This window comes from Terasakiispira papahanaumokuakeensis (genome assembly GCF_001709345.1).
Lineage (GTDB): Bacteria > Pseudomonadota > Gammaproteobacteria > Pseudomonadales > Halomonadaceae > Terasakiispira > Terasakiispira papahanaumokuakeensis.
Window position 1 is genome coordinate 3,477,499 of sequence record NZ_MDTQ01000001.1, and the last position, 180,499, is coordinate 3,657,997.

Consider the following 180,499-nt stretch of genomic DNA (forward strand, 5'->3'; position numbering starts at 1 on the left):
GTCGGTTTATTTTAGCGTTAGCCACTTCATCGGCTTGTCATCAGCAGCCGATGCGATTACCAGGCCCTTCACACCTCAACACAACAGCACTTTGTGCCTAGCGCTGAATATAGATAGGCCCCGCTTATACGGGGCCTATCTTTCTTCTACTGCCGATGGTGTTTGTGCGTAAACACGCTGACTAAAGCTTATTTCACAGTGACACGGGCAAAGCGTTTCTTGCCCGCTTGAATCACATAGGTACCTGGCGGCAACATTGCGCCTGCAGGCACAACCTTCCCATCCACTTTCACCGCTTCCCGTTTCAACATATCTTTGGCTTGAGCACTATTGTTCGCTAAGTCACTTCGATTCAGCACAGCGACGATAGGCGCTTCGGCCGCGCCGTCAAAATCGATCTCAACTTCAGGCAAATCTTCAGGCAGTTCACCATCGGCTAAACGATTACCTGCTGACTTGTGCGCATTGGCTGCCGCTTCTTCGCCATGGAAGCGTGCAATAATTTCACGCGCCAATTCAATCTTGATATCACGCGGGTTAGCACCCTGGTCAACTGAAGCCTTAAGCGCCTCTACTTCGCTCATCGGCCGGAAAGACAGCAGCTCGAAATAGCGCCACATCAGACTATCGGGCATGGAGACAATTTTACTGAACATTATCCCCGGCGCTTCCTCAATGCCCACATAGTTGCCAAGTGACTTGGACATCTTCTGCACACCATCAAGACCTTCCAACAGCGGCATGGTCAACACGACCTGAGGCGATTGCCCATAGTGCTTTTGCAACTCACGGCCCATGAGCAAGTTAAATTTCTGATCCGTCCCCCCCAGCTCGACATCGGCCTTCAATGCGACCGAGTCATAGCCTTGCACTAGAGGGTAAAGAAACTCATGTATCGCAATAGGCTGATTACCTTTATAGCGTTTCTCAAAATCGTCACGCTCAAGCATTCGCGCGACTGTTAACTGAGAGGCCAGCTCAATCATGCCCGCAGCCCCTAACTCATTCATCCAAGTGGAGTTAAAAGCCACTTCAGTTTTTTCGGGATCCAGAATTTTGAAGATCTGCGCTTTATACGTTTTCGCATTTTCTAAAACTTCATCGCGAGTTAACGGCTTACGCGTCACATTTTTGCCGGTAGGGTCGCCAATCATACCCGTAAAATCACCAATCAAAAAAATCACGTGGTGACCTAGATCCTGAAACTGGCGTAATTTGTTGACCAGTACAGTATGACCCAAATGGAGATCAGGCGCCGTCGGGTCGAATCCAGCCTTAATACGGAGCGGTTGACCACTCTTTAGCTTTTCAATCAGCTCGTCTTCAACCAGGATTTCATCTGCCCCTCGCTTAATTAAGGCCAGAGACTCATCAACCGACGTCATAAATTGCCTTCCTTTAGATACTGATAGTTAAGTAATGGTTGAGCGCTAAGTATTAAGAGCCGGATCAGCAACCCAGAGTGCTGACAAACCCAATACAGCGAAGCACTGCTCGGAACACTTGCCCATTCATATAAATGGCGGCGAGTATAGCATTGCCTTGTCATGAACCCTATCGTATGTCACTTCATCATCTGTGTGTTACTAGAAGGCCATGAGCTATGACTAGAACCATCCCATCCACAAAAACACCGTGTTACTTAGGGCTCATGTCCGGTACGAGCCTTGATGGTATAGACATTGTCGCCACCGTTTTTGAGCCTGACGACACCGGCCACACCGTAGCGAGCTTAAGCCAACCGTTTGCACCGGAGCTGCGCCAAGCATTAATGCAGCTTGCCAGCGGTCATCACAGTGATCTTATACAAATCGGTCAAACCGAGCAGCAACTGACATCGGCCTATGCGGCACTCACACAACAATTGCTCGAGCGCTTACCGGCACAATACCAACCTGTAGCACTAGGTTGTCATGGCCAAACCATTGAGCACCAGCCTGACTTAGCCATCCCCTTTACTTGGCAACTGCTGGACCCTTCTCGCCTTGCGGAGTTAACGGGGGTCGATGTTATTGCCGATTTTCGGCGCCGAGATATTGCCGCAGGAGGCCAAGGCGCCCCTCTCGTCCCGGCGTTTCATGCCCAACATTTTACCCGAGAGGAGCACCCCGTTGCCGTCATTAACCTTGGCGGCATCGCCAATGTCAGCTGGCTTCCGGCCGGCGGGAGAACCCCTGTGCTTGGTTTTGATACAGGGCCCGCTAACATGCTAATGGATGCCTGGACACAGCGCCATTTAGGTCAGCCTATCGATTGGGATGGCGCCTGGGCTCAACAAGGTCAAGTCATCCCTGAACTCTTGACAAGATGCTTGGCGGATGAGTATTTCGCGAGAGAGGCACCCAAGTCCACAGGAAGGGAGTATTTCAACCTAGAGTGGCTCGAACAGAAAGGTTTAAATTCTGGATATAAGCCTCAAGACGTACAAGCAACACTCCTAGCGCTCACAGCAACCAGCATTACTCTAACGCTGGATCAACTGGATCCAAGCAATAGCAGCCAAGTCATTTTATGTGGTGGCGGTGCCGAGAATATAGCGTTGAGGCAGACGTTAGAAGCGCAACTGGCACCTCGTCAAGTTAACCGCAGTAGCGATACCGGCCTACCGACACAACTGGTTGAAGCAACGGCTTTTGCTTGGCTCGCCTGGCGACATCTCAACCGAGCACCCGGCAATTGTCCTGAGGTCACGGGCGCGAAGGGCCCGCGAATTTTGGGCGGCTGGTATCCCGCTTAACCGTCGTGGAAAGTCATTACTCGTGGCGATCGAGGTCAAGCAGTGACCATAAACACTCGCCACGCGGGCTAACGGGGCATCAAATGCTAAAGGAGGAGCCACAGCCACATGTTGATGTGGCATTCGGATTTTGTACCACAAAGCGGGCGCCTTCTAAGCCTTCGAGATAATCGAGAGTAGACCCCACAAGATAAGGATAACTCAGTGCATCAATCGCAATGCGTGCCCCATCCACCTCCAAGACAGCATCGTCTTCCGCTAATGCATCAGCAAACTCAAAACCGTACTGAAACCCTGAGCAACCACCACCGGTGACAAAAACGCGTAAGCACAAATCTGGATTCTGCTCCTCTTCAACCAGCGCGGCCACCTTCTGCGCAGCAGCAGGCGTCACCATCAACGCTTGAGGCGTAAAAGTGCCAGGGGTGAAGGATTCAACAGATGCCATGCGATGTCTCCTGAGTTAATTCGAGAAGATTGTGTGGTACCCGACCATTTTAGTCAACTTATTGGTGATTACCTAACCGGTTACGAGTGAGAGCACAGCGCTAAAATACCGCAATGGCAATACAAAAAATGCCGCCCAACGGCGGCATTTTATGGCTTGCTTGTACCTATTATGGCTTACCTGTACCTCTCAACTGAGCATAGCGAGATCGTTCATCACATCATCATACGCACAACACCTACGAGGATGAACGCCCAGACCCTAGGGAAGTAGAGGCTTTGTCTTGTGCTTTTGATAACTCAGGTGCGCCAGCGGTCGTCTGATCAGGCATTGGCTTTTTCGCTAAAGCCTCTGGAGTAGCCGTGGCCCCCTTTTTATCCGCCGGCTTCACAGCGGCCCCTTTATCCTGGCTTTTATCTAATGCAGAAACAGGCTTCTCACGCGTCACATGCTTAGGCATGGGCGGTCGTTCACTATTTTTTCCCTCAGTGCGATAACGGTGGTTCAATTGACCATCAACTTGAGCCCCCATCACCATTTCAATGGTGTTGTAGTGAATATTCCCTTTGACGACCGCCTTGCCCGCCAGCTCAAGATGCTCACAAGCGTGAATATCACCGACCACTGCGCCATTAATCACGACATGGGGCACAGAAATCTCGCCCTCAACGGAGCCGTGATCACTAATACGCAAGACCGCCTTGGAATCATCTTCAGCAATAATATTGCCAAAAACTTTACCATCAATATGTAAACCGCCAGAAAAGTGGATGTCGCCGACAATCTCGGCCTTCCCTGAGATCAGCGTATCAAAATGATTGCTGGATGGAGGATTCTTGCCAAACATTTATGCGCCCTCCCCGGGCCAGTCGAATTCTTTTTCAACGCGCATAGCCTTGTCTCCGATAGATTGCAGAATGACTTCAACCTTTTCAGGTTTGAAGTTTTCCGGCAGGCGCACTTGCCCAACGACATTCTGGAAGAATCTAAACCTGAACCGAATACTCAGGTCATCAACTTGAGGCGATACGTCCTTGAGTGGTATGGCCACTTGGGTTTGCCCTTTTCGACCAATAAGGTTGACCAAGGCTCGCCCTTGGATATAGGTATTATTATTCGTCACTTGCGTGATCACGAGCTTGTAGTCATAGACTCGCTCCTGATTACCAGGTTGAAGCTGCCATGTATCAACACGGAGCCCCTGATCCACATCGCCCGGCGCCATCACGCGGGTATAAAATGCAACTTCATTTTCCAGTTGAGCAATTCGGGCATTCAAATTCTCAACGGTTTGCTGCATTTCCCGATAGGCTTGGCGATCAACATCGCTGCTGCTTTTAGCGACAGCCAATTGCCGACGCAATTCCGTAATCTCCCCAGCCTGACTCTGGGCCTGCTCCCTTAGCCCATCAACCGAAGATTCCGCGGTACGCAAGCGATTCCAGTCTTCCCAGCGGCCATAGCCATAACCTGCACCGGCTAACAACACGATGAGAATGAGCACCAACAGACGACGCCAAAATCGTTGCCAGGGGTTATAAGCTACAATTTGTAGCCTTTCGTGTTTATTTCCTTTCGTCATACTTGTCATCCGCGGCTCGCATCGGATTCAAGGCAACAACGCGATCTGTTGCAGCCCGGAGGTCTCATTCAGCCCAAACATCAGATTCATATTCTGAATCGCCTGACCACTAGCCCCTTTGACGAGGTTATCGATCACTGACATCACGACCAATTGGCGACCACCCTCGGGACGAAAAACCGCAATTCGACACATATTGGTACCCCGCACACTGCGCGTCTCTGGACAATGCCCCTGAGGAAGCACATCGACACAGGGCTCGGATGCGAATCGTGTATCAAAGATACCTTGAATGTCCACATCCTTCAGTTTCAAGCTGTTACCGTTAAGTCTCGCATGTAGCGTCGCATGGATGCCCCGTGTCATAGGCGTCAGATGAGGGACAAACGTCAACTCGACATCATGTTGTGCCGCTCGCCGCATGCCTTGACGAATTTCAGGAAGGTGTCGATGAGCAGGCATACCATAGGCTTTCATGTTTTCACTCGCTTCACATAACAACGAGCCCACCTTAGCCCCTCGACCAGCACCACTGACCCCAGACTTACAATCAGCAATCAAGCCATCTGTTTCAATCACACCCGCCTCAAGCAACGGCAAAAAACCAAGCTGCACAGCGGTGGGGTAGCAGCCAGGCACCGCGATCAATCGAGCGGTTTTAATCTGCTCTCGATTGACTTCAGGCAAGCCATAGACAGCTTCAGGCAATAGATCAACCGCACCGTGGGGCTGGCCATACCAATGGCTCCACTCCTCTGCATCCTGCAGTCGAAAGTCTGCGGAGAGGTCAATGACCCGCGTACCTTCCGCCAACAACTCTGCCGCTAATGCATGGGCCACGCCATGAGGCGTCGCAAAGAACACCACATCACAAGCCCCTAATGCTTTCACGTCAGGTTCAGAAAAGCGCAGATCATCAAAATGGCCACGCAGGTTGGGATACATATCAGCCACAGAGGTGCCTGCATCAGAACGAGAGGTAATCACGCGCACCTGGGCTTCAGGGTGTGATGCCAACTGCCTGAGCAGCTCAACCCCGGTATAACCGGTTCCGCCGACGATCCCCACATTGATCATTGATACCCTCCTAAAATCCATCCAGATTGCGCGTTAGCCACTTTCGTTTTAACCACACGGGTTAACCAAACTTTAACCACGCTCGCTTTGCTAGCGATATGAACCTTGTATGATACACGAACTGTTTTTGCTTGCCCCTCCGGACAGGGATCCGCCGTGACCTATTTCAAGATATTACGCAAATGGTTAAGCCTAGAGCACTTTCGACATCAGCTCGCACGTGTCGATGCATTGCCACAACTGGCCATATTAGGCCTCATGGCAGGTTTGGTGACCGGGTCTACCATGTTGGTGCTCCGATGGCTTATTGAAGGCCCGGCATTATTATTAATGCCCAATGGCCTAGCAGAAAATTTTGAAGCACTGCCTTGGAGTGTACGTTTATTACTGCCTATCGGCACGGGTTTGGCCATTGGTTTGTTACTGACTTGGTTGAAACCGACCACCCGGAAAGCGGGTATTGGTTATGTCATTGAACGCTTGGCACTCCACCAAGGTCACCTGCCTATGCGCAATAGTCTGGTGCAATTAGTCACCGGCGTCACGGCGATTATTGGCGGATTATCTGCAGGACGGGAAGGGCCGGCTGTTCACATAGGCGCAGGCGCCAGCAGCTGGCTGGGCCGCCGCCTACGCTTGCCGAACAACAGCATTCGCCTGCTGGTCGGCAGTGGCACCGCTGCCGCGATTGCGGCTTCTTTCAATACGCCACTTGCCGGGGTCATTTTTGCGATGGAAGTCGTACTGCTGGAGTACACCATCGCAGGGTTTACGCCCGTCATTTTAGCGGCCTTTAGTGCCGCTGCCCTGAATCAGGTGTTTTATGGCAGTTCACCCGCCTTTGATGTCCCCCCATTGGGCTTACATTCATTGTTGGAACTCGGCTGGATTATGTTAATGGGGGTTGTCATCGGCACCCTTTCCGCTAGCTTCGTGATGATCGCTCGCAGGGTTCAATCGTTGCCCCTACCCTCATTGTGGCTCAGGGGGTTATTAGCCGGCATTTTAACCGGTGTCGCAGGCTGCTTTTTGCCTGAAGTCATGGGCATTGGCTATGACAGCCTAGATCAAATTTTAAATGGGCAAATGCTTTTCGGCATGATGCTTGCTCTCAGCCTGAGTAAACTGATTTTAACCGCTGTCACCGCCGGATTAGGCCTACCGATTGGCATTATTGGCCCCATCCTGGTCGTCGGAGCGGCTTTTGGTGGCGCCTTTGGCGTATTGGGGGATGGGCTACTCTCCGTCAAAGCGGCAGACTCCAGCTTATATGCCATGCTCGGTATGGCCGCGATGATGGGTGCCGTACTTCAAGCCCCCCTTGCAGCCCTGATGGCGTTGCTAGAGATGACTCACAACACACAAATTGTATTGCCTAGCATGTTGGTCGTGATCGTTGCCGAAATGATGCATTCTGCACTCTTCCGACGACCTTCTTACTTTATTGCCATGCTCAACGGACAAGGCATTTATCCACGGCAGCAGCCATTGGCACAGGCCTTATCCCGTGTATCAGTCGCCGCCATTATGGACCGTAATGTCTTGCGCGCACCTCGCGTAATCAACACAGAAAAAGGCGAAAAATTGCTCCAACAGCGCCCCCAATGGATCGCACTGGAACAACAAGAGGGGCAAAAAAGTGAGCGCATCATTCTGCCTGCTGCCGCACTCGCACGCTGGCTGGATGAACACCATGACCCGGAAGAAAAACTCGACCTGCTGGAAATTCCTGCTGCGCGGCTACTGGCCAGCCCCATTCACTTGGAGGCGACACTACAAGAAGCGGATGAAGAGATGCGACAATATGGTGTTGAGGCACTTTATGTTCGTCACATGCATGCCCCCACCTTACATCGGATTTCCGGTATTATCACACGAGAACAAATCGAAACTCACTATCGATGAAATTCACTATCGGTGAAACTCATTATCGGTGAAGAGGTCCACATCACACCTGAACGCTCGCACTGGCGAGCAGGATGCGCCTCTTCTCACTAAGGAAGGATCTGATGGCATATCTCTGGCTCAAAGCATTTCACATTATGGCCGTCGTCACTTGGTTTGCGGCGCTCTTTTACCTGCCTCGCTTATTCGTCTATCACGCCATGGCCCACGACGAAGGTGATCAACGCGGCATTGAGCGTTTTCGGATTATGGAGCGAAAACTCTATCGCGGCATCATGACACCATCTGTCATGGCCGTCGTCTTGCTAGGAGCGGCACTTTTGGCCTTAAACCCCAGTTATTACTTTAGCCAGGGCTGGATGCACGCCAAACTGACTCTTGTCGCAGCGCTGGTGGTGTACCACATTGCCTGTGGTCGTGAAATGCGCCGTCTGGCCTTGGATACAGAAACACCGAAACCTCACCGCTGGTATCGTATTTTCAATGAGTTACCCGTATTAGGCCTAGTCGCTATTGTTATTCTGGTTGTGGTACGCCCATGGAGCGGATAAGAAGACGTAGTCAGCAAAAGCGTTCGATGCCGGTGGTCATGGTGCTCGCAGGACATGACCCCACCGGCGGCGCAGGTATACAGGCCGACATTGAGGCTATTCGACATCAAGGGGCCTGGCCTGCCACCTTAATCACTTGCCTGACGCAACAAGACACACATAATGTTACACGTTTATGGCCGCAGTCGGCAGACGCTTTGCTGGCTCAAGGGACGAGCCTGATTGAAGATATGGCACCTGATGCGGTCAAAATTGGCTTGATTGGCGATGAAGCACTGGTCCCGGTCATTATTGACTTACTGGCACAGCTTCCAGCCCAGACTCCCGTTGTTCTGGACCCCATTCTAGCCGCAGGCGGTGGGAAAAATATGGGCTCTGAAGCATTACTTGAGGCCATTCGTCAGCAGCTCGTTCCTAAAAGTACCGTCATCACCCCGAATATTCCGGAGTTAGCAAAACTGTCGCCAGGCCAGCCTCACGAAGCCGCACAGAGTCAGCACCTCTTGAGTCGCGGGTGTCAGGCGGTATTAGCCACAGGCACGCATAGCGATACTCCAGGAGTCAAAAACATCCTATATCAGGCTCACGAACCCCCTATCGTTTACCGGTGGCCCAGACTCCCTCATGAATATCACGGCTCAGGTTGCACGCTCTCAGCCGCACTGACAGCAAGGCTCGCAGCAGGAGATGACCTGCATACCGCCTGCACCACCGCGCAAGACTATACTTGGCTAGCGTTAGAGCAGGGCCTCATGCTTGGAAAAGGGCAACACCTGCCCCTCAGGCATGGAGAACGCAGTTAGTCACAAGCGACATCAATATAGACTGAAAACAACCGCTTAAAAGAGCGCCACAGCCCAAATTCAATGTTATGGTGCCGACATTCCTCATCGCAGAACGCATGATCATTAGCGATGAATAAGCATCATGAAGGCCTGAAGCACTGGAGACTCAACACTCAAGAGACCCAAGGCACTTAATGATAAGCCGTTTGGTCTTCAGGCCAATTCGTTTCAGATTAGTTTGGTTTCAAATTAGTTTGGCTTCAGATTAATTTCGCCTCAGACAGAGAGAGATGACCATGACCCGTTCATCGGAATTGTTCCACCAAGCCCAGCAACATATCCCTGGCGGTGTTAACTCGCCGGTACGTGCATTCAAAAGTGTGGGTGGGACCCCCTTATTCATTGCGCGTGCACAAGGGGCTTATCTGTTCGATGAAGATGGTCAGCGCTATATCGACTATGTCGGTTCCTGGGGCCCAATGATTACCGGTCACGCGGATCCAGAAGTGCTGGATGCCGTGCGACAGCGTCTCGACCTGGGGTTGTCTTATGGGGCTCCCACGGCCATAGAAACAGAAATGGCCAACCTGGTTTGCGACCTGATTCCATCCATGGACATGGTGCGCATGGTCAATTCAGGCACCGAAGCGACCATGAGTGCGATCCGTCTAGCACGAGGCTATACCGGCCGAGATAAGATTGTGAAGTTTGAGGGTAACTATCACGGTCACAGCGACTCTCTCTTGGTCAAAGCTGGGTCAGGTGCACTGACATTAGGTGTCCCAACATCGCCAGGCGTACCTGAAGACTTTGCCCGTCACACCCTGACACTGACCTACAATGATAGTGAGGCTGTGCGCCAATTATTCAACGAAATGGGCGATCAGATTGCAGGTATTATTGTTGAACCTGTCGCGGGCAATATGAACTGTATTCCGCCTCAGCCCGGTTTTCTCGAAACGTTACGCGAAGTCTGTGATGCGCATGATAGCGTTTTGATCTTTGATGAGGTCATGACCGGATTTCGAGTCGCCTTGGGGGGGGCTCAGGCTCACTATGGTATTACACCGGACTTAACCACGCTGGGTAAGATTGTCGGCGGCGGCATGCCAGTCGGTGCCTTTGGCGGTAAGCGTGAAATCATGTCCCATATTTCGCCCTTGGGCCCGGTTTATCAGGCAGGTACCTTAGCGGGTAACCCCCTAGCGATGGCAGCAGGCTATACGCTTTTGAAGAAAATTGCCCAGCCCGGCTTTCATGACGCTTTGAGCGAAAAAGCAGCTCGGGTGACCCAAGGTATCAAGCAACATGCAGACCGCCTCGGCGTCCCCTTACAGGTGCATCAGGTCGGCGGCATGTTCGGCATTTTCTTCACTGCACAGGAAGAAATCCGAAACTTTGCTGAAGCCACTGCCTGTAATACCGATCAATTCGGCCAGTTCTTCAATGCCATGCTGGCCGAGGGGGTCTATCTGGCGCCATCGGCTTTTGAAGCCGGTTTTATCTCATCTGCACACTCAGATGACGATATCGAAGCAACACTGGCAGCAGCCGCTAAGGCACTGGAGAGTTTAGCTTAATCACAGCGCCGTCGAACGGACCTCAAAGACAATGGACAAGATGGAACCCGATCCAAAAGCTTTGAGGTCAACGTAAAGCTGAGGCCAAACAATAAACCGGCCCTTTGAATCGCCCAACCGCTTCACTGTAGAAGCTTTAACGCAGGAGAACACCCGTGAGCCAGGCGCTGATCGACGCATTGCAGGCCCCGACCTGCTACAGCCACACGACCACCGGCTTTACGGTTCGGGAAACTCACATTTCCTGGGTCATTCTGACTGGTGACTATGCCTACAAAATCAAAAAACCAGTCAATCTTGGTTTCCTTGATTACAGCACTCTGGCGCAACGCCGCCACTTTTGTGAAGTAGAAGTCTCGCGTAACCAGCACTTCAACAATCACACCTATCTGGAAGTCGTCCCTATTTCAGGCTCTCCAGAAGCCCCTCTCGTTGATGATGATAGCGCCCCTTTCGAATATGCCGTTAAAATGCGCCAATTCGACGACCGAAACCTGCTCTGCCAGCTGCAACAACGAGGCGAACTCACGACGACTCATATTGAAGCCCTGGTCAGACAACTGGCTCATGCCCATCAGCACGCAGAAAAAGCCCCTGCAGAGAGTGACGCGGGTAGTCTTGAGGCGATCAAAGCCCCAGTCCAAAATAATTTCACTCAAATCGCTCCCTTGCTCGAAGAAGAGCAAGATAAGCAACAATTAAAGCTGTTGGAGACCTGGGCTCACGACACCGCCGACAGCCTTGCCGAACGACTGAATCAGCGCCGTGTACAAGGTATGATCTGCGCTTGCCACGGCGACTTGCACCTCAGTAATGCCGCCGCAACGGCCGATCAGGTCATGTTGTTTGATTGTATTGAGTTTAACCCATCACTCTACTGGATCGACCCCATCAGCGATCTGGCTTTTTTATTGATGGACTTGGAAAGCCGGGAGCTACACACCTTAGCGAACGTGGCGCTCAATCTATACCTGGAGCTGACAGGGGATTATAACGGGCTGGCCCTGTTGCCCTATTATAAAAGCTACCGGGCCATGGTTCGGGCCAAAGTGTCTCTATTACGTTTACAAGAAGAGGGCAACCTGCTGGATGCAGAAGATCGTGCCAGCATATTGCGCCAGTATCGAACTTATAGCGCACTGGCGGAGCATTACATCGATTTCCATATGCCCTACTTATTAGTCACCCATGGTGTCTCAGGTAGCGGTAAAAGCACGCTCACGCGCTATGTAGTCGAAGCGTTAGGGGCGATTCGGATACGCTCAGACGTTGAGCGCAAACGCCTCTATGGCTTTGCCCCGAATGATGCGAGCCAGTCGCCACTAGATAGCGGCATTTATACGCAAGAGGCCACCGCACAAACCTATGACCGATTAGCGTCTTTGGGCACTGACTGCCTCAAATGCGCGGTGCCGGTCATTTTTGATGCAACAGGATTAAAGCGTAGTCAGCGCGATCAATTACGCGCCGTAGGGGAAGGGTTAGGTGTGCCCGTCGTTATCATCAATATGGCGGCCTCCGAAGCGACGTTACGTCGCCGGATCGTCAAACGTCAAACGCAGGGCGATCAAGTCGCGGAGGCTGACTTGACCATCCTTGAGCGCCAACTGGCCGCGCGTGAACCCTTGGAGGAAGACGAACTTCAGTCTACCGTCCATGTGGACACCGATGCCCCCGGTGCCAGCCAGACGCTGGTCCAGCTGTTGAAAGATCACTTACATTTGGAAGAGCGTTAAGCCGTCGACGCACGATAACATGCGGATCATCATTGACCCGAGGCGCTGCCCTCGGGTCAATCTATTTGGGGCTCACGCCCTAGCGAGCGAGCTAGATCAGCACAATGGTCATGGGGCGCCAGTGCGGGCGTAAAGTCGTAGAGATCAAACCGTGGCACACCATCAATCCCTGCCTGCCAATAATCACCCGCGGATAACAAGCCCGCTTCCACTGCCGTTAAGGCGATGCTGAACACCGGTTGCTTACCCGGTAACCAGCGTGAAATGCCTAGGTCTTTGCGTGCATGAACACGCCCACACACCATGACATTGATTCGCTCCGGCTGTGTTGCCGCCAGTAAGGCCTGGGCCATGGCCTGATCCCTGGCAAGTTGCACCTGTCGCATCATGGGTAATTGTGCTTTGGGCACATAACCACAGTGGCCCGCATCAATCAGCTCATCTAAGGCTTGGGCTTGAGCTTCAGTGAGCGCAGGGCGCGGCGGCCCCTGATGGTACGCCAGCTGCTGAGCCTCACGGTCCAGATCAGTTGCCACGACTCGTGTAGCGTGATTTAACGCGGTACGCACGACTGGACCGTAATCCGCCCACGGCCACGCCTCTGGCCAATTCAGCATCTCCGCCGTAATCTCATCGCCAAGCCCCAGCGCAGCATTCAGCTGCGGCTGTAACGATTGCGGCGCCATTTCAAATGCCACATTACCCAAACGTCCTTGATCCGCTAACCATTGAATCACTTGACGCTCAATCTGGTGGTGATCGGGATGATCATGTTGCTCACCCAGCATGAGCCAAGCGCCCTGAGGCAATGTTGTCAGCCACTGCGCTAAATCAACCTGCTGATTATGCTGTACCGGGTCCCCTTGCAAAATGCGGCCGTTGAAAGCGGCATCGGTGGCCTTCATTGTCCACGTCTGTCCTACAAGGGGGTGATCCTGTAATTCAGGCGCCAGCCACTGGTGCCCAGGCCAAGCAGAGCGCACCCAAGCGCCATTACTGCAAGCACTGAGCCAGGGCAATAACGCCATCCCGGCTAACAGCCGACGACGAGACATCCCTTGAGTTTCAACGGTATGGGATGACGAACAAATAGAAGGCTCACGCGTGTGCTGCATTCGGGCCTGCGGTACCATGAAGTTTCTCCTAACATGACTCAACCTGATTGAGAGGTCTGACCATGCGTGATAGCAAAAATCGTGTCGGCCTGCCCATTCCCACACTCGGTGAAAAAAGGCCTGCGGCCACCACACTCGAAATCGACGGCCACGCCATCATTCTGGTGCGTCTAAAACACCATTGGCGAGCCTATTTGAATCAATGCCCTCATCGCGGTATTCCGCTGGACTGGACGCCAGGCCAAGTACTGGATCAGAGCGGTCAGCTACTGCTCTGTGCGATGCATGGCGCGCTTTTTCATCCCGAAAATGGTCATTGCTTGGCAGGCCCTTGCCAAGGGAAAGCCCTTGTCGCTATCGACATCGAAGTCACACAGAACCGGCTATGGCTTTCACTACCCAGCCCAGAAAGGTCAGCTTAAGCCTCGTGCCATCATTCAACGGATCATGCCTTCTCCAGCATGACTGGAAGCGGTATTGTGAGCTGCATGTGCTCCCGAGTCAGACTGACGCCATAAGCGAACAGTTCAACACCCGCGGCATAAGCCTCCTGCAAAGTGCGGGCGTATACCGGATCGATATCCGCCGCAGGCATCACTGAACGAATGCCTGTATGGCCCACACAAAACAGCAACACTGCACGCTCGCCACGGGCGACACACGCCATCAGCTCATGCAGGTGCGCCGTTGCCCTTTGGCTAACGGCATCAGGAAACATGCCCAATCCAATGTCAGGTTGCTCAAGCAAAGTGACATTCTTCACTTCAACCCAACAGGGCTGCTGGCCTTCGGCGGTTAAGCAAAAGTCCAGACGCCGTTGACCTAAACGTGCTTCTCGTCGATGTGACGTATACCCGCTTAATGGCGCAATCCGATTCTCCGATAACGCTTCAGCCACCAGCGCATTCGGTCTGGCCGTATTGATCAGCGCATAATCGGGAGCGACAGAATCGGGGCGTCCATGGCGTAAACAAGCCACCTCCCAGGTGCCCGGCAACTTACGCTTTGGATTATCGCTCAGCGACCACCACAGAGGCTCCCCCGGCTCCAAACAATGCCTCATAGAACCGGTATTGGGGCAATGGATGGTCATGACTTGGCCATCCGGCGTTTCAATATCCGCGAGAAAACGCTTATAGCGCTTGATCAGACGCGCTTCTCGTAACGGTGTCGCAAACTTCATAGCATGCGCCGCTGCTCAATAAAGCGCGCGATACGCGCCAACCCTTCAGCTAAACGAGGCACATCACACGTATAGGCAATACGAATCCAGCGCTCGGCGTCTGTTTGGCCAAAGTCTCGCCCGGGTGTTAATGCGACACCGGTCGCCTCCAGGAGCTCCTCACACCAGGTAAAGCTATCTTCCGTCAACGCACTGACATCGCAGTAAATATAAAAAGCCCCTTCAGGGATGACGGGGGTTTTCAGCCCGAGCTTAGGGAGCTCGCGGAGCAAAAAGTCACGACGTTCAGCAAATGCCAGGCGTCGGGCCTCCAATAGCGGTTGCGTCTCAGGAGAAAAAGCAGCCAAAGCAGCATACTGTGCCGGTGTCGAAGCCGCCAGGAATATATTCTGAGCCAAGCGTTCTACTGCTTCGATATGAGCCTCTGGCGCCACCAGCCAGCCTAGCCGCCACCCGGTCATACCAAAATATTTAGAAAAAGAATTAATGACTAAGGCATCATCAGCGACTTCAAGCGCTGTATGCGAAGCGCCGTCATACACTAATCCCTGGTAAATCTCATCCACCAGTAATGCGGCTTTTTGCTCGCGTGCAAATTCAGCCATTTGCGCCAGCTCAGGCAAGGTCACCACTGTCCCCGTAGGATTCGCCGGTGACGCCAGCATCAACAAACGATCATGTGCTCGCCAATTCGCTCGTGCCAGCTCAGCGGTCAACTGAAAGCGTGTCTCAGGACCGACTGCAAGCCGATGAATATCCGCATCGAATAACGCCATAAAGTGGGCATTGCAGGGGTAGGTCGGGTCGGCCATCAACACCCCATCGCCCGGATTGACAATCAGCGCAGCAGCCAACAACAAAGCACCCGATGCCCCAGGCGTCACCACAATCCGAGCGGGATCAACCGATACCCCATGCATCCGCTGATAATGGGCAGCAATCGCCTCACGCAATTCGGGAATACCACAAGCAGGCGTATACCGGGTTTGGCCTGCCGCCAATGCCGCCTGCCCCGCCTCAATCACCGCTGGAGGCGATGGAAAATCGGGCTCACCCACCTCCAAGTGCAAAATATCCCGCCCCTGGGCCTGTAAAGCCTGTGCCCGAGCCAGCAAGCGCATCACTTCAAAAGGCCGAATATGCGCCAGCCGGGAGGCGACGCTAAAGTCTGCATAATCCATTCGGATACTCGTCCACTGTTATCAAGTTACATGATGCAACAAAATACCTTTTCAGGTGATATCACCTGACCTGTAACCGGTTTAAAGGCTGTCATCATGCCAGTTTCACTTAATGCACGCAGCCTTCTTCAGCTCAAAAGTCGTCAACAAAAAGTCATAAACCTAATGGTTTGTATTGCATTTACCCTCAGATTCCAGTAAATAAGCAAGGCTCTTAACCTGGAGCGCCTGTCCTCCAGGCGTCCGTCCAACCAAGCCGATTCGAATGAATGGGTGCAGCATCGGCCGGAACCATCGGTGCCGGGCAGCTAGCGAGACGGACTTACACCCCTTCCAGGGATGCTGATCAACGTGACGGGGCAGTACCATGCCGAATACTGAACAGACTGAACGCCAGCAAGACTTCACCCCCTACCAGCCGGCGGCCGGTGAAGAATATATGAGTGAGGCACAGCTCGAGCACTTCCGTAAGATTCTGCTGCAGTGGAAACAGGATCTCATGGAGGAAGTTGACCGAACGGTTCAGCACCTGCGTGAAGAAGCCAACAACTTCGCCGACCCTGCTGACAGAGCAACTCAAGAAGAAGAGTTCAGCCTTGAACTGCGCACACGGGATCGTGAGCGCAAGCTGATCAAAAAAATCAACGACACCCTCGCCAAAATCGACGAAGAAGATTACGGCTTTTGTGAAGCGTGTGGCATTGAAATCGGCATTCGTCGCTTGGAGGCACGTCCCACCGCCACCTTATGCGTCGATTGCAAAAGCTTGGCTGAAATCAAAGAACGCCAACTCGGCAATTAATTTTCATGTCATCACTCAGGTCGGATATCCTCGAGACATCCGGCCTTAGCAACACCGACTAATGTCTGCATCTTCTTATATCGGGCGCTTTGCACCGACGCCAAGCGGCCCCCTCCACTTTGGCTCCTTAGTCACCGCGCTGGCGAGCTGGCTGGATGCCCGCGCCGCACAAGGGCGCTGGTACGTTAGAATAGAAGATATTGATCCTCCCCGAGAACAACCCGGCGCAGCGGATCATATTCTCCGAACACTGGAAGGTTTTGGGCTCACCTGGGATGGCCCTGTGCTCTATCAGCACAATCGAGGTGAAGCCTATCAGGCCGCCCTTGACCAGCTTCTCGCACAGCACGATGCCTTTGCCTGCAGCTGTAGCCGTAAAACACTCGCAGGCCATTCCGTTTACCCAGGTTATTGCCACCACGGGCCACAACACCCGGAACAACCGCTGGCCATTCGCCTCAAAGTCGATCCATCAGTATGGGTCTGTTGGCAAGATCGCCTTCAAGGCTATCAACGACATTGTTTAGGACATTACGGTGATGTCGTCATTCGCCGTAAGGATAAGCTCTGGGCTTATCAGCTCGCCGTCGTTGTTGATGATGCCGCTCAAGGCATCACAGATATTGTTCGTGGCCTTGACCTGCTGGTCTCTACGCCATGGCAACAGTGGTTACAACATGGCTTGCAACAGCCGCAGCCGCGTTATGCGCACCTGCCGTTAGTCTTGGCGCCCAATGGTCAAAAACTCTCCAAACAAAATCATGCCCCCGCGATTGATCCGCAGCAGGCCTTTCCTCTGCTCTGGCAAGCCCTGAACATGCTCGGTCAGCCGCTACCCGATCAAACCCCTTGCCATATCGAAGACTTATTATCGTATGCGGTGGATCACTGGGATCCGACGCCTTTGGTAGGACTTCAGCGCCTTTCCGGCGGTGATGCCTCCAGCAGTACCAGTACCCACTCACGCTAAATCGTTCATGATCATCAAGCCCAGCATGGGTCTTCATTGGAAGACACTCAAAAGTTCATGAACGCTAGATCGCGACACTTGTCAAAAAAGGGCGACACCCACATCCTAATATCAGCTTTTTAAGTGTCACATGCTGGGCTTACCTTATGCTGGGCTTAAGCGCTTTGCATTGGCGCGTTATCACAAAGGATTCCATCATGCGTAAACAATCCGTTATTGCGCTGGCAACAGCGACGGTTTTTTCCTTTTCCCTGGCAGCCTGCTCAACCGTCAATCCCTATACCGGTGAGCAACAAACCGCCAAGGCGTCATCCGGTGCGGGTATTGGGGCTGCGGCAGGCGTTCTACTGGGGTTGGCAACGGGTAAAAATGCCAAAGAACGACGCAACCGGGCTCTGGCAGGCGCTATCGGCGGTGCCGCGATTGGGAGCGCAGTCGGTTACAACATTGATGTTCAAGAAGCCAAGCTGCGTCAGAAGTTGCAAGGGACAGGGGTCTCCATCACCCGTGAGGGTGACCGTATTACGCTGAATATGCCTAATGAGATTACTTTCGCGACAGGCAGCGCCCAACTCAGTGAGCGGGCTCGTGAAGTGCTCGGTTCAGTCGCTGAAGTGTTGGCACAATACAACACCACTTGCGCACTGATTACCGGCCATACCGATAGCACCGGCTCACGAGGCCTAAATGAGCGTCTCTCACAGCAGCGGGCCAACGCGGTTGGCATTGAACTCTCACGCCAAGGTGTTGATATGAATCGACTACAAATGGAAGGCGTCGCCGACGACTATCCCCTCGCGAGTGAGCGCACTGCCAGTGGGCGGGCTCAAAACCGCCGCGTTGAAATTACACTCTTCCCTTTAAAACAAAACTGATGACAGTAAAGCTAACGCTTTCCTAGGGCGAACAACGGCCCGATATCAAAGCCCATGACGACAAACCGCCTGGCTGCCAAGCATGCACAACAGGCGGTTTTTATCATCCATGCCATCGCCTTTGTCATATTCCTACCACGCCCTATTCGGCTTTATGCGCATTGAATTCATCTGACAGGCCGTTAACATCGGTGGTCATGATAGGAGGTCATATAAAGCCGGTGATGAGTCGCGGATACATGTGTGATCATACGGACTTGGTTCATATGGGTTCAGTTGATGGGGGCTTGGGTGATTCAAGCCTGGCGACACTGAATGTTTGATCACATAGGGGGTCTTGTATGTATATTTATCGCTTGATCCTGATGTTGGTATTTGCAGGCTACCTACTCTCACCTTTGATGCTGAATGACTGGGGAGAAAGTGCTTGGTATCGCCCCTTCCTGATCTGGGCAGGATTAATTGCCATCACCATCTGGCTTGAGCAAAAGAGGAAGCTGGATGAGTTATAGCGTCAGCCAGATCTTTCTGCTTGGGGTCAGTTATCTGATGGGCCTCTTTGCTTGTGCTTGGATCGTAGAGCAACCCTGGTGCTCATCACGTTTAGCACGACATCCGGCCACTTATTCACTCGGATTGGGGGTTTATGCCAGCGCTTGGGCCATTTACGGCGCCCTTGGTATGGCCGATCAATATGGCTATGGTTTTCTTACCTACTATCTAGGGATTGCAGGCGTTTTCGTCATCGCACCAGTGCTCTTAATCCCCCTGGTACGTTTAACCCGCCGTTATCAACTGGCATCACTGCCAGATTTATTGGCCTTTCGATTTCGCAGTCGCTGGGTCGGCATGTTTGCCACTTTGGGATTGCTGCTTGGCGTGATGCCGCTGATGGCCTTACAAATTCAGGCCGTGGGCGATGCCATCTTTTTACTCACCAACGAGTCATCACCTTATAACTTGGCTTTCGCCTTTTGTGTGGTGATTACCTTATTTGCCATTTTATTCGGGGCCCGACATATCTCGCTGCAGCAACGTCACGACAGTTTAATGGTCGCCATTGCGCTGGAATCGATAGTGAAGCTAGTCGCCATGCTGCTGCTCGGCGGTGTTGCGCTTTATCAGGTATTTGGCGGCTTAGGAGGCCTTGAAACTTGGCTGGCCCAGCATGGGGGCGCCTTCAAAACCGCAGAGGCCCCACTGGAAGCCGGTCAATGGCGGACGCTGTTACTGCTCTTTTTTGCGGCAGCGATCACCATGCCGCATATTTTCCATATCATTTTTGCCGAAAATCCATCCGAAGAAAGCCTGCACCAGGCCAGTTGGTCGTTACCCCTCTTTTTACTGTTGATGGCATTGCCAGTTCCGATCATTTATTGGGCGGGCAAAGCATTGGGCAGCACACTCCCGCCAGCTTACTATGGATTAGCCCTCGGTGATGGCTGGAGCCTGGTCGCCTTTATTGCCGGTTTGGCCGCCGCCAGCGGTACACTGATTGTCTTAACACTGGCGCTAGCGCCAATGATTCTTAACCATTTAGTGCTCGCGGTATATCAGCCCCCGGCTCGATTAGATCTCTACCGCTGGCTACTTTGGATGCGCCGCCTGCTGATCGCGACCCTCATACTCGCCGGCTATCTGGTCTACCGCATGATGAGCGTGCGTCACAATCTGAGCACTCTCGGTTTTTCCGCTTTTATCGCCACATTGCAGTTTCTCCCAGGTGTATTGGCCCTATTATTTTGGCAAGGCGCCAATCGCAAAGGATTACTCGCGGGGCTCAGTGCCGGGTTACTGATATGGGCTGTGGGATTAGGCCTACCGCTGATGATGGGCGTTGATCATCTGCCCTGGCCCGGGGGAGATCTTCTATTAACCGGTCTCGACCAGTGGTATCCGATTACCGTCATCAGCATGACCACCAACATGGTGCTGCTGATCATGGTGTCACTGATCACCCCCACCAGCGATGAAGAAAAAGCCGGGGCATCCGCCTGCGCGACTGATGCGTTGTTAAGGCCGCAAAGGCGCCAGCTACGCACCCGCTCGAGCAGCGAGATGGTGCAATGTTTAAGCCTTCCACTGGGTCTTGAAACCGCAGAACAGGAAGTCCATCAAGCATTAGACGCATTAGGCATCGACCCTAATGACCAACGCCCTTATGCCATGCGCCGGCTGCGAGACCGTATCCAGGCCAACTTATCAGGCTTGATGGGCCCCGCTATCGCACAAAATATCGTCGATCAGCACCTGCCTTATCAACACGGCCGCACTACCAGTGGTGATGATATCCACTATATGGAACGTCACTTAGAGGATGGCCAGGCCCAATTAACCGGCCTTGCCCGTGAACTGGATGGTTTGCGTCGCCATCATCGCCAGACCCTAGAACAGCTGCCAGTGGGTATTTGTACATTGGGGCAAGATCAAGAGGTGCTGATGTGGAATCAGCATATGGTCAAGCTTTCGCATATCAGCAGTAGTGCCGTAGTCGGCTCCCGCTTAGCGGACATTCCTGCGCCTTGGGGCGAGACCTTACTCGAATTCGTCCAGTCTGACCTGCAGCAACGTTATCGACAACCGTTGCATCACGCCGGCCGCCCCTACTGGCTGAGCCTACATAAAGCAGAACTGCCTGGTAACACCACGCTGCTGGGCGGCACCATTCTGCTGATTGAAGATCAGACCGAAGTCCAGCAATTAGAAAATGAGCTCATCCACAGTGAACGGCTGGCCTCGATTGGACGACTGGCCGCAGGTGTCGCGCATGAAATCGGCAATCCGGTCACGGGAATCTCATCACTGGCACAAAACCTACAGTATGATGCGGATGAGCCTGAGCAAGTCCGTGAAGCCAGCGCTCACATTCTCAACTTAACCCAGCGAATCTCCCGTATCGTCCAATCACTGATGCACTTTGCTCATGCAGGACGCCCCTGCGACCGAGAGCACTTTACCTCCGTCAATCTCAAAACCTGTGCGGAGGAGGCCATCCACTTAATATCCCTCAGCCCTGAAGGGCGCGACCGTCACTATACGCTGACATGCCCAGATCCTCTCTGGGTACGGGGAGACAGCCAACGCCTGACCCAAGTGTTGGTCAACCTGCTCAGCAATGCACGGGATGCGACTCAAAGTGGCGGACATATCCACTGTCAGGGGTACGATCAGGATCAGCGTGTGATTCTAGAAATTCATGATGATGGCTGCGGATTACCTCAAGACCAGCAGAGCCAGCTGTTTGAACCCTTCTTTACCACCAAAGAACCAGGCCAAGGCACAGGGCTAGGGCTCGCACTGGCTTACAGCATTATGGAAGCGCATGATGGGCAACTCACGGCACAAAGCCCCAGTGATTATTTTTCAGGTCACGGTGGTATCGATAAACACGACCATACCGATGAATACAGCGTAGGGAATCGCCGTTTTGGGAAACCTGATTTCAGTGATGGCAGTACGGCCGTCAACACTCCACAAATCCCCCTAGACGCGATGTTTCAGCATCCCATCCGCGCGACTCTAGACACCGCAAGTCACCTGGACGGCCAGCGTCAAGTCGGCACCTGTATCCGTATGAGCTGGCCCACCCTTTTGCCCTTATCCGAGACTGAACAACACTCATGAGTCAGATTTTAATTGTCGAAGATGAAGGTATCATCCGCTCAGCACTCCGCCGGTTACTGGAGCGTAACGGCTTTAGTGTGACCGAGGCCTCAACCGTGCCCGAAGCTCGTGATGCCCAACAAAAAACGCAATTTGATTTAATCATCAGCGATCTACGCCTACCGGGCGCTCCTGGCACAGAACTGATTCAAGATCAAACCCCGGTACTGATCATGACCAGTTACGCCAGCTTACGCTCAGCGATTGATACGATGAAGCAAGGTGCAGTGGAATATATCGCCAAGCCCTTCGATCACGATGAGATGCTGGCGGCAGTCAACCACACCCTCAGCCAATATAGCCCCAAGACCGTCACCAATGAGCCCTCCGCCGCCGCAGAAACAGCGCCCAGCCCCCCTGAACCTCATAACGGCATACTCGGCGAAAGTCCTCCCATGCAACGCGTCTTTAAGCAAATCCGAAAAGTCGCGGCAGTCGATACCCGAGTATTGATTCTTGGAGAATCAGGCACAGGTAAAGAATTAGTGGCCCGGGCCTTGCATGACCAAAGCCCCCGTCACAAAGCCCCAATGATTTCGGTGAACTGTGCCGCCATTCCGGAAACTTTGATTGAGTCAGAGCTATTTGGTCACGAGAAAGGCGCTTTCACCGGGGCAAATGCCAGCCGTAACGGCCTGATTGAAGCGGCCGATGGCGGTACTCTATTTCTCGATGAAATTGGCGAGCTGCCCATTGAAGCCCAGGCAAGGTTGCTACGGGTACTGCAAGAGAAAGAAATCCGCCGTCTAGGCTCAGTTGAATCTCGTCAGGTCGATGTCCGCATTATTGCCGCCACACATAGGGATCTAGAACGTCAAGTCGATGAAGGGCGTTTCCGGCTCGATCTTTACTATCGGCTCAATGTTGTCGCCTTAGAGATTCCACCGCTACGTGAGCGCGGAGATGATGTCATCTTATTAGCCGAGTATTTACTCGATCAGATTAGCCAGCGCCTCAACGTGCCAGCACCTAAGCTTGGGCGATCCGCTCGCGAGGCCTTATTGCAATACACTTGGCCGGGTAATGTGCGCGAACTGGAAAATATTATTGAACGCGCCATCATCTTGTCAGAGGACAAACGGCTGCAGGCTGAAGATTTACACCTGCCGGGACAAACGCCTCAACCTCAATATGAAAGTCGGCGCCCCTTCACCCCTGAAAAACGCACCAGCACCGAGCACACGACTCATAGCGCGCCCCCATCTCGTGCAAACCGCAATGATCCTGCTCACCTGCCTCCGAACGACTTGTCACTAGAAGATTATTTCGTTCGTTTTGTTCAGGATAACCAGGAAGAAATGAGTGAAACTGAACTGGCGCGGAAGCTCGGAATCTCCCGCAAATGCCTGTGGGAACGGCGCCAGCGGCTTGGCATTCCACGCCGAAAAACGGCCACTGGCCGTTGATGCAGCAAGCCAATGCCCCCTTGCAGCAGATGGCGACACTAGACAAAAGTATGTTACCTAACCACTCAAGAAAGCTGCCATAATGCGTAACACCTTGAGGCAAGGCCTCAAGGATGAAAACGCCAAAAAACACTACCTTTATGTTTTTAAAGGAAAAAATAAGAATCTGGCACGCCATCTGCAGTAATAATGGCAAAAGAACAAGAACTCCGGCGTGGCTGACCTGAACAACAACAATAAACAGATCAACCACGAAACCGACTCCCGCAATAACAACAATAATCGGGAGAACGGTGACAGGATCCACGGCGATAGGGATAACAAAAACAACAGCCCTAGCCGATGAAGACATTGAACCCAACAACAATAAATAGTCCCCAATGTCGGATCACCGGGGCTTCAGCGAAAACCGGTCGCAAACAGTGAACAACAAAAACAAGCGCACTGAAGCGGTCCTCCCGATGCGAATAACAACAACATTCATCGGGAAAAAGGTCCAAGCTGAACCTATATTGTTTTGAATACGAGATGGTCGTTTCGGTTGATTCTCGAGACCAGAAAGCGGATTACGATGCGTCGAGAGAACAACAATAAGAACTCAAGTTTCAACCCATTGACCGTGGTGCGTATTCAGGGCGATCTAGTGATAAAAATCTGCTTGCATCGCACGGCATGGAATTGCCAAATATATCGACAAAAGGGGAGCCCTTAGGGTTCCCCTTTTTTTATTCGTTCAGACCCAATCGATATCATGTTGCAGCGACGCCCATCATCGCGATCATAATAGAGGGTCTCACGGCCACGTTTTCAATTCACTTTTCAGTTCACACCACCAGCTTTTCACCCCTCTGGGGTTTGCCAGGACGGCCACCTCGGTTACACTGCGAAGCTGTTTTTATTGCCTTAAGGCCAAGATGCTCAAAGGACTATCACGTTTCATTCAAAATCGAGGGCGCCAGCTGCGTCAGATCATGGGCCGTCAAACCATACTTTTAGAACCTGTTTGCATTCCCCGCGCCGAGCACCCGCTCTCTCGCAGCGAAATCAGCGACAGTGCGCTCAAAGTCCTCTACCGCCTGCACAAATCAGGCTATGCAGCTTACCTCGTAGGCGGCGGGGTTCGTGACCGCCTCCTCGGCAAGCTGCCCAAAGACTTTGACGTGGCCACCAACGCCACTCCGGAACAAGTCAGATCACTCTTCCGTAATGCACGTATTATCGGGCGCCGCTTCCGTATCGTGCATGTGCGCTTCGGCCGAGAAGTCATTGAAGTGACCACCTTCCGAGGCCAAGCTGAAAGCGATCAGAGCCCTCACCATGAGCAATCTGAGGCCGGTCTGCTACTGCGAGATAATGTCTGGGGCAGCATCGAAGAAGATGCGCTACGCCGAGATTTCACAATCAATGCGCTCTACTACAATATTGCCGATTTCGCGATCTACGATTTTGCCGGTGGAATGGCCGATATTGCAGCGCGCACATTACGCATTATTGGCGATCCAGAGACACGCTATCGTGAAGACCCCGTCAGAATGCTGCGGGCCATTCGATTTGCCGCCAAACTCGATTTCACACTCTCGACAGAAACGGCTGCCCCGATTTATGAGCAGGCGCCATTACTGCTGCAGATTCCCCCTGCACGTCTATTCGATGAAGTGCTCAAACTGTTTATGGCAGGTCATGCGGTCGACACACTCCACCTGCTACGTGAGTACCGACTGTTTGGCATGATGTTCCCCATGACGGAAGAGGCCTTTGGCCATGACCCTCATGCTTTGGCGGTACTGGAACAAGCTCTCACGAATACCGATCACCGTATCCGTGAAGAACGTCCGGTCACCCCGGCGTTCTTGTACGCGGCACTACTATGGCCAGCACTAAAAGCCATACAAGCCGACTTGGTCGCCGAAGGAATGCCGCCCATTCCTGCCTTACAGCAAGCGGGCAACCAGCTGATGCATCGCCAAAATCAGCACGTCATGATTCCCAAACGCTTTGCCTTCCCCATGCGTGAAATATGGGATATGCAGCTGCGCCTGGAAAAACGCCATGGCAAACGGGCTTTCCAGTTATTGCATGAGCCACGGCTCAGGGCGGGCTATGACTTCCTGTTACAGCGGGAAAAAGCCGGCGAGCCCACCGAAGGCTTAGCCCAATGGTGGACACAGTTTCAGGAAGCCAGTGAATCCGATCGTCACCGTATGATTGAGGCGCTTGGCCAGCCTGCCGCTAGTGGCCCACGCCGACGCCGACGCAAACCCCGCAAGCGCAAACCCAATGCCGACCAATAACCACATCGCCCAGACCGAGACAGCCGCAGAAGTGATATGCTGGATTGGTCTGGGCAGTAATTTATCCGACCCAGAAGGGCAGCTACAACAAGCCTTCGATGAACTGGCTGCACTCCCCGACAGCCAATTGATTCAACGTTCTGCGTTATGGTCCAGCGCTCCTGTAGGCCCACAGGATCAGCCCGACTTTGTCAATGCCGTCGCGGCCCTTCGCACCCAGCTGCCTCCTTTAACATTGTTGGATGCCTTACAAGCCATAGAACAGGCTCATCGGCGCGTGCGGCTTAGGCACTGGGGGCCGAGAACACTCGATCTTGATCTCCTCTTATATGGCGACCAAGTGATTAATCATCCTCGGCTACAAGTGCCTCACCCTGAGATGCATCGCCGTGGTTTTGTGTTAGCCCCGCTTTCTTCCGTTGAACCGACAATGATCATCCCTGAAAAAGGACCGATCATCGAACTTTTGTCTCATATCCCGCTGGATGACTTGCACCCACTGTAACCCTAACGTTACAGTGAAGCCGCTGTTACCTGGCACACAACTGCTACCCCAAACCACAAAGAAGCACCGAAAGCGTTACCTGAGGTAACGACTCTGGATGATCAACGGATATTTCCCATGACTCCCATCACTCTGAACACCCTTAAGGCCTTGAAAGCCAAAGGGGAAAAATTCAGTGTCCTGACCTGTTACGATGCCACCTTCTCCACTCGAATCAGCCAGGCGGGCATCGAAGCCATGCTCATTGGTGACTCTCTTGGCATGGTCCTGCAGGGCCATGATTCGACCTTGCCTGTAACCATGGACGATATGGTCTATCACACGCAATGTGTCAGTCGGGGGAATCAAGGCAGTCTCATTATGGCCGACCTGCCCTTTCTCAGTGATGCCGACATCGCAACCTTGCTCAATAATGCAGCACGTTTAATGAGAGCCGGCGCGCATATGGTCAAAATCGAAGGTGACCACTGGCTGGCTGAAGGAATACAAGCTCTGAGCCAACGCGGCGTCCCCGTCTGTGCTCATCTAGGGCTAACACCTCAGATGGTGAATCAGCTCGGGGGATATCGAGTTCAAGGACGAGGTGAAGCCGGTCAATTATTAATCGAAACAGCCAAGAAACTGGAAGCGGCCGGAGCCAGTGCTTTTGTATTGGAGTGTGTCCCCAGCGAAATCGGGCAAGCCGTCACTCAGGCGGTGAGCGCACCCGTCATCGGTATTGGTGCAGGCCCCGATACCGATGGCCAAGTGCTAGTCATGCACGACATGTTGGGCGCAACGGTCGGGCATACCGCCAAATTCGTCAAAAACTTTATGACCGAAGCGGGCGACATTCAAGCGGCATTTGAAGCCTTCCATCAGGCGGTCAAACAAGGGCAATTCCCCGCCCCGGAGCACTGCTTTAAATAAGCCGGGAGTTACATAAACCAGGTGTCATCAGGCCTGGCTTTAAGCCAATCAAAACGTACGCTAAAAATGGCGCTTGGCCCGCTCAGGGCCAAGTGACGAGATAACGCATGAAAACTTTACACGAACACGCCGCTTTAAGCGCCCAACTGGCCGACTACCGCCAGCAAGGACAACGCATTGCCCTAGTCCCCACCATGGGACACCTCCATGCCGGCCACATCAGCCTGATCAGCGCTGCTCGCCAGCATGCGGATATTGTGGTCGCAACGATTTTTGTTAACCCGATGCAATTTGGGCCCAATGAAGACTTCGATAGCTATCCACGCACCTTGGAAGCCGATCAGCAGAAGCTCGCAGAAGCGGGCTGTGATCTACTCTTCGCACCAACCATCGACACCCTCTATCCACAGGGGTTATCACATCATACGGTGATCCACGTCCCCGAAGTGAGTGCGGGATTATGTGGGCAGGATCGCCCTGGGCATTTTGATGGCGTCGCCACCGTCGTCACAAAACTGTTCAATCTCGTCCAACCCGATGTGGCATGCTTCGGCCAAAAGGATTATCAACAAGTCGCCGTCATCCGGAAAATGGTCGCCGATTTATGCATGTCTATCGATATCATCACCGTCCCGACGGTTCGAGCCGCTGATGGTTTAGCACTGAGTTCACGCAACAGCTATCTCTCACCCCAACAACGAGACCTTGCTCCTCGCCTTTATGCAACGCTTCAAGCACTCGGCCAGAAGCTACCTCATCACCATTTATCTGCGCTTGAGACTGAAGGTTATCAGGCCCTTAAAGCCGAAGGCTTTAAGCCCGATTATGTGGAGATTCGTGCGCTCGACTTATCACCCGCGACTGCGGCGACAAAAGCCTGGGTCATCTTAGCCGCGGCTCGTCTTGGCGAGACACGATTAATTGATAACCTGATTATCGCTGAGGAATTGACGCCGCTTGGAGGCTTTCAGGCCTCACGCTGAATCAAGGCAAAGAAGTGATTAATGCTGACTTGAGCTGCCGGCATAATGTCGCTCTCTTCAGGATATTGCAGCCATTCATGAAAAATACCCGCCAACATAAACTGCAACATATAAGCGGTTTCGTTGGGAGAGCAAGCCGGATTGAGCTGCTGATGCTCATGAGCCACATCGAGCTGTTTGGTCAGCGCCTGGAAGACGTCACAGGAAAATGACTGCTTCAGCGCCACAGGATCAATATCACTCAACCGTTCGCAACGGTGCATCAGTATCGAAAACACACGTCGAGAAGAGGGCTGGTTCAGCTGTTTCAGCCCTTCCAAGCATGCTAAACGCAGCACTTCCAAAGGCGACAAATCGGTATGCTGCTCTTGAATACTATCGACCAGCTCACCAAAAGGCACATGGATCCGATCAAGAATAGCCCGGAAAAGATCCGCCTTATTGCGAAAATGCCAATAGAGGGCACCCCGTGTCAAACCAGCATGACGCGCCACCTGCTCTAGCGAAGTATTATTGACGCCTCGCTCAAAAAACAGGGCTTCTGCTGCATCCAGCAACGCTTCCCGCGTCCTCGCTGCTTCAGCTTTAGTCCTTCGGGCCATGACAATGACTCACTTTCATCAAGCATTTAAATAGCCTGATTCTACAACAAGGGCCTCATAGGCGCGATCACCCTTGTATTGAATGCATTGCCCGCTTAGCCCCACCACCAATAACTGACACCCAGCATCAAAGGCAAAGTGACCATGGCCAACAGCGTCTGCGCCGTAATGATGGCGGCCATCAAATCCGTATCGCCTCCCAACTGACGCGCTAGAATATAGGCACTAGAGGCCGTGGGTAACGCCATAAATAAGAGAACCACCGCGCGTTGATCAACCGCCAACCCCAGCCAAGTCGCGATTAAAGCCGCAACAAGCGGCATCACAATCAGCTTGAGCAAACACGCACAAAGTAAAGGCCAGTGCGCCTCGCGCAGCGCCATCAGATTCAAGCCAACACCAACCGCCATCAGCCCAAGCGGTAAAGCCGTTCGCGCAATCATTTCAGCAAAAGGCGCACTCCAACCTGGCAACCCTATCCCCATGACATTTAAAGCAATGCCAATAAAACAACTTACAATCAAAGGATTACGACTTAACGCCTTTAGAGTCGGCCCTAGTGAGGGCTTATCATCCCCGGTATAAAAAGCAAAGATCAGCACACAAAATACATTCAGCAGCGGTATCATCACCGCAATGATCACGGCAGCCAACGCAATTTCAGCATCACCATATAACTGAGCGACGACCGCTAACCCAACATAAGTATTAAATCGCATACCGCCTTGATAGACCGAAGTAAAGCTTGCGGCTGTCGAGGCTAACCAGGGCCGTGTCAATATGATCAGAGCCGACATCAACACTAGCGTGAGCACAACCGTCGCCATCACTGGGGCAACCGGCACCTCAGATAAATTGGCTTGTGATAGGCGTGCCACGAGCATGGCGGGGAAAAGGAAGTAGTAAATCAATCGCTCCAGCTCAGGCCAAAAAGACGCGGCTGGAAAAGCTAAACGCTTCAGCACAATGCCCAATACAATAACCAGGAACACCGGACCTAAGGCATTCAGAGTGGTCCACATAATGACATCCTTGAATGGCCTTCAAAAGAAGGGCTAAAAAATGACGATACGCGCATGCTAAGTCGCGTCTTTTTCGTATGGAACATGATTTAACGCAAAGCTCTGCGCTTCCCCTCATGTTCGGCTCTGTTTAACCTTGTGACTGAGATAATGATGATGACACAACCCAAGGACACCGCAAACGACACACGCTCGCGGCTGCTGAATTTCTTCACCCTCGTCACGCTAGGCACCATCCTAGTCTCGGTGTGGTATCTCACCGATTACTACTGGTTGAAGGATCGCGAGCAGATCCGCTGGGTCCATTTGTCCAACTGTGACTTACCTAGATCGACTTGTGTAGCCGATTTAGGTCAGGGCCGACAAGTGTCATTACAGGTGCTAGCGCCCACCATTAGGCCGCTTCAACCCATGCCAGTACTGGTCACAACCTCAGGTTTCCGACCTGATCGTATTGCACTGGATTTGCAGGGTGTCGACATGTACATGGGCTACAACCGAACCGAACTGGTTCAAGTCTCGCCTGGCCACTATACCGGAGAGCCCCGGCTGTCGTTATGCACTGAACAGAAGATGCCTTGGCGAGCAGGGGTTATCTTGTATGGAAACGAAGGGCCCATCGGGGTGCAATTTGACTTTCTGGTCAGCCAAAGGCACCAGAAATAAGGAGAAGGAAGGGGGCCTAGTGTGCGGCTGAACCGAACGCTCTTACTGTGTGGCTTCATTGCATTACTGATATTGCTCAGTGTGCAAATTTGTCGTGCACTTTGGTGGCACCATGATGACGAAACACCACCCAGCGGTGGACGTTTCACATTACAAAGTGCCCAAGGCCCGATATCGACGGCTGATTTCCCTGACCATTTGCTGGTCATCTTCTTTGGCTATACCCATTGTCCGGACATCTGTCCAACGGCCATGACGGTGGTGTCTACAGCCATGCATAAGCTCAACCCTCAACAAAGGGCACACGTTCAGCCCATTTTTATTACTCTGGACCCAGAGCGTGATACCACGCAACGGCTCAAACAATATACCGATTTTTTTGAAAGTCATATTATCGGTGTCACCGGCACTCAGGCACAAATTGATGCCGTAGCCCAACGGTTTGGTGCTTTTTATCGCAAGATCAAATTGGATTCAGCTTTGGGTTACAGTATTGACCATTCGGCACAACTCTATCTCACCAATAGCCAAGGGCAGATTCTTAATATCGTTCACCATAGCAATCGAGCAGAATCACTACTCAAGGCGATTCAGGACACCTTGCCGCAATTAACTGCGGGGACACCGCAACAACAGGCCGGTTCATGACAGAGTCAGACACCCAACACTTTCATCCACCACTTTCGACATCAATGGATAATGATCATGCGCGATGCACGCTTAACTCATAGCTTTCCCGGTCAACTCGCTCTGAGCATCATCGGTTTACTCCTGAGTGCAGCGCTATACAGTAGCGGATTATGGGCTGCGCCCTCGATTGAGGTACAGCACCCCACCGTTCGAGCCGTGCCGCCAGGCTCAGAAACCACTGCCGCCTTCATGACATTATATAATCCAACTCAAGAAGATCGCGTATTAGTCGGCGCCGACAGTGATCTGTCCGAAGTGACCGAACTCCATCATCACATCATGTCAGAGGGCGTCATGCGGATGCGTCGACTCACCCGCATTGAACTGCCGGCAGGTCAAACCGTTAAGCTTGAGCCAGGTGGCTTACACCTGATGTTGATTGGTTTGAAACAAATTCCTGCTGAAGGTGATACCGTTCAACTCAACCTTCAACTGGATAATGGCGAAGTGATCGAAGTGCTCACTCCAGTCAAAAAAGTCAGCACTGAGATGATGTCAGCTCATGAGCATCATGCTCATTAAAAGAAATCAGGCAACTGAATCGGTGCCATAAGCGGCAACGGGATCACCTGAATACCCCACAAGATCATCGGATTAGCGGTCATTCGTTCATTACTTTTATAACTATACGCAATGGCATAATGGGGCTGACGGGTATCCCGCCGCATCGGAGTCGAATAATAATTACCATCGACACGCTTAATCACTGACACCACCGGCGCCTTAGCATCATCGGTTCGCTTGATGACAACGCCACTTTCACCATTGGCCAATCGAACATGAATACCCGGCGGGTAAAGTCCCAGCTCGCTAAAAAAGACTTGTGCCAAGCGCTGATCAAAACTTTTTCCACTCTCCAGAAAAGTGCTCTGTAATGAGCGCTTATGGTCGGTAACTGGCCGATAAGCTTTCGGAATAATCATCGCCGAATAAATATCGGCCAATGCTAGCAAGCTGGTCTCACCACGAATCTGGCTGCCCTTCAACCCATGGGGGTAACCACTGCCATCAAGCCGTTCATGATGCTGTCGCACCAGCGTCAACCATAAAGGGCAACGCACCCCCATATTCTCCAAAAGCCGTGCTGAAACCTCAGGGTGCTGGGACACCATTTTTTGCTGCACCACAGAGAGCTTACTCTCCTGGCTTTCCAACAGCTCCTGATAATGATGCATGCCCATATTACTGGTCAGCGCAGCCCCCAAAATGGATAAGCGGGTCGCCTGGGAAAAATTCAACCGATGCATAATGATTTCGCACAAAATCGCGATTTGCAGCGGATGGTGAATGTAATAGGGGAAGTTTTCGTTCAGATGCACAGCGCCCAACAAAGCATCGGTATCCAAGCGACACAGTCCTTGAATCGCCGTAGCAATTTCGTAAAAGCGCTTTTCAACAAACTCACTATCTGAGACTTGCTTACGTTCAATCAAACGAAAAAGAAAGTCGAGCCGATGGCCCAACTCATCTAACTCCGCAAAGGGGTTACTCTGGCGATCAAAAGACTGGGGCATCGGATGCTGCATACGATCGCCGGTTTCAAAGCGTATGGGGTTCATCTTGGCCAGCGCTTCGCGCTCTTGCGCATCCTTAAAGCGATATCCCTTTATATAAAGCCGTTCCCCCTGATGATTAAACACACTGTAGGGCAAGGGCTCATCAAGCGGCCAGGACAAGACATCCTTAACGGGATAGGCCTGATAATCGTACAATCGGACCTTCTTTTTACGCATTGGCATTCAGAACCTCCATGCTCCACCATGGGCTATCCTATCCTTAAGATGCACCTAAACGGTAGCGGCATGTCATGAGCAAGAAGTAAGTAAAACACCCCGCGATATTAATGTAATTTTGATTCTGATCAAAGGCATCATTTAAAACGTATCAAAAAAGAAACATGCAGCTTGTCTTATTAAGAGGACAGATGTTGGCATCTCGTGAAACTGGCTAATGTTCCAGCTAGGATGACAGCATACTCAGTATCCCATTACTCACTAGCCAGGAGGCCCTGCTATGCCTAATGTCTTGAGCCCAGCACTATTGGAGCAGGTTGAACGTATTGCAAGAGAAGCGGGCAATGCCATTATGCGCATCTATGCCGAAGGCTTCACGGTAGAGCAAAAGGAAGACCTCTCCCCCTTAACCGAGGCAGATCAGGCCGCGCACAACATTATTGCCAAGGGACTACAACGGCTAGAGTTACAAGCGCCTATTTTATCCGAAGAAGACTTAGATGCTTTCCAGGCACCGGATGTTCATGGGCGCTATTGGTTGGTTGATCCGCTAGATGGCACGAAAGAATTCATCCGACGCAACGGTGAGTTCACCGTCAACATTGCGTTAATCGAAGATGGCATTCCGATTCTAGGCGCCGTCTTTGCGCCCGCCTTGGGAACCGCTTATTTAGCCATGGAAGGACAAGGCGCCATTAAAGTCTGGGATGATGGTACGCGCACGCCAATTGAAACCCCGACGGTCCCAGTCGAATCGCGCTGGCGTGTTGTGGGCAGCCGCTCGCATCCGAGCCCCGATCTAGACAACTGGCTTGAGGCACTGGGCGATCATGTAATCGTCCCGATGGGCAGCTCTTTGAAGCTTTGCTTAGTCGCTGAAGGCGAAGCGGATCTCTATCCCCGACTAGGGCCTACCAGTTTATGGGATATCGCAGCCGCGCATGCGGTGCTGCGAGAGGCCGGTGGCAATGTCGTCACCCTTGAGGGCGAACCGCTTAGCTATGCCGACCCCCATCAACGTGAGAATCCACACTTTATCGCTCACGGCGCAGGCTGGACACCCTAGCCATCACTTGAGATAACAGAGACTGAAACCCGCCGATTGATCACACTCAAAACAGCAACCCATTCCATTCTATTCAACAGGCCAACAAAGGCCTGTTGCTTTCCCCTACTGCATCATTATGATGAACATTTGTTGAAAATAAAAAACACGCACGATTAGCCCCTTTTTCACCCAGGGTGATCTCGTCTAGAACGGAACGGAGTGTGTTCATGACAGCGCTTCAATACCCGGCATCCTATTACGCTGCCACAGCCCATTCTCAACCTGACCGACCCACGCTTAATGCAGATATTGAGACCCAAGTCTGTGTCATTGGCGCAGGTTACACAGGATTATCCACAGCACTTCATTTAGCCGAGCAAGGTCTCCAGGTGGTGGTGTTAGAGGCCGGTCAAGTCGGTTATGGCGCTTCAGGACGCAATGGCGGTCAAATCGTCAACAGTTTCAGCCGGGACCTGGATGTTATTGAGCGCCAAACCAGCCGACAACATGCAGAGCTGCTAGGCCGAATGGCCTTTGAGGGCGGCCAGATCATTCGAGAAAGAGTGAAGCAATACAATATCCAATGCGATCTGAAAGAAGGCGGTCTTTTTGCGGCCCTCAATGGCAAGCAACTGCACGAATTGCAGCACCAGAAACTGCTCTGGCAACGCTATGGTTATGAACAGACCCAGTTATTAGATGCCGCCGCTATGCGTGAACAGGTACAAAGCGAGCGCTATCTGGGTGGGTTACTCGATCATGGTGGTGGCCACATCCACCCACTGAACCTCGCCCTTGGCGAAGCCGCCGCCGTGGAACAGCAAGGGGGGGTGATCTATGAACATTCCGCTGTCATTCATATCGAGCGCGGCAACCCTGCCGTTGTCCATACACAAAAGGGTAGCGTGAAAGCCGACACCGTTGTCATTGCCGGGAACGCCTACCTTGGCCAATTGATCCCAGAACTAGCGGCTAAATCCATGCCTTGCGGCTCACAGATCATCACGACTGCGCCTTTAGACGAAGACACCGCCCGAGCCTTGATTCCCCACGATATCTGCATTGAGGACTGCAACTATTTATTGGACTACTACCGGCTTACCGCAGATCGACGCTTACTCTATGGTGGCGGCGTGATTTACGGGGCACGTGATCCAGCCGATATCATGTCACTGGTTCGTCCTAAAATGCTCAAGACCTTTCCGCAACTGGCTCAAATTGACATTGAATACGCCTGGACAGGCAACTTCTTAATGACCCTATCCCGGCTCCCTCAAATGGGCCGTCTGGGTGAGAATATTTATTACTCCCAAGGCTGCTCCGGCCATGGCGTTACCTTCACCCATGTGGCCGGTCGCGTGCTTGCTGAAGCCATCCAAGGTCAATATGACCGTTATGATGCCTTTGCCCAACTCAAGCATTACCCCTTCCCTGGCGGGCGCCTCTTCCGCGTACCCTTTACAGCATTAGGCGCTTTTTACTATGACATGCGCGACAAACTCGGCATCTAAACCTCAACCATCAATGACAGCCAAGGAACAAGATCATCTCAAACAAGCCTGACAGACGGCAGACACAGCCCTCTTCATCTTAAGGTAAACTGCGGTTCAAAGATCAATTTGATGTGTGATGAGAGGAGAGAGGTCATGGCGAATTGGGTACCGGTGATACGGGAGACGCATCAGGAAGCGGGTTGGAAAAGGCTGAGTCACTATGGTTTTGCCTTACAGGATGCCTTTATCCCGATTGTTCGGGCTGAGATGGCGCACCTGGTACCAACCACGCCTTTAGCCTTTATCCCCCGAATCGTTGATGAACAAGGGCAGCCTCAAGACTTTCAACTGGTCGCACTCCATTCGATTTCAGAGGGAGTGAACTTATTTATTCATCCGGATGGCCGTTGGCTCGGGGGCTACATCCCTATTGCCTACCGTGGCTACCCCTTTTGCCTAATGCCGGAACCAGAGAGCCAACAGCAGCGCCTTTATATTGATCAGGATTGTGAGAATGTCCATCCGGTCTGTCAGTCGGGTGATGAAAATATTTTCACCATCAATGGGGATTTTAGCCCCTTTATGATGCGCCTGATGGATTTTCTACAACGGTATGAACGCGCCCGCTCGTTGACCGATCAAGCCGTTTATCAATTGGCTCAAGCGGGCGTCATTGTGCCCTGGCAGATGCCCTTACGTAACTCCATCAGCGGCCATCAGACCCAACCCCTGCCCCAACTTCATACGGTTGACCTCAAGGCTCTGAATCAGCTGGATGCAGACACTTGTGCCACCTTGACCCATAGCGGTGCCATGGAAATTGCATTTACCCAACATCAATCACGTTATCGACTGACCGCCCTTAAACACTTATACACGCTCCATCATAAATTCACTTCAGGACGCATCCGTGCCCCAGAAATTGATCTAGATGCGCTGCTGGTGGATGAAGATGACGACCTGTTCGTGTTCTAACACGATGCCGATCAGACGACTTAATCTGAAGGCGTCTGATCGTTGACCTCCTGAGGCGATCTACTCAGCGGCCGGTGCATCCATCACGGTTTCAACCATGTGATGCAACGCCTTCATCTGCTGTCCCTCACGGGTATCGTATCCTTCACCCTCAAGGCCCCACCAATCCCAACAGCCTTTGGGGTTGGCCAGACTGTCTTGCGTCTGAGGAAATAGCAACACCAATTGGCGGGCATCTGCTTGCGCCAGCAACCTACTTTTTTCAATAAATGCCGTGCCGATAGCCTCTACGGATTGTTCGCAACCGTGCAGGACTAACTGCAAACCACAGCGCTCACCGTTCTCACAGGCCTGAGGCACATAAACGTAACCATAATCCGCCAAGACCTTCAGCGAATGCTTCCCTGCGGTTTTCCAAGGGCGCTGATCGAACTGAGTCAAGTAGCCCTGCGCTTGTGAGTGATCATCTGCGGTTTGAGCCGCTTCTGAAGCACCCGCGTCAGAATGGCCATAGAGGGCCGTTATTTCCTGAGCCGCGACCGATGCATCACAGGCATTCAAAAAGGGGCTGGCGGTTTCATCACAGGCCACAACATCTTCAGAGACACTGAGATCAACAGGCCAGCCATGTCCTGCCGATGCCAATGTCATGATGTGCGTCTTAGCGCCCAAAGCTTGGTATAACTGATCACGCGCTTCAGTCACTCCTGACGCCACCACGGGATCAGCCCCAGCATGATAGAGAAAGACAACATCATCCTGGAGCAGGCTCAAACGACCGAGTTCCCCCGCTTCCGCACTGTTCTGAACCAATGTCAACGTCTCATCAACTGATGGGGCTCCGGCAGCAGTGCCCGTACAATGGGTCAATGCAGCGCTTAAGCCTGAACGTGCACAACCATAAGGGCCTGAGGCCATCAGCGCGGCACCATGAAAAGTTTCAGGCCAAGCCAAATGCAGCTGATGGGCAACATAGCCCCCGGAAGATAACCCCGCGACAGTGACCGCCTGTGGATCAATATTCAAATGGGGTAATTCAGGGAATGCCGCTTCTTCACTGACACAAGCGGTCAACACCAGGGCGGTGCTCAACACACTCAAACGAAAACATAATTTGAACATCACTGATCCTTTTCAGTTCGTCCTGCCGGGTGATGCATCGGTTCATTCACGGGTTATTCACATAGATCCACAGGTTTATCCACAACACATTCAGAAGGCGGAGCAACGCTGTGGATAATCATTTTATAAGGCCCCTGTGAATAATTACACTATAAGAGTAATCCATTGAAACACATGAAGTTTCAGGTATACATTCACTCACATCAATGAAGCCTTAATTGTGGATAATCTATTGGACAAAAAATTTGATCCTGTGAGAAAAGTTTATCCACATCCCTGATATTCAAGCTGAGCGCTTAATCTATTCACACCCTGCCGGTATATCCCAACTTATACACACCCCGCTATTCGAGGCCCACCATCCTCGAACCATCCACACCCGTTATTCATCATCGGGTGAAAACGCTAACAACACTTCATTGAGCCAATCAAACCCGAAAGGTGTCGTCACCAACTGACGCTCAGAAGCCTCAAGCAATCCCCGCGCCCTAAGCGTACTCAACTGTGGCTCAATGGCCGACAAATTCAACCCCGTCGTCATCGGGTAAAGTGATGCTGGCACGCCCTGCTTTAAACGCAATGCATTGAGCATAAACTCAAAAGGCAGGTCAGTGTCGGATAGCGTATTCTCCCCGGCGACAAAGTCACGCCCTTCAATCAGCCGAGATAAATACGCCGCAGGTTGGCGCGTTTTCCACCGTCGGATGACCTTGAACCGATCGGATGCGGCATGAGGGGGTGTGGATAACTTACCGTGGGCACCGGCACCAATCCCCAAATAATCACCAAACTGCCAATAGTTGAGGTTATGACGCGCTTGCCGTCCCGGTAGCGCATGGGCAGACACTTCATAGTGCTCAAACCCTGCCTGCGCTAAGCACGCCAGGCCCGCATCCTGAATATCCGCTAAAGCATCATCTTCCGGCAATACCGGTGGGCGGCTATAGAACTCGGTATTCGGCTCTAGTGTCAGCTGATACCAGCTCAGATGAGTCGGCGCTAATGCCAAGGCTTGCTGTAAATCATCCAACGCCTGAGCCACCGACTGGCCCGGTAACCCATGCATTAAATCAATATTGAAATTCGTAAAACCGGCGTGACGTGCAGCCTCAACCGCACGGGTTGCCTCATCGCCACTATGTATACGACCCAGTGTTTTAAGAAAGCCCGGTTGAAAGCTCTGGATGCCAATGGATAACCGGTTGATCCCAGCTTGCCGATAGCCCTCAAAACGCTGTTGCTCAACCGTTCCGGGGTTCGCTTCTAGCGTGACTTCACAATCTTCCGCCAGCGTTAAACGCTCGTGCAACCCTGCGAAGAGGGCTTCATAAGCTTGGGGAGACAATAAACTGGGGGTGCCCCCACCAATAAAAATACTGCTCAGCGCTCGCCCTTGCACCCAAGGCAAGTCATGATCGAGATCGGCCAGCAGCGCTTGCACATACTGCTGTTCGGGCAACTCAGCCTGAGCGCCGACACCGTGTGAATTAAAGTCGCAATAGGGGCACTTACGCACACACCAGGGCACATGGATATAGAGCGATAAAGGAGGCAAGGTGATCATCAGCTAAAGCGTGTCTTCAGTTCCGCCAACAACAGCGCACTGGCACGCCCTCGATGAGAGATTTTATTTTTTTCGGCCTTATCCAAGGCGGCCGCACTCATCTGCCGCTCAGGCACCCAAAATAAAGGGTCATAACCAAAGCCACCCTCACCTTCCGGAGCCATCAGCACGCGCCCCTCCCAACTGGCTTGCACAATCACGGGCGTTGGATCATCAGCATGGCGCAAGAACGTCAACACACACCAATAGCGTGCGCTACGTTGGGCCTCAGGCACTTCCGCCAATGCCCTCAGCAATTGAGCGTTATTCTCCTCATCTGTTGCGTGTGGCCCCGCATAGCGAGCAGAGAAGACACCAGGCGCCCCTTTTAATGCATCGACCTCAATGCCCGAATCATCCGCTAACGCCGGTGATCCCGTATGGCGGGCTGCATTGCGCGCTTTAATCAGCGCATTTTCCACAAAGGTTAAGCCCGTTTCCTCGGCTTCAGGAACGGCAAACTCAGACTGTGGATGCACCTGCCAACCCATCGGCGCCAGCAGATCTGCAAATTCACGTAGCTTGCCTGCGTTACCACTGGCTAGCACTAAAGGGGTCATACCCGTCTCCATGATTAAATCTTTTATATTCACGATCGTGGCCAGACAGACTGATCAAACTAATCGGCATAAAAACGATCGATAAAGGTCAGTTCATAAGGGGGTTGGTTAGGGTCCGCTCGCACCTGCAAGCGAAAACGAGTGGGCTCATCTTCAGTGAAACGAAAAGTGGCAATCGAATAGATCGCCTCTTGTTCTCGAATCGTACGAAAACTCAGCGTACGCGATTGCTCGGCCAAGTTCCCGGCCTCGCCCGTCACAACGGCATTCACCGGCGTCGTGCTGCCATCCGCATTCACTTTCAATACCGCAATATTGACCAATGCCTGATAGCGGCTGCGCACAATATTATAGGCTTGGGCCACTTCCGGCTGGAGAAAGCTCGTGGTCACGGCGTTATAGTGAATCTGGTAATCCCCATAGGTCTCATAACGCTCCGCATAAGCGGGCATGGCCCATACACTGATCAACCATAATCCAATCGCTGCAAGTCCCAACCGCATGTCACACCTCCTGTTTTTAACGACATACATGTTTTTAACGACAGACATGCTTTCACAACACGCGCGTTTTAACGGCACACACGATAAATCGCCACTTCCCCGAATAGGTTAGGCCATAAATGACTCACCCAGTGCGCTTCATATTGGCTGTTCCCCACCGCACGATCACGGATGCGAATCTGCTTGGCATCACACAGGCGCTCAAAATCAGCAAAGGTTGATAAGTGGATATTCGGCGTATCATACCAATGGTGCGGCAGCGTCTTTGAAACCGGCATACGCCCTTTCAGCGCTAAATGTGCGCGGCAACGCCAATAGGCAAAATTTGGAAAGGTGATAATCGCTTCTCGCCCCACTCGCAACATTTCATCCAAGGTGAGATCCGGTCGGCGCAATACTTGTAATGCCTGCGTCATGATGACGGTGTCGTAACTTTGTTCATCAAAGTTATCCAAGCCTTCATCAAGGTTTTGCTCCAGAACATCGACCCCTCGGCGGATACAGGCCGTAATGTTATTCGGATCAATCTCCAAACCATAGCCCGCAACGCCTCGCTGCTCTAGATGCGCCAGCAACTCGCCATCCCCGCAGGCCAGATCCAACACTCGGCTGCCTTGGGCAACCCAATTATTAATGATGTCTAAATCTGCGCGCATGATGCTGCTCCTGCCTGCTGTTGCCAGATCAAATCCATAGTAGCGGTGAATACCGCCTGATAGCGCTCATTCGGTATCAGAAACGCATCATGACCATGGGGAGAATCAATACAGGCATAACTCACACGTTTGCCCGCCGCGACCAAAGCATTGACCAGCTCTTCAGAACGCGCCGGAGCAAAACGCCAATCGGTGGTGAAGCTGAATACACTAAAACGGCATTGGGCCACCTCAAGTGCCTTCACCAAATCCCCCCCATAAGCTCCCGCAGGATCGAAGTAATCCAATGCTTTAGTCATCAACAAATAGGTATTGGCATCGAACCGCTCAGAGAAGGTATCGCCCTGATGGCGCAAATAGGATTCCACCTGAAACTCGACGCCAAAGCTGTAATTAAGCTTGTCAGCACGCAGATCCCGGCCAAACTTTTGCCCCATCGAATGCTCAGACAAATAGGTGATATGGCCGACCATCCGCGCTAAGCGCAACCCATGACGAGGGATCGTTTCCTGCTCCAGATAATGACCATTATGGAATTCAGGATCAGACATAATCGCCTGGCGTGCCACCTCGTTAAAGGCAATATTTTGTGCCGATAATTTTGGGGTACTGGCAATCACCACGGCGTGAAGCAAACGTTCAGGATAACGCGTAGACCACTCAAGGACCTGCATACCGCCCAAGCTCCCCCCGACCACCGCAGCCCAGCGCTGTATCCCCAGTCGATCGGCCAGCACCGCCTGTGAATCCACCCAATCCTCGACCGTCATGACGGGAAAATCAGGCCCCCAGACTCGCCCGGTATCAGGGTCTATCGAAGTCGGCCCAGTCGAGCCATGGCAGCCGCCAAGGTTATTCAAAGCCACCACAAAGAACCGATTCGTATCAACCGGCTTACCCGGGCCAATGTAACTGTCCCACCAGCCAGGTTTACGGTCATCCGGTGCATGATAGCCCGCCGCATGATGATTTCCCGAAAGCGCGTGACAAATCAGTACCGCATTCGAAGCATCAGCATTCAATTCACCATAGGTCTCGACCATGAGATCCCAATGATTTAATTGACGGCCACAAGCCAGCGGCAAGGGGGTATCGAAATGAAATTTCTGCGGGCTCACAATACCGACAGAGTCATCGGCAGGCACCGACGGAGCATGCTCACTCATCTGACACTCAAATCCTTATTCCAGATCCAGCATGACGGACATCGAGCGATCGGCATGATCCGCTCTCCAGAGGAAGAGCCACTGATCACCCGATCGCTACGAAAATGAAAAGCCGGTTTCACCCGGTCTTATTAGGGAGGAAGGGAAACTAGGCGGTAGTGGCACCGCCCAGGGGCCACTACCGCCCGGGGTCAGTATTAGAAACCGCCCATCAGGCCCATAGAATAGCCGCCCGCAAAACGCAGCAGGAGGCCAGTCACCAGCTGTTCAGCCAATTGCAAACCTAAAAATACAAATATTGGCGAAATATCTAATCCACCTAAGCTAGGCAAAATACGGCGTACCGGCGCCAATAACGGCTCGGTCAGCTGGAACACTAAAATCGCCCCGGGATGATTCGCCTGAGGCGCCACCCAACTCAAGATGATAGAGATAATCAGCGCGAAGAAATAAATCTTCACCACCATACTGAACAAACTGGCCAAAACCAACGCCAGTAACGACACCGGATTGCCCAGCGGCATGCCAATCAACTGTTGCACGATCAAAATGGCCACCAACTGCAACACGATCGCCACTAAAAAAGTGGCAAAGTCAAAGCGTGCCATCGGTTTAATGACCTTTTGTACGGGTCGCACTAAAGGATCAGTGGCTTTCAAAATGCCTTGCGTAATCGGATTAAAAAAATCCACACGTGCCACATGCATCAGAAGACGCAACACCATCACATAAATGTAAAGGCTGAATAACAACTGTACGGCAGAAGCCAGGCCTGTACCCATAGTCTGCATACTCCTCGTTTTTCGTATTCACCCAGGGCTTAATGGCCCAGAGAAGCCGCCAGTTCACGGGCACGCTGAGCAGCCGCATCGGCTGCCTTTTGTACCAGATCCCCCAGCCCCCCTTCGATAAAAGTATTCACCGCTTGCTCAGTAGTCCCCCCCGGCGACGTGACTCGACGTCGAAGTTCGGCAGGCTCCAAATCATTTTCAGTCAGCATACGGCCCGCCCCTAATGCGGTCTGCATCGCTAACTGACGAGCCACTTCAGGCGCTAAACCTTGCTGAATCCCGGCCTGCTCCAACACTTCCACAAACAGGAAAAAGTAAGCCGGTCCAGAGCCTGACACCGCAGTGACCGCATCGAGCAAATCTTCACGCTCCACCCAAACCGCCAACCCCACCGCCTGCATCACGGCTTCGGCATACTGACGACCCTGATCACTCACCTCGGCATTGGCATAAAGACCGGCGGCCCCAGCCCCCAGCAGCGCGGGCGTATTCGGCATACACCGAACCAATGCTGTCTGCCCACCGAGCCAACGGTCGAGACTGTCCAAGGTTAATCCTGCGGCCACCGACATCACCACCGGCTGATGCGACTGCACCAGATCTGCGATCCCTTCACAAACGCCCTTCATGACTTGGGGTTTGACTGCCATCACTACTAGGTCTCGACCGGCAATCGCTGCGCGGTTATCCGTCGTAACCTGAATCCCCGTCTCATCAGACAACTGTTTCAGAGCATCAGCATCAACACCTGTCGCCGTGATATCACTGGGGGTCTGCCCCTGTGCCAGCAGACCTTTAATAATGGCCGTCGCCATATTACCGGCACCAATAAAGCTGATTTGCGCCATCGGTTCCTCGTTTTATTCATGAATTGAATGTATTCGGTCAGGCGGGCCTCGGGCCAAAGATCCCCGTGCCAACACGAACCAATGTACTACCCGCGGCAATCGCGGCAGGCAAATCGCCACTCATTCCCATCGACAGTGTATCCAGTTCTGCCTGGGGATGCTGGTGACGCAACATCCGGAGCTGTTCGGCCAACATGTCAAATGGCCGACGTTGGCGCTCAACATCGGTTTCCGGAGCCGGAATACACATCAGGCCACGTAAACGAATATGAGGCAACTCCATCACCGCTTCAGCCAGCGGCTCCACTTCCGTCGGGCTCACACCTGATTTGCTCGATTCACCACTGACATTCACCTGCAAGCAAATGTTCAATGGCGGCAAATGCTCGGGACGCTGCTCTGAAAGCCTTCTGGCCAGCTTAAAGCGATCCACAGAATGGACCCACTCAAAATGCTCAGCCACTTCACGCGTCTTATTCGATTGCAACGGCCCAATAAAATGCCAGTGCAACGGTAAATCGGTGAGCTGTGCCTGTTTGTCGAGTGCTTCCTGTAAATAGTTTTCACCAAAATGTCGAGCACCGGCGTCATAAGCCTCACGAATCGACTCGGCAGGGTGGCGTTTACTCACGGCCAGAAGCATGACATCGTCTTCGCTTCGCCCAGCGTCTCGGGCGGCATGAGCGATCTCAGCACGGACCTGAGCCCACCGCTCAGCAATCGTTAACATCAAAAGAATCCCCATCAAAGGCCCAAGGCCAAGGAACTTAGTGTAATGGATATTACCGAACTGCTGGCCGCATGCGCAAAAACCACCGCCTCTGATTTACACCTTAGCCCAGGGCGGCCCCCCTTATATCGGCTCAATGGCCATCTCACACCGATCGAATCAGCAGCGCTTTCAGCCCATGAATTGGATCACCAATTACGGGCACTCCTCACCCCTGCACAAGCTCAATCGCTGGATCAACAATACGATATTGATATCGCGTTATCACACCAAGGGCAGCGCTTTCGCGCTAACTTCTTTTTTCAGCAACAAGGCCTAGCCGCCGCCTTTCGCCCTATTCCCGATGAAGTTCCGACACTCAGCGCGCTACAAGCCCCGCCCGTTTTGACCCAGCTGGCCACACAGCCTCACGGATTAACCCTAGTCACCGGCCCAACCGGCTCCGGTAAATCCACCACGTTAGCGGCCATGCTCCAGCACATGAACCAACACCTGGCCTACCACCTGATCACCATCGAAGATCCCATCGAATTTATCCACACCCCCATACGCAGTTTAATCTCCCAACGAGAACTGCATCAGCACACCCCCAGCTTCAGCCAAGCACTCAAAGCGGCACTGCGGGAAGATCCTGATGTGATCATGGTGGGCGAACTGCGGGATCTAGCCACGATTCGTTTAGCACTGACCGCCGCCGAAACAGGCCATGCCGTGCTGGCCACCCTGCACACCGCCTCTGCCGCCCGCAGTATTCATCGTTTGGTTGACGCTTTTCCGGGTGATGAACAACCCCTTATCCGCAACTTACTGGCCGAATCGTTAAGAGCCGTCATCAGCCAACGCTTAGTCGCCGATACGCGGCAGGGCCGCTGTGCGCTGCATGAAATCATGATCGCCACCCCCGCGATTCGAAACATGGTGCGTGATCAGCACATTGCCCAGATCCCCACCGCCATTCAAACCGGCAGCGCCCAAGGGATGCAGAGCATGCAGCAAAGCGCCGAAACCGCCTTCCAACAAGGTCGCATCAATACCGACACCCTGGCCAAAATCCAGAGCGAATAGTTCAGCCCAGACGAGATGCACAAGCCTGATCAAAAATAGAGACTCAAGAGAAATAAGAGACAAGAAATGAGAGAAATAAGAAGATAAAGAAAAATAAGCACACATAAAAAAAGGCCACCCGACAGGGTGGCCTGAGAACCGTGACTAGCTTGATGATGAGGAGATGACTGCCCGGCATCCTTAAACCCGACGACCCAGACGGGTGTGATACCGAGTAGTGGCCATCGACCACTCGCTAACAATAATCATTATCATTAATGAGTGCAAGCTTTTTTTACCTCGCCTTAATCGCCGACCCATGGCTATCCCGATTTCACCACAAAACACCCCGCCCAAATGAACCCAACACGCGAGCACAGCTTTGCATCTCCTGGTGTCTAAAGAACAAAAACCACAAACACAACAAAAAAAGGCCACCCTAAAAGGGTGGCCTGAGGACCGTGACTAGCTTGATGATGATGAGGAGATAACTGCCAGTATTCCTCAGGGCACCTGACAACCCATGAAAAAGAGGATACTGAACCGTGGTCATCAACCACGATTCAAACAATAATAGTTCTCATTATTAAACGCAATAGTTTTCTATTATTTTTTATAGGCAGACAGACCTAGAGGCTCAAGCAGTCTTCTTAATCGCCAATTGCTCGACGGTTTCATCGTCAAAAGGAATAAAAAAAGGCCACCCAAAAGGGTGGCCTGAGGACCGTGACTAGCTTGATGATGAGGAGATAACTGACAGCATTCTCAGGGCACCTGACAACCCATTAAAAGAGGATACTGAACTGTGGTCATCAACCACGATTAAAACGATAATCTTTATCATTTAGTTTTGCAACCTAAAACTTAAACGACCCCAATAAAAAAAGCCGCGCTTTTCAAAAGCACGGCCTTAGGGGTGTCTGATCGCAATCCATAGGGGCTCCAATTGCCCGCGGAGGCAAGTCACCAGACGCCTGAAAACCTTATTCCCCCTGCTCAAGATCGTCAACTCACCGCCCATCCCCACGGGTGTGGGGAGTGCTCGCAACACACGCATCCTGGCGCGCTTTCCTTTACAATGCGGACTCGCATCGCTTTCACATCACCGGTTACTGGAGGCCACGATGCAGATCATGTTAAATGGTGAGCCTTATACGCTCACGACAACCGCCACATCACCGATAACAATCAGTACGTTATTGGGGCAGTTGGGCTTGGCCGAAAAACGCATCGCGGTGGAGCGCAATGAGATGATTGTGCCCCGCAGCCGCCATGCTGAAACCGCGCTAGAAGCCGGAGATCAGGTCGAGATTGTGCATGCGATTGGCGGCGGTTGAGCGCTTATATCGATTGTCCGTTTGATGCACGTTGAATCGTTAGTCCATCAATGAAAGCCTATTGATCGTTCCCCATAGGGGCAGCGCTCGTTGTGGCCCATCTATCTTTAGCGCTTTCGCTTATCAATACAGGAACCCTCATGACTCAGATGCAGGATCCATTGGTGATCGCGGGTCAGCATTATCACTCCCGTTTATTAGTCGGCACCGGGAAATACCGGGATTTAAATGAGACAGCGGCGGCCATTGAGGCATCAGGTGCTGACATTGTGACGGTCGCGGTACGCCGAACCAATATCGGACAAAACCCGGATGAACCTAATCTGTTAGATGCCGTTTCCCCTGAACGCTATACCATTTTGCCCAATACCGCCGGTTGCTTTGATGCCAAAAGCGCGGTGCGTACTTGCCAGTTGGCGCGAGAGCTGATGGATGGGCATGACTTGGTCAAGTTGGAAGTGCTGGGCGATCAGAAAACGTTGTATCCCAACATGAGTGAGACGCTGATCGCCGCAGAGCAGCTGATCAACGATGGCTTTAAGGTCATGGTCTATTGTAATGATGACCCCATTGCCGCCAAACGATTGGAACAAATGGGCTGTGTCGCGATTATGCCGTTGGGCTCATTGATTGGCTCTGGCCTCGGTATTTTGAACCCTCATAACATCGGCTTGATCATCGAAGAAGCGCAAGTGCCGGTGTTGGTGGATGCTGGTGTGGGCACCGCCTCCGACGCTGCTGTGGCAATGGAAATGGGCTGTGATGGCGTCTTAATGAATACTGCCATTGCCCATGCGCGCCAGCCATTAGGGATGGCCAGCGCGATGAAAAAGGCGGTTGAAGCCGGTCGCGAAGCCTATCTCGCCGGTCGCATGCCGAAAAAAGCACTCGCCAGCCCCAGTTCACCGACGGATGGCCTGATTCAACCCTCATCACGATAATCTCATGAGCGAAAACATCGAAAAAGCGTTTGAACGCGCAGACAACGCCATTCACGACAAACGTATCCGCAGCTATGTGCTGCGCCAAGGGCGTATGACGGCGGCCCAGCAACGGGGTATCGACAACTTCTGGCCACAGTTTGGGTTGAGCCTGGCGCAAGGCCCCATGGATCAGCAGCAGGTATTTGGTCGTGAGGCCCCTTTGGTCGTGGAAATTGGTTTTGGTATGGGCGCGTCACTATTAGCCCAAGCCATGGCCATGCCGGATCACGACTTTATTGGTATCGAGGTTCATCAACCGGGTGTGGGTAAACTTCTGCAGGAAGTGGGTGATCACGGTTTAACCAATGTGCGGGTGTATCAGGACGATGCGGTTGAGGTTTTGAACCAGTGTATTCCGGCGGGCACGGTTGAACTGTTGCAATTGTTCTTCCCCGACCCTTGGACCAAGAAGAAACATCATAAACGTCGCATTGTGCAGCCGCCATTTGTGCAAACGATCCGCCAGTCACTCAAAATTGGTGGACGTTTTCATATGGCCACCGATTGGGGCGGTTATGCCGAGCATATGCGTGATGTGATGGATGCGGCAGAAGGCTTCACCAATACCGCTGAGCAAGGTGACTATGTGCCTCGCCCTGAATCTCGCCCGCTGACCAAGTTCGAGCAACGAGGGGAAAAGCTCGGGCATGATGTCTGGGATTTGATTTACCGACGCACCGCTTAAGTATCGAGACGGTGCCATGAAATCGTCATGGCATCGTCAACTCTTCATCATGCCACCATGACAGGCTACCTCCATCACTCTGGAGATCGCTTATGTCTGTCATATCCTCCCAGTCACGCCCCTCTTCCCAAGTCCGTACGCTTTTTATCTCTGACGTACATCTGGGCACACCGGATTGTCAGGCCGACCTCCTTTCTAGCTTTCTTAAACGCTATCAGTTTGAGCAGCTGTATCTGGTTGGCGATGTCTTTGATTTACTGGCGATGCGCAAACGTAGTGTATTACCCCGCGCCCAGCAGGCGCTGGTGATGCAGGTCATCCGGCTAGCCCGCCGTGGCGTCAGAGTGACGTTTATTCCCGGTAACCACGATGCATTGCTCAGGCGCTTTTGTGGGTTTCAACTACAGGGCTTGAACATTGAGCGCCGTTCGATCCACCAAACCGCTGATGGACGCCGTTTATTGATCACCCATGGCGACGAGTTTGATGGCGATGTTCAGGTGCCCAACTGGCTGCATCTCTTAGGCGACCGGTTACATGCGGGGCTCCTCAAGGCCAACCGGGGCTGTAATGGCATTCGGCGTTTTATGGGGCTGCCTTACTGGTCACTCGCAGGCGCGGTGAAACGTCGACTGAGCGGCGCACAACGGTATATTGACCGTTATCGTCAGGCCGCCCTGCGGGAGGTGGGGAAACAACAAGAAGCGAGTCAACAGGCGCTGGCGGGGATCGTCACCGGTCATATCCATCAGGCGGATATGGTCATGACAGAAGCAGGACTTTATCTCAATACCGGGGATTGGGTTGAGCATTGCACGGCCCTGATTGAGGACACCCAAGGCCGCTTAAGCCTGGTGAATCATCAGGGCGAGTGCTTATGCACAGAACCGCACACCCCTCCGATCCCCATTCAAGACAGACTGCTACCTGCCACTTATTCGGTATCCGGCAAGAACGGGGGCTGGCTACACCACTGAAGCGCCTGCCCTGTGCGCGGGTGATCTAACGCTAACTGCTCGGCATGTAATAACAATCGCGGAGCAGCATTCTGGATCGCCTCAGGCGCATAAAAGCGGTCGCCTAAAATCGGGTGCCCCAACGTCAGTAGATGCACCCGAAGCTGATGCGACCGGCCGGTTTCAGGCCATAATGTCACATAAGCGTGATCCGACTCCTGGCGCAGACACTGATAACGCGTTCGGGCCTGTTTTCCTGTCTCGTAGCACACCTTCTGCAGCGGTCGATTTGGCCAGTCACAGACCAAGGGCCAACTCATGACACCTTCCGCCTCAGACAACTGCCCCGCCACACAAGCCAAGTAACGTTTGCCCACTCGCCGCTGTTCAAATAGGCGCTTGAGTTGACGCTCCGCCTCGACATGACGCGCCAGCACCATCAAGCCCGACGTATCCATATCTAACCGATGCACCAATCGCGCCTCAGGTGCATAACACTGCACACGCTCGATCACGCTATCGTGATGAGCAGGATCTCGTCCCGGCGTCGATAACAGACCCGAAGGCTTATCCACCACCACAAGATCATCGTCTTCAAAAAGCGGTATCAGCCGATCTTCAGGGGGCTGATAAGCCCAGGAAGCCAACGCCATTAAACCGCATCACCGGTTGATTCAGTGGATGGGGCAGCAGATGAATCAACACGCTGAGACTGCACCAGCACCCAAGGCGCCACCACGAGAGACCACACTAACGTCTCCTCGTGGTGCCAACGGTGCGCATCCGAATCGGCAACCGACCCCATCAGCCCTTGCGTCATCCATGCTTTGACACGCGGACTATCATCTTCAATTAAAGCTGCACCGACTTCGACTAAATCCATTTCAGGGGCCACTTGGACCACTTGCCCACGGGCATGAAATTTTTCCAGCTCGCGCCAACTGATCCGTGCGGTTTCAAGATTCAAGCGGGCACGCCGAGTTTCAGGAGTATCCGGCTCATAGGCGTCAGTCATGGCAACCTCATCAATTCAGGCATCAATAAAAGCCCTTATTGTAACGTGTTCTTGGGGCTGTTTTCTGTTGAGTTGAAAGAAAACAATCCCAGCCCACGCGGGCTCTTTATAGCCTGAAGTTTTATCAAAAAAAATGCTTATATGAAAAATACTCAACTGATCACGGGAAAGATTCATTGGCGCCAGATCGATTAAACGGGTTCAATGGGCAAATAGATCAGTGCCAACAGGCCAGAATGAATAGATCAGACCCCATAGATCATAATGACAACGCTGGATACCCCATGACACAGACCACCCCGATTAGCTTTGAGTTTTTTCCTCCCAAGACTGATGCCGGTCGCGCCAAACTGGTGGGTGTCAGAGATACATTGGCCACATTAGCGCCTGAGTTCTTTTCCGTCACCTATGGTGCGGGGGGGTCCACTCAGGAAGGGACACTCAACACCGTGCTGACACTGCGGGAAAGCGGTATTGATGCGGCACCTCACCTGTCATGTGTGGGGGCAACGAAAGCCGAGTTAAGCGCGTTACTCAACGACTACCGCGACCAAGGTATTCGCCGACTCGTCGCCTTACGAGGTGACTTGCCTTCCGGCATGGGGATGGGAGGAGAATTGCGCTACGCCAATGAACTGGTTGAGTTTATCCGGGCCGAGCATGGCGATCATTTCAGTATTGAGGTGGCGGCTTATCCAGAAGCTCACCCGCAGGCGAATAGCTTTGAAACTGACTTAAACAACTTCATTCGCAAAGCCAACGCCGGTGCCAATAGTGCCATCACGCAGTACTTTTTTAATGCGGATGCTTACTTCTATTTTGTCGATCGAGTGCGGGCTGCTGGGGTTGAGATTCCCATTATTCCGGGCATTATGCCGATCACCAACTACACCAAACTGGCCCGTTTTTCCGATGCCTGCGGCGCCGAAATTCCACGCTGGATTCGTAAACAGCTCGAAGCCTTTGGTGATGATCAGGACAGCATTCGTGCCTTTGGCGAGGATGTCATTACTCGACTGTGTCAGCAGCTGACCGAGGGCGGTGCCCCCGGCCTGCATTTTTACACGCTGAACCAAGCGGACAGCTGCGCCAACATCGTTAAGCGCTTGCGCTAAGATCAGACCCGCCACTAGGCGACCTTAATCAACGCCCAGGTGTCTGACACCTGGGTGTTAAACAACTCAATAATCCCCGTCAGATGCTCGCTGAGATCTTTGCTGTGCTCTTGCAGGTGGAAAGCATCCAGAGGATTTTGATGAGCCCAGGGCTGGATATTAATCAAGCTGAGCATACTCTGCATAAAAGGGTTATTGACGCTAATGGTTAACTCCGGCAACACTTGGTGCCATACCGGATGCAGGCGGCTTTGTTCATACCCAGACAATAAAGCCCAGAATGAGGGTAAAAGCTGCTGTAATTGCGATGCAGACAAAGGCGCAAGCGCCTGATCTTCCGCTTGCTGTATCACTTCTGAGATTTGCGTCAGATGTTGGCGCCAGAACAATCGACATTCTGACTGGGTCTCGCTAGAGATTTTGTCCCACACGCGTTCTTCATTCATGAGTTGCAGCAAATAACTGAACCAAGGCAGCTGCTGCCGTAAATGAAGACCCGCCAATAGATACCGTAATACCGCATGTGAGGCATAAGACTGCCCCACCACGACAGACTCAACCGCAGGCGTCACTGCCTGTAGGACTCGAACCCCCAGCGCAACCAGCACATCTTCCTTACTGGCAAATTCCCGGTAGACACTGCCGACAGCACAGCCGGCATGCTCCGCCAGTCGAGCCATGGTGAGGCGCTCAAACCCCTCTTGCTGCCCCAGTAACAGTGCACTGTGTAAAATTTCACTGCCTCGAGTTTCTTTGATCATTTTCATCACATCATCCTTGAATAACGCCACTGGAGTTCATTGGAAACCATCACTTCATCCCTTAATGACCGCATGCCGACATACCATGCTGACATACCATACCGACATACAGGGGATCGTGTGATACCGCTTGCAATACGGCGGCCATTTAAACCGCTGCCGCATCAAAACTACCGCGATAGCTCAGGGCCTCCAAGACATGGGCTCGGCTAATCGCCTCACTGGCCTCTAGATCCGCCAATGTTCGAGCGACTTTAATAATGCGGTGGACCGCCCGGGCAGATAAGTGCATACGTTGCATGGCTTGTGACATCAGCTGCTGTAAATCATCACTGAGCGCCGCATGCTCTCTCAACTGTGGATGCGCCAAAGCACCATTCAAACAACCTGCTCGCTGATACTGGCGCGCATGGGTCGCAGCCACACGAGATCTGACAGTTTGAGAATCATCACCTTCAGGCGGCGCCCAAAGCGCATCGGGCGGTAATGCAGGCACCTCCACATGCAAATCGATACGATCCAGTAGAGGGCCTGATAGCCGTGCACGATAACGCTGAACCTGCTGAGCTGAGCACACACAAGGTTGGCGCGGATCGCCCAAATGGCCACACGGACAGGGGTTCATCGCCGCCACTAATAAAAAATGAGCTGGAAATGTCGCTTCTTGAGCCGCTCGGCTGATATGAATCTGACCTGATTCCAGAGGCTCACGCAGGACTTCTAATACCTTGCGTTCAAACTCCGGCAGCTCATCAAGAAATAAAACGCCATGATGGGCCAAGCTAATTTCCCCAGGCCGCGGATGCGAGCCACCTCCCACCAAGGCCACCGCTGAGCTGGTGTGATGTGGCGTTCGAAAAGGACGCTGTCCCCAATCACGAATATCAAACCCTTGGCGGATCGAACGAATCGCGGCCACCTCCAAGGCGGCATCGCGTGTCATCGGGGGGAGCAAACCGGGTAGGCGGCTCGCCAACAGCGTCTTGCCTGTACCTGGCGGGCCATGCAGTAACAGGTTGTGCCCTCCGGCTGCGGCCACCTCAAGCGCTCGCTTGGCCGCCCCCTGCCCTCGAATGTCGCGCAAATCAGTCGCGGCGGTTGAGGCTAACGGCGAATCGAGCCGACCTTCAGCAGGGGTTAACAACGTCACGCCCTGTAAATGCGCAGTCAATGCCAGCAAATGGGGCACGGCATAGACGGTAACGCCCTCGACCAATGCCGCTTCAGCACTGTTGGTATCGGGAATCAATAAAGCACGTTGTTGTTTGGCACACGCCAGGGCCGCAGGAAGCACGCCACGGACTGGACGCAACTCACCATTTAAGGCTAACTCGCCAAGGCACTCATATTGTGCCAACGGCTCAACGGGGATCTGCCCAGAGGCCGCCAAAATCCCCAGGGCAATCGGCAGGTCATAACGACCCCCTTCTTTCGGTAGATCCGCCGGGGAAAGATTGACGGTAATGCGGCGAGCGGGGAATTCAAACCCGGCATTTTGCAAAGCACTACGGACACGATCGCGGCTTTCTTTAACCGCCGTTTCAGGCAGGCCAACCAGTGTCATGCCGGGCAAGCCATTCGCTAAATGGACTTCCACACGCACGGCGGGCGCACTCAAGCCGATGGGCGCTCGGCTATGGACTATCGCTAAACTCATGGTCACCTCCCTGTGGCCAAAAGTCTTGTCATTCATTCATCATGGGTGGGTCGAAAACCAAGAGATCACCAGCCCACCTTTATTCAGATTCGCGCTCACCTGAAGCGGGCACCGATTCTGATGCCGCATCGCTCGCGTTCAAACGCGCTTCTAAGGCTTCCACTCGTTGACTCAAAGCCTCTACTTTTTGCCGTGTGCGCTGATGAATTTCCAATAAGCGGTCGTAGTCATCCTGACTGACCATGTCCAGCCGACTCAAACTATCCTGCAACAGACGTCGTAATGTATCCCGCCCAGGCAGTCTGGGTCCATGAGCTTCCAACTTATCGGTCAACTGCTCGACATTCTGGCGAATCCAATTCTGATCAATCATTCAGCACACCTCATCTAAGCACCAATGGCAAGGTAACCTCCATCATACCGTGTCCTGATCATCATACCTAGAATAAGACGCTTCACATCGCCGTGATCAGTCATAGAGCGCTGGTTTAGCGCACGACCTTCTTCATTGCGCCATGATAGTGCGCAAAACGCACCAAAAGTAGACCTCAAGCGAAAGCTAAGTTTACTCATAATCCGTCAAAACAATAAATAAGCCATTGTTTTATAAAGACTTTTATTGTTGTGGCACAACCCCTGCTTTGTTCCAGGTAAGCGGCACGCTGGTGCAAACCATCGCCCTGAGCCACAGCTTGCCCTTTCCTCGAACCGATCAACGCTGTGAGGGACACAACAATGAAACTGGTCACGGCTATCATCAAGCCATTCAAGCTCGACGATGTCCGAGAAGCACTCTCAGACATTGGCATCCAAGGGATTACCGTCACCGAAGTGAAAGGCTTCGGCCGCCAGAAAGGGCACACCGAGCTCTATCGCGGCGCAGAATACGTTGTCGATTTCCTACCCAAAGTGAAAGTAGAAGTCGCCATCGGCGATGACCAAGTTGATGCCGTCGTCGATGCCATCATTCAGGCCGCTAACACCGGCAAAATCGGCGATGGCAAAATTTTTGTGTCCACCTTAGACGAAGTTGTCCGTATTCGTACTGGGGAACGCGGCGAGGATGCCGTTTAACAGCATAGCAGGCTGCAAGCCTCAACAATGAAAAACGGTCCAGCATAAAAGCCTCACGCTGAACACCTAGGAGAACTGAGATGGAAGAACTGCTGAATGGCACAGCGGGTGATCTCACCCAGCTCAAATATGCTTTCGACACCTTTTACTTTCTGGTCTGTGGCGCCTTGGTCATGTGGATGGCCGCAGGCTTTGCCATGCTCGAAGCGGGTCTAGTAAGAGCTAAAAATACCACCGAGATTCTCACCAAAAATATTGCCTTGTTCGCAATCGCCTGCACCATGTACTTACTGGTGGGTTATCACATCATGTACTCCAGCGAAAGCGGTGGTGTCCTACCCTCGCTCGGCTTTTTAATTGGCACAGAGCACGCTGCCGATACAGTGTTGGCCGGTGGTGATGATGCCCCTTACTACTCACTGCGTTCTGACTTCTTCTTCCAGGTTGTCTTTGTCGCAACAGCCATGTCGATCGTATCGGGCGCTGTGGCAGAACGGATGAAGCTTTGGAGCTTTCTGGTATTTGCCGTGGTGATGACCGGCTTCATTTATCCGGTATCAGGTTACTGGAAGTGGGGTGGCGGTTTCCTGAACGAAGCCAACTTCCAAGACTTTGCCGGTTCCGGTGTTGTTCATATGGCTGGGGCTGCAGCGGCATTGGCGGGTGTGCTACTGCTAGGGGCACGTAAAGGCAAATACGGCAAAGATGGCAGTATTTATGCGATCCCCGGCTCTAACCTACCGCTGGCCACACTGGGAACCTTTGTGCTGTGGTTGGGCTGGTTCGGCTTCAATGGCGGCTCTCAGCTGGTGATGTCTAACATCTCCGATGCCAATGCGGTGGCTCAAATCTTCGTCAATACCAACGCTGCCGCCGCCGGTGGGGTGATTGCGGCGTTGATCCTGGCCCGTATCTGGTTCAAAAAAGCTGATCTGACTATGGCCTTGAACGGCGCGCTCGCTGGGCTGGTTGCCATCACTGCAGAACCCCTCACACCGACAGCGTTTGGGGCCACCCTGATCGGTGGTGTCGGCGGTCTGTTGGTCATGGTTGCCATCGTCACACTGGACAAGCTACACATTGATGATCCGGTTGGTGCGATCTCAGTTCATGGTGTCGTTGGCATCTGGGGCTTGCTCGCCGTACCACTGACCAATGACGGCGCGACGCTAGGGGCTCAGTTATTAGGAATCGTCAGTATCTTTACTTGGGTCTTCGTTGCCAGCCTGGTGGTATGGGGCATTATCAAAGCCGTCATGGGCTTGCGCGTCAGCGAAGAAGAAGAATATGCCGGTGTGGATCTGGCCGAATGTGGGATGGAAGCCTACCCAGAATTCACTAAGTCTGCGAAGTAACACAGATTCATCAGCCTCTGACCTCCCAGAGGCTGACCTGATGCCTGAACTCTACCTCGACGTTGTTGTTGTGATTACGCCCCATTTAGGGGCGTTTTTTTTCACTGCAAAGCAGTGCTTTTGCTTCCCGACCAAACCCGTTAAGCTGGCCTATCCCGAGGGGGTAGAAGTTGTCCCACATATCACTACGTCGGTACGCCCGACATTGGCCAAGCGGTGTAGCGGTATGACGGTCAATACAAGAGAGTGCTCAAAGTAGTGCTAAGAAAAGTACTCAAAAGAAGCACTCAAGAAAAAAGTATTCAAAAAAGTACTTAAGGTAGTGCTCAAAAAAGTACGAAGAGAGTACCCACCGTATTTTGAAGGAGGATCAACGATGAAACTGGTGACGGCCATTATCAAGCCATTCAAGCTCGACGATGTCAGAGAATCACTCTCAGAAATTGGCGTTCAAGGCATCACCGTGACAGAGGTCAAGGGCTTTGGTCGACAGAAAGGCCATACCGAGCTTTACCGTGGCGCAGAATATGTTGTGGACTTTCTGCCTAAGGTCAAACTGGAAATCGCCGTTGATGATGACATGGTCAGCCAGGTGATTGACGCTATTGTCAAAGTCGCCAATACCGGAAAAATCGGAGATGGTAAGATTTTCGTATCTCCGCTCGAACAAGTGATTCGTATCCGAACCGGCGAGACTAACGCCGATGCGGTCTGATGTTGTCGATTTAACGTTGTCGATCTAACGCTGGACCGATCTATGCAGCGGCCAACACAATAAGCGTCAACACAATAAGCGAGCACTTTCGCACAAGCCCGCCACAAGCGGGCTTGATGCTATTGGGGCCAAGTGTTTCTGACGTCAAAGTTCTGCTTTATTCGACAGCACCATCATTTAGAAGCACCGTGATGAAAAAGCCCGTTGTATTTAACCGCCTCGCCTTAATTCAACACCCTTAACATTCAACGGCCTCAATCACGATGCTCTGATGGATTGGCAGACGGCGACTCATGCGCAGCTTCAGGGTTGTCAACGCGACGCGCGCTCACTTGGCGCTGATTTCGCCGATTCAGGTGTAAGGCCAAACGCACACGCCGCGACGTCAGCCAGACCCCTAACCCAGCCCCCATGATGTTAGAGACCAGATCATCCCAGGCGGCCTCACGTTGAGGAATAAAGGCTTGGGCCAGTTCAATGAGAACACCACAGGTCAAGGTCAACGCCCAAGCTTGCGATGGCCCCTGACGCGGACTGCTCAAATTAATTAAAGCAGCGAGCACCGCATACCCCACGATGTGCATGGACCAGCTCCACCACCAGGGCATTTCTGTAGTATCAATGGGCCACAAGCTAGATACCCACAACATCACGGTCCAACACCAGGCTAACCTGATCCAGGTTTTACTTTGCATTCCTTGACCTCACATCCGTGGGTACTAATCCCAATCCCATTTTTTTACACCATCTAGATAACCAGTGCCGATCCATAAAAATCCAACTATTTTGTTCTTTCAACACTCACATTTAACGTGAAGCCGCCGAAAATTAAAGGCTGATGATGTAACCATAGTGCCTAAACGCTTGGATCATATGAAGCACACTAAAAGGTTAGAAATGAATCACCCTATGCACCATGTGCACTGAACGTAATGAAATACTTTTCACAAAACAAAACGAAGTGGATAATCGCCGCGACACCTAATCAGTGTAGCGATGGTTGCACACCCACAGATTCTGAACATGACTCACGCCACAACCGACCCCCACTAAGTCGGCCTATCCCCAGATCAGCAGGACACCGCCCATGAGTAACTGGTCCCTTGAAGACGCCAACCGTATTTACAACATTGACCATTGGGGTGATGGATATTTTGCAGTTAATCCAGACGGCAATATTGCGGTACGCCCTAACCCGGAACAACCCGATCATCGAATAGACTTGGCTAAACTCGCCGAGCATTTGCAGACCGAGGGTATGACGTTACCCGTCTTGGTGCGTTTCTCTGACATTCTACAAAATCGGGTTAACCGCTTATGTGATGCGTTCGATCATGCGATGGCGCAACAAGACTATAGCGGGGGCTATACGGCCATTTATCCGATCAAGGTGAATCAGCAACGTCGTGTCGTCGAAGAATTGTTGGACAGCCGTGCGCGGGCAGCGGCCAGGGTCGGTCTTGAAGCCGGCAGTAAACCCGAATTGCTGGCGGTGCTGACACAATCCACTGATCACCCGTCGATGATTATCTGTAATGGCTATAAGGACCGCGAATATATTCGGCTGGCCTTAATGGGGGAGCAGCTGGGCCATAAAGTCCACATTGTGATTGAAAAGCTGTCTGAGTTGAATCTGGTGCTGGAAGAAGCGGCTAAACTCAAAATCAAACCTCGCCTTGGTGTTCGGGCACGCTTGGCCTCAGTCGGTAAAGGGCATTGGCAGGATACCGGCGGCGAAAAATCGAAGTTTGGGCTGGCCGCCACACAGATTCTGATGCTGATTGAGCAATTACGGGCAGTCGATGCTTTAGACTGCTTGCAGTTACTGCACTTTCACCTGGGCTCACAAATCGCCAATATCCGAGATATTCAGCGCGGCTTGAAAGAGTGCGGCCGTTTTTATCACGAGCTGTACAAAATCGGGGCCAATATCAAGGTTGTTGATGTCGGAGGGGGATTAGGCGTTGATTATGAAGGGACACGTTCGCGCAGTAGTTGCTCCATCAACTACTCTATGTCGGAGTATGCGAACAATGTCGTGGCCGCGTTTCAGCAAGTATGTCAAACCCATGATTTGCCTCACCCTCATCTACTCAGTGAATCTGGCCGGGCACTGACAGCCCATCATGCCGTGCTGATTACCAATGTGATCGATATTGAACGGCATGATCTCAGTGAACCGGAAGCACCCGATGAAGATGCCCTCCCCGTTTTGCTCGAATTGTGGCGGGTTTATCAACGAGTTGCCGGAGGCACTGACGATCGCGTGCTGGTGGAAAGTTATCACGACGCCATTCAGGCCCACTCGGAAGCCCAAGACCTGTATATTCATGGTTTGTTGGATATGTCAGGGCGCGCCTTATCAGAGCGGATATATCTCAGCACCAATGCACGGATTCGTACCCAGTTAAATCCACGTAATCGTGTACATCGCGAGATTCTAGATGAGCTGAACGAAATTCTGGCCGACAAATTATTCGTCAACTTCTCGCTGTTCCAATCCTTACCTGATGTTTGGGGCATTGATCAGGTCTTTCCTATTTTGCCTTTATCCGGGCTTGACCAGGCCCCAACCCGACGTGGCGTGATCCAGGATATTACCTGCGACTCGGATGGTCGGGTCGATCATTATGTGGATGGCCAGGGGGTCGAGAGCACACTGCCACTCCCCGAATGGCGCACCGATGAAAACGGCAATACCAAACCGCGATTACTGGGCTTTTTCATGGTCGGGGCTTACCAGGAAATACTCGGTGATCTGCATAACCTGTTTGGGGATACCGACTCAGTAGACCTCGTGCTGGATGAAAATGGCGAAGTGGTATTGGAGAATATTATTAAAGGCGACAGCGTTTCTCAGGTGCTGCGTTATGTGAATTTTGAGCCCCAGCATTTACTGGCAGCACTCCAGTCACAGCTGGATGAATGCGACCTGAGCAACGAGCAAAAAGCTCAATATCGCCAGTGGGTGCAGGAAGGTCTAGAAGGCTACACTTATCTTGAATAAAACATGCTTAAATCAAAAACGCTTGAATAAAACACGTCTGAATAGCACGCGTTTAAAGCAAGCACCCTGATCGTCAGGCGAGAAGAGCACAGCGGCCTAAGCCCCAAAAGTGGTGGCTTAGGCCCATTTAAGCCCACCGCCAGCAAAATGCGGTTGTGATCTGAAATCAGGCCATGTACGCATAATATCCTCAACCGACTCACGCTGATCGATCAATACTTGTACACATGGTGCATCCAGTTGGCCTCGATCTTTCAGCCGTATAAGCTCGTCAAAAGCCTCATCAACCGACCAAGCCGACTTGTAGCAACGGACACTGGTTAAAGCATCAAAAATATCGGCGACGGTCACGATACGCGCCGCCAACGGAATCTCTCGCCCTTTAAGGCCATCAGGGTAGCCCGAACCATCCAGCTTCTCGTGATGATGGCGCACAATACTGCGCAACATCTGCACCTCATCCACATTAGAAAGGCCGTGCTGCTCAATAATTAAATCCAGCATATCGCTGCCCCGACTGGTATGACTTTTCATCTGCTCGAACTCTTCCTGAGTCAGCGGTCCGGGCTTGAGTAAAATATGATCGGGTACCGCGATCTTGCCGACATCATGCAAAGGAGCGAACAACAGTAATAACTCAAGATCACGATCAGTTAACGGAGGCGAAAGATGGGCACCAATCAAACGGCTGTACAACCCCATACGACGCAAGTGCTCCCCTGTTTCAGGGTCACGCTCAGCACATAATGTCATCGCGGACTGAACCGCCGCCGTTAGGGTTTTGACGCTACTGATTTCCTGATACACCAACTGAGCGATCAACTGACTGATCAGCTCCAGATGCGATAGCACCGGCCCCCGAAAAGCCGCCCGATGGCGTGAATTAAAAAAAATGAAGCCAACTAGCACATCGCCGCAAACCAGTGGTGCGGTATAACTCGCGCGCCAGCCTTGAGCCAGAATCTTTTGGGTGTGGACTTGCGGCTGACGGCTGAGGGCATCCAGATCATTAATGATCCGAACCTGGCGCTGCTCTGCAATCTCGCGAAGCGAGCGCGATGAGCTCAACTGTGTCCAATAATGCGTCAGGGCTTGACCTTCTGCCCCGGTCGCAAAATAGGTTCGAACCTCATCATTATCCTCATCATAGAGTGCAATAGAAAAACGTTCGACCTGAGCATATTGCCGCTGCAATCGTTGACCGAGATAACGCAGCCTTTGAGGAAGATCGACCGCTCGATTCAACTCACGAAAAAAGCCATCCTGCACCATAAGCGTTTACTCCAGGTTCTGAGTGACACAACACCTAGCTTATGATGCCGACTTAATATATCTAAGAGTATTGGGCCAGATCAATGAACTGGCCCAATATCAGTATTATCTAAACTCAATCGCCTCAATCAGCTCGTTAGCCCACCAGACCAGTCTCAGACAGCCAGTCTTCCAAGGTCAACTGTAACTGATCACCCGTGTGCAAGGTGCCCACACCTTCCGGTGTTCCCGTCAAAACCACATCACCCGGCATCAACGTAAACCACTGGCTGGCATAGGCCAATAAATGCTCGACAGGCGTCAGCATTTGCGCCGTATGGCCTTGCTGACGCAACTGGCCATTAATACTCAGTGAAAAGTTCACATCATCCCAGGCTTCAACACGATCCGCCGCAATAAACCCTGTTAAAGGACAAGCCCCATCCCAGCCTTTCGCAATCTCCCAAGGATGGCCTTTTTCTTTAAGCTTTGATTGCCGTGCGCGTAACGTCAGATCGAGTGCCATCCCCACGCCGGCAATCCCAGTCAGGGCTTCGCTTGGCGTCACATGACTAAGCGACTCACCAATCAGCAGGGCCATTTCAGCCTCGTAATGAACATCGCCCTCACCCTGTGGCAAGCGCAAAGGCGCGGAGGAAAAATCAACGACACTCGTGGCAGGCTTAATAAATAAAAGAGGTTCAGAGGGCACCGGGTTATTCAATTCAGCCGCATGTGCGGCGTAATTGCGCCCGATACACACCACTTTGCCCAAAGGCTGGTGAAAAGGCTGGCCGTCTAATGTTGCGATCATATTCATCCCCTTATGCGGTTCATCGGTTTGGATTCAAGGGTTCGGCGTCACAGTGGCAATACGCTTTCATCCTGCCACTGCGGATGGCGATAACGCATTTCACCACCAATCAGCGTGGCATTAATACGTCCTCTTTGTGGTTGATCCAGCCAGGGCATATTATGCCCAGCAGAACACAGCGTATCGGCGCTAGGCGTCCACTCAGCCTCCAGATCCAACAGCGCCAGATCTGCGGCATAGCCCGGATACAAGGCCCCCGCTTCAAGCCCGAGCAGTTCCGCAGGCCCTTCAGTCAAACTGGCCAGCAGTTGAATTAATGTCAGCTCTTCTCTTTCGACGAGTTTTAACCCTTGAGAAAACAACGTTTCCAAAGTACTGATACCCGGTTCAGAGGCAGCAAAAGGTGCCTTTTTAGCCGCCGCTTCATGGGGCAGGTGGGCGCTACTGATCGCAGTCACTACGCCATCACGAACGCCTTGGAGCAAGCCAAAACGATCAGATTCACTGCGCAACGGCGGCACGAGGTGGAACAAGCTATTAAAGCCTTCAAGCTGTGCATCGGTATAGTGCAGATGAGCCATGCTGACGTCACAGGTCACGGCCAGCCCACGCGCTTGTGCACTACGGACCATCTCGACAGATCGCGCCGATGACAACATCCCAAAGTGAGCCTGTACCCCGGTCTGTTCCACCAAGAGTAGATCGCGCGCCAGCGCGACAGTTTCAGCTGTTTCAGGAATCCCCCCCAGGCCCAGACGAGAAGCCACCGCTCCATCATGAGCACAACCATCGGCCGCCAAATCGGGATCTTGCGAGTAGAAGAACACTCTTAAGTCATAAGTGGCCGCATATTCAAGGGCACGCAGTACAACCCGATGATCACGGATCGGTGAATGCATATTGGTCACGGCGACACAGCCTGCATTCTGCAGGGATGACATATTCGCCAACAGCTGCCCTTCAAGGCCTTGTGTCAAAGCGCCCAAGGTCAACACATGGGTGTTACGGGCGGCTTCGGCTTTCTCCTGAACCACTCGCACGACGGCCGCAGAATCTACCACCGGTGAGGTATCAGGGCGCGCACACAAAGTGGTATAGCCCCCGGCTAAGCCTGCACGCGTCTCACTGCACAAATTGCCTTTATAGCTCGGCCCTGGCTCACGCAGGTGAGTCGCTAAATCAATAAATCCAGGCACCACCAGCAAGCCCTCGGCATGCAGCGTCCGATCGGGCTGAAAGCCGGCCGCAGCAGGACCAATATCCAGAATACGTCCATTTTCAATATGAATATCCTGGACTTCATCCAAATGCTGCGCCGGATCGAGCACACGTCCGCCAATGATCGACAATTTCATTGATTGTTCTCCTGCTGCATTGACTGACTGAGCTCCCGTTGTTGTGCTTGCCCTCCAGTCGCCATACTGAGTACAGCCATGCGCGTGGCAATGCCATAGCTGACCTGTTGCAAAATGACCGAACGAGGGCCGTCAGCCACAGCCGATTCAATTTCAACACCGCGATTAATCGGGCCTGGGTGCATCACGATAACGTCTGGACGGGCATAAGTGAGCTTCTCTTGAGTCAACCCATAAAGACGGTAGTATTCGCCTTCCGAAGGCAGGAGTGCGCCATGCATGCGCTCACGTTGCAAGCGCAACATGATGACCACATCCACATCTTTGAGCCCTTCTTCCATCCGCGTATAGACTTCTACGCCCAGCGCCTCAATATCACGAGGTAACAAGGTTTTGGGGGCGACAACCCGCACAGCAGCAGCGCCCAACGTATTCAAGGCCTGAATTTGTGAGCGCGCGACGCGGGAATGCAGAATATCGCCAACAATTGCCACCTTGAGTCCCTCAAAGGCCCCTTTGTGACGGCGGATGGTGAACATATCCAGCATCGCTTGGGTTGGATGAGCATGACGCCCATCCCCAGCATTGATAATCGCGACATCCGGGGTGATCTGGCTGGCAATAAAGTGCGCCGCGCCGGATTCGGAGTGGCGTACGACAAAGGCATCCGCATGCATGGCCTCAAGGTTCTGCAACGTATCCATCAACGTCTCGCCTTTAGCCGTCGACGATGTCTTGATGTCGAGGTTGAGCACATCAGCGGAGAGACGTTTCGCCGCCAACTCAAAGGTGGCACGGGTGCGGGTAGAGTTCTCAAAGAACAAGTTCATCACCGTCTTGCCCCGCAGCAACGGCACCTTCTTCACAGACTGCTCGCCCATACTGACAAAGGACTCCGCAGTATCAAGAATCTCAGTCAAAATCTCACATGGTAAATCTTCAATCGTCAGAAAGTGGCGCAACTTACCGGCATCGTTCAACTGCAGGCGCTGGGGATCATGTTCGGGGATCATGGTGTCGTCTCAGGCAAGAAAATCAAAAAAACACACAATGGCAATTACTTAATAGGCTCTGCTGGCGGTTTTGATAATGATTGGCAAGATAACGATAAAGGAGAAGGGCCGGAGAGCTTAACGCGCTCATCCGCCGCGATTAACAACTCAGCCGCACAGAGGTCGGGCTGAATCGGTAACTCACGCCCAGGGAGAGACAACAGTGTCACCAGCATCACGGCATCCGGTCGACCGAAGTCAAACAGCTCATTCAAAGCCGCACGAATCGTCCGTCCCGACATAATGACATCATCAACTAAGATCAGTTGACGCCCTTCCGGAGAGAAGCCCAACGCCGAGGATTTGACACTGGGGTTTAAACCTATTCGGGTATAGTCATCCCGATAAAATGAAATATCCAACTGCCCTAGGGGCCAGTCCACCGCTAATGCATCACGTAACGCTTGAGCCACCCAAACACCGCCGGAATGAATCCCCACCAGTGCCGGGTTCTGCCAGCCGCGTGCAGCAATCTGCGCTTTGAGCTGTTGGGCTAATCGATCCATCAGTACAGCGGTATTGGGTAGATCCGCAAAGGCAACGGCAGAGGGGCTACTCATTGATGTCGCCTTGGTCATGGTGCGCTCCTTATATCTATCAACTTATTCGGTATCAACCTATGGGTGCGGTATAACCCTGTTGCTGTGATATAAATCTATTGTGCGATATCACCCTGTTGGGCCTGATGCCATAGCGCCATGATCGCATCATCTCAGGCGACGGTTATTCATGTTCGCCACGCGGCAGAGGTGCAGCCACCCGAGGTTGAGCTGGCGTATCGGGGCCTAAAACGGCATATAAGGATGAGGGAGTGTGCAGCCAGCTTTCCAGAATTAAGCTCGCCGCCAACCCATCGACCGAGTCTTCACGATAATTTCCTTGATGACCTTGTCCGCGCGCAATGGTTTTGGCCTCACGGGTACTGCCGCGTTCATCAACCAAGCCACAGGGCAACCCAAAGCGCCCAAATAAACGTTTGGCAAATTTACGGGCACGCAAACTCATGGGGCTATCCGTGCCATCCATATTCAAGGGCAAACCCACGATCAATAAATCTGGCGCCCATTCTTTTAGCAGCGCCTCTAGCTGAGGCCATTGGGGGATGCCATCACGTGCAGGTAAAGGGGACAGCGGCCGCGCAGACTCGGTCAACTCATTACCCACCGCCACGCCGATCCGACGACTACCGAAATCAAACGCCAACACCACTCGCGGCTGATCAGTGCCATGTGGGCGATAAACGCGAGGGCAATCTTCAGGCATGGCCAATTTGTCCTGAGAGCAAACTCAGCTCCACCCCCAAACGCTGTGCAGCAGCATCAAGACGGTGCTCCAAGGGTAGATCGAACAATGCCGATTCCCAGGCAGGACACGTCAGCCAGGTATTCTCCATCAGTTCCTTCTCAAGTTGTCCGGCTTCCCAGCCCGCACAACCGAGCGCGATGATAAATCGTTGCGGCCCCTGGTTGCGCCCAATGGCTTCCAGAATATCCAGCGACGTGGTCATGCTCAGGCTCTCCGTCACGGTCATGCTGGATTTCCAGTGCGAACCGCCGTCATGCAGCACAAAACCACGATCCGAATGAACAGGCCCGCCCTTGAGCACCTGCATATCTCGGTGCAAGCAGCGATCAGCTTCAATATTTAACTGATCCAGGACTTCACCCAGCTGCAGCGGCATGGTCTGGTTCACCACAATACCCATGGCCCCCTGATCATTATGTTCACACAAATAGGTCAGGGTTTGGCTGAAGTTACTATCCTGCATCTGCGGCATGGCCAGCAGGAAATGGTCACACAGACTATCCACTCAATAGGCCTCTTAAACTTAAAGGTGACATGATCTTCAAAATGACATGATGCCAATACGAGATCACTCGAAACGCCATCATCTTATAAATAAATTGATGACACTCACTCATAACGGCTATTGCGCCTGCCAACGCTTACCGAACTGCCAGTTACGCGTAATTTCCAATGCATCCACACCTTCGGTCAACACCGATGGTGGGGCTGGAAATGGCGCCGCCAAGCGGACAATACGCACTGCAGCCTCATCCAGCAAGGGATAGCCTGAAGAACGCACCACCTGCACCTGCTTGAGAGTACCATCTAAATTCAATACCACACTCAGCCTTAAGCCACCAGTGAGCTGGCGACGACGGGCCTCTTCGGGATAATTCAGATTCCCGGTTTGTTCAACTCGACGACGCCACTGCGACAGGTAAACGCGCGCTTCAGCATCCTGTTCATCGGTCGATGAGCTTAAATGTCGAACCCTAGGCTGAGCGTTTTGCGCCACTGGCTGCTCGGCCAAATCAAAACTCTGTTGTAGTAACTGTCCGGCAGACGCATGCGGTCGATTAACCTGATGAGGCTCATCAAGTTTAGGCGTCAACGAACCTTCTGCACCAACCGTATCCGAAGCCTCTGGGGCCGCCGGTGATGTAGCGGGGGGAATAGAAGAGGGGGTAGCGGGTGGCGCGTCTTTGTGCGGGGTTTCTTTATGTGTCGGTGCTTTGGCGGGTGAAGCCTTGTGCAGAGGCTCCGATGACGCAACCGCTTCTGGTGCCGTTTCTGTTTCCGCCGTAGCGTCGGTGGTCTCTGCCACCGATTCAGACGGATGCTGCCGGTCAGCGGTTCCTACTGACGTCAAACTCACCTCGATGGGAGGCGTTATGCGCGGCACTTCAGGTTCAGGCCATGACCACCATAGCAGTGGCACATGGCATAAAACCGCGAGTGTAATTGCTACGACCCAACGACCTGTAGCGGCCCCCTGTCCGGTCACGCCTAACCCCTCACCCGATCACACCTTAGAGGCTTGTAATCGGCGCTCAATCGCTGTCATCAACTGATCACTGATATTCAATCCATATTGTTGATCCAGCTCGCGCACACACGTCGGGCTAGTCACGTTAATTTCAGTGATATAGTCGCCAATCACATCGAGCCCAACAAACAAGAGACCTTTCTCTCGAATAGTCGGCACGACCTGATCAATTAACCAGCGATCTCGATCGGTCAACTCACGGCCAACACCCTGCCCTCCGGCGGCAAGATTACCTCGCGTTTCACCGGCCATGGGCACGCGCGCCAAACCATAAGGCACCGCTTCACCATCGATAATCAGAATTCGAGTATCCCCATGGCGAATCTCCGGCAAATAGCGCTGTGCCATAATCGGATAGCGCCCTTGCTCAGTCAGCTGCTCAATGACAGACCCCAGGTTCATGCCCTCATGATCGACTCGGAAAATGCCACTACCGCCCATACCGTCCAAGGGCTTAAAAATCACGTCGCCCTGTTTGGCATGAAACTCACGCAATAGCCCCGCATGGCTACTGACTAATGTCGGCGGGCAACACTGCGGGAACTGCTGAGCAAACAACTTTTCATTGCAGTCACGGAGTGCCTGGGGAGGATTCACCACCAGCACACCTTCCCGCTCAGCAGCTTCTAACAACCAAGTGGCCGTTAAAAATTCACGATCAAAAGGGGGGTCCTTACGCATCAGGATCACATCAAGATCGGCCATGGGGCGCGTCTCAACCGCCTCTAATCGGTACCAGCCGTCAGCATCCGCAAACACCTCTAAGCGGGCCATACGCGCCATCGCACGCCCCTGCTGCAAAAACAGATCAGGCTGCTCCATGTACCACAGCTCCCACCCCTTAGCCTGAGCCGCCAGCAACATGGCCAAAGTGGTGTCTTTTTTATACGTGATGGCCGCAATAGGATCCATCACCACCCCAAGGCGAGTCGGCTGTGATGATGAAGTGGAGAGAGACTGATTGGATTGGGATTGAATCGCTTGAGACATACTGATGTCCTCGTACAGGCCCGCCCGGAACAGGCACGGCCATAATGCGTGCTGACGCGATGCGCAGGCATCAACGTCCTGGATGCGCAAAAGATGGGGGCAGATCAACCGCGAGACAAGTTTAAGCAAGGCCAGTTTAATCGGAGGGCCATTCCGCTCAATACAAGCTCACTCATATGGATTTTCAGAATAGGCCTACTTCAAATCAGCATCATCACTCGTGATCCGCCAGGTCTCCCCACCAGCTTTGGAGTAGCGTGAGCATCACCACCGGCGCAGTCTCTGTACGCAGAATGCGGGGGCCTACCGTCACCGGCTGAAAGAGTTGCGCTTGGGCTTGCTCCACTTCACTGTCAGCCAGTCCGCCTTCAGGGCCCACCAGAACGGCAACACTCGTTGGGCTATCCGCCCGAGCCCACTGTGTCATCGATTGACCGGGATGCATCACTAATCGTAACGAAGCAGATACGGCAGAGAGCCACTGTTCAAGAGGCACCGCGGGATGCACCACGGGCAGGTCATCCCGACCACATTGCTCACAAGCGCTCAACGCCACTTGTTGCCAATGCTGGCGCTTTTTCTCAGCCCGCTCGCCTTTGAGACGCACATCCCCATGTAAGCTATACAGTGGGGTAATCTCAGTGACGCCCAGCTCCGTAGCCTTCTGGATGGCGTAATCCATACGATCGCCTTTAGAGATCACCTGCCCTAAATGCACAGATAACGGCGAAGCCGGCTTGAGCGGCAGAGCGGCCCCTAAAGTCAGCGTAACGCCTCGCTTATCGGCCTCCAAGAGCTGGGCAACACAGCGATGCTGGCCGTCAAATAACTCCACCTCATCGCCGGGACGTAACCGCATGACTTGGATCATATGCCGAGCGATCTGCCCTTCTAGGCGCAGCGGCGTCTCGGTCAACGGTTGCGGACTGAAAAAACGCTTCATGGTCGTTTACTGCTGGGTCGCTTGCTGCTGAGCTTTACGCTGTTGGAAGATGGCTTCGAAATTAATCGGAGCCATCATCAACGGCGGGAAGCCTCCACGAACGACCATGCTATCAATCGTTTCACGGGCATAAGGGAAGATGATATTAGGGCAGAAAGCTTCCAGCGCATGTTCCAAAGATTCGCCTTCAAGGCCTGCAATCTGGAAGGCTCCGGCTTGCTGTAACTCCACCAAGAAAGCCGTTTTATCGCCACTTTTCACGGTGACATTCAAACGCACGACAACTTCGTAAAGGCTATCCTGAATCTGGCGATGCTCAACGTTATAGTTGATATCAACCTGAGGCTGCGTTTGATCAGCAAATATTAAAGGCGTGTTCGGTGACTCAAAAGACAGATCTTTCAGATAAAGACGCTGCAGCGCAAATTGGGGTTGTTGCTCACTCATAATCATGAATCCTTATTATTCGCGATGTAATCAAACTTGAATGATAGGGCCATAATGATAGGGCCATCGCGATGACCCTCTTCAATTACCAGCGTTTAACATTCAATAATATTTAATGCTCAATCAATAACATTAAACATTCAATATTTCACAGCACGACAGTAACGGTGATCACTGATCACCATACTGACGTCAATATTGATCGTTAATGTTGATCATTGGCACGGGTTACTTCTTCACCATCACCAGGCCATCTTGCTGCCATTGGGTCATACCGCCTTTCAACTTAACCGCCTTGGTAAAACCGGCTTTATGTAGCTTGGCAACCGTCAAAGTGGCACTGTTACCCAGCTTACAAGCGACCACGATGGTCTTGTCTTTATGTTTCTCAAGCGTCTGGAGCTGGCTATCCAGCTTGGATTGAGGAATATGAATTGCACCGGCGGCATGGCCCTGGACAAAGTCTTTGCGATCCCGGATATCCACCAGGACAGCTTCATCCCGGTTCATCATAGACACCGCTTGCGCCGGGGTCAGCCCCTTGGCGCCGCTCATCATTTCATAGGCCAGCACCGCAATCGCAATGGCCACAAAGGCCCCTGACAACATCATGTGGTTCTGGGCAAATTCGAGGACTTGATCGAACATCTGAAGATTCCGTTGCGTTAGAGGCTGAATGGGCGCTCAAGGATACACCAGGGATCGCTCCAGGGGCACCCGTGGAGCATGGTCATTTGTCGCACCAAACGATATGATGAACGTCTTGCATTTCAGATGACCAGCAAAACCGCGCTCGGCCTCCGGCTATGGTCGGAGACGCCGATGACGTGAACCCGGTCGCCAACATCCGAGGTCAACAGCGTCCCATGTCCGACAAGCGAACTCCGACTGCTCTGATTATTCTTGATGGCTACGGCTATAGCGAAACCACTGAACACAATGCCATTTTGGCCGCTCAAACACCGGTAATGGATAAGCTCTGGCGTGATATGCCGCATGCTTTGGTCCATACCTCAGGCATGAATGTTGGTCTGCCAGACGGCCAAATGGGCAATTCAGAAGTCGGCCATATGAATCTGGGTGCAGGTCGAATCGTTTATCAGGAATTCACTCGAATCACCAAAGCGATCCAAGACGGTGACTTCAATCATAATGCGGTGCTTTGCCAGGCCGTGGACCAAGCCGTCAACGCCGATCGCAGCGTGCACATCATGGGCCTGCTTTCGCCCGGCGGTGTTCACAGCCACGAAGATCATCTAGTCGCCATGGTTGAGCTGGCCGCTTCACGGGGTGCGAAACGAGTCTACGTGCATGCGTTCCTGGATGGACGCGATACCCCCCCACGTAGCGCCGAATCCTCCATTCAGCGCCTAGATAAGCGCTTGATGGAACTGGGCGTCGGGCATATCGCCAGCTTGATTGGCCGTTATTATGCGATGGACCGTGACAATCGCTGGGAGCGCGTTGAGCAAGCTTATAACGTGATCACAGAGGGCCGCGCACAATTCACGGCCCCAACCGCACTTGAAGGGCTGGCCCAAGCGTATGCCCGTGATGAAAATGATGAGTTTGTCCAAGCCACACGAATCCAGCCAGCCGGACAGGCACCGGCCACTGTCGAAGATGGCGATGCGGTCTTCTTTATGAATTTCCGCGCCGACCGAGCACGAGAGCTGTCCCGTTGTTTTGTCGAGCCTGATTTTGAAGGATTTAATCGCGCTAAGCCCCTTCAACTCGGCGCTTTCGTCTGCCTGACCCAGTACGCTGCCGATATTCCAGCCCCTTGCGCTTTCCCTCCAGAAAATCTGGTGAATACGCTGGGAGAATTTCTGGCCAACCAGGGCAAAACACAGCTGCGCATTGCCGAAACGGAAAAATATGCCCACGTCACCTTCTTTTTTTCCGGGGGACGAGAGGACGAATACGCCGGTGAAACGCGCATCCTGATCCCTTCTCCCAAAGTCGCCACTTATGATCTACAGCCGGAAATGAGTGCGCCAGAAGTCACTGATCGCCTCGTTGAGGCCATTACCCAACAAGACTATGACTTGATCGTCTGCAATTATGCCAACGGCGATATGGTCGGTCACACGGGTGATTTTGATGCGGCTATCAAAGCGGTTGAAGTGCTGGATGAATGTGTAGGCCGAGTGGTCGATGCACTGCGTGAGGTGGGCGGTGAATGCTTGATTACCGCAGACCATGGCAATGCAGAACAAATGCTTGATCCGGTTTCAGGTCAAAAACAAACCGCTCACACCACCTTCCCGGTGCCACTCATTTATGTGCCAGGCCCCTCCCGGCAGGCGCCGCGACTGGAAGAAGGCCGACTGTGTGATATCGCACCCACGTTACTCAGCATGATGAACATCACGGCACCAGAGGAAATGACCGGGCATTCTTTGGTTCACTATCACTAATCATCAGCGCGGGTGTTCATTAAGCCATGAGGGACGTGTCGATGGTGCAACATATCGATGGTGCAACATGTCGATGATGCATGGCGCAACCCGCGTTATTTGCCCCACACGTCTTGCTTAAAAAGTCTTGCTTAAAAAGCCCTAGACGACACAAGACCAATAACACAACAGCGCTGAACCCAGTGGGCCCGAAAGAGGGCCCCCAATAAGGTAAGTTTTGCACTAGAGTACAGGCGGAGAAGATGCCAAAACGTATCAGCCACTGGGGCTGCGGACTGTTACTGGCCGCGCTGATTACAGCCGCTCCGGTCTGGGCCCAGCAAGAGGCCACTCAAGCTCAGCTAGATGAGCTGAAAGATAAAATCAGTGACTTACAGGGGTGGCTCAAGCAAGCCAAAGGCCAACGAAGTGATTTGGAAGAGTCGCTGAAAAAAACGGAGACCCAGATTGCCCACTTGGTTAACCAGATTCAAGACAACACGGAAGAAGCCCGCACGCTCAAACAACGACTGGACGCATTACGCCAAGAGCAGCGTGAATTAACGGCTAAACGCGAACAACAAGCCGAGTTTTTGCGAAAACAAATCCGTGCCGCCTATGCAATGGGTCGCCAGGAATATCTTAAAGTGCTGCTGAATCAGCAATCGCCTGATCGCGTCGCTCGATTGCTGCGTTATTACGATTACATTAATCGAGAACGCACCCAACGCATTGAAGACTACCTGGCAACGGCACGCCAGTTAGACAATGTCAAAAGTGAAATTTTGCAGCGCGACCAACGCCTTCAAGCCGTACGGCAAGATCTACAGTCACGCCGTCAGGATCTTGAAGCCCAACAGCAAGAGCGCCATCAATTAGTCGCAACGCTGAATCAAAGGATTCAAGGCCGTGGCGATCAGCTGAGCAAAATGCAGGCCGACCAAGCACGGTTGGAAGAACTGCTCAATGCGGTGACTGAAGCGATCGTCGATTTGCCACCGCCACGAGATGCCAAGCCTTTCCCGCAAATGCGCGGGCAATTGCCCTGGCCACTCACGGGTCGAATCACGACGGCCTTTGGCGGCCATTTGATGAATGGCAAAGTCATCAGCCACGGCTGGTTCATCCGGGCGCAGGAGGGGACGCCTGTTAAAGCCATCCATGGCGGGCGCGTGGTCTTTTCAGACTGGATCAGAGGCTTTGGGATGGTCGTGATTATTGACCACGGAGATGGCTTTATGAGCTTGTATGGGCATAATCAAAGTTTACGGAAATCCACTGGCGACTGGGTCCATGGTGGTGACATTATCGCCACTGCGGGCACAAGTGGCGGACGCAGCCAGAGCGGTCTTTACTTTGAGATACGAAAAAAAGGTCAACCTATCGATCCCATTAGCTGGATCACTAAACGTTGACACAGGCCGAATCAAGTCGTAACAGGGCCATAATAACGCTCACAAGACAAGCTGTTATAAGCTGAGACGAGCTCATGATAGGCTGCCGAAATGGCCAGTGAGCCATTTGAATCTGAACCGGGCATGCGCCTGAGCAGAGAACTGGAGAAACACATGCAATGCGCCTTGGCCCGATTCATGGGCACTTCTTTGTTGTCCTTAGGGCTACTGGCCACGCCAGTCATGGCCGAAGAAAATGCACGGCCCATAGGTGACGACCCCCAAGGACAGGCACAGCCCTTACCGCTGGATGAACTGCGTAATTTCGCAGAAGTTTATGAGCGTATAAAACAGGCCTATGTCGAAGATATCGATGATAAAACCCTGCTAGATAACGCCATCCGCGGCATGCTCTCCGGCCTTGACCCTCACTCGTCTTATCTCGCGCCAGACGATTACACCGACCTACGCGAAAGCACTGAAGGTGAATTTGGAGGCTTGGGCATCGAAATTGGCAGTGAGAACGGTTTTCTCACCATCATCAGCCCCATTGATGATACGCCAGCGTCTCGAGCAGGGCTGCAGCCCCAGGACATTATCCTGAGGATCAATGACACCCCAGTCAAAAGCTTGCCACTAGATAAAGCCATCGAGATGATGCGCGGTGATCCTGGTACCGATATCACACTGACGATCATGCGCGAAGGTACGCCACAGCCTTTTGATGTGACGCTAACGCGTGCGGTCATTCAAATTACCAGCGTACGCCACCGCATGCTAAGCCCGGGGTTTGGCTATTTACGCATCACTCAATTCCAAGCCAATAGTGGTGAGGAAGTACGTAAAGCAATCAGCCAACTTGAAAAAAACCATACGACGCCGTTGAAAGGGTTAGTGCTGGATTTACGTAACAATCCCGGTGGCGTGCTCCAAGCCGCAGCCGAAGTCGTCGATACTTTTGTCAGCAATGGCCTGATTGTCTATACCGAAGGCCGCCTCCCAGACTCATCATTAAGTTTTTCTGCTCATGCGGAAACCGCTGCCGGTGATATTCCGCTGGTGGTACTCATCAACAGTGGCAGTGCCTCTGCATCTGAAATTGTCGCGGGCGCGCTACAGGATCATCGCCGCGCGATCCTGATGGGCACACCCAGCTTTGGTAAAGGCTCAGTCCAAACCATTCTGCCCCTTAACGGTAATCGAGCACTGAAGCTCACGACAGCCCTCTATTACACCCCCAATGGCCGCTCCATTCAGGCCCAAGGGATTGAACCTGATATCGTGATCGAACAGGCGAAAGTGACCCCACTGAATCAAACCCAAGAAGGCATTCGTGAAGCCGACTTATCGGGCCATCTCAGTAACCGCAATGGCGGCCCTGAACGAGGGGGGCGCGATGAAGTAGACGCCGCTAAAGTTCCCTCAGCCCAGGATTACCAGCTCAACGAGGCCCTTAATTTACTCAAGGCCTTGTCGATCATGCATCCGCCGAAAAGCACGACAACCACAAGTTCAGAAGCAACCGATTCAGCAGCGACAAGCTCAGCAACAACCGATTCAGCAACAACAGGCTCGGCAACAGCGACAACACCATGAAGGGACTGCAGTATCTGGCACTGGGCCTTGTGGTCGGGCTGCAGGCAATGGCGGTTCAGGCCGCCAACCTGACGTTGGTCATTGATGATTTAGGCTATCAGCTCGAAGCCGGGCGCCGGGCGCTAGCACTGCCCGGCCCTATTGCCTATGCCATTCTCCCACAGACGCCCTATGGTACTCGGCTGGCCCGTACAGCCCACCAACTCAATAAAACGGTGATGTTACATCTCCCGATGGCGGGCCATACGCAGGCTATCGAGAAGGGGACTTTGACGTCTGAGATGTCGGCTCATGACATAGAACAACAGCTGCTGAGCGATCTGGAGCAGGTCCCACATGCCCAGGGGGTCAATAATCACCAGGGCAGCCGCCTGACCTCGGATATCACCAGTATGCAGCGCTTAATGCCGCTCCTGAAACAACAGGGACTTTTTTTCCTGGATAGCCGGACAAGCGCCCAAAGCGTCGCAGCGCAAACGGCTCGCCGGGATGGGCTACCCACACTGGAACGGCGTATCTTCCTGGATCATGTGCAAACGCCTGAGGCGATCGCAGACGCCTGGGATCAAGCTATTGACATCGCTCAACGACGAGGCCATGTGGTCGCGATCGGTCACCCTCACCCCGAGACCTTAGCTTTTCTAGCCAAAGCATTGCCACAATTGCGCGAGCATGGCATCACATTGCTCAGCCCAACCCAGTGGTTGACTCAAACACAACCACAACAGTGGCAGGCCATGCAGCAACAGCGCCAGCATCTTTTCGCCCAAGGTTTGGCGATCGATTCACAAGGTTTAGATTCACAAGGCCGGGATTCACAAGGCCGGGATTCACAAGACCCAAGACCACACGCACTACAAAGACCGGATCATTCTCCGAAGTCGGCCATCTCGACAGCGAAACACTTAACCACGACCCACTCGACGCCAGTGGGCCAAGCCACTATGGTTATCGAGCAGGCCTCAGAATCGATTCATACGGCAGCATCCGGCTTGTTTAAGCGGATTGCCGATCCTTGGTTTGAGCGTAAGCAACCGGCGATCAATGAGCAGGAGCGGCGCCCTGCCATTCAACGGTTACAGTAGCAGGAATACAGAAGGGAATAACGCAAAGCGCTGTGGCGACCCGCTAAGCGGCACAGGCCACAAGCGCTTGGGTTTCTAGGGTGTCAATCCGCTAAGATGGAGGCACCGAAGAAGGTTGTGTCTTAGATGTAGTGCACTTCAGAGACTTCGTATTCAACTTCACCCCTGGGCGTCGTCACTGTCGCCACATCACCTTCTTCCTTACCAATCAAAGCGCGGGCAATAGGAGATGTCAGGGAAATCTTATTCTGCGCGATATTCGCCTCATCTTCGCCCACGATGGTGTAGCGGACCGCTTCATCGGTATCCAAATTCAGTAGGCTCACTGTGCTCCCGAAAATGACCTTAGTGGTTTTCGGTAATTTGGTGATATCAATGACCTGGGCATTGGATAACTTACCTTCAATTTCCTGAATACGCCCTTCAATAAATCCTTGCTGCTCACGTGCCGCGTGGTATTCAGCATTTTCCTTTAAATCGCCTAGCTCGCGCGCCTCAGCAATCGCTTCAATAATACGCGGCCGTTCTACTGATTTAAGGTGATCCAACTCATCACGCAATGCCTGTTCACCGGCAACGGTCATTGGAATTTTTTGCATGTCTTGCTCCCGTTGTTACTGACTCATCGGGCCATCAACCCGGGCCCAAAAATTAATAGGCCGAATCCCGAAGGATCCGGCCATCCATATTGACACTGGAGGGCGGATTCGGCCGCCCTGAACCATCAGAGCATGCCGTTAGAGCTCACCTGCATGCAGTGCTTGCAAACGTCTCACTTCAATATTCATCCCATACTCCAACGCCTGACACAGCGCACTGGCCCCGGCCAGTGTGGTGGTATAAGGCACTTTGCGTTGCAGCGCTGATCGACGAATACCGGCAGAATCAGCAATCGCCTGACGCCCTTCTGTGGTATTCACAATATACGCCACCTCATCATTCTTAATCATATCCACGATATGAGGACGGCCCTCGGCCACTTTATTCACCAGCTCGACCTCAAAACCCGCGGTTTTAAGCACCTTAGCCGTTCCTTGTGTCGCCGCCAAGGTGAAACCTAACGTCTGCAACTGTTTGGCCACTTCGACAATCCCCGGCTTATCCGCATCGCGAACGGATACAAACGCTTTGCCGCCATTCAGAGGCAAACGCTCACCTGCACCCAATTGGGCTTTGAGGAAAGCTTCAGCAAAGGTTTTCCCTGTGCCCATCACTTCGCCGGTCGATTTCATTTCCGGCGCCAAAATGGGATCCACACCAGGAAATTTATTAAACGGGAATACAGCCTCTTTCACACTGTAATACGCCGGTACGAGCTCTTCAGTAAAGCCTTGATCCGCCAGTGAGATACCCGCCATACAACGCGAGGCCACCTGCGCCAGTGACGTCCCAATGCATTTAGAGACAAAGGGCACAGTCCGAGACGCGCGCGGATTCACCTCGATGACATAAATCTCACCGTCCTGCCAGGCCAGCTGCACATTCATCAAGCCGACCACGCCAAGCTCTAAGGCCATCCGCGTGACTTGCTCACGCATCTGGTCCTGAACTGCTTTAGGCAAGCTGTAAGGAGGCAGTGAACAGGCCGAGTCGCCCGAATGCACGCCCGCCTGCTCAATATGCTGCATAATGCCACCGACGACGACCTGTTGACCATCAGAGACAGCATCCAGATCAATTTCAACTGCCGATTTCAGGAAGTGGTCCAACAGCACGGGGCTATCATTGGAGACTTTGACCGCACTGGTCATGTAACGCTCCAACTCATCCATACCATAGACGATTTCCATGGCGCGTCCACCTAACACGTAAGAAGGACGGACCACTAACGGGAAGCCAATCGCTTCTGCCTTGGCCAGAGCGTCATCATAGCTACGCGCCGTGGCATTAGGCGGCTGTTTCAGCCCCAGCTTGTCAATCATCTGCTGGAAGCGCTCACGGTCTTCAGCGCGATCAATCGCATCAGGCGTTGTGCCAATAATGGGCACACCCGCGGCTTCCAAGTCACGCGCTAATTTAAGCGGTGTTTGGCCACCAAACTGAACAATCACGCCTTTGGGCTGCTCTTTGGCCACAATTTCTAACACGTCTTCCAATGTCACCGGCTCAAAGTAGAGGCGATCAGAGGTATCGTAATCAGTAGAGACGGTTTCAGGATTACAGTTGACCATGATCGTTTCATAACCATCATCGCGCATCGCCAACGCCGCGTGCACACAACAATAGTCAAACTCGATCCCCTGACCAATCCGGTTAGGGCCGCCCCCCAAGACCATAATCTTGTCGCGATCAGAGGGCGCCGCTTCACACTCTTCTTCGTAAGTCGAGTACATGTAAGCCGTGCTGGTCGCAAACTCAGCGGCACAAGTATCGACACGCTTATAAGTTGGATGAATCCCGTGACGATGGCGCAGCTTACGGAACTCAGCCTCCGAAAGACCGGCCAGCGTGGCCAGACGCGCATCCGAGAAACCTTTGCGTTTGAGGCGGAAAATGGCATCGGCACTAAAATCGCTGATCCCCATCTGAGCGACTTTTTGCTCTTCCTGAATCAAATCTTCCAATTGAATCAGGAACCAAGGATCAATATTGGTCAGCGCAAAGACCTCATCACGCGTCATCCCGCTGCGGAAAGCATCCGCCACATAGCGAATACGATCAGCCCCTGGCGAAGCCATTTCGCTTTTCATTAAGGCCAGTGCTTCTTCGCCAAAGTTCGGCAAAATCGGGTCCAACCCATTGATGCCGACCTCCATGCCTCGCAATGCTTTTTGCAGCGACTCCTGGAAAGTTCGCCCAATCGCCATCACTTCGCCAACCGACTTCATCTGAGTGGTCAGACGATCATTCGCTTGCGGGAACTTCTCAAAGGTAAAGCGCGGAATCTTAGTCACAACATAGTCAATGGCGGGCTCAAATGACGCCGGGGTTGCCCCACCGGTGATGTCATTTTGCAGCTCATCCAAGGTATAGCCGACGGCTAGCTTGGCGGCGATTTTAGCAATCGGGAAGCCGGTTGCTTTGGAGGCCAAGGCGGATGAGCGCGACACTCGCGGGTTCATCTCGATGACGACCATGCGGCCATCCACGGGATTGATCCCGAACTGAACGTTAGAGCCGCCTGTTTCCACCCCAATTTCACGCAGCACCGCCAGCGAGGCATTCCGCATGATTTGGTATTCACGATCGGTCAGCGTTTGCGCCGGCGCCACGGTAATAGAGTCGCCAGTATGAACACCCATCGGGTCGAAGTTTTCAATGGCACAGACAATAATGCAGTTATCATTTTTGTCACGCACCACTTCCATTTCATACTCTTTCCAACCCAGCAGCGACTCATCAATCAGCAATTCATGAGTGGGCGAAAGATCGAAGCCGCGATCACAAATTTCTTCGAACTCTTCCTTGTTATACGCCACCCCACCACCGGAGCCCCCCATGGTGAAAGAAGGGCGGATAATGACCGGGAAGCCCAGTTCACCTTGAATCTCCCATGCTTCTTCCATGGAGTGGGCGACTTTGGCTTTCGGACACGCCAAGCCAATATTTTTCATCGCTTTATCAAAGCGATCACGATCTTCCGCTTTGTCGATAGTATCGGCATTGGCACCGATCATCTCGACCGAGAACTGTTCAAGCACGCCATGGCGCTCGAGATCCAGCGCACAGTTTAATGCCGTCTGACCACCCATGGTTGGCAACAGCGCATCCGGGCGCTCTTTTTCAATAATTTTTGCAACTGTTTCCCAGGTGATCGGCTCGATATAAGTGGCATCCGCCATCACTGGGTCAGTCATGATCGTCGCTGGATTAGAGTTGACCAGAATCACCCGGTAACCCTCTTCACGCAGCGCTTTACACGCCTGGGCACCGGAATAGTCGAACTCACAGGCCTGGCCGATCACAATCGGCCCAGCGCCTAAAATCAGAATGCTTTGGAGGTCAGTACGTTTTGGCATGACGGTCCTGCTCGAAATCGGTCTCAAAGCTCACCGGAGGCAATCGCCTCCGGGACGAAATTCACGTGTTCGAATCAAGCGCTCTTGCGGCGCGACATCATCTGAATGAATCGATCGAACAGCGGCGCTACATCATGCGGGCCTGGACTCGCTTCAGGGTGCCCCTGGAAGCTGAACGCGGCTTTATCTGTCCGTTCAATGCCCTGCAAAGTCCCATCAAATAATGACTTATGGGTCGCCCGCAGACATGTCGGTAAAGAAGCTTCATCCACCGCAAACCCATGGTTTTGGCTGGTAATCATCACCACACCAGAATCGACATCCTGGACCGGGTGATTCGCGCCATGGTGTCCATGTCCCATTTTGATGGTGGTCGCGCCACTGGCCAGGGCCAGCAACTGATGTCCCAGACAGATGCCAAAGAGCGGGATGTCGGTGTCCAGCACCTCACGAATGGCCTCAATGGCGTAATCACAAGGCTCAGGGTCACCCGGACCATTGGAGAGGAAGATCCCATCGGGATTCATCGCCAAGACTTCGGCCGCAGGTGTTGTGGCCGGCACAACCGTCAAGCGACATCCGCGAGTGGCCAGCATCCGCAGAATATTGTGCTTAACCCCATAATCATAAGCGACCACATGATAAGGCCGCTCAGCGTCACTGAGATCACCTAATCCTTGACCCAGTGCCCACTCACCCTGGTGCCATTGATACGCTTTATCCGTCGTCACGACTTTGGCCAGGTCCAGCCCTTTCAGCCCGGGAAAATCGCTGATGAACGTCTTGGCTTGAGCAATAGCAGATTCATCATGAGCGTCATCACAGGTCAGAATGCAGCCATGCTGAGCGCCTTTATCGCGCAGAATTCGAGTCAGGCGTCGGGTGTCGATATCCGCAATCGCCACAATACCATTGGCCTTGAGATACGCATCCAAAGATTGCTGATTGCGGAAGTTGCTCGCCAATAACGGCAGATCACGAATAATCAGGCCGGCAGCCCCGATATTGTCGGACTCCACGTCCTCCTGATTCGTACCGGTATTACCGATGTGGGGGTAAGTCAGAGTTACAAGTTGGCGGGTGTAGGATGGATCGGTCAGAATTTCCTGATAACCGGTCATGGCGGTATTAAACACCACCTCACCCACGGTATGTCCATCAGCACCGATGGAAATTCCCCGGAACACACTGCCATCTTCCAGAACCAGAATGGCGTATCGAGTCAAAGCGGCCTCCTCCCGTCACAGGCTAGACATCGCCGGGCATATCCCGGCGGGTGCGGGTTGCAAAAAAGCGAGACAAGCCCTTGAGCTTATCCCGCTTTTTGTTATCTGCAGGCATGATGCCTGGTAGCGATGTGTACCCGTTCACACGGATCAACCGAGGCACAAGGCGAGGCTGATCTCTGGGCAGTCATCTTTCATATTCTAACTAGGATACGCCCCTTAAGTCCAGCGACGACGACGATAAGAGGCTATCGCACACTGTTTTAAGGCGTATTAAAGCGCACATTGACTTACTTTAGATCCAACACATCCTGCATATCATAAAGACCACAAGGCTGGGTCGTTAACCATTGGGCAGCCCGTACAGCCCCTTTCGCGAAGGTCATCCGGCTTGAAGCCTTGTGCGTAATTTCCACACGCTCGCCCTCTGTTGCAAACACCACAGTATGATCACCCACAACATCCCCCATACGCATGGTCGCAAAACCGATTTGATCTGCCGGACGAGCACCCGTGCGGCCTTCTCGCCCATACACAGCGACCTCTTGCAGATCACGCCCCAACGTTTTAGCCACCACTTCCCCCATCGACAAAGCGGTGCCAGAAGGGGCATCAATTTTATGGCGGTGATGCGCTTCGACGATCTCAATGTCGTAGCCTTCATTCAAAACACGGGCCGCTAATTCCAGCAGTTTAAAGCTTAAGTTCACCCCGACACTCATATTGGAAGCGAACACTAAGCGCGTCTGCTCTCCCGCTTTTTGTAGTGCAGCTTTCTGATCTTCGCTTAATCCCGTAGTGCCGATCACAATGGCCTTATCATGAGCGGCACAGAAGGCGACATTCTGCTCAGTGACTTCCGGTAAAGTAAAATCAATCAAGATATCAAATTGATCTTTGACGGCTTCTAAATGATCGACCACCGTCACCCCCAGCTTGCCTAACCCGGCGACTTCGCCAATATCAGCCCCCACTAATGAGGAGCCCGGCTCGACAATGGCCGCACCCAAGGTGACGCCTTGTGTGGCATGTACGGCTTCAATCAAGGTGCGTCCCATACGCCCCGTCGCCCCAGTAATGGCAATTGCTGTCATCTTACGCCTCGCTATTCAGTAAATGATGCCCGCTCAAAAGGATACCTTACAGACCTACGACCAGCAGCATCGAAAAAGAATTCCAAACATGCATCGGTGATGGCGTATCACTCGCCACCCTAGAGACCCGACTGGACACAGCATAGGGTCAGCGCCAACATAGTAAGCCTCAAGGCCAAAAGGCACTGATGGGATAGCGGCCTCGTGTATCGGGGAGCAGCCCCTCCTCCGCAAGGCGCTGGTGCTGCTCATCCTGAGCTCCATGCTCACTGATTCGACGCTGAGCATTCACAATACGCCACCAGGGTAAGCGTTCGCGATCAGGCAACTGGCCTAATAACCGTGCTGACATCCGCGGTGAACCCAACGCTGCTTGCCTTGCCAACTCACCATATGTCATTAACCGTCCAGGAGGTAACAAGGCCAACACTTCCACTAAACGCGCCAACCCCGGGCTCATTTCTTCCGTCCCACGCGAGGTATTTTCATGCATATTTACTTTCTCCAACACTCTGCGCATGACGGTCCAGCACGTTTCGCCGACTGGCTGACCAGCCAGGGACACAGCCACAACACGCGCCAGCTATGGGCGGGTGAACCGCTACCAGACCCCAAGGAATTTGATGCCCTTATTCTGCTCAGTGGTCCGATGCATGTCCACGACATCGATGATTATCCATGGCTGAAGCAAGAAAAACGCCTGATACATAAACTCAAAGCCGGGCGAAAACCCCTCTTAGGCATCGGCCTGGGCGCCCAATTAATTGCGGAGGCTTTTGGCGCCACCATCAGCCCAAACCCTCAGTCTCAATGCGGCTGGATTGATATTCATACAACGCCCAATGACGCTCACGAACTCCCCACTCATTTTCGTGCGTTAAACTGGCACCCGGATCAATTCAGCTTGCCGGATAACGCCGAGCCGCTGGCTTATCTCCAGCCCTCAACAGTCACGACAGCAGCACAACCCCCTCAAGGATTCAGCCTTGATAAGGGCCGGATTCTGGGTATTCAGTTTCACGTGGAAAGCACACTCAACAGTACCCAACAGATGCTCGACAGCAATGACCCCCGCTGGCATCTACAGCGTGAAACCCTTCATTATGAAGAGATCATGGATTCACCCGACCAGTTTACTCATCTCGCGGCCGTCCTCGATCGACTCTTACTGAACTGGTTAACCCCCTCACTACCGTTTTAAAGCATGATGCTGTTTTTAAAACACGCCTCACTTTAAAACATGAGCCATTCATCCCTGAATCTGACCGCTTGATCACCGTTTCCGGGGCCGATGACGGCCCCGGTCGTGAGAAGATTTAATTTTCAGGTTGGATTAAGCCTGCTTCAAGCAAGATGACACCATCATCAAACAGGAGGAGGTGCCACATGACTGATTTATATCGTTTTGACGTTAAAAATGGTCAGGTCACGGGCTATATGGAATGGGACGATGGACGCTGGGAACCCGAAACAATTGAAGCCGACGAGCGTTTCACAGTTGAAGGCAGCAGCATCATCCGAGAAGAGCAAGATGATGGCCATATCGAAATCACACGCTATGAAGCCACTGATGACCCTGGGGTTTATCGCGAAGTCAGCGAAACATCACGCGCGATCACCCCAGAGCATGATAGCGCTCAGGCCGGGCATATCGACCCTTCTGCACAAGTTCAACCTGGCGCAAGTGCCCAAACACCGATTGAGGACTCACTAAAAGTTGAGATGAATCAGGGGCAAATCACTGGCATACAAGAAATGGATGATGGCCAGTGGGAGACCAAGCACCTGGACCCCGATGAGCGGCTTTATCTCAATAACAATGGCGATCTCGTGCTTGAGGATCAAGAGGACGGTGGTGTTGAAATCAACGTCTACCGAGACGCTAATGGCGATGGCATTTATCAACCCATTGCTGAACGCTTTGAAAGTGGTGGGGCAGATATGACGATGAATCATGGCATGCATGGCGGTGATGCCATGGCTGGCGTTGAACTGGATGTTGCGGGTATGGGCGTCGATGGCCAAATGCTGATGTAAACGGAACTCAATATTCACTGAGTGAATGACCCCTGGTGAATGACCGCCTCTCTCCAGAGGCGGTTAATCCTTATAGCGCATCAAGCACTTCAGATAAGCGGCTGACGGGCACCACCGACATACCGTCAATGAGTTCTCTTGGCGCATTCGCTCTGGGCACAATCGCCCGCTTAAAGCCGTGTTTGGCCGCTTCACGGATTCGTTCCTGCCCAGAGGGCACCGGGCGAATCTCTCCTGAAAGCCCCACTTCACCAAACACCACGAGCTCATGGGATAACGGCCTATCTCGCAGACTAGACACAATGGCGGCCAATGCGGCTAAATCAGCACTGGTTTCCAACACTCTGACGCCACCGACGACATTAATAAAAACATCCTGATCACCGGTAAAGACGCCACCATGCCGATTTAAGACCGCCAACAGCAGTGACAAGCGGTTGCCATCTAATCCTACCGCCACCCGCCGTGGATTCCCCAATGGGGACTCATCCACCAGGGCCTGCACCTCCACTAGCAAAGGGCGAGTGCCTTCCCAAGTGGCAGTCACCACACTCCCGGCCGCCTCTTCAATTTCTCGCGAAAGAAAAATAGATGAGGGGTTTTTGACCTCTTTTAATCCCTGCTCAAGCATGGCAAATACACCGAGCTCATTAACGGCACCAAAGCGGTTTTTCTGACCTCGCAAGGTACGAAAGCGAGAATCGCCATCGCCCTCTAACAAGAGCGAAGCATCAATCATGTGCTCTAAGACTTTAGGCCCGGCCAGGCTGCCATCTTTGGTCACATGCCCGACAAGAAACAGCACTGTACCGCTTTGCTTGGCAAATCGAGTGAGAAATGCCGCCGACTCACGGACCTGAGCCACCCCGCCTGGAGCCGACTGAATATCCTCCAGATGTGTCGTTTGGATGGAGTCGACAATCAACATTTTAGGTTGTTCACGCTCAGCAACAGCAATGATGGTTTCAACACTGGTTTCCGCCAGCATTTTCAAGCCTTCCGTTGGCAACCCCAAGCGGTGCGCCCGCATCGCCACTTGCTGCAGTGACTCTTCACCGGTGACATACAAAACCGGCATTTGCTGCGCTAAACGGCAAGCCACCTGAAGTAACAATGTCGATTTACCTGCCCCTGGATGTCCCCCAATTAAAACCGCTGAACCAGGCACTAGACCACCCCCCAAGACGCGGTCAAACTCGCCAAATGTTGAGGTGAAACGCGGCAGCTGTTGTAGATCTACCTGGGAGAGATCTTCCACTTGGGCCGATAAGGCCCCAGAGAAACCCGCTCGTGAGGCCTGTGCAGGATCTCGACTTGGCGAACTTGAACGGCTGGTGCCCAATCGCACTTCCTGCACGGTATTCCACTCTTTACAGGCGGCACACTGGCCCTGCCATTTACTGTATTCCGCACCACATTCGATACAGACAAATGCAGTCTTGGCTTTAGCCATTCTTCCCCCTTGGGTTCAGCTCGTGCAGACTGACTCAGTCAATCTTGGTCGGTGTATACATCGCTTAGGTACTGTATTTAAGCACTGTATTTCAGAACTGTATTGAATCACAGTACCCTTATCATCGACCACTTTTCGCCCCCTCATCCGGCAAGTTGACACACCATCAGACAGCACAGAAGATGCTCTTGATCGAGTCTCAATCCGTTACTGAACATCAATCAGGATGCCCCATGAAGCCCGAAACGATTGCCCTTCATCATGGTTACACCGCAGACAACCAACATGCGGTTGCCGTGCCGATTCATCAGACCACGTCTTTCAGCTTTGATAGCGCTCAACACGCTGCCGATTTATTTGACCTCAAAGAGTCAGGCAACATTTATTCGCGCATCATGAACCCGACTTGCGGCGTTTTAGAACAACGTATCGCCGCACTCGAAGGCGGTGTGGGGGCTCTGGCTTTTGCTTCAGGCATGGCCGCCATCACCGCCGCGATTCAAACCCTCGCCAGTGCCGGGGATAACATCATTTCCATCAGCGAACTCTACGGCGGCACCTATAACCTGTTAGCCCATACATTACCTCGCCAGGGCATCGAAACACGCTTCATTGAAAAAGACGACCTGAGCACTTTAAGTGCCCTAATCGACAACCACACTAAAGCGGTCTACTGCGAATCTATCGGTAACCCCTCCGGGGGCGTCGTGGATATTCAGCAACTGGCCGATATTGCCCATGCTCACGGCGTACCTGTGATTGTGGATAACACGGTCGCCACCCCCTTTTTATGGCGCCCCTTTGAGAGCGGTGCGGATATTGTCGTCCACTCAGCCACTAAATATATCGGCGGTCATGGCACCACCATTGGCGGTATTCTGGTCGACTCAGGGCGCTTTCCTTGGGCCGAACATGCTGAAAGGTTCCCACTTTTAAACACGCCTGACCCGTCTTATCACGGCATCGTGTATACCCGAGATGCGGGTGAAGCCGCATTTATCACCCGCGCGCGCGTGGTGCCTTTGCGTAATATGGGGGCAGCCCTTTCCGCTCAAGCCGCCTGGCAATTACTTCAAGGGCTAGAGACGCTGGCCTTACGTATCGAGCGAGTTTGTGACAATACCCAACATATCGCCGAATTTTTGCAGCAGCACCCTTGTGTGTCCTGGGTTCAATATGCGGGCTTACCCCAGCATCCGGATCACACGCTAGCCCAGACTTACATGAAAGGCAGAGCCTCCGGTATTTTGAGTTTTGGCATTAAAGGCGGTCGTGATGCCGGCAGCCGTTTTTATGACGCACTGCAACTGATTTTACGCTTGGTCAATATTGGTGATGCCAAAAGCTGTGCCGCGATTCCTGCCTCCACCACCCATCGCCAGCTCAATGAACAAGAACTGATCCAAGCCGGCGTCAAACCCGACATGGTACGCCTCTCCATTGGCATCGAACATATTGATGACCTCAAAGCCGATCTCGACCAGGCACTGCAAGCCTCGCAATAAGCATTAACGTCGTCACTCATATCACGTTCATTATTGACGCCATATGTAGACGATGCTTACCGCTCGAGACCGACACGCTCCACGGGTCTCGAGCGGAACCCCGTCATGATCAGCTCGCCATGCGCCCAAGACAGTGTCGCAATATCGCGAAGCATTTCAGCTTCGTTTAAGGTTGCGTTGCTTAAAGTTGCCATCTCATTCAAGGACACGTTATTAACGCAACCTATCAGGAGCCTCTCATGTCTCAAGACTTCTACCGCTTTAATCTTCAGGATAATCAAGTCATCAGCGTCATGGAGTGGGATGACGGCCGCTGGGAGCAAGATCATATTGAGGCTGACGAAACCTACACCGTTGAGGATAACCGCATCATTCTTGAAGAACGGGATGACGATGAAATTGAAGTCAGTGTCTTTGAAGCGACATCTGTCCCGGGGATTTACCTGCAAACTCAAGAATATGACCGCCCTCTGGATTTAACGCCTCAGCCCCCGCAACAAGACGATACCAGCACATCGACACAGTTTCTGGATGAAGATCCTTTACGCGTCACCTTATCCGCAACCGGGGATATCGAACGGCTAGAAGAGTGGGATGATGGCCGCTGGGAAACAGAGCATCTCGACCACGATGAGCAAGCCTTTATCAACACTGAAGGTTTACTCGTGATCGAAGAACTGGATGATGGCGGCCTCGAAACCACCGTCTACCAGGATAATGGACAAGGCATTTACCAAGCGATTCAAGCGCAATTTGAATATGGTAAGGGGCTGACAGATACAACCCAAATGGCTTCACCCTCTCCTGCTGAATTAGCCGGTCTGAATCTACCTGAAAATGAAGCCGCGTTAATCGCTTAATTCACTAGGGCCTGTTGACGTTTCATGGCAGGGGTATTGGCAGGATAGGGGCAAGCTCGCAGAATAAAGGCTCCTACACCAACAAACTGCAAGCCTGCCATGCCCCGACAAATGCTCACGGATGAACACTGGTCGAAGCTGAAATCTATCCTGCTTCAACACGGTATTTATGACAAGGCCGACTTGCGTACCACGGTGGAAGGCATTCTGTATCGGATGCGCACCGGCTGCCCGTGGCGGGACCTACCGGAGGCGTTTGGGCTCTGGAACACGGTCTACAAGCGCTTCAACACCTGGTCAGCGAGTGGAAAGCTGATGAGGATTTTCAGCTCTCTGGTGGAAGATCCTGATGTCGAGTGGCTGTTCATTGATGGCTCTTATGTCAAGGCACACAGGGACAGCACGGGGGCTGCCACGGAAGACGCCGAAGCCATTGGCAAAAGTCGTGCAGGCAACACCAGCAAGATCCATCTGACCGTTGATGCCTATGGGCTGCCGACTGCCTTCAGGATAACGGGCGGTGAGGTGCACGACAGCAGGGAAGCGCCGGTGTTGATTGACGACTTGCCGGCGGGTGATGCGCTGGTGGCTGACAAGGGCTATGACAGCGAGCGTATCCGTGAACAGATCGAAGCCAAGGGCATGGTTGCCGTCATTCCACGCAAACGCAACTCAAAGAAAGGAAATGCCAATCTGGACAGAGGCTTATATCGCTATCGGCATCTGGTTGAGAACGCCTTTGCTCGATTGAAACCGTATCGCGCCATCGCGACGCGATACGATAAGCTCAAGCGAAACTACGAGAGCATGGTGGCCTTGGCGTGCGGCTTTTTATGGCTGCCAATGTGAAACGTCAACAGGCCCTAAAGCGATGCATGCACGAGTCAATGCATCAATCGATTCGATCATGGGCCTGTTCACATCGAATAGGCCCATGATACCGCCATCAAACATATCATGGGTTAAAGCGATACTTCACGAAAAACGAAACAAGGCCTCACCGTCACTAAAGAGATTATCGAAATCAATATCAGGTTCAGGCACATAATCATGATGAATCTGATAAAGCTCCCGTAACGTTGCGAGCCGGTGCTGAGCTAGCAATTGACTATGCGCAATACCTAAAGCACCCAGTTGATTCAGGCGTTTCAATGTGGCGCTATCGCTTTGTCGAAGCGCAGTCTCATCAATACGATAAAGCCCCGACCAAAAGGCACCGGATGCGGCATCAGGCCCGTCACGCACCTCAATACGCCAGGGCTTGATCATTTGAGCATCCACCAGCGCTTGAACAGCCACATCAGTGTAATAACGCTCTCGACGATATTGCTGTAGCACACCCGCAATGTCATAAACGAGGTCGACGGCTTGTCCATGATCATCTAATAACGGTTCATCATCATCCCAACATTGAGCATGCAGGCCTCGATAATGCGCATCAATACATAAAATCAGCCGCCCAGAACCGGCTTCAGGCAATAGTCGGAAAGGATAAAGACGATAAGGCGCCGGGATATGACCTCTCAACCAACCTTTATGGCCTGGGTGTACAAATAGATTCACGCCAGACGATACGGACTGCACAGCCATGAGCTGATACTGACCGGATGGTTTTCGCATAAAAGCCAAAGGCGTCGAAGCCACCAAATGAGGTAACTCAGACATAATCACAGGCACCACACTGTCCTTAGCCGCATGCCCATAATGTCGAGGACGCTGCCAACCGGACATTTGATGACATGCTTTTGTTAAAGGCACCCATTGCGTCATTTTGTCCACCCAAAACCCTACGAAGCGATATATCTTATCAGCCGCTAAAAAAAATTTGAGTGCCAAAATCCCATGCTCAGGCGATTTTCGGCGCATTAAATAAAGATTTGTCTGAACGACATTATTGATTTCAGTTTGCATTCAGGAAACGTTTCTTATGGTGACCACTCCTTAACTCAACAAGTGAGGTGTTACATGGCCAAAGATGTTTACTACTTCGACGTCCAGGATGATCAAATCACTTCTTATATGACGTGGGAAGACGGTCAATGGCAGGAAGGCACCATTGATAGCGATAACAACTTTACTCTGGAAGATGATCGCATCACCTTGGAAGAGCAAGATGAGGATGGCGCCACTCAGACCAGTCTGTTTGAAGCCACTCAAATTCCAGGTTTTTATACACTGGAAGAAGGTGACGGCATTACCGACGACAACACCAATGAAGACGGCGACGTAGTTAACGAAGACGACGATACCATAGGTGACGACGTAGTCGATGAAGGCGACGACACCACAGGTGATGACGTAGTCGATGAAGGCGACGACACCACAGGTGATGACGTAGTTGATGAAGGCGACGACACCACAGGTGACGACGTAGTCGATGAAGGCGACGACACCACAGGTGACGACGTAGTCGATGAAGGCGACGACACCACAGGTGACGACGTAGTCGATGAAGGCGACGACACCACAGGTGACGACGTAGTCGATGAAGGCGACGACACCACAGGTGATGACGTAGTCGATGAAGGCGACGACACCACAGGTGATGACGTAGTTGATGAAGGCGACGACACCACAGGTGACGACGTAGTCGATGAAGGCGACGACACCACTGGTGATGACGTAGTCGACAATGGTGACACAGACACAGGGGATGACGTCACTGATCCCACAGCCGGTAGCGCAGACGATTTCAATGCCTGGCTGGCCAGCATTAATGAAGCCAACAGTGATAACGCTTACTCACTACTGGCAGGATTCGACCCGGTACGCCTGAACTTCGATAACAATCAGATCCAGGATCTGGAGAAGTTTGACGATGGCGACTGGGAAATGCAGGAACACACTGAAGACAACCAAGCCTTTATCAACCAGAGCGGCCTGCTGGTGCGCGAAGAAATGGAAGATAACGGGCTAGAAACAACCTTCTACCAGGACGCTGATAACGATGGCATCTATTTCGCGATCGAACAGCAGTTTGAAGAAGGGGGAGCACTTACAGACGCCAGTGACCAGAGTGTTGTCGTGACTATGTCTGAAGACCCCGTCACCGACCCCAACACCGATACCACAACCGAACTGGCAGGTGTCGCACCAACACCGACTGACGACTTCATCGCTTAAAGCGATATTGAGGAGCACCAGTGTTCTGTCCCCCACAGGCATTGGTGCTCCAACGAATGAACCATTCACTTCAATACGGATATGAAAAGTACAGGTACAACGTCTATTACTGAAGTCATTGACTGACAAGATTGATATCGGCATATCAATAACGTGTGGTAAGAATCAGAAGTACGGTAAAAACAGAAGTGAAAAGGCTGCCTCTCCAGGCAGCCTTTTTATTTGATAATCAATTACTTATTATTTAGCACTCAACTACTTAAGTTTCACATTCCACATTTCAAAAGCTTAATGTCAAAGGCTTAAAAACCAACAGTGTGGCCAGGCTTAAGTCGTTCAGAGGTTCCTTGTCGCCACCCCAACGCCTGAGTCACTAATTGACGTCGCAGCCAAGGCATTTTGGACACCCGGTCCAGCCCTCGATTACGTAGCCAGCGCAAAGGTAGCGCCTCAGCACAAAACAGTCGCTTTAACCCTTCCATGGCCGCCATCATCGCAAGATTATCCGGTTGACGACGCGCCTGATAACGTTGAAGCCACGCAAGATCACCCACCGCATCACCTCGAGCATGCGCCTCTAAGATGCAGTCGCCTAACATCGCCACATCTAAAAAGCCTAAATTCACGCCTTGTCCGGCCAGTGGGTGGATCGTATGCGCTGCATCCGCCACCAAAGCCACGCCTGGCTTCACATAATCCACTGCATGACGCTGCCTTAATGGCACGGTATAACGTGTATCGGTACTCATGACTTGACCAAGACGGGACTCAAAAGCGCGGGTCAATTCAGCACAAAAATCCGCATCGGGCATCGCTTGAAGCGCTTCCGCTTTGGCAGGAGAAGTGGACCAGACAATTGAACACCAGTGCTCATCTTCCCCTTTGGTAATCGGTAAAAAAGCCAAAGGACCATCCGGCAAAAAGCGCTGCCACGCGGTCCCTTGATGCGGCTGCTCAACCTGCACCGTGGTCACCAGCGCATGATGTCCATAATCCCATTCCCGAGTATTAAATCCAGCCCATGTCCTGATCCGAGATTGAGCACCATCACACGCGACCACCAAGGCCGTATTCAGCACCATGTCATCAAAACAAAGCTGATGCGATGACTCACCCAGCGTCAGTCCAGTCGCTTTATGTCCTCGCAACAGCACCACATTGTCATATCCCGTCAGGGTCTGTTGCAGTGCCTGCACCGTGACGCTATTTTCAACAATATGGCCTAACAGCGTCACTCCCGCTTCTTGGGCATGAAAGCTCAAAGCCCCCGTGCCTTCACCATCCCACACACTCATGTGGGTATAAGGCGTGACCCGACGCGCGACCATTTCAGGCCAGGCCCCTAAGCGTGAGAGCAACGCACGTGACGCCTCACTCAACGCACTGACACGCGGATCGACCTGATCGATAGACCAGTGCGGCCCCTCAGATGAAGCCTCAACGACCGCAATCTGGAGGTCGCTGTCTGCCAGGGTTCTTGCTAATGCCAGCCCCGACATGCCACCACCGACAATCACAACATCAAAATCCCGACATATTTGAACTTCAGTCGCATCATGATGGTCTGGATGATCCGATGACATCATGGGGGTCTCCTCTGTGGAAATCATCGCTTATACGCCCATGGCCCGACGTGCCAACCAGCGCCTTGCTGGCCCGACGGTGCTTAATGCAATCAAACCCGCAGCCCGCACATGGCCCAACAAAGGGTGGGCATTAGCAAACATACGAATCAAGCCATCGCTAAAAGTGATCACATCCCGTTGATCACCTCGACGTTTGGCTTCATAGCGCTGCAACCAAGTGAGATCGCCAGGCTGCGCCCCTGCCTGCGCCGCTTCAGATAACGTCGACACCAGATCCATCACGCCTCGAATGGCGAGGTTATAACCTTGGCCAGCGACCGGATGAAGGTAGTGCGCTGCATTGCCTAACACCGCCAAATGACGGCGCACCTGTTCTTTCGCCTGCACCAGCTGCAAAGGATAATGATAACGCGCTCCAACATGCTCAAAAGCACCGACCCGGTGGCCGATAATCCGCTGCAACTGATCCATAAAAGCACGATCATCCAAAGCCAAAGCCGCCTGATAAGTCTCTCGCGAACGGGTCCACACCACGGCCATGTCTTGCCCACTTAGTGGTAAAAGTGCCAGCGGACCATCGGCATCAAAACGTTCATAGGCAATATTATGATGAGGCTGAGACAAGCGAACATTCGCCACCAAGGCCACTTGTTCATAATCTTGAGTGGTGTCTTCAATACCCAGTTGCTGCTTCAGCCCAGAGCGGCCACCATCGGCGAGCACAACCAGTTGCGCAGAGAGTTGACCATCCCCCCCTAGATCAAGGCAGCTTCCCTCAGGTTGCATGTCGATCCCTTTCACATCAACCGGTGCCATCACCTTCACATGCTCACCCTGCTTCAAGCCATGCCAAAGGGTATGCCCCAACCAACTATTGGGCACCACATAACCCAAGGCGTCGACGCCCTGCTCACTGGCCTGCATCCGCGTTGAGCCTAGATGCCCTCGATCCGAGACATGAATCGTCTTAATTGGCTCAGCATGACGAGACAACATCGTCCAGAGCCCGAGCTGCTGATAAATCTCCCGGGTGCCCCAGGCCAATGCTGAAGAGCGCGCATCAAAGCTGGGCTGCCAACGCTGTTCCGGCGGCGTATCAGAAAAAGGCTTCGCTTCTAAGACTCTCACATCCCACTGTTGAGCACGGGCTAAGGGTTCCAGCGCTACCGCTAAACTGGCTCCGACCAAGCCTCCGCCGACGATCGCGATATCGCATCGATCGGTTTTTTGAGTCAGTGTCACGTCACAGTCCTCTTTTATCTCTGATGGCCCTGAACATAAAGTCTCAGCCACACATCAGTCGGCCTTCATTAAGGCCTCAATATCTTGAATACTTTTCGGCACACCATTGGTCAGCACTTCGCATCCCGTCTCGGTCACCAGCACATCATCTTCCACCCGAATGCCGATACCTCGCCAACATTCATCCACATCAGGCTGATCCGGCGCAATATATAATCCCGGCTCAATCGTGAGCACCATGCCTGGCAACAGTTTTCGAGCTTCGCCTTGGGGTTTATAAAGCCCCACATCATGAACATCCAACCCTAACCAATGGCTGGTGCCATGCATATAAAAATCCCGATAGGCTTCATCTGCAATCAGGGTGTCGATATCGCCTTCCAGAATCCCCAACTGAATCAGCCCCCAGGTCAAATGCCGAACAGCAGTATCATGAATCTCGGGCAGAGTAGTGCCTGGTTTCACTTGGCTAATCGCTAACCGATTCGCCTCTAACACCAGGCTATACAATGCTTTTTGGGCCTCATTGAAACGCCCGTTCACAGGGAAGGTGCGCGTGATGTCACCGGCATAGCCCGCATACTCACAGCCCGCATCAATCAGCACAAGATCGCCATCTTTTAGAGGTGCGTGATTCTCAACATAATGCAGGACACACCCATTGGCACCGCCACCGACAATCGTGCCATAAGCAGGCCCGGCAGCCCCTTGCCAAAGGAATTCATGCTCAAGCTCAGCCTGAAGTTGATATTCATAAAGGCCTGGCTGACAGCTTTTCATTGCCCGCACATGAGCTTCGGCTGAGATCCGCGCAGCCTCTCGCATTAAAGCGACTTCTTCAGGCTGCTTAATGAGACGCATCTCATCCAAGAAAGGCGTCAGATTGATCAAAGATTCAGGCACACGTGCGCCTCGTCGCTCACGACTCCGTAACGCAAGTCGCCAATCCTGAACACGCTGGTGACAGAAATCATCATCCAGGGGATAGCAAATATGTTGGCACCCATCCAGCAAAGCAGGTAAGCGCTGATCCAGCTCATCATTCGCAAAGGCTTGATCCACTCCCAGTACTTGAGGCGCACGAATCTGGCCCAGCCGATAGCCATGCCAGATTTCCAGTTGCTCATCTCGGGGAGGGTTAAACAAAAGCACTTCGCCCTGCTCACGTCCCGGGATTAACACTAATAATGCATCGGGCTCATCAAAACCGGTCAGATACCAAAAATCACTGGCCTGACGAAATGGATACTCGGTATCACGACTTCGAGTTTGTAACGAGGCCGAAGGCAGTAAGACCGCCACACCATCAGGTAATTGTGTCAATAAAGCCCGCCGTCGGGCGGCAAAAACTTCAGGAGAAACATCAAAGGGACGCATAAAGGCTCCTTAATTGCAGGGCCAGAAAATTCAATGCACACTTGAAGGCTTACCCGGATCCTCCACCTGGGGATCGCCAGGATGGCGCTCTAGATACAGCATCATCGCCACCATGCGGACAAATTCGGATAAGGCCATCAAGTCATGTTCATTATCGTTAGAGTCATCCAGACGCTTATGGCCTAAATCGACAATGCTTTTGAGGTCATCAAGACCTTCTTTAAGCTCAGGCGTCAGTTGTTCATAATCTATTTGTGCGGCATCCACTGACTTTAAAAAGCCCTGCGTCCAGCGCACCAGACAGGTCAGACGCTCTTCCAGGGAATAGAGTTCCCCTGGCAGCAAGGGCTCAAACCCCATATCAGGATCCGTTAATGCTGCCAGCGTCTCGTCATACCAAGTATAAATGCTGGCCTGCTCAGCCTCTGACAAAGGCTCTGTTAATTCACCGAGCAATTGAGTAAATAACATCACCCATTGCGCTCTTGGCAGGCGTTCCTGCCCACATAACTGGCCGCACAGCACACCATGCAACAATGATGGAGACTGGAAACAACGGTGGCGTAAACAGAGGTCGGCCATCTCATCAAAGGTGATCGTCGTGGAATCGGAAGCGGTCATGAGGCTCTCTAATCAGTTAGTGTCCTACCGCCAGCATACTCTCTGCGGTCTGGACGTGAATTGCATTGATTTCGGTCGTATCTTGCTGTGTTAGGCGGGAAAAGTAAGTATTGACTAACTCGCACAATCGTTGACCCTTGTATAACACCCCTCTATAGTACGCGATGGCCCGTGATACAGGCTAATTGCCATGCAGCGTGAAGATCAGAATGCAATCAATCAAAAATTCAACCAGCTCCAGCAAATACTGCAAGAGCTGGTCAAAGAGCGTGAACAACTGATTCAGCAGTGTGAACAGCTGGAACAGGAACGTGAACAGCTCAGGCAGCATTATGCTCGTGCACTGAATAAGGTTGACGCCTTGATCGCGCGAATAGGAACGCTGGAGCCACCGGGATGACCCAAGATCGTCAAACGCTAGAAATTACATTACTTGACCGCAAATATATGGTCGCTTGTCCGCCTGAAGAGCAAGAACAACTGCTTCAGGCGGCACGCTATCTCAATAGGAAAATGCTGGATATCCGTCGAGGCGGGAAAGTACTCAGCCTAGAAAGAGTAGCGATCATGGCGGCATTGAACATCACCCACGAAATGATGCAACAAGGCAGCCGTGCAGAACAGAGCAACGAAGTCCATACTGAGCAGCTCAGTCGCATGAGCGATCAACTGGATGATGCATTACTCGACTTAAAACAGGTCATTCAGTCACACCCACTTCCCAGTGACCCCGACTGATCTGTTATACTTCAGTTGTTCCTGGGATGTGCGCCAGTGGTTCAAGTCCTCGACCCTATGCGCGTTACCAGGAGGTGTCCTGGCGATACTGGTGTGCAAGTCCACCTCTGAGTGGAAAGCCTAAGGTATTCCGGTAACCTCCACCTTGAACCTAGGGGTTCAAGGGCCCAAACCACAGCGGCATCTCCGGGACTCTCATCACGATTCACTATGCTGACCCCACCAGATCTCCCCCCAGTACGCCAACAACATTGTCGCCAATCACTCCGTCGTGAATTAAGAGCCCGGCGTCGAGCCCTGACATCACAGCAACAGCAACAAGCTGCTCGACAATTACTGGCCCGAATCAGGCAAGCACCCGCCTTCATGCGTGCTCGCCATATCGCGTTTTATTTACCGAATGATGGCGAAATAGACCCTCGACCACTTTATCAGTGGGCCACTTCGCACGGCAAAACCGGCTACCTCCCTGTATTGCATCCCCTACATCATGGCGCCTTATGGTTTGTGCACTACGCAGCCGAAACGCCGATGCAACATAACCGCTTTGGCATTCCAGAACCGCAGCTGAAGGGGTGGGGTCAATATCGAATTCATCGGCGAGCGCCCTGGGCACTGGATATGATTCTAATGCCGCTAGTAGGATTTGATGCTCAAGGAGGGCGCTTAGGCATGGGTGGAGGATTTTACGATCGAACGCTGGCGTTTACTCAACAGCATCCGCAAAGGCCGCGCCCTTTACTGGTCGGGCTGGCTCATCATTGCCAGCAAGTCGACAGCCTTCCTTTAGAGCACTGGGATATTCCTTTGGATGCGATTGTGACAGACCAGCAGTGGTGGGATGTTCAATATCCCCAAACACGTCATCAAGCCTCATCATCAATCGTGTGATTGACCGCATTCGACACCATATCCTCTTTTTTAAGGTCTAAATGCAACAACGGGAAGCATCAGCTTCCCGTTGGCGGCAATGGGTTGTGTCGATCAGTCAATCGAATCACACAGGTGAGGATGATCAGGGCACAACCAAGGTTTGCGCATAACTGGTCACCACTAAACCAAGACCAAACAACACAACCAACGCCACAATCAGATCAGGTTTTCTTTTTTGCATAAGGGTTCTACTCCAATAACCCATGATCTAAGAAATATATCAGCCTCACCGCTGATAGAGCTAATCTAAACCAGACCCAATCTCACAACAATGCGTCGGCTCATTTTTTTAATTGTTTTTTCAAAATCTCTCATCCCAAAAACAATTGATAGGCAGGATTGTCACTTTCAGCCCAATAGCGGTAACCAATTCGGTCAAAATATTCATTAATATTACCGCTCTCGCCTTCTGGAATCTGTAACGCCACGAGAACGCGGCCATAAGCAGACCCATGGTTGCGGTAATGGAACAATGAAATGTTCCAATCCTGTCCCAAATGACGTAGAAAATTCATTAAAGCCCCTGGCCGCTCCGGAAACTCAAAACGGTAAACCGCTTCATCTCCAGCATTGGGGGAACGTCCGCCTCCCAGATGTCGAATATGCAGTTTAGCGAGTTCATTATCGGTCAGATCAATCACCGGATAGCCTGCCGACTGAAGCGCCTGCACGAGCTCAAGCCGATCTTCCCCCCCCGGTTTCACCGAAACACCCACATAAATTTGTGCATGCTCAGTATCCGCATACCGATAACAGAACTCAGTGACCATCCGTTTACCCACAACACGGCAAAATTGCTTAAAGCTACCGGGCTGCTCGGGAATGGTAACCGCGAGAATCGCCTCACGCTTTTCACCCAATTCAGTACGCTCAGCAATATGCTGTAAGCGATCAAAATTGGTATTGGCGCCAGAATTAATGCAGACAAGATGCTCATCTTCGATGCCGGTCTGCTCAACGTATTTTTTCAAGCCTGCCAAAGACACTGCCCCGGAAGGCTCGGATACCGCACGAGTATCCTCAAAAATATCTTTGACCGCCGCACAGATCTCATCGGTATTGACGGTGATGACATCATCGACATATTCGCGGCAAATTTTAAACGGCTCTTTACCGATCTGGGCCACCGCCACCCCTTCAGCAAACAACCCCACTTGTTCCAGCACCACCCGACGATCTTTTTCCAAGGCAGCTTTTAAACAAGCGGCATCTTCGGGTTCAACCCCAATCACTTTCACTTCGGGGCGTAGATATTTGACATAAGCGGCCACCCCGGCGATCAAACCACCGCCTCCCACTGGGACAAAAATCGCATGTAAAGGCCCAGCATGCTGGCGCAACACTTCCATCGCCAAAGTGCCCTGACCGGCAATCACATCAGGATGATCATAAGGCGGAATATAGGTGTAGCCTTTCTCTTCCACTAGCTGAAGCGCATATTCCAACGCTTCATTGAAAGCATCACCTTTGAGCACCACTTTAGCGCCACGGGCTTTTACCGCCTGCACCTTGATATCCGGTGTGATTCGCGGCATGACGATCGTTGCCTTGACGCCCATCTGGCGAGCGGATAATGCCAAGCCTTGAGCATGATTACCGGCCGATGCAGTGATCACGCCACAGGCTTTTTGCTCTTCAGATAATTGCGCCATGCAGTTATAGGCACCACGCACTTTAAATGAGAAAACAGGCTGTAAATCCTCGCGCTTAATCCAAATTGAATTCTTCAACCGCTTGGAGAGAAAACGAGCTTCCGAGAGAGGGGTCTCGCGTGCCGCATCGTACACACGCGCTTGCAGAATTTTCTTAACGTAACGTTCGAGCATGAAGTTGTCCTGTCCAGCGGTCTCTTACTTAAAAATCTTGCTTAAAAGACGTGCTTAATAAGTCATGATTAACCCGTGTGCTTGCCTCTTATTGGGCACCTAGTCTTGAATACAGATTGCCCCAGGGAGAACAGGTTCAACACCTGACACCTGGGACAATGGGGCACACTGGCTTATGAAAGATAACGATTGTGCGCTTAGGTCCTAGTCGACGTCCAGTCCCGGCGCCTTGCTGACACTGTTATAATCTAGGTTATAGATTCATAAAGAGTGCGTACCACATCTCAACATACAGCCACTGCACTCAATGAATCACCATCCGTTCACTGCTCAACCACCCATGCATTATCTGAACCGAGGTCAACATGTCCCAGGATGCGCTCAAGCAAGCGGTTGCCGAAGCGGCAGTCCGTGAAGTTCAACCCCTTCTAGAAGGCGATACCATTATCGGTATTGGCACTGGCTCAACGGCGAATCTATTTATCGATGCCTTGGCCCAGTACAAACAAGATTTTGATGGCGCCGTTGCCAGCTCCGAAGCCAGTGCCGAGCGCCTGAAAGCACATGGGATTCCAGTCTATGACCTCAATGGCGCCGGTACCTTGCCCGTCTATATTGATGGCGCCGATGAAGTGAATGCTCATTTACAAATGATTAAAGGAGGCGGTGCGGCCCTCACTCGTGAAAAAATTGTGGCCGCCAGTAGCCGCAAATTCATCTGTATTGCCGACCAGAGTAAATGGGTGAACCTGCTGGGAGAATTCCCGCTTCCGGTAGAAGTCATTCCAATGGCCCGGAGTTATGTCGCACGTGAGCTGGTCAAACTGGGCGCCGACCCCATGTATCGCGAAGGGGTCACGACTGATAACGGCAATATCATTTTGGATTGCTACAATTTCATGCTCGACGATCCACTGACATTGGAACAACGCATCAACGATATTACCGGTGTGGTCACCAATGGCATTTTTGCTCGGCGCCCCGCCGATGTCTTACTCCTAGGCAGTGAATCTGGCGTTCAGCGCCTCACCCCACAATAAGACAGAGACTTTAAGCCTGAATAAAAAAGGGATGAGCTGACTGCTCATCCTTTTTGCACCATGTGATACCCCACTATCCCCACCTTACACCAAGGTTACCCACAACTTATTCAAATAAGCGAATGACCAAGGGGGTGTGGATAACCCAATTTATGCGGTAGGCCAATAGGGTTCGATCACCGCCAACTGCCGCTTCAAAGCCCCGCGGTTGGCCTCAACGACTGCAGCAGCGGCTTGACCACGCTGTTGAGCTTGAGCAGGTAATTCGATCCACGCCCGTAAACATCGAGCGAGGTCATCTGGGTTATCCACAATGTCTAGCGCATCCGCTGCCTGCAACCGATCAGCCACATCCTGAAAGTTAAACAAAGCAGGGCCTGAAGCCAATGGCTTGCCCAACACCGCAGGTTCCAGCAGATTATGTCCACCGACTTCAATCCAACTGCCGCCCATAAACACCATATCCGCAGCCGCCAGCAAACTCATCAATTCACCCATGGTATCGCCTAGATAAACCTGAGTCTCTGCCACCACAGGCTCATCTTGACTGCGACGCGCCATCGTCATATCAGCCGCCGTAATGAGTGCCGCCACTTCATCAAATCGTTGCGGGTGACGAGGCACCAACACCAACAAACAGTCCGGATGCTGTTGTAACAGGAGACGATGTGTCTCCAGCAGCAGCGTCTCTTCCCCGTCATGAGTACTGGCGGCCACCCAAACAGGGCGCGTTCCCCATTGAGCTTTTAAAGCCTGACCCGCACTGGCTTGGCTGGCGTCGACATGAGCATCAAATTTAATACTGCCACACAGTGTGACTCGCTCTTCTGGTAAGCCAAGTTGTACAAACCGTTGGGCATCCTCGGCATCACGTGCCGCTAATGCCGATACCTTTTGGAGCGTTTCATGCATCAACCGAGGTAAACGCTGATAACCCGCTAACGACTTGGCCGACATCCGGCCATTGGCCACCACCACCGGAACCTGAGCTTGTTCACACGCCAGCATGAGGTTCGGCCACAACTCAGTTTCCATCAGAATCGCCAGCCGTGGTTTAAGCTGAGCAATAAAGCGCCGTGCCCAAGTCAGCAGATCAATGGGCAGGACATGGTGCTCCACGTCAGGGAAGCGCTTATGCACTTGTGCCGCCCCGGTTGCCGTCATTGTCGTGATCACAATCGGAGTATCGGGGTGAGCATCCTGTAACTCATGAATCAAAGGTTCAGCGGCAATCACCTCACCGACAGAAGCACAGTGGATCCAAACCCCCTCAGTGTGCTGGGTCTGTACGCGACCAAAACGTTCAGACCAGGGTAAACCGGTCGTATGTTCTCGCTTTAAGCGATGCATAATCACTGGCAATAGCGCCGTAATCAGCGCCGAATAACCTCGCCTGGACCAACCCATCATGCCATGCCCTCGTTGATTGACCGGGTGTATTGACGATACTCATCATACCGAAAAGGGCTCTGGGTAACGTAACTATATGACGTATTTAAGTTTTTAATACCACCAGAGACGAAACAGTAAGCCTCATACAAGCCCGATCAGTCACGATCTAAAATCGAGTTGACGATTGCCGTTGTGGAGACACCATCCACAAAATCAAGAATCTGCACTGTACCGCCATGGGCGATCACAGCGTGTCCTCCAGCCACATCTTCGGGCTGATAATCACCGCCTTTAACTAAAACATCAGGCAAAATGGCCTCAATTAAACGGGCCGGCGTATCCTCGCTGAAAGCGGTGACCCAATCGACCGCTTGCAACCCGGCCAAAACCTGTTGACGACGCAATAACGGATTAATCGGCCGTTGAGGACCTTTGAGTCGTGCCACAGAAGCATCATCATTCACGGCCACGATGAGTCGATCCCCTAACTGACGCGCTTGCTCTAAATAAGCCACATGACCGGCATGAAGAATATCGAAGCAACCATTGGTCATGACCACCCGTTCGCCTCGTGCATGAGCGGCTCGAACAGCTTCAATCAGCGTGGCTTCCGACACCACACCGGATTCCATCGGCCGATCTTCATGCAAGGCGGTATACAGCTCAGCAATACTGACCGTCGCGGTGCCTTGTTTACCCACCACAATGCCCGCAGCAAGATTCGCCACCGTGATCGCTTCGGGAAGCTCGTGACCCGCCGCCAGCGCCAGCGCCAAGGTCGCAATCACCGTATCGCCCGCCCCGGTCACATCGTAAACTTCACGCGCTCGGGTGGGGACATGGAGTGGCGGCAGCCCTTGACGAATCAACGTCATGCCTTTTTCACTGCGGGTAATCAGTAACGCTTCTAGCCCCAGTGACTGACATAACGTCTCACCTTTTGCTTCAATATCGGATTCACTGGCACAAGGCCCGACCACCGCTTCGAACTCAGCCATATTCGGTGTGATCAGACTGGCATCCCGATAACGTTCGAAGTCCGTTCCTTTAGGGTCAATCAACACACGCTTACCCGCCTGGCGAGCCTGTTGAATCAACCCCTGCACATCCTGCAGCGTCCCTTTACCATAATCCGATAAAATCACCACATCATGATCACCCAAAGCGCTGACAAACGCTTCTCGCAAGGGAGTCGTCGATAACGCCTGAAGGCTTTCTTCAAAGTCCAACCGAATCAACTGCTGATTGCGACTCATGACGCGCAGCTTGGTAATGGTCGGCACTTCAGCACTGCGTTGGAAGCGGGTGTCGATCCCGGACTGATGCAGCTGTTGCTCTAAGCGATCGGCATTCTCATCATCACCGACAATGCCTCCCAGCGTCGCCGCAGCCCCCAAACCGACAATGTTTAACGCCACGTTGGCGGCACCACCGGGACGGTCTTCATCGGCTTTGACATTCACGACCGGCACAGGCGCCTCTGGCGAAATCCGTGAGGTCCCGCCATGCCAGTAACGGTCCAGCATGACATCCCCGACCACCAGCAAACGGGCTTGTTCAAAGTTGGCAATGTTGATTTTCACAATATCAATCCTGTTCCGAGACGCTTTGAGGCGAGGCCATGATGGCATCCAGACGAGCCTTCACATCGTCAATCTGAATCAATGCCATGGCTTTGGGATCACGTACGCGTTGTCCCCACCGCACCTGATCCAAGGGTTTTCCGAGGCACTGAGCCACGGCTTCGGGATATTTATTCACCACATACTGCTGGCCCACAACCGGGCCTGTCCGCTGAGGGTTTGACGTGGCATAAAGGCCCAGCGGCGCTGTGCCCATCGCGGCAGCCATATGAACGGGGCCGGAATCCGGCGCCATCACCACGGCAGCATCTCGAATCAGTGCCAGCAGCGTCTTTAAATCGGTCTGACCTAACGTATTAATCACCGGGCTCTGACACTGCACCACCAAATCACGGACCAACGCCTGTTCCTGATCGCTGCCGCCACCTGTCAACACAGCCTTAAGGCCATAACGATCACGCGCATAATCGATCAGCGCCGCATAGCCTGCCGTCGTCCAATTGCGATAATTAAAGGCTCGATCGCTTGAGCAAGGGCTGATAATCCAATAATCCCCTTCCACCCAGCGGTGACGCTGCTGTTCAGCCGACTCAGGTACGGGGATATCCCACTGGAGACGACAATCGTTGACGCCCAGCAACCGCATAAAATCAAAAAAGCCTTCGATCACATGGCCTTCAGAACTGTCCGGTAACTGCTCATTCACAAACCAATGTTGGCCATCACGGCTACGGGCTCGATCAAAACCGATCCGTCGCTTCGCCTTGATCCCTAAGGAGAGAAGGCTGGCGCGTAACGCCACCTGCATATGCAGCAACACATCAAAGCGTCGGCCTTTCAATTGACGCCATACTGCGCGCATGCCCGCCAGACCGGTTCGTTTATCGAACACAATAAACTCGACCCCGGATAAACCGGTCAGTAAACTGTGCTCTGCACGACCAATCACCCAAGTGATACGAGCTTGAGGATAGCGTCGTTGCAAGGCCCGTACGGCGGGGACCAAATTACAGACATCGCCCAGCGCCGACAGGCGCAGAATGCAAATATCCTTGAGAGTGGTTTCAAGCGCAGACATGGCAGGTTTCCAGCAATTCCGGCAGGGTAAGCAGATCATTTTATATGACTCCTCTCTTACCCCACAAATCACATCGTGTTGGTTTGATCCTGATCACTGGCGGCAGCAGGATAAACTGCTTGGCACCGGCAGCGGACGCGGCGATAGCTGGTTCCTCGATAGCCCCGACGGTGAGCTGGTACTGCGTCATTATCGACGGGGTGGACTGATAGGTAAACTGATCTCGGATCATTACCTCTGGTCAGGGGTAACACACAGCCGCCCTTGGCAGGAACTGAGTGTTCAGGCTCAGCTGGTCGCACAAGGGCTGCCCGCGCCCGTAGCGATCGGCGCACGAATTCAACGCGAGGGACTCACTTATCGCGCCGATTTACTCACCCGTCGCTTGGCAGGCGTCATCCCTCTGGCTGACTTGCTCAGTACACATCAGGTGGACACGGCTTTAATGCAACGGGTCGGCCACATGATCGCGCGTTTTCATCAAGCCGGCTTGGATCATGTCGATCTCAACGCCCGCAATATCCTGATTGATGCGCAACACATGCCCTGGTTAATCGACTTTGATCGCTGCCGGATCACAACGCCTGACAATAAAACCGCACGCCGAAATCTCCAACGACTGGGTCGGTCACTACAAAAGTTTGCGCCCGGTCAGGCACACGCCTGGCTCGAAGCCGTCATTGAAGGGCACCATATTCACTGAGAAAAACATCCTTTCACTGATCAGGTCGAACCGTTGTCGTCGAGATCTGGCTCAGCCGCACTATCAAGACATTCAACCACCTCAAGACATTCAACCACATCAAGACATTTATCCACATCAAGACGCTCGTCAACATCCAGACATTGCGCAAGCGGATGATCCGCCGCTAGCGCTGCGCCCCATTGATCAGCATGCACCAACTGATCCAATGGCAGGCGTTGACGCCATCCTTTTGCTTGTAGCTCGGGTTGGTCTAGAAACTCGTCAACATAACCGAGACACAAATAAGCCAGAGGGTAAACGCCTTCGGGTAAGCCCAGACAATGAGCCAGATCGTCAGGGTCTAAAATACTCACCCAACCGACACCGATCCCTTCTGCTCGGGCGGCCAACCACAAATTTTGTACCGCCAGGCAGCTACTGAACAAATCGGTATCCAACTGACTATGACGCCCAAGCACGGCCGGTCCACCACGACGCCGATCACAGGTAATACAGAGATTCATCGGGCTTTCCAAAATACCTTGTAATTTGAGGCGTCGATACAGCGACTGGCGCTCCCCCGAAAACTGTTGCGCCCCGGCTTCATTGGCCGTCTCAAATAAAGCCAATACCTGCTCACGCACCTGACGGCTCTCAATGAAAACAAAATCCCATGGCTGCATAAACCCCACCGAAGGCGCATGATGCGCGGCTTGAAGTAAACGGGCTAAAACCTCGGGTGGAATCGGATCAGGCCGGAATTGAGACCGAACATCACGTCTCTCATAAATCGCGCGATAAACGCCCTGACGCTCAAGCGCTGAAAATGCAAAATCACTCATGAATTCTTCAATCGGTTAGGTGCGTACGTTGAGGCACATGGATCAAGTCACACTCGACGTCAAGCGCACGCTCGAAAGCGCGACCTCTGATATCGATCATAAAATGTCGCTTTGAGCAAACAAAGCAGACGCCTTTTCACTCAATGACACAACACTGACGGTTCATCCGTGCCATGATCAAGTTATTCGGTTGTATTGATGGGCCATCAACCGATGACAAAGCCCATGCCTCTACGGATTAACGATTATGCGCGTGCTCCATGTCAATTTATCGACCCACTTTGGTGAAGCCGAGTTGCAAACAGAGCACCTTATTCGTGCCCTGGCCGCAGCCACCCCTATGGTTCAGCATCTGGTGTGTCATAAAGAGTCTGTCCTGAATCAGCGACTGCGTAATACCGAACGTTTGATGATCCACCACACCTCCCATCGCTGGTTTAATCACAATTTACCCACTGTTGACTTGGTGCATGTCCATGAGCCCCACGGGCTAGGGTGGGCCTGGTGGCATAAACGTCGTACGGGGACGGATTATGTTGTCACCTGGCGTAATGCTGCTCGCCTGCAAGACAATAAAAAAAACCGGGAGTATTTCGAATCCGCCAGTACAGCCATCGCCATTTCCCGAGTGATTCAACGACACTTACTGGAGACCAGCTGGTGTGGTGTTCGCCGTATCCCCGATAGCTTTATTCATTTACCCAATAGCGCCATGAACGTGACCCGACTGAGAGGGGAGTTCGAAGGTAAATTTATTATTGGGCATATTGGCGAAGCCAATGAAAAGGTGAAAGGACAACGCGTTTTACTAGAAGCCGCACGCGAGCTACGTCGCGAAATGCCCGATGCACTCTTTCTATTCATTGGTGATGGCCCTGATTTAGAAAAGCTAAAGGAAGAAAGTGCCGACATGGAGAATGTGCAATGGGCAGGGGAGCAAAAAAATCTGGGGGATTATTTATCGGTCATGAACGTATTCGCTTACCCTGCACGCAGCGAACCGTTTGGCACCATCCTACTCAATGCCATGGATTACCAAGTCCCCATTGTGGCCAGCCAAGTTGATGGTATCCCTGATCTCATCCAAAACAACCGAACAGGGCTATTATTTCCCAAAGCCCAGCCCGGCCCGCTGGCGGATGCATTACGTCAGCTCTACCGAGATACAGGGTTACGCAACCAGTTGGCACGAGAAGCCCATGGCCAACTGAAGCACTTCTCGCTGAAGGCCATGGTGATCAATCACATTAACCTCTATCGTCAATGGTTAATGCCTGACACGCCCGTCGAGACAGAAACGGCCGAGACAGAAGCCTCCAGTCCAGAGGCTGACAAAGCGCCCTCAGAAGTCGCTTCCCCTGAAGTCGCCACCTCAGAGGAAGTCGAGCTAGACACACCCGACACGCCGCAATCCAACAATGGATCAACGTGAACAATGGATCAACGTAAACCCGGCGGGCCCGTCAGCACGGGCCGGTAATCACGATTAGAGATTCAACCAAGCCATATACTCGCGTACGCCCTCAGCCACAGTTTTAAACTCATGGTCATAACCCGCTTGTCGCAAGGCGCTAATATCCGCGCGCGTGTAACTCTGATAACGGCCTTTGAGATGCTCAGGGAAATCAATATATTCAATATCCCCCTGACCATGAAAACGAATCACGGCTTCAGCAATCGCTTTAAAGGGTTCTGCGCGCCCAGTGCCTAGGTTAAAAATGCCCGAAACATTATTGCGCCAAGCCCACAAGTTAACATCGACAACATCACCGACATAAACGAAGTCGCGGGATTGCATCCCAGCTTCATAACCTTCCCAGGCCCCAAACAGTTTAGGGTTTTCACCTGCCCCCACCTGTTGATTATGATGGAACGCCACACTGGCCATTTTGCCTTTATGCTGCTCCCGAGGCCCATACACATTGAAATAGCGAAAACCGACTATTTGGCTACGGACTGCTTTTTCCGCCCACAAACGACGCACATACTGATCAAATAACAGCTTTGAATAACCATAAACATTGAGTGGTTTTTCATGCTCAGGTGACTCGAGAAACACCTCACTGCCACCATAGACCGCCGCCGAAGAGGCATAAAGAAAAGGCACCTGCTGGCGGAGACAATAATGCAGCAACGTTTTCGAATACTCGAAGTTGTTGCGCATCATGTAGCGGCCATCCCACTCAGTGGTATCAGAGCAAGCCCCTTCATGAAACAACGCCGAGATCCCTTCATGGAAGCGGCCATGCCGAACCTGCTCAAGAAAGTCGTCTTTATCGATATAATCAGCCAACTCACAGTCTGCGATATTGGCAAACTTGGTGCCATCGGACAGGTCATCGACCACAACAATATTGCGCTCTCCCTGCCGGTTAAGCGTTTTCACGATATTACTGCCGATAAACCCGGCGCCACCTGTCACCACGATCATGGCCATTACTCCTGAAGTCGAATCTCGCCTCATTCTAGCGTAAAGCCAGTGCTTGCTCCTACCGTATCTGACAACAGGCCAAAACCCATGTTGACTCATAAACATGGCAAGGCTCTGTATTCCCTACCCCCCCAGCGGTTATACTTGGCGGTTTGCAATGGCACACCGAACAGAGCAAGGGTGACTTTCGTCATGACTCAGTCGACGCCGGATGTTTCGACATTCCAAGGGCTAATCTTAGCCCTGCAACAATATTGGGCAGAACAGGGCTGCGTAGTCCTGCAACCCCTAGATATGGAAGTGGGTGCGGGGACGTTCCATACCGCGACTTTCCTCCGCGCCATCGGGCCTGAAACCTGGAACAGCGCCTACGTACAGCCGTCCCGCCGGCCCACCGACGGACGTTATGGGGAAAACCCCAACCGCCTGCAACATTATTATCAGTTTCAGGTGGTCATGAAGCCATCACCTGCGGATATCCAGGAACGCTACCTGGGATCATTGAAAACCATGGGACTTGATCCTTTGATTCATGATATCCGTTTTGTCGAAGATAACTGGGAATCGCCCACACTCGGCGCCTGGGGCTTGGGTTGGGAAGTCTGGCTCAACGGCATGGAAGTAACTCAGTTCACCTACTTCCAGCAGGCAGGCGGCATTGAGTGTTATCCCGTCACTGGCGAGATAACCTACGGGCTTGAGCGTATCGCCATGTACCTGCAGGATGTGGATAGCGTCTATGACTTAGTCTGGACCCGCGACCCGCAGGGTAACATCGTGACTTATGGCGATGTCTTCTTACAGAATGAACGTGAACAATCGGCCTACAACTTTGAACATGCCGATGTTCCCTTCCTGTTCACGCTGTTCGACCACTGCGAAACAGAGTGTCAGAAACTGCTGGATGTCAAACTCCCGTTACCGGCTTATGAACAGGTATTGAAGGCCTCCCATACCTTCAACTTACTGGATGCCCGTCACGCGATCTCTGTCACCGAACGTCAACGCTATATCCTGCGTGTTCGGACTATGGCCCGCGGCGTCGCTCAGGCCTATTACGATGCCCGTAAAGCCCTCGGCTTCCCATTAGCCCCTGAATCACTGCGCCAGGAGTTCCTGGCCGATCAAGAGACGGAACAGGAGCGCAACTGATGTCTGCACAGGATTTTCTCGTCGAATTGGGCTGTGAAGAACTGCCACCGACCGCGCTCATGAAACTGGCCAATGCCTTTGCCAAGGGCTTGGCTGATGCGTTGGATAAAGCGGAAATTCCACACGGCGAGGTCAAAGCGCTGGCCACGCCTCGACGTTTAGCGGTCAGTATCGCCGCACTGGCCGACAAGCAACCTGACCGAGAAGTCGAGCGCCGAGGCCCAGCACTGCAAGCAGCTTTTGATGGCGACGGCAACCCAACGAAAGCGGCTGAAGGCTTTGCACGCTCTTGCGGCGTCACAGTCGATCAGTTGAGCCAGTTGGAAACCGATAAAGGCACTTGGCTGGCGTTTAATACCACAGAACAAGGTATTGAAACCGCATCGCTACTGCCGGAAATGATCGATAAAGCACTGCATGCATTGCCGGTACCGAAGCGGATGCGCTGGGGTGCCTCACGGGTTGAGTTTTCTCGCCCAGTGCATTGGTTAGTGATGCTGCACGGTGACCAAGTCATCCCGGCTGATATTCTGGGGCTCAGTGCGGGTCGAACGACTCGAGGCCACCGTTTCCACGCCAATCACACCATTGAGCTGGCCCATGCCAACGACTATATCGCGGCTTTGCAAGAAGCCTGCGTGATGGTCGAACCCGCAGCGCGTCGCGAATCCATTCGTGATCAAGTCAAAGTCGAAGCGGCTAAGGTAGGCGCCACTGCCGTGATCGATGAAGACTTACTAGAAGAAGTGAACGGATTGGTTGAATGGCCCGTCGCCTTGATGGGGACTTTTGAAGAACGCTTCCTTGAAGTGCCAGCGGAATGCTTGATCTCCTCAATGAAGGCCAACCAGAAGTATTTCCATTTGGTCGACAACGAAGGGCGGCTCCTCCCCCGCTTTATTACCGTCTCTAATATTGCCAGCCGTGACCCACAACAAGTCATTGCCGGTAATGAGAAAGTCATTCGCCCACGCTTAGCGGATGCGGCCTTCTTCTTTGAAACCGATCGTAAAACACCACTGATTGATCGTGCCCAGTCGCTGGAAAGCGTTGTGTTTCAGCAGCAATTGGGCACCTTGGCCGATAAATCACGTCGCATCGGTGAACTGGCGGCTCATATCGCGCGCCAGCTCAACAGTGATGAAGAGGCTGCCCGTCGTGCAGCCACCTTGTGTAAGTGCGACCTCGTCACCGAGATGGTACTGGAGTTCCCTGAGCTGCAAGGCATCATGGGCGAACACTACGCCCGTCACGATGGTGAAGCCGAAGCAGTCGCCCAGGCCCTGAATGAACAGTACATGCCACGCCATGCCGGGGATGAACTGCCACAGACGCCGACAGGGATTGCCATCGCTCTGGCGGATCGCCTGGACACCCTAACCGGTATCTTTGGGATCGGTCAGCGCCCGACGGGTGTGAAAGATCCTTTCGCCCTACGCCGTGCCACGCTCGGTGTCCTCAATATCATGGTCCACCAGAAACTGGACCTGGATCTGCATGAACTGCTGACATTATCCGCTCAGCAACATGCCGATCTTCCTCAGCGTGATGGACTGGTCGAGACCGTCTTGGAATATATGCTGGATCGTTTCCGGGCTTGGTATCAGGCCGAAGGGCTCGACACCACCCTGTTCCTTGCGGTCCGGGCACGGAACGTCACCCGCCCATTAGATTTCGATCGCCGCGTTCATGCGGTGGCCGCCTTTACTCAGTTGCCTGAAGCGGCTGCCCTGGCTGCCGCCAATAAACGCGTCTCGAATATTTTGGCGAAGTTAGACGGCCCGACACCCAGCACCGTCGATAAAACACTGCTGAGCGACCCGGCGGAAATCCAACTGGCGACAGCTATTGAAGCACGTCAGGCTGAAGTCGCACCCTTATTTGCAGCGGGCGAATATGCTCAGGCACTCAATGCGCTGGCGAGCCTGCGCCCGGCTGTCGACGACTTCTTTGAAGCGGTCATGGTCATGGCGGATGACCCTAAAGTGCGGGATAACCGCTTAGCCTTACTCGCGTCACTCCAAGCGCTCTTCTTAGGTGTCGCGGATATCGCCTTACTGCAGCAGTGAGCACGGGTCATAGTGATCACGGTAATGAGTGAGCACGGCAACCGCTCACTGAGGCTGAGAGAAAAAACATCACAGTCGGTATAAATTAGACTATAGTATAACCTAGCTACTTTATATTAGACTTCAAGATTACGGCAGGAGGCTTTAAAGCCCCTGCCGTTTTTTAACATGAGATGATTGAATCTCATGAGATTGTTGAACATGGTCGTGTTTCACATCACCATTTTGAACAGACTTATTGAATCAATATTTTAATCGACGGCTTTAAACACATTGCTTTAACATATTGGGATACCCCCGATATCACGCACCCACATCCACTTGCTTGCGTATCGCCCCTATGCCTGACTTGGACCCCCACCGAAAACTACTTATTCTTGACCGGGATGGTGTCATTAACCAAGACTCGGATGTCTTCGTCAAATCTGCCGATGAGTGGATTCCGATCCCAGGCAGTATCGATGCCTTGGCTCGTTTATCTCAGGCGGGTTGGACCTTAGCCATTGCCACCAATCAATCAGGTCTGGCTCGGGGCAAATTCTCGTCCGCCGACCTCACGGCCATGCACGATAAAATGATCCACTTGGTTGAACAAGCCGGTGGCCACATTGATCACATTGCTTTCTGTCCTCACGGTCCGGATGATCATTGTGATTGCCGTAAACCATTACCTGGCCTGCTGGAACAAATTCGTACGGGCTTGTCATTGGATGACTTGGAAGGCGCCATCATGGTGGGTGATGCCTTAAGAGACTTGCAAGCCGGTCAAGCCATGGGCTGCCAAGCCGTATTAGTCCGCACGGGGAAAGGGGAAAAGACCCTCGCTGCGGGTGAAGGGCTGACTCAAGTGGCTGTTGTCGATGACCTGGCCAGTCTCGCCAACCTCCTGTTGGCACCTGCCACGCCACAAGCCTTGAGAGCATAGCATCATGACGGTTGTGGACATGCATGATAGCGCTCATCTCAAGTTCCACGTGGAACCCCATCATGTCCTCATCACAACCGATGCTATCTGCTGATCAAAAACGCCCGCCTTTGTTGCGGGCGTTTTTATAAGGCGACTTAATCTGTCTTAAGCAAACTGATCATCAGCATAATGATTTGGCCCTGATGCATCGCTGATCACCGAAGGAGTGAAAAGAACCTCTACCATGGCCTCTATTCGCCTTATGCATACACTGCGCCGTCTTTGGACGCTGGATAAATTCGCCTATAGCCTCCGAACCTTTATTGGCCTCTCCGGCGTCATGATCTGGTCCTGGGCAACCCATAACTTAGATCAGTTGATTCCCCTGTTTCTTGGCGTACTCGCCAGTGGCCTCGCCGAAACGGATGACAACTGGCAACATCGAGCCTTAGCCCTATTTGTCACACTGATTTGCTTCGCGGGGGCCTCGTTATCCGTTGAGCTGGCGTTCCATCACCCCTGGATCTTTGCCCCCGGATTAGGCGTTATCAGTTTCTCGATCATTATGCTCGGTGCGATCGGACAGCGTTACGCCACCATCAGCTTTGCCACCTTAATTCTTTCGATCTATACCATGATCAATATTGAGCAGCATGGTGGCACCGAAGGCACCAGTATCTTTCATGGCCCGATATTACTGGTGATTGGGGCGAGCTGGTATGGGCTACTGTCCATTCTATGGCATGCTCTGTTTACACATCAGCCTGTCCGTCAACATTTGGCCATTCTGATGAAAGCGCTAGGCCAATATCTCAAAATCAAGGCCTCACTCTTTGAGCCCGTACATGGTGTCGACCGAGAAGAAAGGCGCCTGAAATTGGCCCAACAAAACGGCATGGTGGTCAATGCCTTAAACGCGGCCAAGGAGACACTCTTCTCGCGTTTAAATACCCACCAAAATAGCCAGCGATTGGATCGTTATCTCAGGCTATATTTCATTGCTCAAGACATTCATGAACGCGCCAGTTCAACCCATCATAACTATGGTGCCCTGGCCCGAGCTTTCTTTCACAGTGATGTTTTATTTCGCTGTCAGTGGTTGCTCTATCAGCAAGGAGAAGCCTGCCGACAGCTGAGCAAAGCACTATTACTACGGCTTCCTTTCGACCATAGCAAAAGCGAACAGGCGCTCAAAGACCTACGCGCGTCTATTCAGTATCTTGAAGGTCATCAACCGGAACCCGAGGATAAAGAACAGCAACGACTGATGCGTTCGCTGAACTCACTCGAGATCAATCTGACCGCATTGGAACGGCAATTGGCACTGGCGGACAATCCAGCGGTGGCCCCGAAGCAGGATGATCGAAAATTATTAGATCGTTCCCCTAGCGGTTTGAAAGATGCCTGGCGTCGTATTCGCAGTCACCTAAGGCTCTCCTCCCCCATCTTCCGCCATGCCATTCGTTTATCCTTGGCATTAATGGCCGGCTACGGCCTACTCAAGCTGATCCACCCCACTCAAGGCTATTGGATCATGCTGACGACACTATTTGTCTGTCGGCCTAATTTCGGCACCACTTATAAATATTTTCGTCAACGCATCATCGGCACCATCATTGGCCTTGTCAGTGGCTGGGCGTTAATCAGCCTATTCCCTTGGGCCATGGCCCAGGCCGTCATTGCCGTATTAGCTGGCGTTCTCTTTTTTGCGACCCGATCCAGTCGTTACATCACGGCCACCGCTTCGATTACATTAATGGTGCTGGCTTGCTTCAATCAGGTCGGTAATGGATTCGGCCTCATCTGGCCAAGAATGTTTGATACGTTACTGGGTGCACTGATTGCGGCCATGGCTGCGATTTTCATTCTGCCCGATTGGCAACGACGACGGCTAGATAGAGATGCGCTCACGGTCATCAACAATAGCCGCGATTATCTCAAGGCGATCAAACATCAATACCAACAAGGGAAGCAAGACGATCTGTCCTATCGCCTGGCACGACGTAATGCGCATAATGCCGATGCCGCTTTTTCAACTCACCTCAATACCGTACTGCAGGAACCTCGCCAATACCGTCAAGATGCGGATAAGGGATTAAATCTACTGGTCATTACACACAGTATTCTGGGGCATCTCTCCACATTAGGTGCCCATCGTCGTAATGCTGATGATGTGCACAGCAGCTCAGATCTGGACGACGCTTTCGAGCAGGTGATCACCTATCTGGGTCAAATGAGCGAGGCGCTGGATCAAAAACAGTGGCTTGCACCTTTAAACCCATCTCCCATGGAGTGGGCAGAGCGGTTGGAATCACAAGCTGAAGCCCCAAATGATGAACAACGTTTGGCTCACCTACAACTGGCCTTATTATGTCGTCAAATGGAGCCCATGCGAGAGGCCGTGATGGCGCTGGCTCGACTCAAACCCCCTCAGAACAAACCCTGATGGATTCAATTCACCCTCACCCTAATGAAAATTTGCAAAGACTCATGAATAAACAAGAAGCCCTTTGGGGAACAGTACTATTACTGAGCACACTCGTATTGGGGGGGATGTTTTTAGACTCCCCACTATTCTTCCGACTCTTAATTGGTCTTGGCTTAGGCTATGCCTTGTCACGGGCCGCACTAGGGTTTGCCGGCAGCGTCAACCGTGCTTTCCGGGCCGGTTCTACGCGCTTGATGCGCACCCTAATGATCATGTTCTGCTTAACCGCCCTCACCAGTACGGCCTTCTTGTATCAACAAGATCCCACCCGCATGAATTTATGGATCAACCCCATCAACATCGGATTGATTGTGGGCGGGCTAATGTTTGGCTTTGGCATGTCTATCGCCAGTTGCTGTGCTTCAGGTGTTTTAACCTACTTCTCCAGCAATCTCACCCGACCCGCCCTCACATTACTATTCTTTGGGATGGGAGTTTTTCTAGGCTTTCCCCTGCAAGCACAACAATCATGGATACGGGACAGCTGGATTTCGACCCCGACTTACGAAGGCCATGGTGTCTTTATGCCTGATTTATTTGCAGGCGATCCATTAAATGGCTATCTCGGCGCCATGCTTTTAACGCTTTGTCTAGCGGCACTGGTCAGCTGGCTAGCCCTACGTTATGAACGTTATCGTCGAGATCGTGGTACTTATATCGGCATCGCCTCAGAACAAGAACAGCTGAGTGCCCCCTCAAGCGATCTGGCTCAACACCGTTTATTCAGCCAAGAGACCTATGAAACTCTCTTTGTGAAACGCTGGTCTCCGGTGACGGGCGCAGCGGTGATCGCTATTTTGTTCACACTGTTAATGGGTGTGACAGGTGCGGGATGGGGCGCATCCTCTCCATTTGGCTTTTGGTTTGGGCGTTTACTGATTGCATTAAGCCTCATGGACCCTGCTCAAGTCGCTGCCTTTACCCATCGGCCAGAGCAAGTCTTCACTATGCCGTTTTTTAATCACCCCGTGAATGTGCAAAATATCGGCATTATGTTGGGAGCAATGATCGCGCTGTTGCTGGCGGGACGTTTCTGGTCCGGCCTTTCAAGGCTCAGGTTAAGCGGTCGTGAAGCGCTGCTCTTGATGGTGGCCGGGCTCTCGATGGGGTTAGGTACTCGATTGGCCAATGGCTGCAACGTTGGGGCACTCTTTACCCCAATTGCCAACTTCTCACTTTCCGGCTGGATTTTTCTCGTCGTCATGGTGCTGGGTGGCATTCTGGGAAATCAGCTACAGCACAAGCTACAAAATGCTTAACGACAAAACCATCTGATGCCAAAACACCGGACAAGTCTCTTCGTGGATTAAACAAAAAATGCCCCGCTCAGTGCGGGGCATTTTTATCGTACAGGGATCTCAGTGTTCCACGTGGAACATTAAAATGAACATCAGGATCGTTCTTTATTCTCGTCTAGAGCAATCCTCACCAACTAAGTTTAATCAAGCGTCGGACGCTCAATCGGCTGCGGCTCACGATGATTCAAATTCAAATTATCGTGTTCACCCACTGAAAGCCAGAACATTCCAACCAAGGCCAGGATGGTCATTGCTAGCGTGAAATAACGAATCCAACGCGGTGAAACACCCCCTGTTTTGAGATGTTGCTCCTGAATCTCATGTTGCCGATTCAATGAGAGGGCAAAGAAGATCATGGTCGAAATCACAAAAATCAAAGACCATCGAGTTTGCTCACCATCTGACCCCACTAACGCCAATAGACTATAAGCCGCCCCCACCAGTGCGATCACGGTATAGATCGAATACTGATTCGATGACATGTGCTTGTAGCCCAACACTTTCAGTGAAATGGCTGAATAGATATAGGGCAACAGCGTCATGATCACCGCCACGGATGCAATTTTACCAAACTGCTCACTGGCCGTAGGCGACATGGTCGCCAGTACCTGAAAGCTCATGATCACTGCCACAATCAGCAAACCCGCTGAAGGCACACCACGGCTATTGGTACGCGCAAAGACATTAGCAAACAAGCCATCATCTGCTGCCGCTTTAGCTGACTGCCCTACCAAGAGAGTCCAACCCGCCAGAGACCCAAGACAACCTAATGCGGCACACAAGGCCACCACATTCGCGGCGGTATCCCCTAATGCGACACGAGCGGCATCGGCAAAAGGTGCTGATGAGACAATCAACTCAGGGTTTGGAATCATCCCCATGATCACACTAGAACTGAGCACATAAGCCACCGCAGCTAACAACACACCCGCTACCGTCGCAATCGGCACATTACGACGCGGATTTTTAACCACCGCCGCGGAAACCGAGGCACTCTCTACCCCAATAAAGGCCCATAGTGTGAACGTCAGGGTCGACATCACCGCAGAGGTGCTGCTTTTGCCCGAGACATTCCAGCTGGCCGTAAAGGTATCGGCATTAAACCAAAACCAGCCAATCAAGGCCGTCGCCAAGATCGGAAATAACGCCAGAATCGTTGTGAATGACTGTACTCGCCCGACAATATTCGGCCCTAGAATATTGAAGTAAGTAAACAACCAGATCACCGCAATCTGCGCTAAAGCAAACGTCAGCGGATCATGCAATGCAGGGAAAAAGCCAGAAAGATAACCGATACCCGCCGTCGCCAATGCCACGTTACCGACAACATTAGCTAACCAATAGATCAGGTTGGTTTGAAACCCCATATAGTCGCCAAACGCCTTGCGCGTATAGGCATAAGGTCCACCTGCGGCAGGATCGATCAAGGCCAGCTTGGCAAATACCAAAGCGAGCGCCAAGGCGCCCACAATGGTCACAATCCAGCCAATCAACGCAATACTGCCTACTGCAGCCAGGTTAGCGGGCAACATGAAAATGCCTGACCCCATCATGTTACCGGCCACCATCAGCGTGACGGGGATCAAACCAATTTTATTGCGATCTTCAATCTCAGCCATCAGTGCGCCTCCTCTTTCTCTTTCGCAGAAGACAGCGCTAAGGCCTCAGGTTTTAAACAATAAATATGGTACTCACCCTCAATGACCTCGACCCCATGGTTGTCATGAGTAAAGCCAGGGAAACGTAGATCAAACGCTTCTAACGCTTTCAAATAACGCATCACCGGGCCATCCGCATCCCCCATTGATTCCCCAGGCATCAGAACGGGAATCCCCGGCGGATAAGGCACGATCCCTGTCGCCACGACCCGTCCTGCTGTCGCCGACAAAGGTAACTGCTCCACTTCATTAGCGACCAGGTGCTCATAGGCCTGGCTAGGTGAGAGTACCGCTTGCGGTAAACTGGAAAATGCTTGGCTCATGCTTTCCGTGGAGCGCAGTGTCTGCATCGTGTGGAACATTTCATCGGCGAGATCTTTTAAGCCCATCTGCGCATAACGAGGTGAGGCTTCGCACAAAGGCGGGATCACATCAGCAATTAAACTGTTCGCATCATAATGGCGTTTAAAGGCCAACAGACTATTAATCAAAGTCCCCCACTTGCCTTTGGTGATCCCAATCGAGAACAGGAAGAGCATGGTGAAGTCAGTGGTTTTCTCCACCACAATGCCATGATGTCCAAGATAGGCGCTGACCAAAGCCGCCGGAATCCCCTGCGACTGCAGCCCTTTCACAGGATCCATCCCGGGGGTCACAATCGAGACCTTGATCGGGTCCAGCATGCAGTAACCTTCTTCAAGATCACCAAAACCATGCCAACGCGCATTCGGTTTTAATGTCCAACACTCGGGGGTACTGGCTAAGAGTTCAGCGGGGGCTTCATGGAATGCATAACTTTCACCACTGAGTGGATCCGTAATCTCCGGCGGCTGCCAACCGTTAAAGAACCACTCCCCTTTATCCGCATATTCTTGGTTAAGACGCCCGATCATCTGACGGAAAGCGATCGCTTCACGAATGGATTCACCGGTGAGATATTCGCCACCCGCCCCTTCCATCATCGCGGCACTGACATCGTTCGAGGCAATGATGCTGTACTGAGGTGATGTTGAGGCATGCATCATGAACGCTTCGTTGAAACGATCATGTTCAATCGGGCTACGGCCATCACGAATATGAATCATAGAGGCTTGAGATAAAGCCGCTAATAGTTTATGTGTGGACTGAGTCGCAAACACTGTCGGCCCATCATGATCATCACCGGCCCCGCGATACATGGCATAACGATCCTGGTAGAGCGGGTTGAAACGCGCATAACCAAACCAAGCCTCATCAAAGTGCAAGCGATCGAGCGTATTATCCAGTAGTGACTCGACCCGACGCACGTTATAGCAAAGGCCATCATAGGTGGAGTTGGTAATGACCAGATGTACCGGATCTTGAGATCGCGCTTGCTGATTGAGCGGGTTATCCACAATGGATTGACGAATGGCACTAGCTTTTAAACGCTCTGGGGGAATCGGCCCGATAATCCCATAAGCGTTTCGCGAGGGCACGAGGTAAGTCGGCAGAGCGCCACTGAGAGTAATCGCGTGCTCAACGGATTTATGGCAATTACGATCACACAGTGCGACTTGATTGCGCGTCGCTGAAGCCATCATGATCACACGATTCGATGTTGAAGAACCGTTCGTCACATAGTAGGTCCGATCCGCACCAAAGACACGGGCTGCATAGCGCTCACCTTCACCAATGGGACCGCTATGATCCAGCAAAGACCCCAGCTCACCGACCGAAATCGATAAATCAGAACGCAGCATATTTTCGCCATAAAAATCGAAAAAAGCGCGTCCGACGGGTGATTTCAGAAAAGCCGTTCCCCCAGTATGGCCTGGTGTATGCCAGGAATACTCATGCACCTGGGAGAACTTCACCAAAGATTCAAACATCGGCGGCAATAGCTGATCCAGATAGCGACGTATCGATCGATTAATACGGCCACTAATAAAGGACGGGGTATCTTCTAGCATCCAGATAAAGTCATTCGCCATTTCCATGGCCTGACGCGGCAAATCGGCTGCCGTCTGGCGATCAGCCAAAATATAAGCGGGTACAGCAGGGCTTTTGTTGCGCAAATGAGCTAACACCTCAAGGGCCCCATGTTCCGCCTGCTCACCGGAGAGATCCCAGTTCACCAGCACACAACAGATTGCGGCCGTAGAATCTAAAGCGGCACAAGCATCCACTGCACTGGTTGATAACAGGACACTATAGCCATGCTGTTCTAATGCTTCTTGAAGTGCTTGAGCGGCCCGTCCATAGGCACTGTCTAGACCGATATAAGGACTAGCCAATAACACACTACTTTTGATACGAGATTGGGATGATTTCAAGGCCTGACTCCTTCCAACGCCTAAGGGTCACCGGAGCACAACATCCCCCGGCATACACTCACTACAGCTGCGAATAGCGCGGCAGTGAGCCAATGCGTGAATGGCCTCGCTGCATTTAATTATATGTTTTACACACTATTTATTAGCAAACTATAATTGAGATCAACATTATGTGATGAGTATTTTCCCTAAGCAAATTAATTTAAGAGTCATTCCTATCAAAACCCGATACAGCTCAATGCCTTATCAGTAAAGACTCAGTAACGTAACCCATCCCGTCACAAAGACATCATTCATTACTGACCGAGCCAGGCTTAAACGCCGGGATGATCGCCTTCGATCCAAGAATAAACACCAAAATCACTGCGCCCTTCCCATCCGAGATGAGACCAAAACGCTCGACCTTCTTGATGATCTGTCAGCACAAATAAATGCGTTTTTAAGATGTCCTCTTGAGCCAAAGCCTCAATACAGGCACGTACTAAACGACGAGCAACGCCCTGACCTTGTACGGATGGGGAGACCACCAAATGCTGCAAATATCCCCGCCGACCGTCATGACCTGCCATGCAACACCCGACAAGCTGATCTTGATATTCAGCGACAAAACTCATTCCGGGATTACGCGCCAAGTATCGAGACATGGGTTCATAATCATCAGCATCACGCACACGAATCCCTGGGGTCTTTTCAAATAGGAAGAGCAGCTCAGCATGGTCTTGCATGCCCATCGTTCTAATCTTGATAGCCTGCATTCAATTACGCCCCTCAATAGTAATCGTACTGCCCATATTGAATCCTCAAAGTCGATGAAACCCCATAACCCATGTTCCACGTGGAACACGCGTAAGCGATTTGGCATTAGACGCCAATACCCAAGTCGCAATCAGTCTCACACAACGGCACCATGAAAGCGTAAAATCAACGCTTAGCATGCCACTGACTGTCCATCGATAACTATTCCGATCATAACTGAGGTGCTTGATGGGTCTATATATTCTATTGATCTTTATCAGTTGCGCATTTTATGTGCAGCATCGGGGGCGAGTGCAGCACCACAAACTCAGTCGCAAGCTCACCGACCACGCCAATGTCCTGGCCCCGCTGAACTGCTTGTATTACGCCTTTTCCAAAATACCGAACCACCCCTTTATCGACACGAACCAATTTCCAGAACTCTCCCCACTCCAGGCTCAATGGCAAACCATTCGTGATGAAGCCTTGGCACTTCATCAAGGCGCCAACATCAAAGCCTCTGATGACCTCGATGACCTCGGCTTTAACTCCTTTTTTAAAACAGGCTGGAAACGTTATTACCTGAAGTGGTATGGCGCAGACTTAAACTCAGCCCAAATCACTTGCCCAAAGACACTCGCCTTGCTCAACACCTTGCCCAATGTCAAAGGCGCCATGTTCGCCATGCTGCCCCCAGGCGCACGCTTGGTCAGACATCGAGATCCTTATGCAGGCTCACTGCGTTATCACCTTGGGCTTCAAACACCAGAATCCGATGATTGTTTTATCGAAGTCGATGGTGAGCGCTACAGTTGGCGGAACGGCGAAGCCGTGATGTTTGATGAGACTTATATTCACTATGCAGAAAACAAAACGGATCAGGATCGCATCGTACTATTTCTGGATATCGAGCGCCCGCTAAAAGCAGACTTTGTCACCACCCTCAATCGCCTCTTCTCCAAAACCATCATGGCAGCCTCGGCGACTAAAAATGTTGAAGGTGATAAGGTCGGGGCCTTAAACAAAGTCTTTGCTAACGTCTATCAAGTCAGGCAATGGGGAAAGCGAATTAAGGCTTACAATAAAACGCTGTATTACGTTCTCCAATATGGTCTCTACCTGCTCTTAATCTATTGGATTTTCTTTTAACCCACTCACCCGTTCAGATAAGGCATCACTCACGCCGGATCAGCCGGGACACACTCTTTTATCGGTATAATCATGTTTAGGAAGGATTTTCTGCTCATTTGCAGTCACCTGTTTGTACTCTTTTTGGTACAAACCATGCTCGTTGTGACCATTCCATTGGCCGCTGCACGTTTAGGGGCTTCGCCAGTGGTACTGGGTGCCTTATTAAGCCTGCCTTATGTACTCCCGCTACTGATTGCGATCCCTTTTGGCGCCTGGGTAACGCGCCATGGCAGCACCTTGGGTCTGCGGTTGGGGGCAACAGGATTTATTGCAGGAGCGGGCTGTATCCTACTACTACCTGATTATTACGGCCTGATCACCGGGCAAATGTTGATTGGTTTATCACAGTTGATGACGGTCATCGCTGGACAGACCGCCATCTCTAACCTGGGCACGGGAAAAATACTCGAACGATACTTCGCCTGGTATGCGACCTACTGCTCAATTGGACAAATGATTGGCCCCCTGATTGCCGGGGCCTTGATTGACCACTGGGGCGGGCCGGACACATCCTTTATCGCCATTTTCATCCTGACACTGGCAATGGCGATCGCCTATAAACTGCCACGTGATATCCCCGCCGGAGCGGATAAAAACAAGTTGGATCCGAAATTACTGGGCTACCAAGCCCAGATCCAGCTGGTGAAAAGTAACCGCCATGTACAGCTCTCGATCATGGTCTCCGTTGCCGCCATGTTGGCCCTGGGTGCCCATGGCAGCTTCTTACCGGTTTACTTGGAAACATTGGATTTCCCTGCCACGACGATCGGCCTTTTGATCAGCCTGCGAGCCCTCAGTGCCGTCGCCATACGTCCTTTCACTAGCCAATTGGTGAAATTGGCTCGGGGTCGCTACCGCACCATGAGTTTGACGATTCTCTTTATGGCCGCCGGTATGATTCCGTTAGGCTTTACCGAAAACCTATGGGCCTTGGCGATACTCACTATCCTGGTTGGCATGGGCACCGGCATCTCACAGCCCCTTTCAATGGTGGTATTAGCCGATGCTGTCTCCAAGGCACAAAAATCCAGCGCGATTGCGGTACGCTTGATGGCGAACCGCAGTATGCAATTTATGGCACCATTACTATTGGGATTACTGGTTGAATTCAGCCAATTTTCCATGGCTTATCTCATTGGTGGCATCATCGTGCTGCTTCACTTACTGTTTTTTCTTCACCCGCCCCAGGAATCGGATCAACCCACAGCCAAAAGCGACTAGCGACTGGCCACACCGCCATCCACCAACAGCTCAGTCCCCACAGTAAAACGAGACTCATCCGATCCCAGATAAACAGCCGCCTTGGCTAACTCCCAAGGTGAGCCCATCCGCCCGATCGGCACGAGCTGTTGAATTTCCGCTTGAAGGGCTGTCAGGGCCTCATTAGAAAGCCCCAGTTTATTGAGGGCTTCCGTCTGCGTCGGCCCAGGGCTCAACACATTCACTCGAATCCCCCGATCTTTCAGCTCAATCGACAAGGTTTTAGCTAAAGACAGCAACGCCGCTTTACTGGCGGCATAGACACTACTTTGCGGCAAACCAATATGGGCGCTGGTCGAGCCACACAAAATCACCGACGTCGATGCTGTCATCAGCGGAAGTAACGTCTGAATCCAGAAGAAAGGCCCTTTTAAGTTCACCGCCATCAACTGATCCCACTCCGCTTCACACCACTCAGCCAAAGGCTGATGCGTCACATCCCCGGCATTGGCATACACAATATCCAGCTGAGGCCACAGTGACGCAAGCTGCGCCTTCACCTGCTGAGCACTGTTTAAACAACCGGCATCACTTTGAATCGTCACTAGCTCAGGCCCCAATGTCTTTTGGGCCCACTGCAGTCGCGCTGAATCTCGCCCGGTAATGGCCACCTGTGCCCCTTCAGCCAAAAATTGCCGAGCCGTTTCTAAGCCAATCCCACTACTGCCACCTGTGATCAATGCATACTTACCCGCCAAACGTCCCATCATTCACCCTTTGACCAATCATTTGAAAATGTATTCTTGATCAAATAGTATCTTTTAGGAAGTAGACACCTTTTAGATACTAAAGAGGCTTTTACACCCTAATGCGCCCCTCCTCAGACACCGCCCAAGACCCCTGCCCCATGGTGAGCTTTGTCCAAATCATCTCGGGCAAATGGGCCATCCCCATCCTCTATCGCCTAATCGTCACCGCCAACCCCATTCGCTTCAGCGAATTACAACGGGCCGTACACCCCATTACCCAAAAAGAACTGACCAAACAACTGAGGTTGTTTGAACAACGCCACCTCGTTACACGCCGGGTTTATCCAGAAGTCCCCCCTCGTGTGGAATACCAAATCACCCCCTTGGGCCAATCCCTTAAACCTACACTCGACTCACTCGCCGACTGGATGCGACAACACCAGCATGACCTCACTACCGATGACTGAACGAAAAAAAGCAGCCACAAAGGGCTGCTTTTTGTTCGGGCTCTGGATAACCAGTTAGCACACGTCAGATCACGCTAGATGAGATCCAACAGACACACCGATTAAACATCCAGGTTAGAGACGTTGAGGGCGTTCGATTCGATGAAGTTACGACGCGGTTCAACTTCGTCGCCCATCAAGGTGTTGAACATCATGTCAGCACCGACGGCGTCGTCGATGGAGACACGTAACATGCGGCGGCTTTCCGGATCCATCGTGGTTTCCCACAGTTGATCGGGGTTCATTTCGCCCAGCCCTTTGTAGCGTTGGATGCTGAAGCCACGACGCGCTTCGTTCATCAACCAGTTGAGGGCATGTTCAAAGTCGCTGACCGGTTGTGTCCGCTCGCCCCTTTGAATGAAAGCGCCTTCGTCTAACAGGTCATTCAGAGTTGCCCCCAGTTCGACCATGCTGCGGTAGTCGGCGGAACGGAAGAAGTCGGTGCTTAGCGTGTGCTGGCTAGGCACGCCGTGAGACACCAGTTCAACAACAGGGAGATGGATACCACGTTCAGCATCTTCATCAATACGGACTTTGACCTGAATAGAAGGCTCAGCCGCTTCGACCAAGCTATCTTCAAATAGGAAAGTCCAACGACGAACCGCTTCTGGATCACGTAGTTGTTCCAGCGTCAGTGCCGGCAAGTAGCGCATACGGCGCAAGATCACACCGGGGTATACCCGCTGCAAACGGTCAATCCGACGCACCACATCACGATACTGCTTCACTAAATCGCCCAGCGCGGCACCGCTGATCGCCGGTGCGTCAGGATTAACGTAGAGGGCAGCACCATCCAGTGCAGTCTGGGTGAGATATTCTTCCAATGAAGCTTCATCTTTAATGTACTGCTCTTGCTTGCCTCGCTTAATTTTAAACAGCGGCGGCTGAGCGATGAAGATATGACCACGCTCAATCAATTCCGGCATCTGACGGAAGAAGAAGGTCAGCAGCAGCGTTCGGATGTGAGAACCATCCACGTCCGCATCGGTCATGATGATGATGGAATGGTAACGCAGTTTATCAGCATTAAATTCTTCACGGCCGATACCACAGCCTAATGCCGTGATCAGTGTGCCGACTTCAGCAGAAGACAGCATTTTATCAAAACGCGCTTTTTCAACGTTCAGGATTTTACCTTTCAAAGGCAAAATAGCCTGGGTACGGCGATCGCGCCCCTGCTTAGCAGAGCCACCGGCGGAATCACCCTCCACCAGGTAGAGTTCAGACAGGGCAGGATCTTTTTCCTGACAGTCCGCCAGTTTGCCTGGCAACCCAGCAATATCTAGAGCTCCTTTACGACGCGTCATTTCACGGGCTTTACGCGCCGCTTCACGCGCACGAGCCGCATCGATCATTTTGTTAACGATGGCTTTCGCTTCGTTAGGCTGTTCCAGCAAGTAATCCCCAAACCAGCGAGACATTTCCTGTTCGACCGCTGTCTTCACTTCTGAAGAGACCAGCTTATCTTTGGTCTGAGAGGAGAATTTAGGGTCCGGTACTTTGACAGACACAATGGCGGTCAAGCCTTCACGAGCATCATCACCAGTGGTGCTGACTTTGGCCTTTTTGGATAAGCCTTCCTGCTCAATGTAATGATTCAGCAGGCGCGTCAACGCCGCTCGGAAGCCCGCCAGGTGAGTCCCGCCATCACGCTGAGGAATGTTATTGGTATAACAGTAAATATTTTCCGAGAAACTATCATTCCACTGCATCGCCACTTCAACGGTGACGCCATCCTCTTCACGTGCTGAGGTGAAGTGGAAAATATCATTCAGCGTGGGTTTATTACTGTTGAGGTGCTCGACGAAAGCACGCAACCCGCCTTCATAATGGAAGACTTCTTCTCGACCACTGCGCTCATCTTTTAACCGAATGCGAACGCCAGAGTTGAGGAAGGAGAGCTCGCGCAAGCGCTTAGCCAAAATATCATAGCTAAATTCAATATTCGTGAAGGTTTGATCTGAGGGCTTGAAACGTACCAACGTCCCCGTCTTCTCGGTGTTGCCGATCACTTCCAGCGGATGATCCGAGACCCCATGACGGAATACGGTTTCATAGACATTACCGTTACGCCAGATAGTCAACGTCAGCTCTTCAGACAGGGCATTCACAACGGACACCCCAACCCCATGCAAGCCGCCTGAAACTTTATAGGTGTTGTCATCAAACTTACCACCGGCATGCAGCACGGTCATGATGACTTCAGCTGCCGAGATGCCTTCCTCCGGATGAATATCCACCGGCATGCCGCGGCCATCATCACTGACCGAAACACTTTCATCGGCATGAATCATCACCAGGACTTCATGGCAGTAACCCGCTAGGGCTTCATCAATAGAGTTATCGACCAGCTCAAACACCATATGGTGCAGGCCTGTACCGTCATCAGTATCGCCAATGTACATCCCCGGGCGCTTGCGCACAGCATCCAGACCGCGCAGCACCTTGATGCTGGATGAATCATAGGCTTGCGTATCACTCATTGCTCACTCCCGTCATGAACGGTTTGGCCGGGCTGATCTGCCCGTGTTCCACATGGAACCATGCCACCTCGGTATCATCTGCACCTAGGCAGTGCCTTAAAGATTCTGTTTCCACAGTCGTCATCATCACCTGCCCTGCCTGTGCTTTCAGTTGCTCACAGAATAGGGCTCGATGGTGTAAATCCAATTCCGATGGCAAATCATCCACCAGATACAGGCATCGACGCGCCACTAGTGTTTCCAACAACTGGCCTTGGGCCAGTTTCAGTGCACTCACGACTAGCTTTTGTTGACCACGCGACAGCATGTCTACTGCTGGTCGACCATAACGGGTCAATCGCAAATCCGCCCGTTGTGGCCCGGATTGAGTAAACCCCTGATCCTGATCACGTGATCGGGAGGCTTCCAACAGCGCTGCCAAAGGCGTCTGTTTATCCCACCCTCGGCTATAACCTAATTTAAGGTCGGTAATCTCAGTGAGTGCACCTAGCAACTGCTCAAAGATAGGCCTTAATGCGGTTACCAGCTGCCCACGCAATTGATCCACAGCTTCACCATGAGTGGCCAATTCGGCTTCCCACAGGCGCAATTGCAAAACATCCATTCTACCATGTCTGAGCAGGTGATTCCGTTGTTTCAACGCACGCTGAAAACGCTGCCAATGGTGAATAAATCGGGTATCGAGGTGGAAGGCGCCCCAGTCAATAAACTGACGACGCTCCCGAGGGCCACCCTCTAATAAACGGAAGGTATCCGGGTTAATCACTTGAACCGGCAATAAACGCGCTAACTCCACCAACGAATCCGGGCGACGTCCCTGCAACTGGATGCGGCTATCGTCTTCATCTCGGCGCCGCTCAAATCCAACAGACCAGAGCATGCCGTCATCATGGCGAATGCGGCCATGCACAGCAAAAGCTTCAGCTTCATGCTGCATCACCGCTTTTAAGCGATGGGTTCGAAAAGAGCGGCCAAGTGATAGCAAATGGATCGCTTCCAACAGACTGGTTTTGCCACTGCCATTAGCACCACTGAGGACATTCAATCGCGGCCCCGGTTGCAAGCGCACCTGTTGCAGGTTACGCAACCGCTTAATATCCAACTGCTCAAGACTCATCGGATCAACCGCTCATACGATAAGCCTTTTTGCGCGACCCCTAATACCCGCGCAAAAAGGCTTCCCAATGGAAGCCTTCTGCCATACATGATGAGCAACACGTAAAACGGCAAACTCAAAGCCGCATCGGCATCACAACATAGAGGGCATCGGGTTGCTCAGCCGCTTCAATCAAAGCACTGCTATTGGCATCGAACAATGTCATCACGACCTGCTCTGAAACCCCCATATTGTCCAGAACATCTTTGAGATAAGTGAAGTTAAAGCCCATCTCCAGTGAGTCACCTTCATATGACACGGGCAACGACTCTTCAGCTTCTTCATGCTCCGGGTTATTCGCCATCACCGTGACTTGGCCGGATTGCAACAACAAGCGAATTCCGCGATATTTCTCGTTAGAGAGAATCGCGGTACGGTTGAGGACTTCTCGCAATGGCATGCGATCGCAGATAACCCGCTTATTGCCATTACGGGGAATCACTCGATCATAATCTGGAAATTGACCTTCGACTTGTTTGGAGGTGAAAACATAGCCCTCGGTACGCAGCTGCACATGGTTTTCACCAAACACCAACGTCGTGGGTGCATCGCTGTCATCGGCTAACAGCTTTTGCAGCTCGCCAATACCTTTATTGGGGATAATCATGCGCGTACGTGGCAAATCTGCCGGCGCTTCCACTGTCGCATCGGATAGTGCCAGTCGGTGGCCATCGGTCGCGACAGTACGTAAACGCCCCGCCTCTAGCTCAAACAGCATGCCGTTCAGGTAATAGCGAACATCTTGAAAGCCCATGGCAAATGCAACACGGTCAATCACCCGGCGCAGTACCTGTTGAGGCAGCGTGATTTCTTGTTTCACACTGCCGGCTTCAATAAAAGGAAATTCCTGCGCGGGCAGTGTTGTCAGCGTAAATCGACTGGCCCCAGATCGGACGACCATTCGGTTCTCTTCCAAGCTGAACTCGATATGCGTGCCCTTGGGCAGGGATTTACAAATATCGGTCAACTTACGAGCGGGGACCGTCACACGTCCGGGGACTTCCAGCGATTCCAGCGCTAATGCCGCCTTCATTTCCACTTCCAAATCCAGCCCCGTCAGGGTCAAGGTGCCATTCTCAGCCACCAGCTGCATATGGGTCAGAATTGGTAATGTTGAACGTCGCTCAATGGCGTTATTCACCAATGACATAGGACGAATCAACTGTTCACGGGCTACAGTAAATTTCATGGGTGCAAACCTTATCGTCGATTCAAGACAGGAGATCAGCTGGTCAAATGACGCAACAGGTTTTTCCAGTCCTCACGAATATCCGCACTCTCCTCCTGCAGCTCACGAATCTTGCGGCAGGCATGAAGTACAGTGGTATGGTCACGGCCACCAAAAGCATCACCAATTTCAGGTAAAGAGTGATTGGTAAGCTCTTTCGCCAGTGCCATAGCCATTTGCCGAGGGCGGGCAACTGATCGAGAACGGCGTTTAGAGAGAATATCCGCGACCTTAATTTTGTAATACTCAGCAACAGTGCGTTGAATGTTATCCACACCGACCTGTTTTTCCTGCACGGCAAACAGATCTTTCAGAGAATCACGGACCAACTCATTGGTAATCGGCATACCCTTGAAGTTGGAATCCGCAATCACTCGATTCAACGCGCCTTCTAAATCACGCACATGAGAGCGGATCTTTTGGGCAATAAAAAAGGCGACATCTTGAGGAAGATCGACCCCGACCATATCTGCTTTTTTCATCAAAATCGCGACTCGGGTTTCCAACTCAGGCGGTTCAATCGCCACCGTCAAGCCCCAACCAAAACGCGATTTAAGTCGCTCTTCTACCCCAATCTCTTTGGGGAAGCGATCCGAAGTCAGAATAATTTGTTGGCCGCCTTCCAATAGCGCATTAAAGGTGTGGAAAAATTCTTCCTGAGAGCGATCTTTGCCGACAAAGAACTGGATGTCATCAATTAATAAAGCATCTAAGCCTCGGTAATAGCGTTTGAACTCATTAATGGCATTCAACTGCAAAGCTTTCACCATATCTTGCACAAAGCGTTCAGAGTTCAGGTAGACCACCTTGGCATTAGGATTCTGCTTCAGGATCTGATTACCAACAGCATGCATCAAGTGAGTTTTACCCAACCCAACACCGCCATAGATAAAGAGTGGGTTGTAAGCCCCTCCCGGATTCTCTGCGACCTGTCGCGAAGCCGCTCGAGCCAACTGGTTTGATTTACCTTCAACAAAGGTATCGAAAGTATGTTGGCCGTTTAAAGTCGAATTATGTTTAATCGCCCCTTCAACCTGAACCGGACGCTCTTCACGACTGGTTGACGGCTCTCGACTATCTCGTCCTCGAGGCTCAGTAGGTATATCAGAGGCCACGGGCTGTGCGGCCAAAGAAGGCGCAGGTTGTCCAATTTCACCAGCCATTTTATGCATGACATCGCGATAATCTTCTGGCGCACTGGCAGAAGGTGTCGGAGAACTTGGTTCAGCCGGAGGTGCCGGTGGCGTAACCGGTGCCCGAGGCTGTCGGTTACCCACACCGAGCTTAAGCTGAAGGGGTTGATCCCCGCCCAGCTCTTTAAGTAACTCACGAATACGCGGTGCGTATTTATCGGCAACCCACTGCATCACAAAACGGTTCGGTGCCAACAATACAAGTTGTTGACCTTCCAATTCTGCCTGCAAAGGCCTGACCCAAGTATTGAACTGCTGTTCGGGCAGTTCATCCTGCAAGTAGGCGGTACAGCGGTTCCATAGATCGACTGACGTCACATCAAGGCTCCTGAATTTAACCGGCTCATTCTACGTGACCCACCCCGGCTTATCCACAGCGCACCATCACTTCCAGGTCATTTTTATTCTTAAAAAATCAATTGGGCATCACATCAGGCCTTAAAACGACGTTTTCTAAAATTTTTTTAGGGTGTGGACAACCCTATTTGAAAACCGCCTTTAGCACTGTGTATAGATAGAGGGATACCTTGAGGTGTGCATAAGTAGCTTGCTTATCCACAGCACTCCGACAGTTGCAGCACAGCCTATACGGTTGTCATCAAGAGTGTTAATAACTCTATAACATGAAGAATTCAAAGGTTTTTTCATGCTTATCCACACCAATGCAAAGCACTAGTAATAGTCATAACTAATAAGCTTTTAAACCTTTTCTTATCTATGTTTATAGTAGGTTGTGCACAAGGGGTCTGAAATACAGAAAATTGCAATTGAAGTGACGTTCAAATTGCGTTCAGTCCAGTTATTCTCTAGAATCCTCGCCCTTGCATGAGCTAATTACGCCCATTTTGGGCGTGGCTACATCAACCTCAAAGTGGGATTAGACGTCATGAAACGCACTTTTCAACCTAGTGTTCTTAAGCGTAAGCGTACTCACGGCTTTCGCGCTCGTATGGCCACCAAAAATGGCCGTAAAGTCCTGGCTCGTCGTCGTGCCAAAGGCCGTCATCGTCTGAGTGCTTGATCCCCAGTTTCGGGTGGTCTCATTCAGCTTTCCCCGGCAACGACGTTTACTCAGTGCCGGGGATTTTCGTCATGTCTTTGATCAGGCCTGCTATAAAGCCTATTGTCCTGGCTTGTTGCTGTTAGCCGCTCCGTCTCAGACGGAAGAAACCCGTTTAGGGTTTGTCATAGGTAAAAAGCATGTCCGCCTGGCGGTGAATCGTAATCGTATTAAACGAGTGGTTCGGGATTCTTTCCGTCACCATCAACATGATTTACCTCCTTTGGATATTATTGTGTTAGCTGTGAAAGGGGCTGCGAACATCGATACGCAGCAACTTCATGGTCAACTCGATAAGGCATGGCGACAGCTCTGTCGAAAAGCGCAGACAAAGTCTCACCAGGATGGTCAAGCGCCCAAGACAAGGAATCGAGCAGCCAAGCATCAGGCTTGAAGAGGCTGAACATCCCCCGATGTTCGGCCTTTTCGTGTATTACTAGACCCAGCAAAAGAGTGGCAGTCAGCCCATGGATGTGAAACGCATCGTTCTCTATCTGGCACTGGCCGTAGTGGGCTATTTGATGATAATCCAATGGAATCAGGATTATCACGAGCCCCAGGCGCCTACGAGTGCTGAAGTACAGACCGACAATGGCAGCGCGGCACAGCCTTCGGGCAGTGATGATGAGACGCTCCAGTTTGGTCAGACTCAATCGACAACAGAGCTTCAAGACAGCAGCGCAGCGGGGACTGATCAGTCCACGATTAATGTGCGGACTGACTTGTTAGATCTGAAAATTTCACCCAAAGGCGGAGATATTGTTTATGCCGCGCTGCTTGATCATAAGCTACGGGTGAATGGCGATCAGCCTTATGTATTACTGGAAAATTCCAGTAAACGTTTTTATATCCTGCAAAGTGCCCTGCAGGGGTTAGGTAACGACAAACGTCTGCAACTCAAGGCAGATAAACCCAGCTATCGTTTACAGGATGGCCAGGATACGTTGGTCGTGAACCTCTCAGGTGAGGTCAATGGGGTTAAACTGGTGAAGCGATTCACGTTAGTGCGTGATAGCTACCAGGTTAAAGTTGACTATCTGCTGGATAACCAGAGCGGTCAGACCATCAAGCCTAGTTTTATTGGCTTGATCAAACGAGATAACTCTGAAGATCCGAGTAAGGCTCAGGGCATGGGAATGTCGTCATTCCTGGGTGCGGCCTACTCAACCGATGAATCTCGTTACGAAAAAATCAAATTTGAGGATATCGGTAAGCAAAACTTCCAGCAAACCAGTATGGGTGGCTGGGTCGCGATGCTGCAGCACTACTTCATCAGTGCCTGGATTCCACCTCAAGATACACAAAACCTGTTCAGCACGCGTAGTGATCGCCAAGGCAACAATATTATCGGCTTTAAAACCGATAGTTCCGGTATTGCCAATGGTGATAAGGGCGAGCTGAGTGGCAAAGTCTATCTGGGACCGAAAATTCAGAGTCGTTTGGAAGCCGCTGCCCCCAACCTCGATCTAGCCGTTGATTTTGGCTGGTTGTGGTTTATTGCTCAGCCGCTATTCTGGCTCCTTGACCATATCCATGATCTTGTCGGTAACTGGGGTGTTTCCATCATCCTGTTGACGGTCATGATCAAAGCGGCTTTCTTCAAACTGTCGGCAACCGCCTATCGTTCTATGGCGAAAATGCGGGCAGTTGGACCGAAACTGCAACAGATCCGTGAACAATATGCGGATGATCGCCAGAAATTATCTCAGGCGATGATGGAGCTGTACCGTAAAGAGAAGATTAACCCCATGGGGGGCTGTTTGCCGATTCTGGTCCAGATGCCGGTCTTTATTGCCCTTTACTGGATGTTGATGGAATCGGTTGAGCTGCGCCATGCGCCCTTCATCCTGTGGATTAACGATCTTTCGGTTAAAGATCCGTTCTTTGTGCTGCCGATCCTGATGGGGATCTCGATGTTTGTGCAGCAGCTTTTGAACCCAACACCGCCCGATCCCATGCAGGCTAAAGTGATGAAGATGCTGCCGATCGTCTTCACTTTCTTCTTCCTGTGGTTCCCGGCTGGGTTGGTACTGTACTGGTTAGTGAACAACCTCTTGTCGATTTTACAGCAGTGGTTGATTACTCGAGGTATTGAAAAAGAAGGGCTCGGGCCGGACAAAAGTTAGCAAAATACGTCCTGATCTTTCTTAAGTGTCAGTAAGAGAGCCCCCTTGTACAGGGGGTTCTTTTTTATCTTATATCGACGGTGTGTCATATCGAGTCAGCGTTTAGGTTATCCACATCCCCATGCTGTTTGTTTAATATGAGGGGATGTGGATAACCTAAACCCATGAAGACATGATATTGATTTCGCGAACTGATTAGGGTGTGGATGATTTAAATCGACATAACGAAGCGAATGTCATGAACTCAGCATGAGCGCCTGAATACCCGTTTGTTTTATAGAGAGGTCTTCAATGTTAAATCAAGACACCATAGCCGCGATTGCCACACCTAGTGGACGCGGTGGAGTCGGCATTGTACGGATATCCGGGCCTCAGGCGGCCCCGATTGCTGAGCGCTTGATTGGGCGTTGTCCAAAACCTCGTTATGCGCATTATGGCCCTTTCCACAGTGCGGATGGTCAAGTACTGGATGAAGGTATTGCATTGTTTTTCCCTAATCCTCATTCCTTTACGGGAGAGGATGTGCTGGAACTGCAAGGTCATGGTGGTCCGGTAGTGATGGATCTGCTGTTAGAGGCCTGTGTGCAATGTGGGGCTCGTTTAGCGCAACCCGGGGAATTTTCTCAGCGCGCTTTTCTCAATGACAAACTGGATCTGGCCCAAGCCGAAGCGATTGCTGATCTGATCGAAGCCAGCTCTCGTCAAGCGGCTGAACATGCACTGCAGTCACTACAAGGGGCTTTTTCTCAACGCGTTGATGTCCTGGTTGAGGCTTTGGTTCAACTGCGGATGTATGTTGAAGCGGCGATTGATTTTCCAGAAGAAGAAATTGATTTTCTGGCAGATGGTCATGTGATGACACAACTGGATGCTGTGTTGGCACGCCTCGATGACGTTTTGGCTGAAGCACAGCAAGGGGCTTTGCTGCGTGACGGGATGAAAGTGGTATTGGCCGGTCGGCCGAATGCGGGTAAATCTAGTTTACTGAATGCCTTGGCCGGTGCTGAACGTGCGATTGTGACCGATATTGCAGGCACCACGCGTGATGTCCTCCGTGAGCAGATCCATATTGATGGCATGCCTCTGCATATTATTGATACGGCCGGTCTACGCGATACGGATGACCAAGTCGAGCGTATCGGGGTGGAACGGGCATGGCAGGAAATTGAACAAGCTGACCGGACGCTCTTACTGGTGGATGCCACCGATACACCGGATACCGATCCCAGTAAGCTCTGGCCCGATTTATTAGCTCGTCTTCCCCACCCCGAAAAACTAACCGTCATTCGTAATAAAATCGACTTAACCCAGGAAGCCGTTGAGTTTGATTTATCCACACCCCCGCCGGTGCTCCGGATCTCGGCACGTGAAGGACTGGGTGTGGATAAATTAAGAGAACATCTGAAATCAGTGATGGGATATCAACAGACGACGGAAGGTGGGTTTTCTGCCCGCCGCCGTCACTTGGATGCCCTACACCGCGCCCGCCAGCAATTGGAACAAGGGCGTGACCAGCTGGTCAGCATGGGCGCCGGTGAACTACTGGCTGAAGATTTACGCCAAGCGCAACAAGCACTGGATGAAATCACCGGCACCTTCACCGCCGATGACCTCCTCGGCCGCATCTTCGGCGAGTTTTGTATCGGTAAATAAGCGCTGCTAAGTTATTCGCTTGGCAGATCTTGGGCACAGTCGATCCGCAGCGCGGTGGATAGCGTCATCGCGCTTTTACCACCGACATAGGCCGCTTCGTTAACAAATAACGGGTAGACCGTGTCTTCCCCTGTCCAGGTGATGGGCGTGCCATCAAAAGATTCCATGATGACGTCACCTGGGTGAACCGGTTGGAAATCATGTTGATCGATAGCACTTGAGACGATGGCTGTGGGGCGGCCTGTGGCATCTGTTGGGAGCTCGACTTCCCCCGCATAACGAAAAGCATCATAGGTGAAGTGCAGCAATTCGTCAGAGAGGCCTTGCTGCTGATAAGCGTCGGCAAAGTCCAGAATGTGGCGTGTCATGCGCGACATCAACTCAAGCGTATGCTGCTGGAGCACTGAATGGGCTTGAGGGCCGACTTCAACAGTGACACCTTGAGAGCCAATGGTCGCTAAAAATGATTGGCGCTCTTCCGGTAAATTATCCTGGAAGAAAACAACGGCTTCGGGCATCCGCTGTTTCACATAAGCCCCCATCAAGAGGTTGAACCTATCCTGTTTTAACAGCATTAGGCAGGCGCCCATATTGCTGGTGGTGTTATGTAAATCAATAATCAGATCGGTTTTGGCGGCACCTTTGGGACCGAGCTGCTGATTCAATTGCTTGGCGAGCAATGATTCATAACCCAGCTGCTGAGGGTCCTGAAGGTCAGCTAAGCGAAAGGCTCGATTAAGATCAGACTCCAGAAAACGGACCGATTGTTGGCAAGCCCTGGGATGAGCCAGCACATAATGCAGATTGAAGTGCCAATCCGCTTGTGGGGGATATTGTTGCCACTGTTGGATCAGTTGAATACCTGAGCGTTCATTACCGTGGGTGCCGCCGACAAGCGCAATATTGTTTAACTTATTCATAGCGTGACTGAATCTTATATGATCCACAGCGACCTAGGGCCGCTGTGGTGGTTGGAGGTGTGAATAAACTGCGATAGTGAATTAACGAACAAGCTGTGATCAGGACCAGTGAGTCCATTGAGCGAACAAGATAAAGCCCCAACTGATCACATAAATGGCTGCAATAATGGGAAAGATGGTTTTAATCCACTGAGAAAAACCCACCCGTGCCAGTGCCAACATGGCTAAAGTGCCACCCGATGTTGGGATGATTAAATTAGTAATCCCATCACCCACTTGAAACGCCAAAATCATCAATTGATGGCTAATACCGACGAGATCCCCCAATGGAATTAAGATCGGCATTGTGATCAATGCCTGACCGGAACCACTGGGCACAAACAGATTGATAACGCCTTGAATCACACTGATGGTGATGGCAATCAGTGAGTGAGGCATAAACTCAAGAATATGATTCAGTGCGTGGACAATGGTGTAGATGATCTGGCCATCCTCCAAAACCACTTTGATCGAAGCGGCCAGACCAATCACTAGCGCACCACCGGTCACCTTTGAGGCGCCGGCAACCATATGTTCGACGTACTGAGCCGGTTTGATTCGGCAGATCATGGCGACCACGATCGATAAGATAATAAAGACTGCGGTGATTTCTTTGATATACCAACTGCGCCCAAGCACTTTAATACCCGCAAGATAGGAACAGCCTGCAATGACCACAATGGAGAAGAAAAAGGCCAGCATCACGGCAATATCACGACCGCCCATGCGGTAATGTTGAATCGAATGCGTGAGGGTTTCCGTGGTTTCAGACTCGGGATCATGAGGCGCGTGAGGGGCGACGAATCGTGTGATGTACCAAGCCAACAGGCTCAATGCACTGATGACAAGGGCGCAGCGTAATAAAGCCCCTGAAAAGATGGGCAGTCCTGCGATGCTTTGAGAGACGCCGACGGTATAGGGATTGATAGGAGACAGTGCAAAACCAACTCCAATCCCCCCTACAGCAATACAGGCCCCTACGATATTCGAGTAGCCCAACGCACCTGACAGCAATAAGGCGACGGGGACCAATGCAATATTATTTTCAAAGCCGACGGTAATGCCAAAAACACCATAGAGGTATGTGGCTAACCAAATCAATAGGTGGCGATTTTTTAATCCAATATGCTTAATACTGGTGCCGACGAAATTTTCGAGCGCCTTTGAATGATAAAGAATATTAAACAATCCACCGGCAATAAATACGATGAATAAATATTGAGAGGCTTGAATAAGTCCATCAGGAATCGCGACAAAAATATCGAAAATATGATTAATGATACTGCCTAATGACAGTGAGCTTTGGTCATCTGGCAGGTAATGGAATGAATCAGCAATGACGCGGTTTCGGCCATCAACGGATTCAACATCATAAGCCCCTTTGGGTAATATCCAGGTCATCACACAAGCGACAATTAGAATATAAAATATCAATACCATGGGGTCTGGGATTTTATGATACCAGCGTTTAGGGGCGGGCTCATTGGGTCTTGGTGTATGGGAAGGGTCTGAGGGATGAGATGTCATGGTGAACCTCTTTTAATTGTAATAGTTCTAATATCAATTTTTTTATGACGGCTATTATTTTTTCAAGGCATCCATTTTGATTATGGGTTAGCCCTGTTTATCTACTTTTTCATAGAAAACATATTCGAACAATGCTATTTTTTGTATTGATGTATTCATAAATGCTATGAGGTGCCTATGCAATATAAACAGTTACAGGCGTTCATGGCGTCGGTACAGAAAGGGAGCTTTTCACAAGCGGCGCAGTCATTATCAATCTCTCAGCCTTCAATTAGTAGATTAATCAAAGACTTACAAGAAGATCTTGGGTTTGAGCTATTTAAGAAGAATAAGGGGAGGATGATCCCAACACCAGAAGGCATGGCCTTCTATGATGAAGTCAGATCTGTATTCAATGGTATTCATCATCTAGAAAAATTTGCAGAAAATTTACGCTATAGCACTCACGGTAGCTTAACAATAGGCGCGACACCTGCACTCGCAACGTTGCTGACACCGAGGTTAATTCAACACTTTATTCAACAGTACCCCAAAGTTCATATTAACTTATGGGTGGATAGTGTCGATCATTTAACCCAAGGATTAGCCCAATCAAAATATGATTTAATTATTACGAATAAGATGGATGTAGCGAGCGATTTTATTGAAGAGCCTTTACTTTCCACTTCGTGGGTCTGTGTGCTTCCGCGATCACACCGTTTAGCTCACCAAGAGGTGGTCACTCCAAATGACTTACAAGGTGAAAACCTATTATCGCTTGTTGATGAAGACGGTTTGGAATGGCACCGGCATAAGCAATTAATTAAATCATTTGATTTGCACGTCAATGAACAGTTTTCAACACAAAGAGCGATGTCGGGCTATGGCATGGTGGCAGCGGGTTTATGTATTGCAATTCTTGATCCTTTAAATGTCGATCTCTGGCAAGGACTGGATATTGTAGTGAAACCTTTTCGCCCTGTGGTGCAGTATGATTACTCCATTTACTATCTCAAAAATCGAGTTCGAAGTGAGTTATCCCGAGCCTTTTCTCTGACGGCTAAAAAAATGATTGAGCGGGATCCTTTGATGCATCGAGATGATATTCGCTGACCCAATATCGGCTCCCCTGGATGTGCCTATTCATGGGTAGCCTTCGCATTAATTGTTATGTTATAACATTGTTTTTGTGTTGGGTGAGTGAGCATGGATTTAATAGATGTGGCGCGTCATCAGCCGGAGTGGGGTGGCGTTTTAGCGCAAGTCGGTATGGACAAGATTGCGCTGCCTGTTGTTTTGGAGGGTCAGTCGATTGTGGCCAATGTTGATATTGGTGTCAGCCTGGATGATGCGGAACAACGTGGCATTCATATGTCACGTCTATATCAATCAATACAAGCCGTTGCGGGGATGGAATTAACGCCTGAAGTGTTGAAGCAGGTCTTGAGCCAATGTTTACAGGCCCATGAGACGATATCGTCAAAGGCGTCTATTCGTATCTCTGGAGAAATCCCTTTGGAGCGTTCTGCGCTGATCAGTGATTTTAAGGGGTGGAAGACTTATCCCTTTGAGTTATCCGCACAGTTAGATGAGCAAGGCTACCACTTGGCATTAGGGTGCCATATCGGTTATTCATCGACTTGCCCTTGCTCTGCCGCTTTAGCAAGGCAATTGATTCAAGCACGTTTCGAGAAAGACTTTGATCAAGATGAGGGGCTCTCATTTGAGCAGGTTCATCAATGGCTTGGTGCCACATCAGGCATTGTTGCGACACCTCATAGCCAGCGCAGTGATGCCCATGTCCAACTACAGCTTGATCCAGAAATCGAGCAGTGGCCTTTGCTCACCTTGATCGATCGCGTTGAAGCAACATTAGGGACTGCCCTGCAAACAGCCGTGAAGCGTGTTGATGAACAAGCTTTTGCGCTCGCGAATGGCCAAAACCTGATGTTCTGCGAAGATGCCGCACGTCGTTTAAGTGCGCTTTTAAAACCATGGCCTCAGGCCCTGACATTTGCCTTAAAAGTCATTCATGCCGAGAGCTTACATGCTCACGATGCCGTTGCGGCTCATCATGGGGTGTGTGAAGCACTCGATCGTTGATTTGAAATCATCTGATGATGAAACCGCCTCATATGAAACCGCTTGATATGAAATAGCCCGGTAGGCTTTGGCTGGGCTGTATTAAAATAAGAAATTTAAGCCGACACCCACCAACAGAACGGCAAAGCAGCGTTTTAGTATTATTGGAGAGAGTCGGTGAGCTAATCGAGCCCCAAGTCGGGCAAAAAACATACTGGTCGTCACAATCCCCACTAAAGCCGGGAGATAAATATACCCCAGGCTCCATTCAGGTAAATGGTCCGCATGTCGGCCTACCCACATATAAGTGCATGCGCCTGAGAGTGCAATAGGCAGGCCACAGGCCGCAGCAATGCCGACTGCCTGGCGAACATCGAGACCCCGCCAAGTCAGAAAAGGCACACAAAGTGACCCCCCTCCAATACCAAAAATCGCTGAAGCCCAGCCAATGATGCCCCCTGCTGTGCTAAGCAGAAAACGGCTAGGCGGGTTCTGGTGTTGAGACTGAGGTCGCCATTGCAGCGCCATTTGTAATGCCATGATTAAAGCAAATAGCCCAATAATCATTTGTAACTGATCGCCGGGGATATAAGCTGCCGTTAATCCGCCTAAAGCACTCCCCACGATAATGCCTGAACCCATGGTGATGGCGATGAGCCAGTTAACCGCCCCTTTTTGATGATGGGCAAGCACTGAGTTGATGGAAGTAAAAATAATCGAGGCCAGTGATGTGCCGACCGCAAGATGGGTGACGACTTCTGAATGAACCCCTTGAGCGGTTAGGCTATACACTAGGACTGGTACAATAATTAACCCGCCACCGATTCCAAATAATCCAGCGAGTGTTCCAGCTAAAGCTCCAAGCAACATGAATAATAAAAAAACCATGATCCACCACTGGATGAGCTGACGATTGATAGGCTTGGCATTATCCTGGATTTCTGCGTGATCGCTAGCACTTGTGATTCAGTGCTCATGGGGTCACACGACGTAAATTCAAAGCGATAACACCGGCAATCAGCCCCCAGAAAGCACTACCAATGCTGAATAAACTGAATCCGGAAGCGGTAACGAGAAAGGTGAGAATGGCGGCATCACGATGTCCTGGCTCCCCCATCGCACTGGCCAAACCGTTGGCTAAAGTGGGCATCAGTGCGATGCCGGCAATCGCCATGACCAATGTGCTAGGTAAAGCACCAAAGAGACTCGCCACCGTGGCGCCTAGAAGGCCGCAAGTCAAATATAACGCCCCGGCTATCAGACTGGCCCCATAGCGTTTTTTCGGATCGGGATGGGCTTCAGGTCCCATGCAGACAGCTGCACTAATCGCCGCCAGATTAATGGCATAGCCTCCAAAAGGAGCAAGGATTAAAGATATGAGCCCCGTCCCAGTGATTACCGGTGATACTGGGGCCTGATATCCTGCTGCACGAATGACGGCAATCCCTGGCAAATTTTGTGACGCCATTGTGACCACAAAAAGAGGAATCCCCACTCCGATTAAGGTGGTCAGTGTAAAGTGAGGGGTTGTCCATTGTGGAACAGTCAATTGGATATCCACACCCCCAAGGGCGATATCTCCCTGTGTATAAGCCAGTAATCCGCCGGTAATTAAGACCCCAAGAACGGCAAATCGTGGCCACCAGCACTTGCCTAATAAATATGCCAATAGCATCGGTAGCACTAACCCTGGTTCGATATCGGCGGCCTGAAAGACATCTAATCCAAAGCGAAGTAATACACCTGCAAGCATCGCGGCAGCGAGGGTGGGGGGTAAGCGATGCATGATCCGCTCAAACCAGCCGGTAATGCCGCATAAGGTGATCAGTAAAGAAGATAAAATAAAGGCACCAATAGCGTCTTCCATGCTCGTGCCCGGTAAACTCGTGGCCAACAGTGCTGCGCCTGGTGTAGACCAAGCGGTCAAAATAGGTTGTCGATAACGCCATGAGAAATACAGCGTGGTGAATGCACATCCGATGCCGACCGCCCACATCCATGAACTGAGTTGAGCTTGGGAAGCACCTGCCGCTTCAGCGGCTTGAAAAATAATGACAGCGGAGCTGCTATAGCCGATGAGCACTGCAATAAAGCCTGCAGTGATGGTACTGAGGTTAAATGCTGAGGAAGAGATATTCATTGAGTTTCTTCTCAAAGAGGTCTTAATCATCAAGCTTGTACGTTATAACGCACAACTGTATCACATCAATCGCTAATAAATGGTTGTTTATGGCAGTGAACGTCTTGTATATAAAGATTGAATAAAGCGTTTTGTATATCAAAGCGTGTACCTAGAACAAAATGCTTCTGGGTATTTGCCTGTAAGGTGCTTGAAATGATGCTGAAAAGTCCTTTGAAAGCCTTTGATGGGAAAACATTAAACGCATGACTCTTTTTCAGACCCCCCCTAATGAGTTGCCTTCTCGAGTGCGTCAGCTTCGCCGTGAAAAAGAATGGAGTCTGGACCGTATGGCACAAATCACTGGTGTCAGTAAGGCCATGCTAGGGCAAATTGAACGGGGTGAATCCAGCCCCACTGTGGCGACATTGTGGAAGATTGCCAGCGGTTTACAGGTTTCTTTTTCTTGTTTACTCCAATCACCCGAATGCCCAGGGACTAACGGTGATTTACACACGCTACAAACGCCAGGTATGTCTGTTGAACCCTTGTTTGCTTTTGATCCTAACTTAAGAATGGAAGTATTGATCGTGACCTTGGCCCCTGGGGCTGAAAGTCATTCAGAAGCTCATGTACCGGGGGCTATTGAACATCTAGTGGGCATTAACGGGACTTTAGAGGTGTACTGGGGATCATCATCACAATGGCATTCGCTCACGTCGGAGCAAGGGATTAAGTTTAACGCTGATCAACCTCACGGTTATCGAAATCATACGGATGTCCCTGTGCGCTTCCACTGTATGTTGCATTATCCGGTGTGACGTGACACACCGGATAATACACTGAGAGACTCTGTATGGGAGTCGTTTAATGGGGTCTTAGATAAAAACCCATAGATTTAAAATCTGTCAGTTTAAAACGTATCGCTTTAAAACGAATAGGCTGTACCAATCATCAAGCTGCCTTGAGTCGCATCACCTAATTCATCCACAATGGGGCTATCCTCGGCATCACCGGTCAACCGGCTCACTCGACCTGCCATTGATAAACGCCATTCTTTTGTTATTTGGAAATTAACGCCGGTCGTGAAATGAGCATCCCAGCTGCCATCGCTAACACGATAAGCGCGAACACCGCTGGCAGCGCTATCCTCTGCGGATACATCAAAATAGGCTTGATTCCATTGTTTATCGGCATAGCCAATACCCGGCTGAATAAAGAAGGACCAGCGCTGAGACAATGCTGTTTTCCATCGAGTCGATACATCGACTCGATAACCTTCTAAATCCCCACCAATGGGGGCTTTAATGGATAAGTTATGCTGCCATGCGCCTTGGTTGTAACCCAGTCGAAGCCCTCCAGCAATACCGCCATCCACCTCCTCAAAATCCGATAGATCGCCTGTATTGTCACGGCCAAATAAGTAAGTCAGGAATATCGATGTTTGCCAATGGTCACTTTCTGTCAAATAAGTGCCAATACCGTCTTTGAGACTTAAGTAACCCACGCCTTTGGCCTGTAGCGTTAAGTTAGGAAAGCCTCGAAATTCATAATCATCACTGCCGAGATAATCGGGTTTCCAAACGCCTCCCGCACCGATTGATCCTGTCCAGGCTGTATCGGCATAGGCCCCTGTGGCATACCCCCAGGCTGTCATACCAAGACCCGCTAAAAACATCAGACGTCGAGGGCAATAGGCTGTCGTCATACGGGTGTACTCCTTATGTTGAATTAAGAACATGTCGCATTGAGCACATGGGTGATTGTTTTAATACATCATCAATGTGATCGAACAGAAGAATTGATGAGCTGCTTATACAAGCTCATTCAAGAGACAAGATACTGCTTATAGGGTGACAACAATACTGTCGTTGTGTGTCGAAATGGGTGTGGATATCTGGAGGTAGAAATAGGCCTAAGCCCTGAAGATAAGTTGGGTCTAGTTTGAGCTGTGGATGGAACAAGGTGTTATACACAGGTCTATACCGAGTTACGCACGCTTCATAAGGCAGTTAACAACAAACATATCCCAAGCCACGAAGCCTCCTGTATAGGGAGATAAAGCAAAGTATCCACAGAAAGTATCCACACTATTAATAATAACAGTAGTAATCTTTTAAAACAGCTATTGATTGTTATTGTGGATATCGGATAAAGCTATCCACACCGACTTGGGTACTTTTTTATTTCACAGGAATCTTTATACTGTTGTCCCTTTTCCCAATTGCTCGAATTCTTGAGGTGTGGCTGTGGATTATCCCAACCGCTTTGATGTCATTGTGATCGGCGGCGGCCATGCAGGCACGGAAGCTGCGCTGGCCGCAGCACGTATGGGGGCTGATACCCTCCTGTTAACCCACAACATCGAAACCCTTGGACAAATGTCCTGTAACCCGGCTATTGGCGGGATTGGTAAAAGTCATTTGGTGCGCGAAATAGATGCCCTAGGTGGTGCTATGGCGCATGCGACTGACTTAGCCGGTATTCAGTTTCGTGTGTTAAATGCGCGCAAAGGACCTGCGGTCAGAGCGACCCGAGCCCAAGCAGACCGCGCCCTGTATCGCCAAGCGATCCGAAATATTCTAGAAAATCAGCCGAATTTAACGCTGTTTCAGCAGGCTGCGGATGATCTCATCGTTGAAGGTGATGAAGTTCGCGGTGTGGTGACACAAGGCGGCATTCGGTTCAGCGCTAAGAGCGTGGTCTTAACCACGGGGACTTTTCTTGGCGGCGTGATTCATATCGGTATGCAGCACCATAGCGGTGGTCGTGCCGGTGACCCGCCGTCTATCGCATTAGCGGATCGTTTACGTGAACTTGATTTACCCGTTGGGCGTTTGAAGACAGGTACGCCTCCGCGAATTGATGCGAAAACGGTCGATTTCTCTGTGATGGATGCCCAACCTGGCGATGATCCGATGCCGGTCATGTCGTTTATGGGACGTCCTGAAGAACATCCTGAGCAGGTTAATTGCTGGATTACCCATACCAATGCTCAAACCCATGAGCTCATCCGCGCTAACCTGGATCGATCCCCCATGTATGCCGGGGTCATTGAAGGTGTTGGGCCGCGTTATTGTCCCTCGATTGAGGACAAAGTGAATCGGTTTGCCGATAAAGACAGCCATCAGGTTTTTATTGAGCCAGAAGGTTTAAATACCCAAGAGCTTTATCCCAATGGGATTTCAACTTCATTGCCGTTTGATGTGCAACTTGAGGTTGTGCACTCGATTCGAGGGATGGAAAACGCTCATATCACGCGTCCGGGATATGCCATTGAGTATGATTTCTTTGATCCTCAAGGGTTATGGCATTCATTGGAAACCAAGACGCTGAAAAACCTCTGGTTTGCGGGTCAGATCAACGGCACAACGGGTTATGAAGAAGCGGGTGCACAGGGCTTATTAGCGGCGATTAATGCGGTACGCCGAGCGCGTGATGAAGACAGCTGGTGTCCCCGCCGTGACGAGGCTTACTTGGGGGTTTTGGTGGATGATCTTGTCACCCATGGCACCGCTGAGCCTTATCGCATGTTCACTTCTCGTGCTGAATATCGCCTCTTGCTGCGCGAAGATAATGCTGATTTACGTTTGACCGAAAAAGGCCGTGAACTCGGCTTAGTGGATGACCCGCGTTGGGCCGCTTTTTGTGAAAAACGCGATGCGATTGAGCAGGAAAAAGCGCGCATGGCCAGCACCTGGATTCAACCTCAGAGCCCACAAGCCGAGCAGCTGGCCGATAAGCTCAAGCAGCCCCTGAGTCGTGAGTATTCTTTGGCCGATTTAATTAAGCGTCCTGAATTGGATTATCCGACACTAGCCGCTGTTGCGCCTAGTGAGGCCGATTTATCTGAAGCGGCTGCTGAGCAGGTGCAGATCCAGTTGAAATATGCGGGATATATTGATCGTCAGGCCGGTGAAATTGAAAAATTACGCCGACATGAGTCCACTACACTTCCCCAGGCGCTGGATTATCAAGCCGTTGACGGGTTGTCGAATGAGATTCGTCAAAAGTTATCCACTGCCCGACCGGAAACACTGGCACAGGCTGCTCGAATTCCTGGTGTGACCCCCGCAGCGATTTCTATGCTGTTGATTCATCTTAAGAAAAAGCAATGGTTGGATCAGACCGCATGAGTGATTTTGCAGCCCTTGAGCGACAGTTGCGAGAAGGTCTTACGCGGCAGACACTGGTGGCGTCAGATCAACAGGTGCAGCAATTGCTCGATTATCTCGCATTGTTGCTGAAGTGGAATCAGGCCTACAATTTGACCGCTGTCCGTGATCCGGCGGCGATGGTTGAACGCCATCTACTCGATAGCTTGGCCATACTGCCCTATATTGATCAAACCGCTGAATCAACATCACGTTGGTTGGATGTGGGCAGTGGGCCTGGGTTGCCGGGTATTATTCTGGCGATTATGCGGCCGGATTTGGGAATAACGCTGCTGGATAGCAATGGCAAAAAGTCACGCTTTCAGTTTCAGGCTAAAGTGGCGCTTAAATTGGATCAGGTTGAAGTGGTGCAGGCGCGTGTGGAGGCCTACCAGCCTGAGCAAGCGTTTGACCGGATCATCAGTCGGGCTTTTGCCAGCCTCAATGACTTCTTGTCGTTAACTCGTCATCTGGGCCACCAGGACAGTCACTGGTTAGCGATGAAAGGGCAATATCCGACGGATGAATTGTGTCAAATTCCGGATGATTTCACCTTGTTTGCTGAACCACGTCTGGCGGTGCCTGCCATCCTGGGCGAGCGTTATCTGATGTGTTTTCAACATCAATGACCTTCTGCTGATGAGTTCAAGCGTATGATCTATGGATCGCTTGACCTGAAAAGGATATGAGCCGTGACCCGAATCTATGCCATCACGAATCAGAAAGGCGGTGTGGGTAAAACCACCACCAGTATTAATTTGGCGGCCTCTCTGGTGGCGACCAAAAGGCGTGTACTGTTAGTGGATATGGATCCACAAGGGCATGCCACACTCGGCAGTGGTGTTGAAAAACGGACGTTGACTCAGTCTGTTTTTGATCTGCTGATGGGCGAAGCCAAAGCGGAGGATATCCGTGTCCATACTGATCCTGCGGGTTATGACCTGCTTCCTTCGAATTTAGATTTAACGGCGGCTGAAATTGGTCTGCTGGATATGCCACAAAGAGAGCGGCGATTGGCGCAAGGGCTTGCCCCTATTCTCAGTGATTATGATTATGTGCTGATTGACTGCCCGCCCTCGTTAAGCCTATTGACGCTTAATGGCCTAACGGCGGCACAGAGTGTACTGATTCCAGTGCAATGTGAATATTATGCGCTGGAAGGTTTGACGGCATTACTGGATACGCTTAAACGTTTAGCCGATTCAGTGAATCCTCACCTAAGCATTGCCGGTATACTGCGGACGATGTATGACCCGCGCAATAGCCTGACGCGTGATGTATCCAGCCAATTAATTGATTACTTTGATGACCGAGTGCTCAGTACCGTCATTCCCCGTAATGTACGTTTGGCGGAAGCGCCCAGTTATGGTTTGCCCGCGCTGTGTTATGACGGCCGTTCGCGCGGGAGCTTGGCTTATTTAGCGCTTGCTGGGGAAATGATTCGTCGGGCTGAATCGGGTGCCTCGACTGAGGTGGTTGAGAGCGCTTGATGACAGGCTTCATAAGGGTTGGCGCTTTAATCTGATAGCGACCAGACATGATGCAGAATTTTGCCAAGAGATGTTTCGATTGACATGAGTGCTTCTAAGAAACGTGGCCTGGGACGAGGCCTTGATGCACTGCTGGGAGCAGGGGGAACACGTCCTCAAGCCGTGAGTGTCGAAGAAGACACAACGCCCGCAGTTCAAAATGTTGATGGAACGCTACGGCAACTCCCTATTGAGCAGTTGCAGCGTGGTCGGTTCCAGCCTCGTCGGGACATGCACCCTGAGGCGTTGGAAGAGCTTGCCGATTCTATTCGTCAGCAAGGCATCATGCAGCCCGTTGTCGTGCGTGCAGTGGGCGTTGAGCGTTATGAAATTATCGCTGGCGAGCGACGTTGGCGCGCGGCTCAACAGGCTGGATTGGAGCGGGTTCCCGCTTTAATTCGAGAGATTGATGATGCCGCCGCTATTGCGATGGCGTTGATTGAAAATATCCAGCGGGAAGATCTTAACCCACTGGAAGAAGCGCTTGCGCTACAGCGTTTACAGCAAGAGTTTGAGCTGACTCAGCAGCAAGTGGCTGAGGCGGTCGGTAAGTCTAGAGTCAGTGTCACCAATCTGATGCGGTTGCTTAGCCTTCATGAAGATGTCAAACGTCTGCTGGAGAATGGCGATCTAGAAATGGGGCACGCGCGCGCGTTATTGGCACTATCGCCGCATCAACAGATTGACGCAGCCCGACAAGTGGTTGCACGAGGATTATCTGTCCGTCAGACTGAAGCTTTAGTCAGACAGTTACAACAACCTAAATCACCGGCTAAGGATCAGGCCAAAGACAGTCCTGACGTTCAACGTTTGGAGCAAAAGCTCCAGGATACGTTGGGTGCGCCGGTGAAGATTCGTCATCAAGACAGCGGAAAGGGACGGTTAGAAATCCGTTATACCAGTCTTGAAGAGCTTGATGGCATTCTTCAGCACATACGATAAACGTGATGTGATATTGAATGATGTCTGAATTTTGACTGAGTGCATTTGGTTTTGATTGAGTGCACTAGGCGGTTTCAGAAGATTCCACTATGCCGACATCTTGAATATACGCTTAAACGCTTAGCGTGATTCGTTTGACTGACAATTGACCTAAGTAGCACCTTGGTCGTAATTGTTAACGATTACGACCGACTTTGGTTGATGAGGGCGCTTCTAGCCCATATAATCTCCGGACTTTTGTCTGGGGCAGCTGTACGTGTATGCCCTGGCATGATGAGGAAAATATGGCGCAGATCCCTCGCCCGACAGTTGCCCCCGTCATATGGGCGCAGATTATTGTTCTGCTAATCGTGTTAACGGTCACGGGTATCGTTGATCGAGTAGCACTGCCTTCTGCCTTGGCAGGTGGTTTGGTGGCATTGATTCCCAATATGTTTTTTGCTTGGTGGATGTTCCGCTTTCGCGGGGCACGGCAGGCAAAGCGAGCGGTCAAAGCGTTTTACAGTGCTGAGGCCGGTAAGTTTGGTTTAACGGTCGTATTATTTGCAGCCAGTTTTGTATGGGTGCGCCCCTTAAACCCAATTTATCTATTTGTTGCTTACTGTGTGGTGCTCTTTGTGCATTGGTTATCACCTTGGTTGCTAACGCGCAAACGACACCCATGACCGATATCGAGGCTGACGATGGCAGGAAACGCTAGCGAATACATACAGCACCATTTGCAGAACCTGACCTATGGACTGCATCCGGAATATGGCTTGAAGTTTGCGGAAAACGCAGCAGAAGCTAAAGCCATGGGTTTTTGGGCTATTCATGTCGATACTATTGGGTGGTCAGTAGTATTAGGTGGCCTTTTTCTCTTTTTGTTCCGTAAAGCGGCAAAAAGTATGACCCAAGGTGTCCCAGGTGGGCTGCAAAACTTCGTCGAAATCATGGTGGAGTTTGTCGATAAAAGTGTAAAGGAAACCTTCCACGGTCGTAGCCAGTTGATCGCACCTTTATCACTGACCATCTTCTGCTGGGTTTTCTTGATGAACCTGATGGATTTGGTGCCTGTCGACTGGCTGCCTGCCTTGTTCGGTGCGATGGGCGTTCATTACATGAAGGTGGTGCCGACAACGGATGTGAATGCCACCATGGGGATGTCGATCAGTGTCTTCCTGATGATCATCTTCTATAGCATTAAAATTAAAGGTGTTAGTGGCTTTACCAAAGAGCTGACACTGCAGCCTTTCAATAATAAATTAATGATTCCGTTTAACCTGCTGCTAGAGGGCGTTGGCTTATTGGCTAAACCCGTTTCTCTCGGGCTGCGTCTTTTCGGTAACCTGTATGCGGGTGAATTGATCTTTATCTTGATTGCGCTATTGCCCTTCTGGATTCAATGGGCGCTATCTGTTCCGTGGGCGATTTTCCACATTTTGATCATCACGCTGCAGGCCTTCATCTTTATGATGCTGACGATCGTTTATCTCAGCATGGCGCATGAAGATCACTAAGTGAACTTATGACCTGGAGGTATGCCGATGATTAAGCGGCAGCCTTCAGGCGTTATAAGATTTTAAAGCAGTTTTAAAAAAACAACTTTTAAAATCAGTTTTAAATCGTTTCATCAACTCAACCAACTCAACTCGCAATCTTAGGAGAAAACAATGGAACAAGTACTGGGTTTGACTGCCATCGCCGTATCCCTGCTGATCGGTCTGGGTGCACTGGGTACCGCTATCGGTTTTGGTATCCTGGGTGGCAAATTCCTGGAAGGTTCTGCTCGTCAGCCTGAAATGATCCCAATGCTGCAGGTCAAAATGTTCATCGTGGCCGGTCTGTTGGACGCCGTCACTATGATCGGTGTGGGTATTGCGCTGTTCTTCACTTTCGCTAACCCCTTCGTTGCTCAGATCGCCGGTTAATCATCTCTCCCGCTTTCGAGCGGGGGTGATGGAAGTGATTTTTTAAATTCAACCGGATAGCGAGAGGTTAATGGCGTGAATCTGAATCTGACCCTAATCGGCCAGGCCATCGCGTTCGCCATCTTTGTCTGGTTTTGCATGAAGTATGTATGGCCTCCGGTCATGCAGGCCATGCAAGCCCGACAGAAAAAAATTGCGGATAGCCTGGATGCAGCCAGTCGTGCATCTCGGGACCTTGAACTGGCGCAGGAAAAAGCATCTCAGTTACTGCGTGAGAACAAGGAAGAAGCAGCTCAAATCATTGAGCAGGCGAATAAGCGGGCCAACCAGATTATCGAAGAAGCCAAAGAAACTGCACGCGAAGAAGGCGAACGCCTGATCGTGTCAGCGAAGGGTGAAATCGACCAGCAAGTAAACCGCGCAAAAGAAGAGCTGCGTGGCCAAGTGGCTGAACTGGCGGTTGCCGGTGCCGAACAGATCCTGAAAAAGTCTGTCGACGCCAAGGCCCATAGCGAGTTGGTTGACTCACTCGCAAAACAGCTCTAAGCGAGGTGTCCTATGGCTGATATGAACACCCTCGCCCGGCCCTACGCGAAAGCAGCGTTCGAGTTTGCCCTACAGCAGGACAAACTGGTTGATTGGTCGCAAATGTTGGCAACACTGGCGCAAGTCACCCGTGTTGACACTGTGGAAAAACTGCTCCACAACCCAGCAATGACGACTGATCAGAAAGCTGCAGTGCTGTTGGAACTGTGCCAAGAGCAATTGACTGAAGATGGTCAAAATTTCATCAAGGCGCTGAGTGATAATCGCCGACTGCCCTTGTTGCCTGTGATTGCCGAACTTTATGAGGCATTAAAGGCCGAGCGGGAAAAAACAGTCGTGGCGCGTGTCACCAGCGCTTATGAGCTCAGCAGTGAACAGCAAAAAACGTTAGCGGATGCTTTAAGCAAGCGCTTGGACTTAGAAGTGGTGATTGAAACCGAAATCGACGAATCGTTGATTGGCGGTGTCATCATTCGAACCGACGATATTGTGATCGACGGTTCTGTCCGAGGTAAGCTGGCTAAGCTGGCCGAGGCGTTGAACTCCTGATTTGAGGGACATGGCATGCAGCAACTGAATCCATCCGAGATCAGCGACATCATCAAGCAGCGCATTGCCGGCCTTGATGTGTCCTCTGAAGCCCAGAATGAGGGCACCATCGTGAGCGTCGCCGATGGTATCGTGCAGGTGCACGGTCTAGGCGACGTCATGTATGGCGAAATGATTGAATTTGCCAATAACACTTATGGCATGGCACTGAACCTGGAGCGTGACTCCGTCGGTGCGGTCGTCCTGGGTGATTATGATGGCTTGGCCGAAGGCCAAACGGTGAAATGTACCGGCCGTGTACTTGAAGTACCGGTGGGTGAAGCAATGTTGGGTCGCGTCGTTGACGCTTTGGGTAACCCGATTGACGGTAAAGGTCCGATCGATGCCAAGCAAACCGATGCCATTGAAAAAGTGGCGCCGGGGGTCTTGTGGCGTGAGCCGGTCGACCAGCCGATGCAGACGGGTTACAAAGCGATCGATGCGATGGTACCGGTCGGTCGTGGTCAGCGTGAGTTGATCATCGGTGACCGTCAGATCGGTAAAACAGCGATTGCAGTTGATACCATCATCAACCAAAAAGATACTGGTGTTAAATGTATCTATGTCGCTGTGGGTCAGAAGCAGTCTACGATTGCCAACGTGGTGCGTAAGCTGGAAGAGCACGATGCGCTGAAGCACACCATTATCGTCGTGGCTTCTGCTTCTGAAGCGGCCGCTCTGCAATTTATTGCACCGTTCGCGGGTTGTACCATGGGTGAGTACTTCCGTGACCGTGGTGAAGATGCGCTGATCGTCTATGATGATCTCACCAAGCAAGCCTGGGCTTATCGCCAGATTTCCCTGCTGCTGCGTCGTCCGCCGGGTCGTGAAGCTTATCCGGGTGACGTCTTCTATCTCCACTCCCGTCTGCTGGAACGTGCTGCGCGTGTTAACGCTGAGTATGTTGAAAACTTCACTAAGGGTGAAGTGAAAGGTCAGACAGGCTCTCTGACGGCGTTGCCGATCATTGAGACCCAAGGGGGCGACGTGTCTGCGTTCGTTCCGACCAACGTGATTTCAATCACGGATGGTCAGATCTTCGTTGAAACGGATCTGTTTAACTCCGGTATTCGTCCGGCGATGAACGCGGGTATTTCCGTTTCTCGTGTAGGTGGTGCTGCACAGACCAAAATCATTAAGAAACTGGGCGGTGGTATCCGTCTGGCTCTGGCTCAGTACCGTGAGCTGGCAGCGTTCTCCCAGTTTGCTTCTGATTTGGACGAAGCGACACGTAAGCAATTAGAACATGGTCAGCGTGTGACCGAGCTCATGAAGCAGAAGCAGTACAGCCCGATGAGCATCGCCGCGATGGCCGTGTCTTTGTTCGCTGCAGAGAAAGGCTTCCTCGACGATGTCGACGCCAACCGTGTTGGTGATTTTGAAGCTGCGCTGCAATCTTACGTCCACGCTGAACACGCTGATTTGATCAGTAAGATCAATGAAAAAGGCGATTACAGCGATGACATTCAGGCCGGCCTCAAGTCTGCTCTTGAGCAGTTCAAGGCCACCCAGTCCTGGTAAGTGGTTAGGGCCGAAAGGCCCTTCCTGCTTGCCGAGTGAAGGCTAGAAGGCAAAGCGTATGGCAGTCGGAAAAGAGATCCGCTCTCAGATTGGGAGCATTAAGAATACGCAAAAGATTACCAGCGCCATGCAAATGGTGGCGGCATCTAAAATGCGTAAAGCTCAGGATCGCATGGCCGCCAGTCAGCCTTATGCCACCGAGATTCGTAAAGTAGTTGGCCATATTGCCAAGGCAACCCCCGAATATAAGCACCACTATATGGTAGAACGTGATGTGAAACGGGTGGGCTACATTATTGTCTCGACCGACCGTGGTCTATGTGGTGGTTTGAACGCCAATATGTTCAAACTGGCACTGAAAGATATCCGCGCTTGGAAAGAGAAAGGGACTGAAGTTGATTTCTGTGCCCTGGGTAGCAAGGCCAATGCTTTTTTCCGCCGTTATGGTGGCAATCTGGTAGCAGCCAAGACTGGACTGGGTGATGCCCCCGTCGCCAGTGATCTGGTGGGGAGTGTCAAGGTCATGTTGGATGCCTATGAAGCGGGCAAGATTGATCGGTTGTTTGTGGTGTTTAACCGTTTTATCAACACCATGAGCCAAAAACCAATCGTCCAGCAATTATTGCCCCTGCAAGCTGTCGAGACACCGGAAGAACCGCGTACGACTACCGGTTGGGATTACCTCTATGAGCCCGAAGCAAAGCAGCTATTGGATAAGCTTCTGGTGCGCTATATCGAGTCCCAGGTCTATCAGGCCGTTGTCGAAAATAACGCTTGTGAACAATCCGCCCGGATGGTCGCTATGAAGAGCGCCACGGACAACGCCGGCAAGATGATCGATGATCTGCAGCTGGTGTACAACAAGGCCCGTCAGGCCGCAATCACTCAGGAAATTTCTGAGATTGTGGGTGGCGCTGCCGCCGTTTGATCCGGATGACAGGTTTCATTTTGCAGGTTTGAGAGGAACCAAAATGAGTAGCGGACGTATCGTACAGATCATTGGTGCGGTCATTGACGTGGAATTTCCACGTGATGCCGTACCCAACGTCTACGAAGCGCTGAACGTTGATAGCAGCGACATTGTGCTGGAAGTTCAGCAGCAGCTCGGTGACGGTATCGTGCGGACTATCGCGATGGGCTCTACAGAGGGCTTAAAGCGTGGTCTGACCGTGCAAAACACGCATGCTCCGATTTCTGTGCCAGTCGGTACTGAAACACTGGGGCGTATCATGGATGTTCTGGGCCGTCCTGTGGACGAAAAAGGCCCGATTGGTGAGCAAGAGCGCTGGGGTATCCACCGCAAAGCACCGAGTTATGACGAGCAGTCCAGTGCCACTGAGCTTTTGGAAACCGGGATCAAAGTTATCGATCTGGTTTGTCCTTTTGCTAAGGGTGGTAAAGTCGGTCTGTTCGGCGGTGCGGGTGTGGGTAAAACCGTTAACATGCTCGAGCTGATTAATAACATCGCCACAGAGCACTCCGGTTTGTCTGTATTCGCCGGTGTGGGTGAGCGTACTCGTGAAGGTAACGACTTCTATCACGAAATGAGTGATGCCGGCGTTATCCGTTTGGATGACTTGTCTCAGTCCAAAGTGGCCATGGTCTATGGCCAGATGAACGAGCCGCCCGGTAACCGTCTGCGTGTCGCGCTGACCGGTTTGACCATGGCTGAGAAGTTCCGTGATGAAGGTCGTGATGTGCTCTTCTTCGTCGATAACATTTACCGCTATACCTTGGCAGGGACCGAAGTATCAGCCCTGTTGGGACGTATGCCTTCTGCGGTAGGTTATCAGCCGACATTGGCTGAAGAGATGGGGGTACTGCAAGAGCGTATCACCTCAACCAAAACGGGCTCTATCACGTCAGTTCAAGCGGTTTACGTACCGGCGGATGACTTGACTGACCCGTCACCAGCGACCACCTTCTCGCACTTGGACTCTACCGTCACACTGAGCCGTGATATTGCGTCTTTGGGTATCTACCCGGCCGTTGACCCGCTGGATTCCACCTCTCGCCAGCTGGATCCACAAGTCGTCGGTGCCGAGCACTACCAAGTGGCGCGTGGCGTTCAGTCAACGTTGCAGCGTTATAAAGAGCTGAAGGACATCATCGCTATCTTGGGTATGGATGAGCTGTCTGAGGATGACAAACTGGTCGTGTCCCGTGCACGTAAAATCCAGCGCTTCCTTTCTCAGCCGTTTTTCGTGGCCGAGGTCTTTACCGGGACTCCGGGTCAGTATGTTTCCTTGAAAGACACGATTCGTGGCTTCCAGGGCATTCTGAATGGCGATTATGATGAATTGCCGGAGCAGGCCTTCTATATGGTCGGCACGATTGATCAGGCCGTTGAAAAAGCGAAGGGCATGCAGTAAGCCTTGTGGCTTTTTTACGGACAACCTGGGGGTAATGACCCATGGCGATGACCTTACATTGCGATATCGTAAGTGCAGAGCAGTCGATCTTCAGTGGCCGAGCCGAGATGCTGATTGCAGCCGGCGCGGCAGGTGACCTGGGCATTATGCCCGGGCACACTCCATTGTTGACCGAACTTAAACCAGGTCCGGTGCGCGTGGTGCTGCAGGATGGCAAAGAAGAAATTTTCTATGTCTCCAGTGGCTTCCTTGAAGTGCAGCCGAATGTGGTGACAGTATTGGCCGATAGTGCTGATCGAGCGGAAAACCTTGATGAGGCCGCCGCTCAAGAAGCACAGCGTGAAGCTGAGCGTGCGATGAAAGATCAGAAATCTGATTTGGATTATGCACGGGCGACCGTTGAACTGGCTGAAGCTGCTGCTCAGCTGCGTACCTTGCAGCAACTGCGTAAGAAAACTCAATAAGTGATCTTACCAGTGAGCAAAAAAGGCGACCTTAGGGTCGCCTTTTTTGTCTTTCAGTCGATGATCTGCTTCGTCATCGATCTGGGGCAGGGTACTTTAGTCACCGATGACCAGTACCGCTTCAGCTTCAAATTGAACCCCTTTGGGCAGTGCTGCAACTTGTACCGCTGCACGAGCAGGGTAAGGCTCTTTAAAATAGCGTGTCATCACTTCATTCACTGCCCCGAAATTTCCCAGATCAACCAGGTACAGGTTCAGTTTCACAATATCATCCAGTGTGCCACCCGCCTCAACACATACGGCTTTCAGGTTATCGAACACTTGGATCGCCTGAGCTTCGAAATCCCCAGAAACAACGTCCATTGTGGTTGGGTCCAATGGAATCTGTCCTGACATGTAGACGGTATTACCCACTTTGACGGCTTGTGAGTAAGGGCCAATAGCCGCGGGCGCTTTGTCTGTTTTGATGATGGCGCGATTACTCATGGAGTGTCTCCTTTAGCGACGACTTAAAATAAAACGACCTTGCCGGATCATCCCGACAAGGACGTGAATGAGTCAAGGATTGCCTCTGTATCAGTTCATACGAACTGTTCGGGTCACCTCTGGTAAATGACGCAGGCGGCGCATAATACGTGCCAAATGTACGCGATTTTTGACGGCCATATCCATTTTGAGTGTCGATAAACGGGCGTCTTTTTCTTCTGTACTGATCCGCTCCAGGTTGGCATCCATTTCAGTAATCAGGGTGGCAATGCGTGCGATCAAGCCTCGTTGATGAGTGATTTCGAGCTTGAGGGTCACTACAAAGTCACCATTCACATCACTGGCCCAATCCAATGGCATACACTTCTCTGGATCATTACGCACGTCGGCCAGATTGCGACAGGCCTCACGATGCACCACAATGCCTCGGCCAAAGCTGATGTGTCCAATGATGTCATCGCCTGGAATCGGTCGGCAGCATTTAGCAAAGCTAACAACAAGACCTTCAGTGCCATGAATGGCAATAGGACCGCTTGTCGAGGGTAGTGTGGGATCTCGATCCCCCTCTAAGTCGACCAATCGACGTGCCACAACGTAGGCCATACGCGTGCCCAACCCAATGGACTCAAGCAGCGTTTGTTCATTATCCAGCTCCACCTCATTAAGCAGATGCTGTAGCCGAGCCTGATCGATATCTTCGTAGCGCGTCTCAAAAGCATTCAGTGCTTTGTCTAATAAGCGACGGCCCAATGCAACAGATTCACTCTTCTGTTGTTGCTTCAGGAAGTGACGAATCGCAGAGCGCGCCTTGGCGGTGATGACAAAGCCTTGCCAAGTGAGATTGGGTCGTGCCCCTGGGGCGGTAATGATCTCAACCGTTTCCCCTGACTGTAACTTGGCCGACAGTGGCGCCAGTTTACGATCAATACGGCAGGCGACACAGGCATTGCCAATATCGGTATGCACGGCATAGGCAAAATCAACCGGAGTGGCCCCTTTAGGAAGCTCCATGATGTCCCCTTTGGGGGTGAATACATAGAGGTCATCGGGGAAAAGATCGGTTTTAACGTGTTCAATAAACTCCAGAGAACTGCCTGCGCGCTGTTGCATTTCCAGCAAGCCTTTCACCCACTCGCGTGCACGTGCATGACTGCCTGCGGCAATAGGACGATCGGTTTGTCCGGCCTTATATAGCCAGTGAGCGGCAATTCCGTTATTCGCCATGGCTTCCATTTCTCGGGTCCGGATCTGAACCTCTATGGGCATGCCATTCATGCCAAACAACGTGGTATGCAAGCTTTGATAGCCATTCGCCTTGGGGATGGCAATATAATCTTTGAAGCGGCCTGGGACGGGCGTATAGGTATTGTGAACCATCCCCAGAATACGATAGCAACTGTCGACGTTATCGGTCAGAATGCGAAAACCGTAAACGTCCATGATTTCACTGAAGGATTTACGTTGATCCTTCATTTTGCGATATAGGCTCATCAGATGCTTTTCACGGCCACTGACGATACCGCTCATCTGTTCTTCTTCGAGCCTTTCTTGTAGGCGCTGCTGGATCTTAGAGACGACTTCTTTGCGATTTCCCCGAACCTTTTGAACGGCACGCTTAAAGCGCTCATAGCGCATGGGGTGAATCCCTTTGAAGGACAGGTCTTCAAGCTCCAGGCGTACCGTATTAATCCCTAATCGATTCGCGATTGGGGCATAAATTTCAAGGGTTTCTCGAGAAATGCGGCGCTTCTTTTCGGGCCTTAATGCCCCCAGCGTTCGCATGTTATGAAGCCGGTCGGCCAGCTTGACGATAATGACGCGAATATCGTCAGCCATCGCCAACACCATTTTACGGAAATTTTCCGCTTGGGCTTCAGCCTTGGATTCGAACTTGATTTGGGTCAGCTTGGAGACGCCATCAACCAACTCAGCTACCGTATCGCCGAATTGGCTGGCCAGCGCAGGCTTGGTGATGCCGGTATCTTCGATGACGTCATGCAACAATGCCGCCATCAAACTGGGGGCATCCATATGCAAGTTAGCCAGAATAATTGAGACGGCCAGAGGGTGCGTCACATAAGGCTCACCCGAGCGACGTTTCTGGCCATCATGCGCCTGCTCAGCGTAATAATAAGCTCGCCGAACCTGGCGAATTTCTTCCGCGGGTAAATAACCCTTAAGACGGTCTGTCAGATCGTCAATTGTATTCATCGCCTACCTCGTTAAGCAGGCGGCACGGCCAGCAGGCGATAGCATCAATGAATAATGCCGATCGATCAGAAGGATTGCTGGGAGAAATCCGCGGCAGCCGCCTGCAGGGCTTCTTCCTGCATGGTGTCTTCGTCTAACAGATCATCGGCGATTTCACGCAAAGCGACAACTGTTGGCTTGTCATTTTCCCATGGAAGCATCGGATCCTGGCCACCAACGCTCAGTTGACGCGCACGCTTGCCGGCCAGCATGACCAGTTCAAAACGGTTAGAGACGTGTTCCAGACAATCTTCTACAGTAACTCGTGCCATGGGGGTGTAACCTCAATATAGCGCCCCCGGCGCAGGGAGCGTCAATGATATAAGCGAGAACCAGCCCGAGCGCAGTGCTCGAGCCGGGATACTTCAGTTTACCGGAGTGCGAGGGGCAACGACAAGCGTCTGAGTGCTTTAATCAATCGAATCGATCGCAGGCACTTCCCGTGTGAGTAACGAGCGCAGTAGCTCGGCATGGCGTCGTTGTTGCTTGGGTTGGCGTAATCGTTCGGCCAGAATAATACTGCGCAGTTCATCGACCGCGGTCTCAAACTGATCATTGACCACGATATAGTCGTACTCATCGTAATGATCCATTTCATCAGCGGCACGGTCCATACGGCCGTTGATCACTTCTGACGTATCCTGGCCACGCTGAGTTAGACGTTCACGCAGCGCGCCTCGTGATGGCGGCAGAATGAAAATACTTCGGGCTTGCGGCATCAATTGGCGAACCTGACGTGCCCCCTGCCAATCGATTTCGAGAATAACATCTTCACCTGCATTCAATTGTTTCTGAACGGTTGCTTTTGACGTGCCGTAATAGTTGCCGAAAACATTCGCATGTTCTAGAAAGTCACCATGTTCGACAAGCGAACAAAACTGATCTTCATCCACAAAATGATAATTGACACCATTTTGCTCGCCAGGTCTTTGGCGACGAGTGGTATGGGAAACCGAAACGCCCAATGCATCGGTCTTGTCCAGTAGTGCCTTCACCAGGCTGGTTTTACCCGCACCCGAAGGGGCTGACACAATAAACAGAGTACCAAGGGTTTTACTCATATCGGGTTCCGCGTTTTCATCACGTGAGTTTAGAGAATAACTAAGCCTGCCACATATCATAATAGCGAAACATGATTCAGATTGTGTTGTGCAATCTTCATAGATAACTACAGAATTTTGCAGACAATTCACGTTGCATTGCAGCAATCGTCAAGACCTAAGCCTAGGCTTTAAGCCTCATCTTTTAAATACCGATGGCTTGCATCGTTCCAGTTGACTCAATCACCCCACCTCAACGGCATTGAGCGTGGGCATGCAGTGCATTGAAGCGAGTCTGAGATCCCTTGAGGTGTCCACTGTTACTGGGCAAGATCTGTTGGGGCGTCGACAGGATAAAATCCGAATGGGTCTTTCCGGTTCAGCTTTTCTGTTGAGTCAGAGCCTGTCTAGTCGAATAACAGGCTCTGACAGGTGTGCTTCTTTTCGAGTACTTCTTTGTTGATTGTCTATATCGCTTAGTTGAGTCGACGAGTTTCTCCGTTGTCCGGATTAGTAGATCGAGTGATCGGCTGTCGTTTTACCTCTGAAAACATAGTATGACCAGGCGGTATACATCAGAATAATGGGCATAATCAGTAACGCGCCAACCAACGTAAAGCCTTGGCTTTGGGGTGGGGATGAAGCCGCCTCTAGTGTGATATTCGGTGGAATAATATTGGGCCATAAGCTGATAACAAGTCCGCTGTATCCCAATAAAATCAGCAGTAATGTCAAGATGAATGGGCCGCCATGTGGCGTGTGGTAGACGGATTTTAAGAGTTGCCATGCGGTAGCTAAGGTCAGTAATGGTACCGGTAAGAAATAAAAGAAGTTGGGGAATGTGAACCAGCGGTCCTTGATACTTGGTGATAGCCACGGGGTCCATAGACTGACCACTAGGATCATCATGAGGAGACCCCAGGTCAGAGGTCGGCTGATACGACACATCTGCTGATAGAGTGCACCTTCAGTTTTGAGAATCAACCAAGTACTCCCCAGCAGGGCATAAGTGATGACAAGGCCTAAGCCACAAATCAGACTAAAGGGCGTGAGCCAGTCCCAGACACTCCCTGCGAAAATCCCATTGTTGACTTCGATACCCTGAATAAAGCTGCCTAAAACGACACCTTGACTCAAGGTGGCCAGTAACGAACCGGCAAGAAAGGCTTTATCCCAAAAAGCTTGATGGGTTTTATCTGAGTGAATGCGGAATTCAAAGGCCACCCCACGCCAGATCAAGCCGATTAACATCAGCAGCAAGGGGAGGTATAAAGCGCTCAAGATGATGGCATAAGCCATTGGAAAGGCGGCCATTAGCCCTGCCCCGCCGAGAACAAGCCAAGTCTCATTACCATCCCATACCGGGGCAACGCTGTTGACCATAATATCGCGTTTTTGGCGATCTTTTATCACCAGAAATAAGACGCCAATACCTAAATCAAAGCCATCCATGATGACATAAAGTAAAACTCCCGCTGCGATGATAATGGCCCAGACAATAGGGAGGTCGATACCCATTACGGGTTCTCCTTTTGATCATTTAAGTCGTGGTTTGACGGGGTTGAAGTGTTTATTTGATGCGATGATGACGCGACGGGCGTATGGGTTGCGAGTGACCATGTCGGAGTCGGGATCGGCTCGTCTTCGCTCTTGTACTCAACGGGCCCTCGACCGGCCATACGGATGAGGTAGCGAATACCGCTGCCAAAAACACCGAGATAAATCAGTGTGATGACAATGAACGTTGTCAGAATGGTCGTGAAAGAATGAGGGGAGACCGCATCGGTTGTGCGCATCAGCCCATAGACAACCCAGGGCTGTCGGCCCATCTCTGTCGTAATCCACCCGGCTAGCAAGGCCACTAAGCCCATCGGGCCCATGAAAAACGTTATGCGTAGAAATATACGATTACGATAAAGCGCATCACGATAGCGCAGCCCTAATGCCCACAGGGATAGCAACAATATAAGCATGCCGATCCCCACCATGATTCGGAAACTCCAGAATACTGCCGTGACATTCGGTCTATCTGAGGGGGAGACATCTTTTAAGGCGGGAATTTGTCCGTGCCATGAGTGGGTCAGAATTAAGCTGGCAAGATGCGGAATGCTCAGTTCAAAATGATTTTTCTCCGCATCGTTATCAGGCCATGCGAACAGAATCAGCGGAACCGCTTGGCCGGGCTCGTTTTCCCAGTGGGCTTCAATGGCTGCTAGTTTAGTGGGTTGGTACTCCAACGTATTCAAACCATGGGCATCGCCCACCAACACTTGTAAAGGCATTGCAATCAACAGCATCCACATGGCCATCGACAGCATGAGCTTATTGGTCTTGGTGTGTTGGTTTTTGAGTAAGTGCCAAGCCCCCGTCGCGCCGACCATGAGCGCCGTACAGAGATAAGCCGCAATGACCATATGCACTAATCGGTAAGGAAATGACGGGTTGAAAATAACCTTGAACCAATCGACTGGGACCACATGGCCGTTGACGATGGCGTGACCTTGTGGGGTTTGCATCCAACTATTGGAAGCGAGTATCCAAGTGGCTGAGATTAAGGTGCCGATTGCGACCATCACGGTGGCAAAGTAATGCAAGCGAGGACTTACTCGGCCCCAGCCAAAGAGCATGACTCCGAGGAAGCCTGCTTCTAAAAAGAAAGCGGTTAAGACCTCATAAGTGAGCAGTGGCCCTGTGATAGAACCTGCAAAAGTGGAGAAGAATCCCCAATTGGTGCCAAATTGATAGGCCATCACTAAGCCCGAAACGACGCCCATACCAAAATTAACGGCAAAAATTTTGCTCCAAAAATGGTAGAGATCTCGATAAGCCGAATCTTGCTTCCACAGCCATAAGCCTTCCAATACCGCCAGGTAAGAAGCCAGCCCGATGGTGATGGCAGGGAAGATAATATGAAAGGAGACAGTAAAACCAAACTGGGCACGTGCCAGCTCCAGCGCACTCAGCATTGTCATGATCTGTGCCTCTCAGGTGACCTCAGATCAAGCCTGTATCCGAATATTCGCTTATTCATATCAGCCCCTCATTGATTGGACGAAATGTCATTTGTTGAGTTGGGCATGAGCTTGAGGCCGTTTGTGATATAAGAACAGGCACTGTTTTTTAAATTTTTATAGGAACAGATGTGGTCTGGCTCATCATCCGTTGAACCACTCGCACTGTGAGAGGGGATTAGAAGACGCGATGCCTCAAGTAAAAGATCAAGGTCATTACCGATATCGACAGTTGGCCAAGCAGATTCGTGATGATATTCAACAAGGGCGCTGGCAGCCGGGCGATCAAATTCCTTCGGTACGTCATTTGATGGCTTCGCATCAGGTGTCTCGAGCGACCGTGTTGCATGCGCTACAACTGTTAGAACAAGAGGCCCTTGTTCTAGCACGCCCTCGGCGCGGTTATTTTGTGAACTCTCCTGTGCCTGAGTTCCACCCATCCGCTAGCCCGCCTGTGGTGGCGCCGCGTCTTTTCGATATTGATGATGTGGTTCAGGATGTGATGCGTCATGGCGCGGTATTTGATCTTTATCCTCAAGCCGCCATGCCGGAAGGGGGCGATAAGTGGGTTCCTGATACACTTCAGCGCGCCTTGGGAAGAGCATTACGCCAACAGAAAGAGCGTATTCACGCCTACTATGATGAGCCAGAAGGCCATTATGAATTACGTGATGTGATTGCGCAGCGCTTGCGTTATCAAGGGTGCCAAACGGTGGCCGATGATGTGGTCATGACGCAAGGCTGCCAACATGCCCTGTTACTGGCACTGCAAAGCTGTACCCAGGCAGGTGATACCGTGGCGGTGGAAAGCCCCGGCTATTTCGGGACTTTGCAATTGCTTCAAGCATTGGGATTACGGGTCATTGAACTGCCTTGTCATGCCGATACGGGGCTGGACATGGACGCCTTGGCCGATGCCCTTCAACATTGGCCGATCAAAGCACTGGTGATTTCGCCCAGTTACGCGACCCCACTGGGAAGTTGTGTACCGTTATCTGCACGTTATCGTTTGGCTGAATTGGCTCGACGACACGAGATGATGATCGTTGAAGATCATATCTACATGGAATTAGGCTGGAGCGATGAACCTCGGCCACCGATGCTCTCTTTGGTGCCCGAGCGCGTGATTCTGTGCAGCTCATTTTCTAAAAGTCTATCGCGTGCATTACGTCTTGGCTGGGTTATCGGCCCAAGCGTTCACTCACACCTCTTACACCTGAAACATATTACGGTGCTATCGGGTAATCGTTTTATTGAGCAAGGCATGGCGGATTTTATTCAGTCGGGTGAATATGATCGTCATCTACGACGGTTCACACATCAACTTCACTTGCAGAAAAATGCGTTGCTGAGATTACTGCACCAACATTACCCCGAGACACAGTTCAGCCATCCACAAGGCGGACTATGCCTCTGGTGGCGGCTTGAGCGCAATGTTGATACCTTGTCGCTTTATCACCAAGCCCGCCAACACGGTATTGTGATTACACCGGGGATCATGTTTACCACCCAAGCCCTTTACCACCAATGTTTGCGTTTGAGCTTCGCTCACCCATGGACACTGGAACGGCGTCGGGCACTGCTGCAATTGAAGCAATGGATGTAAGGCTCTGCTTGGTTACCAAACTGCGTATCACTGGCCGATTGAGCGTGTTCCTGCGCATACCTACTGCTTAACCCGTTAACGTCACCAAAATGTCCAGTTTTCCCCTTCAACGGTATCTGGCTTTGCCATCATCATCCCTGCGACCCATAGCCAGTGATCGCGAGTGTTTTAAGTTATCTATAATGACATATCAAAATCTATTTATGATATGCAATAACTAATCAATTTTGTGTTTATTGGATTGGGGTGATATGTTTTTGCATATAATTAATCTTCGGTGATGCATTAAGGCGTATCGAAATGAGCTATGTCGCAGAGCAGATACTAGAAAGCCTTCGAGACGCTCGGGTGCGAAAGGGGTTTAGCCAGAGAGAGCTCAGTGCGCGTTCGGGTGTGCCGCAAAGTCACATCTCAAAGATCGAGTCGGGTAGCGTTGACCTAAGGATCTCTAGCTTGATTGCATTGGCCCGCGTACTCGACTTAGAGCTGTTTGTTGCGCCGAGGAAGTCTGTTCCTGCGATTCAGTCGATCATTCGAAATAGCCAAAATGTAAACCACAATGGTCTCGACGATGACGGTGAGCAAGTGTCGCCTGCATACCGGTTAGATGGAGACGATGATGACTAACGATGTCTCTACGCTCAACGTTTTACTCTATGGCGAACCCATTGCAACCATCACCAATGTGGGTCATGACAGAACGCTATTTGCCTTTATGGATTCGTACATTAATGACGAATCACGGCCTGTGTTAGGGCTTGGTTTTAAAGATTCGCTAGGTGGCTTGCTGACCCACTTCAAACCCACCCAAACCAAGTTAACCCCGTTTTTCTCCAACCTTTTGCCCGAAGAAACGATGCGTAATTACCTGGCGGAGCGTGCCGGTGTGAACCCCACGCGGGAGTTTTTTCTATTGTGGGTGCTAGGGCAGGATTTAGCAGGCGCGATCACCGTTGAACCGGCTGATGGTGAAGCGTTGTCGCCTAATGTGCATCAAGAGATTGGTGATGAAACGAAAATTGAAGCACCCATGCGATTTTCATTGGCGGGGGTGCAGTTGAAGTTTTCCGCGGTGCAACAGGCAAACGGCAAGAAGAGGACATTAAAGAGTTTACGCGTCGACTGGTGTTCAATACGTTAATCGGCAATGCTGATATGCATCTGAAGAATTGGTCGGTGATCTACAAAGACAAACGCACTGCATCGATTGCACCTGCTTATGACTTTGTCTCGACTATTCCCTATATCCCTGATGACAGCGCGTCGCTGAAGGTGAGTCGTAGTAAGCAATTTAGTGATTTCACGTTCGATGAATTATCACACTTAGCCGCTAAAGCCATGCTGCCAGAAAAATTGGTGTTAGATACTGCCAAGCAAACCGTAGCAGGCTTTCATGAGGTATGGGCGCAAGAAAAAGCCCACTTGCCTCTTACTCAATCGATGATTACAGCCATTGAAACGCACTTACGCAGTATACCGCTGCGCTAAAATGAGATCCGACGCGTACAAAAATGCAGAGGCGTCGGCCATATCGATCAAGACATTCTTGGACGGGTAACTTTCTACCCAAGGACCTATCTACCCAAGAACCTATCTACCCAAGAACCTATTCAATATTCTGAATCTGTTCGCGCATTTGTTCGATCAGGACTTTTAAATCGACGGCGGCTTGGGTGATGTCGGTAGAGAGGGCTTTGGAGCCTAGTGTGTTGGCTTCACGATTGAATTCTTGCATTAGGAAGTCTAGGCGGCGACCGCAGGGACCTGATGATTTTAATGCGCGTTGGGCTTCTTTAACGTGGGTTTTCAGGCGGTCAAGTTCTTCATCAACGTCGGCTTTTTGGGCCAGGATGAGCACTTCTTGTTCAAGACGGCCGTCATCCAGTTCAATCGCCATATCCAAGGCTTTTTGTTTGAGCTGGGCGCGGTAGCGCTGGAGGGCTTCAGGCAGATAGTCGCCCACCTGTTCGACGATGTCTAAGATTTGCGTGAGGCGCTGTTCAATGTGGGCGACCAGTGAATTCCCTTCACGACGTCGGTGCTCGATCAGTTCTTCTAGCGTGTCATTGAACAAGCTCAACGCGGTTTGCCTGAGTTCATCAGGGTCGACTTGGGCGGATTGCATCACGCCAGGCCATTGAAGTAACCGCATGATGTCCAACGGTGCACTGACATCCAGGCGTTGTTGGAGCTGCTCTGCAGTGCCGATCACTTGATTCAAAAGCGGTTCGTTCAGCTCTAATGTGGCTTGTTGATCTGCTGGGGTGAAACGCAGTGAAATATCAACTTTACCGCGGGCAAGCTTCTGACGGAGTCGCTCTCTCAGGGTCGGTTCAAGGGCGCGCAGGGTATCGGGCAGTCGGAAGTGAGGCTCAAGATAGCGCTGATTGACTGAGCGAATTTCCCAGCTCAGTGTGCCCCATTCTTGTTGAGCTTCTTGTCGGGCAAATGCGGTCATACTCAAAGCCATGGGGCATCCTCGTCTATCGGTCGATCAGCGGGTTGGGGGCGCTTGCGCGTGAGTGCTCCATGTTACCCCGGTTCTAGTACCTAATAAACACTGTGAACTTCCCATGACCCTCCAATCAATGGGTGTTTTTATCTGGCTAAATACCCTCAAATGGGCTTAACTGGTGATGATGTATGCCTGATGAAAGTCACTGGCTCATCTAATAACAATTAACTGACACAATAAATTGACTGACACCAAACAGGTACCGAATTTCAGGGGAGCCCTGAGGTATAAATTTCTCATCCAGGATGGAGCCTTGAAGTATTGGCCTGTTGAGGGGGCTTAATGCGAGAAAGCTCGATTGCGTTTCGACATAGTTTGAAAGGTCGGATTTTCATCTATTTGATGGGGCCGACAGTGCTCATTATGGCGGCCATTATTGCGCTGATGGCTGTTAATGAATATTACAATGAAATTCGTAATGCCGAAGCCGCCATGAAAACGGCTGTCGCGAATACGGCTCAAACGATTGATAGCCAAAATGATGAGGCTATTCAAACCGCGCGTATTATGGCATTGGCGCAACAATCGGCCCTATTTGGTAAGCGCGAAGACTCTCTTCAATTTGCGCAGCAAGTACTGCAACATAATCCCCAATTTACGGGTGCCTATTTTGGTTATGAGCCTAATGCCGATGGCCAAGACGCCGCCAGTGCTCAAGCGCCCAATATGCAAGGCGCCGTGAATGAGCAAGGCCGTTTCCTGCCTTATTGGTATCGTGACAATGGCTTAGCACTCACCCCGTTGGTTGATATGGAAACCAGCCTTTATTACGACGGTGTGAAGCGTTTATTTAAATCATCCGGTACCCCTCAGGGGTTAGTGACCGAGCCCTATGAATATCAGGGTGTCATGATCGTTGAGCAAACGTTTCCGATTGTCATTGATGGCCAGTTTAAAGGCATTGCGGGTGTTGACCGTACTTTGGATAGCATTGAAACGTTACTGAGTGATCTGAAGGCATTAACAGGCAGTGATTTGTTTTTAGTCAGTCGCAAAGGCTATTTTATTGCATCAACATTGGATTCAGCGTCACTGAACACTAAAGCGGTCAGTGACACACCTTATGCTGATTTAATGGGGCCTTTGTTGAAAAACCGCAGTGCCCAATTGATCTTACGAGATGATCCTATCAGTGAAGGGCATTTTTATTATGCGTCACAGCCGATTGCTGTCGGCGATTGGTTATTGATCCAACGCGAGGATCGGGCCGACATTATGGCGCCGATTATTCGCTCAGTCCGTAACTCCATCATTATGGCGGTGATCGGCTTATTGGTGATCGGTACCTTGGCCTTCTTATTTGTCCGCGCTATCAGTCAACGAATTAATAAGGCTGTTGAGAAAGCACGCTATGTGGCTGCTGGGAATGTCGAGGGGCTTTCGGTGGACCAGACTGCACCGCGTGATGAGATTGATGTACTCACTCATGGGCTTGACCGGGTCGTGAGTTCTTATCAAGAAATTAGTCGGTTGTGTCAGGCGATTGCCGCTGGAGACTTTAGTGCCCGAATGGAGAAGCGTTCTGAGCAAGACACGGTGGCTGAGGCCATCAATATGATGTCGGCGCGACGTCGGGCGATGGAAGACTCGATGAGGGAACATACCGAGCAGATCGTTTCTAATACTCAGACGCAAAGTCAGGAAATTGACAATGTTGCGGCGGCCACCAATCAAATGACACAAACCATTGGTGAGGTGGCCGGACTGGCTGCTCAGTCAGCGCATAATGCTCAAGCCGCTGTTGATTCGGTTGAGCAAGTTAACCAGCTTTTGGCGACCGCTGTGGATGAAGTGCGGACTTTGGCCCAAGACATGGGTGAGATTAATACCGCAGTGACGGAAGTTGCAGACAGTACGGACAATATCAATCGCATTATTGAGGTGATCACGGCGATTGCAGAGCAAACCAATCTGCTGGCATTGAATGCGGCGATCGAGGCTGCTCGAGCGGGTGAGCAGGGGCGTGGCTTTGCTGTTGTGGCTGATGAAGTGCGGAGTTTAGCGGCGAAAACACGGGCTTCAACGGATGAAATCGGTGGCTTGATCACGCAATTAAGTGAAGATGTGAAAAAAGCAGTGTCTGGCGTTGAGCGTGGGCGTGAGCGCGCTGAGCGCACAGTCACTTCAACCGAGGAAGGTTTCACCGCCCTGTCTGCTGTGGTCGAGCGTGTGGATGAAATCAGTAGCCATATGAACCAGGTGGCGACTGCCGTAGAAGAGCAAAGTGCAACCTGTGATGAAATTAACCATAACCTGACCTCCGTGCGCGATGCGGCAGAGTCGTTGGCTTCTTTTGCCCAAGAAGAAAGACGTCATTAAAAGCACGCATGCACCGCCGCCTTAGTAGGTTTGTCGGGGGTGCATGCGCGTGCGTATAATCCACGTTTTAATGATTGGACTAAATCCCCAGGAGCCAGCATGCAACCCAATGTTACCCGTCCCAGCCAACGTTCTTTTGATCAGGGGCGAGAGGTTCGTCTAATTCGGCATTTCACGAAGCATGCCGAAGGGGCTGTGTTGGCCTGCTTTGGTGATACTCAAGTGTTGTGTACCGCCAGTGTGAATGCCGGTGTGCCGCGTTGGCTAAAAGGCCAGGGCCAAGGCTGGATTACGGCAGAATATGGCATGCTGCCAAGGGCCACTCATACCCGTAGTGATCGTGAAGCCAGCCGAGGTAAACAAGGTGGGCGAACGCTGGAAATTCAGCGACTGATTGGCCGTGCGCTGCGCGCTGCGGTTGATTTGAAAGCGCTGGGTGAGTTCACCATTACCATCGACTGCGATGTCATTCAGGCCGATGGTGGGACCCGCACGGCGGCGATTACAGGGGGTTGTGTCGCGCTGGTTGATGCCTTGCGGAGCTTGCAGCGAGACCGCAAGATTACTCAAGACCCACTGAAACAATTGGTCAGTGCTATCTCTGTGGGGATGTATCAGGGACAGGCGGTATTGGATCTGGATTATGCCGAAGATGCCAACTGTGATACCGATATGAATGTGGTGATGACGGAAACCGGTGGGTTTATTGAAGTGCAAGGAACCGCCGAGGGCGCGCCTTACGTTCGGGAAGAGATGAATGCCATGCTCGATTTGGCGGCACAAGGCTGTGAGTTTTTGGTCAATGCTCAGCGTCAGGCGTTACGTGAGCCTTGAACGACTCTTCTTCTGACTCTGAATTCGCCTCTTGAATCAAAAAGCCCCGCATACTCAGTATGTGGGGCTTTTTTATGGGCTGATATGACGTTGGCGTTGAGATCACGCTCGCCTCAAGATAGGCCCAAGATGAGTGCCACATGAGGGGCGATGACTGATGCCCTGGCTGGGCTTACCCTGATGGGGTTTATAAGTCGTACTCCACTACCAGTGCTGCATGGTTGGAGAACTTGACACTATCATCAATCCAAGCCCGTTTAATGGCTTTTTGCAGGTTAGGGCCGACGACTTGATAGTCAACCCGCCAGCCTTCACTGCGTAGGCGGTCATCGTTACCTGCGGGCCAAAATGTGTAGGCATCCGCATCACGATTGATCTCACGGAAAGTATCGATATAGCCCAGCGGCCCAAATACCTGATCCATCCAGGCACGTTCTTCCGGGCTGAAGCCGATACTGTTTTGATTACTTTGCCAGTCGGCCAGGTCAATCGTTTTATGCGCAATATTCCAGGTGCCACAGATAATGTATTCCCGCCGTTTACGTCGCAGTTTGCGGAGAAACTCCAGGTACTGCTCCATAAATAACTGTTTCTCAGCCGGGTTTTCACCTGAAGGCATCAGGAATGACGCGACACTGACTTTATCGAAATCAGCCTGCATAAAGCGGCCTTCTCGATCAGCCAATTCAAAACCCAAGCCGGTCATAATGGCCTTGGGCATCCGTCGACAATAAATACCGACACCAGAGAAATGATCTTGCTCGGCATCGAAGAAATAACCTTCGTACCCCTCCGGCTGATAAACCTCGTCGGGGAGTTCGTAGCTCTTGGCCTGGATGTCTTGGACGCACACGACATCCGCATCCTGAGCCGAGAGCCAGTCCAGAAAGCCTTTGTCTACGGCCTGCATAATGCCATTGACATTTAAGTTGATGATTTTCATGCGCGCGTGGTCCCTTTGGTTCGAGCGTGTATGATACATTAGCAAGCATCTATTGGGGACACCCTTAGGGGTTTCAACGCTCATTCTTTGCCCTAAAGGGGCCATAACCTGCCATGCTTGACTATCAACACGATTTTCTTCGCTTTGCTATTGATCAATCCGTGCTTCGCTTTGGTGAATTTCATTTGAAATCTGGGCGGACCAGTCCTTACTTTTTTAATGCAGGACTGTTCTGTAGTGGCGACGCTTTATCACAGCTGGGACGCTGCTATGCTGAGGCCATCGTACGCTCAGGCATCGAATTTGATGTGTTGTTTGGGCCAGCCTATAAAGGCATTCCTCTGGCCGCAGCAACCGCAATGGCGCTGTCTGAGCATCACGGACGGCCCACACCTTACGCGTTTAACCGTAAAGAAGCCAAAGATCATGGCGAAGGCGGCCAGTTGGTGGGGGCTGAGTTACAAGGTCAGCGTGTTTTGCTGATTGATGATGTGATCACTGCCGGTACGGCCATTCGTGAAGTGATGCCGTTGCTGACCCAAGCGGGCGCCCAAGTTGAAGGGATTGTCATTGCCTTGGATCGGCAGGAGCGAGGCCAGGGTGAAGTGTCTGCGATTCAGGAAGTTGAGCGCGATTTGAACCTTCAGGTGGCCAGTATCGTCAATTTAACGTTGATCCTGGAATATCTCGAAGCACAGGGCTCGTCAGATGAGCATGTTCAGGCGATTCGCGCTTACCGTGAGCGCTATGGCGCTTAATCAGGCCCTGTGCGTGACGACTTAAAAGATGATGACTTAAAAGATGAATGGCCTGCATGCCTATGTGGCCATCAGATCTGGTTGTCTAATAAGAGGAGTAACTGCATGCGTCTGACACTGCCCGTTTCGACCTTCATTCTGGCTTTTGGGGCCACGCCTGTTTGGGCGGCATCGGTTGATGCCAATATTAATGACACCAGTATTCAGGCAGAGCTGGAATCTGGAGTGTCGAGTATGCCTAATTTGAGTATTAATGGCGGCATATTGTACTCAGAAGATCACGATGATTTTGACAGTCTCGTCGGGACACTGGGCGTTCAGGGCATTGAAACCGATAATGCCACTTATCGTGCGGGCCTAGGGGCTCGTTTATATGCCTATGATGCGGATGATTTCGATGGCAGCGCGCTGGCTTTTGGCGGCTTCCTGTATCGTACGATTCCCAACTTCCAGCGGATGTCGGTGGGCGCTTATGGGTGGTATGCCCCTCAAGTGACCAGCTTCGGTGATACCGAGAAACTGTATGAATATGGGGCGCGGGTCGCGATTCGAGCCATTCAAAATACCGATGTGTATCTGGGATATCGTTATCTTGGCGTTGAGCAGGAAGACGGCGGCTTTGATGATGATTTGGATTCCGGACTGAATATCGGTTTTCGGATGAACTTCTAAAGCGTGCTCATTCCTTATCGGTCACATTGACGGATTAGGCTGTGGCTTAAGGCGTATTTTAAGTGAAGGAGTCGTGCTTATGATGGCGTGGAATCGCCTGCTATCGCCTAACCGTTTACAAGACCCAAGAGGGGCCCACCGTAAAGAAGAGGTGGGCCGCTCTCCTTTCCATAAAGATCACGACCGCATCACGTTTTCGGGCTCATTTCGACGGCTTGGGCGTAAAACGCAAGTTCATCCGCTGGTTCAAAACGATCATATTCATACCCGTTTGACGCATTCGCTTGAAGTGGCGTGTGTGGGACGAAGTCTTGGAATGAGTGTGGCCGAGCAGTTAGGCACTCAATTGCCCCTCAGTGTGACCCCAGGTGATATTGGCGCCATCATTCAAGCGGCTTGCCTGGCGCATGATATCGGCAACCCGCCCTTTGGTCATGCCGGTGAGTATGCCATTCGAGACTGGTTTCGAGAGGCTGAGCGGCAGTCACGTTTGGGTCCTTTGTCTGATTTAGAGCGTCAGGATTTATTGACCTTTGAAGGCAATGCACAGGGTTTTCGTGTGGTCACCCAGATTGAATATAACCAGTTTCAAGGCGGTATGCGGCTGACACTGGCGACGCTCGGTGCGATGTTGAAGTACCCCTGGACGGTCGAACATGCCGGAGCCAAAGGTAAGTTTGGCGCCTTTCAGAGTGAAAAGCAGCTGTTGGCTCAGGTGGCTGAAGCACTGGGCTTGATTCAGACCGCGGATACGGCCTGGGTGCGTCATCCGTTGGTCTATCTGGTCGAAGCGGCTGATGATATTTGCTATGCCCTGTTGGACCTTGAAGATGGCTTAGAGATGGATATTCTGTCATTTGACGAGGTCGCCACCCTGCTGGAATCTATTAGTGAGCAGGTACCGCCGGATTATGACTTACTGTCGCGGGCTTCGCGCCGCCGCCGCATTGCGGCCTTAAGAGGTCAAGCGATGGAACGCATGGTTGAGGCGGTGACCGAAGCCTTTGTTCGTTATGAAGGGGATTTGTTAGCGGGTCGGTTTGAAGGTGATCTCATTGACGTGTGTCCCGCTCCGGTGCGTGAAGGTGTGCACCGAGCGAAGCAGTTGGCACGGGAACGTATTTTTAGAAATCTGCGCAAAGCCAAGCTCGAAATTGGTGCCTATACGACGTTAGGCACCTTGCTGGAAGCCTTTTGTAGTGCGACAGAGACCTTGCACCGAGAAGGCAAGGTGGGCTTTAAACCCACCCGAGTTTTAGCCCTGATTGGTGAAAATATTCCAGCGGCCGATTGGCCGCTCTATGACAGTTATCGACGCTCATTGGACTTCATTGGTGGCATGACCGACCACTATGCCGTGGATCTGGCTCAGGAGATGGGCGGCATGATCCGTGCGGGTGATGGGGCTTAAGCGCTGATCCATCTAGCTGGCAATCGGCATCGGCGCTGTCGGTGCGCCTGGCGGCGTACGCGGGTCATCATACTGACTCTGCAGCCAGGCCAGCATGGCGATCGAGAGGCGTTGCGGGCCCCCCTGAATCCCTTGGTTGCCAAATAATCGATTGAACTCAAATAGGTAAGGGTGTCCATCCACCATGGCGACGTCGAAACCGGCATGGTCAATATTCAGTTGCTGGGCAAGGGTTCTGACCAGCTTAACCGCCGCCTCTGGGATGGGGTCGCGTCGCGTTGTTCCCCCTTGGGCGACATTATTATGAAAGCCATTCTCGGGGGCTAGGCGCCAATAGGCATCAATCAGCTGGTTGCCGACCCACACTAAACGGATATCTCGATCAATGGGTAAGCGCTCCTGGATATAGAGCACGGGGTGTTCGTTTGCCCATTGTTCGAGTGCCTGGGCTGTTTCCAGTAATGCCACGCCTTGTCCCATTGAGCTTTTAACGGCTTTCGCTACGATCGGAAAACTGAAGCTTTCGACGATGCTTTTTACCGTAGCGGGGCTACTGCCATGAATGGCTGTACGCGGGGTGTGTTCTGGACAGCAGGCCTTGAAAACACGGGTTTGTTCGACTTTATCATGGCCCAATAAATAGGTCGGCAGGCTTGGAAATATGCGCTTACCTAGTCCAAATACAAGGGTGTTGACCTGCCAATACTCTGGAAATAAAAGCCAGTCCGCTTGCTTGATGTCATCCAGGTGATCATACATCCGCTCTGGTTTGATATACCGTACATTCGGTAGCCCCAGGGTGCGAAAAGGGTCAAAACTAATCAGTTGCATATGAATTTCCTGCTGGCGCAGGCCCATACAAAGTCGTGAGAAATGGCGACAGTTGGAAGGAGATGTTGCTGTGAAGCCGTTATTTTAGGTCATAAAGCGCCGATCACCAAGCGTATCTATCGGCGCCCTATGCTTTTAATCGTGAATATCTGAATCCAATCGTGAATATCTGAATCAGGCGTCATGCTCAAAGATGTCGCGGGTATAGACTTTCGCACTGGCATCGCGAATAGCATCATCCATTCGGTTGGCCAGAATAATATCCGCTTGTGCTTTAAACGCATCGAGATCTTTGATCACTGGTGCCCCCATAAACTCATCCTGGTCTAGCGCGGGTTCATAAATAATCAATGAGGGGCCTTGGGACTGGATGCGTTGCATGATGCCTTGTATGGCGGAGGCACGAAAATTATCCGAGCCATGCTTCATCACCAAACGATAAATTCCGACCGTTTCAGGTTGGTGTTTGAGTACGGCATCGGTAATGAAGTTTTTGCGGGTATCATTCGCATCAACAATAGCGCGAATGAGGTTGTTCGGTACCTCTTCGTAGTTGGCCAGGAGTTGGCGCGTGTCTTTGGGCAGGCAGTAGCCGCCATAGCCAAAAGAAGGGTTGTTGTAATGCTGGCCAATGCGCGGGTCTAGGCCGACGCCTTCAATAATTTGTCGGGTATTTAAGCCATGTGTGGCCGCATAAGTATCCAGCTCATTGAAGTAAGCCACTCGCATCGCCAAGTAAGTGTTGGCAAAGAGCTTGATGGCTTCGGCTTCAGTGGAGTCTGTCAGCAGAACCGGGATATCGTCTTTTAAGGCGCCGGTTTTTAGCAGATTGGCAAAGGCTTGGCCGCGCTCCGAACGTTCCCCGACAATAATTCGGGAAGGATAAAGATTATCGTATAACGCTTTGCCTTCGCGTAGGAACTCGGGTGAGAACAGGATATTCGATAAGCCGGTGCGTTCACAGAGCTGGCGTGTATAGCCGACGGGAATCGTGGATTTAATGACGATCAGCGCCTCAGGACAGTAGCGCTGCACATCGGCAACCACCGCCTCAACACTGCTGGTATCGAAGTAATTGGTCGCAGGGTCATAATCCGTCGGGGTTGAGATAATCACCACTTCTGGATTGGCATAGGCTTCAGCGGGGTCTAAAGTCGCATGGAGTTGGAGGGGCTTATGGGCCAGATAGGCTTCAATATCTTGATCGACGATGGGTGATAGGCCCTGATTGATCATCTCGACCTTTTCCGGCACGACATCTAAGGCGATGACGGGGTTGTGTTGTGCTAACAACACTGCATTTGAAAGCCCGACATAACCTGTACCGACAACCGTGACCCGCATGATGGAGATCCCCTTCACAAATAAACTGTCTGGGTGCTGAGCCCCTAGGTTGAGCTTTGAGCACCCCAATTAAACATTCAGCACCCAGCCTCAGTGCTTGAAACCTGTATTGGATATGAGCCTTGAGCCGCCTTTAGGTTCAGGGGCTTTTGGCAGTGGGTGAGTCCTTCAGACCATAAACCAGCAGGCTGACCCACCCCACCACATAGCTCAAACCGCCGAGAGGTGTGATTAGAGGCCAAGGCCATTGGCCCAGCCAGCCGCCTTGGCTGAGGCCAATCACGTATAATGAGCCGGAAAACAGTAAGGTGCCCAAACACCAAGCCCATCCCGTAACTTTTAGGCTGTTTGGCACTGAGCTTTCCCGACATGAGAAGGCAAGTGCCAGTAACGCAATCGCATGCCACATTTGGTAGTTCACTGCGGTGTGGATAATCTCCACATAGTGAGCACTGAGTTGGGCCTTTAGCGCATGAGCCGCCCAGGCCCCCATTAACACTGCACTGCCGCCTAATCCGGCGGCCAGGATTAACCATAAACGTGGCATCACTTACTGCGCGTCCTTTAATGTGCGTTTCGGGAGAGGAAAGTCAGGTAAATCCTGATTCATCAACTTAATCGCCAAATGATGATAATGTTGGCTTTTACGTTCTTCGCCTAATGCCGCCAGTAATCGACAGAGTTCGCCACAGACATCCCCTTTGGGGCTCAAACGTTGACTGGCTTCGTAGTACTCAACCGCCTTACCCCATAGAGACTGCTGTTGCGACAATCGTCCAAGGGTGTGTAGGAGCTCAGCATCATTCGGGCGTGACTGTAACCACTTTTCGGCCTCTAGCAGCCGTCTCCCTGAATCGCTACCTTCGGGCAGCAGGCCAAATTTACGAATCAAGCTGGACGACCAATGCTGATTCAGCGCCACTTTCAGCGTGCGTTCAGCCAGCGAATACTCTTTGTGGCGCAGCAGAACATCGACATAAGCCAAGACCAGTTCTGATTTGTCCTGTAGCCGACTCGGCATATCTCGCCAAAGGGCTTGGATCGCCTCTAACCCCACACTTAACTCTGAATGGGCCATCAGCTGTTTGAAGCGTCGAAGGTAAGCTTCCTGCTCAAGGGCCTCTAGGTTGTCTTCAGGAAATAAATGCTGGCGCCTTAACTCTGGAATCAGCCCGATCAAAGATTTCCAGTCATTGAGCCGCTGATAAGCTTCTTTTAGCTGGCGCAGAATTAATGGGTGATTGGGGATCTTTTCTTTGAGTCGCATCAGGGTGGCCAGTGCCTGTTCGCTTTGGCCTCGATCCAACTGTATGCCCGCTTGCGAGAGTTCAACGGCGAGATCGGCGCCACTCATACTGGCATGGGCTGATTTGAGCAATCGATCAACCTCTTTATCTTCACCTTCATAGTGTGCCGCATGGGCTGCAATCAGGTAATTCACCAGGGGCATACCGGTACGGTCGGCGGAACGCTCCAGTTTCTTTCGGGCTTTCTTCCAGCGACCATGGGCCATATCGACCAGCCCTTGCATCGTCAACTTCATACCGCGTCGTTGTAAACGCTGGCGATTAATCCGACGCATATCGACAAAAGGGTTCATGATCCAGCCGAGCAACTTAAGCAGCCATACACCGGCAAACCAGCTGGCGATCAGTAGCAGCAGCCCTGTCCAAACCGACATTTCAACGGTGGTTTGGGCTTGATCAGGTAATGCGATCAGAATATAGCCTGGGCCATTAAGCAATTGCTGGCCGAACCAGACACCGGCGCCCAGGACGAATAGAATGGGTAACCATCGGCGTATCATGGTTGGCCCCCTTCAGCATCATGAGGCTGTTCTGGCTGTTCCTGCGTTGGCGTTACCGGGCGGGGAACCCCATAACGGTCACTGAGGAAGGCTTGCAGCGCGGTCAAACCCCGGCTGACATCGGGGAGCTGGCCAGCAACGGGGGTGTTGAGCAATTGTGTGAGCTCGGTGCGGAAGGCTTTAACCGCTTGTGACTCGGTATCAAATTGAGTCAGCAGATTTTGAGCTTCTTTGAGCTGGCCTTGGTACAGCGATTGTTCGCCACGTAATGCCGCCCAGCCCGCGCCCTGTAGCTTCAATGTTAGGCTTTGTCGGAGCAAGGCTTCCTGCTGTGGCGTTAACAGCGGCTGTACAGGATTTTGGCGTTGACGAATGACCACCAACTGGCCCAGTTCATGAGCCAGCGATTGATACCAATGGGACTCAGCCGGTGTCTCGACTTTGTTGGCGTCTTGATGTTGGTGCGTCTGTAATGGCGTGATGGGTAAGGTACGGGCTTGTGTCCGTAAGGCCGCCAATTGCAGGTTTAAATCGACACGATCAGGGAGTTCGCTAGCAGCGAGTGTTTGGATATCTTGTTTAAGCGCAGCCCTGATCGACAGTACGGTGGGTAAATCCATTTGCCGTAAACGTTGATCCGCATTTTCCAGCAGCGTCATGGCGCCCCGTTTATCGGCTTCTAATACTAGGCGTTGATGGGCTAAGCGCAAAAGATACTCTGCTTCAGCCAGCTGCCAGTCGGCGGGTTTAGGGGCCTGATTTTGAGCCACGGCCCGTGTGAGTCGTTCGAGTTGGGTCGCTTGAGTCTCTTGTTGGTTTTTGAGCGTTTGCTGTGCCGCTTTAAGCGATTGGCTGAGTTGCGTTTGTTGCGTCAGCGCGGTTTGATCGACTTTATCACCAAGTAATTGGCTGAGCTGTTCGACCTGCTGGCTGAGTTGTTCCGCCCGCTGATGGCCTAACCAGGCCACACCCAGTGATATCCCTAGCGCTACCAGCGCCACCCCTCCTGCCAACACGATACCTTTATAGGGCTTGGTGGATGATGATGTCGTGGATTCGGTTTTATCATCCTCAAAGCGGGCATCAGCATTGCTCTGAGCGTTTTCATTGTCAGGTTCGGCGCGTGCAGGGTCGACCGCCGCGACATCATGAGATGGCTGGCTTTTATCGTGGTCAGCTTGAGGATTGGGCTGATGATCGGATTGTGATTTATCGTCTTGTGCCATGGTGACTCCTGTTAAGGCCGGGCCCGAATCCGCTTGATCAGCCCTTAACCGATGCTGATGTCGCCAGTAACTTCAGTGCGCTGACAATCGCTTCTGGGTTTGCGCCCTGAGTGTCGATCACTTGGTCAAATCCTTGTGTGCTCGCGAATTCGGCCACGCGATGGCTAGGGACCAGTAATGGGGTATGATAACGTTGCCATTGTTGGGCATTATCCATAAAGCTGACCAACTGTGCCACGCTCTCGCCACTGGTGGCGACCAGGGCATCGATGGTCGCTGTTAACAGCTGTTGAATCTGTACCGGATTGAGCTTGGGCTTTTCTCGCCGATAAAGGCTTAAACGCGTGACTTGAGCGCCTCGTTCAGTGAGGCTGTCGGCCAGCAGTGTTCTGCCGCCTTCTCCGGCGGCGAGTAAAAAGCGTTGGCCCTCTAACTGCTGTAGCCCTGAGTTTTGCAGCAGCGCCTCGCTGGTGTCACCTTGGTCGGGCGTATCGCAGTCAATATCCGCCTGAGCCAAACGTCGTCGTGTCCCCTCGCCTAATCCATACCAAGAGGTTCCCACCGGCCATTGAGGCCAGTAGTCCTCGGCAATATCCAGTAAGCAGTCCGCTGCACTAGGACT

General features: G+C 51.8%; 168 protein-coding genes and 1 other RNA gene. 87 read left to right on the forward strand and 82 right to left on the reverse strand.

Annotation, left to right across the window (positions count from 1 at the left end):
* Positions 1–188 precede the first annotated feature (188 nt).
* Positions 189–1,385: a tyrosine--tRNA ligase gene (tyrS, locus tag BFW38_RS15190; protein ID WP_068999654.1), complete on the reverse strand. Its 1,197-nt coding sequence runs from the start codon at positions 1,383–1,385 to the stop codon at positions 189–191.
* A 218-nt stretch (positions 1,386–1,603) separates the two neighbouring features.
* Here tyrS and BFW38_RS15195 point away from each other — a divergent pair, with 218 nt between their 5' ends.
* Positions 1,604–2,737, forward strand: coding sequence for an anhydro-N-acetylmuramic acid kinase (locus BFW38_RS15195; protein WP_084004694.1), 1,134 nt, complete (start codon positions 1,604–1,606; stop codon positions 2,735–2,737).
* A 79-nt stretch (positions 2,738–2,816) separates the two neighbouring features.
* Here the strand turns inward: BFW38_RS15195 and erpA are convergent, their stop codons facing one another.
* From erpA to argC, 4 genes are all read right to left on the reverse strand, one after another.
* Complete coding sequence (gene erpA / locus BFW38_RS15200) at positions 2,817–3,185, reverse strand: iron-sulfur cluster insertion protein ErpA (RefSeq protein WP_084004695.1); 369 nt, start codon at positions 3,183–3,185, stop codon at positions 2,817–2,819.
* Positions 3,186–3,423: 238 nt separating this feature from the next.
* Positions 3,424–4,032, reverse strand: coding sequence for a bactofilin family protein (locus BFW38_RS15205; RefSeq protein WP_068999656.1), 609 nt, complete (start codon positions 4,030–4,032; stop codon positions 3,424–3,426).
* Positions 4,033–4,767 carry a DUF6776 family protein gene (locus BFW38_RS15210; protein ID WP_084004696.1) on the reverse strand — a complete coding sequence of 245 codons (735 nt, stop codon included), beginning with the start codon at positions 4,765–4,767 and terminating at the stop codon, positions 4,033–4,035.
* Positions 4,768–4,794: 27 nt separating this feature from the next.
* A complete protein-coding gene (gene argC, locus BFW38_RS15215) occupies positions 4,795–5,844 on the reverse strand; it encodes an N-acetyl-gamma-glutamyl-phosphate reductase (protein WP_068999657.1) in 1,050 nt (349 codons plus the stop codon).
* A gap of 156 nt (positions 5,845–6,000) precedes the next feature.
* On the opposite strand from argC, the gene BFW38_RS15220 reads away from it, so the two are divergent.
* The 5 genes from BFW38_RS15220 to BFW38_RS15240 all read left to right on the forward strand — a co-directional run bounded on the left by BFW38_RS15220 (position 6,001) and on the right by BFW38_RS15240 (position 12,401).
* Positions 6,001–7,749, forward strand: coding sequence for a chloride channel protein (locus tag BFW38_RS15220; RefSeq protein ID WP_068999658.1), 1,749 nt, complete (start codon positions 6,001–6,003; stop codon positions 7,747–7,749).
* A 104-nt stretch (positions 7,750–7,853) separates the two neighbouring features.
* Positions 7,854–8,300 (forward strand): protoporphyrinogen oxidase HemJ, encoded by a 447-nt coding sequence (gene hemJ / locus BFW38_RS15225; protein ID WP_068999659.1) that lies wholly within the window; start codon positions 7,854–7,856, stop codon positions 8,298–8,300.
* A complete protein-coding gene (gene thiD / locus BFW38_RS15230; protein WP_068999660.1) occupies positions 8,288–9,103 on the forward strand; it encodes a bifunctional hydroxymethylpyrimidine kinase/phosphomethylpyrimidine kinase in 816 nt (271 codons plus the stop codon). The genes hemJ and thiD overlap by 13 nt, the downstream gene beginning before the upstream one ends.
* Before the next feature lie 278 nt (positions 9,104–9,381).
* Positions 9,382–10,665, forward strand: a complete 1,284-nt coding sequence (hemL, locus tag BFW38_RS15235) for a glutamate-1-semialdehyde 2,1-aminomutase (RefSeq protein WP_068999661.1) — start codon at positions 9,382–9,384, stop codon at positions 10,663–10,665.
* Between the two features lie 155 nt (positions 10,666–10,820).
* On the forward strand, positions 10,821–12,401 hold the full coding sequence (locus BFW38_RS15240; protein WP_068999662.1) for a bifunctional aminoglycoside phosphotransferase/ATP-binding protein: 1,581 nt from the start codon (positions 10,821–10,823) through the stop codon (positions 12,399–12,401).
* A gap of 56 nt (positions 12,402–12,457) precedes the next feature.
* Here the strand turns inward: BFW38_RS15240 and BFW38_RS15245 are convergent, their stop codons facing one another.
* Positions 12,458–13,534 carry a ChaN family lipoprotein gene (locus BFW38_RS15245; protein WP_068999663.1) on the reverse strand — a complete coding sequence of 359 codons (1,077 nt, stop codon included), beginning with the start codon at positions 13,532–13,534 and terminating at the stop codon, positions 12,458–12,460.
* Between the two features lie 44 nt (positions 13,535–13,578).
* On the opposite strand from BFW38_RS15245, the gene BFW38_RS15250 reads away from it, so the two are divergent.
* Positions 13,579–13,938: a Rieske (2Fe-2S) protein gene (locus BFW38_RS15250; protein ID WP_084004697.1), complete on the forward strand. Its 360-nt coding sequence runs from the start codon at positions 13,579–13,581 to the stop codon at positions 13,936–13,938.
* A 23-nt stretch (positions 13,939–13,961) separates the two neighbouring features.
* Here BFW38_RS15250 and sfsA read toward each other — a convergent pair whose 3' ends face one another.
* A complete protein-coding gene (sfsA, locus tag BFW38_RS15255) occupies positions 13,962–14,699 on the reverse strand; it encodes a DNA/RNA nuclease SfsA (protein ID WP_068999664.1) in 738 nt (245 codons plus the stop codon).
* On the reverse strand, positions 14,696–15,880 hold the full coding sequence (locus BFW38_RS15260) for a pyridoxal phosphate-dependent aminotransferase (RefSeq protein ID WP_068999665.1): 1,185 nt from the start codon (positions 15,878–15,880) through the stop codon (positions 14,696–14,698). Before BFW38_RS15260 ends, sfsA begins: the two co-directional genes overlap by 4 nt.
* Positions 15,881–16,247: 367 nt before the next feature.
* On the opposite strand from BFW38_RS15260, the gene dksA reads away from it, so the two are divergent.
* From dksA to panC, 10 genes are all read left to right on the forward strand, one after another.
* Positions 16,248–16,682, forward strand: a complete 435-nt coding sequence (gene dksA / locus BFW38_RS15265) for an RNA polymerase-binding protein DksA (RefSeq protein ID WP_068999666.1) — start codon at positions 16,248–16,250, stop codon at positions 16,680–16,682.
* Positions 16,683–16,743: 61 nt separating this feature from the next.
* Entirely contained in the window at positions 16,744–17,652 is a 909-nt protein-coding gene (gene gluQRS, locus BFW38_RS15270) for a tRNA glutamyl-Q(34) synthetase GluQRS (protein WP_068999667.1), read from the forward strand.
* Between the two features lie 197 nt (positions 17,653–17,849).
* Complete coding sequence (locus BFW38_RS15275) at positions 17,850–18,527, forward strand: YiaD family glycine zipper/OmpA-like lipoprotein (RefSeq protein ID WP_068999668.1); 678 nt, start codon at positions 17,850–17,852, stop codon at positions 18,525–18,527.
* 341 nt (positions 18,528–18,868) lie between these two features.
* Complete coding sequence (locus BFW38_RS17995; protein WP_175400995.1) at positions 18,869–19,039, forward strand: hypothetical protein; 171 nt, start codon at positions 18,869–18,871, stop codon at positions 19,037–19,039.
* Positions 19,029–22,151: a sensor histidine kinase gene (locus BFW38_RS15280; RefSeq protein ID WP_068999669.1), complete on the forward strand. Its 3,123-nt coding sequence runs from the start codon at positions 19,029–19,031 to the stop codon at positions 22,149–22,151. Before BFW38_RS17995 ends, BFW38_RS15280 begins: the two co-directional genes overlap by 11 nt.
* Positions 22,148–23,596, forward strand: a complete 1,449-nt coding sequence (locus BFW38_RS15285; RefSeq protein WP_068999670.1) for a sigma-54-dependent transcriptional regulator — start codon at positions 22,148–22,150, stop codon at positions 23,594–23,596. The genes BFW38_RS15280 and BFW38_RS15285 overlap by 4 nt, the downstream gene beginning before the upstream one ends.
* 914 nt (positions 23,597–24,510) lie before the next feature.
* Positions 24,511–25,887 (forward strand): polynucleotide adenylyltransferase PcnB, encoded by a 1,377-nt coding sequence (pcnB, locus tag BFW38_RS15290; protein WP_068999671.1) that lies wholly within the window; start codon positions 24,511–24,513, stop codon positions 25,885–25,887.
* On the forward strand, positions 25,874–26,392 hold the full coding sequence (gene folK, locus BFW38_RS15295; protein ID WP_068999672.1) for a 2-amino-4-hydroxy-6-hydroxymethyldihydropteridine diphosphokinase: 519 nt from the start codon (positions 25,874–25,876) through the stop codon (positions 26,390–26,392). Before pcnB ends, folK begins: the two co-directional genes overlap by 14 nt.
* A 117-nt stretch (positions 26,393–26,509) precedes the next feature.
* Positions 26,510–27,301, forward strand: a complete 792-nt coding sequence (panB, locus tag BFW38_RS15300) for a 3-methyl-2-oxobutanoate hydroxymethyltransferase (RefSeq protein WP_068999673.1) — start codon at positions 26,510–26,512, stop codon at positions 27,299–27,301.
* A gap of 107 nt (positions 27,302–27,408) precedes the next feature.
* A complete protein-coding gene (gene panC / locus BFW38_RS15305) occupies positions 27,409–28,284 on the forward strand; it encodes a pantoate--beta-alanine ligase (protein ID WP_068999674.1) in 876 nt (291 codons plus the stop codon).
* On the opposite strand, the gene BFW38_RS15310 is transcribed toward panC, so the two are convergent.
* The gene (locus BFW38_RS15310) at positions 28,269–28,886 is read right to left on the reverse strand and encodes a TetR family transcriptional regulator (RefSeq protein ID WP_068999675.1); all 618 of its coding nucleotides are present in this window, start codon (positions 28,884–28,886) and stop codon (positions 28,269–28,271) included. The genes panC and BFW38_RS15310 overlap by 16 nt on opposite strands.
* 95 nt (positions 28,887–28,981) lie before the next feature.
* Positions 28,982–29,908 (reverse strand): AEC family transporter, encoded by a 927-nt coding sequence (locus tag BFW38_RS15315; RefSeq protein ID WP_068999676.1) that lies wholly within the window; start codon positions 29,906–29,908, stop codon positions 28,982–28,984.
* A 150-nt stretch (positions 29,909–30,058) separates the two neighbouring features.
* Here BFW38_RS15315 and BFW38_RS15320 point away from each other — a divergent pair, with 150 nt between their 5' ends.
* From BFW38_RS15320 to BFW38_RS15330, 3 genes are read left to right on the forward strand one after another with little or no spacing between them, the layout of a single operon-like run.
* Positions 30,059–30,574, forward strand: coding sequence for a hypothetical protein (locus BFW38_RS15320; protein WP_139116644.1), 516 nt, complete (start codon positions 30,059–30,061; stop codon positions 30,572–30,574).
* Positions 30,575–30,595: 21 nt separating this feature from the next.
* A complete protein-coding gene (locus BFW38_RS15325) occupies positions 30,596–31,222 on the forward strand; it encodes an SCO family protein (protein WP_084004698.1) in 627 nt (208 codons plus the stop codon).
* A 57-nt stretch (positions 31,223–31,279) separates the two neighbouring features.
* Positions 31,280–31,786, forward strand: a complete 507-nt coding sequence (locus tag BFW38_RS15330; protein WP_068999678.1) for a copper chaperone PCu(A)C — start codon at positions 31,280–31,282, stop codon at positions 31,784–31,786.
* Here the strand turns inward: BFW38_RS15330 and BFW38_RS15335 are convergent.
* The gene (locus tag BFW38_RS15335) at positions 31,783–33,003 is read right to left on the reverse strand and encodes an HD-GYP domain-containing protein (protein WP_068999679.1); all 1,221 of its coding nucleotides are present in this window, start codon (positions 33,001–33,003) and stop codon (positions 31,783–31,785) included. The genes BFW38_RS15330 and BFW38_RS15335 overlap by 4 nt on opposite strands.
* Positions 33,004–33,277: 274 nt before the next feature.
* On the opposite strand from BFW38_RS15335, the gene cysQ reads away from it, so the two are divergent.
* The 3 genes from cysQ (at position 33,278) to BFW38_RS15350 (ending at position 36,513) form a co-directional block, all read left to right on the forward strand.
* Positions 33,278–34,063 (forward strand): 3'(2'),5'-bisphosphate nucleotidase CysQ, encoded by a 786-nt coding sequence (gene cysQ / locus BFW38_RS15340; protein WP_068999680.1) that lies wholly within the window; start codon positions 33,278–33,280, stop codon positions 34,061–34,063.
* Positions 34,064–34,272: 209 nt separating this feature from the next.
* A complete protein-coding gene (locus tag BFW38_RS15345) occupies positions 34,273–35,556 on the forward strand; it encodes an NAD(P)/FAD-dependent oxidoreductase (protein WP_068999681.1) in 1,284 nt (427 codons plus the stop codon).
* Between the two features lie 135 nt (positions 35,557–35,691).
* Positions 35,692–36,513 carry a SapC family protein gene (locus BFW38_RS15350; protein ID WP_068999682.1) on the forward strand — a complete coding sequence of 274 codons (822 nt, stop codon included), beginning with the start codon at positions 35,692–35,694 and terminating at the stop codon, positions 36,511–36,513.
* Positions 36,514–36,573: 60 nt separating this feature from the next.
* On the opposite strand, the gene BFW38_RS15355 is transcribed toward BFW38_RS15350, so the two are convergent.
* The 9 genes from BFW38_RS15355 to BFW38_RS15395 form a co-directional block, all read right to left on the reverse strand.
* Complete coding sequence (locus BFW38_RS15355) at positions 36,574–37,635, reverse strand: alpha/beta hydrolase family protein (protein ID WP_068999683.1); 1,062 nt, start codon at positions 37,633–37,635, stop codon at positions 36,574–36,576.
* A 382-nt stretch (positions 37,636–38,017) separates the two neighbouring features.
* Positions 38,018–39,202 (reverse strand): radical SAM family heme chaperone HemW, encoded by a 1,185-nt coding sequence (hemW, locus tag BFW38_RS15360; RefSeq protein ID WP_068999684.1) that lies wholly within the window; start codon positions 39,200–39,202, stop codon positions 38,018–38,020.
* Positions 39,199–39,798, reverse strand: coding sequence for an RdgB/HAM1 family non-canonical purine NTP pyrophosphatase (rdgB, locus tag BFW38_RS15365; protein ID WP_068999685.1), 600 nt, complete (start codon positions 39,796–39,798; stop codon positions 39,199–39,201). Before rdgB ends, hemW begins: the two co-directional genes overlap by 4 nt.
* A gap of 59 nt (positions 39,799–39,857) precedes the next feature.
* On the reverse strand, positions 39,858–40,301 hold the full coding sequence (locus tag BFW38_RS15370; protein ID WP_068999686.1) for a DUF4426 domain-containing protein: 444 nt from the start codon (positions 40,299–40,301) through the stop codon (positions 39,858–39,860).
* A gap of 68 nt (positions 40,302–40,369) precedes the next feature.
* Entirely contained in the window at positions 40,370–40,957 is a 588-nt protein-coding gene (gene metW / locus BFW38_RS15375; protein ID WP_068999687.1) for a methionine biosynthesis protein MetW, read from the reverse strand.
* Positions 40,942–42,123, reverse strand: a complete 1,182-nt coding sequence (gene metX / locus BFW38_RS15380; protein WP_068999688.1) for a homoserine O-succinyltransferase MetX — start codon at positions 42,121–42,123, stop codon at positions 40,942–40,944. The genes metW and metX overlap by 16 nt, the downstream gene beginning before the upstream one ends.
* Before the next feature lie 197 nt (positions 42,124–42,320).
* Positions 42,321–42,905: a YggT family protein gene (locus BFW38_RS15385; RefSeq protein ID WP_068999689.1), complete on the reverse strand. Its 585-nt coding sequence runs from the start codon at positions 42,903–42,905 to the stop codon at positions 42,321–42,323.
* Positions 42,906–42,943: 38 nt separating this feature from the next.
* Entirely contained in the window at positions 42,944–43,762 is an 819-nt protein-coding gene (gene proC / locus BFW38_RS15390) for a pyrroline-5-carboxylate reductase (RefSeq protein WP_068999690.1), read from the reverse strand.
* 37 nt (positions 43,763–43,799) lie between these two features.
* Positions 43,800–44,492: a YggS family pyridoxal phosphate-dependent enzyme gene (locus BFW38_RS15395; protein WP_069000535.1), complete on the reverse strand. Its 693-nt coding sequence runs from the start codon at positions 44,490–44,492 to the stop codon at positions 43,800–43,802.
* A 45-nt stretch (positions 44,493–44,537) separates the two neighbouring features.
* On the opposite strand from BFW38_RS15395, the gene BFW38_RS15400 reads away from it, so the two are divergent.
* The 5 genes from BFW38_RS15400 (at position 44,538) to BFW38_RS15420 (ending at position 49,518) form a co-directional block, all read left to right on the forward strand.
* Positions 44,538–45,557, forward strand: coding sequence for a type IV pilus twitching motility protein PilT (locus BFW38_RS15400; protein WP_068999691.1), 1,020 nt, complete (start codon positions 44,538–44,540; stop codon positions 45,555–45,557).
* A 1,103-nt stretch (positions 45,558–46,660) separates the two neighbouring features.
* Positions 46,661–46,873: a sulfur carrier protein ThiS gene (gene thiS, locus BFW38_RS15405; protein ID WP_068999692.1), complete on the forward strand. Its 213-nt coding sequence runs from the start codon at positions 46,661–46,663 to the stop codon at positions 46,871–46,873.
* A 149-nt stretch (positions 46,874–47,022) separates the two neighbouring features.
* Complete coding sequence (locus BFW38_RS15410; RefSeq protein ID WP_069000536.1) at positions 47,023–47,814, forward strand: thiazole synthase; 792 nt, start codon at positions 47,023–47,025, stop codon at positions 47,812–47,814.
* A 4-nt stretch (positions 47,815–47,818) separates the two neighbouring features.
* Positions 47,819–48,541, forward strand: a complete 723-nt coding sequence (gene trmB, locus BFW38_RS15415; protein ID WP_068999693.1) for a tRNA (guanosine(46)-N7)-methyltransferase TrmB — start codon at positions 47,819–47,821, stop codon at positions 48,539–48,541.
* Positions 48,542–48,633: 92 nt separating this feature from the next.
* Entirely contained in the window at positions 48,634–49,518 is an 885-nt protein-coding gene (locus BFW38_RS15420; protein WP_068999694.1) for a UDP-2,3-diacylglucosamine diphosphatase, read from the forward strand.
* On the opposite strand, the gene BFW38_RS15425 is transcribed toward BFW38_RS15420, so the two are convergent.
* Both BFW38_RS15425 and BFW38_RS15430 read right to left on the reverse strand, forming a co-directional pair.
* Positions 49,476–50,150: an RluA family pseudouridine synthase gene (locus BFW38_RS15425; protein WP_068999695.1), complete on the reverse strand. Its 675-nt coding sequence runs from the start codon at positions 50,148–50,150 to the stop codon at positions 49,476–49,478. The genes BFW38_RS15420 and BFW38_RS15425 overlap by 43 nt on opposite strands.
* Entirely contained in the window at positions 50,150–50,512 is a 363-nt protein-coding gene (locus tag BFW38_RS15430; RefSeq protein WP_068999696.1) for a DUF2288 domain-containing protein, read from the reverse strand. The genes BFW38_RS15425 and BFW38_RS15430 overlap by 1 nt, the downstream gene beginning before the upstream one ends.
* 284 nt (positions 50,513–50,796) lie before the next feature.
* Between BFW38_RS15430 and metF the strand changes: the two genes are divergently transcribed.
* A complete protein-coding gene (gene metF / locus BFW38_RS15435) occupies positions 50,797–51,627 on the forward strand; it encodes a methylenetetrahydrofolate reductase [NAD(P)H] (protein WP_068999697.1) in 831 nt (276 codons plus the stop codon).
* A gap of 14 nt (positions 51,628–51,641) precedes the next feature.
* Here metF and BFW38_RS15440 read toward each other — a convergent pair whose 3' ends face one another.
* The 3 genes from BFW38_RS15440 to BFW38_RS15450 form a co-directional block, all read right to left on the reverse strand.
* Positions 51,642–52,394, reverse strand: coding sequence for a TetR/AcrR family transcriptional regulator (locus BFW38_RS15440; RefSeq protein ID WP_068999698.1), 753 nt, complete (start codon positions 52,392–52,394; stop codon positions 51,642–51,644).
* 142 nt (positions 52,395–52,536) lie between these two features.
* Positions 52,537–54,045: a YifB family Mg chelatase-like AAA ATPase gene (locus BFW38_RS15445; RefSeq protein ID WP_068999699.1), complete on the reverse strand. Its 1,509-nt coding sequence runs from the start codon at positions 54,043–54,045 to the stop codon at positions 52,537–52,539.
* 79 nt (positions 54,046–54,124) lie between these two features.
* On the reverse strand, positions 54,125–54,418 hold the full coding sequence (locus tag BFW38_RS15450) for an accessory factor UbiK family protein (RefSeq protein WP_068999700.1): 294 nt from the start codon (positions 54,416–54,418) through the stop codon (positions 54,125–54,127).
* Between the two features lie 362 nt (positions 54,419–54,780).
* On the opposite strand from BFW38_RS15450, the gene glnK (BFW38_RS15455) reads away from it, so the two are divergent.
* The 3 genes from glnK (BFW38_RS15455) to glnK (BFW38_RS15465) all read left to right on the forward strand — a co-directional run bounded on the left by glnK (BFW38_RS15455) (position 54,781) and on the right by glnK (BFW38_RS15465) (position 57,189).
* A complete protein-coding gene (gene glnK / locus BFW38_RS15455; RefSeq protein WP_068999701.1) occupies positions 54,781–55,119 on the forward strand; it encodes a P-II family nitrogen regulator in 339 nt (112 codons plus the stop codon).
* 80 nt (positions 55,120–55,199) lie between these two features.
* Positions 55,200–56,474, forward strand: a complete 1,275-nt coding sequence (locus BFW38_RS15460; RefSeq protein WP_068999702.1) for an ammonium transporter — start codon at positions 55,200–55,202, stop codon at positions 56,472–56,474.
* A 376-nt stretch (positions 56,475–56,850) separates the two neighbouring features.
* Positions 56,851–57,189: a P-II family nitrogen regulator gene (gene glnK / locus BFW38_RS15465; protein WP_068999703.1), complete on the forward strand. Its 339-nt coding sequence runs from the start codon at positions 56,851–56,853 to the stop codon at positions 57,187–57,189.
* A gap of 254 nt (positions 57,190–57,443) precedes the next feature.
* Here glnK (BFW38_RS15465) and BFW38_RS15470 read toward each other — a convergent pair whose 3' ends face one another.
* Entirely contained in the window at positions 57,444–57,884 is a 441-nt protein-coding gene (locus BFW38_RS15470) for a VanZ family protein (RefSeq protein WP_084004703.1), read from the reverse strand.
* A gap of 392 nt (positions 57,885–58,276) precedes the next feature.
* Here BFW38_RS15470 and speA point away from each other — a divergent pair, with 392 nt between their 5' ends.
* Positions 58,277–60,196: a biosynthetic arginine decarboxylase gene (speA, locus tag BFW38_RS15475; RefSeq protein WP_068999705.1), complete on the forward strand. Its 1,920-nt coding sequence runs from the start codon at positions 58,277–58,279 to the stop codon at positions 60,194–60,196.
* A 117-nt stretch (positions 60,197–60,313) separates the two neighbouring features.
* On the opposite strand, the gene BFW38_RS15480 is transcribed toward speA, so the two are convergent.
* The 12 genes from BFW38_RS15480 to BFW38_RS15535 all read right to left on the reverse strand — a co-directional run bounded on the left by BFW38_RS15480 (position 60,314) and on the right by BFW38_RS15535 (position 70,529).
* On the reverse strand, positions 60,314–61,468 hold the full coding sequence (locus tag BFW38_RS15480) for an HD domain-containing phosphohydrolase (RefSeq protein WP_068999706.1): 1,155 nt from the start codon (positions 61,466–61,468) through the stop codon (positions 60,314–60,316).
* A gap of 136 nt (positions 61,469–61,604) precedes the next feature.
* Positions 61,605–62,261, reverse strand: a complete 657-nt coding sequence (locus BFW38_RS15485) for a fumarylacetoacetate hydrolase family protein (protein ID WP_245686175.1) — start codon at positions 62,259–62,261, stop codon at positions 61,605–61,607.
* Between the two features lie 47 nt (positions 62,262–62,308).
* Positions 62,309–63,616, reverse strand: a complete 1,308-nt coding sequence (locus BFW38_RS15490; protein WP_068999708.1) for a dihydroorotase — start codon at positions 63,614–63,616, stop codon at positions 62,309–62,311.
* Complete coding sequence (locus BFW38_RS15495; protein WP_068999709.1) at positions 63,613–64,629, reverse strand: aspartate carbamoyltransferase catalytic subunit; 1,017 nt, start codon at positions 64,627–64,629, stop codon at positions 63,613–63,615. The genes BFW38_RS15490 and BFW38_RS15495 overlap by 4 nt, the downstream gene beginning before the upstream one ends.
* Before the next feature lie 44 nt (positions 64,630–64,673).
* Positions 64,674–65,246, reverse strand: a complete 573-nt coding sequence (gene pyrR / locus BFW38_RS15500; protein WP_245686176.1) for a bifunctional pyr operon transcriptional regulator/uracil phosphoribosyltransferase PyrR — start codon at positions 65,244–65,246, stop codon at positions 64,674–64,676.
* A gap of 145 nt (positions 65,247–65,391) precedes the next feature.
* On the reverse strand, positions 65,392–65,931 hold the full coding sequence (ruvX, locus tag BFW38_RS15505; RefSeq protein ID WP_084004704.1) for a Holliday junction resolvase RuvX: 540 nt from the start codon (positions 65,929–65,931) through the stop codon (positions 65,392–65,394).
* Positions 65,924–66,478 carry a YqgE/AlgH family protein gene (locus tag BFW38_RS15510; protein ID WP_084004705.1) on the reverse strand — a complete coding sequence of 185 codons (555 nt, stop codon included), beginning with the start codon at positions 66,476–66,478 and terminating at the stop codon, positions 65,924–65,926. The genes ruvX and BFW38_RS15510 overlap by 8 nt, the downstream gene beginning before the upstream one ends.
* Positions 66,479–66,595: 117 nt before the next feature.
* Positions 66,596–67,459, reverse strand: a complete 864-nt coding sequence (locus BFW38_RS15515; protein WP_068999711.1) for an energy transducer TonB — start codon at positions 67,457–67,459, stop codon at positions 66,596–66,598.
* 18 nt (positions 67,460–67,477) lie between these two features.
* Complete coding sequence (gene gshB, locus BFW38_RS15520) at positions 67,478–68,491, reverse strand: glutathione synthase (RefSeq protein WP_084004706.1); 1,014 nt, start codon at positions 68,489–68,491, stop codon at positions 67,478–67,480.
* A 214-nt stretch (positions 68,492–68,705) separates the two neighbouring features.
* Positions 68,706–69,434: a 16S rRNA (uracil(1498)-N(3))-methyltransferase gene (locus tag BFW38_RS15525; RefSeq protein WP_068999712.1), complete on the reverse strand. Its 729-nt coding sequence runs from the start codon at positions 69,432–69,434 to the stop codon at positions 68,706–68,708.
* Between the two features lie 6 nt (positions 69,435–69,440).
* Entirely contained in the window at positions 69,441–69,881 is a 441-nt protein-coding gene (gene secB / locus BFW38_RS15530; protein ID WP_139116646.1) for a protein-export chaperone SecB, read from the reverse strand.
* Positions 69,882–70,109: 228 nt separating this feature from the next.
* A complete protein-coding gene (locus BFW38_RS15535) occupies positions 70,110–70,529 on the reverse strand; it encodes a rhodanese-like domain-containing protein (protein WP_068999714.1) in 420 nt (139 codons plus the stop codon).
* Between the two features lie 218 nt (positions 70,530–70,747).
* Between BFW38_RS15535 and gpmI the strand changes: the two genes are divergently transcribed.
* The 4 genes from gpmI to BFW38_RS15555 all read left to right on the forward strand — a co-directional run bounded on the left by gpmI (position 70,748) and on the right by BFW38_RS15555 (position 76,355).
* Positions 70,748–72,301: a 2,3-bisphosphoglycerate-independent phosphoglycerate mutase gene (gene gpmI / locus BFW38_RS15540; protein ID WP_069000539.1), complete on the forward strand. Its 1,554-nt coding sequence runs from the start codon at positions 70,748–70,750 to the stop codon at positions 72,299–72,301.
* A 242-nt stretch (positions 72,302–72,543) separates the two neighbouring features.
* A complete protein-coding gene (locus BFW38_RS15545) occupies positions 72,544–73,695 on the forward strand; it encodes a murein hydrolase activator EnvC family protein (RefSeq protein ID WP_068999715.1) in 1,152 nt (383 codons plus the stop codon).
* 153 nt (positions 73,696–73,848) lie between these two features.
* The gene (locus BFW38_RS15550) at positions 73,849–75,270 is read left to right on the forward strand and encodes a S41 family peptidase (RefSeq protein WP_068999716.1); all 1,422 of its coding nucleotides are present in this window, start codon (positions 73,849–73,851) and stop codon (positions 75,268–75,270) included.
* Complete coding sequence (locus BFW38_RS15555) at positions 75,267–76,355, forward strand: divergent polysaccharide deacetylase family protein (RefSeq protein ID WP_068999717.1); 1,089 nt, start codon at positions 75,267–75,269, stop codon at positions 76,353–76,355. The genes BFW38_RS15550 and BFW38_RS15555 overlap by 4 nt, the downstream gene beginning before the upstream one ends.
* A gap of 122 nt (positions 76,356–76,477) precedes the next feature.
* On the opposite strand, the gene greA is transcribed toward BFW38_RS15555, so the two are convergent.
* From greA to BFW38_RS15580, 5 genes are all read right to left on the reverse strand, one after another.
* Positions 76,478–76,954, reverse strand: coding sequence for a transcription elongation factor GreA (gene greA, locus BFW38_RS15560; protein ID WP_068999718.1), 477 nt, complete (start codon positions 76,952–76,954; stop codon positions 76,478–76,480).
* 138 nt (positions 76,955–77,092) lie between these two features.
* Complete coding sequence (gene carB / locus BFW38_RS15565; RefSeq protein WP_068999719.1) at positions 77,093–80,314, reverse strand: carbamoyl-phosphate synthase large subunit; 3,222 nt, start codon at positions 80,312–80,314, stop codon at positions 77,093–77,095.
* A gap of 74 nt (positions 80,315–80,388) precedes the next feature.
* Positions 80,389–81,540, reverse strand: a complete 1,152-nt coding sequence (carA, locus tag BFW38_RS15570) for a glutamine-hydrolyzing carbamoyl-phosphate synthase small subunit (protein ID WP_068999720.1) — start codon at positions 81,538–81,540, stop codon at positions 80,389–80,391.
* A 290-nt stretch (positions 81,541–81,830) separates the two neighbouring features.
* Positions 81,831–82,634 (reverse strand): 4-hydroxy-tetrahydrodipicolinate reductase, encoded by an 804-nt coding sequence (dapB, locus tag BFW38_RS15575; RefSeq protein ID WP_068999721.1) that lies wholly within the window; start codon positions 82,632–82,634, stop codon positions 81,831–81,833.
* A gap of 169 nt (positions 82,635–82,803) precedes the next feature.
* Positions 82,804–83,127 (reverse strand): MGMT family protein, encoded by a 324-nt coding sequence (locus BFW38_RS15580; RefSeq protein ID WP_175400996.1) that lies wholly within the window; start codon positions 83,125–83,127, stop codon positions 82,804–82,806.
* On the opposite strand from BFW38_RS15580, the gene BFW38_RS15585 reads away from it, so the two are divergent.
* Together BFW38_RS15585 and BFW38_RS15590 are read left to right on the forward strand one after the other, a co-directional pair.
* Positions 83,122–83,835, forward strand: coding sequence for a type 1 glutamine amidotransferase (locus BFW38_RS15585; protein ID WP_068999722.1), 714 nt, complete (start codon positions 83,122–83,124; stop codon positions 83,833–83,835). The two genes, BFW38_RS15580 and BFW38_RS15585, sit on opposite strands and share 6 nt — an antisense overlap.
* 185 nt (positions 83,836–84,020) lie before the next feature.
* Positions 84,021–84,671 (forward strand): hypothetical protein, encoded by a 651-nt coding sequence (locus tag BFW38_RS15590; RefSeq protein ID WP_068999723.1) that lies wholly within the window; start codon positions 84,021–84,023, stop codon positions 84,669–84,671.
* A 70-nt stretch (positions 84,672–84,741) separates the two neighbouring features.
* Here the strand turns inward: BFW38_RS15590 and radA are convergent, their stop codons facing one another.
* Positions 84,742–86,124: a DNA repair protein RadA gene (radA, locus tag BFW38_RS15595; protein WP_068999724.1), complete on the reverse strand. Its 1,383-nt coding sequence runs from the start codon at positions 86,122–86,124 to the stop codon at positions 84,742–84,744.
* A 233-nt stretch (positions 86,125–86,357) separates the two neighbouring features.
* On the opposite strand from radA, the gene BFW38_RS15600 reads away from it, so the two are divergent.
* From BFW38_RS15600 to BFW38_RS15610, 3 genes are all read left to right on the forward strand, one after another.
* On the forward strand, positions 86,358–87,629 hold the full coding sequence (locus BFW38_RS15600; RefSeq protein WP_068999725.1) for an O-acetylhomoserine aminocarboxypropyltransferase/cysteine synthase family protein: 1,272 nt from the start codon (positions 86,358–86,360) through the stop codon (positions 87,627–87,629).
* Positions 87,630–87,868: 239 nt separating this feature from the next.
* Positions 87,869–88,489, forward strand: coding sequence for a hypothetical protein (locus BFW38_RS15605; RefSeq protein ID WP_068999726.1), 621 nt, complete (start codon positions 87,869–87,871; stop codon positions 88,487–88,489).
* A 99-nt stretch (positions 88,490–88,588) separates the two neighbouring features.
* Positions 88,589–89,338 (forward strand): IS5 family transposase, encoded by a 750-nt coding sequence (locus BFW38_RS15610; protein WP_084004708.1) that lies wholly within the window; start codon positions 88,589–88,591, stop codon positions 89,336–89,338.
* Positions 89,339–89,464: 126 nt separating this feature from the next.
* Here the strand turns inward: BFW38_RS15610 and BFW38_RS15615 are convergent, their stop codons facing one another.
* Positions 89,465–90,259 carry a SapC family protein gene (locus tag BFW38_RS15615; RefSeq protein WP_175400997.1) on the reverse strand — a complete coding sequence of 265 codons (795 nt, stop codon included), beginning with the start codon at positions 90,257–90,259 and terminating at the stop codon, positions 89,465–89,467.
* Positions 90,260–90,454: 195 nt separating this feature from the next.
* Between BFW38_RS15615 and BFW38_RS15620 the strand changes: the two genes are divergently transcribed.
* A complete protein-coding gene (locus BFW38_RS15620) occupies positions 90,455–91,612 on the forward strand; it encodes a hypothetical protein (RefSeq protein ID WP_068999728.1) in 1,158 nt (385 codons plus the stop codon).
* Positions 91,613–91,914: 302 nt separating this feature from the next.
* On the opposite strand, the gene BFW38_RS15625 is transcribed toward BFW38_RS15620, so the two are convergent.
* From BFW38_RS15625 to BFW38_RS15640, 4 genes are read right to left on the reverse strand one after another with little or no spacing between them, the layout of a single operon-like run.
* Positions 91,915–93,198 carry an FAD-dependent monooxygenase gene (locus tag BFW38_RS15625; protein ID WP_218186437.1) on the reverse strand — a complete coding sequence of 428 codons (1,284 nt, stop codon included), beginning with the start codon at positions 93,196–93,198 and terminating at the stop codon, positions 91,915–91,917.
* A gap of 27 nt (positions 93,199–93,225) precedes the next feature.
* The gene (ubiH, locus tag BFW38_RS15630) at positions 93,226–94,440 is read right to left on the reverse strand and encodes a 2-octaprenyl-6-methoxyphenyl hydroxylase (protein WP_068999729.1); all 1,215 of its coding nucleotides are present in this window, start codon (positions 94,438–94,440) and stop codon (positions 93,226–93,228) included.
* 54 nt (positions 94,441–94,494) lie between these two features.
* Positions 94,495–95,817, reverse strand: coding sequence for a Xaa-Pro aminopeptidase (pepP, locus tag BFW38_RS15635; RefSeq protein WP_068999730.1), 1,323 nt, complete (start codon positions 95,815–95,817; stop codon positions 94,495–94,497).
* Positions 95,818–95,847: 30 nt separating this feature from the next.
* Positions 95,848–96,438, reverse strand: coding sequence for a UPF0149 family protein (locus tag BFW38_RS15640; RefSeq protein WP_068999731.1), 591 nt, complete (start codon positions 96,436–96,438; stop codon positions 95,848–95,850).
* A gap of 190 nt (positions 96,439–96,628) precedes the next feature.
* Here BFW38_RS15640 and BFW38_RS15645 point away from each other — a divergent pair, with 190 nt between their 5' ends.
* The 4 genes from BFW38_RS15645 (at position 96,629) to BFW38_RS15660 (ending at position 98,067) form a co-directional block, all read left to right on the forward strand.
* On the forward strand, positions 96,629–96,838 hold the full coding sequence (locus tag BFW38_RS15645; protein ID WP_068999732.1) for a hypothetical protein: 210 nt from the start codon (positions 96,629–96,631) through the stop codon (positions 96,836–96,838).
* Positions 96,835–97,176 carry a cell division protein ZapA gene (locus BFW38_RS15650; protein ID WP_068999733.1) on the forward strand — a complete coding sequence of 114 codons (342 nt, stop codon included), beginning with the start codon at positions 96,835–96,837 and terminating at the stop codon, positions 97,174–97,176. The genes BFW38_RS15645 and BFW38_RS15650 overlap by 4 nt, the downstream gene beginning before the upstream one ends.
* 15 nt (positions 97,177–97,191) lie before the next feature.
* Positions 97,192–97,373: non-coding RNA, 6S RNA (gene ssrS / locus BFW38_RS15655), on the forward strand.
* 13 nt (positions 97,374–97,386) lie between these two features.
* Positions 97,387–98,067: a 5-formyltetrahydrofolate cyclo-ligase gene (locus tag BFW38_RS15660; protein ID WP_068999734.1), complete on the forward strand. Its 681-nt coding sequence runs from the start codon at positions 97,387–97,389 to the stop codon at positions 98,065–98,067.
* A gap of 353 nt (positions 98,068–98,420) precedes the next feature.
* On the opposite strand, the gene ilvA is transcribed toward BFW38_RS15660, so the two are convergent.
* Positions 98,421–99,935, reverse strand: coding sequence for a threonine ammonia-lyase, biosynthetic (gene ilvA / locus BFW38_RS15665; protein ID WP_068999735.1), 1,515 nt, complete (start codon positions 99,933–99,935; stop codon positions 98,421–98,423).
* Positions 99,936–100,300: 365 nt separating this feature from the next.
* On the opposite strand from ilvA, the gene rpiA reads away from it, so the two are divergent.
* Positions 100,301–100,975, forward strand: a complete 675-nt coding sequence (rpiA, locus tag BFW38_RS15670; protein ID WP_068999736.1) for a ribose-5-phosphate isomerase RpiA — start codon at positions 100,301–100,303, stop codon at positions 100,973–100,975.
* Between the two features lie 150 nt (positions 100,976–101,125).
* On the opposite strand, the gene waaA is transcribed toward rpiA, so the two are convergent.
* From waaA to BFW38_RS15685, 3 genes are all read right to left on the reverse strand, one after another.
* Complete coding sequence (gene waaA, locus BFW38_RS15675; protein ID WP_068999737.1) at positions 101,126–102,385, reverse strand: lipid IV(A) 3-deoxy-D-manno-octulosonic acid transferase; 1,260 nt, start codon at positions 102,383–102,385, stop codon at positions 101,126–101,128.
* Positions 102,386–102,522: 137 nt separating this feature from the next.
* On the reverse strand, positions 102,523–103,950 hold the full coding sequence (hldE, locus tag BFW38_RS15680) for a bifunctional D-glycero-beta-D-manno-heptose-7-phosphate kinase/D-glycero-beta-D-manno-heptose 1-phosphate adenylyltransferase HldE (RefSeq protein ID WP_068999738.1): 1,428 nt from the start codon (positions 103,948–103,950) through the stop codon (positions 102,523–102,525).
* A 4-nt stretch (positions 103,951–103,954) separates the two neighbouring features.
* Positions 103,955–105,028 (reverse strand): glycosyltransferase family 9 protein, encoded by a 1,074-nt coding sequence (locus tag BFW38_RS15685; protein ID WP_068999739.1) that lies wholly within the window; start codon positions 105,026–105,028, stop codon positions 103,955–103,957.
* Here BFW38_RS15685 and BFW38_RS15690 point away from each other — a divergent pair.
* On the forward strand, positions 105,027–105,731 hold the full coding sequence (locus BFW38_RS15690; protein WP_068999740.1) for a 3-deoxy-D-manno-octulosonic acid kinase: 705 nt from the start codon (positions 105,027–105,029) through the stop codon (positions 105,729–105,731). The genes BFW38_RS15685 and BFW38_RS15690 overlap by 2 nt on opposite strands.
* 20 nt (positions 105,732–105,751) lie before the next feature.
* On the opposite strand, the gene bluB is transcribed toward BFW38_RS15690, so the two are convergent.
* Positions 105,752–106,555 carry a 5,6-dimethylbenzimidazole synthase gene (gene bluB / locus BFW38_RS15695; protein WP_084004709.1) on the reverse strand — a complete coding sequence of 268 codons (804 nt, stop codon included), beginning with the start codon at positions 106,553–106,555 and terminating at the stop codon, positions 105,752–105,754.
* Positions 106,556–106,802: 247 nt separating this feature from the next.
* On the opposite strand from bluB, the gene BFW38_RS15700 reads away from it, so the two are divergent.
* Positions 106,803–107,987 carry a glycosyltransferase family 4 protein gene (locus tag BFW38_RS15700; protein WP_068999741.1) on the forward strand — a complete coding sequence of 395 codons (1,185 nt, stop codon included), beginning with the start codon at positions 106,803–106,805 and terminating at the stop codon, positions 107,985–107,987.
* 54 nt (positions 107,988–108,041) lie between these two features.
* Here BFW38_RS15700 and rfaD read toward each other — a convergent pair whose 3' ends face one another.
* Positions 108,042–108,986 (reverse strand): ADP-glyceromanno-heptose 6-epimerase, encoded by a 945-nt coding sequence (gene rfaD / locus BFW38_RS15705; RefSeq protein WP_068999742.1) that lies wholly within the window; start codon positions 108,984–108,986, stop codon positions 108,042–108,044.
* A gap of 192 nt (positions 108,987–109,178) precedes the next feature.
* Here rfaD and glyQ point away from each other — a divergent pair, with 192 nt between their 5' ends.
* The 5 genes from glyQ (at position 109,179) to BFW38_RS15730 (ending at position 116,861) form a co-directional block, all read left to right on the forward strand.
* The gene (glyQ, locus tag BFW38_RS15710) at positions 109,179–110,138 is read left to right on the forward strand and encodes a glycine--tRNA ligase subunit alpha (protein ID WP_068999743.1); all 960 of its coding nucleotides are present in this window, start codon (positions 109,179–109,181) and stop codon (positions 110,136–110,138) included.
* On the forward strand, positions 110,138–112,207 hold the full coding sequence (gene glyS, locus BFW38_RS15715) for a glycine--tRNA ligase subunit beta (protein WP_068999744.1): 2,070 nt from the start codon (positions 110,138–110,140) through the stop codon (positions 112,205–112,207). The genes glyQ and glyS overlap by 1 nt, the downstream gene beginning before the upstream one ends.
* Before the next feature lie 340 nt (positions 112,208–112,547).
* Positions 112,548–113,132 carry a D-glycero-beta-D-manno-heptose 1,7-bisphosphate 7-phosphatase gene (gene gmhB / locus BFW38_RS15720; protein ID WP_068999745.1) on the forward strand — a complete coding sequence of 195 codons (585 nt, stop codon included), beginning with the start codon at positions 112,548–112,550 and terminating at the stop codon, positions 113,130–113,132.
* 226 nt (positions 113,133–113,358) lie between these two features.
* Positions 113,359–115,560 (forward strand): YccS family putative transporter, encoded by a 2,202-nt coding sequence (yccS, locus tag BFW38_RS15725; RefSeq protein ID WP_068999746.1) that lies wholly within the window; start codon positions 113,359–113,361, stop codon positions 115,558–115,560.
* Positions 115,561–115,604: 44 nt separating this feature from the next.
* Positions 115,605–116,861, forward strand: coding sequence for a YeeE/YedE family protein (locus BFW38_RS15730; protein WP_069000543.1), 1,257 nt, complete (start codon positions 115,605–115,607; stop codon positions 116,859–116,861).
* Between the two features lie 179 nt (positions 116,862–117,040).
* Here BFW38_RS15730 and adiC read toward each other — a convergent pair whose 3' ends face one another.
* From adiC to BFW38_RS15745, 3 genes are all read right to left on the reverse strand, one after another.
* A complete protein-coding gene (gene adiC, locus BFW38_RS15735; RefSeq protein WP_068999747.1) occupies positions 117,041–118,519 on the reverse strand; it encodes an arginine/agmatine antiporter in 1,479 nt (492 codons plus the stop codon).
* On the reverse strand, positions 118,519–120,852 hold the full coding sequence (locus BFW38_RS15740; protein WP_084004710.1) for an Orn/Lys/Arg family decarboxylase: 2,334 nt from the start codon (positions 120,850–120,852) through the stop codon (positions 118,519–118,521). Before BFW38_RS15740 ends, adiC begins: the two co-directional genes overlap by 1 nt.
* A gap of 314 nt (positions 120,853–121,166) precedes the next feature.
* The gene (locus BFW38_RS15745; protein ID WP_068999748.1) at positions 121,167–121,607 is read right to left on the reverse strand and encodes a GNAT family N-acetyltransferase; all 441 of its coding nucleotides are present in this window, start codon (positions 121,605–121,607) and stop codon (positions 121,167–121,169) included.
* Positions 121,608–121,836: 229 nt separating this feature from the next.
* Between BFW38_RS15745 and BFW38_RS15750 the strand changes: the two genes are divergently transcribed.
* Together BFW38_RS15750 and BFW38_RS15755 are read left to right on the forward strand one after the other, a co-directional pair.
* Positions 121,837–122,736: an aspartyl/asparaginyl beta-hydroxylase domain-containing protein gene (locus BFW38_RS15750; RefSeq protein ID WP_068999749.1), complete on the forward strand. Its 900-nt coding sequence runs from the start codon at positions 121,837–121,839 to the stop codon at positions 122,734–122,736.
* 72 nt (positions 122,737–122,808) lie between these two features.
* A complete protein-coding gene (locus BFW38_RS15755) occupies positions 122,809–123,999 on the forward strand; it encodes an MFS transporter (RefSeq protein WP_084004711.1) in 1,191 nt (396 codons plus the stop codon).
* On the opposite strand, the gene BFW38_RS15760 is transcribed toward BFW38_RS15755, so the two are convergent.
* Positions 123,996–124,748 (reverse strand): SDR family oxidoreductase, encoded by a 753-nt coding sequence (locus BFW38_RS15760; protein ID WP_245686177.1) that lies wholly within the window; start codon positions 124,746–124,748, stop codon positions 123,996–123,998. The two genes, BFW38_RS15755 and BFW38_RS15760, sit on opposite strands and share 4 nt — an antisense overlap.
* Before the next feature lie 98 nt (positions 124,749–124,846).
* Here BFW38_RS15760 and BFW38_RS15765 point away from each other — a divergent pair, with 98 nt between their 5' ends.
* Positions 124,847–125,194 (forward strand): winged helix-turn-helix transcriptional regulator, encoded by a 348-nt coding sequence (locus BFW38_RS15765; RefSeq protein WP_068999750.1) that lies wholly within the window; start codon positions 124,847–124,849, stop codon positions 125,192–125,194.
* A 101-nt stretch (positions 125,195–125,295) separates the two neighbouring features.
* Here BFW38_RS15765 and gyrB read toward each other — a convergent pair whose 3' ends face one another.
* From gyrB to dnaA, 4 genes are all read right to left on the reverse strand, one after another.
* Positions 125,296–127,716, reverse strand: coding sequence for a DNA topoisomerase (ATP-hydrolyzing) subunit B (gyrB, locus tag BFW38_RS15770; protein WP_068999751.1), 2,421 nt, complete (start codon positions 127,714–127,716; stop codon positions 125,296–125,298).
* The gene (recF, locus tag BFW38_RS15775) at positions 127,709–128,833 is read right to left on the reverse strand and encodes a DNA replication/repair protein RecF (RefSeq protein WP_068999752.1); all 1,125 of its coding nucleotides are present in this window, start codon (positions 128,831–128,833) and stop codon (positions 127,709–127,711) included. Before recF ends, gyrB begins: the two co-directional genes overlap by 8 nt.
* A gap of 115 nt (positions 128,834–128,948) precedes the next feature.
* Positions 128,949–130,061 (reverse strand): DNA polymerase III subunit beta, encoded by a 1,113-nt coding sequence (dnaN, locus tag BFW38_RS15780; RefSeq protein ID WP_068999753.1) that lies wholly within the window; start codon positions 130,059–130,061, stop codon positions 128,949–128,951.
* 35 nt (positions 130,062–130,096) lie between these two features.
* Entirely contained in the window at positions 130,097–131,611 is a 1,515-nt protein-coding gene (dnaA, locus tag BFW38_RS15785; RefSeq protein ID WP_068999754.1) for a chromosomal replication initiator protein DnaA, read from the reverse strand.
* Positions 131,612–132,179: 568 nt separating this feature from the next.
* Between dnaA and rpmH the strand changes: the two genes are divergently transcribed.
* The 4 genes from rpmH (at position 132,180) to mnmE (ending at position 136,132) form a co-directional block, all read left to right on the forward strand.
* Positions 132,180–132,314 carry a 50S ribosomal protein L34 gene (gene rpmH, locus BFW38_RS15790; protein WP_068999755.1) on the forward strand — a complete coding sequence of 45 codons (135 nt, stop codon included), beginning with the start codon at positions 132,180–132,182 and terminating at the stop codon, positions 132,312–132,314.
* Positions 132,307–132,747, forward strand: a complete 441-nt coding sequence (gene rnpA / locus BFW38_RS15795) for a ribonuclease P protein component (protein ID WP_245686178.1) — start codon at positions 132,307–132,309, stop codon at positions 132,745–132,747. Before rpmH ends, rnpA begins: the two co-directional genes overlap by 8 nt.
* A 73-nt stretch (positions 132,748–132,820) precedes the next feature.
* Entirely contained in the window at positions 132,821–134,479 is a 1,659-nt protein-coding gene (gene yidC, locus BFW38_RS15800) for a membrane protein insertase YidC (RefSeq protein WP_068999756.1), read from the forward strand.
* 291 nt (positions 134,480–134,770) lie between these two features.
* The gene (gene mnmE / locus BFW38_RS15805; RefSeq protein WP_068999757.1) at positions 134,771–136,132 is read left to right on the forward strand and encodes a tRNA uridine-5-carboxymethylaminomethyl(34) synthesis GTPase MnmE; all 1,362 of its coding nucleotides are present in this window, start codon (positions 134,771–134,773) and stop codon (positions 136,130–136,132) included.
* 11 nt (positions 136,133–136,143) lie between these two features.
* On the opposite strand, the gene BFW38_RS15810 is transcribed toward mnmE, so the two are convergent.
* Together BFW38_RS15810 and BFW38_RS15815 are read right to left on the reverse strand one after the other, a co-directional pair.
* Positions 136,144–137,052: an aspartoacylase gene (locus tag BFW38_RS15810; RefSeq protein WP_068999758.1), complete on the reverse strand. Its 909-nt coding sequence runs from the start codon at positions 137,050–137,052 to the stop codon at positions 136,144–136,146.
* 99 nt (positions 137,053–137,151) lie between these two features.
* On the reverse strand, positions 137,152–138,618 hold the full coding sequence (locus BFW38_RS15815) for a YfcC family protein (RefSeq protein WP_068999759.1): 1,467 nt from the start codon (positions 138,616–138,618) through the stop codon (positions 137,152–137,154).
* A gap of 177 nt (positions 138,619–138,795) precedes the next feature.
* Between BFW38_RS15815 and BFW38_RS15820 the strand changes: the two genes are divergently transcribed.
* Complete coding sequence (locus BFW38_RS15820; RefSeq protein ID WP_068999760.1) at positions 138,796–139,710, forward strand: LysR family transcriptional regulator; 915 nt, start codon at positions 138,796–138,798, stop codon at positions 139,708–139,710.
* A gap of 93 nt (positions 139,711–139,803) precedes the next feature.
* A complete protein-coding gene (gene folE2, locus BFW38_RS15825) occupies positions 139,804–140,700 on the forward strand; it encodes a GTP cyclohydrolase FolE2 (protein ID WP_068999761.1) in 897 nt (298 codons plus the stop codon).
* An 81-nt stretch (positions 140,701–140,781) separates the two neighbouring features.
* Here the strand turns inward: folE2 and BFW38_RS15830 are convergent, their stop codons facing one another.
* Both BFW38_RS15830 and BFW38_RS15835 read right to left on the reverse strand, forming a co-directional pair.
* A complete protein-coding gene (locus BFW38_RS15830; protein ID WP_068999762.1) occupies positions 140,782–141,567 on the reverse strand; it encodes a sulfite exporter TauE/SafE family protein in 786 nt (261 codons plus the stop codon).
* An 85-nt stretch (positions 141,568–141,652) separates the two neighbouring features.
* Positions 141,653–142,819 carry a benzoate/H(+) symporter BenE family transporter gene (locus BFW38_RS15835; protein WP_068999763.1) on the reverse strand — a complete coding sequence of 389 codons (1,167 nt, stop codon included), beginning with the start codon at positions 142,817–142,819 and terminating at the stop codon, positions 141,653–141,655.
* Between the two features lie 245 nt (positions 142,820–143,064).
* Between BFW38_RS15835 and BFW38_RS15840 the strand changes: the two genes are divergently transcribed.
* Complete coding sequence (locus BFW38_RS15840) at positions 143,065–143,619, forward strand: helix-turn-helix domain-containing protein (RefSeq protein WP_068999764.1); 555 nt, start codon at positions 143,065–143,067, stop codon at positions 143,617–143,619.
* Between the two features lie 107 nt (positions 143,620–143,726).
* On the opposite strand, the gene BFW38_RS15845 is transcribed toward BFW38_RS15840, so the two are convergent.
* Positions 143,727–144,506, reverse strand: a complete 780-nt coding sequence (locus BFW38_RS15845; protein WP_175400999.1) for a MipA/OmpV family protein — start codon at positions 144,504–144,506, stop codon at positions 143,727–143,729.
* Positions 144,507–145,047: 541 nt separating this feature from the next.
* Between BFW38_RS15845 and mnmG the strand changes: the two genes are divergently transcribed.
* The 13 genes from mnmG (at position 145,048) to BFW38_RS15910 (ending at position 156,824) form a co-directional block, all read left to right on the forward strand.
* Positions 145,048–146,934, forward strand: coding sequence for a tRNA uridine-5-carboxymethylaminomethyl(34) synthesis enzyme MnmG (mnmG, locus tag BFW38_RS15850; RefSeq protein ID WP_068999765.1), 1,887 nt, complete (start codon positions 145,048–145,050; stop codon positions 146,932–146,934).
* A complete protein-coding gene (rsmG, locus tag BFW38_RS15855; protein ID WP_068999766.1) occupies positions 146,931–147,581 on the forward strand; it encodes a 16S rRNA (guanine(527)-N(7))-methyltransferase RsmG in 651 nt (216 codons plus the stop codon). The genes mnmG and rsmG overlap by 4 nt, the downstream gene beginning before the upstream one ends.
* 63 nt (positions 147,582–147,644) lie before the next feature.
* Positions 147,645–148,442, forward strand: a complete 798-nt coding sequence (locus tag BFW38_RS15860) for a ParA family protein (RefSeq protein ID WP_068999767.1) — start codon at positions 147,645–147,647, stop codon at positions 148,440–148,442.
* An 84-nt stretch (positions 148,443–148,526) separates the two neighbouring features.
* Entirely contained in the window at positions 148,527–149,423 is an 897-nt protein-coding gene (locus BFW38_RS15865) for a ParB/RepB/Spo0J family partition protein (RefSeq protein WP_068999768.1), read from the forward strand.
* A gap of 284 nt (positions 149,424–149,707) precedes the next feature.
* The gene (locus BFW38_RS15870; RefSeq protein ID WP_068999769.1) at positions 149,708–150,088 is read left to right on the forward strand and encodes an ATP synthase subunit I; all 381 of its coding nucleotides are present in this window, start codon (positions 149,708–149,710) and stop codon (positions 150,086–150,088) included.
* Between the two features lie 18 nt (positions 150,089–150,106).
* Positions 150,107–150,922 (forward strand): F0F1 ATP synthase subunit A, encoded by an 816-nt coding sequence (atpB, locus tag BFW38_RS15875; RefSeq protein WP_068999770.1) that lies wholly within the window; start codon positions 150,107–150,109, stop codon positions 150,920–150,922.
* A 153-nt stretch (positions 150,923–151,075) separates the two neighbouring features.
* Entirely contained in the window at positions 151,076–151,333 is a 258-nt protein-coding gene (atpE, locus tag BFW38_RS15880) for a F0F1 ATP synthase subunit C (RefSeq protein ID WP_068999771.1), read from the forward strand.
* 75 nt (positions 151,334–151,408) lie between these two features.
* On the forward strand, positions 151,409–151,879 hold the full coding sequence (locus tag BFW38_RS15885; protein ID WP_068999772.1) for a F0F1 ATP synthase subunit B: 471 nt from the start codon (positions 151,409–151,411) through the stop codon (positions 151,877–151,879).
* Between the two features lie 12 nt (positions 151,880–151,891).
* Positions 151,892–152,428 carry a F0F1 ATP synthase subunit delta gene (locus BFW38_RS15890; protein WP_068999773.1) on the forward strand — a complete coding sequence of 179 codons (537 nt, stop codon included), beginning with the start codon at positions 151,892–151,894 and terminating at the stop codon, positions 152,426–152,428.
* 15 nt (positions 152,429–152,443) lie between these two features.
* Entirely contained in the window at positions 152,444–153,988 is a 1,545-nt protein-coding gene (gene atpA / locus BFW38_RS15895) for a F0F1 ATP synthase subunit alpha (protein ID WP_068999774.1), read from the forward strand.
* 58 nt (positions 153,989–154,046) lie between these two features.
* On the forward strand, positions 154,047–154,916 hold the full coding sequence (gene atpG / locus BFW38_RS15900; protein ID WP_068999775.1) for a F0F1 ATP synthase subunit gamma: 870 nt from the start codon (positions 154,047–154,049) through the stop codon (positions 154,914–154,916).
* Between the two features lie 43 nt (positions 154,917–154,959).
* Positions 154,960–156,360: a F0F1 ATP synthase subunit beta gene (gene atpD / locus BFW38_RS15905; protein WP_068999776.1), complete on the forward strand. Its 1,401-nt coding sequence runs from the start codon at positions 154,960–154,962 to the stop codon at positions 156,358–156,360.
* A gap of 41 nt (positions 156,361–156,401) precedes the next feature.
* Positions 156,402–156,824: a F0F1 ATP synthase subunit epsilon gene (locus tag BFW38_RS15910; protein ID WP_068999777.1), complete on the forward strand. Its 423-nt coding sequence runs from the start codon at positions 156,402–156,404 to the stop codon at positions 156,822–156,824.
* 96 nt (positions 156,825–156,920) lie between these two features.
* On the opposite strand, the gene BFW38_RS15915 is transcribed toward BFW38_RS15910, so the two are convergent.
* The 6 genes from BFW38_RS15915 to BFW38_RS15940 form a co-directional block, all read right to left on the reverse strand.
* The gene (locus BFW38_RS15915) at positions 156,921–157,310 is read right to left on the reverse strand and encodes a RidA family protein (protein WP_068999778.1); all 390 of its coding nucleotides are present in this window, start codon (positions 157,308–157,310) and stop codon (positions 156,921–156,923) included.
* Between the two features lie 90 nt (positions 157,311–157,400).
* Positions 157,401–159,521 carry a bifunctional GTP diphosphokinase/guanosine-3',5'-bis pyrophosphate 3'-pyrophosphohydrolase gene (spoT, locus tag BFW38_RS15920; protein WP_068999779.1) on the reverse strand — a complete coding sequence of 707 codons (2,121 nt, stop codon included), beginning with the start codon at positions 159,519–159,521 and terminating at the stop codon, positions 157,401–157,403.
* A 65-nt stretch (positions 159,522–159,586) separates the two neighbouring features.
* Positions 159,587–159,832 carry a DNA-directed RNA polymerase subunit omega gene (gene rpoZ / locus BFW38_RS15925; protein WP_068999780.1) on the reverse strand — a complete coding sequence of 82 codons (246 nt, stop codon included), beginning with the start codon at positions 159,830–159,832 and terminating at the stop codon, positions 159,587–159,589.
* 138 nt (positions 159,833–159,970) lie between these two features.
* On the reverse strand, positions 159,971–160,621 hold the full coding sequence (gmk, locus tag BFW38_RS15930; RefSeq protein ID WP_068999781.1) for a guanylate kinase: 651 nt from the start codon (positions 160,619–160,621) through the stop codon (positions 159,971–159,973).
* A 489-nt stretch (positions 160,622–161,110) separates the two neighbouring features.
* Positions 161,111–162,118, reverse strand: a complete 1,008-nt coding sequence (cydB, locus tag BFW38_RS15935; protein WP_068999782.1) for a cytochrome d ubiquinol oxidase subunit II — start codon at positions 162,116–162,118, stop codon at positions 161,111–161,113.
* Positions 162,118–163,572, reverse strand: coding sequence for a cytochrome ubiquinol oxidase subunit I (locus tag BFW38_RS15940; RefSeq protein WP_068999783.1), 1,455 nt, complete (start codon positions 163,570–163,572; stop codon positions 162,118–162,120). The genes cydB and BFW38_RS15940 overlap by 1 nt, the downstream gene beginning before the upstream one ends.
* A gap of 229 nt (positions 163,573–163,801) precedes the next feature.
* Between BFW38_RS15940 and BFW38_RS15945 the strand changes: the two genes are divergently transcribed.
* From BFW38_RS15945 to BFW38_RS18525, 4 genes are all read left to right on the forward strand, one after another.
* Complete coding sequence (locus BFW38_RS15945) at positions 163,802–165,217, forward strand: aminotransferase-like domain-containing protein (protein ID WP_068999784.1); 1,416 nt, start codon at positions 163,802–163,804, stop codon at positions 165,215–165,217.
* 300 nt (positions 165,218–165,517) lie between these two features.
* Positions 165,518–165,844, forward strand: coding sequence for a helix-turn-helix domain-containing protein (locus tag BFW38_RS15950; protein WP_068999785.1), 327 nt, complete (start codon positions 165,518–165,520; stop codon positions 165,842–165,844).
* Positions 165,834–166,358, forward strand: coding sequence for a HipA N-terminal domain-containing protein (locus BFW38_RS18520; RefSeq protein WP_425427926.1), 525 nt, complete (start codon positions 165,834–165,836; stop codon positions 166,356–166,358). The genes BFW38_RS15950 and BFW38_RS18520 overlap by 11 nt, the downstream gene beginning before the upstream one ends.
* Positions 166,319–166,705: a HipA domain-containing protein gene (locus BFW38_RS18525; RefSeq protein ID WP_425427940.1), complete on the forward strand. Its 387-nt coding sequence runs from the start codon at positions 166,319–166,321 to the stop codon at positions 166,703–166,705. The genes BFW38_RS18520 and BFW38_RS18525 overlap by 40 nt, the downstream gene beginning before the upstream one ends.
* A 118-nt stretch (positions 166,706–166,823) precedes the next feature.
* On the opposite strand, the gene BFW38_RS15960 is transcribed toward BFW38_RS18525, so the two are convergent.
* Positions 166,824–167,687: a YicC/YloC family endoribonuclease gene (locus BFW38_RS15960; protein WP_068999786.1), complete on the reverse strand. Its 864-nt coding sequence runs from the start codon at positions 167,685–167,687 to the stop codon at positions 166,824–166,826.
* Positions 167,688–168,014: 327 nt separating this feature from the next.
* Here BFW38_RS15960 and BFW38_RS15965 point away from each other — a divergent pair, with 327 nt between their 5' ends.
* Positions 168,015–170,051 (forward strand): methyl-accepting chemotaxis protein, encoded by a 2,037-nt coding sequence (locus BFW38_RS15965; RefSeq protein ID WP_068999787.1) that lies wholly within the window; start codon positions 168,015–168,017, stop codon positions 170,049–170,051.
* Positions 170,052–170,150: 99 nt separating this feature from the next.
* Entirely contained in the window at positions 170,151–170,885 is a 735-nt protein-coding gene (rph, locus tag BFW38_RS15970; RefSeq protein WP_068999788.1) for a ribonuclease PH, read from the forward strand.
* A gap of 187 nt (positions 170,886–171,072) precedes the next feature.
* Here the strand turns inward: rph and BFW38_RS15975 are convergent, their stop codons facing one another.
* Positions 171,073–171,828, reverse strand: a complete 756-nt coding sequence (locus tag BFW38_RS15975; protein ID WP_068999789.1) for an exodeoxyribonuclease III — start codon at positions 171,826–171,828, stop codon at positions 171,073–171,075.
* Positions 171,829–171,941: 113 nt separating this feature from the next.
* Here BFW38_RS15975 and pyrE point away from each other — a divergent pair, with 113 nt between their 5' ends.
* From pyrE to BFW38_RS15990, 3 genes are all read left to right on the forward strand, one after another.
* Positions 171,942–172,586, forward strand: a complete 645-nt coding sequence (pyrE, locus tag BFW38_RS15980) for an orotate phosphoribosyltransferase (protein ID WP_068999790.1) — start codon at positions 171,942–171,944, stop codon at positions 172,584–172,586.
* Positions 172,587–172,691: 105 nt separating this feature from the next.
* Complete coding sequence (locus BFW38_RS15985) at positions 172,692–173,258, forward strand: YfaZ family outer membrane protein (RefSeq protein ID WP_068999791.1); 567 nt, start codon at positions 172,692–172,694, stop codon at positions 173,256–173,258.
* 73 nt (positions 173,259–173,331) lie between these two features.
* Positions 173,332–174,669, forward strand: a complete 1,338-nt coding sequence (locus tag BFW38_RS15990; protein ID WP_139116650.1) for a deoxyguanosinetriphosphate triphosphohydrolase — start codon at positions 173,332–173,334, stop codon at positions 174,667–174,669.
* 12 nt (positions 174,670–174,681) lie between these two features.
* Here the strand turns inward: BFW38_RS15990 and BFW38_RS15995 are convergent, their stop codons facing one another.
* The 6 genes from BFW38_RS15995 to BFW38_RS16020 all read right to left on the reverse strand — a co-directional run.
* Positions 174,682–175,500, reverse strand: a complete 819-nt coding sequence (locus BFW38_RS15995; RefSeq protein ID WP_069000549.1) for an ATP-grasp domain-containing protein — start codon at positions 175,498–175,500, stop codon at positions 174,682–174,684.
* A 174-nt stretch (positions 175,501–175,674) separates the two neighbouring features.
* Positions 175,675–176,844: a nucleotide sugar dehydrogenase gene (locus tag BFW38_RS16000; protein ID WP_068999793.1), complete on the reverse strand. Its 1,170-nt coding sequence runs from the start codon at positions 176,842–176,844 to the stop codon at positions 175,675–175,677.
* Positions 176,845–176,983: 139 nt separating this feature from the next.
* Entirely contained in the window at positions 176,984–177,391 is a 408-nt protein-coding gene (locus BFW38_RS16005; RefSeq protein ID WP_069000550.1) for a DUF423 domain-containing protein, read from the reverse strand.
* 3 nt (positions 177,392–177,394) lie between these two features.
* On the reverse strand, positions 177,395–178,651 hold the full coding sequence (locus BFW38_RS16010; protein WP_068999794.1) for a heme biosynthesis HemY N-terminal domain-containing protein: 1,257 nt from the start codon (positions 178,649–178,651) through the stop codon (positions 177,395–177,397).
* Positions 178,648–179,877, reverse strand: coding sequence for a uroporphyrinogen-III C-methyltransferase (locus tag BFW38_RS16015; protein WP_068999795.1), 1,230 nt, complete (start codon positions 179,875–179,877; stop codon positions 178,648–178,650). The genes BFW38_RS16010 and BFW38_RS16015 overlap by 4 nt, the downstream gene beginning before the upstream one ends.
* A 37-nt stretch (positions 179,878–179,914) precedes the next feature.
* The coding region (locus tag BFW38_RS16020) for a uroporphyrinogen-III synthase (protein WP_084004832.1) at positions 179,915–180,499 on the reverse strand (585 nt) is incomplete at its 5' end.

Coding starts and splice junctions, on each gene's coding strand:
- BFW38_RS15940 (WP_068999783.1), bottom strand. CDS start 163,572: ATGACAATGCTGAGTGCGCTGGAGCTGGCACGTGCCCAGTTTGGTTTT.
- gyrB (WP_068999751.1), bottom strand. CDS start 127,716: ATGAGTGATACGCAAGCCTATGATTCATCCAGCATCAAGGTGCTGCGC.
- BFW38_RS15315 (WP_068999676.1), bottom strand. CDS start 29,908: ATGTGGACCACTCTGAATGCCTTAGGTCCGGTGTTCCTGGTTATTGTA.
- BFW38_RS15945 (WP_068999784.1), top strand. CDS start 163,802: ATGCCTCAAGTAAAAGATCAAGGTCATTACCGATATCGACAGTTGGCC.
- cysQ (WP_068999680.1), top strand. CDS start 33,278: ATGCCTAATGTCTTGAGCCCAGCACTATTGGAGCAGGTTGAACGTATT.
- adiC (WP_068999747.1), bottom strand. CDS start 118,519: ATGGCTGAGATTGAAGATCGCAATAAAATTGGTTTGATCCCCGTCACG.
- dksA (WP_068999666.1), top strand. CDS start 16,248: ATGCCGAATACTGAACAGACTGAACGCCAGCAAGACTTCACCCCCTAC.
- folE2 (WP_068999761.1), top strand. CDS start 139,804: ATGGATTTAATAGATGTGGCGCGTCATCAGCCGGAGTGGGGTGGCGTT.
- BFW38_RS16005 (WP_069000550.1), bottom strand. CDS start 177,391: ATGCCACGTTTATGGTTAATCCTGGCCGCCGGATTAGGCGGCAGTGCA.
- BFW38_RS15915 (WP_068999778.1), bottom strand. CDS start 157,310: ATGAGTAATCGCGCCATCATCAAAACAGACAAAGCGCCCGCGGCTATT.
- BFW38_RS15550 (WP_068999716.1), top strand. CDS start 73,849: ATGCAATGCGCCTTGGCCCGATTCATGGGCACTTCTTTGTTGTCCTTA.
- atpA (WP_068999774.1), top strand. CDS start 152,444: ATGCAGCAACTGAATCCATCCGAGATCAGCGACATCATCAAGCAGCGC.
- BFW38_RS16015 (WP_068999795.1), bottom strand. CDS start 179,877: ATGGCACAAGACGATAAATCACAATCCGATCATCAGCCCAATCCTCAA.
- rfaD (WP_068999742.1), bottom strand. CDS start 108,986: ATGATCGTGGTGACAGGTGGCGCCGGGTTTATCGGCAGTAATATCGTG.
- argC (WP_068999657.1), bottom strand. CDS start 5,844: ATGATCAATGTGGGGATCGTCGGCGGAACCGGTTATACCGGGGTTGAG.
- tyrS (WP_068999654.1), bottom strand. CDS start 1,385: ATGACGTCGGTTGATGAGTCTCTGGCCTTAATTAAGCGAGGGGCAGAT.
- BFW38_RS15600 (WP_068999725.1), top strand. CDS start 86,358: ATGAAGCCCGAAACGATTGCCCTTCATCATGGTTACACCGCAGACAAC.
- BFW38_RS15590 (WP_068999723.1), top strand. CDS start 84,021: ATGACTGATTTATATCGTTTTGACGTTAAAAATGGTCAGGTCACGGGC.
- sfsA (WP_068999664.1), bottom strand. CDS start 14,699: ATGAAGTTTGCGACACCGTTACGAGAAGCGCGTCTGATCAAGCGCTAT.
- BFW38_RS15485 (WP_245686175.1), bottom strand. CDS start 62,261: ATGATCGCAACATTAGACGGCCAGCCTTTTCACCAGCCTTTGGGCAAA.
- BFW38_RS15820 (WP_068999760.1), top strand. CDS start 138,796: ATGCAATATAAACAGTTACAGGCGTTCATGGCGTCGGTACAGAAAGGG.
- BFW38_RS15310 (WP_068999675.1), bottom strand. CDS start 28,886: ATGGCCCGAAGGACTAAAGCTGAAGCAGCGAGGACGCGGGAAGCGTTG.
- BFW38_RS15615 (WP_175400997.1), bottom strand. CDS start 90,259: ATGACGCAATGGGTGCCTTTAACAAAAGCATGTCATCAAATGTCCGGT.
- BFW38_RS15650 (WP_068999733.1), top strand. CDS start 96,835: ATGACCCAAGATCGTCAAACGCTAGAAATTACATTACTTGACCGCAAA.
- yidC (WP_068999756.1), top strand. CDS start 132,821: ATGGATGTGAAACGCATCGTTCTCTATCTGGCACTGGCCGTAGTGGGC.
- waaA (WP_068999737.1), bottom strand. CDS start 102,385: ATGATGGGTTGGTCCAGGCGAGGTTATTCGGCGCTGATTACGGCGCTA.
- BFW38_RS15845 (WP_175400999.1), bottom strand. CDS start 144,506: ATGACGACAGCCTATTGCCCTCGACGTCTGATGTTTTTAGCGGGTCTT.
- BFW38_RS15460 (WP_068999702.1), top strand. CDS start 55,200: ATGGAAGAACTGCTGAATGGCACAGCGGGTGATCTCACCCAGCTCAAA.
- thiS (WP_068999692.1), top strand. CDS start 46,661: ATGCAGATCATGTTAAATGGTGAGCCTTATACGCTCACGACAACCGCC.
- BFW38_RS15760 (WP_245686177.1), bottom strand. CDS start 124,748: ATGATGGGACGTTTGGCGGGTAAGTATGCATTGATCACAGGTGGCAGT.
- BFW38_RS15865 (WP_068999768.1), top strand. CDS start 148,527: ATGAGTGCTTCTAAGAAACGTGGCCTGGGACGAGGCCTTGATGCACTG.
- BFW38_RS15480 (WP_068999706.1), bottom strand. CDS start 61,468: ATGGTGCAGGATGGCTTTTTTCGTGAGTTGAATCGAGCGGTCGATCTT.
- yccS (WP_068999746.1), top strand. CDS start 113,359: ATGGCCTCTATTCGCCTTATGCATACACTGCGCCGTCTTTGGACGCTG.
- BFW38_RS15355 (WP_068999683.1), bottom strand. CDS start 37,635: ATGTTCAAATTATGTTTTCGTTTGAGTGTGTTGAGCACCGCCCTGGTG.
- erpA (WP_084004695.1), bottom strand. CDS start 3,185: ATGGCATCTGTTGAATCCTTCACCCCTGGCACTTTTACGCCTCAAGCG.
- gpmI (WP_069000539.1), top strand. CDS start 70,748: ATGTCCGACAAGCGAACTCCGACTGCTCTGATTATTCTTGATGGCTAC.
- BFW38_RS15400 (WP_068999691.1), top strand. CDS start 44,538: ATGGATATTACCGAACTGCTGGCCGCATGCGCAAAAACCACCGCCTCT.
- BFW38_RS15765 (WP_068999750.1), top strand. CDS start 124,847: ATGCGCCCCTCCTCAGACACCGCCCAAGACCCCTGCCCCATGGTGAGC.
- BFW38_RS15555 (WP_068999717.1), top strand. CDS start 75,267: ATGAAGGGACTGCAGTATCTGGCACTGGGCCTTGTGGTCGGGCTGCAG.
- hemJ (WP_068999659.1), top strand. CDS start 7,854: ATGGCATATCTCTGGCTCAAAGCATTTCACATTATGGCCGTCGTCACT.
- BFW38_RS17995 (WP_175400995.1), top strand. CDS start 18,869: ATGTATATTTATCGCTTGATCCTGATGTTGGTATTTGCAGGCTACCTA.
- BFW38_RS15870 (WP_068999769.1), top strand. CDS start 149,708: ATGGCGCAGATCCCTCGCCCGACAGTTGCCCCCGTCATATGGGCGCAG.
- glnK (WP_068999703.1), top strand. CDS start 56,851: ATGAAACTGGTGACGGCCATTATCAAGCCATTCAAGCTCGACGATGTC.
- BFW38_RS15950 (WP_068999785.1), top strand. CDS start 165,518: ATGAGCTATGTCGCAGAGCAGATACTAGAAAGCCTTCGAGACGCTCGG.
- BFW38_RS15395 (WP_069000535.1), bottom strand. CDS start 44,492: ATGTTAACGATTGCTGAGCGGTGGGCTCAGGTCCGTGCTGAGATCGCT.
- BFW38_RS15580 (WP_175400996.1), bottom strand. CDS start 83,127: ATGCATGAAAATACCTCGCGTGGGACGGAAGAAATGAGCCCGGGGTTG.
- BFW38_RS15350 (WP_068999682.1), top strand. CDS start 35,692: ATGGCGAATTGGGTACCGGTGATACGGGAGACGCATCAGGAAGCGGGT.
- BFW38_RS15625 (WP_218186437.1), bottom strand. CDS start 93,198: ATGATGTCATCGGATCATCCAGACCATCATGATGCGACTGAAGTTCAA.
- glyS (WP_068999744.1), top strand. CDS start 110,138: ATGTCTGCACAGGATTTTCTCGTCGAATTGGGCTGTGAAGAACTGCCA.
- recF (WP_068999752.1), bottom strand. CDS start 128,833: ATGAGTCTTGAGCAGTTGGATATTAAGCGGTTGCGTAACCTGCAACAG.
- bluB (WP_084004709.1), bottom strand. CDS start 106,555: ATGAGTGATTTTGCATTTTCAGCGCTTGAGCGTCAGGGCGTTTATCGC.
- gluQRS (WP_068999667.1), top strand. CDS start 16,744: ATGTCTGCATCTTCTTATATCGGGCGCTTTGCACCGACGCCAAGCGGC.
- BFW38_RS15605 (WP_068999726.1), top strand. CDS start 87,869: ATGTCTCAAGACTTCTACCGCTTTAATCTTCAGGATAATCAAGTCATC.
- speA (WP_068999705.1), top strand. CDS start 58,277: ATGAGTAACTGGTCCCTTGAAGACGCCAACCGTATTTACAACATTGAC.
- BFW38_RS15745 (WP_068999748.1), bottom strand. CDS start 121,607: ATGCAGGCTATCAAGATTAGAACGATGGGCATGCAAGACCATGCTGAG.
- BFW38_RS15195 (WP_084004694.1), top strand. CDS start 1,604: ATGACTAGAACCATCCCATCCACAAAAACACCGTGTTACTTAGGGCTC.
- BFW38_RS15245 (WP_068999663.1), bottom strand. CDS start 13,534: ATGGTACCGCAGGCCCGAATGCAGCACACGCGTGAGCCTTCTATTTGT.
- BFW38_RS15450 (WP_068999700.1), bottom strand. CDS start 54,418: ATGATTGATCAGAATTGGATTCGCCAGAATGTCGAGCAGTTGACCGAT.
- BFW38_RS15420 (WP_068999694.1), top strand. CDS start 48,634: ATGTCTGTCATATCCTCCCAGTCACGCCCCTCTTCCCAAGTCCGTACG.
- BFW38_RS15585 (WP_068999722.1), top strand. CDS start 83,122: ATGCATATTTACTTTCTCCAACACTCTGCGCATGACGGTCCAGCACGT.
- folK (WP_068999672.1), top strand. CDS start 25,874: ATGCCGACCAATAACCACATCGCCCAGACCGAGACAGCCGCAGAAGTG.
- gshB (WP_084004706.1), bottom strand. CDS start 68,491: ATGTCTCAAGCGATTCAATCCCAATCCAATCAGTCTCTCTCCACTTCA.
- BFW38_RS15810 (WP_068999758.1), bottom strand. CDS start 137,052: ATGAATAAGTTAAACAATATTGCGCTTGTCGGCGGCACCCACGGTAAT.
- BFW38_RS15995 (WP_069000549.1), bottom strand. CDS start 175,500: ATGCAACTGATTAGTTTTGACCCTTTTCGCACCCTGGGGCTACCGAAT.
- radA (WP_068999724.1), bottom strand. CDS start 86,124: ATGGCTAAAGCCAAGACTGCATTTGTCTGTATCGAATGTGGTGCGGAA.
- BFW38_RS15495 (WP_068999709.1), bottom strand. CDS start 64,629: ATGATCCCCGAACATGATCCCCAGCGCCTGCAGTTGAACGATGCCGGT.
- BFW38_RS15410 (WP_069000536.1), top strand. CDS start 47,023: ATGCAGGATCCATTGGTGATCGCGGGTCAGCATTATCACTCCCGTTTA.
- BFW38_RS15320 (WP_139116644.1), top strand. CDS start 30,059: ATGATGATGACACAACCCAAGGACACCGCAAACGACACACGCTCGCGG.
- BFW38_RS15645 (WP_068999732.1), top strand. CDS start 96,629: ATGCAGCGTGAAGATCAGAATGCAATCAATCAAAAATTCAACCAGCTC.
- BFW38_RS15260 (WP_068999665.1), bottom strand. CDS start 15,880: ATGGATTATGCAGACTTTAGCGTCGCCTCCCGGCTGGCGCATATTCGG.
- BFW38_RS15890 (WP_068999773.1), top strand. CDS start 151,892: ATGGCTGATATGAACACCCTCGCCCGGCCCTACGCGAAAGCAGCGTTC.
- pcnB (WP_068999671.1), top strand. CDS start 24,511: ATGCTCAAAGGACTATCACGTTTCATTCAAAATCGAGGGCGCCAGCTG.
- BFW38_RS15965 (WP_068999787.1), top strand. CDS start 168,015: ATGCGAGAAAGCTCGATTGCGTTTCGACATAGTTTGAAAGGTCGGATT.
- BFW38_RS15205 (WP_068999656.1), bottom strand. CDS start 4,032: ATGTTTGGCAAGAATCCTCCATCCAGCAATCATTTTGATACGCTGATC.
- ilvA (WP_068999735.1), bottom strand. CDS start 99,935: ATGCTCGAACGTTACGTTAAGAAAATTCTGCAAGCGCGTGTGTACGAT.
- atpE (WP_068999771.1), top strand. CDS start 151,076: ATGGAACAAGTACTGGGTTTGACTGCCATCGCCGTATCCCTGCTGATC.
- BFW38_RS15430 (WP_068999696.1), bottom strand. CDS start 50,512: ATGACTGACGCCTATGAGCCGGATACTCCTGAAACTCGGCGTGCCCGC.
- rpiA (WP_068999736.1), top strand. CDS start 100,301: ATGTCCCAGGATGCGCTCAAGCAAGCGGTTGCCGAAGCGGCAGTCCGT.
- BFW38_RS15280 (WP_068999669.1), top strand. CDS start 19,029: ATGAGTTATAGCGTCAGCCAGATCTTTCTGCTTGGGGTCAGTTATCTG.
- BFW38_RS15985 (WP_068999791.1), top strand. CDS start 172,692: ATGCGTCTGACACTGCCCGTTTCGACCTTCATTCTGGCTTTTGGGGCC.
- BFW38_RS15690 (WP_068999740.1), top strand. CDS start 105,027: ATGGCAGGTTTCCAGCAATTCCGGCAGGGTAAGCAGATCATTTTATAT.
- BFW38_RS15610 (WP_084004708.1), top strand. CDS start 88,589: ATGCCCCGACAAATGCTCACGGATGAACACTGGTCGAAGCTGAAATCT.
- metX (WP_068999688.1), bottom strand. CDS start 42,123: ATGAGTGAGCATGCTCCGTCGGTGCCTGCCGATGACTCTGTCGGTATT.
- rpmH (WP_068999755.1), top strand. CDS start 132,180: ATGAAACGCACTTTTCAACCTAGTGTTCTTAAGCGTAAGCGTACTCAC.
- rpoZ (WP_068999780.1), bottom strand. CDS start 159,832: ATGGCACGAGTTACTGTAGAAGATTGTCTGGAACACGTCTCTAACCGT.
- atpB (WP_068999770.1), top strand. CDS start 150,107: ATGGCAGGAAACGCTAGCGAATACATACAGCACCATTTGCAGAACCTG.
- BFW38_RS15210 (WP_084004696.1), bottom strand. CDS start 4,767: ATGACGAAAGGAAATAAACACGAAAGGCTACAAATTGTAGCTTATAAC.
- BFW38_RS15535 (WP_068999714.1), bottom strand. CDS start 70,529: ATGTTCGATCAAGTCCTCGAATTTGCCCAGAACCACATGATGTTGTCA.
- BFW38_RS15425 (WP_068999695.1), bottom strand. CDS start 50,150: ATGGCGTTGGCTTCCTGGGCTTATCAGCCCCCTGAAGATCGGCTGATA.
- BFW38_RS15345 (WP_068999681.1), top strand. CDS start 34,273: ATGACAGCGCTTCAATACCCGGCATCCTATTACGCTGCCACAGCCCAT.
- cydB (WP_068999782.1), bottom strand. CDS start 162,118: ATGGGTATCGACCTCCCTATTGTCTGGGCCATTATCATCGCAGCGGGA.
- BFW38_RS15445 (WP_068999699.1), bottom strand. CDS start 54,045: ATGAGTTTAGCGATAGTCCATAGCCGAGCGCCCATCGGCTTGAGTGCG.
- BFW38_RS15960 (WP_068999786.1), bottom strand. CDS start 167,687: ATGGCTTTGAGTATGACCGCATTTGCCCGACAAGAAGCTCAACAAGAA.
- BFW38_RS15620 (WP_068999728.1), top strand. CDS start 90,455: ATGGCCAAAGATGTTTACTACTTCGACGTCCAGGATGATCAAATCACT.
- glnK (WP_068999701.1), top strand. CDS start 54,781: ATGAAACTGGTCACGGCTATCATCAAGCCATTCAAGCTCGACGATGTC.
- BFW38_RS15685 (WP_068999739.1), bottom strand. CDS start 105,028: ATGTCTGCGCTTGAAACCACTCTCAAGGATATTTGCATTCTGCGCCTG.
- BFW38_RS15910 (WP_068999777.1), top strand. CDS start 156,402: ATGGCGATGACCTTACATTGCGATATCGTAAGTGCAGAGCAGTCGATC.
- BFW38_RS15975 (WP_068999789.1), bottom strand. CDS start 171,828: ATGAAAATCATCAACTTAAATGTCAATGGCATTATGCAGGCCGTAGAC.
- BFW38_RS15730 (WP_069000543.1), top strand. CDS start 115,605: ATGAATAAACAAGAAGCCCTTTGGGGAACAGTACTATTACTGAGCACA.
- BFW38_RS15330 (WP_068999678.1), top strand. CDS start 31,280: ATGCGCGATGCACGCTTAACTCATAGCTTTCCCGGTCAACTCGCTCTG.
- pyrR (WP_245686176.1), bottom strand. CDS start 65,246: ATGACCAAGGCGACATCAATGAGTAGCCCCTCTGCCGTTGCCTTTGCG.
- panC (WP_068999674.1), top strand. CDS start 27,409: ATGAAAACTTTACACGAACACGCCGCTTTAAGCGCCCAACTGGCCGAC.
- BFW38_RS15840 (WP_068999764.1), top strand. CDS start 143,065: ATGACTCTTTTTCAGACCCCCCCTAATGAGTTGCCTTCTCGAGTGCGT.
- trmB (WP_068999693.1), top strand. CDS start 47,819: ATGAGCGAAAACATCGAAAAAGCGTTTGAACGCGCAGACAACGCCATT.
- BFW38_RS15525 (WP_068999712.1), bottom strand. CDS start 69,434: ATGAAGCGTTTTTTCAGTCCGCAACCGTTGACCGAGACGCCGCTGCGC.
- BFW38_RS16000 (WP_068999793.1), bottom strand. CDS start 176,844: ATGCGGGTCACGGTTGTCGGTACAGGTTATGTCGGGCTTTCAAATGCA.
- glyQ (WP_068999743.1), top strand. CDS start 109,179: ATGACTCAGTCGACGCCGGATGTTTCGACATTCCAAGGGCTAATCTTA.
- pyrE (WP_068999790.1), top strand. CDS start 171,942: ATGCTTGACTATCAACACGATTTTCTTCGCTTTGCTATTGATCAATCC.
- metF (WP_068999697.1), top strand. CDS start 50,797: ATGACACAGACCACCCCGATTAGCTTTGAGTTTTTTCCTCCCAAGACT.
- BFW38_RS15830 (WP_068999762.1), bottom strand. CDS start 141,567: ATGGTTTTTTTATTATTCATGTTGCTTGGAGCTTTAGCTGGAACACTC.
- pepP (WP_068999730.1), bottom strand. CDS start 95,817: ATGCGTCCCTTTGATGTTTCTCCTGAAGTTTTTGCCGCCCGACGGCGG.
- proC (WP_068999690.1), bottom strand. CDS start 43,762: ATGGCGCAAATCAGCTTTATTGGTGCCGGTAATATGGCGACGGCCATT.
- BFW38_RS15750 (WP_068999749.1), top strand. CDS start 121,837: ATGGGTCTATATATTCTATTGATCTTTATCAGTTGCGCATTTTATGTG.
- metW (WP_068999687.1), bottom strand. CDS start 40,957: ATGCGCGCAGATTTAGACATCATTAATAATTGGGTTGCCCAAGGCAGC.
- BFW38_RS15250 (WP_084004697.1), top strand. CDS start 13,579: ATGCGTGATAGCAAAAATCGTGTCGGCCTGCCCATTCCCACACTCGGT.
- BFW38_RS15490 (WP_068999708.1), bottom strand. CDS start 63,616: ATGAAATTGTCGATCATTGGCGGACGTGTGCTCGATCCGGCGCAGCAT.
- atpD (WP_068999776.1), top strand. CDS start 154,960: ATGAGTAGCGGACGTATCGTACAGATCATTGGTGCGGTCATTGACGTG.
- thiD (WP_068999660.1), top strand. CDS start 8,288: ATGGAGCGGATAAGAAGACGTAGTCAGCAAAAGCGTTCGATGCCGGTG.
- BFW38_RS15640 (WP_068999731.1), bottom strand. CDS start 96,438: ATGACCGCTTCCGATTCCACGACGATCACCTTTGATGAGATGGCCGAC.
- BFW38_RS15440 (WP_068999698.1), bottom strand. CDS start 52,394: ATGAAAATGATCAAAGAAACTCGAGGCAGTGAAATTTTACACAGTGCA.
- BFW38_RS15700 (WP_068999741.1), top strand. CDS start 106,803: ATGCGCGTGCTCCATGTCAATTTATCGACCCACTTTGGTGAAGCCGAG.
- rph (WP_068999788.1), top strand. CDS start 170,151: ATGCAACCCAATGTTACCCGTCCCAGCCAACGTTCTTTTGATCAGGGG.
- rdgB (WP_068999685.1), bottom strand. CDS start 39,798: ATGACCCCTTTAGTGCTAGCCAGTGGTAACGCAGGCAAGCTACGTGAA.
- rsmG (WP_068999766.1), top strand. CDS start 146,931: ATGAGTGATTTTGCAGCCCTTGAGCGACAGTTGCGAGAAGGTCTTACG.
- ruvX (WP_084004704.1), bottom strand. CDS start 65,931: ATGCCTGAAGATTGCCCTCGCGTTTATCGCCCACATGGCACTGATCAG.
- BFW38_RS15370 (WP_068999686.1), bottom strand. CDS start 40,301: ATGCGGTTGGGACTTGCAGCGATTGGATTATGGTTGATCAGTGTATGG.
- BFW38_RS15470 (WP_084004703.1), bottom strand. CDS start 57,884: ATGCAAAGTAAAACCTGGATCAGGTTAGCCTGGTGTTGGACCGTGATG.
- mnmE (WP_068999757.1), top strand. CDS start 134,771: ATGTTAAATCAAGACACCATAGCCGCGATTGCCACACCTAGTGGACGC.
- BFW38_RS16010 (WP_068999794.1), bottom strand. CDS start 178,651: ATGATACGCCGATGGTTACCCATTCTATTCGTCCTGGGCGCCGGTGTC.
- dnaN (WP_068999753.1), bottom strand. CDS start 130,061: ATGAAATTTACTGTAGCCCGTGAACAGTTGATTCGTCCTATGTCATTG.
- gmhB (WP_068999745.1), top strand. CDS start 112,548: ATGCCTGACTTGGACCCCCACCGAAAACTACTTATTCTTGACCGGGAT.
- BFW38_RS15815 (WP_068999759.1), bottom strand. CDS start 138,618: ATGACATCTCATCCCTCAGACCCTTCCCATACACCAAGACCCAATGAG.
- BFW38_RS15660 (WP_068999734.1), top strand. CDS start 97,387: ATGCTGACCCCACCAGATCTCCCCCCAGTACGCCAACAACATTGTCGC.
- BFW38_RS15285 (WP_068999670.1), top strand. CDS start 22,148: ATGAGTCAGATTTTAATTGTCGAAGATGAAGGTATCATCCGCTCAGCA.
- BFW38_RS15545 (WP_068999715.1), top strand. CDS start 72,544: ATGCCAAAACGTATCAGCCACTGGGGCTGCGGACTGTTACTGGCCGCG.
- secB (WP_139116646.1), bottom strand. CDS start 69,881: ATGAGTGAGCAACAACCCCAATTTGCGCTGCAGCGTCTTTATCTGAAA.
- greA (WP_068999718.1), bottom strand. CDS start 76,954: ATGCAAAAAATTCCAATGACCGTTGCCGGTGAACAGGCATTGCGTGAT.
- BFW38_RS15275 (WP_068999668.1), top strand. CDS start 17,850: ATGCGTAAACAATCCGTTATTGCGCTGGCAACAGCGACGGTTTTTTCC.
- atpG (WP_068999775.1), top strand. CDS start 154,047: ATGGCAGTCGGAAAAGAGATCCGCTCTCAGATTGGGAGCATTAAGAAT.
- BFW38_RS18520 (WP_425427926.1), top strand. CDS start 165,834: ATGATGACTAACGATGTCTCTACGCTCAACGTTTTACTCTATGGCGAA.
- carB (WP_068999719.1), bottom strand. CDS start 80,314: ATGCCAAAACGTACTGACCTCCAAAGCATTCTGATTTTAGGCGCTGGG.
- hemL (WP_068999661.1), top strand. CDS start 9,382: ATGACCCGTTCATCGGAATTGTTCCACCAAGCCCAGCAACATATCCCT.
- BFW38_RS15385 (WP_068999689.1), bottom strand. CDS start 42,905: ATGGGTACAGGCCTGGCTTCTGCCGTACAGTTGTTATTCAGCCTTTAC.
- panB (WP_068999673.1), top strand. CDS start 26,510: ATGACTCCCATCACTCTGAACACCCTTAAGGCCTTGAAAGCCAAAGGG.
- BFW38_RS15835 (WP_068999763.1), bottom strand. CDS start 142,819: ATGAATATCTCTTCCTCAGCATTTAACCTCAGTACCATCACTGCAGGC.
- BFW38_RS15755 (WP_084004711.1), top strand. CDS start 122,809: ATGTTTAGGAAGGATTTTCTGCTCATTTGCAGTCACCTGTTTGTACTC.
- BFW38_RS15335 (WP_068999679.1), bottom strand. CDS start 33,003: ATGCCAATGCGTAAAAAGAAGGTCCGATTGTACGATTATCAGGCCTAT.
- spoT (WP_068999779.1), bottom strand. CDS start 159,521: ATGAATACAATTGACGATCTGACAGACCGTCTTAAGGGTTATTTACCC.
- gmk (WP_068999781.1), bottom strand. CDS start 160,621: ATGAGTAAAACCCTTGGTACTCTGTTTATTGTGTCAGCCCCTTCGGGT.
- dapB (WP_068999721.1), bottom strand. CDS start 82,634: ATGACAGCAATTGCCATTACTGGGGCGACGGGGCGTATGGGACGCACC.